Origin of the sequence: Pseudomonas sp. Pseusp16 (assembly GCF_047324915.1) — a bacterium.
Taxonomy (GTDB): domain Bacteria; phylum Pseudomonadota; class Gammaproteobacteria; order Pseudomonadales; family Pseudomonadaceae; genus Aquipseudomonas; species Aquipseudomonas fluorescens_CD.
The window spans coordinates 229,198-459,883 of the sequence record NZ_CP168522.1 but is presented as its reverse complement, the minus strand read 5'-3'; the positions used below and the strand labels follow the sequence as shown (position 1 = coordinate 459,883).

At 61.7% G+C, this 230,686-nt stretch carries 192 protein-coding genes, 4 tRNA genes and 5 pseudogenes (2 of these 201 running past the window's edge); 88 read left to right on the top strand and 113 right to left on the bottom strand.

Annotated elements, in window-relative coordinates:
- The 7 genes from clpX to ACEN8Q_RS01965 form a co-directional block, all read right to left on the bottom strand.
- Positions 1-809, bottom strand: partial view of an ATP-dependent Clp protease ATP-binding subunit ClpX gene (gene clpX, locus ACEN8Q_RS01995; RefSeq protein ID WP_008019824.1) — the 5' portion only. Its footprint begins 475 nt before the window's first position; only the first 809 of its 1,284 coding nucleotides appear in the window; the start codon lies at positions 807-809; its stop codon lies beyond the left edge, outside the window.
- A 111-nt stretch (positions 810-920) separates the two neighbouring features.
- On the bottom strand, positions 921-1,556 hold the full coding sequence (gene clpP / locus ACEN8Q_RS01990) for an ATP-dependent Clp endopeptidase proteolytic subunit ClpP (RefSeq protein ID WP_008019823.1): 636 nt from the start codon (positions 1,554-1,556) through the stop codon (positions 921-923).
- A 93-nt stretch (positions 1,557-1,649) separates the two neighbouring features.
- Positions 1,650-2,960, bottom strand: a complete 1,311-nt coding sequence (gene tig, locus ACEN8Q_RS01985; RefSeq protein WP_413704412.1) for a trigger factor — start codon at positions 2,958-2,960, stop codon at positions 1,650-1,652.
- 386 nt (positions 2,961-3,346) lie between these two features.
- A tRNA-His gene (locus ACEN8Q_RS01980) sits at positions 3,347-3,422 on the bottom strand.
- 77 nt (positions 3,423-3,499) lie between these two features.
- Positions 3,500-3,584: transfer RNA gene (locus tag ACEN8Q_RS01975), tRNA-Leu, on the bottom strand.
- A 57-nt stretch (positions 3,585-3,641) separates the two neighbouring features.
- Positions 3,642-3,717 (bottom strand) — tRNA-His (locus ACEN8Q_RS01970).
- A gap of 32 nt (positions 3,718-3,749) precedes the next feature.
- Positions 3,750-3,826: transfer RNA gene (locus ACEN8Q_RS01965), tRNA-Arg, on the bottom strand.
- 274 nt (positions 3,827-4,100) lie between these two features.
- Between ACEN8Q_RS01965 and folD the strand changes: the two genes are divergently transcribed.
- Together folD and pbpG are read left to right on the top strand one after the other, a co-directional pair.
- Positions 4,101-4,955 carry a bifunctional methylenetetrahydrofolate dehydrogenase/methenyltetrahydrofolate cyclohydrolase FolD gene (gene folD / locus ACEN8Q_RS01960; protein WP_322615469.1) on the top strand — a complete coding sequence of 285 codons (855 nt, stop codon included), beginning with the start codon at positions 4,101-4,103 and terminating at the stop codon, positions 4,953-4,955.
- A 236-nt stretch (positions 4,956-5,191) separates the two neighbouring features.
- Complete coding sequence (pbpG, locus tag ACEN8Q_RS01955) at positions 5,192-6,130, top strand: D-alanyl-D-alanine endopeptidase (protein WP_413427824.1); 939 nt, start codon at positions 5,192-5,194, stop codon at positions 6,128-6,130.
- A gap of 56 nt (positions 6,131-6,186) precedes the next feature.
- Here pbpG and ACEN8Q_RS01950 read toward each other — a convergent pair whose 3' ends face one another.
- The 3 genes from ACEN8Q_RS01950 to ACEN8Q_RS01940 all read right to left on the bottom strand — a co-directional run bounded on the left by ACEN8Q_RS01950 (position 6,187) and on the right by ACEN8Q_RS01940 (position 7,440).
- Positions 6,187-6,387: a hypothetical protein gene (locus tag ACEN8Q_RS01950; RefSeq protein ID WP_413427825.1), complete on the bottom strand. Its 201-nt coding sequence runs from the start codon at positions 6,385-6,387 to the stop codon at positions 6,187-6,189.
- Positions 6,388-6,404: 17 nt separating this feature from the next.
- Entirely contained in the window at positions 6,405-6,611 is a 207-nt protein-coding gene (locus tag ACEN8Q_RS01945; RefSeq protein WP_413704411.1) for a DUF6021 family protein, read from the bottom strand.
- Between the two features lie 94 nt (positions 6,612-6,705).
- Positions 6,706-7,440 (bottom strand): peptidase C39 family protein, encoded by a 735-nt coding sequence (locus tag ACEN8Q_RS01940; protein ID WP_413427827.1) that lies wholly within the window; start codon positions 7,438-7,440, stop codon positions 6,706-6,708.
- 179 nt (positions 7,441-7,619) lie between these two features.
- Here ACEN8Q_RS01940 and ACEN8Q_RS01935 point away from each other — a divergent pair, with 179 nt between their 5' ends.
- Complete coding sequence (locus ACEN8Q_RS01935) at positions 7,620-7,787, top strand: hypothetical protein (RefSeq protein WP_413427828.1); 168 nt, start codon at positions 7,620-7,622, stop codon at positions 7,785-7,787.
- A 79-nt stretch (positions 7,788-7,866) separates the two neighbouring features.
- On the opposite strand, the gene ACEN8Q_RS01930 is transcribed toward ACEN8Q_RS01935, so the two are convergent.
- Both ACEN8Q_RS01930 and ACEN8Q_RS01925 read right to left on the bottom strand, forming a co-directional pair.
- A complete protein-coding gene (locus ACEN8Q_RS01930) occupies positions 7,867-8,616 on the bottom strand; it encodes a TerC family protein (RefSeq protein WP_413427829.1) in 750 nt (249 codons plus the stop codon).
- A 29-nt stretch (positions 8,617-8,645) separates the two neighbouring features.
- The gene (locus ACEN8Q_RS01925; protein WP_413427830.1) at positions 8,646-8,888 is read right to left on the bottom strand and encodes a hypothetical protein; all 243 of its coding nucleotides are present in this window, start codon (positions 8,886-8,888) and stop codon (positions 8,646-8,648) included.
- Between the two features lie 135 nt (positions 8,889-9,023).
- Between ACEN8Q_RS01925 and nhaR the strand changes: the two genes are divergently transcribed.
- Positions 9,024-9,923, top strand: a complete 900-nt coding sequence (gene nhaR / locus ACEN8Q_RS01920) for a transcriptional activator NhaR (RefSeq protein WP_413427831.1) — start codon at positions 9,024-9,026, stop codon at positions 9,921-9,923.
- A 5-nt stretch (positions 9,924-9,928) separates the two neighbouring features.
- Here nhaR and ACEN8Q_RS01915 read toward each other — a convergent pair whose 3' ends face one another.
- Positions 9,929-11,083, bottom strand: coding sequence for an MFS transporter (locus tag ACEN8Q_RS01915; protein WP_413427832.1), 1,155 nt, complete (start codon positions 11,081-11,083; stop codon positions 9,929-9,931).
- Between the two features lie 304 nt (positions 11,084-11,387).
- Here ACEN8Q_RS01915 and sstT point away from each other — a divergent pair, with 304 nt between their 5' ends.
- Complete coding sequence (gene sstT / locus ACEN8Q_RS01910) at positions 11,388-12,620, top strand: serine/threonine transporter SstT (protein ID WP_413427833.1); 1,233 nt, start codon at positions 11,388-11,390, stop codon at positions 12,618-12,620.
- Between the two features lie 186 nt (positions 12,621-12,806).
- Here the strand turns inward: sstT and ACEN8Q_RS01905 are convergent, their stop codons facing one another.
- From ACEN8Q_RS01905 to ACEN8Q_RS01835, 15 genes are all read right to left on the bottom strand, one after another.
- The gene (locus tag ACEN8Q_RS01905) at positions 12,807-13,316 is read right to left on the bottom strand and encodes a DUF1993 domain-containing protein (RefSeq protein ID WP_413427834.1); all 510 of its coding nucleotides are present in this window, start codon (positions 13,314-13,316) and stop codon (positions 12,807-12,809) included.
- Positions 13,317-13,508: 192 nt separating this feature from the next.
- On the bottom strand, positions 13,509-14,384 hold the full coding sequence (locus ACEN8Q_RS01900) for an SDR family oxidoreductase (protein WP_413427835.1): 876 nt from the start codon (positions 14,382-14,384) through the stop codon (positions 13,509-13,511).
- A 162-nt stretch (positions 14,385-14,546) separates the two neighbouring features.
- Positions 14,547-15,695: an acetyl-CoA C-acetyltransferase gene (locus ACEN8Q_RS01895; protein ID WP_413704410.1), complete on the bottom strand. Its 1,149-nt coding sequence runs from the start codon at positions 15,693-15,695 to the stop codon at positions 14,547-14,549.
- 203 nt (positions 15,696-15,898) lie between these two features.
- A complete protein-coding gene (locus ACEN8Q_RS01890) occupies positions 15,899-16,954 on the bottom strand; it encodes an acyl-CoA dehydrogenase family protein (RefSeq protein WP_413704409.1) in 1,056 nt (351 codons plus the stop codon).
- A gap of 10 nt (positions 16,955-16,964) precedes the next feature.
- On the bottom strand, positions 16,965-18,131 hold the full coding sequence (locus ACEN8Q_RS01885) for an acyl-CoA dehydrogenase family protein (protein ID WP_413427847.1): 1,167 nt from the start codon (positions 18,129-18,131) through the stop codon (positions 16,965-16,967).
- A gap of 10 nt (positions 18,132-18,141) precedes the next feature.
- Positions 18,142-18,897 (bottom strand): enoyl-CoA hydratase family protein, encoded by a 756-nt coding sequence (locus tag ACEN8Q_RS01880; RefSeq protein WP_413427838.1) that lies wholly within the window; start codon positions 18,895-18,897, stop codon positions 18,142-18,144.
- Between the two features lie 30 nt (positions 18,898-18,927).
- The gene (locus ACEN8Q_RS01875; protein WP_413427839.1) at positions 18,928-19,995 is read right to left on the bottom strand and encodes an NAD(P)H-dependent flavin oxidoreductase; all 1,068 of its coding nucleotides are present in this window, start codon (positions 19,993-19,995) and stop codon (positions 18,928-18,930) included.
- Positions 19,996-19,997: 2 nt separating this feature from the next.
- Positions 19,998-20,870, bottom strand: a complete 873-nt coding sequence (locus tag ACEN8Q_RS01870; RefSeq protein WP_413704408.1) for an enoyl-CoA hydratase — start codon at positions 20,868-20,870, stop codon at positions 19,998-20,000.
- Between the two features lie 23 nt (positions 20,871-20,893).
- Entirely contained in the window at positions 20,894-21,682 is a 789-nt protein-coding gene (locus ACEN8Q_RS01865) for a CoA-transferase subunit beta (protein ID WP_413704407.1), read from the bottom strand.
- Positions 21,683-21,694: 12 nt separating this feature from the next.
- Positions 21,695-22,576 carry a CoA transferase subunit A gene (locus ACEN8Q_RS01860; protein WP_413427842.1) on the bottom strand — a complete coding sequence of 294 codons (882 nt, stop codon included), beginning with the start codon at positions 22,574-22,576 and terminating at the stop codon, positions 21,695-21,697.
- An 11-nt stretch (positions 22,577-22,587) separates the two neighbouring features.
- A complete protein-coding gene (locus ACEN8Q_RS01855) occupies positions 22,588-23,484 on the bottom strand; it encodes a VOC family protein (protein WP_413704406.1) in 897 nt (298 codons plus the stop codon).
- A gap of 461 nt (positions 23,485-23,945) precedes the next feature.
- On the bottom strand, positions 23,946-24,185 hold the full coding sequence (locus tag ACEN8Q_RS01850; protein ID WP_413427844.1) for a hypothetical protein: 240 nt from the start codon (positions 24,183-24,185) through the stop codon (positions 23,946-23,948).
- 338 nt (positions 24,186-24,523) lie between these two features.
- Complete coding sequence (locus tag ACEN8Q_RS01845; RefSeq protein ID WP_413427845.1) at positions 24,524-24,883, bottom strand: DUF6124 family protein; 360 nt, start codon at positions 24,881-24,883, stop codon at positions 24,524-24,526.
- A gap of 509 nt (positions 24,884-25,392) precedes the next feature.
- Positions 25,393-26,514 (bottom strand): LLM class flavin-dependent oxidoreductase, encoded by a 1,122-nt coding sequence (locus ACEN8Q_RS01840; RefSeq protein WP_096510012.1) that lies wholly within the window; start codon positions 26,512-26,514, stop codon positions 25,393-25,395.
- 123 nt (positions 26,515-26,637) lie between these two features.
- Positions 26,638-27,822 (bottom strand): flavin-dependent monooxygenase, encoded by a 1,185-nt coding sequence (locus tag ACEN8Q_RS01835; protein ID WP_413427846.1) that lies wholly within the window; start codon positions 27,820-27,822, stop codon positions 26,638-26,640.
- A 1,083-nt stretch (positions 27,823-28,905) separates the two neighbouring features.
- Here ACEN8Q_RS01835 and ACEN8Q_RS01830 point away from each other — a divergent pair.
- The 6 genes from ACEN8Q_RS01830 to ACEN8Q_RS01805 all read left to right on the top strand — a co-directional run bounded on the left by ACEN8Q_RS01830 (position 28,906) and on the right by ACEN8Q_RS01805 (position 35,568).
- Positions 28,906-29,421 (top strand): flavin reductase family protein, encoded by a 516-nt coding sequence (locus tag ACEN8Q_RS01830; RefSeq protein WP_413428784.1) that lies wholly within the window; start codon positions 28,906-28,908, stop codon positions 29,419-29,421.
- Between the two features lie 9 nt (positions 29,422-29,430).
- The gene (locus ACEN8Q_RS01825; protein WP_413704405.1) at positions 29,431-31,110 is read left to right on the top strand and encodes an FAD-binding protein; all 1,680 of its coding nucleotides are present in this window, start codon (positions 29,431-29,433) and stop codon (positions 31,108-31,110) included.
- Positions 31,098-31,853: a glucose 1-dehydrogenase gene (locus tag ACEN8Q_RS01820; RefSeq protein WP_413428786.1), complete on the top strand. Its 756-nt coding sequence runs from the start codon at positions 31,098-31,100 to the stop codon at positions 31,851-31,853. The genes ACEN8Q_RS01825 and ACEN8Q_RS01820 overlap by 13 nt, the downstream gene beginning before the upstream one ends.
- Before the next feature lie 13 nt (positions 31,854-31,866).
- Positions 31,867-32,955: a 2Fe-2S iron-sulfur cluster-binding protein gene (locus tag ACEN8Q_RS01815; RefSeq protein ID WP_413704404.1), complete on the top strand. Its 1,089-nt coding sequence runs from the start codon at positions 31,867-31,869 to the stop codon at positions 32,953-32,955.
- 213 nt (positions 32,956-33,168) lie between these two features.
- On the top strand, positions 33,169-33,915 hold the full coding sequence (locus tag ACEN8Q_RS01810) for an SDR family oxidoreductase (protein ID WP_322615449.1): 747 nt from the start codon (positions 33,169-33,171) through the stop codon (positions 33,913-33,915).
- Between the two features lie 72 nt (positions 33,916-33,987).
- A complete protein-coding gene (locus ACEN8Q_RS01805; RefSeq protein ID WP_413428788.1) occupies positions 33,988-35,568 on the top strand; it encodes a FadD3 family acyl-CoA ligase in 1,581 nt (526 codons plus the stop codon).
- A gap of 254 nt (positions 35,569-35,822) precedes the next feature.
- Here the strand turns inward: ACEN8Q_RS01805 and ACEN8Q_RS01800 are convergent, their stop codons facing one another.
- Positions 35,823-36,701 carry an SDR family NAD(P)-dependent oxidoreductase gene (locus tag ACEN8Q_RS01800; RefSeq protein WP_413428779.1) on the bottom strand — a complete coding sequence of 293 codons (879 nt, stop codon included), beginning with the start codon at positions 36,699-36,701 and terminating at the stop codon, positions 35,823-35,825.
- The gene (locus tag ACEN8Q_RS01795; RefSeq protein WP_413704403.1) at positions 36,698-38,440 is read right to left on the bottom strand and encodes an FAD-binding protein; all 1,743 of its coding nucleotides are present in this window, start codon (positions 38,438-38,440) and stop codon (positions 36,698-36,700) included. The genes ACEN8Q_RS01800 and ACEN8Q_RS01795 overlap by 4 nt, the downstream gene beginning before the upstream one ends.
- 266 nt (positions 38,441-38,706) lie before the next feature.
- Between ACEN8Q_RS01795 and ACEN8Q_RS01790 the strand changes: the two genes are divergently transcribed.
- The 3 genes from ACEN8Q_RS01790 to surE all read left to right on the top strand — a co-directional run bounded on the left by ACEN8Q_RS01790 (position 38,707) and on the right by surE (position 42,743).
- Complete coding sequence (locus tag ACEN8Q_RS01790; protein ID WP_413704402.1) at positions 38,707-40,284, top strand: DUF1302 domain-containing protein; 1,578 nt, start codon at positions 38,707-38,709, stop codon at positions 40,282-40,284.
- 23 nt (positions 40,285-40,307) lie between these two features.
- Entirely contained in the window at positions 40,308-41,687 is a 1,380-nt protein-coding gene (locus ACEN8Q_RS01785) for a DUF1329 domain-containing protein (RefSeq protein ID WP_413428782.1), read from the top strand.
- Positions 41,688-41,765: 78 nt separating this feature from the next.
- A complete protein-coding gene (gene surE / locus ACEN8Q_RS01780) occupies positions 41,766-42,743 on the top strand; it encodes a 5'/3'-nucleotidase SurE (RefSeq protein ID WP_413704401.1) in 978 nt (325 codons plus the stop codon).
- Positions 42,744-43,163: 420 nt separating this feature from the next.
- Here surE and ACEN8Q_RS01775 read toward each other — a convergent pair whose 3' ends face one another.
- From ACEN8Q_RS01775 to ACEN8Q_RS01765, 3 genes are read right to left on the bottom strand one after another with little or no spacing between them, the layout of a single operon-like run.
- Entirely contained in the window at positions 43,164-44,279 is a 1,116-nt protein-coding gene (locus ACEN8Q_RS01775; protein WP_413704400.1) for a 3,4-dihydroxy-2-butanone-4-phosphate synthase, read from the bottom strand.
- Positions 44,276-45,202, bottom strand: a complete 927-nt coding sequence (locus tag ACEN8Q_RS01770) for an alpha/beta hydrolase (RefSeq protein ID WP_413704399.1) — start codon at positions 45,200-45,202, stop codon at positions 44,276-44,278. The genes ACEN8Q_RS01775 and ACEN8Q_RS01770 overlap by 4 nt, the downstream gene beginning before the upstream one ends.
- Positions 45,189-46,028 (bottom strand): SDR family NAD(P)-dependent oxidoreductase, encoded by an 840-nt coding sequence (locus tag ACEN8Q_RS01765; RefSeq protein ID WP_413704398.1) that lies wholly within the window; start codon positions 46,026-46,028, stop codon positions 45,189-45,191. The genes ACEN8Q_RS01770 and ACEN8Q_RS01765 overlap by 14 nt, the downstream gene beginning before the upstream one ends.
- A gap of 146 nt (positions 46,029-46,174) precedes the next feature.
- Here ACEN8Q_RS01765 and ACEN8Q_RS01760 point away from each other — a divergent pair, with 146 nt between their 5' ends.
- From ACEN8Q_RS01760 to ACEN8Q_RS01745, 4 genes are all read left to right on the top strand, one after another.
- Positions 46,175-47,218, top strand: a complete 1,044-nt coding sequence (locus ACEN8Q_RS01760) for a Rieske 2Fe-2S domain-containing protein (protein ID WP_413428510.1) — start codon at positions 46,175-46,177, stop codon at positions 47,216-47,218.
- 136 nt (positions 47,219-47,354) lie between these two features.
- The gene (locus tag ACEN8Q_RS01755) at positions 47,355-48,485 is read left to right on the top strand and encodes a helix-turn-helix transcriptional regulator (RefSeq protein ID WP_095967425.1); all 1,131 of its coding nucleotides are present in this window, start codon (positions 47,355-47,357) and stop codon (positions 48,483-48,485) included.
- Positions 48,486-48,573: 88 nt separating this feature from the next.
- Positions 48,574-49,122 (top strand): ADP compounds hydrolase NudE, encoded by a 549-nt coding sequence (nudE, locus tag ACEN8Q_RS01750; protein ID WP_413428511.1) that lies wholly within the window; start codon positions 48,574-48,576, stop codon positions 49,120-49,122.
- 544 nt (positions 49,123-49,666) lie between these two features.
- Positions 49,667-49,834: a hypothetical protein gene (locus tag ACEN8Q_RS01745; protein WP_413428512.1), complete on the top strand. Its 168-nt coding sequence runs from the start codon at positions 49,667-49,669 to the stop codon at positions 49,832-49,834.
- A gap of 64 nt (positions 49,835-49,898) precedes the next feature.
- On the opposite strand, the gene dmpG is transcribed toward ACEN8Q_RS01745, so the two are convergent.
- From dmpG to ACEN8Q_RS01725, 4 genes are read right to left on the bottom strand one after another with little or no spacing between them, the layout of a single operon-like run.
- Positions 49,899-50,933, bottom strand: a complete 1,035-nt coding sequence (gene dmpG / locus ACEN8Q_RS01740; protein WP_413428513.1) for a 4-hydroxy-2-oxovalerate aldolase — start codon at positions 50,931-50,933, stop codon at positions 49,899-49,901.
- A 13-nt stretch (positions 50,934-50,946) separates the two neighbouring features.
- On the bottom strand, positions 50,947-51,855 hold the full coding sequence (locus ACEN8Q_RS01735; protein ID WP_413428514.1) for an acetaldehyde dehydrogenase (acetylating): 909 nt from the start codon (positions 51,853-51,855) through the stop codon (positions 50,947-50,949).
- Between the two features lie 18 nt (positions 51,856-51,873).
- Entirely contained in the window at positions 51,874-52,665 is a 792-nt protein-coding gene (locus ACEN8Q_RS01730; protein WP_413428515.1) for a fumarylacetoacetate hydrolase family protein, read from the bottom strand.
- Positions 52,662-53,489 (bottom strand): alpha/beta fold hydrolase, encoded by an 828-nt coding sequence (locus ACEN8Q_RS01725; RefSeq protein WP_413704397.1) that lies wholly within the window; start codon positions 53,487-53,489, stop codon positions 52,662-52,664. Before ACEN8Q_RS01725 ends, ACEN8Q_RS01730 begins: the two co-directional genes overlap by 4 nt.
- A gap of 279 nt (positions 53,490-53,768) precedes the next feature.
- On the opposite strand from ACEN8Q_RS01725, the gene ACEN8Q_RS01720 reads away from it, so the two are divergent.
- Together ACEN8Q_RS01720 and ACEN8Q_RS01715 are read left to right on the top strand one after the other, a co-directional pair.
- Positions 53,769-54,545, top strand: a complete 777-nt coding sequence (locus tag ACEN8Q_RS01720) for an SDR family oxidoreductase (protein ID WP_413428517.1) — start codon at positions 53,769-53,771, stop codon at positions 54,543-54,545.
- Between the two features lie 13 nt (positions 54,546-54,558).
- Positions 54,559-55,056 carry an SRPBCC family protein gene (locus tag ACEN8Q_RS01715; protein ID WP_413428518.1) on the top strand — a complete coding sequence of 166 codons (498 nt, stop codon included), beginning with the start codon at positions 54,559-54,561 and terminating at the stop codon, positions 55,054-55,056.
- 774 nt (positions 55,057-55,830) lie between these two features.
- Here ACEN8Q_RS01715 and ACEN8Q_RS01710 read toward each other — a convergent pair.
- From ACEN8Q_RS01710 to ACEN8Q_RS01665, 10 genes are all read right to left on the bottom strand, one after another.
- Positions 55,831-56,265 carry a nuclear transport factor 2 family protein gene (locus ACEN8Q_RS01710; RefSeq protein ID WP_413428737.1) on the bottom strand — a complete coding sequence of 145 codons (435 nt, stop codon included), beginning with the start codon at positions 56,263-56,265 and terminating at the stop codon, positions 55,831-55,833.
- Positions 56,262-56,651, bottom strand: coding sequence for a steroid Delta-isomerase (locus tag ACEN8Q_RS01705; RefSeq protein ID WP_413428738.1), 390 nt, complete (start codon positions 56,649-56,651; stop codon positions 56,262-56,264). Before ACEN8Q_RS01705 ends, ACEN8Q_RS01710 begins: the two co-directional genes overlap by 4 nt.
- Positions 56,652-57,854, bottom strand: coding sequence for an acetyl-CoA C-acyltransferase (locus ACEN8Q_RS01700; protein ID WP_413704396.1), 1,203 nt, complete (start codon positions 57,852-57,854; stop codon positions 56,652-56,654). It lies immediately after the preceding gene.
- A gap of 30 nt (positions 57,855-57,884) precedes the next feature.
- Positions 57,885-58,343 carry a MaoC family dehydratase gene (locus ACEN8Q_RS01695; RefSeq protein WP_413428740.1) on the bottom strand — a complete coding sequence of 153 codons (459 nt, stop codon included), beginning with the start codon at positions 58,341-58,343 and terminating at the stop codon, positions 57,885-57,887.
- Positions 58,344-58,345: 2 nt separating this feature from the next.
- A complete protein-coding gene (locus ACEN8Q_RS01690; protein WP_413428741.1) occupies positions 58,346-59,128 on the bottom strand; it encodes an SDR family oxidoreductase in 783 nt (260 codons plus the stop codon).
- 13 nt (positions 59,129-59,141) lie between these two features.
- A complete protein-coding gene (locus tag ACEN8Q_RS01685) occupies positions 59,142-60,335 on the bottom strand; it encodes an acyl-CoA dehydrogenase family protein (RefSeq protein ID WP_413428742.1) in 1,194 nt (397 codons plus the stop codon).
- A complete protein-coding gene (locus ACEN8Q_RS01680) occupies positions 60,332-61,504 on the bottom strand; it encodes an acyl-CoA dehydrogenase family protein (protein ID WP_413428743.1) in 1,173 nt (390 codons plus the stop codon). The genes ACEN8Q_RS01685 and ACEN8Q_RS01680 overlap by 4 nt, the downstream gene beginning before the upstream one ends.
- 150 nt (positions 61,505-61,654) lie before the next feature.
- Entirely contained in the window at positions 61,655-63,064 is a 1,410-nt protein-coding gene (locus ACEN8Q_RS01675) for an ArnT family glycosyltransferase (RefSeq protein WP_413428744.1), read from the bottom strand.
- 3 nt (positions 63,065-63,067) lie between these two features.
- Positions 63,068-63,346 (bottom strand): lipid-A-disaccharide synthase N-terminal domain-containing protein, encoded by a 279-nt coding sequence (locus ACEN8Q_RS01670; protein WP_413428745.1) that lies wholly within the window; start codon positions 63,344-63,346, stop codon positions 63,068-63,070.
- Positions 63,343-64,083: a glycosyltransferase family 2 protein gene (locus ACEN8Q_RS01665; RefSeq protein WP_322616459.1), complete on the bottom strand. Its 741-nt coding sequence runs from the start codon at positions 64,081-64,083 to the stop codon at positions 63,343-63,345. The genes ACEN8Q_RS01670 and ACEN8Q_RS01665 overlap by 4 nt, the downstream gene beginning before the upstream one ends.
- A gap of 304 nt (positions 64,084-64,387) precedes the next feature.
- Between ACEN8Q_RS01665 and ACEN8Q_RS01660 the strand changes: the two genes are divergently transcribed.
- Complete coding sequence (locus ACEN8Q_RS01660; RefSeq protein WP_413428924.1) at positions 64,388-65,032, top strand: YceH family protein; 645 nt, start codon at positions 64,388-64,390, stop codon at positions 65,030-65,032.
- Positions 65,033-65,304: 272 nt separating this feature from the next.
- On the opposite strand, the gene ACEN8Q_RS01655 is transcribed toward ACEN8Q_RS01660, so the two are convergent.
- On the bottom strand, positions 65,305-65,823 hold the full coding sequence (locus tag ACEN8Q_RS01655; RefSeq protein ID WP_413423098.1) for a cupin domain-containing protein: 519 nt from the start codon (positions 65,821-65,823) through the stop codon (positions 65,305-65,307).
- An 8-nt stretch (positions 65,824-65,831) separates the two neighbouring features.
- On the bottom strand, positions 65,832-66,650 hold the full coding sequence (locus tag ACEN8Q_RS01650) for a shikimate 5-dehydrogenase (protein ID WP_413704395.1): 819 nt from the start codon (positions 66,648-66,650) through the stop codon (positions 65,832-65,834).
- A 246-nt stretch (positions 66,651-66,896) separates the two neighbouring features.
- On the opposite strand from ACEN8Q_RS01650, the gene ACEN8Q_RS01645 reads away from it, so the two are divergent.
- The 3 genes from ACEN8Q_RS01645 (at position 66,897) to ACEN8Q_RS01635 (ending at position 67,995) form a co-directional block, all read left to right on the top strand.
- The gene (locus tag ACEN8Q_RS01645; RefSeq protein WP_413423094.1) at positions 66,897-67,259 is read left to right on the top strand and encodes a hypothetical protein; all 363 of its coding nucleotides are present in this window, start codon (positions 66,897-66,899) and stop codon (positions 67,257-67,259) included.
- Positions 67,260-67,493: 234 nt separating this feature from the next.
- Positions 67,494-67,688: a hypothetical protein gene (locus ACEN8Q_RS01640; protein ID WP_413704394.1), complete on the top strand. Its 195-nt coding sequence runs from the start codon at positions 67,494-67,496 to the stop codon at positions 67,686-67,688.
- Between the two features lie 115 nt (positions 67,689-67,803).
- Positions 67,804-67,995 carry a hypothetical protein gene (locus tag ACEN8Q_RS01635; protein ID WP_413423092.1) on the top strand — a complete coding sequence of 64 codons (192 nt, stop codon included), beginning with the start codon at positions 67,804-67,806 and terminating at the stop codon, positions 67,993-67,995.
- Here ACEN8Q_RS01635 and ACEN8Q_RS01630 read toward each other — a convergent pair.
- Complete coding sequence (locus tag ACEN8Q_RS01630; protein ID WP_413423090.1) at positions 67,992-69,053, bottom strand: AI-2E family transporter; 1,062 nt, start codon at positions 69,051-69,053, stop codon at positions 67,992-67,994. The genes ACEN8Q_RS01635 and ACEN8Q_RS01630 overlap by 4 nt on opposite strands.
- A gap of 160 nt (positions 69,054-69,213) precedes the next feature.
- Here ACEN8Q_RS01630 and yegQ point away from each other — a divergent pair, with 160 nt between their 5' ends.
- On the top strand, positions 69,214-70,539 hold the full coding sequence (gene yegQ / locus ACEN8Q_RS01625; RefSeq protein ID WP_413704393.1) for a tRNA 5-hydroxyuridine modification protein YegQ: 1,326 nt from the start codon (positions 69,214-69,216) through the stop codon (positions 70,537-70,539).
- Positions 70,540-70,580: 41 nt separating this feature from the next.
- On the opposite strand, the gene ACEN8Q_RS01620 is transcribed toward yegQ, so the two are convergent.
- Positions 70,581-71,444 (bottom strand): LysR family transcriptional regulator, encoded by an 864-nt coding sequence (locus ACEN8Q_RS01620; RefSeq protein ID WP_413704392.1) that lies wholly within the window; start codon positions 71,442-71,444, stop codon positions 70,581-70,583.
- Positions 71,445-71,540: 96 nt separating this feature from the next.
- Between ACEN8Q_RS01620 and ACEN8Q_RS01615 the strand changes: the two genes are divergently transcribed.
- Complete coding sequence (locus tag ACEN8Q_RS01615) at positions 71,541-72,452, top strand: DMT family transporter (RefSeq protein ID WP_413423084.1); 912 nt, start codon at positions 71,541-71,543, stop codon at positions 72,450-72,452.
- Positions 72,453-72,614: 162 nt separating this feature from the next.
- Here the strand turns inward: ACEN8Q_RS01615 and ACEN8Q_RS01610 are convergent, their stop codons facing one another.
- A complete protein-coding gene (locus ACEN8Q_RS01610; RefSeq protein ID WP_413423082.1) occupies positions 72,615-73,325 on the bottom strand; it encodes a FadR/GntR family transcriptional regulator in 711 nt (236 codons plus the stop codon).
- A gap of 280 nt (positions 73,326-73,605) precedes the next feature.
- Here ACEN8Q_RS01610 and ACEN8Q_RS01605 point away from each other — a divergent pair, with 280 nt between their 5' ends.
- The 3 genes from ACEN8Q_RS01605 to ampC all read left to right on the top strand — a co-directional run bounded on the left by ACEN8Q_RS01605 (position 73,606) and on the right by ampC (position 77,572).
- Positions 73,606-74,952 carry an MFS transporter gene (locus ACEN8Q_RS01605; protein ID WP_413423080.1) on the top strand — a complete coding sequence of 449 codons (1,347 nt, stop codon included), beginning with the start codon at positions 73,606-73,608 and terminating at the stop codon, positions 74,950-74,952.
- Between the two features lie 24 nt (positions 74,953-74,976).
- On the top strand, positions 74,977-76,320 hold the full coding sequence (gene gudD, locus ACEN8Q_RS01600; RefSeq protein ID WP_413704391.1) for a glucarate dehydratase: 1,344 nt from the start codon (positions 74,977-74,979) through the stop codon (positions 76,318-76,320).
- A gap of 142 nt (positions 76,321-76,462) precedes the next feature.
- On the top strand, positions 76,463-77,572 hold the full coding sequence (gene ampC / locus ACEN8Q_RS01595; RefSeq protein ID WP_413705462.1) for a class C beta-lactamase: 1,110 nt from the start codon (positions 76,463-76,465) through the stop codon (positions 77,570-77,572).
- Between the two features lie 50 nt (positions 77,573-77,622).
- Here the strand turns inward: ampC and ACEN8Q_RS01590 are convergent, their stop codons facing one another.
- Positions 77,623-77,970, bottom strand: a complete 348-nt coding sequence (locus ACEN8Q_RS01590) for a DUF6124 family protein (RefSeq protein WP_413705461.1) — start codon at positions 77,968-77,970, stop codon at positions 77,623-77,625.
- A gap of 523 nt (positions 77,971-78,493) precedes the next feature.
- On the opposite strand from ACEN8Q_RS01590, the gene ACEN8Q_RS01585 reads away from it, so the two are divergent.
- A complete protein-coding gene (locus ACEN8Q_RS01585; protein WP_413704390.1) occupies positions 78,494-79,861 on the top strand; it encodes an AAA family ATPase in 1,368 nt (455 codons plus the stop codon).
- Entirely contained in the window at positions 79,854-80,489 is a 636-nt protein-coding gene (locus ACEN8Q_RS01580; RefSeq protein ID WP_413423074.1) for a TIGR02646 family protein, read from the top strand. Before ACEN8Q_RS01585 ends, ACEN8Q_RS01580 begins: the two co-directional genes overlap by 8 nt.
- Before the next feature lie 76 nt (positions 80,490-80,565).
- Here the strand turns inward: ACEN8Q_RS01580 and ACEN8Q_RS01575 are convergent, their stop codons facing one another.
- Entirely contained in the window at positions 80,566-81,126 is a 561-nt protein-coding gene (locus ACEN8Q_RS01575) for a DUF4174 domain-containing protein (protein ID WP_413423072.1), read from the bottom strand.
- 172 nt (positions 81,127-81,298) lie between these two features.
- Between ACEN8Q_RS01575 and ACEN8Q_RS01570 the strand changes: the two genes are divergently transcribed.
- A complete protein-coding gene (locus ACEN8Q_RS01570; RefSeq protein ID WP_413705460.1) occupies positions 81,299-81,667 on the top strand; it encodes a VOC family protein in 369 nt (122 codons plus the stop codon).
- A gap of 20 nt (positions 81,668-81,687) precedes the next feature.
- Here the strand turns inward: ACEN8Q_RS01570 and ACEN8Q_RS01565 are convergent, their stop codons facing one another.
- Complete coding sequence (locus tag ACEN8Q_RS01565; protein WP_413423070.1) at positions 81,688-82,473, bottom strand: sulfite exporter TauE/SafE family protein; 786 nt, start codon at positions 82,471-82,473, stop codon at positions 81,688-81,690.
- Between the two features lie 255 nt (positions 82,474-82,728).
- On the opposite strand from ACEN8Q_RS01565, the gene ACEN8Q_RS01560 reads away from it, so the two are divergent.
- Positions 82,729-83,550, top strand: coding sequence for an aldo/keto reductase (locus tag ACEN8Q_RS01560; RefSeq protein WP_413423068.1), 822 nt, complete (start codon positions 82,729-82,731; stop codon positions 83,548-83,550).
- Between the two features lie 29 nt (positions 83,551-83,579).
- Positions 83,580-84,050 carry a DUF1810 domain-containing protein gene (locus ACEN8Q_RS01555; RefSeq protein WP_413423066.1) on the top strand — a complete coding sequence of 157 codons (471 nt, stop codon included), beginning with the start codon at positions 83,580-83,582 and terminating at the stop codon, positions 84,048-84,050.
- On the opposite strand, the gene ACEN8Q_RS01550 is transcribed toward ACEN8Q_RS01555, so the two are convergent.
- On the bottom strand, positions 84,015-86,375 hold the full coding sequence (locus ACEN8Q_RS01550; RefSeq protein WP_413704389.1) for a DNA polymerase II: 2,361 nt from the start codon (positions 86,373-86,375) through the stop codon (positions 84,015-84,017). The two genes, ACEN8Q_RS01555 and ACEN8Q_RS01550, sit on opposite strands and share 36 nt — an antisense overlap.
- A gap of 331 nt (positions 86,376-86,706) precedes the next feature.
- On the opposite strand from ACEN8Q_RS01550, the gene ACEN8Q_RS01545 reads away from it, so the two are divergent.
- Positions 86,707-87,147, top strand: coding sequence for a CBS domain-containing protein (locus ACEN8Q_RS01545; protein ID WP_413423062.1), 441 nt, complete (start codon positions 86,707-86,709; stop codon positions 87,145-87,147).
- A 127-nt stretch (positions 87,148-87,274) separates the two neighbouring features.
- On the opposite strand, the gene ACEN8Q_RS01540 is transcribed toward ACEN8Q_RS01545, so the two are convergent.
- On the bottom strand, positions 87,275-87,898 hold the full coding sequence (locus tag ACEN8Q_RS01540) for a glutathione S-transferase (protein ID WP_413423060.1): 624 nt from the start codon (positions 87,896-87,898) through the stop codon (positions 87,275-87,277).
- 261 nt (positions 87,899-88,159) lie between these two features.
- On the opposite strand from ACEN8Q_RS01540, the gene ACEN8Q_RS01535 reads away from it, so the two are divergent.
- A complete protein-coding gene (locus ACEN8Q_RS01535; RefSeq protein WP_413704388.1) occupies positions 88,160-88,444 on the top strand; it encodes a hypothetical protein in 285 nt (94 codons plus the stop codon).
- A gap of 256 nt (positions 88,445-88,700) precedes the next feature.
- Here ACEN8Q_RS01535 and ACEN8Q_RS01530 read toward each other — a convergent pair whose 3' ends face one another.
- A complete protein-coding gene (locus ACEN8Q_RS01530; RefSeq protein ID WP_413704387.1) occupies positions 88,701-89,795 on the bottom strand; it encodes a DUF1615 domain-containing protein in 1,095 nt (364 codons plus the stop codon).
- Between the two features lie 137 nt (positions 89,796-89,932).
- Between ACEN8Q_RS01530 and ACEN8Q_RS01525 the strand changes: the two genes are divergently transcribed.
- A complete protein-coding gene (locus ACEN8Q_RS01525) occupies positions 89,933-91,468 on the top strand; it encodes an FAD-dependent oxidoreductase (RefSeq protein ID WP_413423056.1) in 1,536 nt (511 codons plus the stop codon).
- Between the two features lie 137 nt (positions 91,469-91,605).
- On the opposite strand, the gene hemB is transcribed toward ACEN8Q_RS01525, so the two are convergent.
- A complete protein-coding gene (hemB, locus tag ACEN8Q_RS01520) occupies positions 91,606-92,580 on the bottom strand; it encodes a porphobilinogen synthase (RefSeq protein ID WP_413704386.1) in 975 nt (324 codons plus the stop codon).
- A gap of 138 nt (positions 92,581-92,718) precedes the next feature.
- Positions 92,719-93,429 carry a glutathione S-transferase family protein gene (locus ACEN8Q_RS01515; protein WP_413423053.1) on the bottom strand — a complete coding sequence of 237 codons (711 nt, stop codon included), beginning with the start codon at positions 93,427-93,429 and terminating at the stop codon, positions 92,719-92,721.
- A 367-nt stretch (positions 93,430-93,796) separates the two neighbouring features.
- On the opposite strand from ACEN8Q_RS01515, the gene ACEN8Q_RS01510 reads away from it, so the two are divergent.
- Positions 93,797-94,468, top strand: coding sequence for a histidine phosphatase family protein (locus ACEN8Q_RS01510; protein WP_413704385.1), 672 nt, complete (start codon positions 93,797-93,799; stop codon positions 94,466-94,468).
- 137 nt (positions 94,469-94,605) lie between these two features.
- On the opposite strand, the gene mnmH is transcribed toward ACEN8Q_RS01510, so the two are convergent.
- From mnmH to ACEN8Q_RS01485, 5 genes are all read right to left on the bottom strand, one after another.
- On the bottom strand, positions 94,606-95,709 hold the full coding sequence (mnmH, locus tag ACEN8Q_RS01505) for a tRNA 2-selenouridine(34) synthase MnmH (protein ID WP_413704384.1): 1,104 nt from the start codon (positions 95,707-95,709) through the stop codon (positions 94,606-94,608).
- Positions 95,709-96,743 (bottom strand): selenide, water dikinase SelD, encoded by a 1,035-nt coding sequence (gene selD, locus ACEN8Q_RS01500; protein ID WP_413423047.1) that lies wholly within the window; start codon positions 96,741-96,743, stop codon positions 95,709-95,711. Before selD ends, mnmH begins: the two co-directional genes overlap by 1 nt.
- Before the next feature lie 176 nt (positions 96,744-96,919).
- Entirely contained in the window at positions 96,920-97,876 is a 957-nt protein-coding gene (locus tag ACEN8Q_RS01495; protein WP_413704383.1) for a quinone oxidoreductase family protein, read from the bottom strand.
- Positions 97,877-97,903: 27 nt separating this feature from the next.
- Positions 97,904-98,077 (bottom strand): DUF1427 family protein, encoded by a 174-nt coding sequence (locus ACEN8Q_RS01490; protein WP_413423043.1) that lies wholly within the window; start codon positions 98,075-98,077, stop codon positions 97,904-97,906.
- A gap of 105 nt (positions 98,078-98,182) precedes the next feature.
- On the bottom strand, positions 98,183-98,962 hold the full coding sequence (locus ACEN8Q_RS01485; protein WP_413423041.1) for an AraC family transcriptional regulator: 780 nt from the start codon (positions 98,960-98,962) through the stop codon (positions 98,183-98,185).
- Positions 98,963-99,108: 146 nt separating this feature from the next.
- Between ACEN8Q_RS01485 and ACEN8Q_RS01480 the strand changes: the two genes are divergently transcribed.
- A complete protein-coding gene (locus tag ACEN8Q_RS01480) occupies positions 99,109-99,336 on the top strand; it encodes a DUF6555 family protein (protein WP_413423039.1) in 228 nt (75 codons plus the stop codon).
- A 33-nt stretch (positions 99,337-99,369) separates the two neighbouring features.
- The gene (locus ACEN8Q_RS01475) at positions 99,370-99,648 is read left to right on the top strand and encodes a hypothetical protein (RefSeq protein ID WP_413423037.1); all 279 of its coding nucleotides are present in this window, start codon (positions 99,370-99,372) and stop codon (positions 99,646-99,648) included.
- A 27-nt stretch (positions 99,649-99,675) separates the two neighbouring features.
- Here ACEN8Q_RS01475 and ACEN8Q_RS01470 read toward each other — a convergent pair whose 3' ends face one another.
- The 4 genes and pseudogenes from ACEN8Q_RS01470 to ACEN8Q_RS01455 form a co-directional block, all read right to left on the bottom strand.
- The gene (locus ACEN8Q_RS01470; protein WP_085718940.1) at positions 99,676-99,837 is read right to left on the bottom strand and encodes a metallothionein; all 162 of its coding nucleotides are present in this window, start codon (positions 99,835-99,837) and stop codon (positions 99,676-99,678) included.
- 209 nt (positions 99,838-100,046) lie between these two features.
- Positions 100,047-100,802: a methyl-accepting chemotaxis protein gene (locus ACEN8Q_RS01465; RefSeq protein WP_413423129.1), complete on the bottom strand. Its 756-nt coding sequence runs from the start codon at positions 100,800-100,802 to the stop codon at positions 100,047-100,049.
- A 102-nt stretch (positions 100,803-100,904) separates the two neighbouring features.
- A pseudogene (locus tag ACEN8Q_RS01460) lies at positions 100,905-101,723 on the bottom strand (cache domain-containing protein); the annotation flags it as partial.
- A 237-nt stretch (positions 101,724-101,960) separates the two neighbouring features.
- Positions 101,961-103,277 (bottom strand): Na+/H+ antiporter family protein, encoded by a 1,317-nt coding sequence (locus tag ACEN8Q_RS01455; protein WP_413704382.1) that lies wholly within the window; start codon positions 103,275-103,277, stop codon positions 101,961-101,963.
- Between the two features lie 359 nt (positions 103,278-103,636).
- Here ACEN8Q_RS01455 and ACEN8Q_RS01450 point away from each other — a divergent pair.
- From ACEN8Q_RS01450 to ACEN8Q_RS01440, 3 genes and pseudogenes are all read left to right on the top strand, one after another.
- Positions 103,637-104,926, top strand: a pseudogene (locus ACEN8Q_RS01450) (HAMP domain-containing protein); the annotation flags it as partial.
- A gap of 102 nt (positions 104,927-105,028) precedes the next feature.
- A complete protein-coding gene (locus ACEN8Q_RS01445) occupies positions 105,029-105,784 on the top strand; it encodes a methyl-accepting chemotaxis protein (protein WP_413423127.1) in 756 nt (251 codons plus the stop codon).
- A 311-nt stretch (positions 105,785-106,095) separates the two neighbouring features.
- A complete protein-coding gene (locus ACEN8Q_RS01440; protein WP_413704381.1) occupies positions 106,096-107,772 on the top strand; it encodes an MFS transporter in 1,677 nt (558 codons plus the stop codon).
- A gap of 130 nt (positions 107,773-107,902) precedes the next feature.
- On the opposite strand, the gene ACEN8Q_RS01435 is transcribed toward ACEN8Q_RS01440, so the two are convergent.
- The 4 genes and pseudogenes from ACEN8Q_RS01435 to ACEN8Q_RS01420 all read right to left on the bottom strand — a co-directional run.
- On the bottom strand, positions 107,903-109,216 hold the full coding sequence (locus ACEN8Q_RS01435; RefSeq protein ID WP_413423031.1) for a sensor histidine kinase: 1,314 nt from the start codon (positions 109,214-109,216) through the stop codon (positions 107,903-107,905).
- Positions 109,213-109,881: a response regulator transcription factor gene (locus ACEN8Q_RS01430; RefSeq protein WP_057396084.1), complete on the bottom strand. Its 669-nt coding sequence runs from the start codon at positions 109,879-109,881 to the stop codon at positions 109,213-109,215. Before ACEN8Q_RS01430 ends, ACEN8Q_RS01435 begins: the two co-directional genes overlap by 4 nt.
- 3 nt (positions 109,882-109,884) lie before the next feature.
- Positions 109,885-110,205, bottom strand: coding sequence for a PepSY domain-containing protein (locus ACEN8Q_RS01425; RefSeq protein ID WP_413704380.1), 321 nt, complete (start codon positions 110,203-110,205; stop codon positions 109,885-109,887).
- Positions 110,205-110,395, bottom strand: a pseudogene (locus ACEN8Q_RS01420) (peptidase); the annotation flags it as partial. The pseudogene ACEN8Q_RS01420 and the gene ACEN8Q_RS01425, both read right to left, overlap by 1 nt.
- 197 nt (positions 110,396-110,592) lie before the next feature.
- Here ACEN8Q_RS01420 and ACEN8Q_RS01415 point away from each other — a divergent pair.
- The 4 genes from ACEN8Q_RS01415 to codA all read left to right on the top strand — a co-directional run bounded on the left by ACEN8Q_RS01415 (position 110,593) and on the right by codA (position 114,390).
- A complete protein-coding gene (locus ACEN8Q_RS01415) occupies positions 110,593-111,672 on the top strand; it encodes a patatin-like phospholipase family protein (protein WP_413423027.1) in 1,080 nt (359 codons plus the stop codon).
- Between the two features lie 75 nt (positions 111,673-111,747).
- Positions 111,748-112,104, top strand: a complete 357-nt coding sequence (gene queD / locus ACEN8Q_RS01410) for a 6-carboxytetrahydropterin synthase QueD (RefSeq protein WP_008021670.1) — start codon at positions 111,748-111,750, stop codon at positions 112,102-112,104.
- A 145-nt stretch (positions 112,105-112,249) separates the two neighbouring features.
- Positions 112,250-113,032: an alpha/beta fold hydrolase gene (locus ACEN8Q_RS01405; RefSeq protein ID WP_413704379.1), complete on the top strand. Its 783-nt coding sequence runs from the start codon at positions 112,250-112,252 to the stop codon at positions 113,030-113,032.
- A 113-nt stretch (positions 113,033-113,145) separates the two neighbouring features.
- On the top strand, positions 113,146-114,390 hold the full coding sequence (codA, locus tag ACEN8Q_RS01400) for a cytosine deaminase (RefSeq protein ID WP_413704378.1): 1,245 nt from the start codon (positions 113,146-113,148) through the stop codon (positions 114,388-114,390).
- Positions 114,391-114,509: 119 nt separating this feature from the next.
- Here the strand turns inward: codA and ACEN8Q_RS01395 are convergent, their stop codons facing one another.
- Entirely contained in the window at positions 114,510-115,502 is a 993-nt protein-coding gene (locus ACEN8Q_RS01395) for a diaminopimelate epimerase (protein ID WP_413704377.1), read from the bottom strand.
- A 165-nt stretch (positions 115,503-115,667) separates the two neighbouring features.
- On the opposite strand from ACEN8Q_RS01395, the gene ACEN8Q_RS01390 reads away from it, so the two are divergent.
- Entirely contained in the window at positions 115,668-116,819 is a 1,152-nt protein-coding gene (locus ACEN8Q_RS01390) for an MFS transporter (protein WP_413704376.1), read from the top strand.
- A 145-nt stretch (positions 116,820-116,964) separates the two neighbouring features.
- Here ACEN8Q_RS01390 and ACEN8Q_RS01385 read toward each other — a convergent pair whose 3' ends face one another.
- The 3 genes from ACEN8Q_RS01385 to ACEN8Q_RS01375 all read right to left on the bottom strand — a co-directional run bounded on the left by ACEN8Q_RS01385 (position 116,965) and on the right by ACEN8Q_RS01375 (position 121,011).
- On the bottom strand, positions 116,965-119,388 hold the full coding sequence (locus ACEN8Q_RS01385; RefSeq protein WP_413704375.1) for a TonB-dependent siderophore receptor: 2,424 nt from the start codon (positions 119,386-119,388) through the stop codon (positions 116,965-116,967).
- A gap of 98 nt (positions 119,389-119,486) precedes the next feature.
- The gene (locus tag ACEN8Q_RS01380; protein WP_413423015.1) at positions 119,487-120,470 is read right to left on the bottom strand and encodes a FecR family protein; all 984 of its coding nucleotides are present in this window, start codon (positions 120,468-120,470) and stop codon (positions 119,487-119,489) included.
- Positions 120,471-120,510: 40 nt separating this feature from the next.
- Entirely contained in the window at positions 120,511-121,011 is a 501-nt protein-coding gene (locus ACEN8Q_RS01375) for a sigma-70 family RNA polymerase sigma factor (RefSeq protein WP_413423013.1), read from the bottom strand.
- Between the two features lie 234 nt (positions 121,012-121,245).
- Between ACEN8Q_RS01375 and tynA the strand changes: the two genes are divergently transcribed.
- Positions 121,246-123,531: a primary-amine oxidase gene (gene tynA, locus ACEN8Q_RS01370; protein ID WP_413704374.1), complete on the top strand. Its 2,286-nt coding sequence runs from the start codon at positions 121,246-121,248 to the stop codon at positions 123,529-123,531.
- A 124-nt stretch (positions 123,532-123,655) separates the two neighbouring features.
- On the opposite strand, the gene ACEN8Q_RS01365 is transcribed toward tynA, so the two are convergent.
- Positions 123,656-123,964, bottom strand: a complete 309-nt coding sequence (locus ACEN8Q_RS01365) for a cupredoxin family copper-binding protein (protein ID WP_111285877.1) — start codon at positions 123,962-123,964, stop codon at positions 123,656-123,658.
- Between the two features lie 14 nt (positions 123,965-123,978).
- Positions 123,979-124,947, bottom strand: coding sequence for a metallophosphoesterase family protein (locus ACEN8Q_RS01360; protein WP_413704373.1), 969 nt, complete (start codon positions 124,945-124,947; stop codon positions 123,979-123,981).
- A 154-nt stretch (positions 124,948-125,101) separates the two neighbouring features.
- On the opposite strand from ACEN8Q_RS01360, the gene ACEN8Q_RS01355 reads away from it, so the two are divergent.
- The gene (locus ACEN8Q_RS01355) at positions 125,102-125,614 is read left to right on the top strand and encodes a sigma-70 family RNA polymerase sigma factor (RefSeq protein WP_413423007.1); all 513 of its coding nucleotides are present in this window, start codon (positions 125,102-125,104) and stop codon (positions 125,612-125,614) included.
- The gene (locus ACEN8Q_RS01350; RefSeq protein WP_413704372.1) at positions 125,607-126,350 is read left to right on the top strand and encodes an anti-sigma factor family protein; all 744 of its coding nucleotides are present in this window, start codon (positions 125,607-125,609) and stop codon (positions 126,348-126,350) included. The genes ACEN8Q_RS01355 and ACEN8Q_RS01350 overlap by 8 nt, the downstream gene beginning before the upstream one ends.
- Positions 126,351-126,478: 128 nt before the next feature.
- Here ACEN8Q_RS01350 and feaR read toward each other — a convergent pair whose 3' ends face one another.
- The 3 genes from feaR to paaY form a co-directional block, all read right to left on the bottom strand.
- A complete protein-coding gene (gene feaR, locus ACEN8Q_RS01345) occupies positions 126,479-127,393 on the bottom strand; it encodes a transcriptional regulator FeaR (protein WP_413704371.1) in 915 nt (304 codons plus the stop codon).
- A 101-nt stretch (positions 127,394-127,494) separates the two neighbouring features.
- On the bottom strand, positions 127,495-128,418 hold the full coding sequence (gene paaX, locus ACEN8Q_RS01340; protein ID WP_413704370.1) for a phenylacetic acid degradation operon negative regulatory protein PaaX: 924 nt from the start codon (positions 128,416-128,418) through the stop codon (positions 127,495-127,497).
- Between the two features lie 176 nt (positions 128,419-128,594).
- The gene (paaY, locus tag ACEN8Q_RS01335) at positions 128,595-129,191 is read right to left on the bottom strand and encodes a phenylacetic acid degradation protein PaaY (protein ID WP_413423125.1); all 597 of its coding nucleotides are present in this window, start codon (positions 129,189-129,191) and stop codon (positions 128,595-128,597) included.
- 348 nt (positions 129,192-129,539) lie between these two features.
- Between paaY and paaF the strand changes: the two genes are divergently transcribed.
- From paaF to paaZ, 15 genes are all read left to right on the top strand, one after another.
- The gene (gene paaF, locus ACEN8Q_RS01330) at positions 129,540-130,313 is read left to right on the top strand and encodes a 2,3-dehydroadipyl-CoA hydratase PaaF (RefSeq protein WP_413704369.1); all 774 of its coding nucleotides are present in this window, start codon (positions 129,540-129,542) and stop codon (positions 130,311-130,313) included.
- A 47-nt stretch (positions 130,314-130,360) separates the two neighbouring features.
- Positions 130,361-131,152 carry a 2-(1,2-epoxy-1,2-dihydrophenyl)acetyl-CoA isomerase PaaG gene (gene paaG / locus ACEN8Q_RS01325; RefSeq protein ID WP_413704368.1) on the top strand — a complete coding sequence of 264 codons (792 nt, stop codon included), beginning with the start codon at positions 130,361-130,363 and terminating at the stop codon, positions 131,150-131,152.
- Positions 131,153-131,155: 3 nt separating this feature from the next.
- On the top strand, positions 131,156-132,673 hold the full coding sequence (gene paaH / locus ACEN8Q_RS01320; protein WP_413704367.1) for a 3-hydroxyacyl-CoA dehydrogenase PaaH: 1,518 nt from the start codon (positions 131,156-131,158) through the stop codon (positions 132,671-132,673).
- Positions 132,666-133,112: a hydroxyphenylacetyl-CoA thioesterase PaaI gene (paaI, locus tag ACEN8Q_RS01315; RefSeq protein WP_413704366.1), complete on the top strand. Its 447-nt coding sequence runs from the start codon at positions 132,666-132,668 to the stop codon at positions 133,110-133,112. The genes paaH and paaI overlap by 8 nt, the downstream gene beginning before the upstream one ends.
- Positions 133,109-134,326: a 3-oxoadipyl-CoA thiolase gene (pcaF, locus tag ACEN8Q_RS01310; protein WP_413704365.1), complete on the top strand. Its 1,218-nt coding sequence runs from the start codon at positions 133,109-133,111 to the stop codon at positions 134,324-134,326. The genes paaI and pcaF overlap by 4 nt, the downstream gene beginning before the upstream one ends.
- 99 nt (positions 134,327-134,425) lie before the next feature.
- Positions 134,426-135,751, top strand: a complete 1,326-nt coding sequence (gene paaK / locus ACEN8Q_RS01305) for a phenylacetate--CoA ligase PaaK (protein ID WP_413428913.1) — start codon at positions 134,426-134,428, stop codon at positions 135,749-135,751.
- 971 nt (positions 135,752-136,722) lie between these two features.
- Positions 136,723-137,712, top strand: coding sequence for a 1,2-phenylacetyl-CoA epoxidase subunit PaaA (gene paaA / locus ACEN8Q_RS01300; protein WP_413704364.1), 990 nt, complete (start codon positions 136,723-136,725; stop codon positions 137,710-137,712).
- A gap of 129 nt (positions 137,713-137,841) precedes the next feature.
- Positions 137,842-138,123: a 1,2-phenylacetyl-CoA epoxidase subunit PaaB gene (gene paaB / locus ACEN8Q_RS01295; protein ID WP_007943393.1), complete on the top strand. Its 282-nt coding sequence runs from the start codon at positions 137,842-137,844 to the stop codon at positions 138,121-138,123.
- A gap of 8 nt (positions 138,124-138,131) precedes the next feature.
- On the top strand, positions 138,132-138,893 hold the full coding sequence (gene paaC / locus ACEN8Q_RS01290; RefSeq protein WP_413704363.1) for a 1,2-phenylacetyl-CoA epoxidase subunit PaaC: 762 nt from the start codon (positions 138,132-138,134) through the stop codon (positions 138,891-138,893).
- Complete coding sequence (paaD, locus tag ACEN8Q_RS01285; protein WP_413427850.1) at positions 138,880-139,413, top strand: 1,2-phenylacetyl-CoA epoxidase subunit PaaD; 534 nt, start codon at positions 138,880-138,882, stop codon at positions 139,411-139,413. The genes paaC and paaD overlap by 14 nt, the downstream gene beginning before the upstream one ends.
- 34 nt (positions 139,414-139,447) lie before the next feature.
- Positions 139,448-140,524 carry a 1,2-phenylacetyl-CoA epoxidase subunit PaaE gene (paaE, locus tag ACEN8Q_RS01280; protein ID WP_413427851.1) on the top strand — a complete coding sequence of 359 codons (1,077 nt, stop codon included), beginning with the start codon at positions 139,448-139,450 and terminating at the stop codon, positions 140,522-140,524.
- 154 nt (positions 140,525-140,678) lie between these two features.
- Positions 140,679-140,987 (top strand): DUF485 domain-containing protein, encoded by a 309-nt coding sequence (locus ACEN8Q_RS01275; protein ID WP_413427852.1) that lies wholly within the window; start codon positions 140,679-140,681, stop codon positions 140,985-140,987.
- A complete protein-coding gene (locus tag ACEN8Q_RS01270) occupies positions 140,984-142,630 on the top strand; it encodes a cation acetate symporter (RefSeq protein ID WP_413427853.1) in 1,647 nt (548 codons plus the stop codon). The genes ACEN8Q_RS01275 and ACEN8Q_RS01270 overlap by 4 nt, the downstream gene beginning before the upstream one ends.
- A gap of 33 nt (positions 142,631-142,663) precedes the next feature.
- Positions 142,664-143,917, top strand: coding sequence for an OprD family porin (locus ACEN8Q_RS01265; protein ID WP_413427854.1), 1,254 nt, complete (start codon positions 142,664-142,666; stop codon positions 143,915-143,917).
- A gap of 58 nt (positions 143,918-143,975) precedes the next feature.
- The gene (paaZ, locus tag ACEN8Q_RS01260; protein WP_413704362.1) at positions 143,976-146,045 is read left to right on the top strand and encodes a phenylacetic acid degradation bifunctional protein PaaZ; all 2,070 of its coding nucleotides are present in this window, start codon (positions 143,976-143,978) and stop codon (positions 146,043-146,045) included.
- A gap of 96 nt (positions 146,046-146,141) precedes the next feature.
- Here paaZ and ACEN8Q_RS01255 read toward each other — a convergent pair.
- The 3 genes and pseudogenes from ACEN8Q_RS01255 to ACEN8Q_RS01245 form a co-directional block, all read right to left on the bottom strand.
- Positions 146,142-146,294, bottom strand: a pseudogene (locus tag ACEN8Q_RS01255) (helix-turn-helix transcriptional regulator); the annotation flags it as partial.
- 93 nt (positions 146,295-146,387) lie between these two features.
- The gene (locus ACEN8Q_RS01250) at positions 146,388-148,745 is read right to left on the bottom strand and encodes a T6SS phospholipase effector Tle1-like catalytic domain-containing protein (RefSeq protein WP_413704361.1); all 2,358 of its coding nucleotides are present in this window, start codon (positions 148,743-148,745) and stop codon (positions 146,388-146,390) included.
- Positions 148,733-149,242 (bottom strand): DUF3304 domain-containing protein, encoded by a 510-nt coding sequence (locus ACEN8Q_RS01245; RefSeq protein ID WP_413704360.1) that lies wholly within the window; start codon positions 149,240-149,242, stop codon positions 148,733-148,735. Before ACEN8Q_RS01245 ends, ACEN8Q_RS01250 begins: the two co-directional genes overlap by 13 nt.
- Before the next feature lie 690 nt (positions 149,243-149,932).
- Between ACEN8Q_RS01245 and ACEN8Q_RS01240 the strand changes: the two genes are divergently transcribed.
- Positions 149,933-150,280 carry a DUF6124 family protein gene (locus ACEN8Q_RS01240; protein WP_413704359.1) on the top strand — a complete coding sequence of 116 codons (348 nt, stop codon included), beginning with the start codon at positions 149,933-149,935 and terminating at the stop codon, positions 150,278-150,280.
- A 113-nt stretch (positions 150,281-150,393) separates the two neighbouring features.
- Here the strand turns inward: ACEN8Q_RS01240 and ACEN8Q_RS01235 are convergent, their stop codons facing one another.
- The 3 genes from ACEN8Q_RS01235 to ACEN8Q_RS01225 are packed head-to-tail and all read right to left on the bottom strand — an operon-like array spanning position 150,394 to position 153,863.
- Positions 150,394-151,302, bottom strand: a complete 909-nt coding sequence (locus ACEN8Q_RS01235) for a helix-turn-helix domain-containing protein (protein ID WP_413704358.1) — start codon at positions 151,300-151,302, stop codon at positions 150,394-150,396.
- Positions 151,299-152,717: an aminotransferase gene (locus ACEN8Q_RS01230; RefSeq protein ID WP_413704357.1), complete on the bottom strand. Its 1,419-nt coding sequence runs from the start codon at positions 152,715-152,717 to the stop codon at positions 151,299-151,301. Before ACEN8Q_RS01230 ends, ACEN8Q_RS01235 begins: the two co-directional genes overlap by 4 nt.
- 39 nt (positions 152,718-152,756) lie before the next feature.
- Positions 152,757-153,863 carry a polyamine ABC transporter substrate-binding protein gene (locus ACEN8Q_RS01225; protein ID WP_413704356.1) on the bottom strand — a complete coding sequence of 369 codons (1,107 nt, stop codon included), beginning with the start codon at positions 153,861-153,863 and terminating at the stop codon, positions 152,757-152,759.
- Positions 153,864-154,078: 215 nt separating this feature from the next.
- Here ACEN8Q_RS01225 and ACEN8Q_RS01220 point away from each other — a divergent pair, with 215 nt between their 5' ends.
- Complete coding sequence (locus tag ACEN8Q_RS01220; RefSeq protein ID WP_413704355.1) at positions 154,079-154,861, top strand: enoyl-CoA hydratase-related protein; 783 nt, start codon at positions 154,079-154,081, stop codon at positions 154,859-154,861.
- The gene (locus ACEN8Q_RS01215; protein ID WP_413704354.1) at positions 154,858-156,039 is read left to right on the top strand and encodes an acetyl-CoA C-acyltransferase family protein; all 1,182 of its coding nucleotides are present in this window, start codon (positions 154,858-154,860) and stop codon (positions 156,037-156,039) included. Before ACEN8Q_RS01220 ends, ACEN8Q_RS01215 begins: the two co-directional genes overlap by 4 nt.
- Positions 156,040-156,478: 439 nt before the next feature.
- Here ACEN8Q_RS01215 and ACEN8Q_RS01210 read toward each other — a convergent pair whose 3' ends face one another.
- Positions 156,479-156,829, bottom strand: a complete 351-nt coding sequence (locus tag ACEN8Q_RS01210) for a hypothetical protein (protein ID WP_413704353.1) — start codon at positions 156,827-156,829, stop codon at positions 156,479-156,481.
- A gap of 301 nt (positions 156,830-157,130) precedes the next feature.
- Between ACEN8Q_RS01210 and ACEN8Q_RS01205 the strand changes: the two genes are divergently transcribed.
- The 3 genes from ACEN8Q_RS01205 (at position 157,131) to ACEN8Q_RS01195 (ending at position 161,187) form a co-directional block, all read left to right on the top strand.
- On the top strand, positions 157,131-158,300 hold the full coding sequence (locus ACEN8Q_RS01205) for an aromatic ring-hydroxylating oxygenase subunit alpha (protein ID WP_413704352.1): 1,170 nt from the start codon (positions 157,131-157,133) through the stop codon (positions 158,298-158,300).
- Positions 158,301-158,451: 151 nt separating this feature from the next.
- A complete protein-coding gene (locus ACEN8Q_RS01200) occupies positions 158,452-160,113 on the top strand; it encodes a choline dehydrogenase (protein ID WP_413704351.1) in 1,662 nt (553 codons plus the stop codon).
- Between the two features lie 9 nt (positions 160,114-160,122).
- Positions 160,123-161,187: a GlxA family transcriptional regulator gene (locus ACEN8Q_RS01195; protein WP_413427868.1), complete on the top strand. Its 1,065-nt coding sequence runs from the start codon at positions 160,123-160,125 to the stop codon at positions 161,185-161,187.
- A 73-nt stretch (positions 161,188-161,260) separates the two neighbouring features.
- Here ACEN8Q_RS01195 and ACEN8Q_RS01190 read toward each other — a convergent pair whose 3' ends face one another.
- Positions 161,261-161,992: a class II aldolase and adducin N-terminal domain-containing protein gene (locus ACEN8Q_RS01190; protein WP_413704350.1), complete on the bottom strand. Its 732-nt coding sequence runs from the start codon at positions 161,990-161,992 to the stop codon at positions 161,261-161,263.
- A 425-nt stretch (positions 161,993-162,417) separates the two neighbouring features.
- On the opposite strand from ACEN8Q_RS01190, the gene ACEN8Q_RS01185 reads away from it, so the two are divergent.
- Together ACEN8Q_RS01185 and ACEN8Q_RS01180 are read left to right on the top strand one after the other, a co-directional pair.
- Entirely contained in the window at positions 162,418-163,539 is a 1,122-nt protein-coding gene (locus ACEN8Q_RS01185; protein ID WP_413427870.1) for an HlyD family secretion protein, read from the top strand.
- Positions 163,536-165,128, top strand: coding sequence for a DHA2 family efflux MFS transporter permease subunit (locus ACEN8Q_RS01180; protein WP_413427871.1), 1,593 nt, complete (start codon positions 163,536-163,538; stop codon positions 165,126-165,128). Before ACEN8Q_RS01185 ends, ACEN8Q_RS01180 begins: the two co-directional genes overlap by 4 nt.
- Positions 165,129-165,140: 12 nt before the next feature.
- Here the strand turns inward: ACEN8Q_RS01180 and ACEN8Q_RS01175 are convergent, their stop codons facing one another.
- From ACEN8Q_RS01175 to ACEN8Q_RS01155, 5 genes are all read right to left on the bottom strand, one after another.
- Entirely contained in the window at positions 165,141-165,581 is a 441-nt protein-coding gene (locus tag ACEN8Q_RS01175; RefSeq protein ID WP_008017565.1) for a carboxymuconolactone decarboxylase family protein, read from the bottom strand.
- A 154-nt stretch (positions 165,582-165,735) separates the two neighbouring features.
- A complete protein-coding gene (locus ACEN8Q_RS01170) occupies positions 165,736-167,178 on the bottom strand; it encodes a mechanosensitive ion channel domain-containing protein (protein WP_413704349.1) in 1,443 nt (480 codons plus the stop codon).
- A 459-nt stretch (positions 167,179-167,637) separates the two neighbouring features.
- A complete protein-coding gene (ycaC, locus tag ACEN8Q_RS01165; protein ID WP_413427873.1) occupies positions 167,638-168,264 on the bottom strand; it encodes an isochorismate family cysteine hydrolase YcaC in 627 nt (208 codons plus the stop codon).
- A 57-nt stretch (positions 168,265-168,321) separates the two neighbouring features.
- Complete coding sequence (locus ACEN8Q_RS01160) at positions 168,322-169,005, bottom strand: isochorismatase family protein (protein ID WP_413704348.1); 684 nt, start codon at positions 169,003-169,005, stop codon at positions 168,322-168,324.
- 92 nt (positions 169,006-169,097) lie between these two features.
- A complete protein-coding gene (locus ACEN8Q_RS01155; protein WP_413427874.1) occupies positions 169,098-169,964 on the bottom strand; it encodes a pirin family protein in 867 nt (288 codons plus the stop codon).
- Between the two features lie 104 nt (positions 169,965-170,068).
- Between ACEN8Q_RS01155 and ACEN8Q_RS01150 the strand changes: the two genes are divergently transcribed.
- Both ACEN8Q_RS01150 and dkgB read left to right on the top strand, forming a co-directional pair.
- Positions 170,069-170,977 (top strand): LysR family transcriptional regulator, encoded by a 909-nt coding sequence (locus tag ACEN8Q_RS01150; protein ID WP_223531675.1) that lies wholly within the window; start codon positions 170,069-170,071, stop codon positions 170,975-170,977.
- 247 nt (positions 170,978-171,224) lie between these two features.
- Entirely contained in the window at positions 171,225-172,028 is an 804-nt protein-coding gene (dkgB, locus tag ACEN8Q_RS01145; RefSeq protein WP_413704347.1) for a 2,5-didehydrogluconate reductase DkgB, read from the top strand.
- Between the two features lie 3 nt (positions 172,029-172,031).
- Here dkgB and ACEN8Q_RS01140 read toward each other — a convergent pair whose 3' ends face one another.
- The 7 genes from ACEN8Q_RS01140 to ACEN8Q_RS01110 form a co-directional block, all read right to left on the bottom strand.
- Positions 172,032-175,259, bottom strand: a complete 3,228-nt coding sequence (locus ACEN8Q_RS01140) for a transporter substrate-binding domain-containing protein (protein ID WP_413704346.1) — start codon at positions 175,257-175,259, stop codon at positions 172,032-172,034.
- A complete protein-coding gene (locus tag ACEN8Q_RS01135; RefSeq protein WP_413427877.1) occupies positions 175,260-175,886 on the bottom strand; it encodes a response regulator in 627 nt (208 codons plus the stop codon).
- 109 nt (positions 175,887-175,995) lie between these two features.
- A complete protein-coding gene (locus ACEN8Q_RS01130; RefSeq protein ID WP_413704345.1) occupies positions 175,996-176,397 on the bottom strand; it encodes a chemotaxis protein CheY in 402 nt (133 codons plus the stop codon).
- 151 nt (positions 176,398-176,548) lie between these two features.
- Positions 176,549-177,265 carry an MgtC/SapB family protein gene (locus ACEN8Q_RS01125; RefSeq protein ID WP_413427879.1) on the bottom strand — a complete coding sequence of 239 codons (717 nt, stop codon included), beginning with the start codon at positions 177,263-177,265 and terminating at the stop codon, positions 176,549-176,551.
- Positions 177,266-177,404: 139 nt separating this feature from the next.
- Positions 177,405-180,119 carry a magnesium-translocating P-type ATPase gene (gene mgtA, locus ACEN8Q_RS01120; RefSeq protein ID WP_413704344.1) on the bottom strand — a complete coding sequence of 905 codons (2,715 nt, stop codon included), beginning with the start codon at positions 180,117-180,119 and terminating at the stop codon, positions 177,405-177,407.
- Positions 180,120-180,691: 572 nt separating this feature from the next.
- Positions 180,692-182,029: a lysine N(6)-hydroxylase/L-ornithine N(5)-oxygenase family protein gene (locus ACEN8Q_RS01115; protein WP_413704343.1), complete on the bottom strand. Its 1,338-nt coding sequence runs from the start codon at positions 182,027-182,029 to the stop codon at positions 180,692-180,694.
- 146 nt (positions 182,030-182,175) lie between these two features.
- Positions 182,176-182,658: a sigma-70 family RNA polymerase sigma factor gene (locus ACEN8Q_RS01110; protein WP_413704342.1), complete on the bottom strand. Its 483-nt coding sequence runs from the start codon at positions 182,656-182,658 to the stop codon at positions 182,176-182,178.
- Between the two features lie 383 nt (positions 182,659-183,041).
- Between ACEN8Q_RS01110 and ACEN8Q_RS01105 the strand changes: the two genes are divergently transcribed.
- From ACEN8Q_RS01105 to ACEN8Q_RS01095, 3 genes are read left to right on the top strand one after another with little or no spacing between them, the layout of a single operon-like run.
- A complete protein-coding gene (locus ACEN8Q_RS01105) occupies positions 183,042-184,214 on the top strand; it encodes an efflux RND transporter periplasmic adaptor subunit (RefSeq protein ID WP_413704341.1) in 1,173 nt (390 codons plus the stop codon).
- On the top strand, positions 184,215-186,188 hold the full coding sequence (locus ACEN8Q_RS01100) for a MacB family efflux pump subunit (protein ID WP_413704340.1): 1,974 nt from the start codon (positions 184,215-184,217) through the stop codon (positions 186,186-186,188).
- Positions 186,189-186,195: 7 nt separating this feature from the next.
- Positions 186,196-187,590, top strand: coding sequence for an efflux transporter outer membrane subunit (locus ACEN8Q_RS01095; RefSeq protein WP_413704339.1), 1,395 nt, complete (start codon positions 186,196-186,198; stop codon positions 187,588-187,590).
- Between the two features lie 132 nt (positions 187,591-187,722).
- Here the strand turns inward: ACEN8Q_RS01095 and ACEN8Q_RS01090 are convergent, their stop codons facing one another.
- Positions 187,723-189,342 (bottom strand): PvdJ/PvdD/PvdP-like protein, encoded by a 1,620-nt coding sequence (locus ACEN8Q_RS01090; RefSeq protein WP_413704338.1) that lies wholly within the window; start codon positions 189,340-189,342, stop codon positions 187,723-187,725.
- A gap of 256 nt (positions 189,343-189,598) precedes the next feature.
- Here ACEN8Q_RS01090 and pvdM point away from each other — a divergent pair, with 256 nt between their 5' ends.
- The 5 genes from pvdM to ACEN8Q_RS01065 all read left to right on the top strand — a co-directional run bounded on the left by pvdM (position 189,599) and on the right by ACEN8Q_RS01065 (position 197,576).
- On the top strand, positions 189,599-190,948 hold the full coding sequence (pvdM, locus tag ACEN8Q_RS01085) for a pyoverdine-tailoring dipeptidase-like protein PvdM (protein ID WP_413704337.1): 1,350 nt from the start codon (positions 189,599-189,601) through the stop codon (positions 190,946-190,948).
- Positions 190,949-190,978: 30 nt separating this feature from the next.
- The gene (locus tag ACEN8Q_RS01080; RefSeq protein WP_413704336.1) at positions 190,979-192,259 is read left to right on the top strand and encodes an aminotransferase class V-fold PLP-dependent enzyme; all 1,281 of its coding nucleotides are present in this window, start codon (positions 190,979-190,981) and stop codon (positions 192,257-192,259) included.
- A gap of 29 nt (positions 192,260-192,288) precedes the next feature.
- A complete protein-coding gene (locus ACEN8Q_RS01075) occupies positions 192,289-193,176 on the top strand; it encodes a formylglycine-generating enzyme family protein (RefSeq protein WP_413704335.1) in 888 nt (295 codons plus the stop codon).
- Between the two features lie 205 nt (positions 193,177-193,381).
- A complete protein-coding gene (locus tag ACEN8Q_RS01070; RefSeq protein ID WP_413704334.1) occupies positions 193,382-195,031 on the top strand; it encodes a cyclic peptide export ABC transporter in 1,650 nt (549 codons plus the stop codon).
- 127 nt (positions 195,032-195,158) lie between these two features.
- Positions 195,159-197,576, top strand: coding sequence for a TonB-dependent siderophore receptor (locus ACEN8Q_RS01065; RefSeq protein ID WP_413422565.1), 2,418 nt, complete (start codon positions 195,159-195,161; stop codon positions 197,574-197,576).
- Between the two features lie 403 nt (positions 197,577-197,979).
- Here ACEN8Q_RS01065 and ACEN8Q_RS01060 read toward each other — a convergent pair whose 3' ends face one another.
- From ACEN8Q_RS01060 to ACEN8Q_RS01050, 3 genes are all read right to left on the bottom strand, one after another.
- Positions 197,980-198,492: a PaaI family thioesterase gene (locus ACEN8Q_RS01060; protein WP_413422563.1), complete on the bottom strand. Its 513-nt coding sequence runs from the start codon at positions 198,490-198,492 to the stop codon at positions 197,980-197,982.
- 185 nt (positions 198,493-198,677) lie between these two features.
- Positions 198,678-199,139: a GNAT family N-acetyltransferase gene (locus ACEN8Q_RS01055; protein WP_413705459.1), complete on the bottom strand. Its 462-nt coding sequence runs from the start codon at positions 199,137-199,139 to the stop codon at positions 198,678-198,680.
- A gap of 50 nt (positions 199,140-199,189) precedes the next feature.
- Complete coding sequence (locus ACEN8Q_RS01050) at positions 199,190-199,597, bottom strand: VOC family protein (RefSeq protein ID WP_413422561.1); 408 nt, start codon at positions 199,595-199,597, stop codon at positions 199,190-199,192.
- A 504-nt stretch (positions 199,598-200,101) separates the two neighbouring features.
- Between ACEN8Q_RS01050 and ACEN8Q_RS01045 the strand changes: the two genes are divergently transcribed.
- A complete protein-coding gene (locus tag ACEN8Q_RS01045; RefSeq protein ID WP_413704333.1) occupies positions 200,102-200,422 on the top strand; it encodes a DUF6124 family protein in 321 nt (106 codons plus the stop codon).
- A 158-nt stretch (positions 200,423-200,580) separates the two neighbouring features.
- Here ACEN8Q_RS01045 and ACEN8Q_RS01040 read toward each other — a convergent pair whose 3' ends face one another.
- The 6 genes and pseudogenes from ACEN8Q_RS01040 to ACEN8Q_RS01015 all read right to left on the bottom strand — a co-directional run bounded on the left by ACEN8Q_RS01040 (position 200,581) and on the right by ACEN8Q_RS01015 (position 227,884).
- Positions 200,581-201,546 (bottom strand): alpha/beta hydrolase, encoded by a 966-nt coding sequence (locus ACEN8Q_RS01040; protein WP_413704332.1) that lies wholly within the window; start codon positions 201,544-201,546, stop codon positions 200,581-200,583.
- Between the two features lie 93 nt (positions 201,547-201,639).
- Positions 201,640-213,441, bottom strand: a pseudogene (locus ACEN8Q_RS01035) (amino acid adenylation domain-containing protein).
- Positions 213,438-216,536 carry a non-ribosomal peptide synthetase gene (locus ACEN8Q_RS01030; RefSeq protein ID WP_413704331.1) on the bottom strand — a complete coding sequence of 1,033 codons (3,099 nt, stop codon included), beginning with the start codon at positions 216,534-216,536 and terminating at the stop codon, positions 213,438-213,440. Before ACEN8Q_RS01030 ends, ACEN8Q_RS01035 begins: the two are co-directional and overlap by 4 nt.
- Positions 216,537-216,547: 11 nt before the next feature.
- The gene (locus ACEN8Q_RS01025) at positions 216,548-217,606 is read right to left on the bottom strand and encodes a TauD/TfdA family dioxygenase (protein ID WP_413704330.1); all 1,059 of its coding nucleotides are present in this window, start codon (positions 217,604-217,606) and stop codon (positions 216,548-216,550) included.
- Between the two features lie 52 nt (positions 217,607-217,658).
- The gene (locus ACEN8Q_RS01020) at positions 217,659-226,892 is read right to left on the bottom strand and encodes an amino acid adenylation domain-containing protein (RefSeq protein WP_413704329.1); all 9,234 of its coding nucleotides are present in this window, start codon (positions 226,890-226,892) and stop codon (positions 217,659-217,661) included.
- Between the two features lie 257 nt (positions 226,893-227,149).
- Positions 227,150-227,884 (bottom strand): thioesterase II family protein, encoded by a 735-nt coding sequence (locus ACEN8Q_RS01015; protein WP_413422547.1) that lies wholly within the window; start codon positions 227,882-227,884, stop codon positions 227,150-227,152.
- Between the two features lie 302 nt (positions 227,885-228,186).
- On the opposite strand from ACEN8Q_RS01015, the gene ACEN8Q_RS01010 reads away from it, so the two are divergent.
- Positions 228,187-228,576: a hypothetical protein gene (locus ACEN8Q_RS01010; protein WP_413422545.1), complete on the top strand. Its 390-nt coding sequence runs from the start codon at positions 228,187-228,189 to the stop codon at positions 228,574-228,576.
- 11 nt (positions 228,577-228,587) lie between these two features.
- Positions 228,588-229,220, top strand: coding sequence for a BRCT domain-containing protein (locus ACEN8Q_RS01005; RefSeq protein ID WP_413422543.1), 633 nt, complete (start codon positions 228,588-228,590; stop codon positions 229,218-229,220).
- A gap of 38 nt (positions 229,221-229,258) precedes the next feature.
- Here ACEN8Q_RS01005 and ACEN8Q_RS01000 read toward each other — a convergent pair whose 3' ends face one another.
- Positions 229,259-230,242, bottom strand: a complete 984-nt coding sequence (locus ACEN8Q_RS01000) for a GlxA family transcriptional regulator (protein WP_413422541.1) — start codon at positions 230,240-230,242, stop codon at positions 229,259-229,261.
- Between the two features lie 88 nt (positions 230,243-230,330).
- Here ACEN8Q_RS01000 and inhA point away from each other — a divergent pair, with 88 nt between their 5' ends.
- A protein-coding gene (gene inhA / locus ACEN8Q_RS00995; RefSeq protein WP_413422539.1) for an isonitrile hydratase crosses the window boundary here: on the top strand, positions 230,331-230,686 show its 5' portion. Its footprint extends 331 nt past the window's final position; only the first 356 of its 687 coding nucleotides appear in the window; the start codon lies at positions 230,331-230,333; its stop codon lies beyond the right edge, outside the window.

Below are 230,686 nucleotides of genomic sequence, written 5' to 3'. Positions count from 1 at the left end.
CCGATGCCGCCCTTGGTGGAACGGTTTTGAATAACCTTTTCCAGACCGGAAAATGCACCGCCGCAGATGAACAGGATGTTACGGGTGTCGACCTGCAGGAATTCCTGCTGCGGATGCTTGCGACCACCTTGAGGCGGAACCGAAGCGACCGTGCCTTCGATCAACTTGAGCAGGGCCTGCTGCACGCCTTCACCGGAAACGTCCCGGGTGATCGACGGGTTGTCAGACTTGCGCGAAATCTTGTCGATTTCATCGATGTAGACAATGCCCATCTGGGCTTTTTCTACGTCGTAATCGCATTTCTGCAGCAGCTTCTGAATGATGTTCTCGACATCTTCACCCACGTAACCCGCCTCGGTGAGAGTGGTTGCGTCAGCGATGGTGAACGGAACGTTCAGCAAGCGGGCCAGTGTTTCGGCAAGCAGGGTTTTACCCGAGCCTGTCGGGCCGATCAGCAGGATGTTGCTCTTGCCGAGTTCGACGTCGTCATTCTTTTTGTCACGCTGATTCAGGCGTTTGTAGTGGTTGTACACCGCTACGGCCAGAACCTTTTTCGCTCGCTCCTGACCAATCACATACTGATCGAGGATGCCGCTGATTTCTTTAGGCGAAGGCAATTTATGCGCGCTGCTTTCGGCCTGTGCTTCCTGCACCTCCTCGCGGATGATGTCATTGCACAGGTCGACGCACTCGTCGCAGATAAAGACCGAGGGGCCGGCAATCAATTTGCGTACTTCATGCTGGCTTTTGCCACAGAAGGAGCAATAGAGCAGCTTGCCGTTGTCCTCGCCGTTGCGGGTGTCAGTCATTCGTTCGATCCAAATCCGATAGGCTTGCAACACAAGATGAAGGCTATTGCGGGCTTTTTCAAGCCCGCTGGTGTCGGACCCGCCGACCAAGCCTGTTTTGAGCTGCTTATTTTAAACAGGGCGCTGGCTGATCACTTCGTCGATCAAGCCGTACTCACGTGCAGCATCTGCACTCATGAAATTATCGCGGTTGGTATCGCGCTCGATTTCTTCAAGGGTGCGCCCGCTATGCTTGGCCATCAGCGTGTTGAGACGCTCGCGGATAAACAGGATTTCCTTGGCATGGATTTCGATATCCGACGCCTGGCCCTGGAAACCGCCCAGCGGCTGGTGAATCATCACACGCGAGTTCGGCAAGCAGTAACGCTTGCCAGGGGCACCGGCCGTCAGCAGAAACGCGCCCATGCTGCACGCCTGACCGATGCAGGTGGTCGACACGTTGGGTTTGATGAACTGCATGGTGTCGTAGATCGACATGCCCGCCGTCACCGAACCGCCCGGGGAGTTGATATAGAGATGGATGTCCTTGTCCGGGTTTTCCGCTTCAAGGAACAGCAGTTGCGCACAGATCAGGTTGGCCATGTAGTCCTCTACCGGGCCAACCAGAAAGATCACTCGCTCCTTGAGGAGGCGCGAGTAGATGTCGTAGGCGCGCTCGCCACGAGCGGACTGCTCGACAACCATCGGGACCAGGCCGCCTGCGGCCTGGATATCAGAGTTCTGCTGAATATACGAATTACGGAACATGCTCTGCAGTCACTCCCAAATAGTTATGTCTTGAATACGCATAAGCCAGCACGAAGGCTGGCTTATGGTGTTTGCTTCTTACCGCAAAAGTGATCAGTCGGCTTGTGGAGCTTCTACCGGCTTGACCGCTTCTTCGTAAGAGACCGATTTGTCGGTCACGCTAGCTTTCTGCAGAACAGTATCCACAACTTGCTCTTCCAGCACAACCGAACGAACTTCGTTCAGTTGCTGGTCGTTTTTGTAGTACCAGGACACAACTTGCTCAGGCTCCTGGTAGGCCGAAGCCATTTCCTGAATCATCTCGCGAACGCGGGCTTCATCTGGCTTGAGGTCGAATTGCTTGACCACTTCTGCCACGATCAGGCCCAGCACTACGCGACGCTTGGCTTGCTCTTCGAACAGCTCGGCCGGCAGTTGGTCTGGCTTGATGTTGCCGCCGAACTGCTGAACAGCCTGCACGCGCAGACGGTCAACTTCGTTGGACAGCAGAGCCTTTGGCACTTCAATCGGGTTGGTGGCCAGCAGACCGTCCATTACCTGATTCTTGACCTTGGATTTGATCGCCTGACGCAGTTCACGCTCCATGTTCTTGCGAACTTCGGTACGGAAACCTTCCAGACCGGTTTCCTTGATGCCGAATTGAGCGAAGAACTCTTCGGTCAGTTCTGGCAGTTTTGGCTCGGAAACGGAGTTTACAGTCACGGTGAACTCGGCGGTTTTGCCAGCCAGGTCCAGATTCTGATAGTCCTCTGGGAAGGTCAGGTTCAGAACGCGCTCTTCACCAGCTTTAGCACCAACCAGACCGTCTTCGAAGCCAGGGATCATGCGACCGGAACCCAGAACCAGCTGAGTACCCTTGGCGGAACCGCCAGCGAACACTTCACCGTCGACCTTGCCGACGAAATCGATGTTCAGCTGGTCTTCGTTCTGGGCAGCACGATCGGCCACTTCGAAACGGGTGTTCTGCTTGCGCAGGATTTCCAGCATCTTGTCCAGATCGGCATCAGCCACGTCAGCGCTCAGGCGCTCGACGGTGATACCTTCGAAACCGGCAACGGTGAACTCAGGGAACACTTCGAATACAGCTACGTATTCCAGGTCCTTGCCAGCTTCCAGGGACTTTGGCTCGATCGAAGGCTGACCAGCCGGGTTCAGCTTCTGCTCAACCACAGCTTCGTAGAAGGAAGACTGGATCACGTCGCCTACGGCTTCCTGACGAGCATCGGCACCGAAACGGCGCTTGATTTCGCTCATTGGCACCTTGCCTGGACGGAAGCCAGCAATCTTGGCCTTTTGGGCGGTCTGCTGCAGACGCTTGTTGACCTGGCTCTCGATGCGCTCAGCCGGCACGGTGACGCTCATGCGGCGCTCAAGAGCAGTAGTATTTTCAACAGAAACTTGCATGGATATTCCTCGTTGCACAGACGTTAGCCGGCCGTTTCCGACCCCAGAATCAAGGGCATGCATTCTAGTGGGTCAAACTCAAGAAGTCACCCTACTGAAAACGGGTAAAAAAGCAGCAGGCAATTTATAGGTGCGAATGCACGAATGCACCTCGCCCCGATGGCAAATACAGCCAATCACGCCAGGGCTCTGCGCCGACCTTTTCATATATTGAAGAGGTCGCCAGTCATCCCCCTGACAGCCGATCTCGCAAGCAAGGCCGGCGGGCAGGACAGCATCATCGAGAAACATAAATACGACGAAACGCCCTGCCCCTGCGACCCTGAACCTGCGGCCGCTGAAACAAAAAAGGCGCCAGACTTTTCAATCTGGCGCCTTTCGAAATATGGGGTGGACGATGGGGATCGAACCCACGACAACGGGAGTCACAATCCCGTGCTCTACCAACTGAGCTACGCCCACCATATTGCCTGTTAAAGAAGCCAAACAACTTCTTTATGAAGCTCCAGCCAGGCCAACAACCTGAGTGAAGCTTTATTTGGTGCGGATGAAGAGACTCGAACTCTTACGCCTCGCGGCGCTGGAACCTAAATCCAGTGTGTCTACCAATTCCACCACATCCGCGGATGAAGCCTTTTAAAGCAAAGGCGCCAGACTGTTAATCTGGCGCCTTTCGAAATATGGGGTGGACGATGGGGATCGAACCCACGACAACGGGAGTCACAATCCCGTGCTCTACCAACTGAGCTACGCCCACCATATTGCGCTACTTGTGCCAAAGCTGCCTAATGGCGCACCCGGCAGGACTCGAACCTGCGACCATCCGCTTAGAAGGCGGATGCTCTATCCAGCTGAGCTACGGGCGCCTTGTTAGCTGTAACCTTGGAGGACTACAAACTAAGTGCTTTCCAGTCTCGCAGAACCGTAATTCCGCTCAACCTTCCTAACCAGTGCTAGGCTGTGCCCGACAAGTGCGACGAATAGTATAGAGCCCCCCGAAGGTCGTCAAATCCTTTTTAAAAAAAATTCATTTAATTAAAGGAGTTAGGGGAATTTGCAGACCAAGCGCCTTTGCCCTCACCGCATGACATGCGAGAATGCGTTCTCTTTTTTTCCCCTCTCGATGGTTAATCACGCGCAATGACTGCACAACTAATCGACGGCAAATCGATCGCCGCCAGCCTGCGCCAGCAGATCGCCCAACGTGTCACCGAGCGTCGCCAGCAAGGCCTGCGCACGCCCGGCCTTGCGGTGATCCTGGTCGGCAGCGATCCTGCCTCTCAGGTTTATGTCTCGCACAAGCGTAAAGACTGTGAAGAGGTCGGCTTTCTATCCCAAGCTTATGACCTGCCTTCCGAAACCACTCAAGAAGCGCTGACCGAGCTGATCGATCGCCTGAACGACGATCCTGCAATCGACGGCGTTCTGCTTCAGCTTCCGCTTCCCGAACACCTGGACGCCTCCCGGCTGCTGGAGCGCATTCGTCCGGATAAAGACGTCGACGGGTTCCATCCTTATAACGTCGGTCGCCTGGCCCAACGTATCCCGTTGCTGCGCCCATGCACCCCCAAAGGCATCATGACCCTGCTGGAAAGCACCGGTGCCGATCTCTACGGGATGAATGCCGTGGTTGTCGGCGCGTCCAATATCGTTGGCCGCCCGATGGCGATGGAATTGCTGCTGGCCGGCTGCACCGTGACGGTCACCCACCGCTTTACCAAGGACCTGGCCGGTCATGTCGGCCGTGCGGACCTGGTCGTTGTCGCCGCCGGCAAGCCGGGCCTGGTCAAGGGCGAATGGATCAAGGAAGGCGCGATCGTGATCGATGTCGGCATCAACCGTCAGGACGACGGCAAACTGGTCGGTGACGTGATCTATGAAACCGCCCTGCCCCGCGCCGGCTGGATCACCCCGGTACCCGGTGGCGTTGGCCCGATGACCCGCGCCTGCCTGCTGGAAAACACCCTGTACGCCGCTGAAACCCTGCACGGCTAAGCTTCAACGCGCACGCTCACAGCGAGTCAAGGAACCCCGCCACTGGCGGGGTTTTTTTGGCCTGTGAAAAACCCTCGACCGCCCGCCGGAAAATGACTTTTTTTTCATGTTTCTCAGGACTTTCGCCTGTTACTTGAACAACCATCGACAGTTATTCAGCCATACTCCAGAATGTCGCGCTTTTACGAAATAGCCCGTTACAGAACGGCTTATCAACACTTTACGAGTCTGCCAGCGTGAAAATCCGTCTTTCCATCCTGAGCCTATTTTTTGCAGTTACAGGGACTTTCATCACGCCTGTTGCCAGCGCTGGCGACACCACGGCTGCACCTCGAGATACCGCACATCTCAAGATCGCCTCCGGCAGCGCCCTACTCATGGATCTACAGACCAATAAAGTCATCTACGCCAGCAATCCTGACGTGGTCGTTCCGATCGCGTCGGTCAGCAAGCTGATGACGGGCCTGGTGGTGGTTGAAGCCCGCCAGAACATGGACGAATACATCAATATCAACATCAGCGACACGCCAGAAATGAAAGGTGTGTTCTCCAGGGTCAAGCTCAACAGCGAAATGCCGCGCCGGGAAATGCTGCTGATTGCATTGATGTCTTCGGAAAACCGCGCCGCCGCCAGTCTGGCGCACCACTATCCGGGTGGCTACGCCGCGTTCATTGCCGCGATGAATGCCAAGGCCAGGGCGCTGGGCATGACCAACACGCACTTCGTCGAGCCGACCGGTCTCTCGCCGCGCAACGTATCCACCGCCCGCGACCTGAGCAAACTGCTGGTCGCCGCACACAAGTATCCGTTGCTGACCGAATTGAGTACCACCAAGGAAAAAACCGTATCGTTCCGTAAACCCAACTACAGCCTGGGCTTTCGCAACACCGACCATTTGATCGGCAAGCCGAACTGGAACATCGAGTTGACGAAAACCGGCTTCACCAACGAAGCAGGCCACTGCCTGGTACTGGTGACGCACATGGGCAACCGCCCGGTTACGCTGGTGATCCTCGACGCCTACGGCAAATACACCCACTTTGCCGATGCCACGCGCATCCGCAACTGGGTTGAAACCGGCAAGGGCGCGACCGTGCCGTCGGTTGCCTTGCAATACAAATCGGATAAAAACCTCAAGCACCGCCAAAGCGGTGTGGTTGAAGCCTCGAAGTAACAAAGCGGCAACCCACGAAAAGCCCCGATCATTCGGGGCTTTTTTTCGCCTGACACTTAATCGTTGGGCAACGGCATCTGGTCGTCATCCGGAATGCCATCACCGGTACTCGGATCCCGCCACCCCTTCGGCGTCGTTGGCCGCGCCAGAGGATCCCTCAACGGGCTGTCGGGATCCATCACCGGGTCGGTGCTATTTTCGGGAGTTGTGGGGACAGTTTCCGGACGTTTGTCGTCGAAACTGGAATCAGTGGACATACGCACCTCCATTGGACCTAAGGCTTCAGATTACCCAGTGGATCATAGGGCTTTGCCGGAGCCTTGGGATTGTCACCCGGTTTCACGTCCCTCGGTGCCTTGGCAGGCCCGATGGGGTCGACCTGTGGATCGGCAAGGTCCGGGGAATCGGGGTCGAAACCCAGCTCATTGCCAGACGAATGTTCGGACGAGTGCGGACCGTCGGGCGTTGTGGAATGAGCCATCGGTGCCTCCTGATCTCGGCCCGGATAATGTTGCGGGCCCATAAGAATTGGAGGCTGGCGACGAGCGAAGGTGCCCGCCGGGTGACAAACGGACTTAGTGCGCGGCCAAGGCTTTTTTCGCCTTGGCGGCGGCCTGCTCCTGACCGGCCTGAGCCAGATCGTTGGCAGCCTTGAGCCAGCGTTGCTGATCGACCTGAGCCGGGATCTGTGTCGGATTCTGGATAAGCACGGCCCAACCGCCGGCGCCCTTGAACGCCGACTCGAAGGAGCTGAAGCTCATCAGTTCGCGGCGATCCATCCCGGCCCGCAACAGCACCGTCTGCTTCTGGCGGTTGTAGCCGGCCAGAATGGCGTAACGCGGCTCGGCCCACATGGCCGAGCCTTCAGTAAAGCGCACCATCACCGGATAACCGGCGGCGACTTGCGTCAACAAGGCCGCAAGGTTGCTGTCGAGGGGATAAACGAGCATCCCGTACTCGCGCGCCAGGTTCTGCATATTCTGTTGCAACTGAGCTTCACCACCTGGCAAATGCAAGGGTTTTTCGAGCAAACCCGGGGTGATCACGATGCCCTGCTGGGACAGCATGCTGGCCAACACCTGCGGCCCGCTTTGATACGCATCGCCGCGGTAAAATCGGCCGCTGAGCTCGACTCGCTCCGGCAATCGCTTGATCTCGGGCGCAACGCTCCCGGCACAGCCCGCCAGACCCGCCACGCAACCGGCTATCAGCATGGCCGACAAAATTCGAGAAAATACCCGCACCATCATCTCTCTCTTGTTCAGGTTCAGACGCCAGGCAATCCGATTCCCGGCTTGGTCGTCGATCATAGGTCGCCGCGCCGCTTCGGTATAGCTTTAAACGGCAGTCGAGTGCATTCGATAGAGCGAACTGGTTGATGACTGCCGACTTTCGGTCAATAGCCTGAAATACAGCAGCGGCTAGACTGTTTTCTGAAGGGACGACAGCGAAGCGTGTGTGCCCGCAGCAGGGCAAAGAGGAGGCACAGATGAGCCTGGCCATGATCATTGCGATGTTGATTTGCAGCTGGCTGGCGGTAGCCGCCGCCATGCTGTGGGGCGTGCTGCGCATTACTCGCCGCCACCATCACCCGGTTCAACCCGCACCTGCGCCCAAAGCGCACGAGACGCAGCGCAAACACGCCAACGCTCACTGACAAACACGCTTACCCGACACCAATAAAAACGGCCGCCTGCACTCCCGGGAGTTCAGGCGGCCGTATCTTTCAGCGACGGTCAGGCCTCAGCGGCTAAACGCTTCGCTCTGGCCCGGCGGGACATCATGTTCAACACCTCGATCGAAGCCGAGAATGCCATGGCCGCATAGACGTAGCCTTTCGGTACGTGGGCGCCGAAGCCTTCGGCGATCAGCGTCATGCCGATCATGATCAGGAAGCCCAGGGCCAGCATCACCACCGTCGGGTTGTCGTTGATGAATTTGGCCAGCGGATCAGCCGCCAACAACATCACCAACACCGACACCACCACCGCGATGACCATGATCGGCAAATGCTCGGTCATGCCGACAGCGGTAATGATGCTGTCGATGGAAAACACCATGTCCAGCATCAGGATCTGACCGATCGCCGCAGCAAAGCCCAGGGTCACCGTCGAGGTCGCCGATTTCGGATCTTCCGGGGCCGGGTCCATGCTGTGATGGATCTCGGTGGTCGCCTTCCACAACAGGAACAGGCCACCGGCGATCAGGATCATGTCTTTCCAGGAGAACGCGTGGCCGAGAATCTCGATCACCGGCGCGGTCAACTGAACGATGAACGCGATGGTGCTCAGCAAGCCCAGACGCAGGATCAACGCCATGCCGATACCGATGCGTCGTGCCCTCTGACGATTGTGCAAGGGCAGCTTGTTGGTCAGGATCGAGATAAAGATCAGGTTATCGATGCCGAGCACGATTTCCATCACGATCAGGGTGGCCAGGGCGACCCAGGCGGTGGGGCTGGCGGCAAGTTGTAAAAGGTAGTCCATGGGTCAGTCCTGACTCGTTGTAATACGGTTTAGATTTCCTGGGAGGAAGATTCGGTTTTTTCCGATTCTTGTTCCGCTGATTCTTTTTTACTGATCAACCCGCTGGTGGCGTCACTGAGCGCCTGCTCGGCGGCCTTGTGGGTATCGTCAATTGCCTGTTTGGCGCTTTCGGCGGCCTTGCCCATCAACTGCTGCGCGCTTTTCTCGGCCTGGTCGCAACCGGCCAGTACCAGTAAAGACGTGATCAACAGTGCCGTGGTTTTCAGCTTCATGATGCTTTCCTCGATAGAACAAACGGGACCTGAACGATGGCCCGTTGATAGCGATGCATTCTAGGGAAGTGAATACTTCAGGAAAATTCGTATTTTCAGCGGTTATACTTCGATTTTTACGAACTGTAGATCATCATGCTCAACTATCGGCAATTGCATTACTTCTGGGTGGTGGCCAAGACCGGCAGCATCGTGCGCGCCTGCGAGCAACTGAACCTCACGCCACAAACCATCAGTGGGCAGATTTCACTGCTGGAACAGACCTTTGGCATTGAATTGTTCCGGCGCGTCGGGCGGCAGCTTGAACTGACCGAGGCCGGACGCCAGGCACTGCCCTACGCCGAGCAAATGTTTCAGCTGGGTGGCGAGCTGGAACTGATGCTGCGGGCACAACCCAATGAGCAGCAGATTCTGTTTCGCGTCGGCGTGGCCGACGTGGTGCCCAAATCCATCGTCTACCGCCTGATCGCACCGACCATGGAGCTGAGCGAACCGCTGCGCATCACCTGCCGTGAAGACAAGCTTGAACGTTTGTTGGCCGACCTGGCGATCCAGCGCCTGGACCTGGTGATTTCCGACAGCCCCATGCCGTCGCACCTGGACATCAAGGGCTACAGCCAGAAACTCGGTGAATGCGGGATCAGCTTCTTCGCCACCCCTGAGCTGGCGGCACGTTACGGCCGGGACTTCCCGCGCAACCTGCACGGTGCGCCACTGCTGATTCCCGGCCCGGAAACCGTGGTGCGCAGCCGTTTGCAGCGCTGGTTCGCCGAGCAGCAGGTCCAGCCGCAGATTATCGGCGAGTTCGACGACAGCGCCCTGATGCAGGCCTTCGGCCAATCCGGCAGCGGGATCTTCATCGGCCCGAGCGTGATTGCCGATGAAGTGCAACGCCAATATGGCGTGGAGGTGATCGGCCAGACCGACGCCGTGAGCGAGTCGTTCTATGCCATCTCAGTGGAACGCAAGGTCAGGCACCCCGGCATTGTTGCCATTACCGAAGGTGCCCGACGCGAACTGTTTACCGCGATTTAAAACGATCAGGCGCAGACTTCCCGGGGCTTGAACGTCATCAGCGCAATGGCCAACAGGATCGAGGCGAGGATAAAAGCCGCCGCGGCGAAACCCAGACCTTGCAGGCCGACGCTGTCGATCACCCGGCCGCCGATCATCGCGCCCAGGCCGATCCCGAGGTTGGCCCCGGCGATGTTCAGCGACGCGGCAAACGCCGGCGCCTCGGGCGCAGCTTTCATCAGGCGCACATGGCTGACCAGGAACAACGCTGCCTGGGTCACGCCCCAGATGCCCATCGCCGCCGCCAGACCGAGCGGCGAATGAATGTTCGGCACCAGCGCCACCAAGCCGGCAATCATGAACGCGCAGAACATCATCGACGCCATCAGCGGATGACGATCCACCGCCCTGCCGCCCAGGGAGTTGCCGATCAGCCCGACCGCGCCGAAGCCCATCAGGCACCAGCCGACCACCGTGCCATTGAAACCGGCCAGGCGTTCGAGGATGTCGGCCAGGTAGGTGTAGGCGGTGAACATACCGCTGAACACCACCACCGACAGCAGCACGTGACCGAGCATCAGCGGGCTGCGCAGGATCTTGAACTGCGACAGCAGGCTCACCTGATGCTGGTGCAGATGGGTCTTGGGCAGGTAGATAAACAGCAGCAACGCCTTGGCAAAAGCGATGACCGCCAGAATGGCAAAGGCACTGCGCCAGCCGAACGCATCGGAAATCAGCGTGCCCACCGGAATGCCGAACACCGTGGCGCAAACGATGCCGAAGCCGATCTTGGCGATGGCGCGACCGGCGTAATCCGGCCCGACGATGTCCACCGCCGTTTCACTGGCCAGCGCCCAGAACACCGGCAGCCCCAGCGCCGGGATCAACCGGGCAAACGCCATCACCCAGATGTTCGGCGCCAGCGCCGCCAGTGTGTTGGCCAGGCCAAACATGATCAGCACCGAAATGAACAGCTTGCGGCGCTCGAAGCGGGCGAAGTACGCCGTCAGGAACGGCCCGAACGCGGCCACGGTGAAGGCGAACAGCGTCACCAGCAAACCCGCTTGCGGGATGCTGACGTCCAGGTCGCGGGCGATGGCCGGTAGCAGGCCAACGATGATGAATTCCGTGGTCAGCACCGTGAAACCGGCGGCAGACAACAGAAGAATGGGCAACAGCATGCAGAACTCCAGAAAAAACGACGACACCAGCGATGACCCGAAGGCCCACTGGCAGACATGAAAATGAGGATGGCGAATCTTAACAGAGTGTTTCCAAACGCGGTTGCACGAACCTGCCTATCTCGTTGAATGCCATGGTGGCAGTTCGTCACAGGTCTGAAAGATCGTGCCTGCCCGTGATAAAGTCCGCGCCCTTGAAAACGTACACCCAGTATTCCCTTTTCGGTTTCCTGCCTGCGGCCTGCCCTGTTCGTTGCTGCACACCTGCGAAACCCTGCACCTAAAAAATCAGAGATGCCGTTTTATGACCGCTTCATCCCCTTCCCTATTGCAACGCCTGAAACGCTTGAGCCTGGTCACGCAGATCCTGATCGGCCTGATCGCCGGTATTGCCCTGGCCCTGTTTGCCCCCGACGTGGCCAGGTCCACGGCATTCATCGGCAAAGTGTTTGTCTCTGCGCTGAAAGCGGTCGCACCGATCCTGGTGTTTGTGCTGGTCATGGCGTCGATTGCCAACCATAAACACGGTCAGGAAACCCACATCCGACCGATTCTGTTCTTGTATCTGCTGGGTACTTTCGCCGCCGCCGTCGTCGCGGTGGTTGTCAGCATGATGTTCCCGTCGAGCCTGGCACTGTCGACCCAGGACGTTGCCGTGACTGCACCGGGCGGGATTGGCGAAGTGCTGCAAAGCCTGTTGCTCAGCGTGGTGGATAATCCGGTCAGCGCACTGATGAACGCCAATTTCATCGGCATTCTGGCGTGGGCCATCGGCATGGGCATTGCCATCCGCCATGCCGGCGACACCACCCGTGAAGTGCTCGGTGACTTGTCCAACGGCGTGACGGTGATCGTGCGTCTGGTGATCAGCTTCGCCCCGCTGGGCATCTTTGGCCTGGTGGCCTCGACGCTCGCCATCTCCGGCTTCGGCGCCCTGATCGGCTACGCGCACCTGCTGGCCGTGCTGCTGGGCTGCATGTTGTTCGTGGCGCTGGTGATGAACCCGATCATTGTCTTCTGGAAACTGCGCCGCAACCCGTACCCGCTGGTCCTGACCTGCCTGCGCGAGAGCGGCATCACCGCGTTCTTCACCCGCAGCTCGGCGGCGAACATTCCGGTCAACCTGGAGTTGAGCAAGCGACTGGGCCTGCATGAAGACACCTATTCGGTGTCGATCCCGCTGGGCGCGACCATCAACATGGCCGGTGCGGCGATCACCATTACCGTGCTGACCCTGGCAGCCGTGCATACCCTGGGCATCGCCGTGGACATCCCGACCGCGATCCTGCTGAGTGTCGTTGCAGCGATCTGCGCCTGCGGTGCTTCGGGTGTGGCCGGTGGGTCGCTATTGCTGATTCCGCTGGCGTGTAGCCTGTTCGGCATTCCGAGCGAAATCGCCATGCAGGTGGTGGCGGTCGGTTTCATCATCGGCGTGTTGCAGGATTCGGCCGAAACTGCACTGAACTCGTCTACCGATGTGCTGTTCACCGCGGCGGCCTGCCTGGGCGAAGAGCAAAAAGCCGAGCGCCTGGCCTGACACATCTCCCTGTGGGAGCGGGCTTGCTCGCGAAAGCGGTTTATCAGTCGATGTTGATGTTGAAACTGACAGCCTCTTCGCGAGCAAGCCCGCTCCCACAGGTCCAGCGGAGTACCTGAAAAATGATCAGTAACGAAAAGCCCGCCAAGGCGCGAACCTTGGCGGGCTTTTTTGTACCTGGACGGTTTAGAACGCGCCCATGTAGTCGCGCTTGCCCACTTCCACGCCGTTGTGGCGCAGCAGTGCGTAAGTGGTGGTGACATGGAAGAAGAACTGCGGCAGGCCGTAGGTCAGCAGGTAGGCCTGACCGGTGAAGCGTTTCTCTTTAGGCGTGCCCGGACGGGTGACGATCTCGATGCCTTCCTTGCCGTTGATCTGCTCCGGCTCGATCGAGCCGATGAAGGCCAGTGCCTTGGCAATCAACGCTTGCAGTTCGGCGAAGGTGGTTTCGCTGTCGTCGTACTTCGGCAACTCGACCTCAGCCAGACGACCGCTAACGCCCTTGCTGAAATCAACGGCGATCTGCACCTGACGCACCAGCGGGAACATGTCCGGGAACAGGCGCGCCTGCAGGAGTGCGTTAGGGTCGATGTTTTTTTCGGTGGCATGAGCCTCGGCCTTTTTCAGTACATCGCTCAGGGCGTTGAGCATTTGCTGGAAAACAGGCACGGAAGCGTCGTACAGGGAAATGGTCATGGCAGGTCTCATCTGGAGGGAACATGGGTCATCTGTAGGAGCGAGCTTGCTCGCGATGGACGTTAACGATAACGCGCCCAGTCTGAATAAACGCGTTGCGCTGGAGTCCATCGCGAGCAAGCTCGCTCCTACAGGTGATCGCTATCAGGGGCCGATTATAGCCATGCACGGGCCTTTCGAGACCGGTCTTTTTCAGCTGCCGTAAACTTTGGCCGCCGGAACGGCCTGAGCCACCAGCTGTGCGACGGCTTCGCCCATCTCGCCGACCGCCCAGCGGCCCTGGCGATCCAGTTGCGGACCACGGCGCCAGCCATCGGCGATCGACAACTTGCCGCCCTCGACTTCGAACATCTGCCCGGTCACCTCGGCGGAAGCCTCGGAGCCGAGCCACACCACCAGCGGCGCAACATTTTCCGGGGCGAAGTAATCGAAGCCCTCTTCAGGCTTTTTCATGGTGTCGGCGAACACTTGCTCGGTCATGCCGGTGCGCGCGGCCGGCGCCAGGGCATTGGCGGTGATCCCGTAGCGGCGCAGTTCAGCCGCCTGCACCAGCGTCAGCGAAGCAATACCACCCTTGGCCGCCGCGTAGTTGGACTGGCCGATGGAGCCCTGCAAACCCGCGCCGGAACTGGTGTTGATGATCCGCGCATCGACCCTGGCGCCGCCCTTGGCCTGCTCTCGCCAGTACTTCACGGCGTGGCTGGAAATGCAGAAGTGGCCCTTCAGGTGCACCGCCACTACGGCATCCCAGTCGGCTTCGCTGAGGCTGGCGAACATGCGGTCGCGGCAGATGCCGGCGTTGTTGACCACCACGTTCAGGTCGCCGAAGGTTTCGATGGCCTGACGCACGATCAGCCCCGCCGAGTCATAGCGGGTGATGTCGTCGCTGTTGGCCACGGCACTGCCGCCCTGCCCGAGGATTTCGCCGACCACGGCGAGCGCCGCGTCGCGGTTGATGTCGTTGACCACCACTTTCGCGCCTTCAGCGGCGAAGGCCAGTGCGTAGGCCCGGCCCAGACCACCGCCGGCACCGGTGATGATGACGACACGGTTTTCACAGATTTTCATGTTCTACATCCTTCAAATTCATCACTGGTCGACACAATCTTCTGTAGGAGCGAGCCTGCTCGCGATGGACTCAAGAACGACGCGGTTATCCAGATACCCCGCGTATTCGTTAACGACCATCGCGAGCCGGCTCGCTCCTACAGGATCGGTGTGCATCCTGGTTTACAAACGTTCGATGATCGTCACGTTGGCCTGGCCGCCGCCTTCGCACATGGTCTGCAGGCCGAAGCGACCACCACTGCGCTCCAGCTCATGCAGCAGGCTGCACATCAAGCGGGTACCGGTGGCGCCCAGCGGATGGCCGAGGGCAATCGCGCCGCCGTTGACGTTGGTCTGTTCGTGGGGATAGCCAGTCTCTTTCAACCAGGCCATGGCCACCGAAGCGAAGGCCTCGTTGATCTCGACTCGATCGATGTCTTCGAGCTTCATGCCGGCACGCTTGAGTGCGTAGGCCGTGGCCGGGATCGGCGCGGTGAGCATCCAGACCGGGTCTTCGGCGCGCACGCTCAAGTGATGGATACGCGCCCGTGGCGTCAGGCCGTAGCGTTTGAGCGCCGCCTCCGAGACGATCAGCATCGCGCTGGCCGCGTCGCAGGTCTGGCTGGATACCGCGGCGGTCACCCGGTCACATCCGAACAGAAATTCCAGCTCGGCCATTTTTTCCAGGCTGGTCTGGCGCGGGGTCTCGTCATGCAGCACACCGGCCAGCGGCACGATCTCGCGGTTGAAGCGGCCTTGCTCTATGGCCTGCAAGGCACGTCGATGGGACTCAAGCGAATAGGCTTCAAGCTGCGCCCGGGACAGTTCCCATTTTTCCGCGATCATCTGCGCCGACCGGAACTGGGTCGGTGGTTGCGCACCGTAGCGCCGCACCCAGCCCTCGGAACCGCTGAACGGATCGCTGAAACCCAAGGGTTCGGCGGCGATCATGGCCGAGGAAATCGGGATCTGGGTCATGGTCTGCACGCCACCGGCCACCACCACATCCTGAGTGCCGCTCATCACCGCCTGGGCGGCGAAGTGCACCGCTTGCTGGGACGAACCGCACTGGCGATCAATGGTGGTACCCGGCACCGATTGCGACAGGCCGGCGGCCAGCCAACTGGTGCGGGCGATGTCACCGGCCAGCGGGCCGATGGTGTCGACACAGCCGAAGATCACGTCGTCGTAATCCTCGTCGGGAATGTCATTGCGCTCGACCAGCGCGCGCAATACGTGGGCGCCCAGGTCGGCAGCGTGAATCTGGCTCAGACCACCCTTGCGCCGCCCGGTGGGCGTACGCAGGGCGTCGACAATATAGGCTTCAGGCATGGTTTACCTCGGAATCAGTTGAAGTCAGGCACATTCGCCAATGCCCGTCAGTAGGAGCGCCGCATTACCTGTGGGAGCGGGCTTGCTCGCGAAGACGCCGGCACATTCAAAAATGATGTTGCCTGCCATGCCGCCTTCGCGAGCAAGCCCGCTCCCACAGGTTTCACGGCACCATTACTGACCGGTATCAACTACAGTTGCCGTCAGAAAGTACTGCCGGCACCCAGCACGGGAGCGCCATCGAACAGGGACGAGCGAATCCGCCCCTTGTGCAGGCCGCGATCGCCCCAGACCTTGTCCAGCGCCCAGGCGCGTTTCATGAACAGGTGCAAGTCGACTTCCCAGGTGTACCCCATGGCGCCATGGGCCTGGATGGTGTTCTTCGCGGCGAGCAAGGCCGCTTCCGCCGTGGCCAGCTTGGCGTGGGACACCAGCACGTCCTGCCCCGCTTGCTGCTCGGCCAGCGCATAAGCGGCGCGGTACAGCGGGCCTTTGGCGAACTCGATCTGCACCGCGACGTTGGCCATCAGATGCTTGACTGCCTGGAACGAGCCGACCGGTTTGCCGAACTGTTTGCGCTCGAAGGTGTAGTCCACCGCCAGGTCGACCATGCGCTTGGCCAACCCCAGCAATTGCGCGGCACTGGCAAGGGCGCCACGGTTGAAGGCGGCCGCCCACAAACGCCGGCCTTGCTCACCACTTGCGACGCAGGTGGCGGGCGTTGGCGTCCACTCGACCTGGAACAACTGACGGCTCGGGTCGACCGACTCGTTGCGGGTCAGGCGCACGGCATCGCGCTCCAGCGCATGTACTTCGTCACCATTGGCCAACAACAGCAGATCGGCAACATGGGCATCACTGACCAGCGGGTTACCGGGCTCGCCGACCGCCAGCCGCGCATTGCCCTCAGCGACCCGCGACAACCAGTATTGCTTGAGCGTTGCCTGTTGCCCGTCGAGGGCAGCGAGCAACGGCACGCCGACCAGCATGGTGTCCACCAGCGGCTCGGGCAGGCCGGCGTAACCGCATTCCTGGGCAATCAGCACGAAATCCAGCTCATTCATGCCCATGCCGTCCTGCGCCTCGGGCACGGTCAGCGCGGTCAGGCCCAGCTCGACCAATTGGGCCCACAGGCGCTCGCTGCGCCCGCTGTCGCTGAGCCACAGTTCGCGAATGCGTTCCGGGGTGACTTCGTTGATCAGGAAGCTGCGGATGTTGTCCTGAAACAGCAGTTGGTCGCGGCTGAAACTAAAGTCCATGGTCTATTCCTCAGGCACGCGGCATGCCGAGCATGCGTTCGGCGATGATGTTGCGCTGGATCTCGTTGGTGCCGGCGTAGATCGGCCCGGCCTGGGCAAACAGGAAACCTTCCAGCCAATGCCCGACGTCACCGGCGGCCGGGGCTTGGGGCAGCAGCTCGCCGCGCAATCCGAGAATGCTCATGGCGGTGTCGTGCATGCGCTGGTCAAGTTCGGACCAGAAGATCTTGTTGGTCGACGATTCCGGCCCGATCTTGCCGCCCTGCACCAGTTGCGAAGCGGTCATGTAGGTGCCCAGGGTGTAGGCCTCGGCATCGAGCCAGGCACGCATCACCGCCTCGCCGATGGCCGGGTCGCGGTCGGCCTGCTCACGGTTGGCCAGGTACAACTGCACCAGACGCCTGGCGGTCTCCTGGAAGCGCGCCGGTGAGCGCAGCAGCAAACCGCGCTCGAAGCCGGCGGTGGACATCGCCACGTGCCAGCCCATGCCTTCGCCACCGAGGGCGTTTTCCAGCGGCACCTTGACGTCGTCGAAGAAGATCTCGGCGAAGCCCGGCAGGCCGTTGAGCTGCGGAATCGGGCGCACGGTGATGCCTGGCGTATTCAGCGGCAGCAGGATGAACGTCAGCCCGTTATGGCGCTGGGACTGCGGGTCGGTACGGAAAATGCCGAACGCCCAATCGGCCCATACCGCGCGGGTCGACCAGGTTTTCTGGCCGTTGATCACATAGTGGTCGCCAACCCGTTCAGCCTTGGAGCGGATCGCCGCCATGTCGGAACCGGCACCCGGTTCGGACCAGGCCTGGGCCCAGATGTCTTCACCGGTGGCCATGCGCGGCAGAAAGCGTGCCTTTTGTTCTTCGCTGCCGTACTCCATCAGGGTCGGGCCGAGCAGGAAGATGCCGTTCTGGTTGACCCGTGCCGGCGCCCCGGAACGGTAGTATTCCTCTTCGAAAATCAGCCACTCGATCAGGTCGCAGCCGCGCCCGCCGAGTTCGGTCGGCCAGGTGACCATGCCCCATCGGCCTTCGTTGAGTTTTGCTTCCCAGGCACGGTGTTCGGCAAAGCCCTGTTCGGTGTCGAACGATTGCAGCGGTTCACTCGGTACATTGGCCGCCAGCCAGGTCCGCGCCTCGGCGCGAAAGGCCTGCTGGGCCGGGGTATAGGTCAGGTCCATGAATATGCCTTCAGCCGTTGAATCGGGCATCGCGTTTCTCGACGAACGAGTCGCGTGCTTCCTGAGAGTCCAGTGAGCGGTAGGCTTCGAGGGTGAAGCCCTGCTCCCAGCGGTATTTGTCTTCCAGATTGCCGTCTTCGATGCCGGTCAGCGCTTCCTTGGCCAGGCTGATCATGCCGGGGCTCTTGGCGGCGATGGTGCGGGCGATCTGCAACGCGGCTTCACGCAGGTCTTCGCGCTTGACCACCCGTTCCACCGCGCCCAGGCGGTAAGCCTCGGCGGCGTCGATGGCCTCGCCGGTGAAATACATGTGGCGGACCTTCTGCACCGGGAACAGCCGCTGCAAATGCGCGCCGCCGCCCATGGCCCCGCGATCCACTTCCGGCACGCCGAAGGTGGCGCACTCGGCAGCGACAATGATGTCGGCGGCACCGCAAATGCCGATGCCGCCACCCAGCACGAAGCCGTGCACGGCGACGATCACCGGTTTCGGGTTACGGTGGATGGCCTTGAAGCTGTCGTAGTTGCCCTTGTTCACCGCGACGATCAGGTTGCCGTCGGCGGCCAGTTCCTTGATGTCGACCCCGGCGCAGAAGCCGCGACCTTCGGCACGGATCACGATCACCCGCACGTCGCTGTGGCGGCCCAGGCCCTCGATTTCGCTGGCGATATCGGCCCAGCCCTGGCAGTTGAAGGCGTTGACCGGTGGCCGGTTGAAGACCAGTTCGGCAATGCCGTTATCGATGCTGACGCTAAATGGTTTCATGGTTTCCTTCCTTCACAATACATGGCCCCTTCACGACACACGGCGGCACAGCTCGCCCAGGCGCGCTTCGGCGTCGCGGACGATCTGTTCAATCAATTGGGCGCAGCTGGGCAAGCTGTCGATGGATGCGGCGATCTGCCCGGCGGGCAATACGCCCGCGGCCGGTTGCCCGTCGACCATGGCTTTCTGGATCACCATCGGCGCGTTGGCGGCCATGATGCTTTGCGCGGCGGTCAGCTCCCCGGCACCGCGCATCTTCAAGGCACTGCCGAGCAACTGAGTCAGGCTCATGCCGGTGTGACGGCGGTAAGCCAGGCCACTGCGCAACGCCAGCAACAGGCGCTTGAGACCGCCGCTGTTTTCCAGCTGGTTGAGCAATTCGTTGCGGATCATCCGTTGCGGCATGCCGTCGATGGCACGGCTGATGATGATCGCCGCCGGGTCCTTTACTGCCAGGTAACGCGCCAGCGTTTCCTGGGGCACCGGGCTGTCGGCGCACATCAGAAAACGCGTGCCCATGGCGATGCCCTCGGCACCATAGGCCAGGGCCGAGACCAGGCCCTTGCCGTCCTTGAAACCGCCGGCTGCCACCACGGGCACCGACACGGCGTTGACCACCTGATCCAGCAGCATCGAGGTCGGCACGGAACCGGTGTGCCCACCGCCCTCGCCGCCTTGCACAGTCACCGCATCGGCACCCATTTCCACGGCTTTCTGTGCATGCTTGAGCGCACCCACCGTGGGAATGCACACCACGCCGGCATCCTTCAGGCGACTGATCATTTGCTTGCCGGGCGAACGGCTGTAGCTCACCGCCCGGACCTTGTGGCGCAACACCAGCTCGACGATCTCGCCGGCATTGGCCTGGTACATGTGAAAATTCACGCCGAACGGCTGATCGGTCAGGCGCCGGGTCTCGATAATCGCTGCTTCCATCTGCTGCGGTTCGATGGTCGCCCCGGCGAGAAAACCGAAGCCACCGGCATTGCCCGTGGCCGCCACCAGTTTCGGGTCGGCGACCCAGCCCATGGCGGTCTGGATGATCGGATAACGGCAACCGAGCAGTTCGGTCAATCGGGTATTCAACGAGATCGCCATGCTCACGCCCCGCCCGCTTTGCGTTGCGAACTGGCCATGGCCTTGGCGTCGTAGCCGCCGAGACGGTCACCGGACACCAGTTCATTGTGGGCGTGGGCGAAGTGATGCAAGCCGAACACCATGTCCATGGTCGCGCGCTTGCCCATCAAGTCTTCGGCGTTGTTCACCGCCTGCTTGCTCAATTGCAGGCCCAGGCGCGGCATCTGTGCGATGCGCCCGGCGATGTCGAGGGTCTGTTGTTCCAGCTCGTCGCGAGGGACCACCCGATTGAGCATGCCCATCTGATAGGCCCGTGGCGCCGGCATGCGCTCGCCGAGAAAGAGAAATTCCTTGGCGATGCGCGGGTTCAATTCATGCACGTGGGCGAAATACTCGACCCCGGGAATGCCCATGCGCACCACCGGGTCGGCGAAGTAGGCATCCTCGCTGGCGACGATCAGGTCGCAGACCCAGGCCAGCATCAGTCCACCAGCAATGCACGCGCCCTGGACCATGGCGATGGTCGGCTTGGGCATCTCGCGCCAGCGCCGGCACATGCCCAGATAGACCTCCTGCTCGCGGGCATAAAGAAACTCGCCGCCCGGTTTGTTCACATGGTCGTACCACAGGCTGGCGCGGTCGAAGGTCTTGTCGACGTCGCGGCCCGGGGTGCCGATGTCATGCCCGGCGGAGAAATGCTTGCCGGCGCCGCGCAACACGATGACTTTCACTTCATCGTCATCGCAGCCCCGGCGAAACGCCGCGTCCAGCGCGTAAGTCATCTGCGAGTTCTGCGCGTTGTGGTACTCGGGGCGGTTCATGGTGACCAGGGCCACCGCGCCTTGCACTTCGTAAAGCACCACGTCGGCCTGGTTGTTATCGTTATCTTCAGCCATCACTTTTCTCCGCAACGCGTTGCTCAGCGTTGGCCTGGCGGGTTGTCTTTAAGTTGCAGGGCGCGCAGGTTGTGCGGGTCCAGACGCTGGATCAGTTGCAACTGCTCGGCAGTCGGTGCGGCGGTGGTCGGGCAGTCGTCCGGTACGTGCAACTCGAAGCCGGTGTTGTCCTGGACTTGCGCCGCGGTCACGCCGGGGTGCAGCGAACGGATGCGCATCTGCCGCTGCGGGCCCTGGAAATCCAGGACGCAGAGGTCGGTGATGATCAGGCGGATATCGATGTCGTCCAGCTTCCAGCCTCGCGCCAGGCGGGCCGGGTTGTAGCCGACCGAGGCGACCATATCGACCTCGCCTTCGACGAACACCCGACGGTTGTGGCTCGGCACGCAAAACGAGTTGGCGTGGCTGATCGAGTTGCCGGGGAAACCGCGCACACCGAGCATCTGCGCCTTGGGTTTGGCGTAGTCGCCGATGCAGGAAATGTTCGCCTGGCCGAAGCGGTCGATCTGGGTCGGGCCGACCAGCGCATGGCGCTTGCCACCCCAGACGTTGTCGAAAATTCGCGAGAAGCCCATCCAGCTGTCGCGCTTGGGCTCGTAGCCGTTGCGTGCGCCCAATGGCACTGGCTCGGCGACCATGTAGGCTTCGGATTCGGTCATCAGCAGTTGCGGATTGCTGGTCAGCATGGCCAGCGAGGCGGCCAGACGCGGGATCACACCGATGCCGGTGGCCAACACTTCGCCGTCTTCGCGCCAGGCTTCAGAGGCCGCGCAGATCATCAGTTCGGCGAGGCTGTAAGTAGTAGTGCTCATCGGAAGGTTCCCTTAGAAAATCGGCAACGGCAGTTCACGGATCGCAGCCAGGCCGCCGACCTTTTCCAGATACTGTTCGTGGGTGCAGTCGACGTAGTCGCGCACGTAGCCCTGCCAGCCATCGGCCGCCTGGGCCGTGGCGTTGTAGGCCTTGAAGTGCGCGACGTCGAAACCGTACAGCGGCGCGCAGGACGACGGGTGCGCCCCACCCGGCACGTGGGCCACGGCGGTGGTCAGGTTGCGTTCCCAGAACACTTGATGTGCGTGGGTGCTGTCCTGATGGAAATACTCGCTGTCGACCAGCTCATCGCAGGTCACGTAGCTGTGGGTCGCGGCGCGCACGAACAGGTCGTCCATGTAATGATCCGGGCCGCTGATCTGGCACACGCCGCGTTTGTCGGCACGGTCGACGTGGACCAGCGCCGCGTCGAGTTTGAGCGCCGGCATCGCCACCCAGTCCTTGCCATCGGCATAGGGCGAGGCGATCAACTTGATCTGGCGGTTGTGGCGCAGCACATCGGTGCCCAGGCCCACGGCGGTCGGAATGAACGGCACGTTCATCGCCGCCGCCCGCAGACCGAGCAACAGCATGCCTTCGTCGATCTCCATCACTTCCAGCGCCGCTTCCTGTCGCGCCTTGCGGAAGTACGGCTCGAGCGGAATGAAATCCAGGGAGACAAAGGCGAACACCAGTTTCCTGATCTTGCCGGCGGCACAGAGCATGCCGACATCGGCACCGCCGTAGGCGACCACGGTCAGGTCCTTGAGGTCCGAGCGCAGAATCTCGCGCACCAGCGCCATCGGCTTGCGCCGCGGGCCCCAGCCACCGATACCGATGGTCATGCCGTCACGCAGTTGGCCGACGATCTCGGCGGTGGTCATTTGCTTGTCCATCGTCATGTTCCTCATTGGCGACCGACACTGAAGTCGTGGCCCCAGTGGCTGACCACGGTGCTTTCAAACGGTGTGTGGCGATCCCAGTCGACCACCAGGCCGTCGCAGCCGTACTCCAGGTCAAACCCGGACGGGGTCTTGATGTAGAAAGAAATCATCTGGTCATTGGTGTGCTGGCCGAGGGTGGCCGACAGCTTCACGCCGTTGGCGTGGACGCGGTCCAGGGCGCGACCGACTTCGTCCAGCGCGTTGACCTCGACCATCATGTGTACGCAACCGTGGGGCATCGGGCACTCGAAAATTGCCAGCGAGTGGTGCCGGCCGTTGTTGCAGTGCAGGAAGTGAATACGCTTTTGCGGTTCGGCCGGGTCCGGGGTGAAGCGCACTTTCATCAGGTCCGACAGGCCGAAACCGAGTACCTGCTCGTAGAAGTCGCGGCAGCGCTCGAAGGCCGGCGCTGGCAGTACCACATGGCCCATGCCCAATTCGTTGGTGACGAAACCCTTGACGCCCACCGGCGAAACGAAACGGGCGAAGTCCTGCAACGGGCCCCAGAACAACTCGTGGCGATTGCCGTCCGGGTCGCTGAAGTGCACCAACTCCTGGACCTTGCGCAGTTCGGCCTCGGCGGCGGTGCCACGGGTCACCTGCACGTCGGCTTGCTGCAACTCGCTGACCGCCTGTTCCAGCGCCGCTTTGCCAGCCACTTCCCAGCCGCAGGCACCGAAGCCGTTCCCGACACTTTTCTGCACCAGGATGCGGTAGTGGCGCTCGTCCATTTTCAGGTACAGGTACTCGTCGTCATCGCTGCCGATGACCATCATGCCCAGCACCTGGCTTGCGTAGTGGCGCCATTGCGCCAGGTCGCTGGATAACAGGGTGACGTAACCCAGACCGCGGATATCCATGGATGCACTCCTCGTTTTTCTCAGGCGGTGCCGCCCTTCGGCGACTGCCGGGGGAGACTTTATGTAGGGCCTATTCAAACGGGTTCGGCGAGGGGCAACATCGTCCAATGGGACTAGCGGATTTGATGGCTGGGGGCATCAAAAATAACTTGTGGGAGCGAGCCTGCTCGCGATGGACGACCAGACACCACGGGGCATCAGACAGCCCGCGTCATCGTTGACGACCATCGCGAGCAAGCTCGCTCCTACAGGGGTGGTGTTACGGGCAAAAAAACGGGCCAGAAAGGCCCGTTTGAGAAAGATATGAAACCTACCTTCTTTTACATTTTTCAAGTTCGTTTTGGTTTTTCAACGTCGTTTTTATACCTAGCCGGTACTTGCAGTACTGGATGACCAACTGCCGCTCCGTATCACTTAGCTCACTCAATTTTTTGTCATCTGATTCGTACGCGAAAATATTTTCAAACTTCATCTGAATTGTCGGACTTTTCTTGATGAAAAATACTTTTTCCGGGTATGCGTCTTCCATCTTTTCGTAAAAGCCGATGTAGAGGAAAGCGAAGAGAGCGATCGGGAAAATCAAAAGCAGCGGTTTCATAATGAAGGTGGTTGCAATAGTTTGGTTTTGGTTCGAAGGTCTTTTGATTGAAACCTATACCTTGACGTTCCCGGTCCAGCCGACGAATAAGGCGCATCCACATACACCATCCTCCTTGATAACGACGCGTGCCAACAACGTTGATAGACGTCGGTTTCCTTGTTGAGGACGGCAGAATAAACGGCCTCTAGACCACTCAGTCAAGGCGCAGAATTCCCTGTAGGAATAGTCGCCGTCTCTGATTTTTTTGATCTTGATTATGGGTTATTCCGAATTCGTACAGCTGTGTCTGATCCGTCTACTCTGGTGACGGGACCTTGCCGCAGAACCTGTGGGAGCGGGCTTGCTCGCGAAGGCGGTGTGTCAGGCAATATAAATGGTGAATGTGCCGGCCTCTTCGCGAGCAAGCCCGCTCCCACAGGGGGCGGTGGTGTTGCGGGTTTATGCGGGCGATTCGATTTGATCGAGCACGCGGTTCGCGGTGATCTCCGCCAGCATGACGCTGTTGGAGATACCCAGCAGGGCATTGCGGTCACCGCCCTCCAGATGATCCACCAGTTGATGCACCATCACATCCACCGAGGCCAGCGTCTCGACCAGATAGACCACCAGGGTTTCGGTCGTGGCCTCAGGGTCGACACTAAACAGCGTGCTGATTGTTCGAGGAGTGGCTTTGATGTCGGCTGTCGAGGGGAAGTGGTAAGCGAGGGCACGCTCGGCGGCCTCGTTGAGTTTTTTGGAATCGGGTTCGTGCGGGGATGCCGGATCGGTGTCCGGGGGATTGGGTGTGACTTTGAACATATCTCAGGTTCCTAATGATGCGCCAACCTCCTGCTGCTAAACGAAGAGGGTGGCAGCTGCACGCAGGTTAGCAGACCGGGGAACCTAAGAAGCCGGCGCGCCCAAGGGCGCCCTGCGTACAGCCACCATCAAAATACAGGCACAAAACCTGACTGATAGAAGCGTCGTACGACTTAGGTTATACCCGAGCTGCTAAACCCGATCACTGATGGGCAGTGACGCGAATCAAGTTACCGAGGGGGTCCAAGGCGCACAAGCCGGCGGATTCTGGCGTAGCTGTAGGCAGCGACGCAAGGTGTTGTAGCTTTCATCAAGTAACACTGACAGCCGTTAAACAGGCTCCGTTTAAAGGCCAAATCGGTGATGGGAACAACCACAAAACCTGTGGGAGCGGGCTTGCTCGCGAAGGCGGTGGGTCAGGCAACATAAATGGTGAATGTGCCGACCTCTTCGCGAGCAAGCCCGCTCCCACAAGGGTGATGCGGTGTTCACGCCATTAGCGTCAACCTTCAACCCTTGCGGAAGTGCGGAATCACCTTCTCGCCAATGTTCTTCAGGGTCTCCAGCTGCGCCCACTGCGGCACGGTGCCCATCTGGCAGATGAACAGGATTTCGTCGGCGCCGGCATCGATAAGGCGCTGCACGTAGCCGATGCAATCCTCGACGGTGCCGTAGGCGTGGTTGGGGTTCATCATCGCCATGGTCGGGTCGGAGAAGTCGACGCTGACTTCTTCCGAGGCGAAGCGCGACTTGATCACGCTCTGGCCGTTGCCATCGACGAAGGTGTCGTCCTTCCACTTTTCAGGGTCCGGGCGCTCGCCACCGCCGTACCAGTAACCCAGGGACTCCATGAAGTAGCGCTGACCACGAATGCCGATGCGGCGCGCTTCTTCGTTGTCCTCCAGCACGATGGCCGGGCACAGGGCGGCGATGTGACGGTTAGGACGGAAGCCCACTTGCTTCTTCTCATCGCGGTTGTCGTAGGCCGTGTGATACACCTCGACCTTCTTGGCGATTTCTTCCGGGCCACCGAAGCCCAGCACCAGCGCGCCCATGCCGCGACCGCCGGCATTTTTCAACGACTCGGTGTTGGTGCATGCCAGGTACATTGGCGGGTGCGGATCCTGATACGGCTTTGGATGGATCGGACGCTTGGGGATCTGCACGAAGTCGCCGTTGTGCTCGATCTCGTCCTGCACGAACATTTTCGGGATCAGGTACATCATCTCGTCGATCTGCGGCTGCAAGGTCGCCAGGTCGTAGCCGAAGGTCCCGGCTTCCTGCTGGGTGCCGCCCTTGCCCACGCCAAAGTGTACACGGCCCTTGGACAGCAGGTCGAGGGTGGCGATGCGCTCGGCGACTTTCACCGGATGGTTCATCGCCGGTGGCAGGCAGACCACGCCGTGACCGATACCGATACGCTCGGTTTTACCCGCCACGAAGGCCAGCATGGTTTCCGGCGCGGACATGTGCGAGTAGTTGCTCAGCGCGGTGTGCTCCACGCACCAGAACGTGTCGAAGCCAAGCTTGTCGGCCAGCACCGCCTGCTCAACGGTGTCCTGGAAAATCTTGCGGTCGCCTTCGCGGCTGGAGTCCACCGTCTGGGCTTCGTAAATCAGGGAAAATTTCATGGTTGATCCTTGTGCTTATTTGGATGCGCAGTCGGCGCCAGAGACCTGTGCCTTGCGCCCATGCTCGGGTATTGGCAGGGCGCTCGAATCACGCAAACGGACTAGCTGATTCAGCAGAAACCATCAGAGGAAAAAGTCATTGCTGTCCTGCCCCATGCTCACGCCGCCGAGGTTCCACGCATACTTGGCCGGGCTGTTGGCGACGTGGGCGCGCCCGGTGTGAATGTCGCGGAAGGCACGGTTGATCGGGTGGCTGCGGAAGATCGTCGAAGCACCGCTGTTGAACATCAGATCGCCAACGGCCTTGGCGCACTTGTCGGCCACCAGTGCCGAGTCGTAACGCATCTTCACCCGCTCGGGCATGCTCAACGGCTCGCCCTTCTGCGCACGCTCCAGCATCAGGGCGAAATTGCGCAGCAGCACGGTCTTGCACTCGTCGACGCAGACCATGGCGTTGGCCAGCGCCGATTGCGCGGCCGGGTCCTGGACCATTTTGCGACCGTCGTTGACCCCGACCCGAGCGCGGTTGTGCTCGACAAACTGATCCACCGCGCCTTGCAGGGCACCGATAGCGGACGACGAAACCGCACGCACGAAAATCTGCCCGAATGGCAGACGAAACAGCGGCGCAGTGTTCACTGCGTTGCCCGGACTGTTCTGCATGAAACCGTCGAGGGCGCGATGGGTGCGGTACTCGGGAACGTAGGCGTTTTCCACCAGGATGTCATGGGACCCTGTGGCTTCCAGGCCCATGACGTTCCAGTTGTCGAGAATCTGGTAGTCGCTGCGCGGCACCAGGAACGTCCGGTAATCCGGCGCCCCGCCCGCCTCTGCCGGCGGCACCAGCGCACCGAGGAACGCCCAGTCGCAATGCTTGCTGCCGGAAGAGAAACCCCAGCGCCCGCTCAACTTGAAGCCACCTTCAACCCGCTCGACCTTGCCCACCGGCATATAGGAAGACGAGATCAACACGCTGGAGTCGCTACCCCAGACATCCTGGGCCGCGCGGTCGTCAAACAGCGCCAGCTGCCAGTTGTGGATCGCCACCACCCCCAGCACCCAGGCCGACGACATGCAGCCCTCGGCAAGGGTCATCTGTACGTCGAAGAAATCCTTGGGTTCCAGCTCGTAGCCTTCCCAGCGGGCCGGCTGCAGGATGCGAAAGAACCCGGCGTCCTGGAAATCCTTCAGGGTTTCTTCGGGCAACTGGCCGGCTTGCGCGGCATTCAGGGCGCGCTCACGCAGGATCGGCACCAGCTCGCGGGCACGTTGGCTCAGACGCTGGCGAATCAGGTCTTGGTTGAGCATTTTTATTGTTCTCCTTTGTTCACCCCATCCGCCGGGGCGCGCGTGCAACGGGGCGGGTGTAGCGCCCCTACACTGGCATTCAAGCAATGCATGACCGGGCGGACATCCCTCAAACGGACCATGTGGTTTTGGGGGAACAGGTATCGGGTACATCTGAAAGGGGGGTGTTGGATGGCAGACGGTGTGGGGTTTTTAGGGTGTACATATCCGTTTCTGCGGTAACGGCGGCTTAGGGTTCCGCCCTTACGGCGGGTTACTTGGAAGAGCGGAGCGCCGCCCGGCCCCAAGTAACCAAGGGCTCTTGCCCCTGACGTTCGGTGCCTCGCCCAGGCTCGGCATACCCTCGCTCCGGTCCTGCTCCGTGGGCCCGCCGCGATCGGCCATCCATGGCCGTACGCGGCTAAACCGGCATCCATGCCGGTTTACCCACTACGCAGAACCGGAACGAAGCCTCTCGAGGGGGCAAGCAGATCAAAAGCCAAAGCCAAAGCGAGGCGGCCTACCGGCCGGCCTGATCGCAATTGCACGCGTTCCCCTGTAGGAGCGAGCTTGCTCGCGAAAAACGCCAGGACACCGCGGGCATTCAGGCAGCCCGCGTCATCGTTGACGTCCATCGCGAGCAAGCTCGCTCCTACAAGGCCGAGCGTTAGCTCGCCTGCCGCTCTTGATCTTGATCCACCCGCCCCTTCGGCAGGCTGAGTGGAGGCGTTCATCCGGGGACTGGCGCGCAGCGCCGTTCGACGCAGTCGAACACATTGCAGGGAGGTGCAGCGAAGCAAACCGTAGAGCAATGCCCCCGGATGAATGCCGGAGCGAAGGAACCCCGAGCCCTGGCGAGGGGCCGGACGTTCGGGGCGAGCGCTTTTTTTGCTTACTTTTTTTAAGGCGCTTGTTAAAAAAAGTGAGTCGCCGTAAGGGCGAAACCCTAAGTCGCCGTTACCGCAGCAACGGATATGTACACAACACAACAACAGCCTGATCGGCCCAGAGGCCGCCAAGGCCTAGTCCCCTCGGACGATGTTCAAGACCAGAGCCAGAGCAAGAATCCATCGCACCCACCCCAACAAAAAAAGGCCCAGTGCGATGAACGACGCCAACCTCAAAGCCGACATGCTCCAGGCCATGCGCCGCCTGGCCAAGTCAGTCACCATTATCAGCACCAGCAACGGCTCCGAACGTTTTGCCATGGCCGCCACCGCGGTAGACTCACTGAGCACCGAACCGCCATCGCTGCTGATCTGCGTCAACAAGACCGCCTCGCCCCACGCCGCACTGGCGACCGGCGCGGACTTCTGCGTCAACATCCTCGGCGTCGAGCAACAAGACCTCGCACACCTGTGCAGCGGCGCGATCAAAGGCGAAGCGCGCTTCGACCGTGGCAACTGGCTGACCAGCCCCGGCGGCATTCCTTACCTGGGTGACGCGCAGTCGGCGATCCTCTGCCGTCAGGACGGCCACTTCAGCTACGGCACCCACACCGTATTCATCGGGCGCATCCTGCAGATCCACACCAGCGACGCCATCACCCCTCTGGTCTATCTCGACGGCAGCTACACCACCACCGCCAAACCCATCCCCTCCTTCGCTGTCGCCGGCTGAGGCCTGGGCATGGACGGCATGAACGGGTTGACGGCGTTGCGAGTAAACAGCGCCGACCAGTTGCCATGGGATGACCGCTGCGATTTGCTGGTGGTCGGTTTCGGCGGTGCCGGCGCCTGTGCCGCGATCGAAGCGGCCAGTCGAGGCCTCTCGGTGCTGGCCCTGGACCGTTTCGAAGGAGGCGGCGCCACCGCACTCAGCGGTGGCGTTGTTTATGCCGGAGGTGGCACACCGTATCAGCGCCAGGCCGGTTATGAAGACACCAGCGACGCCATGTTCAATTACCTGCGTCAGGAAGTGGGCGAGGCTGTCAGTGGTGAAACCCTGAGGGACTTCTGCGAAGGCAGCCGCGAGCAACTGGCCTGGCTGGAGCGGCAGGGCGCAACCTTCGAAGCCAGCGTGCCGCCGCATAAAACCTCGTACCCGAGTGACCAGTACTACCTCTATTACTCCGGCAACGAAGCCGTACCGGCCTATGCCGCGAGCGCCAAACCGGCACCCCGTGGCCACCGCACCAAAGGTCCGGGCATGTCCGGCGCCAGTCTGTTCGCCCCGCTCAAGGCCAGCGCCTTGCGTCACGGCGCACGCCTGCGCAGCCAGTGCGAAGTGCGGCGGTTGGTGCTCGACCGCGACGACAAGGTCATCGGTGTCGAAGCCTGGCAGTTGCCTTCCGGCAGCCGCGCGGCCCGGCAGCATGCGCGTCTGTCGCGCTGGGCCGCTGCCATTCATATGTACGCTCCGGCGTTGGCCGACCGCTTGCGCGCCCGTCAGCGTCGCATCGAACAGACCAGCGCCATTCGCCAATTGATTCGCGCCGAACAGGCGGTGCTGCTGAGCAGCGGCGGTTTTATCTTCAATCGCGATCTGGTGCGCCAACACGCGCCGCAGTACCTGGCCGGTTTGCCGCTGGGCGCCACCGGGTGCAATGGCAGCGGCATCGCCCTGGGCCAGAGTGCCGGAGGCAGCGTGGCGCGGATGGACAAGGTCAGCGCCTGGCGTTTCATCAACCCGCCATTGGCCTGGGCCCGCGGGCTGATCGTCAATGCCCGTGGACAGCGCTACGCCAACGAAGAAATCTACGGAGCGACCCTCGGCCACGCCATGGTCGAAGAACAGGACGGCCGGGCCATTCTGATTCTCAATCGGGCGCTGGTTCGAGAAGCACTCAGTCAGGTCGGCCCGGGCAAGGTGTGGAATTTCCAGCGCCTGCCGGTGCTGCTCAACCTGCTGTTCAACGCCAAACGCAGCACCAGCCTGGCCGGGTTAGCCAAACGCTGCAACCTGCCGTCGGAGCTGCTGCGCCAGAGCGTCGAACGTTATAGCCGCGCGGCGCGGGGCGAACTGGCGGACGAGTTCGGCAAGTCCTCGGCGATGCTCGCCAACCTCGACCAGGGTCCGTGGTACGCCCTCGACCTGTCCTTCACCAGCCGCCTGTTCCCCTGCCCGGTCATCACCCTGGGCGGGCTGAAGGTCTGCGAGGCCAGCGGTCGGGTGCTGGACCACGCCCGTCAGCCGATCCATGGCCTGTACAGCGCCGGACGCAACGCGGTCGGTGTCGCCTCCAACCTGTATGTCTCCGGCCTGTCCCTGGCCGATTGCATCTATTCCGGTCGCCGGGCTGCCGCCCACGTGGCCGACCAATTCGCACTTCAAACCGCACGATCAGGAGAACAACAATGCAACGTGTAGAAGGCAAAGTCTGCATCATCACCGGCGCCGCCAGCGGCATCGGTCGCGAAGACGCCCTGCTGCTGGCCAGCGAAGGCGCCAAAGTGGTACTCACCGACCTCAACGAAGAAGCCGGTCGCCAGGTCGCCGCGGAAATCGGCGCCAACGCGCTGTTCATCCGCCACGACATCGCCAGCGAAAGCGATTGGCAGAACGTGGTGAAAACTACTGTTGAACACTTCGGCCGTCTCGACGTGCTGGTCAACAACGCCGCGATCCTGGCCCTGGGCAGCATCGAGGACACCACGCTGGAGCTGTGGCAGAAGGTGCAGAAGATCAACGGCGACGGTTACTTCCTCGGCTGCAAATACGCGATCCAGGCCATGAAGGAAACCGGTGGCGGTTCGATCATCAACATGTCGTCGGTCGCGGCGCTGGGCGCGATGCCGATGTTCTGCGCCTACTCGGCGTCCAAGGGCGCGGTGGCGGCGATGACCCGCTCCATTGCCCTGCACTGCAAGCAGCAGGGCTACCGCATCCGTTGCAACAGCGTGCACCCGGACGGCGTGAACACGCCGATGACCCAGGCTCTGGCCGGTGGCCAGGCGATCCCGCAGGAAGTGCTGGACCAGGACCCGATGAACCGCATGGCCGCGCCACGGGACATTGCCAACGTGGTGCTGTTCCTCGCCACCGACGAGTCGCGGTTCGTCAACGGTGCCGAGATCCGCGTCGACAACGCGCAGTTGATCAGCGGGCTCTGAGGTCGAGGTGAACATGGGCACGCAACAACAGAACCTGACCCCGGCCGAACACACGACGGCAAGTGTCTCATTGCAAGTGTGTGCGGTGATCGACGAGACCGCTGACGCGCGCTCGCTGGTGCTGGATATACCGCCAGACCTGCGTGAGCGCTTTCGCTACAAACCGGGCCAGTTCCTGAGTTTTCGCGTGCCCTTGGCCGGCAAACTGTTGACCCGCTGCTATTCCATGGCCAGCTCGCCCCTCGCGGACGCGCTGCCCAAGGTCACGGTGAAACGGGTCGACGGCGGCCGGGTGTCGAACTGGATGAACGAGGTGCAGGTCGGCGACTGGCTGGAGGTGCTGCCACCGGCCGGGCTGTTCTGCCTGGACCCGCAGCAGTCGGCGGACACCGAAAAGCCCTTGGTCCTGTTCGGGGGCGGTTCGGGCATCACCCCGGTGTTTTCCATTCTCAAATCGGTGCTGCACAGCAGCCGGCGACCGATCAAGTTGATCTACGCCAACCGCGATGAAACGTCGGTGATTTTCAAGGACGAGCTGTGCCGGTTGATCAAGGCGCATCCTGATCAACTGCACGTAGTGCACGTCCTCGATTCGGTGCAGGGTTTTCTGACGGACCACCAGGTCCGTCATCTGCTGCGCGGATCGGCCGGCGGCGACTACTTCATCTGCGGGCCGGGACCGTTCATGGACACCGTGGAGCGCACCCTGCTGGCATTGGGCGAGGCCGCCGACCGCATCCATGTCGAACGTTTCGTTTCACCACCGGACCCGGATGAACTGCTGGCCGAAGAAGCCCTCGCTCGCGAGGCAGCGATGGGGTCGCAGTGCGAAGCGCTGATCGTCGAACTCGACGGCCAGCAACACGAAATTGCCTGCCAACCCGGCGATACCCTCCTGCAAAGCTGCAAGGCGGCGGGCCTGGACGTGCCGTCCTCCTGTGAAGAGGGCTTTTGCGGGGCGTGCATGTGCGTGGTCAAGGAAGGTGAAGTCCAGTTGGCGCGCAACGACGTCTTGACCCCAAAGGAGCTGGCCGAAGGCTGGACCCTGGCCTGCCAGAGCCGCCCGACCGGGGTGAAGGTACGCCTTAAATTCCCGGATTGAGGGTACGCTCCTACGGGGGAATCCAATCAATTGTGGGAGCGGGCTTGCTCGCGAAGGCGGGGTGTCAAACAACGATGATGTCGAGGCTGCCGGCCTCTTCGCGAGCAAGCCCGCTCCCACAGATCTGCTTAGTCTCATTGGACGATCACTCAGGCCCGGTCTACGGTTAGACTCGGCCACAGCATTAGCCCACAACAATAAAGAGGTGCAGTTATGGCTCGTTTGCAGAATAAGGTCGCGGTGGTCACCGGCGGCGCTTCGGGTATTGGTCTGGCCTGCGTGCGCCGTTTCGCGGCCGAAGGCGCGCAAGTGGTCGGGCTGGACATCGGCAGCGCACCGGCGGACTTTCCCGGCCTGTTCATGACCCTGGATGTGCGCGACGAAGCGCAGGTGCAGCAGGTCATGCAAGAAGTCATCAGCCGCTTCGGGCGCATCGATGTACTGGTCAACGCCGCCGGCGTCGCCGACCAGGGCAGCGTGACCCAGACCACCACCGCCAACTGGCAACGGGTGATGGACATCAACCTGACCGGCAGCATGCTCACCAGCAAGTACGCGCTGGAGTCGATGGTGTCGCAACGCGGCGGCTCGATCATCAACGTCGGTTCGATCTTCGGTCTGCAAGGCTGCGACGGCAACGTGGCCTACAACGTGTCCAAGGGCGGCATCAACCAGCTGACCCGCTCGATGGCCATCGACTACGGCTACGCCAACATTCGCGTCAACGGCCTGTGCCCGGGCCTGATCGAAACGCCGATGACCAGCATGGTTCGTGACAATGACGCGTTCCACGCCTTCTTCGCTTCGCAGCACATGCTCAGCCGCTCCGGGCAACCGGAAGAAGTGGCCAACGTCGCGCTGTTCCTGGCGTCCGACGAAGCCTCCTTTGTCAGCGGCCAGATGATTGCCGTGGACGGTGGCTTCTCCGCCGGTCGCCGTTTCGCCCCGCCCGCCCAGTAATTCGCAATCCGGCCGGGCGCCCTGCCCGGCCTACTCCCTTTTTCGCAACTGTCTTCTAACCGGGGAGGCCCCATGCCGCCTGTCGCCACCGCACTGACCATCGCTCAACTGTTCGCCAACGCTGCCCAGGCCTACGGCGACCGCCCGGCCATCGAGGACGCGGGCCACATCATCAGCTACCGACAACTCGATCAACTGCGCCGCCAGGCGGCCCGAGCGCTGCTGGCCCTCGACGTACAGGTCGGGGACCGCGTGGCAATCTGGGCACCCAACGTATGGGAATGGATCGTCGCCGCCGGCGCCCTGCAAAGTGTCGGCGCCGCCCTGGTGCCGCTCAACACCCGGATGAAGGGCAGCGAGGCCGGCTACATCCTGCGCGAAAGCGGCACCTGCGTGCTGTTTGCCATCGGCGAATTCCTCGGCGCGGACTACCCCGGCATGCTCGCGTCGGAAGACCTGCCTGAGCTGCGCCACATCGTCAGCCTGCGCGGCACCCGTTCAGGCACCCTGGCGTGGGAGCGGTTTATGGATCTGGCGACCGACGTGCCGCAACTGGCCTTGCGCACCCGCGAACAAAGCGTTGGCCCGCAGGCCTTGTCCGACGTGCTGTTTACCTCCGGCACCACCGGCAAACCCAAAGGCGTGATGACCAGTCACGGCCAGAACCTGCGTATCGTGCGCGACTGGAGCGATATCGTCGGTTTGCGCGAGAGCGATCGCTACCTGATCGTCAACCCGTTCTTCCATTCCTTCGGCTACAAGGCCGGCTGGCTGGCAGCGCTGATGCGTGGCTGCACCCTCCTGCCGCAGCAAGTGTTCGACGTGCAGGCCGTGCTTGAATGCGTGCAGCGTGAACGCATCACCGTGTTGCCCGGGCCACCGACGCTGTATCAATCGTTGCTGGCCCATCCGCAACGCAACGATTTCGACCTGGGCTCCTTGCGCGTGGCGGTGACCGGGGCGGCGGCGATTCCGGTGGAGATGATCCACCGCATGCGCGACGAACTCGGATTTGCCACCATCGTCACCGCGTATGGGCTGACGGAAGTCTGCGGTTTCGCCACGATCTGCCGCTCCGGCGACTCCGCGGAACTCGTCGCCAACACCAGTGGCCGGGCGATGCCAGGAGTGGAAGTGCGCTGTGTCGGCGGCAGCGGTCGCAGCCAGCCGGCGAACATCCCCGGTGAAGTGCAGATCCGCGGCTACAACCTGATGCAGGGTTATCTCAACAACCCCGAAGCCAGCCAGGAAATACTCGACGCCGACGGCTGGCTGCACACCGGCGACATCGGCATGCTCGACGAACAGGGTTACTTGCGCATCACCGACCGCCTCAAGGACATGTTCATCACCGGTGGTTTCAACGTGTACCCGGCGGAAATCGAACAGTGCCTGCTGACCTATCCGGGCGTGGCCCAGGCAGCGGTGATCGGTATTCCTGACGAGCGTCTGGGTGAGGTGGCGATGGCGTTCCTGCTGCCTGCGCCGGGAGCGGAAATCGAACAGGCGCGGTTCCTCGCCTGGTGCCGTGAGCAGATGGCCAACTACAAGGTTCCGCGCCGGGTGCAGGTGTTGCAGAGCATGCCGATCAATGCGGCAGGGAAAGTGACCAAGAATGTGCTGCGCGAGTGGGCACTGCAGCCAGCCGACTAAACGCAATCCCTGTAGGAGCGAGCTTGCTCGCGATGGTGTGTCAGTCGACATCAATGCAACTGATAGACCATCGCGAGCAGGCTAGCTCCTACAATGTTCGAGGGTGTACACAAATTTCCCGCCCGACACAGTTCAACTGTGGGAGCGGGCTTGCTCGCGAAGGCGCAGTGTCAGCCAACATCAATGCCGGATGTACCGACGTCTTCGCGAGCAAGCCCGCTCCCACAGGTTTTGTGTGTGCCGTGATGACCGAGTCAGACCACCCGCGCCGGATGCTGCTGGCGCGGGTCGCCGAGCATGGCGCGGTGGGACGGTGGCTGGCGGCCTTCGGCTTCGCTGATGCCGTAGCCGGGGGCGATTTCGGCGGTGATCAGGGTCTGCCCGGATAACGCCATCAACTGCGGATCATTGAGCAAGGCATGAATCACCCGCCCATTGAATTGCGGGGTTTCAGCGTGGGCCAGAAACGCCTGGTACTGCTCGCCATGCTGTTCGCCGGCAATCTTCGTGCGTTCGGTCAGTTGCGGGCCGAGCCACAGCGACAACGCCGCCACGCCCTGCCCTTCGAAATCGATCGCCATGTCGGCCGCCAGCTTGTCGACTCCGGCCTTTTGCGCGCCGTACGCCGGGCCGTGCATGTAGCAGCCGGCGCCGAATGACGAAGTGAAGCAAATCAGGCCTTGAGCACTTTTCAGCAACAGCGGTGCCGCGTAGTAGCTGGCGATGTAGGCCGAGCGCAGACCGACGTCGAGAATGCGCGCCAGCTCCAGCGGCTTGGCCCAGAACGGTCCTGGCTCGATCAACTGGTCATGAATGAACGCGGCGTTGTTCACCAGCAAATCCAGATGCCCGCATTCCTGCTCGACTCTCTCGAACAGCGCCCGGACCTGCGTGTCATCGGCGTGATCACAGACCACCGCGATACCGTGCCCTCCGGCAGCGGTGATCGCGGCGGCGGTGTCCTCCAGCGAACCGCGCAAGGCATGCCCATACAAATTCGACCCGCCCTGCGCCGGAGCACGACCGGTGACATACACCGTCATGCCCGCCGCCCCCAGGGCCAGGGCAATGCCCTGCCCCACTCCGCGACTGGCGCCGGTGACTACGGCTATCTGTGAACGCTGGCTGTTCATTCAACACTCCCGAACAAGGTTTTCGCTGAAGCGGTTTCGCTATGGCGCTTGATGTGATTGGCCGCCAGGTAACCGAAGGTCATGGCCGGGCCTATGGTCGAACCGGCACCCGGATAGGTGCGGCCCATCATCGAGGCGGCGCTGTTGCCGATGGCGTACAGGCCGTTGATCGCTTGCCCGTCCTCGTGCAACACGCGGGCGTGCACGTCGGTCAGCAGGCCACCCTTGGTGCCGATGTCGCCGGCGTCGATGCGCACGGCGTAGAACGGCCCCTTGAGCAACGGTGCCAGGCACGGATTGGGTTGCACGTTCGGGTCGCCGTAATAGCGGTCGAACAGTGATTCGCCCTTGTGGAAGTCCTCGTCGACGCCCTGCACGGCCATGCCGTTGAATCGCTGCACGGTGCGGACCAGCCCGGCGCCGTCGACGCCGATTTTCGTCGCCAGCTGTTCCAGGCTCGACGCCTTGTGGAAATAGTCGCGCAGGTGCTCGGGCAATTGCCAATCGCGCTGGGCATAACCCGGCAGCAAGGCACCGCACGGGTACTTGCGTCGAAATTCGGCGTCGAACACCATCCAGCACGGCACGCTCGCGGCGCCCTCGCGATTGTTGGCGTACATCGCATAAACGATATCGGTATAGGGCGCGGCTTCGTTGACGAAACGCTCCCCCGCCGCATTGACCATCACGCACCCGGGCAAGGTGCGTTCGACAAACAATGCACGCTGCTTTTCTTCGCCCTTGACGTAAGTAGTCGGCGCCCACCAGCTGTGTTCCATCAACGCGGTCCGTGCACCGATGGCCTGGCCGGCGCGAATGCCGTCACCGGTATTGTTGGGCGGCGTGGCACTCCAGTTGGCCTGGGACGGCTGTGGCAAGTACTGCTCACGCATCGCCTGATTGCGCTCGAAACCACCGGCGGCGATGATCACCCCGTAGCGCGCCTTGACGTTGAGCAACTGGCCGTTGCGATTGACCCGCGCCCCACCGACCCGGTCGCCGACCAGCAACAGCTCTTCGAGTGCACAGTTGAGCCACAGCGATTTGCCGCGATCCTGCAACGAGCAGCGCAAGGCACCGATCAAGGCATTGCCCAGGGTCAGGAAGCGGTCGCGGCGCGACAAGCGCCGGCCCTCACGGTCACGCCAGTAGCGCCACATCACCCGCAGGGTCAGGCGCAACCAGCCGGGGCCACGACACAGCAGCACTTGCGCCTCTTTCATGGTCATCGCCATGCGCCCCATCATCAGGGTGCCGGGGGACGGCGCACGCATGCGCAAGAACTCTTCGCCCAGTTCGGCGGCGTCAAACGGTTGCGGATCCATCGAGCGATAACCCGGTTTGCCGCCTTCGACTTCCGGGTAGTAATCGGCGTAGCGAGGTTGCGCCTCGAAGCGCACGCGGGTGTGCTTTTCCAGGTATTCGACCATCTCCCGACCGTGCTCGACATAGGCTTCGATGCGCCCGTCGTCGATCTCGCCATGGGTCACGGCGCGGATGTAGGCAATCGCTTCGGCCGCCGAATCACTGCCGCCGAGGGCCTTGATCCGGTGGTTGTCCGGGATCCAGATGCCGCCACCGGATACCGCCGACGTGCCGCCGTACTCGCCGCTCTTTTCGATCAGCAGCGCATTCAGGCCCAGGTCATGGGCGCGCAGCGCAGCGGTCATGCCCCCGGCTCCCGAGCCAATCACCAACACATCACAGCACTCGTCCCATTTGATCCCGGCAGCGTTCATGCGATCACCCTTGTTCAGCGCCCATCAGGCAGAAACCGCCACCGCCGGATCTTCGCCCGGTGCAGTCGGTCTCGGGATTGTTCGCCGCGCGCGCCGGGTGTTCATCGTCCGATGGGACTAAGGCGAACACCGCAACTACCCCCTGCAAATCGCGTAGTCCGCTTGGACGATGTTGCGCGCAAGTCGTGACTCCATAGTCGCCCACAGCACCAATCACCCCCCTGAAATGAAGGTCGGGCAGGTCTGACCTGGGCCATGAGGACGACATGATAAAAACAATAATCGCCCCACCAACACAGCACCCTCGCGTACAGCTGGCTTTGCTGTTGCTGGCTGGCGGGCTAAGCGCTCACGTTAACGCCATGAGCTTTCAGCCAAGCGAAGACTTGAGCATCGACTGGGACACCACACTGACCTACAGCCTCGCCTGGCGGACCGAGTCGCGCGATCACAAACTGACCGCCAATGCCAACGGCAACGACGGCGACAACGCGTTCGACAAAGGCAGCCTGATCAACAACCGCAGCGGCTTTCTCACCGAAGCCAACATCAAGTGGCAAGACGATTACGGCGTGTTCGTCCGGGCGACGGGCTTCTACGACAACGTCTACGATCATGACAACGACAACACCACCGGCACCTCGAACTGCTTTGCCGGCGGCCATTGCAGCCAGCCCGACCGTTTCCCCCAGGACACCATCGACCAGCATCGCAATGAACTGCGCATGCTCGACTACTACGCCTATGGCACGTGGGACGTGAGCGGCCATGCCCTCAACGCGCGCCTGGGTAACCAGGTGGTGAGCTGGGGTGAGAGCCTGTTCTACCCGGGTATTTCCGCAGCCCAGAGCCCGGTGGACGCGACCAAGGCAACCACCCCGGGCGTCGAGGTCAAGGAAATCCTGCTGCCGGTCGGCCAGCTGTTCACCCAGTTCGCCCTGACCGAAAGCCTGGGTATCCAGGCCTACTACCAATACAAGTGGGAGAAAACCGAGCTGTTCGGCGTGGGTAGTTACTTCTCCACCACCGACTTCATCGACGAGGGTGGTTTCAACGACGCCTCCGGTTTCGTCACCCGCCTCAAGGACGACAAACCGAGCGACAGCGGCCAGTACGGTCTGGCCTTCACCTACGCCGCCGAGTCGCTGAACAACACCGAGTTCGGCATCTACTACTCGCGTTACCACGACAAGACCCCGTCGCTGGACTTCGCCTCGACCCTGGGCCGCTACCAGATGCGCTACTTCGACAACATCGACCTGTTCGGTGCGAGCTTCGCCACCGTGCTGGGCGACGTCAGCTGGGCCGGTGAAGTCAGCTACCGCGACGGTACGCCGGTGATGGTCAACAACGGTTTCTCCAGCCCTGTGCGTGGCAAAACCGTGCAGGCGCAAACGTCGATGATCTACGTGCTCGGCCCGACGTCCTGGGCGGACAACACCACCCTGACCGGCGAGCTGGTCTACAACACCGTGATCAGCAACGACAAGTCGCAGCCGGTAGCCCTGGCGCCGGGCTTCTCGCTGCCGGGCACCGACAGCCTGGTCTATGACCGCGATGCCTGGGGCTACACGGTGCAGGCGAACTTTGACTACAACGACGTGTTCAGCGGCTGGGACATGTCGGTGCCTGTCACCTTCAGCGCCGCTGCCCATGGTGACAGTTCGATGGTCGGCTCGATCAACGCTGGCCAGAACGATAACCGCGCCAGCATCGGCAGCTCGTGGCGCTACCTCGGCAACTTCACCGTCGAGGCTCGCTACAACGCCTACCTCGGCAACGCCAACAACAGCCCGTTGGCCGACCGCGACAACGTCGCGCTCAACTTCAAGTACCGGTTCTGATTCCCCAATCGGAGGAGCACAGCATGTCCAGATTCACCCAAACATTATTGAGCACTGCGCTGACCGTCGGCCTGCTCGGCAGTGGCCTGGCCTACGCCAAGGTCAGCCCCGAAGAAGCCGCCCGCCTGGGCCAGGACCTGACCCCGATGGGTGCCGAAAAAGCCGGCAACGCCGACGGCAGCATCCCGGCCTGGTCGGGCAAATGGCGCGGCCTGCCACCAGGACTCAAATACGCCGGCCCCGGCACGCCGTACCCGGACCCGTACGCCGCGGAAAAACCGCTGTTCGTGATCGATTCGAAGAACATGGACAAGTACGCCGACAACCTGACCGATGGCCAGAAAGCGCTGTTCAAGCGCTACCCGGATACCTTCAAGATCCCGGTCTACCCGAGCCACCGCGACTTCCGCCTCGATCAGCGCCTGGAAGACCAGATCAAGAAAAACGCCGTCACTGCCGAACTCGACAATGACAACAACGACACGAAAAACGCCTGGGGTGCCTCGCCGTTCCCGATCCCGAAGAACGGCAGCGAGTTGATGTTCAACCATACCTTGCAGGGGCGCGCCAGCACTGAAGAGGCCAATTACGAACAGGCGGTGGTGTACGCCAACAAGGAAAAGGTGCTGGAAGAGGTCAACTACAAGATCTTCTCGATCTGGTCGAGCCCGGACAAAACCCCGGAGGCCGCGAACGGTGTATTCACACACTTCCTGCTCACCACCCTGGAACCGGTGCGCAAGAAAGGCGAGATCGTGGTCGGTCACGAGTTCATCAATCCGACCGCTTCGCCGCGCCAGGCCTGGCAATACAGTCCGGGGCAACGCCGGGTACGTCGCGCGCCGACCGTGGGCTACGATTCGCCGACCGGCGCCGGCGGTTTCCGCGTGTATGACGAAGACCGCTTGTTCAACGGAGCGCCGGACCGCTACAACTGGACCATCGTCGGCAAGAAGGAAATCTACATTCCGTACCACAACTACAAGATCGACGACCCGAGCGTAACGGCCGACCAGATCCTGTCCACCACCGGTCACATCGATCCACAGTACATGCGCTACGAGAAACACCGAGTCTGGGTGTTGCAGGCCAACCTCAAGGAAGGTGCCCGCCACGTGTACGCCAAGCGCGTGCTGTACCTGGACGAGGACACCTGGTCCGCGACCATGGCCGACAACTACGACAGCCGTGGCCAGTTGTGGCGCACCAACATGCAGACCTCGATCTACGCCTACGAGATGCAGCGCTACCACGCTCGACTGGGGATCTACCACGACCTGATCGCCGGCTCCTACCTGGTTGACCGCATGCTGGTCGATCAGAAACCGGCCAAGCTCAACGCCACCGCCTTCACCGAAGACGAATTCACCCCTGGCAACCTGCGCAAACTCGGCACCCGCTAAAACCTGAACGCCCCGACCGATTCATTCGGTCGGGGCGTTTTGCTTTGTGAAATCCGCGCCGCCCACGGAATACTGCCCATGAACAAACTCCTCACCGGCATCATCGCCATGGCCAGCGTTGGCCTGTCGATGCAAGCCAACGCCCTGAACATCCTGCTGACCAACGACGATGGCTGCCGCGCGCCGGGTATCGATGCGATGTACCGCGCCCTGACTGCTGCCGGGCACAAGGTCACGCTGGTCAGCCCGTTGAACGACAGCAGCGGCATCAGCGCCGCCAGCGTAGTCGTGCCCGGCCAGGCCCTGGCGGTGAATGAACTGGCGCCGGGCAAATTTTGCGTCGGGCCGCCGCAGGGCTATACCCCGCCTGCCGGCAAGACCTCTGCCATCGGTACGCCAGTGGATGCGGTCAACGTCGGCCTTGACGTGATCCTCAAGGATTCGCCGCCAGACCTGGTGGTATCGGGTAGCAACTTTGGCGAAAACGTCGGCCCGCTGACGCAGATGTCCGGCACCTTGAACGCTGCGGTACGGGCGATGTTCAAGGGAATTCCGGCGGTGGCGGTGTCCACGGCCATCGACATGGACCTGATCATCCGCGACCAGCAGGCCGGCTACAGCAAGACCCTCGGCGCCATGGACGACACGGCGCGGTTTGCCGTCAAGGTGATCGAGCAGGCGAGCCTGGCAGGCGTCGAAGCCAGGCAAGCTTGCGCCAAAAACAAACACTCGTGCGAGCTGAATGTACTGGGCCTGCCGGGGGTGAACGGCTTGAATCTCAACTACCCGCCGCTGCCGCCAGGCGAAGTCAAAGGCGTAAGCTTTGCCCCGATCGGCAATTGGGATCGCGTGAACTTCACCTCAAAGCGCGACGCCGACGGCGTGGTCCATGTCAACCTCTCTGCCCCCTCGACACCGACCGCCATCCAGCAAAAGGCCGATGCCTATCAACTGTGGCAAGGCCACGCGGTGATCACCGTGATCGACAGCAACATGACCGCACCGGAGGCGGTGCAGGATCAGGCGAAGAAAATACTTCAGGGCATCAAGCCCTGACTGTGGGAGCGGGTGTACCCAAAACCTGCAGGCCACCCAAAAACTACCGTGGGAGCGGGCTTGCTCGCGAAGAGGCCGGCACATCCAACATCCACATCACCTGACATGCCGCCTTCGCGGGCAAGCCCGCTCCCACAGGGTCGGCGGGTGTACGCAAAACCTGTGGCCACCCAAAAACTACCGTGGGAGCGGGCTTGCTCGCGAAGAGGCGGCACATCCAACCTCTACATCGCTTGACATACCGCCTTCGCGGGCAAGCCCGCTCCCACAGGGTCGGCGGGTGTACGCAAAACCTGTGGCCACCCAAAAACTACCGTGGGAGCGGGCTTGCTCGCGAAGAGGCCGGCACATCCAACCTCTACATCGCCTGACATGCCGCCTTCGCGAGCAAGCCCGCTCCCACAGGGTTTTGTGCTGGTTTCAGTTTGCCGGTTGGAACGGCACAAACTCGGTCACTTCCAGATCGAACCCGGACACCGCCTTGTACGGCACTGGTGAACTCATCAGGCGCATTTTGCGCACGTTCTGGTCGCGCAGGATCTGTGCGCCGATGCCCAGGGTCCTCTGCGGGAATTGCGGTGTACGCAGTTTACCGCCGCTGCGCTGGCGCAACTGTTCGAGCACGCCGTCGGCGGTTTCCTTCTGTGCCAGCAACACCAGTACGCCGCAATCGGCGGCAGCGATACTCGCCAGCGAACGCTCGAGGGTCCACTGTTGCGCCCCGCTCTCGCTTTCACTCCCCAGCACATCACGCAACGTCTCGATGCTTTGCACCCGCACCAGTACCGGTCGGGAGCTGTCGATCCGGCCTTTTACCAGCGCCAGGTGCAACGAGCCTTGATAGGTGTCCTGATAAGTCGTCACCTGGAACTCGCCGTGGCGGGTATGCAACGGATACTCGCCGCCGCGCTCGATCGTGCCTTCATGCAGGATGCGGTAGTGAATCAGATCGGCAATGGTGCCGATCCGCAACCCATGCCGCTGGGCGAACCCATGCAACTCGGGACCACGGGCCAGTTCGCCGTCCTCGTTGAGAATCCCCACCAGGGTTGCCGCCGGTTGCAGGCCCGCCAGACGTGTCAGGTCGCAGGCGGCCTCGACATGCCCGGCCCGCTGCATCACGCCACCGGGCAAGGCCTGCACCGGGAAAATATGCCCCGGTTGCACCAGGTCCGCCGGACCGCTGGCCGGGTCGACCGCCACCTGGATCGACCGCGCCCGGTCCGCCGCCGAAATACCGGTGGACACCCCAGTGGCCGCTTCGATGGAGCGGGTAAACCCCACACCATGTTGCGCCCGGGAGTTGGGCACCATCAGGTCCAGGCCCAGCGCACGGCAGCGCTGTTCGGTCAGGGCCAGGCAAATCAGCCCGCGCGCCTGCACTGCCATGAAGGTGACGGCCTCGGCCCCGGCCTGTTCGGCGGCCATCAGCAACGAGCCTTCGCCATTGTTTTCGTCATCGGTGATCACCACCATCTGACCAGCACCGATGGCTTCGATCAGTTGCGGCACGCTATGGAAAGTCAGGCCGTTCACTTGAGGGCTCCACGCAGATCGGCGCAAGCGTCTGACAACGCTTGCGCGGCTGCTTCGACAAACGGCGCCATGCTGATGAAACCGTGAATCATGCCTTCACAGCGCTGCACTCGCACCGCTACTTCAGCCTCGCGCAGGCACTCGGCCAACGCCTCGCCCTCGTCCCGCAACGGGTCGAACCCGGCAGTGATCAACGTGGTCGGCGGCAAGCCTGCCAGGTTCCCGGCACGCAACGGCGAGGCCAGTGGGTCATCGGCCTGCGCCGAGTCTTGCAGGTACTGCTCCCAGAACCAGCGCATCGCCTTCGCCGACAGCAGATAACTTTCGGCAAATTCCTCGAAGGACTGACTGTCGCAACCCGCATCGGTGACCGGGTAGAACAGGCACTGATAACTGACCTTCGGCCCCTTGCGTTGTGCCGCCAACTGACTGACTGCCAGCGCCAGATTGCCCCCGGCACTGTCGCCGGCCACGGCCAGACGGCTGCCATCAAAACCAAGCTCGGCCGCCTGTTCGACCAACCAGCAAGTCGCCGCATAACAATCGAGCGGTGCTGCCGGGAACTTGTGTTCCGGCGCCAGTCGATAGGCCACCGACACCACCACGGCCTCGGACTGGCGGGCCAGCGAACGGCACAGGTTATCGTGGGTATCGAGATTGCCCATGACAAATCCGCCGCCATGGAAAAACACCAGTAACGGCAGGTTGGGCTCATCCGAGGGCCGATACAGCCGTGCATCCAGCTCGCCGTCCGCGCCGGCCACCCGCAGGTCGCGCACCTCGCTCATCGGATCGCCGGGGATGGCCGGCAGCAGGTTGTCGGAGAACTGCCGGTACAGGGCGGCATCGACCTGGCTGAAATCAGGTTCCGGGATGTCGCGAAACTGCTGGAGTACGCCAGCGATCTGCTTATCGAGCGGCATGGGCATCGTCCTCTACGTCGGCCATTTGAAACTGCGGATTGGTCTCGCCCAGGATGCTTTGTACCCGGCGCTCAAGGGCCGCCTTGAAACCCTTGTGGGGCAGAATCCAGAAGCGTTTTTGCGCGACGGCGGCGAACACTTGCGCGGCCAGTTCAGCCGGGGTCATGCCCTGGCGAATGGTGCTGTCGAGCAGTTGGCTGAAGTCGGATCCGGCAGTGTCCACAACCTGGTTCGACGCCATGATTTCACTGGCCACCGGCCCCGGGCACAGCACCGAAACCGACACCGGCGCACCGAGCATGGCGAGTTCGTAATGCAGGGTTTCCGAGAGCGCGACCACCGCCTGCTTGGTCACGTTGTACGGCGCCATCAACGGACTGCTGACCAGCCCGGCAAGGGACGCGGTGTTGATCACATGGGCTGCCCGGCCCTGACTGAGCAGCAGCGGCACAAAGCAGCGAATACCGTTGATCACGCCGTTGAGGTTGACGTTGAGCATGCGTTGCCATTGCGCCTCGGTGATTTCCCAGCTGAAGCCGGTTTGCATCACGCCGGCGTTGTTGAACAGCAGGTCGACCCCGCCAAAGTGCTCGACAGCCCGGTCACGCAAGCGCTCGACCTGCTGCACATCACCGACATCGGTGACGCAGGCATTCGCTTGCACACCGCGGGCCTTCAATTCGTCGCACAGGGCTTGCAGGCCCGCTGCATCCCGATCCGCCAGCACCAGGCGCATGCCCAGCGTCGCCGCGTGTTCGGCCAGGCCACGGCCAATACCACTGGCGGCCCCGGTAATCACCGCTACCGGCCCTTGTTCATCACTCATCGCCAACTCCTGCCATGGGTCCAATGGCGCCAGTAGAGCGGGCCTGCTTGAAGCAGCCATCGTCCATTCAGACGATGCCCGCTTTTACAGGGCCGGCAGAATCCGTTACATGCGCCAAACCCGTGATCCCTTGGGAGAATAACAAGATGAGTACCCTGCACCGCATCGAAGCCAAACTGCTGGAAGACCGCTACGCCCGAGGCTGGCATTGCCTGGGCCTGGCCGCGCAATACCGCGACGGCAAGGCCCATCGCCTGGAGGTGTTCGGCACCCGTCTGGTGGCGTTCCAGGGTGAAGACGGCGAGCTGCATATTCTTGATGGCTACTGCCCGCACATGGGCGCCGACCTGAGCACCGGTTGCGTTGAAGGCAACTCGATCCGCTGTCCGTTCCACGCCTGGCGCTGGGGCGCCGATGGCGTGTGCGATGACATCCCTTATGCCAAACGCATTCCGCCACGGGCCAAAATCAAAAGCTGGCCGATCATGGAAGAGAACCAGTTGCTGTTCGTCTGGAATGACCCCGAGGGCAACCCGCCGCTGCCGGAACAACGCATTCCGCGCATCGACGCCTGCTTCAACGACGAATGGGCAGCCTGGGAGGTCGCCGAATTGCAGATTGGCACCAACTGCCGCGAACTGATCGACAACATCGCCGATATGGCGCACTTCGGCACCGTGCATGGCGCGCCGGTCGAAGAGTTCATCAACGTTTTCGAAGGCCACCTGGCGACCCAGATCATGCGCGCCCGCAGTGAACGCCTGTCCGGCGACAGCGTGTTGACTACCGAAGCCACCTATTTCGGCCCGGCCTATCAGATCACAGAAATGAACGGTGCCATGAACGGCCAGCCGATCCACTCGATCCTGCTCAATTGCCACGTACCGATTGACCTCGACAGCTTCACCCTGCGCTACGGCGTGCTGGTGAAAAAGATCCCGGGCTTGAGCGAAGAGCAGAACCAGGCGATGGCCAAGGCCTACGTGGCGCAGGCTCAGGCGGCCTTCTACGAAGACGTGGCCATCTGGCACAGCAAGACCCGTGTCGACAATCCGCTGCTGTGTGACGGCGACGGCCCGGTCTATCAGTTGCGCCGTTGGTACGAGCAGTTCTACACCGATGTCCAGGCGCTGTCGGCAGACGTTGCCGAACACAAGAAGTTTGTCGTGCGCGCCAGCGAACGGGTCTGACTCAAGCGGCTTTTCGCCCGCCCCGGGCCTGATCGGCAGCCGCCCGTCAGGCCCTGAGCCCGAGCGTTGCAAGGAGCCGATAACGGCGCTTATTCTCGGCCACCGCCAACGCTAATAATAAAAACGGTTTTCCCCCATGCAGCAGAGCCTCAGTCTCGATACGTTCAGTGATTTGATCGGCAACCTCTATCAGGGTCCGCTGGAAACCATTCCCTGGGCGACTTTTCTCAATCAGCTCAATGTGCATCTGAACAGCAAGTACGTGACCTTCATCCTGCGTCCGCCCAGCGCCCACGTGGACGGCTTGATGGTCAACACCACCGGCACCTCGACCGAGGCGACCGCGTCCTATAACAAGCACTTTTTCAGCCTCGACCCGTTTGTCGACCTGCCCAACCGCCAGGTCGTGACCCTCGCCGAGTTCGTCTCCAACGACGACTGGCAGAACTCCGAGTTCTACAAGAATTTCCTCGAACCGGTGGACGTGTTCCACATCCTCGGTGCCGACATCAACACGGTCGACGGCGCCCAGTGCCGCATTCGCATCAGCCGCGGACGTGACGACAAGCCCTTCGGCAATGAAGAAAAGGCCATGCTCACGCATTTCATTCCGCACCTGGAACGCTCGATCAAGATCCACATGCAGCTCAACCGCATCGAAGCCGAGCGCAATCTGTACGCTGGCGCGGTGAACCAGATGGCGGTCGGCACGATCATCCTCGACGAGTCCGGCAAGGTGCTGCAGACCAACCAGGTTGCCGACCGGCTGATCCAGGAAAAGGACGGCATCAAACTGGTCAACGATGGCCTGCAGGTCGGTACGGCCCGGGATACCCAGGAGTTCCGCCGACTGGTCAAGCAGTCACTGCTGTCGCAAAAGAGCAGCAACCCGTCGGTGGTCGAGGCCCTGCGTGTGCAGCGGCCGTCCGGGAAAGCCGACCTGGGGATCATCGTGCGCTCGGTGCCATTGACGGACTGGAGCGAGGGCAAGCAGTGCCCGACCGTGGTGATTTTCATCAGCGACCCGGAGCAACAGTCCACTGCGCCACAGGAAATCGTTCGCGCGCTGTTTGACTTCACCCCGGCGGAGACCCAGCTGGCGATGCTGTTGGCCAACGGCCTGACCCTCGACGAAGCGTCGGAAGAGCTGGGCATCAGCCGCAACACCTCGCGGGCACACTTGCGCTCAACCTTCTCCAAGACCGGCGTGACCCGCCAGACCATGCTGGTGCGCCTGATCCTGCGCAGCGTGGCGACCCTCGGTTAACCCTCATTGCCCGCCCTCGTCCGCTCGGACGATGGCGGCTCCCGTTGTACAGCGCACAGTGTGTTTATCCCAAACAGGGGACTGCCCCATGCGCAACTGCCCAACCATCCTCAAGACTGAATTGCTGGCGCAAAGCGGCCACTTTCAGATCGAAGCCCTGCACCTGCAATTCAGCAACGGCCAGCAGCGGGTCTACGAACGTCTGCGCGGCACCGGTTATCGCTCGGTGATGCTGGTGGCGATGCCCGATCCTGAGCATGTGCTGCTGGTGCGCGAATACGCGGTCGGTGTGGAAAAAACCATTCTCGGCCTGCCCAAGGGCGGCGCCGAGCCCGATGAAGACTATTTGCAGGCAGCGCAGCGCGAGCTGAGTGAAGAAGTCGGCATGCGCGCCGAACGCCTGACCGAACTGGGCGAACTGACACTGGCACCGGGACACCTGTGCCACCGCTACAAGGTGGTACTGGCCGAACAACTGAGCCCCTGCCAACTGCAAGGCGACGAACCCGAACCCCTGGAATGCCTGCGAGTGCCCCTGGCCCATATCCCCGAACTGGTGGCCCGCGGCGAACTCCATGAAGCCCGGGCCATTGCAGCGTTGTTCATGGCCATGGGCGCCCTCGCCCGACGAACCTGACACCACACAAAACCTGTGGTCACCCAAAAACCACTGTGGGAGCGGGCTCGCCCGCGAAGAGGCCGGCACAGCCAACATCTACCTCGCCTGACACGCCGCCTTCGCGGGCAAGCCCGCTCCCACAGGGGATCTCGGCCAGACGCAAATCCCGGGAACGCCCAACAACCGTGTGGGAGCGGGCTCGCCCGCGAAGAGGCCGGCACAGCCAACATCTACCTCGCCTGACACGCCGCCTTCGCGGGCAAGCCCGCTCCCACAGGGGATCTCGGCCAGACGCAAATCCCGGGAACGCCCAACAACCGTGTGGGAGCGGGCTTGCTCGCGAAGAGGCCGGCACAGCCAACATCTACCTCGCCTGACACGCCGCCTTCGCGAGCAAGTCCGCTCCCACAGGGGATCTCGGCCAGACGCAAATCCCGGGGGCGCTCCCACAAGGGGTCTGCCGGGTTCTCCAGTCATCAACTAGTCCATTCGGACGAAGACGTGCGCCACCCGCCGTCATACCGTATCGCTACAACTACAAAAATCCGTGTCGAGGCTCGCCATGCGAAAAGCCACCTGCGCCCTGTTCATCCTCGTCTGTGCCGGCAGCACCGCCAGTCTGTGTCAATTGTTCAAGAATGAAGCCTACCGACCGAGCGCGGCCTACTTCAGCTGTTCGAGCGCGGCCATCAACTGTTATCCGCCAGTGGTGCGCAATCTGCTGCCTTGAGCGCGGTTCGCAACAGCCATAAAAAAACCACCGAATCATCGGTGGTTTTTTTGTTTCTCCGGGATCAGGTAGGCAGTACACCCCTGGCCCGCGACAGCGTCAGCGCCAGGTCTTCGATCATGTCTTCCTGACCGCCCACCGTGCCACGTCGCCCCAGCTCCACCAGCAGTTCACGAGCGGCAATGCCGTACTTCTGCTCGGCGCGTTTGGCGAACAGCAGGAACGAACTGTAGACCCCGGCGTAACCCAGAGTCAGCGCATCGCGGTCGAGGCGGATCGGCTGGTCCATCATCGGCACCACCAGGTCTTCGGCCACGTCCATGATCCTGTACAGATCCACACCACTGTTGACGCCCATGCGCTCCAGCACCGCAACGAACACTTCCAGCGGCGTATTGCCCGCTCCGGCGCCAAGGCCCGCAACCGATCCGTCGATCCGCGCAGCGCCCGCCTCGATGGCAGCCAGGGAGTTGGCGATGGCCATGCCCATGTTGTGGTGGCCGTGGAAGCCGACTTCGGTCCCGGCATTCAGCCCGGCCCGCAGGGCACCGATTTTTTGCGTCACTTCATCGGGCAGCATGTAGCCGGCCGAGTCGGTGCAATAGATGCAATTGGCGCCGTAGCTTTCCATCAACCGCGCCTGTTCCAGCAGTTTCTCCGGGCTGACCATGTGCGCCATCATCAGGAAGCCGACGGTGTCCAGGCCCATCTTCGCCGACATGCCGATGTGCTGGCCGGACACGTCCGCTTCGGTGCAGTGAGTGGCCACGCGAATGGTCGACACGCCGTGTTCGTGGGCCATCTTCAGATGGTCGAGGGTGCCGATCCCCGGCAACAACAGGGCCGAGACCCTGGCCTGTTTCATCTGCGGGATCACCGCGGCGAAATACTCCTCGTCGCTATGGGCCGGGAAACCATAGTTCAGCGACGCACCGCCCAGGCCATCGCCATGGGTGATTTCGATCAGCGGCACGCCCGCGGCATCGAGGCCGGTGGCCACCGAGACCATTTGTTCGATACTGATCTGATGCTGTTTGGCGTGCATGCCGTCGCGCAGACTCATGTCGTGCAGGCGCACGCTCTTACCTTGCAAATTCATGGCAATTCTCCACTCAGCGTACGGGCAGTTGCAGGGTGCCCTTGTGGGCTTCTTCGGCGAACATCTCGGCCGTGCGCAAACCGGCGGCGGTCATGATGTCGAGGTTGCCGGCGGACTTGGGCAGGAAATCGCCGAGGCCTTCGACCTCGATGAAAATCGACACCTTGCGCCCGTCGAACACCGGTCCGTTGATCAGCTTGTAGCCGGGCACATAGCGCTGCACTTCGCGGACCATCTCCAGCACCGAGGTGCGGATTGCATCCTGGTTCGGCTCGTCATCGGTCAGGCAGTGGATGGTGTCGCGCATCATCAGCGGCGGCTCGGCCGGGTTGATCACGATGATCGCCTTGCCGCGTCGCGCACCGCCGATCTTCTCCACCGCCCCGGCCGTGGTGCGGGTGAACTCGTCGATGTTCTGCCGCGTGCCCGGGCCAACCGAACCGGAGGACACCGTGGCAACGATTTCGCCGTAGCTCACCGGTTGCACCCGCGACACCGCCGCCACCATCGGGATGGTCGCCTGGCCACCGCAAGTGACCATGTTGACGTTCATCGCCAGGCTCGACGCGTGCTCCTTGAGGTTGACCGGCGGCACGCAGTACGGGCCGATGGCAGCCGGCGTGAGGTCGATCATGATCACCCCGAGCTCGTTGAGCTTGCGGCTGTTTTCCGCATGCACGTAGGCCGAAGTGGCATCGAAGGCAATACGAATGTCATCGTCGAGGACGTGGGGCAGCAGCCCGTCGACACCGTCAGCAGTGGTCTTCACGCCCATTTCGCGAGCGCGCTTGAGGCCCTCCGATTGCGGGTCGACGCCGACCATCCATACAGGCTCGATCCATTCCGACCGGCACATTTTCATCAGCAGGTCAGTGCCGATATTGCCCGGGCCGATAATGGCCGCTCTGAGTTTTTTGCTCATTGGGTCAAACTCCAAAAGTCAGGCGCAGAAAGACACCCGGGCACTGCCCAGGCCATCGATGGTCAATTCAAAACGGTCGCCGGCACGGGCCGGTTCCAGCGGTACCAGGGAGCCGGACAGGATGATTTCCCCGGCCTTGAACGGAATGCCGAAGGCGCCCAGGGTGTTGGCCAGCCAGGCCACGGCGGTCAGCGGATTGCCCTGCACCGCCGAACCCAGGCCTTCACTCAGGGGCTGGCCATTCTTGAACACGCGCATGCGCAGGTTGGGCAGGTCCAGCTCACGGGGATCGACCTTGCTGTCGCCCAGCACGAACACGCCGCAGGAGGCGTTGTCGGCCACGGTGTCCTGGATGCGGATGCGCCACTCGTGAATCCGCGAGTCGACGATCTCGAAGCACGGCATCACGTACTCTGTGGCGTCCATCACGTCGGCTTCGGTGATACCCGGGCCGACCAGATCATGTTTGAGCTTGAAGGCGATCTCGCCCTCGGCGCGGGGCTGGATCAGCTTGTTGGCGGCCAGGGAAATCTGCGCGTCGTCATCGAACGCCATCTGCCGCGTGATGAAGCCGAAATCCGGCTGATGCACGTTGAGCATCTGCTGGACCGCCGCCGAAGTCACGCCGATCTTCTTGCCAACGATCTGGTCACCGGCCGCCACTCGACGTTCAATGGCGTACAGGGAAATGTGATAGGCGTCTTCAATGCTGATCGACGGCCAACGCTCGGTCAGCGGCGCCAGGGTGGAGCCGCTGAGCAGCGCCTGATAAAGCTCTTCGCCGAACTCACGGCGCAATTGCACGCTCATCGACGGGCCTCCTGAAGAAAGGCCAGGCACTGGCGGTTGAACAGATCACGATGCTCGACCTGAACCCAATGCCCGCACTCGCTGAGCATCACGAAACGGATGCCAGAGCAGTTTTCAAGCATGGTCAGGGCACCGGAGGACGGGCAGAACTTGTCGTTCATGCCCCAGAAACCGAGGATCGGACACTGCAGCTCGCCCAGGCGCGCGGTCATGTTCGGCACCTGCATGGTCGACAGCACACACACCGGTTGTTGTTGCACCACAGCTACCCGCTCGTTGACCGTCTCGTCGCTGATCAGGCTTTCATCAAACAGTTGCAGGGCCAACAGACGACGCATGCCTGCCGCATCGTTCAGCTCACCCTTGGCGAAGGCCGCGCCCATTTTCTGGATGCCTTCCATTTGCAGGTAATACTGTTCCTTTTCCATCAGGCCACCGGGCGCCATCAGCACCAGGCGACTGACACGCTGCGGTTGGTCGAGGGCCAGTTTGATCGCGATCGCGCCGCCCAGGGAGTTGCCGACCAGCACGCAACGCTGGATATCCAGGGCGTCGAGCAGACCGCTCAACGCGGCAACGAAGAAGTCCAGGGTGTAGAGGGTGTCGGGTTTGTCCGAAACGCCGTAGCCCGGCAAATCCGGGACGATCACCCGATAGCCGGCTTCGGCGAACACCGGGTAGTTCTGCTTGAAGTTGCTGTGACCGCTGGCGCCCGGCCCGCTGCCATGAATAAACATCACCGGCTCGCCGCTGCCGGTGTCTTTGTAGTGCAGCTGCAAACCATCCGGCAGCGTAACGAAGTGCCCTTGCGCTGAAGCGCCCATAAGGTGTCCTCCCGGCCTGTTGTTGTCGCCGGATTATTCCGAGGGCCCGGACAATCAACATCGTCCGACAGGACTACGCACCTGCACTGTGTAGGAGCGAGCTCGCTCGCGATGGACCTGAGAACACCGCGGGGTGCCAGGCATCCAGCGTCATCGTTGACGACCATCGCGAGCAAGCTCGCTCCTACACAGACAATCTCTAGTCCCTTTGGACGTTGGCCTGCCGGGGTTGCAGACCTAGCATCGGTTAAATTTCCGAGCGACTGAATGAGGCCCCCCATGCTTGATCCGATGGACTTTCGCGGCAAAGTGGTACTGGTCACCGGCGGCGGCAAAGGCGTCGGACGCGGCATCAGCCAGCGCTTCCTCGAGTGCGGTGCCGACGTGGTGATCTGCGGTCGCGAAGCCCCGCCGACCTTGCCTGCCAGTAGCGGGCGCGAGGCGTTGTTCGTGGCCTGTGACCTGCGCGACGTCGAGCAATCGGCAGGCCTGATCACGCAGATCGTCCAGCGCTTCGGCCGCCTCGATGTGCTGGTCAACAACGCCGGCGGCTCACCGAATGCCGATGCCGCAACGGCCTCGCCGCGTTTCAGCGAAGCGATCATCCGCCTGAACCTGATCGCGCCACTGAACCTGTGCCAGCAAGCCAACCAGGTGATGCAAGCCCAGGCCGACGGCGGCGCAATCATCAACATCTGCAGCGTCAGCGCCACCCGCCCTTCCCCTGGCACTGCTGCCTATGGCGCGGCCAAGGCCGGACTGCTGAACCTGACCACCTCGCTGGCGGTGGAATGGGCGCCCAAGGTGCGGGTCAACGCCGTGACCGCCGGGCTGATTCTCACCGAGCAGGCGGCCATGCACTATGGTGACGACGCGGGCATTGCCCGGGTGGCGGCGACCATTCCCCTGCAACGCCTGGCAAACCCTGAAGATATTGGCGATGCCTGTTTGTACCTGGCCTCGAATCTGGCCCGTTACGTCAGTGGCGCGGATATCGCAGTACATGGCGCAGGTGAACGCCCGGCGTTTCTCGATGCAGCCCAATCCCATTCATAAAAGGAGCTGCCACATGCCCGCAATTACCCGCCACAGTGTCCTGCTTGACCTGTCCCCCCAAGCGGTGTGGGCCAAACTGCGCGACCTGAGCCTTGCACCGCACTATGTACCTGGACTGACCGGTTGCCAGTTTCATCCCGGCGCACAGGAAGGCGTCGGCGCCAGTCGCCGGGTGCTGCGCAAGGGTGGCCAGTATCTGGATGAAAGCGTGGTGCAGTGGCAGGAAGGCACGGGGTTCATGCTGCGGTTGCACAAAGGCGGCAATGACTCGCCCTTTCCGTTTCGCGAGGCGAGTTTCAGTTATGCCTTGCAAGCCGAAGGCGACGCGACCCGCATCACCCTGCAAATGAGTTACCGCCTGCGCGGTGGCAGGTTGGCGGAATGGTTGCTGGCCAAGGCTTTCAACAAGGTGGTGAAGCAGATTGCCGAGAACCTGAAGGCCTTTTACGAAACCGGCCGCACGCAGAATCCGGATTTGGCTGTCAGCACATCCAACATCAATGTTGCCTGACACACCGCCTTCGCGAGCAAGCCCGCTCCCACAGGGGGGAAATGCCGGGGTGAGCATAAAAACTGTGGGAGCTGGCTTGCCAGCGAAGAGGCCGGCACATCCAGCATCAATGTTGCCTGACACGCCGCCTTCGCGAGCAAGCCCGCTCCCACAGGGGGAAATGCCGGGGTGAGCATAAAAACTGTGGGAGCTGGCTTGCCAGCGAAGAGGCCGGCACATCCAGCATCAATGTTGCCTGACACGCCGCCTTCGCGGGCAAGCCCGCTCCCACAGGGGGAAATGCCGGGGTGAGCATAAAAACTGTGGGAGCTGGCTTGCCAGCGAAGAGGCCGGCACATCCAGCATCAATGTTGCCTGACACGCCGCCTTCGCGGGCAAGCCCGCTCCCACTTTTTTTATGCTCACCCCGGCAATTACCCCTGTGGGAGCTGGCTTGCCAGCGAAGAGGCCGGCACATCCAGCATCAATGTTGCCTGACACGCCGCCTTCGCGGGCAAGCCCGCTCCCACAGGGGGAAATGCCGGGGTGAGCATAAAAACTGTGGGAGCTGGCTTGCCAGCGAAGAGGCCGGCACATCCAGCATCAATGTTGCCTGACACGCCGCCTTCGCGGGCAAGCCCGCTCCCACAGGGGGAAATGCCGGGGTGAGCATAAAAACTGTGGGAGCTGGCTTGCCAGCGAAGAGGCCGGCACATCCAGCATCAATGTTGCCTGACACGCCGCCTTCGCGGGCAAGCCCGCTCCCACAGGGGCAGCCTCTGGAGTGAGCTGCCCTCAGGAACGCACCACTTGCGAGTGAGCGGTAAAACGGGTGGCGACGATCTTCCATTGTCCGGCGATACGCCGGTAACGGTCCTGATAGAACCCACCCAACTGCCGCGTCGCCCCGCTCTCGCCATCCAGATTGAAATACCACAGGGCCCAACGGCCCTGGGCCTGATCCTCGCCAAGCACCTCGATTTCCGGGTTGGCGCCGTGGTGCAGGTCGATGACCCGTTCGTGGCAGGCCAGTTCGCGGTACAGCGCGACAAAACTGTCGCGCTCACGAAAGATCCCCAAAGGACCGTAATCGATCAGCACTTCACCTTCGGCAAAGCAGTCGGCAATCACCTCGACCTGCTTGAGATCGCAGGCATTGAGGTAGCGATGCTTGAGCTGGCGGATGTCCTCCAGCGCTTCCAGGCGGGCGATCCGCTGCTCCAGGTTCACGCGGCACCTCGCGGAGTCACGTTGACCTCACTCCAGAAGGCTTTCATCGAGCGGATCTGGCCGTCGGCATTGAACTCCATCACGTCGATCACATGCAGCGAGCACGGTTGCCCACCCCACTCCATGTCGACCCGGAATGGCATTGCGCCGTAACCGTTGAGCGTCGCGCGAACCGGGCCGGTCAGGGTCGCCGAGACTTGCATCGTCCCCAGTCCTTCACGGTAAAAGCGCGCGATGGCGTCGATGCCCTGCAACGGCGCCTGGCCGACCGGGTCTTCAACGCTGGCGTCTTTGGCGTAGAGCGCGAGGATGCCCTCGATGTCGCCGGCATCCACCAGCTCCACATAACGCGCCATGCTCTCTTGCACCTGCTGTGCGCTGATCATTCAGACCACCTCGAACAGGGCTGCGGCGCCCATGCCGCCACCGATGCACATGCTCACCACCACATAGCGCAAACCGCGTCGCTGGCCTTCGACCAACGCGTGGCCGACCATCCGCGCCCCGGACATGCCGAACGGATGGCCGATGGAAATCGCCCCGCCGTTGACGTTCAGGCGCTCGGCGGGAATGCCCAGGGTTTCGCGGCAATACAGCACCTGACAGGCGAACGCTTCGTTCAACTCCCAGAGGCCGATGTGCTCCATGGTCAGGCCGTGGCGTTTGAGCAGCTTGGGAATGGCGTAGATCGGGCCGATGCCCATCTCGTCGGAGTTGCAGCCGGCGACGGCCATGCCGCGATAGATCCCCAGCGGTTCCAGGCCGCGTTTCTCGGCCAGTTTGGCGCTCATCAACACCGAGGCCGACGCACCGTCGGACAACTGCGAGGCATTACCGGCAGTGATGAAACGCCCCTTGTCGCTCCACTGGCCGCCCGGCCACACCGGCTCCAGCGCTTTCAGGCTCTGGAGGGTGGTGTCGATGCGATTGCACTCGTCGCGCAGCAAGGTGACGGACTCATGGCGGGTTTCGCCCGTGGCCTTGTCGACGATCATCTGGCGGCTGGTCAGTGGCGCCAGTTCGCGGTCGAACCGCCCGGCACTCTGCGCCTGGGCGGTACGCAGCTGGCTCTGGTAGCTGTATTCGTCCTGCTCGTCGCGGGAGATGCCATAGCGCGCGGAGACGATCTCGGCGGTTTCGATCATCGGTATGTAGGCGTGCGGGTCCAGCTCGATCACCGAACCCGACTGGTTGCGATACAGGTTCTTGTGCTTGTTCTGCACCAGGGAAATCGACTCCAGGCCACCGGCCACGGCGATGTCGATTTCGTCGCACATGATGCCTTTGGCGGCCATGGCGATACTCATCAGGCCCGACGAGCATTGGCGCTCGACAGCCATCCCGGCAACCGATGCCGGCAAGCCACCGGCAATCGCGCACAGGCGCCCCAGGTTATAGGACTGCGTACCCTGTTGCGCCGCGGCGCCGATGATCACGTCGTCCACTTCGCCCGGCTCGATGCCGGCGCGGCGCACGGCTTCGCGCACCACGTGGCCGCCCAGTTGCGGCGCTTCGGTGTCATTGAACGCACCGCGAAAGGCTTTGCCGATCGGAGTACGGGCGGTCGAAACGATGACGGCTTCTTTCATGCTCAATTCCTCGAAATTCTGCTGGCCGGTTTACGCCGGGTAATAGCGGCTGATGGTGTCGACCACGCAGCCGGGGCGGTCCTCGCCGTCGATCTCGACGCTGACGCGGATGGTCGCCTGTACGCCGCCCTTCACTTCCTCGACCGCGATCAGTTGCGCACTGCCGCGCACCCGCGAGCCGACGCGCACCACCGCGGGGAAACGCACTCGCTCGCAGCCGTAATTGACGCCCATGGCCAGGCCACGGACTTCGACGATCTGCGGCAAGAACAGGTTGACCAGCGACAGGCTCAGGTAGCCATGGGCAATGCAGGCGCCAAACGGGCCGCTGGCGGCCTTGACCGGATCGACGTGAATCCACTGGTGATCGCCAGTGGCGTCAGCGAACCGGTCGATGCGGTCCTGCTCCAGCAACAGCCAGTCACTGGCGCCGAGCGATTCACCCACGGCGTCGAACAAGGCCATCGGCGTGTCGAAAATACGTGGCATGGTCACGCCCTCTGGCTGGACACCGACAACACTTCGCCGGTCATGTAGGAGCTGTAGTCGCTGGCCAGGAACATCATCACGTTGGCCACTTCCCAGACTTCGGCGGCGCGGCCGAACGCTTCGTTGGCGGCCAGTTGATCGAGCACCGCCTGAGGCGCGGATTTGCGCAGGAAATCGTGCAGGGCAATGCTCGGGCTGACCGCATTGATGCGGATGCCGTAGTCAGCCGCCTCGACCGCTGCGCAGCGGGTCAATGCCATGACGCCGGCCTTGGCGGCGGCGTAATGCGATTGCTCTTTCTGCGCGCGCCAGCCCAGCACCGACGCGTTGTTGACGATGACCCCGGCACGCCGCGCCATCATCTTCGGCAGCATGGCGCGGGTCATGCGCATGGTGCCGGTGAGCGTCACATCGAGCACCCGGTTCCACTCCTCGTCGCCCATCTCCACCAGCAAGCGCGAGCCGCCAAGACCGGCGTTGTTGATCAGCACATCGACGCCTTGCAGGTCACGTTCGGCGCAGGCAATCAGTTGTTGCACCTGGGCTTCGTCGGCGACGTTGCAGACCTGGCCGAAGACCTGTTGCAACCCGGTGGTTTCACGAATCTTCAGCACCGCCTCGGCCAACCGGCCTTCATGGATATCGCTGATCATCAGTGCGCGACAACCTTCCTCGGCAGCGCGCACAGCGGCGGAAAAACCGATCCCGGCACCCGCCGCTGCGGTGATCAGCACCGACTTGCCGCGCAGCAGGCCGCGACCTTCAACATATTGAGGTACAGACATGAACTCTCTCCTTTCAGGCGCGCGGACGCGGCTCTTTGGGCATGCCCAGGGCACGCTCGGCGATGATGTTGCGCTGGATTTCGTTGCTGCCGCCGTAGAGGGTGTCGGCGCGGCTGAACAGGTACAGCGACTGCAAACGGGTCAGTTGGTAAGGCGCGGCTTCGAGCAATTCCGCTTCGGCGCCAAGGACGTCCATCGCCAACTTGCCGAGGCTGGCATGCCAGGTCGACCAGAACAGCTTGTAGATGGTCGCCTCCTTGCGCAGCGAACCGTCCTGGCTGCCCGAGAGCATGCGCAGCGAGTTGTAGCGCATGATCCGCAGCCCGCTCCAGGCCTCGGCCAGGCGCTGGCGCAGGATCGGATCGCGGTCTGCGCCATTGGACTTGGCGATGGCGATGATTTCGTTGAGTTCGTTCTGAAACTGCATCTGCTGGCCGAGGGTCGAGACACCTCGCTCAAAACCGAGCAGCGCCATGGCGATCTTCCAGCCGTCACCCGGCGCGCCGATGATGTTGGTGGCGTCGGTGCGGGCATCGTCGAAGAACACTTCGTTGAATTCCGAGGTGCCGGTCAGTTGTTCGATGGGCCGCACGGTGATTTGTACCTGGGCCATTGGCACCAGCAGGAATGACAGACCGCGATGGCCGACGCTGCCCGGTTCGGTGCGGGCGATGACAAAACACCAATCCGATTCGTGGGCCAGGGACGTCCAGACTTTTTGCCCGTTGATCACCCAGTTTCCGCTCGCCTCATCCAGCGTCGCGCGGGTCTTGACGTTGGCTAGGTCGGAACCGGCCCCCGGCTCGGAATAGCCCTGGCACCAGAAGGACGTACCGCTGACGATCCCCGGCAGAAAGCGCCGTTGCTGTTCGACTGTGCCGAACGCGGCAATGGTCGGCCCGGCCAGCCCTTCGCCGATGTGCCCCATGCGACCGGGACCACCGGCGCGGGCGTACTCTTCGTGGAATATCACTTGCCGGGTGATCGACAAACCACGCCCGCCGTGCTCCGGCGCCCAGCCGACGCAGGTCCAGCCACCCTCGGCGAGTTTGCGCTCCCAGGCTTTGCGCTCTTCGGGAAACATGTGCTCATCGCCCGGACCGCCACGAAAACGCAGGGGCTCGAATTCGCCGCAGAGGTTGGCGCTCATCCAGTCGGCGACTTCCCGACGGAAGTGCTCGTCCTGCTCGCTGAAACTGATTTTCATGGCTGCTCTCCAAGAATGACCGCGGCAATCCGCTCGCGATGCCAGGCCGGTAGCCCGAGGAAACTCTCGCTGGCGCGGGCGCGCTTGAAGTAGAGGTGCGGGTCGTACTCCCAGGTGAAGCCGACACCGCCGTGCAACTGGATCGACTCGGATGCGCAGGCGAAATAGGTTTCAGAGCACTGCGCCTTGGCCAGCGCCGCTGCCAGCGGCAGTTCTGCCGCGACCTGCGGATCACCCTGCGGATCGAGGGCTTCCTGGGCCACGCACGCGGCGTAATAACTGGCCGAACGCGCGCACTCGACCTGCAGCATCATGTCGGCGGCGCGGTGTTTGAGGGCCTGAAAACTGGCGATCGGGCGACCGAATTGCTGGCGTTCCTGCATGTAGGCCACGCTGAGGTCGAGCACCTGCTGCGCGCCGCCGGTCTGCTCGGCAGCCAGGCCGATGCAGGCCAGTTGCAAAACTCGCTCAAGGTGCGACCAGCCGTTACCGAGCTCACCCAGTAGGCAGTCGGCTTCAAGGTATAGGCCGTTGAGCTGGATCCGCGCCTGGCGCCGGGTCTGGTCCATGGTCGGCAGCATTTGCCGCTCGATACCGGCCCGCTCGGCGCTCACGGCAAACAGGCTGATGCCCGCCTCGCCGGTCGAACCGGGTTGCCGCGCAGCGATGACCAGAAGGTCAGCACCGTGCCCGTCGAGCACATGCTTGAGGGTGCCGTCGAGAACGAACCCGTCGCCCTCCACCACCGCCGTGGCCTGGACATCGTCGGCCGACCAGCCGTTGGCACTGCTGAACGCCAGGGTCGCGGTCACGCTGCCGTCGGCGATCGACGGTAACCAACGCTGCTTCTGTTGATCATTGGCGGCCAGCAACAGCGCAGGCGTGGCCATGCAGGCGGTGGCGAAAAACGGCGAACACAGCAGACGCCGCCCCATCTGTTCCAGCAGGATCGTCAGTTCGACAAAGCCGAGGCCGAGGCCACCAAAGGTTTCGGGGATATGAATGGCTGGCCAGTACATTTCCTGGCACAGACGCTGCCAGAGGGCTTCGTCAAAACCCCGTTCGCTGGCCATTGCCGCGCGCACGGCGGCAGAATCCGAGACATCGGCGAGGAAGCCCTCGGCCGATGCGCGGATCATTTCCTGTTCGTCGCTGAATGCAAACTCCATCGCGGCGCCTTCTGCTCGTGTGGCGGGGCGTGCGTGACGCAACGCCCCTTTGAGCTTGAAGTTTGGCGCCGGCCGGACGTGGCAGAATCGTTAGCCCTGCCTAGTCCGAACGGGTGATGTGCTGGCGTGTGTGTTCGGCCGGGACGCCGATCAGCGGCAGTCGCCCCCCATGCGCACGAGCAGCGCTGAACGGTCCGGTTTCAGGTACGGGTTGATTTCACCGACCTGGCATGACGCCAGGTTCTGCAATTGCGGCGCGAGGGGTTCTTGCACAAACAGCAGCCCCGCCGGACGGGACTCGGACTGCAACTGCGCCACCGTCAGCGGCGTCACTGGCCGGCCCATGTAATAGACCAGACGGATATCCGGCTCACCGAGGGTATAAGCCTTCTGCCCCCGCTGCCCATCGGCCAGCGTGGCAACCTGCTCAAGACCACCGACCCGGTGCGACAACACCCGCGCCTCGACGAACATGTAGAACACCACAAACCCGGCCAGCATCACGTAGGGCACAACGGCCAGGACCGTGCGCCAGCGCCCCTTGAGGTCATCGAGCACCGCCGACCAGTGCATCGCCAGCAGCAGCGCCATCGACGGATAAACCGGCAACAGGTACTTGCCGTGCTTTTCAGTGAACAGGGAGAACACCAGCAGCGGCAACAGGCTGCAGCACAGCAGCATGGCAGCCTCGCGGCGCGAGCGGATCATCGCCCAGAACTTGCGCGGCTGTACGAACACGATCAGCCAGAACGGGAAGAAATCACCGGCCAGGTACAGCAGATACGCGTACCAGGCCTCGGCGCCCTGCCCGTCGATCTTCTTCACGATGTCTTCGCTGATGATCGATGCCCAGATCCCCCAGCCCTGATTCACCGACACCGCCACGTACCAGGAACTGCCCAGCACCACGGCAATCAGCCAGCCCCAACCGTCGCACAGATAAGCCTTGGCCCGGGCATCACGGTAGATCAAGGCGTAGGCCAGGATCGGCGCCGTCACCCACAACAGGCAAACCGGTCCTTTGGTCAGCAGCGCGCAACCCAACAGCACATAGCTCAACCGACTCCAGAAGACCCGACCTTGCTGGAAGATGAACTGCCAGGCCGCCAGCAGTGCTCCGAAGCACAGCAGGGTCAACAGCATCTCGATTTCCGAGCGCCGTGCGAACAGGCTGAAGGCACCGTTCGCGGCCAGGAACACCACGGCGAACAAACCAACCTGCCGCCCCGCCTGCCGAACGCCGTACAGATAGGTGCCAACACAGCACAAGGCGGCGGCCAGCGCCGAAGGCAGACGCACGCTCCACTCGGACAAGCTGCCCAGCACCGCCGTTGAAACCAGGCCCGCCCAATAGAAAAACGGCGGCTTGGACAGGTACAAGTCACCGTTCATGTAAGGCAGCAGCCAACTGCCCGCCTCGCGCATTTCGCGCACGGTAACGGCGCGGCGGGCCTCGTTGACACTGAGGAACGGCACGCTGCCCAGCCCCCAGAAAAACAGCAACGCCATCGCGATGGCTACGAGCAACGTAATATTTCGGGTCGATAACGATCCGCGCATGACCTACTCCTTCAGGCTTCTGCTTTTGGCGATCAATTGCAGGTTGCGAAAATACACGATGGAGCCGAACGCCTGCCCGGCGATGAACACCGGGTCTTCGCGGTAAATGGCGTAGGCGAGCAGCAAGGTGCTGCCGACGATGCTCAGGTACCAGAAGCTCACCGGGATCACGCTGCGTTTCTTGTACTCGCTGTACAGCCACTGCAGGACAAAGCGCCCGGTAAAGGCGATCTGCCCCGCAAAACCGACGATCAACCACAAGGCTTCGCGGGAGAGGTTCATCCTTCGATCTCCTGGGCAATGGTGTTCAGCCGCGTGCGCTTGATCAGCCACCAGACCCCGAACAAATCGAGAATGCCGACCAGCGCGCGGTCGATGTTGCCGTATTTCGACACCCCGGCCGTGCGCGGCCGGTGGTTGACCGGGTGCACGATCATGCGCCCGTTATGGCGCTGGATCAGTGCCGGAATATAGCGATGCATGTGGTCGAAGTACGGCAGGCGCAGGAACGCCGCGCGCTCGATCAGCTTCAGGCCGCAACCGGTGTCCGGGGTGGCGTCCTTGAGCAGGCGCCGGCGCAGGTTGTTGGCGAAACGCGAGGCGTAGCGTTTGCTCGCGGTGTCGCGGCGATTGACCCGGTGCCCGGCAACCAGTTGCACATCGACCTGGCCCGGTTCGCCGCGCACCAGCGCGAGCATGCCGGGAATGTCCGCCGGATCGTTCTGGCCGTCGCCATCGAGGGTCGCCAGCCATTGCCCACGGGCCTCGCGCGCCGCGTGGTACAGCGAGGTGCTCTGCCCCAGCGAACGCTCGTGATGGAGGATGCGCAGGGTGTCCAGGCCGTCGTGGCGCATCTGCCGCAATTCCTGCAGGGTCGAATCGGTGCTGCCATCGTCGACCACGATGATTTCGTAAGCCTCATCGGCCAGTGCCACGCGGATTTCCTCAAGCAATGGCTTGAGGTTGTTCGCTTCGTTCTTGGCGGGAATCAGTACGGATACAAAAATGTCTTGGCTCATGGAGTCACTCTCGCCTTTATTGGATTTCTTTATCAGAGGCGAATGAAGGTGTAGTACACCGGCCGACTCGATGCAGGGTTCAGCTGTTCAGGGCGATGACGCCAACAATACCTCGCCCTTTGGACGCACTCGCGCGCGACCCCGCATACGGTGCCCGGCCAATTGTAAAAATGGCGTTAATATTTCATACACTTTTTGTCATCATTGCTCTGATGACGCAGCGAATTCTGTTGCGATTGGCGCCTGCCCATCTAAAGTGCACCCACGCAAGTGAAAAACATGAATCGGGTAAGGACGCAGAACCATGAGCGCTGAGCAAGAGACGACTTTCGATGAGCCCCGGCTCAATACCACGGAAATCCGCATCCTGGGCTCGTTGATCGAGAAACAGGCCACCAGCCCGGAAACCTATCCCCTGACCCTCAATGCCCTGGTGATTGCCTGCAACCAGAAAACCAGCCGCGAGCCGGTGATGAACCTCACACAAGGCCAGGTCGGCCAGAGCCTGCGCGCCCTCGAAGGACGCGGCTTCGCCAAACTGGTGATGGGCAGCCGCGCCGACCGCTGGGAGCACAAGGTCGACAAGGCCCTGGAACTGGTGCCGGCGCAGGTCATCCTGACCGGGCTGATGTTCCTGCGCGGCCCGCAGACCGTCAATGAACTGCTGACCCGCAGCGGCCGCATGCATGAATTCGAAGATGCCGAACAGGTTGTGCATCAACTCGAACGCCTGATTGCCCGCGGCCTGGCCGTGCTGATTGCGCGTCAGGCCGGTCAGCGCGAAGACCGCTATACCCACGCCTTGGGCGACCCGGCGGATATCGAGGCGATCATGGCGGCACGGAACAACCCGGCCGAGCGTGGCAGTGGCGGGGTTTCGGTTGAACGGATCGAAGAACTGGAAGCGCGGATTGCGGCGCTGGAAGAGCGTTTGGCGCGACTGGAATAATCCCGCTACAGAGATCCCAATGTGGGAGCGGGCTTGCTCGCGAAAGCGGATTGCCAGTCACACCAATTCTGAATGTGCCGACGCTTTCGCGAGCAAGCCCGCTCCCACAGTGGATCGTGGACTCACCGACAATTGTGATGGACACAAAACCTGTAGGAGCGAGCCTGCTCGCGAAAAACGTCCAGACGACGCGTTCATTCAGACAGCCCGCGTTATCGTTGACGTCCATCGCGAGCAAGCTCGCTCCTACAGTGGTTTGACGGTGCCTGTGGTTACTCGCCGTCCCAGTAATCCACCCCATCGGCCTGGCGGGCCACCGCCACAAAACCCGAGGCATTACCTTCGGCATCCACCTTGAAGTCGTCCATCACAGCGTATTTGCCGGAATCGGGGTATTCACAGATCTCCGGTGATTGCTGGGTGCTGACGGCCAGGTAGCGCAACTCGCCGTTGCTGGTGTTGATGATCTGGTGCGCCTTTTCAGGCCCGCCCGGTGGGCAGGCGATCACATCACCGGCGCGGATTGGAAAACGTTCCGATCCCAGGCGGACTTGCCCTTGCCCGGCCACGACATAGAACATTTCCTCATTGACCCGATGACTGTGAAACGGGCTGCCGCGCATGCCTGGCTCCAGCACATACAAGCGATAACCAAGCTTTTGCGCCCCCAGTTGCTGGCCGACACGGGCCAGGCGCTGTTGATAGCGACCGGCGGTTTCACCCGTCGGCGCAAACGCTTCGGGCAACGGTTCAAGCTCGACCGAATCCAGATTGAGAATGGGCGGATGCATGGAACCTCCTAGCTGCGGGCAAACGCGACTGCCTTGTGGAATTGCTCGTCTGTCGGCCGTACACCGGTATAGAGCACAAATTGCTCCAGTGCCTGGATCGCGATCACTTCCAGGCCGGTAATGACCCGTTTTCCTTCGGCACGAGCACGCACGATCAACGGCGTTTCCGAGGGAATCGCCACCACATCGAACACAGTTTCCGCTTTTTCGATCACATCAGCTTCAAAGGCCAGTTGATCGGCCTCCGGTCCTCCCGTCATGCCGATCGGGGTGACGTTGACCAGCATCTGCGGGCGACGATTGCCCAGCTCGGCTTGCCACTCATACCCCAACGACTGTGCCAGCGCCTGCCCGGCGCGCTCGTTGCGGGCCACGATCAGGCCGCGTTCATACCCGCCATCGCGCAGGGCGCTTGCCACGGCCTTGGCCATGCCGCCGCTGCCGCGCAAGGCAAAGGTCGAGTCCTTGGGCACCTGGTGCTTTTCCAGCAATTGGGCGACGGCGATGTAATCGGTGTTGTAGGCCTTGAGATGGCCGTCGGTGTTGACGATGGTGTTGATCGATTGAATGGCGGCGGCAGACGCGTCGAGTTCATCGACCAGGGCAATGCTGGCTTCCTTGAACGGCATCGACACGCCACAGCCACGAATCCGCAGGGCGCGAATGCCGGAAACGGCACCCGGCAGGTCCTGACTGGCAAAGGCCTTGTAGTAAAAATTCAGACCCAGCTGTTCATACAGATGATTATGAAAACGCAGACCAAAGTTCCCGGGACGCCCTGAAAGGGACATGCACAGCTGGGTGTCTTTGTTGGGGTTCATCTGCATGGGGAAGCTCCTTCAAATGCACTTTTCGGATGGACGGGATTAGCCCGCCATCGGGTTCTGATCGATCATATAAGCCTGTGCGCACGGGCTTGAACGGGTCGGTAAGAAAGTCGGTACAGACCTTACACAAAATTTACCCAACGGCCGTGCTGTTTTTCAGAAAAACGCTGTCTTAGAAGTATCCCCGCGACAATCCTTGGGTCTATTGCAGACACAAGCGCCGGGCTGAAGAACCGAGGAACTATCATGATCCGTAAAGTCCCCACAGTAGCCTTGCTGATCGGCGCCCTCGCTATCGCAGGACAGGCGCAAGCCCATGGTGGCGGTAATTACTGGCAAGGCCCGGCGGTGTTTGGCGCGATCGTCGGTACTGCCATTGTCGGCTCGGCCCTGATCAACGCGAACCGACCGGTCTATGTCGCACCGCAACCGGTCTACTACCAGCCCGCGCCGGCCTATTACGCACCACCGCCTCCGGTTTACTACCAGCCGGCTCCGGTCTACGTGCAACAACCGATCTACTACCGTCCGGCGCCGGTTTACTACGGACCACCCCATGGTTACTACTACGGTCCGCCACGCGGCTACTACGGACACGGTCGCTGGTAACGGGCTCACCCGGCCCCGCTGAAACAGCGGGGCTTTTTTATGCCCGTTTGTCGGTGCAGGTCTGGAAAAATCTCGCCAAGGTCGCTATCGGGACAGTGCGCGTGGTGGAAATTGGCAAGATGGACTGACCCGTTTTCTGCCGCGCAGCGCAAAACGGTCATATTTTTGTCATGACAGTTCCGCAAGCTCGGGGCTGTCCGTCGATAACAGGTTGATAACAACAAGGACGACCACATGCCAACGCAAAACCCGCACCGCATCGTCGGTCTGTGCACCTCCAGCAAGGTCTACAACGCACTGACCGAACTCAAGCACCTGGAAGGTCATCGCAGCGCCAAGTTTCTCTCGCTGTTGACGCAAAACCTGGTGCGCAAGGGCCTGCTCAACGAGCAGGAAGTGATTCATATGCTCGATCAGGTGGTCAACTGACCGACCAACGGTCGTTTGCCCCCGCTGGCATCAATGACCACTATCGAAAGCGTTGATTACCCCTCAAGGCACCCGGACCTTAAAGTAACTCCACAGATTGATGGAGGTACTTGTCATGTCCCAGGTTCAAATCATGTCCGTTATCGGCAGCGCCGTCCCCCCACAGCTCAGAGAGATGGGCATGCTCGCCTGCTGGTATCTGGTGCAGGATGGCGTGCAGATCAGCGGTCCGCTCACTTCGCTGCCCGCCGCCCAGGCGCTGTCGCAACGCATCGGTACCGCGCAGTCGGGCAGGTTCAGCGCCTAAGGCAGCTGCACCCGCGGTTTGGTTTCGATGAAAATGGCCCAGCTCGACATGAACAGGGCCGCGATCAACGGCCCGATGACAAAGCCGTTCAAGCCGAAAACCGCCAGGCCGCCAAGGGTCGAGATCAGGATCATGTAGTCCGGCATCCTGGTGTCCTTGCCCACCAGCAACGGCCTGAGCAGGTTATCCACCAGCCCGATCACGAAGGTCCCGAACAGCCCCAGCACCACGCCCTGCCAGATCGCCCCGGTGAGCAGGAAAAACACCGCCACCGGCGCCCAGACTATTCCCGCCCCCACCGCCGGCAGTAGCGACAGAAACGCCATCAACACCGCCCAGAGCAACACACTGGGAATGTCCAGAAACCAGAAAATCAGACCGCCCAGCACGCCTTGCGTGATGGCCACCAGCAGGTTGCCCTTCACCGTGGCCCGCACCACACGATTGAACTTGAGCTGCAAACGGCGTTTCTGCTGTTCCTGCAACGGCACCGCCATGCGTACCTTGCGCGCCAGTTCCGCACCGTCACGCAGGAAGAAGAACAGCAAGTACAGCATGATGAAGAAACTGACGATGAACTCGAACGTGCCCTGGCCGAAACTGAACGCCTGGGAGGCCAGCACCTGCCCGCCGGTCATCGCGCTTTTGACGATTTTCTCTCGCAGCCCATTCAACTCGCCCATGCCGAAGCGATCCAGCAGGTGCTGGAAATACGGCGGCAGGCTGTGCTTGAACTGCGCCACGTACCCGGCAATGTCGAGCTCGCCGCTCTCGACGCTTTTGTAGAGTGTCGCGCCCTCCTGAACCAGCAAGGCGCTGGTGATGATCACCGGCAGAATCGCAATCACCAGGCAAATGCTCAATGTGCACAGCGACGTGAGGTTGCGTTGCCAGCCGAACTTCAATTGCAGCCGACGCTGCAGTGGCGCAAAGACGATGCCGAGGATCACCGCCCAGAACACCGCGCCGTAGAACGGCAGCAGGATCCAGATGAAGGCCGCGCTGACCAGCACCAGCAAAACCGTCAGCGATTTGTCCTGCAGGGTCGTTTCGTTCATGTCCGTTCCGTGCCAGCGGGGACGAAAAACTTCCGCCCTGATGTTTAGTCCGCTGCAGCTCGCGCGAGTGCCATCGGTTTGTTGATCTGGTATGGATCCAGGTCAATAAAACCCCGGCACAAGGCATTTACCCTACGCGGCTTTTGCGATCGACTCCGCCATGAACCTCACCGCACCAGAACTGCTCGCCCCCGCCGGCACCCTGAAAAACATGCGTTACGCCTTCGCCTACGGCGCCGATGCCGTGTACGCCGGCCAGCCGCGCTACAGCCTGCGGGTGCGCAACAACGAATTCGACCACGCCAACCTGGCCCTTGGCATTCGCGAAGCACAGGCTCAGGGCAAGCGCTTCTACGTGGTGGTGAACATCGCGCCGCACAACGCCAAGCTCAAGACCTTCCTCAAGGACCTTGAACCGGTGATCGCGATGGCCCCGGATGCGCTGATCATGTCCGACCCCGGCCTGATCATGCTGGTGCGCCGGCACTATCGGCAGATGCCGATCCACCTTTCGGTGCAGGCCAATACCGTGAACTGGGCAAGTGTCGAGTTCTGGCAGCAGCAAGGCTTGAGCCGGATCATCCTGTCGCGGGAGCTTTCACTGGAGGAAATCGCCGAGATTCGCCAGCAAGTGCCTGCCATGGAACTGGAAGTGTTCGTGCACGGCGCGTTGTGCATGGCCTATTCCGGGCGCTGCCTGCTGTCGGGCTACATGAACCGGCGCGATGCCAATCAGGGCACCTGCACCAACGCCTGTCGCTGGAAATACTCGGCGCAGCCGGCCATGGAAAACCAGCTCGGCGAGATCGTCCGGACATTCGAACCCGAACCGACCCTGGGCATCGGCGCGCCCACCGATCAGGTATTCCTGTTGCAGGAAGCCAATCGTCCCGGGGAACAGATGCCCGCCTTCGAAGACGAGCACGGCACTTACATCATGAACGCCAAGGACCTGCGCGCCGTGCAGCACGTCGAACGCCTGACGCACATGGGCGTGCATTCCCTGAAAATCGAAGGCCGGACCAAATCCCACTTCTATTGCGCGCGCACCACCCAGGTTTATCGCCGGGCCATCGACGACGCGGCGGCGGGCCGGGCCTTCGATCGCAGCCTGATGACCGACCTGGAATCCCTCGCCCAGCGCGGCTACACCGAAGGTTTTCTGCGTCGGCATGTGCATGACGAGTACCAGAACTACCAGAACGGCAGCTCAGTGTCGGAGCGGCAACAGTTTGTCGGTGAATTGACCGGCGAGCGGCGAGATCGCCTGGCCGAAGTCAAGGTGAAGAACCGCTTCGGCCTGGGCGACCACATGGAACTGATGACGCCCAAGGGCAACTTCCACTTCGATCTGCATCTGTTGCAAAACGCCAGGGGTGAAGCGATCGACGTTGCACCGGGCGACGGGCACACCGTTTACCTGCCGATACCGGATGCGGTGGATCTGAGTTTTGGCCTGCTAATGCGAGATATCAACATGCCGTAACCCCTGTGGGAGCGGGCTTGCTCGCTCCCACAGATTCTGCGTTACGCGAACTCCTCGCGGAGCATCGCCACAAACGCCTCACGCGCCGGGTGAACCCCGGCGTTTTCGTGCCAGTAAAACAGGTTGTCGACGGCGGTCAGTTCGGGGAACTCAAACCCCGCGCACCCCGCGCCTTTGGCGTATTGGTCAAAGATCCCCTTGGGCACCAGTGCCACGCCAGCCCCGGCGCTGACACAACCGACAATCGCGCCATAACTGGCCAGGCTGACAATCGGCAGCGCCTGCCCCTGGCGCAGTAACCAATGCTCCAGCGCCGCCCGGTACGGACAGCCCTGGGGCCACATGAACACGGTCTGGTCCTGCAAATCGCTGATGTCCCGCAGCGGCCCCAGGGATGTCGAGGCGATCAGCAGCAAGTCTTCGCGGTACATCGGCGTGCGCTTGAGGTGCGAACGCTCGACATCCACCGCCACGATTGCACCGTCGAGTTTGTGATTGAGCGTGTCGTCGAGCAACTGCCCCCAGGAGCCGGTGGTCAGTTCCAGCGCTACCTGCGGGAAACGCTTGTGGAATTTCGCCAGCAGACGCGGCAAACGCCCGGTGGCCGACGACTCGATGGCCCCGATGCGCAACGGCCCGGAGGGTTCGGCCGACGGGTCGACCGCGCGTTTGGCCTCGGCGGTGAGGGCGAGAATTTTCGAGGCGTAGGCCAGGAAGGTCTGCCCCGACGGGCTGATGCGCAGCCCTCGCCCCTCTCGCAGAAACAGCGCGACACCCAGTTCGGCCTCAAGGGCCTTGATCCGTGCCGTGATGTTCGACGGCACGCAATGCAGCACATCAGCTGCACGGGCGATGCTGCCGACCTCGGCCACGGTCTTGAACATGCGAATCTGTGCCAGCTCCATACATCACCAAAAGTGAACGGTTAGCGCAGTATAAGTCAGTTGTGGCGAACGATGCGCTTTCTGATACTCGGTGCATCCGCCCACAGGTGCACGACCATGACACCGCTCAACCCCTCCCCCGTATCACCCTGGAAAATCATCCTGGCCATGGCGTTTGTCGTGGTGTGCTGGGGATTCTCCCCGACCGGCATTCATATCGGCTTGCAAGCCTACGACCCCGCGCACCTGGCACTCCTGCGCTTCCTGCTGGCCTCCGCGTTCATGGCCGTGGTCGCGATATTCAAGGGCATCCGCCTGCCCAGCCTGCGAGACCTGCCGCTGATGTTCGGCCTGGGATTCTTTGCCGTGAGCCTGCACCACGTGGCGATCAATTTCGGGCAACAGGGTGTCAGCGCCGGCGCTTCGAGCGTCCTGGCCCAGACCACGCCGCTGTTCAGCACGCTGATCGCGCGCTTCGTGTTCAAGGATCAGGTAAGCCTGTGGCGCTGGGGTTGTGTGCTGCTCGGGTTGTTTGGCGTGGTGATAGTGGTGGCCGGCGATCATGGCCTGGGCAGCCTCGATGCCCACGGCTTGCTGATCCTGCTGGCGGCGGTGTCCTGGAGTCTCTACTTCGCCCTGCAAAAACATCACACCGGGCGTTACGACGGGCTGACACTGGTGTGTTACACGGTGTGGTCCGGGACGGCGCTGTTGTTGATCTTTCTGCCCGGCCTTATGGATCAGGTCGCCCGGGCGCCGCTGCACGTACAGTTCGCCGTATTCACCCTGGGGATTTTCCCGAGTGCCCTGGCGTACCTGGCCTGGGCCTATGTACTGGCGCATGTCGATTTGAGTCGGGCAACGATGACCCTGTATCTGACGCCGCCGACGGCGATGGTGATTGCGTCTTATGCGCTCGGCGAGCGGCCGACGCTGATGATCGTGGTCGGCGGGTTGGTGGTGTTGGCAAGTGTGCTGGCGTTGAATCTGGAGCGGCGGCCTGTGGTTGTTCAGGTTGCTCGGGTCTGATCCATGCTTTGCGCCGTCTGGGCCGGCGCCTTCGCGAGCAAGCCCGCTCCCACAGGTTGTGATGTGTGCTCAAGAACTGCGGCAAACATAAAACCCTGTGGGAGCGGGCTTGCTCGCGAAGAACGATGATTGGGTGTCACTGACAAAACACCCAAATAGCAGTCAGCTGGGCGAAAACCGGTCGCGACTGTTGGTCAGGTGCAGCCACATGGCCGCCCGCGCCGCATCCGGGTCCTGGCGCCTGATGGCATTGAGGATCGCCTCGTGCTCGAGGTTGGCCAACTCGCCGAGCTTGCTCAAGTCCACTGCACCACGCTCGGCGGCGTTGACCCGGGTGCGCGGGATCATGGCACTGCCCAGGTGCTGCATGATTTCGGTGAAGCACAGGTTGCCGGTGGCTTCGGCGATCAGCAGATGAAAACGCCGGTCCGCTTCGACACAACTGTCGTTGTTGGCCAGCAGGCTTTGATAGTCATCCAGCGCTTCACGCATCTGCACCAGTTGCAGATCGGTGCGGCGAGTCGCCGCCAGTGCGGCCGCCTGGGTTTCCAGGCCCATGCGCAACTCCAGAATGCTGCGCACCCCCAACGCCGTGTCGACATTCAGCCGCAGCCCCTGCTCCGGTGCGCGCTCGATCACAAACGTGCCAATGCCGTGCCGGGTTTCCACCAGCCCCGAGGCCTGCAACTTGGAGATCGCCTCACGCACCACCGTACGACTGACCCCGTGCTCCTGAACGATGGTGTTCTCCGACGGCAACTTGTCACCTGGCAACATCTGGCCGAGCAGGATGCGCTGGGTCAGTTTTTCCACCAGGTCATGGGCCAGGTTGTGGCTGCGCTTGCGGGCGGGTGCTTCGAGGTCGTCTTGCATGAGGATGTCCGGAAATCAGGGCTATCGAATCGTAGCACCGCGCCTGGCGGGAATCCTGAAAAATCTCGCTCAGCTTGTATGACAACACTCAACATCCAGCCCATATCCAGACAGCAAAAACGCCAGAAGGCATCACCAGCAGAATAAAAAACCTCTGCAAACGCGCTATTTTGTTGGATGAACGTGGTTGCGCGATGAAAAAATCTAGTTGTATGATGTCTAGCAACAATGCAGCACCCAGCCCTACCCCGCATAAAAATAACGAGTGGGAGAAAACGCAGTGAATACATCCATCTCCGGGATGCACGACGACGCCAGTTCAGCGCTGAAGTCGGCCATCGCCAAAGTCAAACGTCACGTCTTGCCGCTGTTCGTCATCATGTTCATCGTCAATTACATTGATCGCGTGAACATCGGCTTCGTCCGCGCCCACATGGAACACGACCTGGGTATTGGCGCTGCCGCCTACGGCCTCGGTGCCGGTCTGTTTTTCATCGGCTATGCCCTGTTCGAAGTGCCCTCCAACATCCTTCTGCAAAAAGTCGGCGCGCGTATCTGGCTGACCCGCATCATGCTGACCTGGGGCCTGGTCGCCGCGAGCATGGCGTTCATCCAGAACGAAACCCACTTCTATATCCTGCGCTTTCTGCTGGGCGTGGCCGAAGCCGGGTTCTTCCCCGGGGTGATCTACTACTTCACCCGCTGGTTGCCCGGCGCGGAGCGTGGCAAGGCGATTGCCATTTTCCTCAGCGGCTCGGCGGTCGCGTCGCTGATCTCCGGCCCGCTGTCCGGTTTGCTCCTGCAAATCGAAGGGCTGGGCCTGCACGGTTGGCAATGGATGTATTTCATCGAGGGCATGTTCTCGGTGGGGTTGTGCGTGTTTGTCTGGTTCTGGCTGGACTCCAGGCCCCACGATGCCAAATGGCTGAGCCGTGAGGAGCAGGATGCGCTGGTCAAGGCCATCGACGACGAACAACTGGCCCGCGAAGCCGCTACGCCGATCAAGCCGTCACTGGGCAAATTGCTCAAGGATCGCCAGATCATCCTGTTCTGCCTGATCTACTTCTTTATCCAGCTGACCATCTACGCCGCGACCTTCTGGCTGCCGAGCATCATCAAGAAGATGGGCGACCTGAGCGACATCCAGGTCGGGCTGTTCAACTCGATTCCGTGGTTGCTGTCGATTGTCGGCATGTACGCCTTCGCATCGCTGTCGGCCAAATGGAAACACCAGCAAGCCTGGGTCGCCGTGGCCCTGCTGATCGCCGCTGCCGGGATGTTCATGTCCACCACCGGCGGGCCGGTCTTCGCCTTCGTTGCGATCTGCTTTGCAGCATTGGGCTTCAAATCGGCGTCATCGTGTTTCTGGCCGATTCCCCAGGCCTATCTGGATGCACGCATCGCCGCTGGCGTCATCGCGCTGATCAACTCGGTGGGCAACCTCGGCGGCTTCGTTGCACCGACCACCTTCGGCCTGCTCGAAGAGCACACCGGCTCCATCCAGGGCGGGCTGTACGGCCTGGCCGCGACCTCGATCATCGCCGCCATCATCGTGTTTGCCGCCCGCAACACACCGAAATCCGCACCGGCCGTGGTGCAGGGCAAACCCACGCCCAACCACGCCTGAATTCCGCTTTTCAAGGACTGCAAAATGAACGCACAAGACACCGCAAAAGCCCCGATCATCACCAGCATGCAAGTGGTTCCAGTGGCCGGCCACGATGGCATGCTGCTCAACCTGAGCGGCGCCCACGGCCCGTTTTTCACCCGCAATATCGTGATCCTCAAGGACAACGCCGGCCACACTGGCGTCGGCGAAGTGCCAGGGGGCGAGCGCATTCGCCAGACCCTCGAAGACGCACGCAGCCTGGTGGTCGGCAGCCCGATCGGCACCTGGCAGAGGATACTCAACCAAGTACGCCAGACCTTCGCCGACCGCGATGCCGGTGGCCGTGGTCTGCAGACATTCGACCTGCGCATCACCATCCATGCGGTCACCGGCCTGGAAGCCGCACTGCTCGATCTGCTCGGCCAGCACCTGGACGTGCCGGTGGCCGCCCTGCTCGGCGAAGGTCAACAGCGCGATGCAGTGAAGATGCTTGGCTATCTGTTTTATGTCGGTGATCGCAACGAAACGGACCTCGCCTACCGAAGCGAGCCAGACGCCGAAAACGACTGGTTCCGCGTGCGTCACGAAAAAGCCATGACCGCCGAAGCCGTGGTCCGGCTGGCCGAGGCAGCCCACGCCCGTTACGGTTTCAAGGACTTCAAACTCAAGGGTGGCGTGCTCAGCGGCGATGCCGAAATCGAGGCGGTCACGGCCCTCGCCGAACGTTTCCCCGAGGCGCGCATCACCCTTGATCCAAATGGTGCCTGGTCACTGCAAGAAGCCATCCGCCTGTGCCGCGACCAGCATCGCGTCCTGGCCTATGCCGAAGACCCGTGCGGGGCGGAAAACGGTTACTCGGGACGCGAAGTCATGGCTGAATTCCGCCGGGCCACCGGCCTGAAAACCGCGACCAACATGATCGCCACCGACTGGCGGGAGATGGGCCACGCGATCCAGCTGCAGTCGGTCGACATTCCCCTGGCCGACCCGCACTTCTGGACCATGCAGGGCTCGGTGCGGGTGGCGCAGATGTGCCACGAATGGGGGCTGACCTGGGGTTCGCATTCCAACAACCACTTCGACATCTCCCTGGCGATGTTCACCCATGTCGCGGCGGCCGCGCCGGGCGAGATCACTGCCATCGACACCCACTGGATCTGGCAGGACGGTCAACGCCTGACCAAGGCCCCGCTGCAAATCGTCGACGGCTGCGTGCAGGTGCCGCAGAAACCGGGGCTGGGGGTCGAACTGGACATGGATCAGCTCGCCAAAGCTCATGAACTGTACAAAGGCATGGGCCTGGGCGCCCGGGATGACAGCGTGGCGATGCAGTTCCTGATTCCGGGCTGGAAGTTCGACAACAAGCGGCCGTGCCTGGTGCGTTGAAACGGCCGTTGCGCGTGGCCGCCTGTTGGCGGCCGGTTTAAAAAGCGCTCGGAGCTGAGCGCTTAACCCCCTAAAATGGCGCGCAACTGAATCAACGACGGATAAATTCAAAATGGACAGGCTGAAAACGATCGCGGCTTGCATGGCGCTGCTCGCCTCGGGCCAGTGCGTTGCACAGGATCAAATCGAGACACTGGTGAACGACGCTGTACAACCGGTGATGCAAGCCCAGGGTATTCAGGGTATGGCCGTGGCAGTCACCGTCAACGGCCAGGCGCATTACTTCAACTATGGCGTCGCTTCGAAAGAAACCGGCAAGCCCGTCACGCGAGACACCCTGTTCGAAATCGGCTCTGTCAGTAAAACCTTCACCGCCACCCTTGCCGCTTACGCCCAGGCCACGGGCAAGCTGTCGCTGTCGGACAAGGCCAGCCAGATCCTGCCGGCCCTGCACGGCAGTGCGTTCGACCACATCAGCGTGCTGCAACTGGGTACCTACAGCGCGGGTGGCTTACCGCTGCAATTTCCTGCCGAATCTGATTCGGCCGACAAGATGCTCGGTTATTACAATCATTGGAAACCGCTCTACGCCCCCGGCAGTCACCGACTGTATTCGAACCCCAGCCTCGGCCTGTTCGGCTACCTCGCCGCCCACTGCATGGGCCAGCCTTTTGATGACCTGATGGAGAAAACCCTGCTGCCGAAACTGGGCCTCAAGCACACCTATGTGCATGTGCCACAGGATCAGATGGCGCTGTACGCCCAGGGCTACAACAAGGACGGCAAGCCTGTGCGGGTCAGTCCGGGCGCGCTGGATTCCGAGGCGTACGGGGTGAAAACCAGCGCCGCAGACCTGCTGGCCTATGTCGACGCAAACATGAAGCCGGCGTCTCTGGAAAAGCCATTGCAGCAAGCCATCGCCTTGACTCACAGCGGTTACTACACCGTAGGCAACATGACCCAGGGCCTGGGTTGGGAGATGTACCGCTACCCGATCACACTGGATCATTTGCTCGACGGTAACTCCACGCCCATGGCCATGGAGGCGCATACAGTCCAGTGGCTGAACCCGCCGCAAACGCAACCGGAGAACGTACTGATCAACAAGACAGGTTCAACCGGCGGTTTCGGGGCTTACGTGGCGTTCGTGCCATCGGAGGACATCGGTATTGTGATTCTGGCCAACAAGAATTATCCCAATGCTGAGCGGGTGAAGATCGCGCATCGGATACTGGGCGCCCTGGCTCAGTAAGCCTTGCCTCCTTTTCCATAGAACAGGGCGACCTCTAGAGGTCGCTTTTTTTACTTTATCGGCGCACCTTCGGGCGGGTCGATATTGTCCAGCGCCCGGTTCACCAACAACTCGCCCACCACTGCCAATTGTTGAATCGACAGCGCCACATTGCGGTTGGAGCTTTCCAGGTTACAGGCGAGATCGGTGACCAGTACGTTCAGGGACGCGAGGGTTTCACAGGCGTGGCACAGCAGCGTTGGAGTGTCGACGTTTGGGAGGATGGTGAAAATGTGGCTGACCGGGTCGGCGTGTTTGGGGTTGCGCAAGCGAGCGCTGACGGCGGGTTCGGTGATGTCTGACAGAGGGAAATCTGAGTCGGATGAGGATTCCGGGGGATTCGGACTTAACTTTTTCATGAAGAAGTACCATTGGGGATTGTTGAGAAAACTACCCATCTCACTTCCACATGAGGGTGGCAGCTGTACGCAGGTGTGGAAGTCCAGGTCAATCCACCAAAACCCGGTGCACTCGAAAGTGCTCCCGCGCACAGCCGCCAAAACGCGGCAATGTTGACATAAAAAATGTCGACTTGCGTTCTAGGGGCATTGGTAGATGGCTTGAACCAACGGACTTCCACATCCGGCCGCTGATTTGCAGCGGCTGGCGAAGATTATCGATATGGCTCGATGGGCACCAGTTCACGGGATACGCCACGCTTTGAAGGAAATTTCCGACACATGTGAAGGCCTTTGCCCACACTCAGTTTTATGAGCATCTAGTTACAAATACCTTTTTGCTCATGACCGTTGTGATGCGGGTGAAACCGTTGTATCTATTGAGCCTCCCAAGCTAGCGAACGGCATCGGATCAATCCATTGCCGGGAATGACATAATGCGCGCTCAACTATTCAAACCGACTGACCCTAAAAGGGCGTTGTAATGGAAATTTTCAGCTTCGAGCTCAAGGATGTCGGTCGCTTCACCGAAATGACCATTTATCTGGCCCCAACCCCCAAACACCGCTCAAATGTGACGGTGCTTGTGGGAAACAACGGTGCCGGGAAAACCACCCTTTTAAAATCAATGGCCACCTCATTGAGTTGGCTAGTTGCCAGGATTCGTACCGAGAGGGGCATTGGCAGCCACCTTGCAAATGAAGACATTCGAAACGGCGCTGCAGTCGCAATCGTTTTGACTGCCGTATCAGATAGCTCGGCGGCGCAACGAAGTTCGCCCGAAGATAATCGAAAACCTGATCTCTTCAACTGGGCCATTGCTCGTGGCAGGCAAGGGCGAAAGAGCGATGTCCATAGTGAGTTAGCGGAAGCCAGCCTCCTTGCAGACCACTATCGCACTCAACTAACCATCGATGAAAAAGCCTCACTCCCACTAATCGCCTACTACCCAGTCGAACGCTCGGTTCTGGAAATCCCACTAAAAATCCGAACCAAACATACCTTCGATCAACTCGACGGTTACGACAACGCATTGAATCGTGGCGTGGACTTCCGTCGTTTCTTCGAGTGGTTCCGCGAACGCGAAGATAGCGAAAACGAGACCGGTGTATCCGATACTGCGTTATCCGAGATTTTCGCAAAGTTCGGCAATGACAGTGACATCTGGAAAACGCTTTCCCAAATGAAGGCGTCTTCCCGCGATCGTCAATTAACAGCGGTTCGCTCTGCCATCGCCGCGTTCATGCCAGGTTTTACCAACCTGAGAGTAAAGCGCAAACCACGTCTGCACATGGCGATAGACAAAGACGGCGTGACGCTTAACGTTTCCCAGCTCTCACAGGGCGAAAAGTCGATGATGGCGCTGGTCGGCGATATCGCTCGCCGATTGGCGATGATGAATCAATCTTTGGACAACCCATTGGAGGGTGATGGCATCGTCCTGATCGATGAAGTCGATTTGCACCTGCATCCCAAATGGCAACGCAGTCTGATTCGGCAGTTGAGCGAGACTTTCCCAAATTGCCAATTTGTCCTGACCACTCACTCGCCATTGGTCATCAGCGACGCGAAAGACGTGCTGTGCTACGTGCTCAATGACGGAGAATTGCAAGAGCACAATGGCCTGTATGGATTGGATGCCAACCAGGTGCTTCTGGAAGTCATGGACACCGATGTGCGTAACAGCGAAGTGCAAAAACGTCTGAATCTATTGCTCAAGCATTTGCAGGACGGTGACTTGGACGGTGCGAAAAAACTGTATTCCGAGCTTTCTCTAGAGCTGCCAGAGGGACATCTGGAACTGGCGAAAGCGGCCTTGTTGATTCGCAAGTTGGAGTTACGTCGTGCGTAAAATCGACAAAGGCATGGAGCCACCCTCGTTGACTCGCTTTAAACGCTCGAACAACACGTTGCGTTACCGGGATTTACCGCCTGAAGAAAGTCGGTCCATTCGATCATCCTGTATCTCGGAACAATACGGCTTATGCGCGTATTGCTGTCAGTCGATCACCGTTGATAGCGCTCACAACGAACACCTTGAAGCCCAGGATCGTGCGCCGAATCGAACCTTGGATTTTTCCAACATCGTCGCCAGTTGCCAACACCCGCATCAATGCGGTCATGGTCGAGGAACACGAGTGTTGCCGCTTACACCCTTGATGGCCGAATGCGAGTCCGAATTGAAGTTCTACTTATCCGGCCTGGTCGCGGGAAAGACCGAGCGGGCCAAGGTAACAATTCAGACATTGAATCTGGGTCATACCGAGCAAAGTAACAAAGGACTTGTTGGCAAACGAAAAGCGATGGTTGATGCACTCATTTATAGCCAGAGCGTACCTCCCGAAGACCTGCAATTTGAAGACGAAGAACTCCTAAGCCTGCTTTTGGAGGATCTGAAGGTTCCCGACGCGGCACAATGTCTTCAGCCGTTTTCACCCGTGCTGGTTAATGTCATCCATCAATTTCTGGCTCAACCTTGAGCTAGAGTCAGCGATTCTTCAGCTACCAGTTACGATGCTGCGCAGCGAACACAGGCTGTGCTCGCTGCAACAGGGTTCAATCATCCGGCATTTCAGGCGGTTTGGTGGGTTTGGCGGGTTTCGCCGGTTTGCTGTTTTTCCCGGCCTTGGTGCCTTTGACCGCCGGCTCGGCCTCAGCGACGGGTGCGGCCACGGTCGCCGTAAACTCTTTCTCGGCCGCCGGCTGTTGATCGACAGTACTGAAAATCTCGTCCAGCTTGATGGCGTCCGATCGCTCCAGTTTCTTTTCGCCGTCCTTGCCGACCAGAATGACCCTGGTCCTGGCGCCGACACCCAGCTTGAGCGAACGGATCAGCGCCGCCGTGTCTTGCGACCCGAGGTCCTTGCCGTCGCGCTGGCCCATCAGGTTGAGCACGGTGTAGAGCACCAGGTTGCGGTCGGTGAATCCCTTGCGATTGGCCGGCTCATCCAGCGATTTTTTCAGGCTGACCCAGGTTGGATCAACAGTGCTCGGAGCGATGACAATCAGTGGCCGGGCCCTGCCCTTGTCCATGTCCAGCGGTGAGCCGTCATCAGCGGCGAACAAGGGGCCGGCAATCGCCAGCAAAGTAGCCAGGGTCAATGACCTGATGAGCATGCGCATCTCCTTTTTGATATCCACGCTCTAATGATTGCGCATCGCGGCGATCGACGTACCGCAAATGCTTTTCGCCTTGTCCCAAGCTTAGGTCAGGGCGGTCATAGCGCAACAGGCTGAGCTAATCTGAAGACTCATGACAACCCGCATGATCCTTCGTGAGGACCTGCGCATGAGCGCTCAGTTGAACCACACCATCGTCTGGTGCCGGGACAAGCAGGTTTCGGCGAGTTTCCTGACCGGCCTCCTTGGCCTGCCCGCCCCGCAGCCCTTCGGACCCATGCTGATCGTCAAATTCGATAACGGCGTGTCACTGGATTTCTACGACAACGACCCGCCGATAGCGTCCCAGCACTACGCATTCCTGATTGGCGACGAGGATTTCGATGCGGCCTTCGCCCGCCTGCAAGCCAACGGTCAGCCGTGGTGGGCCGACCCGTGCAAGCAGCGACTGAGGGAAATCAATGATGACTCAGGAGGACGGCGGGTGTATTTCGATGACCCTGACGGGCACCTGCTGGAAATATTCACCCGCGAGTGAAGCTGGCGTGGCAGATGGAATCAGAACGCCAGTTTGTAACCGATAAACAACAGCATGGTCGCCAGGCAAGGGCGCAACAGTTCGTCGGAGATACGCCCGGTCAGGTGGCTGCCCAGGTAAATTCCCGGCAACGACCCCACCAGCAAGTAACCCAGGACGTGCCAATCCATGTTGCCCATGCTGGCATGGCCAAGGCCCGCGACCAGGGTCAGCGGCACGGCGTGGGCGATTTCAGTCCCCACCAGGCGGCGGGTCGGTAGCATCGGGTAGAGAATGAACAGTGCCACGGTGCCCAGCGCACCGGCACCGATGGACGTCAGCGCGACCATGGTGCCAAGGACCAGCCCGGTGATGACCGTCATCGCATTGAGGCGCAACCCGCTGGGGCTGTAGTTGCCACCCGCACGTTTGTGGGCGAAGTCGAGCAGACGCTTCTTGAACAGGATCGCCAGTGCCGTGGCAAACAACACAAAACCGAGGGCCTGCTTGATGATCGCGTTCATCGCCTCGGGGGCGCTGTGCAGGGTGCTGAGAAACCACAGCGTCAACGCCACCGCAGGCACGCTGCCCAGGGTCAGCCAGCCGGTGATCGCCCAGTCGATGTTGTTGTTCTTTCGGTGAACCAGTACACCGCTGGATTTGGTGATGGCGGCGTACAGCAGATCGGTACCGACCGCTGTCGCCGGATTGATGCCGAACCATAGCAGGATCGGCGTCATGAGCGACCCGCCACCCACGCCCGTCATGCCGACGATGAAGCCGACGACCAGCCCGGCGACGACCAACCCGATGTTCACTAAATCCATGAATACTTCCACAAAGATCGCAGGGGAAATCTGGCCCGCAGCATAGCGATATTTCTTATAACCAGTTATATCGATGCGATCTATCTTTATGCCTTGAACACCACCCCCCTTGTAGGAGCGAGCTTGCTCGCGATGGCGGTGTGTCAGTTGGCATCAATATCGACTGACAGTCTGTCTTCGCGAGCACTGCGGGGAACCGATGGACTATTCTGCTGCCCATTGATTTGACCATCGGCATTCATGAAGGAGGTTTGCATGCGCGCGCTTGAGTTGGCTGGCGCCAGGGTCCCGGTTATCGGCCAGGGGACCTGGCAGATGGGCGAAGACCGCTCACGGCACAAGGAAGAAGTCGCGGCACTGCGCCTGGGCATCGAACTGGGCATGACCCTGATCGACACCGCTGAAATGTACGCCGAAGGCGGCGCCGAGGAAGTGGTCCGCGATGCCATCGCCGGCCAGCGCGACAGCGTCTTTCTGGTCAGCAAGGTGTACCCGCACAACGCCAGCCGCGAGGGCATTCCCCAGGCGTGCGAACGAAGCCTGCGCAGGCTCGGCACCGACTGCATCGATCTGTACTTGTTGCATTGGCGCGGTCAGTACCGGCTGGAGGAAACGGTCGAAGCTTTCGAACGCCTGCGCGAAGCCGGCAAGATCGGTCGTTGGGGCGTGTCCAATTTCGACCTCGATGACTTGCTGGAACTGAACGCCCCGGCCTGTGCCACCAATCAGGTGCTCTACAATCTGGAGCAGCGCGGCATAGAATTTGACTTGTTACCCTGGAGTCAACAACGGCGGATGCCAGTCATGGCATACTGTCCGATCGGCCAGGGTGGAAAAATGCTCGCCAACACCACCCTCAAACAGGTGGCCGCCCGACACGAAGTGACGCCAGCACAAGTGGCGCTGGCCTGGATTCTGCGTCAGGACGACGTGATCGCCATCCCCAAAGCGGTCCGCCCCGAGCATGTGCAGCTCAACGCCCAAGCCGCCCAATTACGGCTTGAAGCCGGGGATCTGGAGGCGCTGGACCAAGCGTTTCACGCGCCACAACGCAAACAGCGGCTGGCCATGGTCTGAACCACCGCAGTCAGTCAGAGAGCTTCGCCATGAGAAGCACCGACCACCTGGACCCGTTCAATCTGCAACGCTTTCTCCAGGCTCAGGAACCGGTATTCGACCGGGTTCAGAACGAGCTGAACAATGGGCACAAGCGCAGTCACTGGATGTGGTTCATCTTTCCGCAGTTTGCCGGGCTCGGCGACAGCGAGATGTCGCGCCGCTATGCCATCCACTCGCGGGAGGAAGCATTGGCCTACCTCGAGCATCCGTTGCTGGGCGCCCGGCTACGCACCTGCACCCAGGAAGTGCTGAACATCCGGGAGCGTTCGGTGGCCGGGATTTTCGGTCATCCCGACGACCTGAAGTTTCACTCCTCGATGACCCTGTTTGCCCAGGTCGCCGTCGACGACAGCCTTTTCCAGCAAGCCTTGAACCAGTACTTCCACGGCATCCTGGATGACTGGACCTTGTCGCTGATGGACTCAAAACAGGCCCAGTTGCCCCCCAATCAGGGTTGAGAAGTCATCGTCGACAAACGGCAGTATCGCGTCCGCCACCGGTTGCAGTTGCCGGGTGATGTAGTGATCGTAATCGATGGGCGCGCTGCGCACTTCCAGCGGTTCAGGGCCGGCGACGGTGATTACGTAGCTGATCCAGCCGCCGTTCTGGTATTGCCGCGGGCGACCCTGTCGGTCGTTGTACTCGTCGGCCAGGCGCGCCGCGCGCACATGGGGCGGTACGTTTCGCTGATAGTCGTCGAGGCTGCGGCGCAGGCGTTTGCGGTAGATCAGCCGGTCATCGAACTCACCGGCCAGGGTCTTGCGCACGTAGTCACGCACATAATCCTGATAGGGCTTGCGCAGGAAGATCAGCCAATAGAGCTCCTGCTGGAATTGCCGGGCCAGCGGCGACCAGTCGGTGCGCACGGTTTCCAGGCCTTTGTAGACCATTTCGTCGCTGCCATCGGCACGGGTCACGAGTCCCGCGTAGCGCTTTTTACTGCCTTCTTCGGCGCCGCGGATGGTCGGCATCAGGAAGCGCTTGTAGTGGGTTTCGAACTGCAGTTCGAGAACGCTTTGCAAGCCGTATTCCTGCTGCACATGTTCGCGCCACCACTGATTGACGTGCGCCACCAGCGCCTGGCCGATCTGCGCCGCCTCCTGCTGACCATGGGCGCGACGCAGCCAGACGAACGTCGAATCGGTGTCGCCGTAAATCACTGCATGCCCCTGGGCCTCGATCAACTGGCGGGTGCGTAGCATGATCTCGTGCCCGCGCAAGGTGATGGACGAAGCCAGGCGCGTGTCGAAGAAGCGACAGCCGCTGGAGCCGAGCACGCCGTAGAAGGCGTTCATGATGATTTTCAGCGCCTGGGACAGCGGTGCGTTGTGTTCACGCTTGGCGGCTTCCCGGCCTTCGGCCACCCGGGCGACGATGGATGGCAGGCAATGCCGGGTTCGAGAAAAGCGTGCGCCACGAAAACCCGGCACCGACTCGCTATCGTCAGGGTGTTTGAGCCCCTCGATCAGCCCCACGGGGTCAATCAGGAAGGTTCGGATAATCGACGGATAGAGGCTTTTGTAGTCGAGCACCAGCACCGATTCGTACAGCCCCGGTTGCGAATCCATGACAAAACCGCCAGGGCTGGCTTCGGGGGGCTTGCCACCGAGGTTCGGCGCAACGAAACCCTGACGGTGCATCAGCGGCATATACAGGTGCGTGAACGCCGCCACCGAACCGCCCATGCGATCGGCCGGCAAACCGGTGACGCTGGCCCGCTCCAGCAGGAAGGTGAGCAACTCGGTCCTGGCGAAAATCCGCGTGACCAGCTCACAGTCCTTGAGGTTGTATTTGGCCAGCGCCGGTTTGTCCTCGGCGAACATGCGATTGATTTCGTCCATGCGCTGGTACGGGGTGTCGATGGACTTGCCCTCGCCGAGCAAGGTTTGCGCGACGTTTTCCAGGCTGAACGAGGGAAAACTCCAGGTCGCAGAACGCAGGGCCTCGATACCGTCGATGATCAGGCGGCCAGCCGCAGAAGCGAAGTAGTGGTTGCCGCTGCCGTGTTCGCGCCACTGCATTTCCTCACCGCCACGCCCCAGCTTCAACGGCACCGCCAGGCGCCGGGCGTGTTCGTGAAGCACCCGCAAGTCGAACTGCACGACATTCCAGCCGATGATCGCGTCGGGGTCGAACCGGGCAAACCATTCGTTGAGTTTTTTCAGCAACAGGGTCCGCGAATCGCAGTATTCGAGCAGGAAATCCACCTGGCTATCGTCGCCATTGGGCGGACCAAGCATGTACACCTGACGCTCGCCGCAGCCTTCCAGGGCAATGGAATACAACTCGCCCTGGGCCGTGGTCTCGATGTCCAGGGACACCAGCTTGAGGCTCGGCCGGTAGCCGGGATCAGGTTTCATCTGTGCGTCGAGCAGCAGGCCCTCGGCACTCGGTGTGCCACTGAAGCGCACCGGCGCGGTGATGAAGCGTTCCATCATGTAGCGTTCCGGCGGACGCACGTCGGCTTCGAACACTTCGACACCGGCCCGGCGCAGCGCGGTTTCCAGGCGGATCAACTGGCCATGTTGCTGGCAGTAAAGTCCGAGGACCGGGCGATGTTCGAAATCCAGCAGGGCCAGGGGCCTGAGCTCGACGTTCTTCTCGTCACGCAGAACGCTTTCGGCCGGCTGACGCTGCCCGGCCGGGATGAACGCCACCGACGGTTGATGCGGCAGGCGGATGTGCCGGGGACCGCTATCGGTCGCCAGCCAGAACTCGACTTCCGTACCGGCCGGGGTATCGCGCCAATGCCGGGTCAGGACGAAGCCCTGCTGTAGATCCACCACTGCAAACCTCAACGTTGATTCAGAGGGGGATTCTACCCGTCATCGGTCGGGATAGCGCGCTTGACGCCGGTATCAGCGGTCAACATCAATCCTGTGGGAGCGGGCTTGCTCGCGAAGGCGGACTACCTGCCGACAAAGATGTTGGATGGGCTGGCCTCTTCGCGAGCAAGCCCGCTCCCACAGGGTGATTTACTGGCCTGAAAAGGAGACTTACGGAAGAAAAACCGCCAAATGACGTTTTTTGCGTGTTATCTGCCGCTTTCGCCCTTGCCCTGAACGCTTGCGTCTACGATTCTTCAAGGACAACGACAACACCCGAGTAACCACCATGAAAACCGTCGCCCAACTGCTCAAGCTCAAAGATCAGAAGAATCAGGAAGTGCACCAGATCAAACCCGATCACATGGTGCTTGAAGCGCTGATGAAGATGGCCGAGAAAAACGTCGGTGCCTTGCTGGTGGTGGACAATGATGAAGTGGTGGGCATCATCAGCGAACGCGATTATGCGCGCAAACTGGTGCTGCACGGCCGCTCCTCAGTGGGCACGCCGGTACGCGACATCATGGTGTCGCCGGTGATTACCGTCGACACCCATCAAACCGTGGATACTTGCCTTGGCATCATGTCCGATAAGCGCCTGCGTCACTTGCCTGTAGTGGAAAATGGCAAATTGATCGGCCTGCTGTCGATCGGTGACCTGGTGAAGGAAGCCATTGCCGAACAGGCTGAACTGATTCGCCAGCTGGAACAGTACATTCGCGGGGAATAATTCGACACACCGAAGATCCCTTGTGGGAGCGGGCTTGCTCGCGAAAGCGTAGTGTCAGGCAGCATTAATGTTGACTGACCCACCGCCTTCGCGAGCAAGCCCGCTCCCACCTTTGGTTTTTCGGTGTTCAGGCCGGCCAATGCCGGGCGAACACCGGTGCCAGTGCCGGGTGACGATCGATGCGTTCCAGCCAGGCGAAGAACCCCGGCCGGGCAGTGCGCAAATGTTCCCGACTGCCCGCCCATCGCGAGATCACCGCCGCCAGCACATCCAGGGCCCCTGGTTTCTCGCTGCCCAGATACAACTCGCCCGAGAACTGATCGGCAAACACCTCCCAACTCCAGTGCAGGCGCCGGCGGGCTCCCGCCATGAGGTTCTGCCTGGACGACTCATCCGCCTCGACCAGCCAGCGTTCGGGGTAGTCAATGATGCCGATGGCCGCATAGCAATTGCTGGCGATGTAGGCCAGGCCACGAATGGCCTGGCCCCGCTCGGCCGGGTCTTGCGGCAACAATGCCGATGCGGGGAAGGTCAGGCCGAGGTGGATCAGGATCGCCGCGCTCTCGGTCAGCACACCGCCATCGGGTAGCTGCAAGGTCGGAATCTGTTTGAGCGGATTGAGCTTCTCCAGCGCCTGGGCCGCCTCTGCAGACGTCTCGACATCGATGAAGCGATAAGGAATATCACAGAGTTCAAGGGCGGCCTCGATGGCCGCCGCCCCGGAGTTCCGATAACCGTAGAGCTGGTACATGAACGTCTCCTTGTACACCGCGTTCTCTGTGGCGCCTCATCAACCGTCCCGGCAGACGAACACGCCAGCTATCCAGTGTAGAAGCCGCTACCCGCCACACAGCGACCGTCCGGCGATCGCACCATCACGCTCACAACAGGTATGGCGTCGTACCTATCATTGCCGTCGATGTTCACCATCACCTCAATGAAGTTCTCTTAAAAAATCCACGGCGTAACATCTGCTCCATACCAACCCATCAGCACCCCGGAGCACACCATCATGAAACGCCAGACCCTTCTCAGCATCGCTTTCTCGGTTTTCGCAGTTAACGCTTTCGCCGCAACTTCTGCTCAACCTGTGGTCGCTGAAGGCGGCTCGGATCGTCTGATTGAAAGCCGTGTCGCCGAGGGTGGTTCCGATCGCCTGATCGAGAATCGTGTGGCTGAAGGTGGTTCGGATCGCCTACTGGAAAAACGTGTTGCCGAAGGCGGTTCCGACAAGCTCCTGCAGAACCGCGTTGCCGAAGGTGGCTCGGATCGCCTGATCGAAAGCCGCGCTGTCTGAATGCAGTGCTTTACCGCAGGACGCAAAGAAAAGCCCGGCCTCAACAGCCTGATGTTGTTCAGTCACGCAAGAAGGATTCACCCACTGTAGGAGCGAGCTTGCTCGCGATGGACTCAAGAGCGCTGCGTTTAGTCAGTAAACCCGCGGCATCGTTAACGACCATCGCGAGCAAGCTCGCTCCTACAGGGGATCATTCTCGCTAGACGGAACAGCATTGGCCTCAACAGCCGGGTTTTTTGTGCTTTTTACCCCGCGATTACTTCCCCGCCCGCGCCATGCAGCGCTGGTAACGCTCATCGACCCGCTTGGCGAACCACGCGGTGGTGAGTTTGCGGGTGATTTTCGGGCTTTGCAGCACAATCCCCGGCAACACTTCACGGGGTAACGGCCGACCCTCGGCCCTTTCGGCCAGCTCGAAGACCCGCCGATAGAGTTTGCTGTCTTCGAACGCCAGGGTTTTCCCCTCCTCCAGTTGCTCCCGGATCGTCGGATTGCGCATGTCCAGTTGCTTGCCAAGGGTACGCACGGCCAGTTCCGTGGTACCGGGCATGATCGAACCGTAGTTCACCAGATCGCCGTCCAGCGCCAACGGGATACCGGATGCCCGGCTCACCGCATTCTGAAACGCGGCGTTGCGGCTGGCGTACCAACCCGCGTTGAAATCCGCAAAGCGGTACAGCGGCTGCGGATAGCTCACCGGATAGCCAAGCAGATGCGCGATGCCGAAATACATGCCGCCGCGCCGGGTAAACACTTCATGGCGAATCGAGCCCTTCACCGGGTACGGATAACCTTTGGCCTGCTGCTCGGCAAAATCAATCGCGACCTGCATCGGCCCGCCGGTATGCACCGGGTTGAAGCCACCGAACAGTTTTTTGCCCATCGGTACCATGCCGATGAAATCGTCGAAAATGGCGCTCAGTTCCTTTTCGCTGCGCGCGGCATTCAGGCGGTCGCTGTAGCTTTTGCCATTGGGCGAATCGAGCTTTAACGCTCCGCTCACCAACAGGCCTGGAATGTGTGCCTTGGCGGCACGACGGTCGATCTCGTCGCGGGCGATCTTGCCCAGCCCCGGTACGCTCGGATCGACCTGAAAGGTCGACTCCTGTTCGGTCACGGCCAGCACCGAGCACAGGTTCTTCGTGGTCGGCGAGATGTCTTGCGCGGTAAACGCCACCTGGATATCCGTGGCCCAACCCTGGGGATCGGCAGCTTTCGCCGGCAGCAAACGCACAATCTCAGCCTTCACTTCGGCCGGACTGCGCGCCGCCGGCTCCTGGGTTCGCTGGCTGCCGCAACCGGCCAGTACCAGCAAGGCGGCGATGCTTGAGATCAATCGATTGGCTTGCATGTCGTTCCATCTAATCCGTTGGTCGGGGCCAACCATACGACCAATGGCATGCCAGCGGCTACGGCCGCGGTAGTCCGATGGTTGCCGCCCTCCCCGACTGGACCATACTTTATCCACGTAGCGAGGAGAACAGGCTCATGCACCGCAGCGACGTGTTGATCATCGGCGCCGGCCCGACCGGGCTGGTCCTGGCATTGTGGCTGAGCAAACTGGGCGTGCGCGTGCGGATTGTCGACAAAACCTCCGCCCCCGGCACCACGTCCCGGGCGCTGGCCGTCCAGGCACGGACGCTGGAGTTGTATCGCCAGCTCGGACTGGACGACGCCGTGGTGCAAAACGGCCATCGGGTGGTGGCCGGCAACTTCTGGGTCAAGGGTGAGCCCGTGGCGCGCCTGCCCCTGTCTCAGATCGGTGAGGGCCTGACCCCCTACTCGTTTCTCGAGATTTACCCGCAGGACGAACACGAACGGCTGCTGATCGAGCGTCTGGAAGCCTTCGGTATCGTGGTGGAACGCAACACTGAACTGACAGGCTTCGAGCAAACCGCAGACGGCATCACGGCCACGCTGCACCTGCCCGATGGTCAACAGGAAATCTGCCAGGCCTGTTACCTGGCCGGATGCGACGGTGCGCGGTCGATTGTGCGCAAGACCCTGGATACCGGATTTCCCGGCGGCACTTACCAGCAGATTTTCTACGTCGCCGACGTGCAGGGCAGCGGCCCGACATTCAACGGCGAACTGCACGTGGATCTCGACGAGGCGGACTTCCTCGCCGTGTTCCCACTGGGAGACAGTGGTCGTGCCCGTCTGATCGGCACGGTGCGCGACGAGCGCGCCGAACACGCCGAGACCCTGCGCTTCGAGGACGTCAGCAGCCGGGCCATCGAGCACATGAAGGTGAAGATCGAGCAACTGAACTGGTTTTCGACCTATCGCGTGCATCATCGGGTGGCGGATCACTTCCGCAAAGACCGGGCGTTTTTGCTGGGTGATGCCGCCCATGTGCACAGCCCGGCGGGCGGTCAGGGCATGAACACCGGGATTGGCGATGCCATCAACCTGGCCTGGAAACTGGCGGCCGTGTTGAGCGGTGGTGCCGAGGCCAGACTGCTCGACACCTATGAAACCGAGCGCATCGCCTTCGCCCGCAGACTGGTGGCCACCACTGACCGGGTATTCAACTTCATCACCGCCGAGGGGCGGATGGCCGATTTGCTACGGACACGCCTGGCACCGCTCTTGATCCCGAAAATAACCTCGTTCGAAACCTCCCGCGAATTCATGTTTCGTACGATATCGCAAATAACCCTGAATTATCGGGGCATGCCATTGAGCGCAGGCATTGCCGGGCACGTGCATGGCGGTGATCGCCTGCCCTGGGCCCATGACGGTGAGGGGGATAATTTCGAGTCGCTCAAGTGCCTGACCTGGCAGGTGCATGTCTATGGCGACACCAGCGACGAGATGATTGCCTGGTGCCACGAGCACCATCTGCCGCTGCACGTGTTCGACTGGCGACCGGCGTTCGAAGCGGCGGGGCTGGGGCGCAACGGGTTTTATCTGTTACGGCCCGATACCTACGTGGCGATCGCCGAGACGTGCTCGGACCCGAAAGTGATCGAACGGTACTTGCGTGATCACGGGATCCGGCCGTTTTTTGGCGCGCCCTGAAGACACCACATCCTTCCTTGTAGGAGCGAGCTTGCTCGCGATGGTCGTTAACGATGACGCGTGTTTACTGACTAGACGCGGCGCTCTTGAGTCCATCGCGAGCAAGCCCGCTCCTACAGGGAGATATGCGCTGGTGCCTAGATTCCGGCCAACGCCAGATCCATCGCAAAGTAAGTAAAGATCAGGTCTGCCCCGGCACGCTTGATCGCCCCGAGGCTCTCGCGCACCACGCGGTCTTCATCGATGGCCCCGGCCTGGGCGGCAAACTTGATCATCGCGTACTCACCGCTCACCTGATACGCCGACAGCGGCAGGCGCGAGGCTTCGCGAATGTCGCGGATGATGTCCAGATACGCACCGGCCGGCTTGACCATCAATGCATCGGCGCCTTCCTGTTCGTCGAGCAACGATTCGCGCACCGCTTCGCGGCGATTCATCGGGTTCATCTGGTAGATTTTGCGGTCGCCCTTGAGCGCACTGCCACCCGCCTCGCGGAACGGGCCATAGAGCGCCGAGGCGAATTTGGTCGAATAGGCCATGATCGCCGTCTGGGTAAAGCCGGCGTCATCGAGGGCCCGGCGAATCGCCTGGACCTGCCCGTCCATCGCCGCCGACGGGGCGATCACATCGGCACCGGCACGGGCCGCCGCCACCGCTTGCCTGCCGAGGTTGATCAGGGTCTGGTCGTTGTCGACTTCATGGTTGTGCAACACGCCACAATGGCCGTGATCGGTGTATTCGCAAAAGCAGGTGTCGGACATCACGATCATTTCCGGCACAGCGTCCTTGGCAATGCGCGACATGCGCGAGACCAGGCCGTCATCGCGCCAGGTGTCGCTGCCGCTGCTGTCCAGGTGATGGGACACGCCGAAGGTCATCACCGACTTGATCCCGGCACGGGCGTAGCGCTCGATCTCGCCGGCCAGCTTCGACTCGGGAATGCGCATCACACCGGGCATGCTCTTGATCGGCACGAAGTCGTCGATTTCTTCTTCGACGAAAATCGGCAGCACCAGATCGTTCAGGCTGAACTCGGTCTCCTGGAACAGGCTGCGCAGACTCGCATTGCGGCGCAGACGGCGTGGGCGTGCTTCGGGGAACTGACTGGACATGGCTATTCCTGAATTTCAGAGGACGAAATGTAGGAGCGAGCGTGCTCGCGATGGACTCAAGAGCGCTGCGTTTAGTCAGTAAACACGCGTCATCGTTAACGACCATCGCGAGCAAGCTCGCTCCTACAGGCAAGAGGTTTAATTCGAGACTGGTTTCGGGATTTCCAACCCGCGCACCACCGCCGGCCGCGCCAGGAAGCGTTCCAGCACCCGCGTGACGTTAGGGAAGTTTTGAATGCCCACCAGATCGCCAGCTTCATAGAAGCCAATCAGGTTGCGCACCCACGGGAAGGTGGCGATGTCGGCGATGGTGTAGCGTTCGCCCATGATCCAGTCGCGCCCTTCAAGGCGGCCGTCGAGCACCTTGAGCAGGCGTTTGCTTTCCTCGACGTAGCGGTCACGTGGACGCTTGTCCTCGTAGTCCTTGCCGGCGAACTTGTTGAAAAACCCGAGTTGGCCGAACATCGGGCCAATGCCGCCCATCTGGAACATCAGCCACTGAATCGTTTCGTAGCGCGCAGCCGATTCCTGGGCCAGCAGTTGTCCGCTCTTGTCGGCCAGGTAGATCAGGATCGCTCCCGACTCGAACAGCGCCAGTGGCTTGTCGTCCGGACCGTGGGGGTCGAGGATCGCCGGAATCTTGTTGTTGGGATTGAGGGAAAGAAATTCCGGGGACATCTGGTCGTTGGTGTCAAACCCTACCCGGTGAGGTTCATACGGCAGGCCGATCTCTTCGAGCATGATCGAGACCTTGACGCCGTTGGGGGTCGGCAAGGAGTACAGCTGAATCCACTCCGGGTATTGGGCAGGCCATTTGCGGGTGATGGGGAATGCGGACAAATCGGTCATGGGCTGGATCCACGAAGACATTGAGAGTGACGATCATAATGGAGATAGCGGCTCTGCGATCCCTTGCAGCCATTAATCTCGCTGATAGACGAGATCAAAAGAGATCACGACCGTTTCAACACCATCAGGTGTAGCGTGTCCACGATTTCGCAACATCCTGTCGCTAACCTTCACTGAAAACCGTTAAGGTTGCCGGTACATTGCTGCGCGCTCGACCAGAATCGAACCAAACGGGCTCAGGGGACTCTGAGCACCACCCCTTTGAAAACGGACCGGTTTCAACGACATGGAAAACACCCGACGCTGGAACATCGTGGTGTAAAGGTTTGTCAGACTTAACCGAATTGCGCTGAAGAACCCTCTATTCATGAATTTGTTCAATATTGCCAACCGCTTCAGACATCGCGCCTACCTGCTGCTGCCCGTCTTGCTGGCGGTCAGTTCGGTGTTCCTGTCGCTGGAGGCCAGTCAAAGCCGCGCCCAACCGATGGATGGAACCCAGACGCTGGTCTTCCTGCGCCACGGGGAAAAACCCGCCGGTGGCCTGGGCCAGCTCAATTGCCAGGGACTGAACCGCGCCATCGACCTGGCGACGCTGCTGCCGGAAAAGTTTGGCAAGGCCAACTATGTGTTTGCCGCAAACCCGACCCGTAACGTCGAGGAAGGCGAGTTCGACAATTCCTACAGCTACATCCGTCCCCTGATGACCATCAGCCCCAGCGCCATCAAGCTGGGCCTGCCGGTGAACATCAATTTTTCCGCGAATGACACCAGTGACCTGGCCGAAGAGCTGCTTCACGACAAGTATCACAACTCGGTCATCTACACCGCCTGGTCGCACGGCTACCTGCCGGAGCTGATCAACACGGTGGCCGGCGAAGCCACCGGCAAGAAAATGACCATCATGGAAGACTGGGAGTCCAGCGATTATGACTCGCTGTATGTACTCACCCTGACCTGGCACAACGGCAAGGCCAGTTTGCAGAGCCATGTGTACAAGCAAGGCCTGGATAATGGCTCGCAAACCTGTCCGACCTGAGTGACTCATTGCTTGGTCGGGCCCCTTCGCGAGCAAGCCCGCTCCCACATTCGATCTCCAGCGAACACAAATATTGTGAACGGCGCTGATTAAATGTGGGAGCGGGCTTGCTCGCGAAGGGACCAGTAAAACCGACATCACTTTCGTTGATTCACTCGCTCACGCAGGTACTCGAGAACCGCCCCCCGCTCCCCGGCAAACTCGATCCGCGCGCCTTTCTTCTCTCGCTGAAACGCGTACATCGGATCGTAATACTCGCGCAGCAACCCTTCGATCCAGCCGCGGTGCAGATCCACCGCGCCACTACGGGCCTGCTCTGCCAACGCCTCTTCCATCAAAACCAGCATGCGCCGATGACGTTCGCCGCCCAGGCGTTTCTGCACATTGTTGAGGCTCGCCAGCAACCGTTCGGAAAACAGCGCAAAGCCCTCCTCGCCATGCACGTCGATGAATTCTGCGCACAGATCCACCACGTAATCGCGCAGGATCCGCTCTACCCGACCTTCCAGGCTGTCTTCCAGCCACACCATCGGAAACTGCTGCATGCCCTGGTACAGCGGCAATGGCAACGCACAACTGCCCACCGCGCGGCTTTCGTCTTCCAAAACGATCTGCTCGATGCCACTGGCGCGTTTTTTCAGCACATCCACGGCCAAACGGTTTTCGAAGTCGATGTTCGATGGCTGGCCCGTGGCGCGCTTGCCGAAACTGGAACCGCGATGGTTGGCATGACCTTCAAGGTCCACGCTGTTGCCCAATTGCTTGAGCACTTCGGTCTTGCCAGTGCCGGTCATACCGCCCAACAGGACGAAATCGCACTGGGTCAAGGCTTGATCGAGGGTATCCAGCAGGAAGGTACGCATGGCCTTGTAGCCGCCACCCACCCGTGGGTAATCGATGCCCGCCTCGTCCTTGAGCCATTGCTGGACTATCTGCGAGCGCAGGCCGCCGCGAAAGCAATACAGCAGGCCATCGGGATGCGCCTTGGCAAAATCGGCCCAGGCCTGGATGCGTTCGGCCTTGACCGCGCCCGACACCAGTTGATGCCCCAGCGTGATGGCCGCCTGCTGGCCATGCTGCTTGTAGCACGTGCCGACCCGCTGGCGTTCAAGGTCATTCATCAACGGCAGGTTGACCACACCGGGAAACGCGCCCTTGTTGAATTCGACTGGTGCGCGGGCGTCCATCATGGGCCGGTCGTTGAGGAAGATGTCGCGGTAATCGGTGCAGTCGACAGACATCAAATCACCTCGACCGCGTTGCTCTGTCGTTCGACCAGTTCACCGATCGGCTCCAGGCTCAGGCCCAGTTCGGCGGCCACCGAGAGAAACTGCTCGTTGCCTTGCGGCGTGACGGCAATCAGCAGGCCGCCGCTGGTCTGCGGATCGCAAAGCACGCGTTTGTGCAGTTCCTGGAGCCGCCCGAGCTTGCTGGCGTAGCTGTCGAAATTGCGCAGCGTACCGCCCGGTACGCAGCCCTGTTCGAGGTAATACTCGACACCCGGCAAGCGCGGTACGCGGTCATATTCGATACGCGCCGTGAGCTGGCTGCCGTCGGCCATTTCCACCAGGTGCCCGAGCAGGCCGAAACCGGTGACATCGGTCATCGCGGTTACGCCGTCGAGCTTGCCGAAACGGCTGCCGGGTTTGTTCAGGGTGCACATCCAGTCCCGGGCCAGGCCGATGTCGGCATTGCGCAACTTGCCCTTTTTCTCGGCCGTCGTAAGGATGCCGATGCCCAGGGGTTTGGTGAGATAGAGCAGGCAACCGGCCGTGGCAGTGTCGTTGCGCTTCATGTGGCGCTTATCCACCAGACCGGTGACGGCCAGGCCAAAGATCGGTTCTGGCGCGTCGATGGAGTGCCCACCTGCCAGCGGGATGCCCGCCTCGTCACATACCGAACGGCCGCCGCGTATCACTTCCCGGGCAACTTCCGGGGCCAGCACGTTCACCGGCCAGCCCAGGATCGCAATCGCCATCAACGGATCGCCGCCCATCGCATAGATGTCGCTGATGGCATTGGTGGCGGCAATTCGACCGAAATCGAAGGGATCGTCGACGATCGGCATGAAAAAGTCCGTGGTCGAGACCACTCCGCGCTCTTCGTCGATGGCATACACCGCCGCATCGTCGCGTGAGGCGTTGCCGACCCAGAGTTTCGGGTCGAGGTTCTGCGCCCCGCTGCCGGCCAAAATCACTTCCAGCACCTGGGGGGAAATCTTGCAACCGCATCCAGCGCCGTGGCTGTATTGGGTCAGGCGAATCGGCTCGCTCATGGGGCACCTCATAGGGTCAATGAGGCCGATTCTAGCAGAGCGGGGCATGCGGGCCACGGACCTTGTGGGAGCGGGCTTGCTCCGGGCGGCGTTCCGACGAAGGCGGAGTGTCAGACACATCAATGCCGGATGTGCCGCCGTCTTCGCGAGCAAGCCCGCTCCCACATTGATCGTGGTCATGGCAGCAAAATCACCTTGTCACCGCTGCCCTGATTCACTTCGGCATAACGCTCCACACCTTCGGCCAATGGCGACTCGAACAAGCCCTGCGGCAACGGCAACAGGTCCTGATCGAAGAACCGGCCAAACTGCTCGAGCATCGCCGCACACGCCTGTACCCCGTACAGCAACGAGTTGATCCCCACCACTGAGCCGCCCTTGCGATACAACGCCAGGGCCGGCAACTGTACGTGACCGTCCACCGGTGCCGCGATGATCGCGATGCGACCGAACGCGGCCAGGGCTGGCACCGAGGCTGGCAGCCAGAATCCGGTGGTGTCGAAAATCACATCGGCGCCGCCGGCATAGACCGCGTTGACCTGGGCCCCAAGGTCTTCGGGTTTATCCAGTTGCAGGGTCTGGTAACCCTGGTCCTGCAAGTCCTTGACCTGCTCGGGACGCCGCGCAGCCGCCAGCACCCGGGCACCGCGCACCTTGGCCAAGGCCAGCGCGGCACTGCCGACCGCTCCGCCACCGATGACCAGCAATCGGGTTTCGGCGGTCACCAGGCTGCGTTCCAGCGCATCCCACGCCGTGGTGTACGGCACGCCGAGGCTGGCGGCCTGGGCGAAGCTCAGGTGCGTGGGTTTGAGCGCTACGCCATTGGCCGGCAGCTTGACGAACTGCGCGTGGGAACCGTCGGCGAAAAAGCCCAGTTCCCGGCCCGTACCCCAGACTTCCTGACCGATAAGCGCCTGCGGGCCGGCCACGACCACACCGGCAAAATCACGACCGGGAATCCGCGGCAGGGTGGTGTAGGGAAAACGCCCCAGCACGTTCTTCACATCGCTGGGGTTGAGCCCCGCGGCCTTGATCTCGACCAGCACTTCATTGGCGCCGGGAACGGGGGTAGGCACCTCGACGTAGCGCAGGGCCGAGAGATCACCGGTTTTATCGAATTGCAGAGCTTTCATGGGCGTATCCATCGAGTCAAAGAGGGTTCAGGAAATCCAGCCAGCCACCAGCTCGCGCCCCATCGGCCAGAGCTTTTCACCGGCGAGCATGCCGAGCAGGCCAACCAGCGCGATGGCCGGGGGTGCGGGGGAACGAAAATCCAGGGCGCCGTAGAGCAGACCGACGCCCAGACCGATGGCCACTGACATGAGGTAGTTCACGGCAGACTCCGGGGGCAATTGAGGTATGCGTTGAGTCTAGAGGGCGACGCTGGCGAGCATCGGCCAAGTGCTTCTGAATTTCGGCCAAAGCATGGCCCGGCGAATTCAGCCTTGGCGTTGCGCCGCCGGAAACTGTGACGGGGCGACACCCAGTTCACGCCGAAACATGTCACTGAAGCTGCTCGGCGAATAGCCCAGCTCCCGGGCAATCGCGCTGACCGGTACGCCCTGGATCAACCCGGCCACCGCCGTCGCCAGTTGCACCTGACGCCGCCACTCGGCGAAGCCCATGCCCAAACCGTCCTTGAACAGCCGCGCCAGGGTCCGCACGCTGGCACCGGCGGTTTCTGCATGCTGTTCGAACGGAATATCCAGCGAAGGCGCAGACATGACCGCCTGACACAGGTTCATCAGCCGTCGATCGGAATCGTCCGGCAGCGGGATCTTGAGCAGCGAACGCCTGGCGCGCCTGAGCTCCAGCAGCGCCAGCCCCACCAGCGCGTCGTAATACTCGGGCGGCCCGTCGTTGCCCTGCTCCACCAGGCCGACGATCAGCTCGCGCAGCAAGCCGCCGACCTCGATGACTTGCACGCTGTCATCCAGGGTCGCCGCCAGGGACGGGCGCAAGTAGATATTGCGCATTTGCAGGTCGGACACCACGCGAATCCCGTGGGGCACGCCGGGCGGCAACCACACCGCCCGCTGCGGCGGCACTACCAGTGCCTCGTGCGGCGTCTCGACCCACATCACCCCGCTCATCGCATACAGCAACTGGCCCCAGACGTGCTCATGGGGCTCGATGTACAACCCGCGCGGATAGGTGCGAGCCAGCGGCTGCACAGGCACATCGGTGTCACTCAGGTCAGGCGGTGCGGCGAGGGCCATGGTCAATGTTCATTGGGGGACGGTAAGACTGCATGGTAACGGGGCGTCGAATTTGTCGCCAGCAACCGCCGCCGTCCGACAATCCGAGTGAATTTTCCCGATGGCACGCGATCCTTCTATGTACAACAGGGAGGAACCGCGGCTTTATGAACAGTGCAAAATTATTCGTCATCGAGTACACCCTCCATGGCGCTCCAAAGTCTTTCATTATCCGACTGGAAAAAATGGATAACACAGAAGCCTGGCATTGGGCGAGCTGTGACGCGGGGGTGGGGCGAATCCCCCGTTTTGGACGCGAGAAGGTGCAAAAGACCAGCAAGCCGATGGCTGAAAAATTCGGCGTGGAAAATGTCAGATGGCGGCCGGCGCACTAATCTCAGGCAACCATCAGGTTCGGGGGACGGGACATGAGCGCAACACCCATCAGCAGCCCTGCGCAACTGGACTACGGTCTGGACACGTCGCTCGGCCGCATCACCAAAAGCGCCGAGTGCCGGATCGGACTGGAACAGGTCGAAAATGACGCCTTTTGCTTCGCTATACGCGTCCCGGCACCACTGCCGAAAGATCTGGAGCATGCCAGGACCCTGGTGCTGCGGGTCGAAGGGCGGCGCTTGCAGGGCAACGTCCGCCGCAGCGAACGCCTGGAGGATGGCAGCCTCAGGCTGGAAGTGGAGCCGGACTAGGCTCCACTTTTGCGTGTACCGTGGTTTTCAGTGGGCGCACTTGCAGTCTTTATGAGCGCACTCCTCGCCGTGCTCATGGTGTTTGGCGCAGGCTTCACAGCAGTAATGCTTGCCGTGACGGGCAATCGGATGTTCACCGAGTTTGCAGGTACATTTCGGACAATCGCAGATACTTTCACGGTCAATCATGGAGCTGACTCCTCTAGCAAGGTCGTCCCGTGCTCGGATGCACAGGATAAGTGTAGTGGCTGTCGCTCCTGCCGATTACAAATCCCTGTGGGAGCGGCGGTGCGACGATTCGACTTGCTCGCGAAGAGGGAGTGTCAGTCACGATAATTGTTGTCTGACACACCGCCTTCGCGAGCAAGCCCGCTCCCACAGGTCTTGTCTCTGTTCTGTCAGATACGGAACTGCCCGACCAGACTGCCCAGGCGCTGACCGAGGTCGGCCAGGCTACGGGACGTTTGCGCACCGAGTTGGGTTTCGTCGGCGACGTTATCCACCGCCACGGCAATCTGGTGCACGCTGCGATTGATCTCTTCGGCCACGGCGGTCTGCTCTTCGGCGGCGCTGGCGATCTGCGCATTCATCGAATTGATGGTCGCGATCAGTTGCGCCATGGTGTCCAGCGAAGCCCCCGCCTCGTTGGCCTGGGCCGAGGTGCCATCGCCAGCCTCGCTGGAGCGGCGCATCGCCTCCACTGCAGACCGGGTGCCGGCCTGCAAGCGGTCGATCATGCCCTGGATTTCCTGGGTGCTGATTTGCGTGCGGCTGGCCAGCGCCCGCACTTCATCGGCCACCACCGCAAAACCGCGTCCGGCCTCCCCCGCACGGGCGGCTTCGATGGCCGCGTTGAGCGCCAGCAGGTTGGTCTGCTCGGCAATCGAGCGGATCACCCCGAGCACGCTGACAATCGACGACACGTCTTTTTGCAAGCTGTCGAGGGACACGCCACTACTGCGGATGTCGTCCACCAGCGCATGGATCTTCTCGATGCTGCCGGCCACCACACGCTTGGCCGCCTGCCCTTCTTCGTCGGTCTGCTGGGCTGCCACCGCGGCGTTCTGCGCGCTCTTGGCCACTTCCTGGGCCGCCGCCGACATTTCATTGATCGCCGTGGCCACCTGATCGGTCTCATGGCGTTGACGCTCCATGGCCTGGTCCGAGCGATGGGCCTGGTCGGACACCTGACTCACCAGCCCGGTCAGTTGCGAGGTCATTTCGGTGATCTGCCGTACCAGCCCGTGAATCTTGTCGACGAAACGGTTGAACGAGCCCGCCAGCTCGCCGAGCTCATCCTGACTGGTGAGCGTCAGGCGACGGGTCAGATCGCCCTCGCCTGCCGCGATGTCGTCGAGGTTGGCTTTCATCAGATGCAGCGGACGCAGAATGGTGTTGGCCAGCAACATTCCGGCAGCGGCAATCACCAGCAGCACCACGACCGCCACGCCGACGATGCTCAGCACCATGCCTTGCATGCGCTCCTGGACCTTGGCTTCGACCACCGCCACTTGCGCTTCAATGCCGTCGAGGTTGACCGAGGTACCGACCGCCATGTCCCACTTCGGCAGGTATTCGGTGTAGCCGAGCTTGGGCACCAGCACCTGGGAGTTACCGGGTAATGGCGAGCTGTATTGCAGGTAGTGCGTACCGTCCCTGGCGACTTTCACCAGATCGCGGTTGACGTAGACACCGTTCGGATCGCGGTTGTCCTTGAAGCTCTGGCCCACGCCTTCGGGACTGCTGGCCTTGAACAGGCGCACGGTGTTGGAGTCGTAGCCGAAGAAGTAGCCGTCCTTGCCATAGGTGATGCTCGACAGCAGCTTGATCACCTGGGCCCGCGCCGCCTGATCGCCGGGGGCGGCCGCGTCGTAAAGCGGTTTGATCGCGGTCATGGCCACGGCCACGTAGCTTTGCAGGGTCGCCTTGGCATCGCTGAGCAGGCGTTCGCGGGTCTGCTCGACTTCCTTGCGCGCCTGATCCTGAAGAATGAACAGCGTGGTCAGGCTGATGACCAGCGCAAACAGCAACACCGGGAGGACGGCAAGGGACAGGACTTTAGCCTTGAGGCTCATGCGCATGACGTTCACTCTTTTGATTTTGTTGGCGTGGGTAAAAGCTTTAACGGCACGCCAGGGCAAAAGTTGAACGCTGTGAGATGGACTTGCGAGCCCCTGTAGGAGCGAGCCTGCTCGCGATGGACCCAAGAGCGCTGCGTTTAGTCAGTAAACACGCGGCATCGTTAACGACCATCGCGAGCAAGCTCGCTCCTACAAGGGGTTCCGGGGTTCCGGGGTTCCGGGGTTCCGGGGTTACAGGACCATCGCCGCCACCCAGCCGAACGCCAGCAGCGGCAGATTGTAGTGCAGGAAGGTCGGGACCACGGTGTCCCAGATGTGATGGTGCTGGCCGTCGATGTTCAGGCCGGAGGTCGGGCCGAGGGTCGAGTCCGAAGCCGGCGACCCGGCGTCGCCCAAGGCACCGGCGGTACCGACGATGCACACGATCGCCAACGGGCTGAAGCCCAGTTGCACGCACAGCGGCACGAAGATCGCCGCCAGAATTGGCACGGTGGAGAACGAAGAGCCGATGCCCATGGTCACCAGCAGCCCCACCAGCAGCATCAGCAAGGCACCGATGCCCTTGCTGTGATCGATGTACGACGCCGACGACTCGACCAGCGTCTGCACCTCACCGGTGGCCTTCATCACTTCGGCAAATCCCGAGGCGGCGATCATGATGAAACCGATCATCGCCATCATTTTCATGCCTTCGGTGAACAGGTCATCGGTGTCGCGCCATTTGACGATGCCCGACACCGAGAAAATCAGGAAGCCGACCAGTGCACCGATAATCATAGAATCCAGCAACAACTGAACGATGAACGCCGCCGCGACGGCCACGCCAGCCACCATCAGGCTCAGCGGGTTGTACTGCACCGCCACTTGCTCGACCTGTTCGATCCTTGCCAGATCGTAGACACGCTTCTTGCGGTAGCTGACAAACGCGATCAGCAGGCCCGCCACCATGCCCAGGGCGGGAATGCCCATGGCGTGGGTCACATTGATGCCGCTGATGTCCACCCCGCTGCGCGCGACGTTGGCCAGCAGGATCTCATTGAGGAAGATGTTGCCGAAGCCCACCGGCAGGAACATGTAGGGCGTGATCAAACCGAAGGTCATGACACAGGCGATCAGTCGACGGTCCAGTTGCAGTCTGGTCAGCACATACAGTAGCGGCGGCACCAGCAACGGAATGAACGCGATATGGATCGGCAGGATGTTCTGCGAGGCAATGGCCACGACCCAGAGCAGGCCGATCAACAGCCATTTGACCTGACCACCGCCGCTGGCGTGCTGGCGATCGACCATTGCCAGCGCCTTGTCCGCCAGCGCATGGGCCATGCCGGACTTGGCAATGGCCACGGCGAAAGCGCCCAGCAAGGCGTAGGACAGCGCCACCGTCGCCCCACCGCCAAGGCCACCGTTGAAAGCCTTGAGTGTCGCCTCGATCCCCAGGCCACCGGTCAGGCCACCGACCAGCGCACCGACGATCAGGGCGATCACTACATGCACGCGGGACAGGCTGAGTACCAGCATGATGCCGACCGCGGCAATTACTGCATTCATTTCTTTACCTCGAGACAAACGAAAAGACTCCGTCCGGCAGTCTGCGAAGAGCCGCCAGCGGATTAAGGAATGGGTTTTATTAGAGGGCGCGCACTGTGCCGCAGCATCACCTACTTGTCAAAGCACCCCGGCGCTATCGATATGTAACGGCATGTGAGACCTGTAGGAGCGAGCTAGCTCGAGATGCACTTGAGAGCACCGTGGGGTATCAGGTTTCCATCATCATCGTTGACGACCATCGCGAGCAGGCTCGCTCCTACAGGGGGAAGTGCTTGATAGCCGATAGACGGGATAAAGAAACCGAAATTCCGGCCGCTACAGTGCAAAGTCTCAGATATTTATCGAATAAGGACGTCTCCATGTCGCTCAGACAACTTTCCATTCAATGGAAAATCACCCTGCTGGCCGGGCTGTGCCTGGCGGGCATCGTGACCCTGCTGGTGGGTCTTTCCCTGTACCGCATGGAGCACAGCTCCGGGATGGTGAAAGCCTCGAGCATGGAGATGCTGACCGAAGCGGCCCAGGCCCGGATCGAGTCCCAGGGCGAAAACCAGGCGCTGGGGATTCGCCAGCAGTTCATGGACGCCTATCAGTACGGCCACGGCTTCTCCCGCCAGGTACTGTTCCTGCGTGAGCAGGCCGAGAAGCGCTTTCTCGATGCCTTCGACCTGCGCGAAGACCTGACCCGCCAGGTCAAGTCGGCCCTGCAGGCCAACCCGGACCTGCTCGGCCTGTCCCTGGTGTTCGAACCCAACGGGCTGGATGGCAAGGACGACCTGTTCACCGGCCAAGCCGAACTGGGCAGCAACGACAAGGGCCGTTTCGCCCTCTACTGGTCGCAGCCGACGCCGGGCAAAGTGACGTCCATGGCCTTGCCGGAAAAGGACATGGCCGACACCAGCACCGGCCCCAGCGGCGAAGCGGCCAACGCCTGGTTCACGTGCCCGCGCACCACACTCAAGCCGTGCGTGATCGAACCGTACTTCTATGAGATCGACGGCCAGAACGTGCTGATGACCAGCATCGTTTTCCCGCTGATGGTCAACGGCAAGGTCATCGCCTCGCTGTCGGTGGACATCAACCTCAACAGCCTGCAAGCGGTCAGCCTGGGCGCCAGCAAGAAACTCTACGACGGCCAGACCAGTGTCAGCATCATCAGCCCGGCCGGCCTGCTCGCCGGCTACAGCCCGGACGCCAGCAAACTCAGCCAGCGCCTGGAGGCCGTGGACAAGGCCAGTGGCGCCGAACTGCTGCGCATGCTTGCCGCCAGCAGCAAGACCGGCAGCCTGCACAGCAATCAGCAACTGAAAGTGCTGGCACCGTTCCAGCCGATTCCCGGCGGAAAATCCTGGGGCGTGCTGCTCGACGTGCCGGAAAAAGTCCTGGTCGGCCCCGCCGAAGCCCTGAAAAAGCAACTGGACGACAGCAACACCGCCGGTACGCTGGTCGAGCTCGGCCTGGGGATACTCGCCGCGCTGCTGGGCCTGGTGCTGGTGTGGCTGATGGCCCGCAGCGTCACCAAACCGATCCTCGGCGTGGCGCACATGCTCGAAGACATCGCCAGCGGCGAAGGTGACCTGACCCGTCGGCTGGCTTACGACAAGAAGGATGAACTGGGCCAACTGGCCGGCTGGTTCAACCGTTTCCTCGACAAGCTGCAACCGATCATCGCCGAAGTGAAACGCTCGGTGCAGGACGCCCGCAGCACCGCGGACCAGTCTTCCGCCATCGCCACCCAGACCAGCGCCGGCATGGAACAGCAATACCGTCAGGTGGATCAGGTGGCGACGGCGTCCCATGAAATGAGCGCCACCGCCCAGGATGTTGCCCGCAGCGCCGCGCAAGCGGCACACGCCGCCCGCGATGCCGATCAGGCGACCCGTCAGGGTTTGACCGTGATCGACCGCACCACCGCCAGCATCGACAACCTCGCCGCCGACATGAGCGCGGCGATGGTTCAGGTCGAAGGCCTGGCAGCCAACAGCGAGAAGATCGGCACGGTACTGGAAGTGATCCGTGCGATCGCCGAGCAGACCAACCTGCTGGCTCTCAACGCCGCGATCGAAGCAGCCCGTGCCGGTGAGGCCGGACGCGGTTTTGCCGTGGTCGCCGATGAGGTGCGCAACCTGGCGCGACGGACCCAGGAGTCAGTGGAGGAAACCCGCCTGGTGATCGAACAACTGCAAAGCGGCACACAAGATGTAGTGGGTTCGATGAACAACAGCCATCGTCAGGCCCAGGGCAGTGTCGAGCAGGTTGGCCAGGCCGTGACGGCGCTGCGCCAGATCGGTGATGCGGTGACCGTGATCAACGACATGAACATGCAGATCGCCAGTGCCGCCGAAGAGCAAAGCGCGGTGGCCGAGGAGATCAACAACAACGTGGCGACCATTCGCGACGTGACCGAGTCGCTGTCGGGCCAGGCCAATGAATCGGCACGGGTCAGCCAGTCGCTCAACAGCCTGGCGAACCAGCAGCAGAGCCTGATGGATCAGTTCCGCGTTTAAACCCCGCAAACATCCCCCCTGTAGGAGCGAGCTTGCTCGCGATGGTGTGTCAGCCACCTTGGCGTCACTGACACACCATCGCGAGCAGGCTCGCTCCTACAGTTCTTGTGCCAGCCCCTCCTTTCAACCTAAGGCGTAGTGGCGAGTGGATATCTGCCACAAGGTGATTATGCTTCTAGGAACCTTGCAGCGTTTCAAGGCGTCAACCTGTATGCAAGACCCGTAATTCGATGACATCACCCCCAGGGCCTGGGTAGGGTAAATGTTGGTGGGAACTCCGGCCTACAACAAGTGCAAGACGGAGAATACTCATGGCAGTAATCGACAGCACATCCACGGACCATACACCCCATCACGGAATCACCCGGGAGGAACGCAAGGTCATTTTCGCGTCGTCCCTGGGCACCGTGTTCGAATGGTATGACTTCTACCTGTACGGATCCCTCGCGGCGATCATCGCCAAGCACTTCTTTGCCGGTGTCAACGAAACGACTTCCTTCATCTTCGCCCTGCTCGCCTTCGCCGCAGGCTTCGCCGTCCGGCCCTTCGGCGCCATCGTGTTCGGCCGGCTGGGTGACATGATCGGACGCAAACACACCTTTCTCATCACCATCGTGATCATGGGCGTCTCCACGGCCGTGGTAGGCATGCTGCCTGGCTATGCAACCATCGGCGTAGCCGCGCCGGTCATTCTGATCAGCCTGCGCCTGTTGCAAGGTCTGGCGCTGGGCGGTGAGTACGGCGGCGCAGCCACCTACGTGGCCGAACATGCCCCCAAGGGCAAACGCGGCTACTTCACCTCGTGGATTCAGACGACAGCCACCCTCGGCCTGTTTCTTTCACTGCTGGTGATCCTCGCCTGCCGCACCGTCCTGGGCACCGAAACCTTCGAAGCCTGGGGCTGGCGGATTCCGTTCCTGCTGTCGATCCTGTTGTTGATAATCTCGGTGTACATCCGCCTGCAGCTCAGCGAGTCGCCGGTGTTCCAGAAAATGAAAGCCGAAGGCAAGTCCTCCAAGGCACCATTGACCGAATCCTTCGCCCGTTGGGACAACCTCAAGATCGTGATCATGGCCCTGCTCGGCGGCACCGCCGGCCAGGCCGTGGTCTGGTACACCGGGCAATTCTATGCGCTGTTTTTCCTGCTGCAGACGCTGAAGATCGAACCGCAGACCGCCAACCTGCTGATTGCCGGCTCGCTGCTGATCAGTACTCCGTTCTTTGTCTTTTTCGGCAGCCTGTCCGACCGCATCGGCCGCAAAGGCATCATCATGGCCGGCTGCATTATCGCGGCCGTGACCTATTTCCCGATCTTCCATGCGTTGACCCAATACGGTAACCCCGACGTGTTCGTCGCGCAGGAGAAAAATCCGGTCACGGTCATTGCCAATCCCGACCAGTGTTCGTTCCAGTTCGACCCGGTGGGCAAGGCCAAATTCACCAGTTCCTGTGACCTGGCCAAGACCGTGTTGGCAAAGCGGGCCATCCCCTATGCGAACGTGAAAGCCGAGCCGGGCGCTGTTGCGCAGGTGCGCATTGGCGAGAAAGTGATCGAGAGCTTCGAGGGCACCGGTATGCCGGGCGCCGACTTCAAGGCCAAAAACGACGCCTTTACCGCCACCCTCGCCACCGCCCTCAAGGACGCCGGCTACCCCGAGAAGGCCGACCCGGCCAAGACCAACTACCCGATGGTGCTGTTGCTGCTGACGATCCTGGTGATCTACGTGACCATGGTCTACGGGCCGATTGCCGCCTGGCTGGTGGAACTGTTCCCGGCGCGCATCCGCTACACCTCGATGTCGCTGCCCTATCACATCGGCAACGGCTGGTTCGGTGGCTTCCTGCCGACGGTGGCGTTTGCCATGGTGGCGGCCACCGGGGATATCTACTATGGGCTGTGGTATCCGATCGTCATCGCGGTGATGACGGCTGTGCTGGGTATTTTCTTCATGCCTGAAACCAAGGATCGGGAGATTCATCACACCTGAGCCCGGTGCGCCACTCCCTTGTGGGAGCGGGCTTGCTCCGGGCGGCGTTCCGACGAAGGCGGAGTGTCAGCAGACATTTTTATCGACTGACACACCGCCTTCGCGAGCAAGCCCGCTCCCACAATGGATCTCAGTGTCTGGGTAATTCGATGACGACCTTCAGCCCGCCCCATTCGCTTTGCAGTAACGACAGTTTCCCGCCCCAGCTATCGACGATGTCGCGCACGATGCCCAGCCCCAGGCCATGCCCATGGGTTTGTTCATCCAGCCGCGTACCTCGGCTGAACACCTGATCGCGACGCTCTTCGGGGATGCCCGGGCCGTCGTCTTCGACACTCAGTTCAAACCCGTCCGCCGTTTCGGCCACACTCACGCGAACCTCGGCATCCGCCCATTTACAGGCGTTATCCAGCAGGTTGCCCAACAGTTCCAGCAGGTCTTCACGATCCCATGGCAATTGCAGGCCGGTCGGTGCGCGGTAGCTCAGCGCCAGGTGTTCGCCATGGATCATGTTCAGGGTTGCCAGCAATCCGGGGAACTCGGCATCGCAATCAAACAGTGCGCCCGGCAACGCATCGCCGGACAACCGCGCACGATTGAGTTCCCGGTTGAGCCGCTGTTCGACCTGCTGCAGTTGTTCCCTGAGGGTCTTGCGCAATTGCGGGTGCGCCTCAAGCTGTTCGCTCGAGGCCAGGCTCAACAACACCGCCAACGGCGTTTTCAACGCGTGGCCGAGGTTGCCCAGGGCATTGCGCGAGCGCTTGAGGCTGTCCTCGGTGTGGGCCAGCAAGTGATTGATCTGCGCCACCAGTGGCTCCAGTTCCACCGGCACCTGATCATCGAGTTGCGAGCGCTGGCCCCGCTGCAACTGCGCGATCTGTTCGCGCGCCTGCTCCAGCGGCCGCAAGGCGCGGCGCACGGTAATCCGCTGCAGCAGCAAAATCAGCAGCAGCCCGGTCAAACCGAGGCCCAACCCAAGCTGTTGCACCCGCCGGAAGCTTTCGCGTATCGGCGTGTAATCCTCGGCGACGCTGATGGAAATCGGCACCCCCGAACGTCGATAGTCCGTACGCAGCACCAGCAACTGCTGCCCTTCCGGCCCCAGTTGCAGGTTGTCGTGCAGGCCGGGTTGATCGAGTGCCGGCAGTTCCTGATCCCATAAGGAACGGGAGCGCCAATGGCCGTCGGCGAAATCGATGCGGAAATAATGCCCGGAAAACGGCCGCTGATAGGCCGGCGACAGCCGTCGTTCATCCAGTTGCAAGCCTTGCGGCCCGCGCACGAGGGCCGCCAGCAGGTTCTCGCTGTCATTGCGCAACCCGGCTTCGAGGTAGCGCTGCAAGCCCATTTCGAACAGCCACAGGCTGGTTTGCGCCAGCACCAGGCCAACGACCACCATCACGCTGATCAGGCCCAGGCTCAAGCGGCGCTGGATCGATCTCACCGGGCTTGCCCGCCGAGCAGATAGCCCTGGCCGCGACGGGTTTCAATCACGCTTTTGCCGAGCTTGCGGCGCAGATGGTTGACGTGGACCTCCAGCACATTGGAATCGCGCTCGGTTTCACCGTCGTAGAGGTGTTCGGCGAGGTGGCTTTTGGAGAGGATCTGCTCGGGGTGCAGCATGAAATAACGCAACAGGCGAAACTCCGCGGCAGTCAGTTGAATGTCCGCACCGTCGCGGACAACGCACTGGCGACTTTCGTCCAGGTGCAGCCCTGCGGCCTTGAGCGTCGGCTGGTTGACCTGGCCATGGGAACGGCGCAATAGCGCCTGGATGCGCAAGAACAGCTCTTCGGGATGAAAGGGTTTGGTCAGGTAATCGTCGGCACCGGCCTTGAGGCCTTCGATGCGCTCGGCCCAGGAATCACGGGCCGTCAGGATCAGCACCGGCGTGGCCAGCCCCGTCGCGCGCCATTGCGCCAGCACCTCAAGCCCCGGCACGCCGGGCAAACCGAGGTCGAGGATGATCAGGTCGTAAGGTTCGGTACTGCCCTGATGCACCGCGTCGCGACCGTCGGCCAGCCAGTCCACCGCATAACCCTGGCGGTTGAGACCGGCCAGCAGTTCGTCGGCCAGGGGCACATGGTCTTCCACCAGAAGCAAACGCATGGATCAGTCTTCCTTGTCTTTCAATAAGCGACCGTTGGCGGCATCGATGCCCAGTTCGCGGACCACGCCTTCAGGGGTCAGCAACTCGACTTCATAAATGTAGACGTCGTGTTTTTCTTCGAGCTCGGCTTCCAGCAGTTTCGAGCCGGGGTAGCGATCCATTGCCTGCTGCAGCAGTTGCTCCAGCGGCAGGATCACGCCCTGTTGACGCAGGCGCAGGGCTTCATCCTGGTCCAGGTCGCGGGCCATCACCGCTGAGCAAAATGCCAGAAGCAGCAGCGCCATCCGGCCGCCGGCGCATCGATTGAATAAAAACACGTTCATTACCAATCCTGATGATTCTTGAGAACCTGCCCGCTGACAGCGTCTAATTCCAGATCCCGGTCGATACCCTGCTGCCGATCATCGGTAGAACTGGCCAGTGCGAGTGGTGTGAGCTTCTCGAAAGCCGCAATGGTACCAGCGTCTGCAATTCCGGCGCTTGATCCGGGCCAGGTTCCCGGGCGTGGGCGACACCTTAGCTGGACGAACTTAATTGAAGCTGAATGGCCATTACTGCTGGCCATTACACATTCCCTGTGGGAGCGGGCTTGCTCGCGAAGAGGCCGTGTCAGTCGACATCAATGTTGACGGTCAAACCGCTTTCGCGAGCAAGCCCGCTCCCACAGTGTTCGTGTTTATAATTTCTGCTGGCCACACATCGAGACCGTAATGACCGCCATCCACATCAAGTTCCCTTCCCTGACCCTCAAGGCCGGTCCGCGCGCCTTTGCGCACATCCGCGCCAACGGCCTGGATGCGGCTGAAGTCGGCACCTTGCCCGGTGCGGCCGGCGGTCCGAAGGCGCTGGGGATTCAGGGGCTGGACCTGGCGCTGTTCGGCCAGTGGCTGCCGGCGGCACCGCGGGAACGTTCGCTGATTGGTGCATCGGTGGGTTCCTGGCGCTTCGCCAGCGCCTGCCTGCCAGACGCCGCCGAAGGCATCCGGCGTCTCGGGCAGCTGTACACCGAGCAGAATTTCGCCAAGGGCGTGACCATGGCGCAGATCAGCCAGAGCTCACAGCGCATGCTCAATGACCTGCTCGAAGGTCGCGATGCCTCGATCCTCGACAACAGCGATTACCGCCTGAACATCATGGTGGTCAAAAGCCACGGCCTGCTCGCCGACGATCACCGCGGACGCCTCGGGCTGGGCCTGTCCTCGGTCATCGCCGACAACCTGCGCGGCCGGGCGCGGCTGGCCCGGCACTTCGAACGCCTGATCATCCACGACCCGCGCCTGGCGCCGCCGGTCGACGCCTTGCACGACTTCCCGTCGCGCTTCGTCGCCCTCAACGCCGGCAATCTGCGCCAGGCCCTGCTGGCTTCGGGCTCGATCCCGATGGTGATGGAAGGTGTGCGCGACCTGCCGGGCGCTGGCGCCGGCACCTACCGCGACGGCGGCTTGCTGGACTACCACCTGGACCTGCCTTACAGCGGCAACGACATCGTGCTTTACCCGCATTTCACCGATCGGGTGATTCCCGGCTGGTTCGACAAGACCCTGCCGTGGCGCCGCGCCTGCCCGGCGCGCTTGCAAAACGTGCTGCTGCTGGCGCCGTCGAAGGACTATCTGGCGCGCCTGCCCTACGGCAAGCTGCCAGACCGTAACGACTTCAAGCGCTTCATGGGCGACGCCCCGAGCCGGCAGAAATACTGGCGCACGACCATGGACGAAAGCCGCCGCATGGGCGACGAATTCCTCGAACTGGCCGCCAACGGTCGCCTGGGCGAGCGCTTGCTGACCCTTTAGTCAGGACAAACTGGTAAACTCGCCACCTGCCCGAATCGCTGCGGCGAACGCCACCTGAACAGAGCTGAAGATACTGTGGAAATTTTCAAAGAGTTTACCTTCGAATCCGCCCACCGCCTGCCCCACGTACCGGACGGCCACAAGTGCGGGCGCCTGCACGGTCACTCGTTCAAAGTGGCGATCCACCTGAGCGGCGACCTCGACCCGCACACCGGCTGGATCCGCGATTTCTCGGAAATCAAAGAGATCTTCAAGCCGCTGTACGAGCGTCTGGACCACAACTACCTGAACGACATTCCTGGCCTGGAAAACCCGACCAGCGAAGTGTTGGCCAAGTTTATCTGGCAGGAATTGAAGCCTCTGTTGCCGGAACTCAGTGCGATCCGCATCCACGAAACCTGCACCAGCGGTTGCATCTATCGCGGCGAATAGCCCCCACCTGTAGGAGCGAGCTCGCTCGCGATGGACGCCAGAGCCCCGCGGGCTGCCAGCTGCCGCGCGTTATCGTTGACGTTCTTCGCGAGCAAGCTCGCTCCTACAGCCGCTGGATGAGGTTTTTGACTTCAAAGGACATCAGGTGCGCTACGCCATTCACGGCGACGGCCCGCCGCTGGTGTTCGTGCATGGCACGCCCTTTTCTTCCTGGGTGTGGCACCGGATAGCGCCGCACTTCATCACCACACACCGCGTGTACTACTTCGATCTGCTGGGTTACGGGCAATCCGCACAGCCGGATGGCGATGTGTCCTTGGGCGTGCAAAACCAGCTGTTGGCGCAACTGCTGGAGCATTGGGGCCTGGATCGCCCCGACGTGGTGGCCCACGACTTCGGCGGCGCCACCGCCCTGCGCACGCATCTGCTCGATGGCAAGGATTACCGCAGCCTGACACTGATCGACCCGGTAGCGTTGACACCCTGGGGTTCGCCGTTCGTGCAGCATGTGCGTCAGCATGAAGCGGCGTTCATCGGATTGCCCGATTACATCCAGCGCGCCATCGTGCCGGCCTATATTCGCGGAGCCATCCAGCGCGACATTCCCGACGCCGAACTCGCCCCCTACGTACAGCCATGGCTGGGAGAACCGGGGCAAGCGGCGTTCTACCGGCAGATCGCGCAGATGGACGAGCGCTACACCCTTGAGGCGCAGGGGTTGTACCCGACGATTCGCTGCCCGGTGCAGATTCTCTGGGGTGAAGACGACCGGTGGATTCCCGTCGAACGCGGGCGGGCCTTACACCAGATGATTCCCGGCGCGCAGTTCCATCCGATACCCAACGCCGGGCACCTGGTCCAGGAAGACGCGCCTGAAGCAGTCATCGCTGCCTTGATGCGGTTCTTGCCCCTGCAAAAAATCTCCTGAACAAACCCAAATCCCACATTTGGATTACGCTGATCAATGTCACTGGCACGAGTTGCCACCAGCGAGCTAACGTAGAGGTATTGCCTATACGACTCGCTAAAAGGATCCGCCCGATGCACATCATCAATGCCCGTCTGCGCAACCAGGAAGGCCTGCATGAGTTGTACCTGGAAAACGGCCGGATCAGCAGCATCTCCCGCCAGATCGAAGCCCCGACCCTGGGCCCTGACGATCTGGATGCCGGCGGCAATCTGGTGGTGCCGCCCTTTGTCGAGCCGCACATTCATCTCGACGCGACCCTGACCGCCGGCGAGCCGCGCTGGAACATGAGCGGCACGCTGTTCGAAGGCATCGAGTGCTGGGGCGAGCGCAAGGCAACCATCACCCTGGAAGACACCAAGGCCCGCGCCCGGAAAACCATCCAGGCCCTCGCCGCCCATGGCATCCAGCATGTGCGCACCCACGTCGACGTCACCGACCCGCAACTGACTGCGCTCAAGGCGATGCTCGAAGTGCGCGAGGAAAGCCGGCACCTGGTCGACCTGCAAATCGTCGCGTTCCCCCAGGAAGGCATCGAGTCCTACCGCAATGGTCGCGAGTTGATGGAAGAAGCCATCCGCATGGGGGCGGATGTGGTGGGCGGCATTCCGCATTTCGAATACACCCGCGATCAGGGCGTCAGTTCGGTGAAGTTCCTCATGGACCTTGCCGAACGCAGCGGTTGCCTGGTGGACGTGCATTGCGACGAAACCGACGACCCGCACTCACGCTTTCTCGAAGTGCTGGCCGAAGAGGCCCGCAGCCGCGACATGGGTTCGCGGGTCACGGCCAGCCACACCACGGCCATGGGCTCCTACGACAACGCCTACTGCGCCAAGCTGTTTCGCCTGCTCGGGCATTCGGGGATCAGCTTTGTCTCCTGCCCCACTGAAAGCATCCACCTGCAAGGGCGCTTCGATAATTTCCCGAAACGCCGGGGCGTGACCCGGGTCAACGAGTTGCTGGAAGCGGGCATGAACGTGTGTTTCGGCCAGGACTCCATCGTCGATCCGTGGTATCCGCTGGGCAATGGCAACATCTTGCGGGTGCTCGAAGCCGGTCTGCACATCTGCCACATGCTCGGTTATCGCAACCTGCAAAGTGCGCTGGACCTGGTGACGGACAATAGCGCCAGAGCCATGAACCTCGGCGATCGATATGGCCTGGAACGCGGGCGACCGGCGAACCTGCTGATCCTGTCGGCCGAGAGTGACTACGAGGTCATCCGCAGCCAGGGGTTGCCGCTGTACTCGGTGCGCGATGGCAAGGTGTTGATGAAGCGGACGATACCGGTGGTGGAGTTCAGTGGGGTGAGCTGAGTTTGGTGTTGACTGGGCAGGCCTCTTCGCGAGCAAGCCCGCTCCCACATTTGATCGCGTTTGTCCGGGCAACTCGCTCAATTGTGGGAGCGGGCTTGCTCGCGAAGGCGATCTGACAATCAATCGATCATTCGAGCCGTACCAAACAGGCTGACCCGACTCAACGTCCCCTGCTCTTCCTCCAGCAAGATCGGCGCCGTGCCCCCCGGCATCGTTACCTTCACTTCCCCGGCACTGACCCAACCCACGCGCCACGCCGCACAGGCCACTGCGCCGGCACTGGTCCCCGACGACGCCGTCGGCCCCTCGCCCCGCTCGAACACCCGTGCAGCGATGTGCCCTGCGGACAAGCGCATCGCCCATTGCAGATTGATCCCCGCAACACAGGGTTGTCCTGCCCCGGTCGGCATCGCGTAGGCGATTCGCGTCAGCCCTTCGCCCAACGCCGGCTCGCGCATCTGCTCGTTGCTCGGCAAGGCATCGGCGCTGTCGACCAACGTCACGCAATGCGGGTTGCCGACCCGCGCGAACTGGCTGCGCGACCATGCGCCATTGAGTGTCGACAACTGTTTGACGTGGCTGAGCTCATGGCCGTTCAACAGCGCCGTTTCAACGCCCGCGGCACTGACCGCCGACGGCCCGAACCCAGGCTGGCCAAGGTCAAGCCAGAAACCCTTCACGCCCTCGACTTGAGCGGTTTTCACCGAAGTCTGCCCCGGTGAAGCCGTGTCGGTTTTATCGTGATGCACCCTGAGTTCACAGGTTTCGCCCTGCGCAAAAAAACCTTGGTCGCTCAGCGCCTGAGAAAAGATCGTCAGCCCGTTGCCGCTGCGCTCGGCCAGCGTGCCATCGGTGTTGACGATCAGCAGATCGAAGGGAGACGACGCCTGGAACGGTCCGACCAGCAATCCGTCGCTGCGATGATCCTTGCCGCCGACCGGCTGCGTGCCGGGTGCCCAGCTACAGCAAGCCTCGATGGCCGCCACGGCCCATGCCTGACGGGTTTGTGCGGCGTGGCCGGCCTGATCGGGCAAGTCGATACCCTGGCGGCGCAGTTCTTCGGGCGCCACCACGATGTAGATATTGCCCCGTGCATCGTACCTCTGCGCCATGGCGCCCTCCGTGTGTCATTGGAATGGCTCAACATATCGCGAAACACAGCGGCGCTGTGCAACGATGTCGCCCTGTTTGACCGCAAAACTTTCCGGGCACTGATCGAACCCTCGCCGGCCGATCACTGTCCGTTGAGGACGTGACGTTTTTTGCCAGGGATTGATATGACCAGCCTCAACAACCAAACCACCTTCGTTCCCGGTCGCCTGGAACAGATGTCCACGCGCATCGCCTTTTTCATCGCCGGGTTCGGCATCGCCGCGTGGGCGCCGCTGGTGCCCTATGCCAAGGCCCGGGCCGGGCTGGATGAAGGCACCCTGGGCCTGTTGCTGCTGAGCCTGGGTGTGGGTTCGATTCTGGCAATGCCTCTGGCCGGGATTCTGGCCACACGTTTCGGCTGCCGACGCGTGGCGACCGGTGGGACCCTGCTGATCTGCGCCGCCCTGCCGCTGCTGGCGACGGTGTCGTCGATTCCGGCCCTGATCGCTGCCTTGTTCATGTTCGGCGCGGGTCTGGGCACGGTGGATTCGACGGTCAACCTGCAAGCGGTGATCGTCGAGCGCGCCAGCGGCAGGAACATGATGTCGGGTTTCCATGGCCTGTTCAGTCTCGGTGGCATAGTCGGCGCGGCAGGTGTCAGTGCCTTGCTCGGGCTCGGCATTTCACCACTGGGCGCCACGCTGGTGGTGATCGTGCTGCTGTTGATCGCACTGGCCAAGGCCGTGCCACACCTGTTGCCCTATGGCAGCGAAAGTTCGGGCCCGGCGTTTGCCGTTCCCCATGGCATCGTCCTGTTCATCGGTGGCATGTGCTTCATCGTGTTCCTGGCCGAAGGCGCGGCACTGGACTGGAGCGCGGTGTTCCTGGCGCAGGAGCGCGGTATCGACACCGCCTACGCGGGGCTCGGCTACGCAGCGTTTGCCTTGACCATGACCGTGGGACGCCTGACCGGTGACAAAATCGTACGGCGGCTGGGCGCGAAACGAGTGATTGTGTTCGGCGGGCTGACAGCCGCCGCAGGCTTGTTGCTGGCGACCTTCGCACCGGGTTGGGAGGCGGCGCTGGTGGGTTATGCGCTGCTGGGTGCCGGTTGCTCGAACATCGTGCCGGTGTTGTACACCGCCGTGGGCAAGCAGACAGTCATGCCCGAGAGCATCGCCGTGCCGGCCATTACCACCCTGGGTTACGCGGGCATCCTGGCGGGGCCGGCCGTGATCGGCTTCATCGCCCATGGCAGCAGCCTGAGTTTTGCCTTTGCCTTGATGGCGGTGCTGCTGGTGGCGGTGGCCGTTGGCGGGAAAGTGTTGAAGGTCTGAAAAGCTTCCACCGGTAAACCTGCGAACCAAATGTGGGAGCGGGCTTGCTCGCGAAGGCGTAGTGTCAGCCAACATCAATGCTGAATGACACACCGCTTTCGCGAGCAAGCCCGCTCCCACAGGGTTTCTGGGGCACCTCAGTCTATCAGAACCCGACACTGGCCTGCACGAAGAGCGTGCGCGGCGCACCGACGTACATGCCCGAGTTGTTGTCGCTGGAGCGGGTGAAGTACTGCTTGTCGAAGATGTTTTTCACCCCCGCTCCCAGCTTCAGGTTCGACACCTGCGGGCCGAAGTCATAGCCGCTACGCACGTTCCAGGTCACGTAACCCGGAATGTCACCGAACTGGCCGTCGGCGCTGCCTTCGGTGATGTAGTTGCCGTTGAAGCTGCCGTCGGCGTTCACGCCGGTGCCCGGCGAGCGCTGCTTGGATTGGGCGAACGCGTCGAGGTTCCAGGTCCAGCGGTTGATGTCGTAACGCAGGCCGGCAGTGGCCACCTGACGGGAGTAGAACGGCAGGTCACGGCCCTTGAAGCCCGGGATGTCACCTTCGTTGGTGGCGCGGGTGTAGGTGAAACCGGCATTGGCGGTCAGGCCGTCCAGGCGGGGGTCCAGCGCGGCCAGATCGTAGTGCACCGACGTTTCGATGCCCTGGTGCTTGGTCGCGCCGAGGTTGGTCCAGCCCACATCATTGCTGATGTATTGCAGTTCGTCGTCGAAGTCGATGTAGAACAGCGTCACCTCACCGCCCCACACGTCATCGTTGTAGCGCGTACCGATTTCGTAGGTCTTGGCCTTTTCTGGTTGCAGGCCGTTGGCTGTGTTGTCGCCGATACCGCCCTGACCCAACTGGAAGTACTGCAGCGCACCGAACGAGGTTTCGTAGTTGGCAAACAGTTTCCAGGCATCGGACACGTGATACATCACGCTCAGGGCTGGCAGCGGCTCGTTGCTTTCGATGCTGCGGTTTTTCTCAGGCACCCGTTTACCGGCGTTATCGAGCACCGGGCGGTCGTGCCAGTCGGTGCTGATGTGCTCGAAGCGAATCCCCGGAGTGACGGTCCAGTTGCCAACGTCGATCTTGTTGTCGACGTAGACCGAATTGGCCTCGGTTCCACCGGTGCGGTCCTGATAGACATGGCCGTCCGCCCCCGGACGCGCGACCGGCTCGTTGTTGACCAGCGCCACACGGCTGGCCTCTTCGTGCATGGCTTCCTTGAGGTAGCGATAACCGACGCTGACTTCCTGGGTGGTCGGCCCCACATCGAAGACATGTGACACCCGTGGCTCGATGCCGAAGGTGTAGTAGCTGCGCGGATAGGAGTTGAGTGTGCTCAGGTCTCTGGAGGCGATGGTGCTGCCACGAAAACTGTCGGTGTAGTAGGTCAGCACTTCAGCCTGAGTGCGATCGTCGATCTGCCGCGCCCACTTGAACGACACATCCTTGCGGCGGCCGCTGAAGTTATCGTGGTCGCGCACGGACTGGAACGGGTCGGCGTCGAACTGCGCCTGGGTCAGGCCACCGGGCATGTCGGCCTTGGCATCGTAGTAGTGGAAGTTGAGGCTGAAATCATCGACATCGGTCGGCGCCCAATGGGTCTTGAGGATCACGTCGTCGATGTCGTTGCCGTTGTTGCTTTCACGGTAACCGTTGCCGTTCACGCCGGAGTACAACAGCGCCACGCCCATGCCGTTGTCCGCGGTGCCGCCCATGAATGCCGTGTCGATGTGCTTCCAGCCACCGTGCTGCGAAGTTTCCAGGGTGGTGCCGATTTCCGCAGAGGCCTGTTCCGGGATCGCACGGGTCACGAAGTTGATCACACCGCCCACGTTTTGTGGTCCGTAGCGTACGGAACCGGCACCGCGCACCACGTCGATGCTGTCGAGGTTGCCAGAGGAAATCGGGGCCATGGACAGTTGCGGCTGGCCATAAGGCGCGAACGCCGCCGGGATGCCATCGATCAGCACGGTGGAGCGAGGCGACAGGCGCGAAGTCAGGCCGCGCACGCCGACGTTGAGGGAAATATCGCTGCCACCGGTGCCGTTGGCGTCCTGCACTTGCACACCGGGAACGCGCTTCAACACGTCGCCGACGTTCATCGCGCCCTGCTCGACCATGGCTTCGCGGCGGATCACGGTTCGTGCCCCGGGGTGGTTCTGCACCACGGCGGCATCGGCATCGCCGAGCCAGTTGCCGACGACCTTGATGTCAGTCACGCCCAGCTCCAGCGGACCGCTGGCCGTCGAGGCTGGCACCGGCATCAGCGTCACCGAACCTTCATCGATCCGGTATTGCAGGCCGCTGCCTTGCAGCAACTGGCGTAGCGCGTCTTCCGGGGAAAGGTTGCCATCCACCGCCGGAGCCTGCTTGCCGGCGACCAGTTCAGGGCTGAAGAACACCTGAAGCGAGGTCTGCTGGCCCAACTGGCTCAGGGCTTGTCCCAAGGGTTGCGCCGGGATGTGGATGCCGTCGGCCGCAAAGGCCTGGGGCAGCGCTACGTTGACCGCCAGCGCAAGGGCCAGCGGCAACCAGGGGAGTTTGTTGTTTTTAGCGGTGGAGATTTTCACGTCGAACGTAATCCTGTGGATCGCAAGAGTGTGCGCTTGTTAATGCAAACCAGTTGCAGTTGAACAGGAAGACGATGAACTCGAAAAAAACCTGAATTTTATTTTGAAATTATTTCCTGGCTGCCGTCGCCAAGGGTGCGCACGGCCACCGGCAGGATGCTCGGCAAGGCCTTGAGCAGCGCGTCGGTGTTGTCGGACTTGAACACGCTGGTCAGGCGCAGATTGCCCACCGCCGCGTTGCCGACCTTCAGCGGTTTCTCCCGATAACGCGAGACCTGCTCGGCGACGTCAGCCAGGCTGGCGTTGTTGAACACCAGTTTGCCGCTGCGCCAGGCGGTCATTTCCGCCGGGTTGACGGCATAGGCGGCGGCAACGTTGCCCCGGGCATCGACGTGGGTGCCAAGGCCAGCTGTCAGATTGATGAAATCGCTGTCGGCGGCGTCGCGCCCTTGAACCTTGACGGTGCCCTGCTCCACCACCACCCGGGTTGCGCTGGCGCCGCGACGTACATCGAAACGGGTGCCGGTGACCGTGACCTTGCCGCTGCCCGCCGCGACCACGAAAGGCCGGCTGGTGTCATGTTCGACGCTGAACATCGCTTCGCCTTCGCTCAGCTCAACGTTGCGTTGACCCTTTTCAAAGCGCACTTGAATCCGGCTGCGGCTGTCCAGATCGACCACCGAGCCATCCGGCAGCGCCACATGGCGTCGCTCATTCAGGGCCGTGGAAAACTCGGCGGTGTACGGCGCTGGATGATTCAGGCCGTTGAACAGGCCCAGGCCGAGCGCTACCGCCAGCACGCTGGCGGCCACCGCGTAACGCAGCACGGGGCGACGCTTTTTCAGGGCTGGCGGGGTTTCACACAAGGCACGCAAACGCGCCGCCGGCACCAGGTCGGCGGCGCTCCACAACCCCTGGAGCAATTCGAATTCGTTACGGTGTTGGGAGTGTTCGTCCAGCCAGGCCTGAAACCGGCGACGCACTTCGACATCGACGACAGGCTCCTGCAATCGCACAAACCACTGCGCCGCGTCATCGCGAACCGTTGTCTGCCCGCACGCACAATCACGAGTATCCATCATGGAAGTTCCTGTTTGGCTGGGGAGGAGAAAGCGCGGCCGGTCATGACTGCAACCCGTCCAGGCGATCACGCAGGTGCCGAAGCGTGCGGATCATATACTTTTCCACCATGTTCTTGGACAGTCCCAGGCGTTCGGCGATTTCGGCCTGGGTCAGGCCCTCGATTTTCTGCCAGACAAACACCTTGCGGCAGTTGACCGGCAGCTCGGTGAGCGCCCGCTCGATGGAATCCGCCAACTGGATCGCGTGCATGAAATGCTCCGGGTCGCCGGTCGGCGACTCACTGAGATCGATCGCCTCTGACTCCATGGCGCCCCGCCGGTCCTCACGCCGATAACCATCCACGGCGATGTTGCGCGCGGTCTGGTGCAAATACGCCCGGGGCTGCTCCACCTGCGCCGAATCGGACTCAAGCACCCGCACGAAGGTATCGTGGGCCAGGTCCTCGGCCTGCTGACGGTTTCTCAGGCGACGGGTCCAGGTGCCAACCAACTCTTCGTAATGCTCGAAAAAGCCGTGTCTGCGGGGCAGCTTGAGGGTCATTGCGCTGTGCTGTGGAGACGGGGCGTGAATAGTAATGCTTCCTATTAACTTGAAGCAATGCTTTGCGGCCTTCACACCGGTGCACTTTGTCCGCTTGCCATGGTGCATTTCGTCAGCAAAGCTGGATGGCGGCACGGAAGCAAAGAAATCTGGCAGGCATTCAAATGCAACCATTGACGGGTTGTAACAAAGTGCAGGAATGCCCGTACCCGGCTTTTCCCCAGGAATTCACACATGTTCAGCCCCAAAGCGTCGCCCAAAAGAACACCGCTTGCCCGCCTGGCCCTGGCCATCACCTTGAGCACCCTCGGTCTGCCTTTCTGGGCGAACACTGCCCAGGCCCACGGCGGTCACGCCGACATGGTGCCGCTGCAAGCGGGTCTGGAGGCCTTTGGGGCCACGGTGAAATGGGACGATTACGCCAACCTGTTCACCATTGCCAAGGACGGGGTCTATCTCAAGGTCAAGCCCGACAGCAAGGTGGCGATGCTCAACGGCAAGCGTATCGAGCTGACAGTGCCGGTGGTGTTCAAGGACCATACGGCGTTCATGTCCACGGACTTCATCAACCAGGTGTTCCAGTCCGGGCTGGACAAGACCTTCGTCGTCGAAACCCGCCCCAACCCGCTCAACCCCCTGAGCGCTGCCGAAATCACCACGGCCGTGGACATCGTCAAGAAATCGGAAAACTACAAACCCGGTTTCCGCTTCACCGAAGTCTCGGTCAAGGAGCCGCCCAAGGATCAGGTGTGGAACTTCGCTCTGACCGGGCAGAACGTCGCTCAGCCGCGCCAGGCCTCAATCGTGGTGCTCGACGGCAAGCACGTGATCGAGGCGCTGGTCGATCTCGACAGCAAACAACTCAAGTCCTGGAAGCCGATCGAAGGCGCCCACGGCATGGTGCTCCTGGACGATTTCGCAACGGTGCAATCGGCCGTCGAGACCAGCCCGGAATACGCCCAGGCCCTGGCCAAGCGCGGCATCAACGATGTGAAAAAAGTCGTGGCCACGCCGCTGACCGTCGGTTACTTCGACGGCAAGGACGGCCTGGCGCAGGACAAGCGCCTGCTGAAAATCGTCAGCTACCTCAACACCGATGACGGCAACTACTGGGCGCACCCGATTGAAGGGCTGGTGGCGATTGTCGACCTGGAACAGAAGAAGCTGATCAAGATCGAAGACGAAGCGCTGATCCCGGTGCCGATGAAGCCGACGCCGTATGACGGGCGCGGACGCAAGGGCGTCGAGGTCAAACCGTTGGAAATCACCGAGCCCGAGGGCAAGAACTACACCATCAGCGGCAACAGCATTCACTGGCAGAACTGGGACTTCCACGTTCGCCTCGATTCGCGGGTCGGCCCGATCCTGTCCACCGTCACCTACGACGACAAGGGCAAGAAACGCAAAATCATGTACGAAGGCTCGCTGGGCGGCATGATCGTGCCTTACGGCGACCCGGATGTCGGCTGGTACTTCAAGGCCTACCTCGACTCCGGCGACTACGGCATGGGCACCCTGACTTCACCGATCGCCCGCGGCAAAGACGCCCCGGAAAACGCCGTGCTGCTGGACGCCACCATCGCCGACTACACCGGCGCACCGACCGCGATCCCGCGCGCCATGGCGGTGTTCGAGCGCTACGCCGGCCCGGAGTACAAACACCAGGAAATGGGCCAGCCCAACCTCAGTACCGAGCGTCGTGAACTGGTGGTGCGCTGGATCAGCACCGTGGGCAACTACGACTACATCTTCGACTGGGTCTTCCAGCAGAACGGCACCATCGGCATCGATGCTGGCGCCACCGGCATCGAAGCGGTCAAGGGCGTGAAATCGAAAACCATGCACGAAGACACCGCCAGGGAAGACACGCGCTACGGCACCCTGCTGGACCACAACATCGTCGGCACCACGCACCAGCACATCTACAACTTCCGCCTCGATATGGACGTGGACGGCGAGCAGAACTCACTGGTGGAAGTGAACCCGGTGGTATTGGCGAACGACCGTGGCGGCCCGCGCACCAGCACCATGCAGACCGAAACCAAAATTGTCGGCAACGAGCAGCAGGCAGCGCAGAAATTCGACCCGTCGACCGTGCGCCTGCTGACCAACTTCAGCAAGGAAAACAAAGTCGGCAACCCGGTTTCCTATCAGTTGATTCCGTACGCCGGCGGCACGCACCCGGTGGCCAAGGGTGCCAACTTCGGCAAGGACGAATGGCTGTACCACCGCCTGAGTTTCATGGACAAGCAGCTGTGGGTGACGCAATACAACCCCGAGGAAAAATACCCGGAAGGCAAGTACCCGAACCGCTCGGACAAGGACTCGGGCCTGGGGCAATTCACCCAGGACAACCACTCCATCGAGAACACTGACGATGTGGTCTGGCTGACCACCGGCACCACCCACATCGCCCGTGCCGAAGAATGGCCGATCATGCCGACCGAATGGGTGCATGTGCTGCTCAAACCGTGGAATTTCTTCGATGAAACACCGACCCTGAACCTCAACGCACCGTAGGAGCGAGCTCGCTCGCGATGGACGTCAACGATGACGTGGACTGTCTGAATACCCGTGTTGTCCTGACGTTTTTCGCGAGCGAGCTCGCTCCTACAGCGGATCAGTGGATCAGTGGATCAGTGGATTATTGGCTGACCACAATCTTGCCGATCATCTGCGGATGCAGTGCACAAAAATACTCATACTCCCCCGGCGTGTTGAACACCCAGGAGTAACTGTCACCGGTGTCCAGCGCCGCCGAGCGAAATACCTTGTGAGTCTCTGCCACCGTGTGCGGGATCTCGTCATCGTTCACCCACGTCACCTTGGTGCCCACGGCGACCGCCAGATCCTTGGGTCCGAACATGAACTCCTTGATATTGACCTTCACCTCCTGAGCCCATACCGGCATCGCCAGCATCAGGCAGGCAACCGCCAACAGTCGCGTTTTCATTCGCTTACCCTCCCCTAGACCAGTGTCGAATCGATCAGCGCCAGCGGATGCTCACCCTGCGTCGCCCGCACGTCGGTGACTCCCAGATAATTGCGCAGCTGATCGGCGGCCACCGTCATCGGCCCAGGCGTCGGCGCCGTGCCCGGCGCGGGTTGCGGATACGCGGTGCCACGGGCGGTATGAAAGGTGATATTGCCTTCGACCTTCTGGATGACCTGATGGATATGCCCGTTCAATACCGTCACCGAACCGTAAGGGCGCAGCATGGCAATCGCCTGGTCGCCATCCTCGGTGCCCCAACCCCATGGCTGATAAATCGTCCACAGCGGAATATGGGTAAACACCACGATGGGGGTGCTGCTCGTTACAGCGCGCAGGTCGTCGGCCAGCCACGCCAATTGATCGGCGCCAAGGGTCGCCTCATGGCCCGCCTGGAAGTTGAAGACATTCACCAGCGCGATGAAATGCACGCCGTGGTCATCGAAGCTGTACCAGCCATTGCCTTTGGTGCCTTTGCCGTAGCGTTGCAGATAGAGCTTGCCGCCGCCCTCGTCGAGGGTGTCGTGCTCGCCCGGCACGTAGTGCACGGTGGACGGCAGGCCCTTGAGCAACTGGGCGGCGGTGTCGAACTCTTCGGCCTTGGACAGGTGGGTGATATCGCCGGTATGCAGGATCAGCGAGGGCCGTTTTGGCAGCGCGATGACCTTGTCGATGGCCACCTGCAAGGTCTTCACCGGATCCGGGTTGGCCTCCTTGTTGAAACCGATGTGCGAGTCGCTGACCTGCACAAAGTGGAAGTTGCTGGCGAGTGCCTTGGGGTCCGTGACATTTCCCGCATCATCCAGGGCGAAAGCCCGGGGAATGCCGCCGCACAGGGCCCAGACCACGCCGGCCCCGGCCCACGCCGAACATTTGAGCAGCGTGCGGCGGTCAGGATTGAGCAGGCCGTCGACGCGTCGTTGGTGTTTTGAATGAATGTTCATCAGTTTTCCCTCGCAGGCGAACTACAGTGATGCAGCTGACACGAGGTAAAACCTTGTGGGACGGGTCTTTATTCCCGGTCGAAAAATATTCTTTTACCGGGGAATAAAATGCCACGGACCATGGTTATAGAAGAGGGACAGTGCGGGAACCACCATGAAGCGATTTGAGGAACTGTTTGCGCCCCACCTGGACGCCGCCTACAACCTCGCGCGCTGGCTCACCGGCAACGACAGCGCCGCGCGCGATGTCGTGCAGGAAAGCGCCCTGCGCGCCTTCAGGTTTTCCCAGCGTTTCGTCGATGGCAACGCCAAGGCCTGGTTCCTGACCATCGTGCGCAATGAAAGCTACACCTGGCTCAAGGCCACGGCCGGGCGCCATTGGGTCGCTTTCGGCGACGATGTTGCCCAGGACCCGGGAGCATCAAGCCACGACCAGACCCCGGAGTTGCTGGCCATTCACACGGAAAATGCGGCGCTGGTCCAGCAAGCCCTGTGCGCCCTGCCACCTGTGTTTCGTGAGGTGATTATTCTCAAGGAGCTCGAAGACATGCCCTACAAGGACATCGCCCTGGTGGTCGACATTCCCCTGGGAACCGTCATGTCGAGACTCGCCAGGGCTCGCGCCATGCTCAAGCTCGAACTACTGAAGCTGCACGATCATGAATGAACTCGACTGCACGGTTTGCCAGACGCTGATGCATGGCTACCTGGACAAGGAACTCGATCCGCCGACCACGGCGAATGTGGCCGGGCATTTGGCCGCTTGCGCCGAATGTGCGCGATTGCATGATCAGGCTCGGTTGCTGGTGGCTGGTGTGAAGCAGAGCGCGGTGTATTACAGGGCACCGGCAGCGCTGGCCGCCAGTGTGTTCCCCGTTGATCCGCCAAAACCCCGTTTCATCGAGCGTTGGCGAACCTGGTTCGCGCCGGCGTTTTCAGCGGCGGCGCTGGCCTTGGCCATGGTGCTTTTTGTGGCAACACCGGGCGTCCAGGCACCGCTGATGGACGAGGCCGTCTCCAGCCACGTTCGCTCATTGATGGGCGAGCATTTGAACGATGTGGTGTCGTCCGACCGCCATACCGTGAAACCCTGGTTCACCGGCAAACTCGACTTCTCGCCACCGGTATTCGATTACTCGGCGCAGGGTTTTCCACTGTTGGGCGGGCGCCTGGATTATCTGCAACACCAGACCACGGCGGCCCTGAGTTACGGGCGCAACAAGCACATTATCAATGTGTTCATCCTGCCCACGCCGGAGGCGGACAAACCGCGCCGGAGCGAAACGATCCGCGGCTTCAACGTGGTGTCCTGGCAAGAGAATCACATGCGCTTCGTGCTGGTTTCGGATCTTGAGAAAAGCGAGCTGGAGGCGTTGGGCCTGTTGCTCCGCAATGGCACGTAAAACGTCTATTCCCTGTAGGAGCGAGCTTGCTCGCGAAAAACGCCATGGCACCGTTGGGCATCTGGTTGTAAGCGTTATCGTTCACGACCATCGCGAGCAAGCTCGCTCCTACAGGTACAGGCAAAAACTCAGGCATGCTGCTTGCGATACTCCCCCGGCGCAATGCCGAAGCGTGATTTGAACGCGGTGGAGAAGTAGCTCGAATCGGAAAAACCCCACGAATAACCCAGCACCGACAACTTCTGTTCCTTGCCCGATTGGCGCAGGGACTCGGCGCACAGGTCCAGGCGACGGTTCTTGATGTAGCGCGCCACCACCAGGCCTTTCTTGGCAAACATCCGGTACAGGCCACGGGTGGACATGCCGACTTCCCGCGCCAGCCATTCCGGGCACAGGTCTTCGGAGCGAATGTTTTCGTCAATGAAGGTCAGCGTCTTGCGGAAGATCCGTTCATGGGCATCAGTACAGTCGTCGGCCTGGCTGATCGCCGGGCGCAGCAGGCTGACAATCGCCTCCAGGGTTGCTTCGCTTTCCTGTCGGGTCAGGTGCTGCTGGCGGGTCGCATCGAGGATCAACCGGTGCGACAGCATCGCGATGGGCGAGCTGGCGGCAATCCGGTGGCCGCACCTGACCTGATTGAAGCGCAGGGTTTGCTCGACCAGTTGATACGGCAGGATCAACGACAACTGCCGGGAGTTTTCGCTGTAGGTGAAGTCGCTGGGCCGCGAGGCATCGATCAGCGTGATGTCACCGGGGGACAACAGGACCTTGTCGTCGCCCTGGGCCATGCCCGCCGTGCCGTCGAGCTGGAACACCGCAAAATACTTGCCGCCCTCGCCCGCCGCGACTTCCTGGGGCGTACGGTACAAACGCGCCTGGTACGCATCGACGAAACTGAGTTTGAGCGCATCGCTCTGGTATTCGCGGATGCGCCCGGCAAACTCGCTGCCCAGGGGTTGTGCGTTGAAGGCGCCACAGATCTGGTTGATCTGATGGATCCACTGGTCGAACCCATCATGGCGCTGTGCAGTTGTAGAAATCATGTCAGGCCTCACGCAGGCTTATTTTTATTGTCTACGTCAATCCACACGACATCGGATGCTTCAAGTCTCCTGAACAGCACCACTCCCTGAACAATGACGTGCTATTTCAGTCCGCCAAAACGCCGGTAGAAGCTTTCACCCACATCCGGCAACGGGCCGTCGGCCGTTTCCAGTGCAGCGTTCAGCCATTCTTCGGCCTTGGCGTAGATCAAACGGTAAATGTTGCGGCACAACTGGCGGGCGGCGCGGCCTTCCCAATCGCCGGGCAACAACTCGTCCGGCAGTTGCGGGTCGCGCAGCAGCAGCTTGCGGTACTCGTGGATCAACAGCACCCGTGCCAGGAAGCAGTCGGCCGGCTGCAGGTTTTCCTGCTCGCGCAGCGCTTGCCACAGCGGCCGGAACAACTGGATGAACTCGCTGTAGTGCGCGGCCAGCGCCTCGATGTTCCAGCTCTCGCGCACTTGCAGGCGCAGCGCCTTGGAGGCCAGTACATCCTGGGCGGTGGTTTCGAAGACGATGGTGTCCTCCTGCGCGCCAAGGTCGAGCAGGGTCGCGTTGACGTCGGAACGGTCGCTGCGCGGACAGGCCAGCACCACCGGCGAAATCGCACCGAAGCCTTGCCACTCCAGCTCCTCGCGCACCTGTTTGCGCTTGTCCTGGGTCAGTTGCGAGAGCATCACCAGGCACCAGGAGCCATCCCAGGCCGGCATCGTGGTGCTGTAGACGCGCTTGAAGGCCTTGTCGAAACGCCGGCGACCGGTGCCGGTCAGGCTGTAGTAGCTACGACGACCGACTTTCTCGGCGGTCAGCCAGCCTTCCTTGGTCAGGCGAAAAATCGACGTACGGATCAGCCGTTCGTTGATGCCGATGGGCTCGAGCAATTGAATCAGACTGCCCAGCCACACGGTGCCGCCATGGGGTTCGATGGCATCCCCGTACAACGTGATGATCAAGGAACTGGCGCGGATCGGCGTCTGTTCCTGGAAGCGTGTAATCAGATGGTTCAAGGGGGTCAGGGACGACATGGGCGTTCCGTGCAAAAAAAGAAAAGGAATATACCGAAAACCTGCCTGTTAATCGCACCCACCTGTAGGAGCGAGCTTGCTCGCGAAAAACGTCCGGACAATACGGGCATTCAGACAGCCCGCGTCATCGTTGACGTCCATCGCGAGCAGGCTCGCTCCTACAAGGGGATTTGTATTCACAGGGCACTGCCCTTGGGCCGCAACCCCCTGTCGCTGATGCGTGGGCGATCAGCTTCCGGCTCGCTCAGCGGTTCGCAAACCCGCATCTGCGTGAGGCAACGCCTGGCCAATTCCTGGTACTCACGTGTGCCCGCCTGCTTCCACGCCACTTCCTGATCGCTGAGGGTGCGCTTGATGCTCGCCGGGGCGCCCATGACCAGCGACTGCTCCGGGCATTCGAAGCCGGCCTTGACGAACGCCGCCGCCGAAACGAATGAACGCGGGCCGATCCGGGCGTTGTCCATCACCACCGCATTCATGCCCACCAAGGCGTCGGCGCCAATCCGGCAACCGTGCAGCACCGCGCCGTGGCCAATGTGGCCGTTGCGCTCGACCACGGTGTCGCTGTCGGGGAAACCGTGCATCACACAGGTGTCCTGCAGGTTGGCGCCCTCCTCCAGCACGATCCGCCCGAAGTCCCCGCGCAGGCTGGCCAGCGGACCGACATAACAATGCGGGCCGATGATCACGTCACCGATCAATACGGCAGACGGGTGCACATAGGCGCTCGGGTCAACCACCGGGGTCAGGCCATCAAGGCTGTAGCAGGTCATGAAAGCGTCCTTCCCAAAGCGATGCAAATAATGGCTCATTTTGTATCACATCACTTTTACAAGCACAAAGACTAAAAAGCGTATCACTTGAAATACCGCTTTCCGACGAATGCCAACGGGCCGTCATAATCGGGCTTAAACCCAATAAATTCAGGGCCAAACCCGCCATCAGCGTCCTTTACGCAGGAAGCAAATCAATCGAACACCCAACAAATAAGACACATTAAATCTATTTTCGTATTGCATTTACGTATCACGTTATAGCTATACTTGGGCAAAACCGGCCCCTGCGGCCGATCCAATAACGAGCCGGCACCACGCCGAGCGTGCACCGTGAGGGCATCCGCCATGCCTCTAACCCTTGCCGTCGAACTGATCGAGCCCGGCGTCCGCCTGATTACCCTGCAGCGCCCGCAAGCCCTGAACGCCCTGACCACCGAGTTGCTGGGCGAACTGGCCGATGAGCTGAATGCCGCGCAAGCCGACCCCGACACCCGCGCCGTGGTCCTCACCGGCAGCCGCAAGGCTTTCGCCGCCGGTGCCGACATCAAGGAAATGGCCGAACGCAACCTGGTCGGCATCCTCGACGACCCGCGCCAGGCGTCGTGGCAAACCATCACCCGCTTCAGCAAACCGCTGATCGCCGCGGTCAACGGCTTTGCCCTCGGCGGAGGCTGCGAACTGGCAATGCACGCCGACATCATCATTGCCGGCGAAGACGCCCGCTTCGGCCAACCGGAAATCAACCTCGGGATCATGCCCGGCGCCGGTGGCACCCAACGCCTGCTGCGCGCCGTCGGCAAATCCATGGCCATGCAGATGGTCCTGACTGGCGAGCCGATCGACGCCCGCCAGGCCCAGCGCGCCGGCCTGGTCAGCGAAGTGACACAACCGGAATTTACCGTCGACCGCGCCCTGCACATCGCCCGCAGCATTGCAGCCAAGGCACCACTGGCCGTGCGCCTGGCCAAGGAAGCGCTGCTCAAAGCCATGGACACCGATCTGGCCAGCGGTCTGCGTTTCGAGCGCCACGCTTTCACCGTGCTGGCCGGCACTCGCGACCGTGATGAAGGCATCCAGGCCTTTCAGGAAAAGCGCAAACCGACCTTTACCGGCCAGTAGTCATCGGCCCACCGAATTCGTACGACCTCTTAGAGAGCGCCAAGACCATGAACTTCGAACACATCCTGTTTTCCATCGAGGCCGGCGTCGCCCTGCTCAGCCTCAATCGGCCGGACCAGCTCAACAGCTTCAACTCCCAGATGCATGGCGAAGTGAAGGAAGCGCTGAAACAGGTGCGGCAGAACCCGGACGTGCGCGTACTGCTGCTGACCGGTGAAGGTCGCGGCTTCTGCGCCGGGCAAGACCTGAGCGACCGCAACGTCGCGCCGGGCAGTGCCGTGCCGGACCTGGGCGAATCCATCGAGAAGTTCTACAACCCCATGATCCGCCAACTGCGCGACCTGCCGATGCCGGTGATCTGCGCGGTCAACGGCGTGGCTGCGGGTGCAGGCGCCAACATTCCACTGGCCTGCGACCTGGTACTGGCCGCGCGTTCGGCCAGTTTCATCCAGGCGTTCTGCAAGATCGGCCTGATCCCTGATTCCGGCGGCACCTGGACCTTGCCGCGCCTGGTCGGTATGGCCCGCGCCAAGGCCCTGGCCCTGCTCGGCAATCGCCTGACCGCCGAACAGGCCGAGCAATGGGGCCTGATCTACCGCTGCGTGGAAGACGCCGAACTGCGCGACGAAGCGCTGAAACTCGCGCAACACCTGGCCACCCAGCCAACCTACGGCCTGGCGCTGATCAAGCGCAGCCTCAACGCCAGCATGAGCAACAGCTTCGACGAGCAACTGGAGCTGGAGCGCGATCTGCAACGTCTGGCCGGGCGCAGCGAGGACTACCGCGAAGGCGTCGGCGCCTTCATGGAAAAACGCACCCCAAGCTTCAAGGGACGCTGAGTCATGACCGCATTGAATAAAACTGAACGCGTCGCCGTGATCGGCGCCGGCGCCATGGGTGCCGGTATCGCCCAGGTCGCAGCTCAAGCCGGTCATCCGGTATTGCTGCTGGACAACCGCCCCGGCGCGGCGGCGCAGGCCATCGAAGGCATTGATCGGCAACTGGGCAAACGAGTCGAAAACGGCAAGCTGTCCGCCGAAGCGCGCAGCGCCACCATCGCCAACCTGCACGCGGTGGAAGCCATCGAAGCCCTGACCGACTGCGACTTGATCATCGAGGCCATCGTCGAGAACCTTGAGGTCAAACGCGCGCTGTTTCGCCAGCTCGAAGGCATCTGCGGCGAGCACTGCATCCTGGCCAGCAACACCTCGTCGCTGTCGATCACCAGCATCGCCGCGCAACTTGATCATCCACAGCGCTTGCTCGGCCTGCACTTCTTCAACCCGGCGCCGGTGATGGCGCTGGTGGAAATCGTTTCGGGTCTAGCCAGCGATCCGGCATTGGCCGAGTGCCTGTACGACACCGCCAAAGCCTGGGGCAAAAAACCGGTGCACACCCGCTCCACCCCGGGTTTCATCGTCAACCGCGTGGCCCGGCCGTTCTACGCCGAGAGCCTGCGGATGCTTCAGGAAGGCGCTGCCGATTGCCCGACGCTGGATGCGCTGATGCGCGAAGCCGGCGGGTTTGCCATGGGCGCGTTCGAACTCACCGACCTGATCGGCCACGACGTCAACTACGCCGTGACCTGCTCGGTGTTTGACGCCTATTACCAGGACACGCGCTTCCTGCCGTCGCTGATCCAGAAAGAACTGGTGGACGGCGGACGTCTGGGGCGCAAAAGCGGACAAGGCTTCTACAGCTACGCCCAAGGCGCCGAACGTCCGCAAGCAGCTGAAATCAGCAGCAGCGCGAGCGTCGAGACCTGTATCGCCGAAGGTGACCTCGGCATCGCCCAAGGTTTGCTGGCGCGCTTGAGTGAGCAAGGCGTCGAAGTCATCCGGCGCGACGGTCGCGGACTGTTGCGAGTGGGCGACGCCGTGCTGGCCTTGAGCGATGGCCGCATGGCCTGCCAGCGTGCCCGAGAAGACGGGCTGCGCAACCTGATCCTGCTGGATCTGGCCCACGATTACGCCAAAGCCCAGCGCATCGCCATCAGCTACTCGAACGGCATTGATCCGCTGGCACTCGAACAAGGTATCGCCCTGCTGCAACGCGCCGGCCTCAAGATCAGCCTGCTCAACGACAGCCCGGCCCTCGCCGTCCTGCGCACCGTCGCCATGCTCGCCAACGAGGCCGCCGACGCCTTGCTGCAAGGCGTGGCCTCGGCCGCCGACATCGATCTGGCCATGCGTGCCGGGGTCAATTATCCACAGGGCCCGCTGGCCTGGGCCGACACCATAGGCCTTCCCCACATCCTGACCGTGCTGGACAACCTGCAAGCCGCCTACGGCGAAGAACGCTACCGGCCATCGCTGTTGTTGCGCCGCCGGGTTGCCGAAGGGAGAAACTTCCATGACTAACCGCGAAGCGATGAACCTCGCCAGCGACTGCGCACAAGCGTTGTTCCTGCGCGACACCGCCAGCCAGGCCATGGGCATGCGCCTGCTGTCCGCCGGTCCGGGTGCTGCCCGAGTGGGCATGACCGTGCGGGCCGACATGCTCCAGGGCCACGGCACCTGCCACGGCGGCTACCTGTTCGCCCTCGCCGATTCGGCGTTCGCCTTTGCCTGCAACAGCTACAACGAAGCCACGGTGGCCATCGGTTGCAGCATCGACTACATCGCCCCGGCGCATCTTGGCGACACGCTGAACGCCGACTGCATCGAGCAGAGCCGCTCCGGTCGCACCGGCAACTACGACGTACGCATCGAAAACCAGCAGGGCCAATTGATCGCCCTGTTCCACGGCAAATCCTACAAAGTGCGCGGCCCGGTGCTGACGCAGGAGACCCCCGAATGAAAGACGCCCTGATCATCGACGCGGTGCGCACCCCCATCGGCCGTTACGCTGGCGTCCTGAGCGGCGTGCGCGCCGACGACCTTGGCGCGGTGCCGTTGCGCGAACTGCTGCGCCGCCACCCGCAAGTCGACTGGAACACGGTCGACGACGTGATCTACGGCTGCGCCAACCAGGCCGGCGAAGACAACCGCAACGTCGCGCGCATGTCGGCATTGCTGGCCGGGTTGCCGGTCAGCGTGCCGGGCACCACCCTCAATCGCCTGTGCGGCTCCGGGCTGGATGCCATCGGCACCGCCGCCCGGGCGATTCGCAGCGGCGAAACCGGGCTGATGCTGGTCGGTGGCGTTGAATCCATGTCCCGCGCGCCACTGGTGATGGGCAAGGCCGAGCAGGCGTTTTCCCGTGCGGCCGAAATCTTCGATACCACCATCGGCTGGCGCTTCGTCAATCCGCTGATGAAAAAGGCCTACGAAATCGACTCCATGCCGGAAACGGCAGAGAACGTCGCCGAACAGTTCAACATCTCCCGGGCCGACCAGGACGCCTTCGCCCTGCGCAGCCAGCAACGCGCTGCCGCTGCCCAGGCCAACGGGCGCCTGGCCAAAGAAATCGTCGCGGTGGAAATCCCCCAGCGCAAAGGCCCGGCCAAGGTGGTCGAGCACGACGAACACCCGCGCGGCGACACCACCCTTGAGCAGCTCGCCAAACTGGGGACGCCGTTCCGCGAAGGCGGCAGCGTCACCGCCGGCAACGCCTCCGGGGTCAACGACGGTGCCTGTGCCCTGCTGCTGGCCAGCCCGGAAGTCGCCAAGCGCCACGGCCTGACCGCCCGTGGCCGGGTCGTGGCCATGGCCATGGCCACTGCCGGCGTCGAGCCGCGCATCATGGGCATCGGCCCGGTACCGGCCACCCGCAAGGTGCTGGAACTGGCCAACCTGAGCCTGGCGGACATGGACGTGATCGAACTCAACGAAGCCTTCGCCGCACAAGGTCTGGCGGTGTTGCGTGAACTGGGCCTGAGCGACACCGACCCGCGGGTCAATCCCAACGGCGGCGCCATCGCCCTTGGTCATCCGCTGGGTATGAGCGGCGCGCGACTGGTCACCACCGCCCTGCATGAGCTGGAAGAACGTAACGGCCGTTACGCCCTGTGCACCATGTGCATCGGCGTCGGCCAAGGGATCGCGCTGATCATCGAGCGTCTATCCCACTAAAGAATCGCGATTCCCAAGGAGCCCAGAGGTATCCTTGGGGCATGCACTCAAAGCCCCTGCGCGCAGGAGCTGGAACACAAAAACAATTCGAGTGAACACATGAACATGCCAATTGCCCAAGCCGTGCTGAACCCTGTGCTGGACCCGCTGGAAACCGCCAGCATCGACGAGCTGCGCCAGCATCAGCTGGAACGCCTGCGCTGGAGCCTGAGCCACGCCTACCACAATGTGCCGCTGTACCGTCAGCGCTTCGATGCGCTGGGCGTGCACCCGGACGACATCAAGTCTCTGGACGACCTGGCGAAATTCCCTTTCACCACCAAGTCCGACCTGCGGGACAACTACCCCTACGGCATGTTTGCCGTGCCGATGCACGACATCGTGCGTTTGCACGCGTCCAGCGGCACCACCGGCAAACCGACCGTGGTCGGCTACACCCAGAACGACATCGACACCTGGGCCAATGTGGTGGCCCGCTCGATCCGCGCCGCTGGCGGCCATCGTGGCGACAAAGTGCACATTTCCTATGGCTACGGCCTGTTCACCGGCGGCCTCGGCGCGCATTACGGTGCCGAACGCCTCGGCTGCACGGTGATCCCGATGTCCGGCGGCCAGACGGAAAAACAAGTGCAACTGATCAAGGATTTCCAGCCGGACATCATCATGGTCACGCCGTCCTACATGCTCAACATCGCCGACGAAATCGAGCGCCAGGGCATCGATCCGCACAAACTGGCCCTGCGCCTGGGCATCTTCGGTGCCGAGCCGTGGACCGCCGAACTGCGCAGCGCCATCGAGGCACGCATGGGCATCACTGCCCTGGACATCTACGGTCTCTCGGAAATCATGGGCCCGGGCGTGGCCATGGAATGTGCCGAAACCAAGGACGGCCCGACCATCTGGGAAGACCACTTCTATCCGGAAATCATCGACCCGGTCACCGGCGAAGTACTGCCGGACGGGCAGATGGGCGAACTGGTGTTCACCTCCCTGAGCAAAGAAGCCCTGCCGATGATCCGCTACCGCACCCGCGACCTGACGAGGCTGCTGCCGGGTACTGCGCGACCGATGCGCCGCATCGACAAGATCACCGGACGCAGCGATGACATGCTGATCATCCGCGGGGTCAACGTGTTTCCAACGCAGATCGAGGAGCAGGTCCTCAAAGTCAAACAGCTTGCCGAGTGCTATGAGATCCACCTGTATCGCAACGGCAACCTGGACAGTGTCGATGTGCATGTGGAGTTGAAGGCCGAGCATCAGCACCTGACCGACGAACAGCAGAAGGCTGTTTGCGGGGAACTGAGCAAGCACATCAAGACGTATATCGGGATCAGTTCGCGGATCGTTTTGCAGCCTTTCCACTCGATCAAGCGATCCGAGGGCAAGGCTTGCCACGTGGTGGATAAACGTCCTAAAGCATGACTGCTGCACCCTTTATGGCCCCGCTTTATGCGGGGCTTTTTTTTGGATTGGGATTGGGATTGGGATTGGGATTGGGATTGGGGGCATATCCGTTTCTTCGGTAACGGCCACTTATTGTTCCGCTTTTACAGCGGGTTACTTGGAAAAGCCTGTAGGAGCGAGCTTGCTCGCGATGGTCGTCAACGATGACGCTGGCAGCCTGACACCCCGCGGTGTTCTGTCGTTTATCGCGAGCAAGCTCGCTCCTACAGGGCCCGCCGCGATCGGCCATCCCTGGCCGTACGCGGCTAACCCGGCATCAATGCCGGGTTGCCCACTGCGCAGAACCTCCACTCGGCCTCTCGAGGGGGCAAGAAGATCAAAAGCAAAAGCGAGGCGGCCTACTGGCCGGCCTGATCGCAATTGAACGCGTTCCCCTGTAGGAGCGAGCTTGCTCGCGAAAAACGCCAGGACACCGCGGGCATTCAGGCAGCCCGCGTCATCGTTGACGACCATCGCGAGCAAGCTCGCTCCTACAGGGCCGAGCGTTAGCTCGCCTGCCGCTCTTGATCTTGATCCACCCGCCCCTTCGGGAGGCTGAGTGGAGGCGTTCATCCGGGGAATGGCGCGCAGCGCCGTTCGACGCAGTCGAACTCATTGCATGCAGGTCGCGCGCAGCCGACCAGAGGGCAATGCCCCCGGAGGAATGCCGGAGCGAAGGAACCCCGAGCCCTGGCGAGGGGCCGGACGTTCGGGGCGAGCGTTTTTTGCTTACTTTTTTAGGCGCTTGTAAAAAAAGTGAGTCGCCGTCAGGGCGAAACCCTAAGCCGCCGTTACCGCAGCAACGGATATGTACCCAACCCAAAAACCCCACCACCCTCAAAGCGATACAAAAAACAAATACGACACGTCATTTTGTGTTTGATATTAATTTCTGTATCGCTTATAAAGTTCTCCATGCCTCAGAACAGATTCAAGGCGGGAGACCAAAAATGTACGCACAGCTAGTAGAAACAGGCGTCAAACGCATAAAAGACCTCTCGGAAATGTCCGAACAGGAACGCGCCTTCCAGGAAAAAATCGATTCAGAAATCAAGGTCGAAGCCAAGAACTGGATGCCAGATGCCTACCGCCAGACCCTGATCCGGCAGATTTCCCAGCACGCCCACTCCGAAATCGTCGGCATGCTGCCCGAAGGCAACTGGGTCACCCGCGCGCCAAGCCTCAAACGCAAACTGCAACTGATGGCCAAGATCCAGGACGAAGCCGGCCACGGCCTGTACCTGTACAGCGCCATGGAAACCCTGGGCGCCGACCGCGATGAAGAGATCGCCAAGCTGCACAGCGGCAAGGCCAAGTACTCGAGCATCTTCAATTACCCGACGCTGAACTGGGCCGACATGGGTGCGGTGGGCTGGCTGGTGGACGGCGCGGCGATCGTCAACCAGGTGGTGCTGCAGCGCACCTCCTACGGCCCGTATTCACGGGCGATGATCCGCATCTGCAAGGAAGAGAGCTTCCACCAGCGCCAAGGCTACGAAATCCTCCTGACCATGATGCGCCACGGCAATCAGGCGCAAAAAGACATGGTCCAGGACGCGATCAACCGCCTGTGGTGGCCGTCGCTGATGATGTTCGGCCCGAGCGACGAACACTCGCCGAACAGCGCCCAGTCCATGGCCTGGAAAATCAAGCGCCAGAGCAACGACGAACTGCGCCAGCGCTTCATCGACCAGACCATCCCGCAGCTGGAACTGCTGGGCTGCACCTGCCCCGACCCGGACCTGAAGTGGAACGCCGAGCGCGGCCACTACGACTTCGGCGAAATCCAGTGGAACGAATTCTACGAAGTGCTCAAGGGCAACGGCCCATGCAACCAGGAACGCGTCGCCACTCGCCGCAAGGCGATTGAAGACGGTGCCTGGGTTCGTGAAGCCGCCGTCGCCCACGCCCGCAAAAAACAAAACAAGAACGCCGCCTGATCCGGCCCAACACAAACCCTGTAGGAGCTGGCTTGCCAGCGAAGGCAACCTCAAATGTTGCGGCGATATCACTGTCGTCTTCGCTGGCAAGCCAGCTCCTACAGAAGCAACTGATGTGGAGTGAATGTCATGTCCGAGTGGACCCTCTTCGAAGTCTTCGTGCGCAGCAAGCACGGCCTGAACCACAAGCACGTCGGCAGCGTGCATGCCGCCGACACCACCATGGCCATCGAGAACGCGCGCGAGCTCTATACCCGTCGCAGCGAAGGCGTGAGCCTGTGGGTGGTGCCTTCGGCATTGATCACCGCTTCGTCGCCGGATGAGAAAGACCCGCTGTTCGATCCGTCGGACGACAAGGTTTACCGCCACGCCAGCTTCTACGAGCTGCCGGCCGAAGTCGGGCACATGTGAGGTCGACCATGGACAACAAGACTGATCTGATCGAATACCTGCTGCGCCTCGGTGACAGCGCCCTGATCCAGGGCCAGCGCCTGTGCCAGTGGTGCGGCAAGGCCCCGGCACTGGAAGAAGAACTGGCGCTGATGAACGTCGGCCTCGACCTGGTGGGCCAGGCGCGCAACTGGCTGGAGTACGCCGCCGAACTGCTGGACGACGGCCGCGACGCCGATCACCTGGCGTTCCGCCGCGACGAGCGCGCCTACCGCAACCTGCTGCTGGTGGAACAACCCAACGGCGACTTCGCGGTGACCATGCTCAAGCAGTTCCTGTATGACGCCTGGCACCTGGAAGTACTCAAGGGCCTGAGCCAATCCAGCGATGAACGCATCGCCGGCATCGCCGCCAAGGCCGTGAAGGAAGTCACCTATCACCTGCGCCGCTCCAGCGAATGGGTCGAGCGTCTGGGCGACGGTACTGAGGAAAGCCACAAGCGCATGCTCGCGGCCATCCCGGAAGTCTGGCGTTTCACCGTCGAACTGATCGCCGCCGATGACAGCGAGCAGCGCCTGTGTGAAGCCGGCACCACCCCGGATATCGCCACTGTCGCCAGCGCATGGCAAGCCAAGGTCGAAGCGATTTTCGCCAGCGCCACCCTGCCCGTTCCTGCGGCGCCAAACTATTTCTACCTGAATGCACGCAAAGGCCTGCACACCGAACACTTAGGGATTTTGCTGGCCGAGATGCAGTTCCTGCCACGAGCGTACCCCGATGCAACCTGGTGAGCTGATCGCCAGCGACCTCGGCGCCCGGCCGGCACAACCGACCGACCTGGCTGCCGCATGGGCGATTTTGGCAGAGGTCATGGACCCGGAAGTGCCGGTGGTCAGCGTGGTGGACCTGGGGATCGTGCGTGACCTGGATTGGCAGGCCGGTCACTTGCACGTGGTGGTCACGCCGACCTACTCCGGCTGCCCGGCCACCGAAGTGATCGAGGGCGATATTCGCGACGCACTGGAGCAGGCCGGTTTTCGCGCGCCGAACCTGGAGCGCCGCCTGACCCCGGCCTGGACCACCGACTGGATCAGCGACAGCGGTCGCGAACGCCTGCGCGCCTATGGCATCGCGCCACCCGATGGCAGCACCAGCAAACGCAGCCTGCTCGGTGAGAGTCCGGTGATCGCCTGTCCGCAATGCGGCAGCGCCCACACCGAGGTACTCAGCGAGTTCGGCTCCACCGCGTGCAAGGCCCTGTACCGCTGCGTCGATTGCCGGGAACCGTTCGACTATTTCAAGTGCATCTGAGCGGCGAATCGGCCGTCCCAGCTGGAGAACAACAATGAGCAAATTTCACAGCCTGACCATCAAGGACGTGCGCGCCGAGACCCGTGACGCGGTGTCCATCGCCTTCGAGATTCCGCAGGACTTGCAAGACAGCTTCCACTTCACCCAGGGCCAGCACCTGGTGATGCGCACGCAACTGGACGGCGAAGAAGTACGCCGCTCGTACTCGATCTGCACCGGGGTCAACGACGGTGAACTGCGCGTAGCGATCAAGCGCGTGGCCGGCGGTCGTTTCTCCGCGTTTGCCAACGAACAGCTGAAGGCCGGGCACAACCTGGAAGTCATGCCGCCCGCCGGGCACTTCAGCGTCGAACTCGACCCGGCGCGCCATGGCAACTACCTGGCGGTGGCGGCAGGCAGCGGCATCACGCCGATCCTGTCGATCATCAAGACCACCCTGGAAACCGAACCCAACAGCCGCGTGACCCTGCTGTACGGTAACCGCTCCAGCTCCGGCGCGCTGTTCCGCGAACAGCTTGAAGATTTGAAGAACCGCTACCTGCAGCGCCTGAACCTGATCTTCGTGTTCAGCCGCGAACAGCAGGACGTCGACCTGTACAACGGTCGGATCAACGCCGAGAAATGCGAGCAGCTGTTCAGCCGCTGGTTAAACGTCAAGGCCCTCGACGCCGCCTTCATCTGCGGCCCTCAGGAAATGACCGAGACCGTGCGCGACAGCCTCAAGGCCAAGGGCATGCAACCCGAGCGCATCCATTTCGAACTGTTCGCCGCCGCCGGTAGCGAGCAAAAGCGTGCCGCCCGCGAAGCCGCCCGCCAGGTCGATGCGGCGGCCAGCCAGATCACCGTGATCAGCGACGGCCGCGCCCTCGCCTTCGACCTGCCACGCAACAGCCAGAGCATCCTCGATGCGGGTAACGAACAAGGCGCGGAGCTGCCCTACTCGTGCAAGGCCGGCGTGTGCTCGACCTGCAAATGCAAGGTCATCGAAGGCGAAGTGGAAATGGACAGCAACCACGCCCTGGAAGACTACGAAGTGGCCGCCGGCTATGTGCTGTCGTGCCAGGCCTTCCCGATCAGCGACAAGGTGGTGCTGGATTTCGATCAGCTCTGAAACACCTGCACCACCCCCCTTGTAGGAGCGAGCATGCTCGCGATGAACCAGAGATCGCCGCGGGGTATCAGGCACCCCGCGTCATCTTTGACGACCATCGCGAGCAGGCTCGCTCCTACAGGGACAACAACAAAAACAACAAAGGAGAGTCACCATGAGCCCGCAAGACATAGAACTCATCCACCAGCACCCCGACTTCATCCAGTTGGTACGACGCAAGCAGAAACTCTACTGGTCGTTGTCGCTGATCATGCTGGTGATCTACTTCGGCTTCGTACTGCTGGTGGCTTTCTCCCCTTCTACCCTCGGCCAATCCCTGAGCGGCGGCGTGACCACCGTGGGCATGCTGGTGGGTGTCGTCATCGTCGGGCTGGCCTTTGCGCTGACCGGTTTCTATGTCTATCGGGCCAACAACGTGATCGACCCGCTGAATGAAAAACTCAAGCAGGAGTGCGCCCGATGAGCCGCCTTCTCGCGTTGTTCCTGCTGCCGCTGGCGGCTGTCACTGATTTTGCGATGGCCGCCGACGGCGCAACCCGCCCACTGAACTGGAACGCCATCGGCATGTTCCTGGTGTTCGTGCTGTTCACCCTCGGCGTGACCCGCTGGGCCGCCCTGCGCACCCGCTCGGCCAGTGATTTCTACACCGCCGGCGGCGGCATGACCGGCTTCCAGAACGGCCTGGCGATTGCCGGCGACATGATCTCGGCGGCGTCCTTCCTCGGCATTTCCGCGATGATGTTCCTCAACGGCTACGACGGTTTGCTCTACGCCCTGGGCGTATTGGCCGGCTGGCCGATCATCCTGTTCCTGATCGCCGAACGCCTGCGCAACCTCGGCAAGTACACCTTCGCCGACGTGGTTTCCTATCGCCTGGAACAGACCCCGGTGCGCCTGACCTCGGCCTTCGGCACCCTGACCGTGGCCCTGATGTACCTGGTGGCGCAGATGGTCGGCGCCGGCAAGCTGATCGAATTGCTGTTCGGCATCGACTACCTCTACGCGGTGATGCTGGTCGGCGTGCTGATGGTGTTCTACGTGACCTTCGGCGGCATGCTCGCCACCACCTGGGTGCAGATCATCAAAGCGGTGATGCTGCTGTTCGGCACCAGTTTCATGGCGTTCATGGTGCTCAAGCACTTTGGCTTCAGCACTGAGGCGATGTTTGCCGGTGCGACCGCTGTACATGCCAAGGGCAGCGCGATCATGGCGCCCGGCGGCTTGCTGTCCAACCCGATCGACGCGATATCCCTGGGGCTGGGCATGATGTTCGGCACTGCCGGCCTGCCACACATCCTGATGCGTTTCTTCACCGTCAGCGACGCCAAGGAAGCGCGTAAAAGCGTGTTCTACGCCACCGGTTTCATTGGTTACTTTTACTTGCTGCTGATCATCGTCGGCTTCGGCGCGATCGTCATGGTCGGCACTGATCCGTCGTACCGCGATGCCACTGGCGCGATCATTGGCGGCGGCAATATGGTCGCGGTACACCTGGCCCAGGCCGTCGGTGGCAACCTGTTCCTCGGTTTCATCTCGGCGGTGGCCTTCGCCACCATTCTGGCGGTGGTCGCCGGGCTGGCGCTGTCCGGCGCCTCGGCGGTGTCCCACGACCTGTATGCCTGCGTGATGCGCAAGGGTCAGGCCAGCGAGCAGCAGGAGATGCGCGTGTCGCGGATCGCCACGCTGTGCATCGGTGTGCTGGCGATCATCCTCGGCCTGCTGTTCGAATCGCAGAACATCGCCTTCCTCTCGGGCCTGGTGCTGGCCATCGCCGCGTCGGTGAATTTCCCGGTGCTGTTCCTCTCGATGTACTGGAAAGGCCTGACCACCCGTGGCGCTGTCCTCGGCAGTCTGTCCGGACTGGTCTCGGCGATTGTGTTGCTGGTGCTGAGCCCGGCGGTGTGGGTCAACGTGATGCATCACGACAAGGCACTGTTCCCGTACTCCAACCCGGCGCTGTTTTCCATGAGCCTGGCGTTCTTCAGTGCATGGCTGTTTTCCGTCACCGATACCTCGCCCCGTGCAGCCCATGAGCGCGGCCGTTATCTGGCGCAGTTCATCCGTTCGATGACCGGCATCGGTGCCTCTGGCGCCAGCAAACACTAATAACGACCGATCAGTTGGCAGGGAATAAAAATAATGAAACCCGCACGTACTGCACCTTGTGAATCTCTGTTTTCACTGGCCGCCGCATTGAGTCTGCCCATGATCGCCCCTTGCGCCATGGCCGACTTCATCGACGACAGCAAGGCCCGCATTGATATGCGCAACCACTACATCAACCGCGACTTCCGTCAGGACAACGCGCCGCAATCCAAGGCCGAAGAATGGGCCCAGGGATTCACTGCGCGCATCGAGTCCGGGTTCACCGACGGCACCTTCGGTTTCGGTCTCGACGCACTGGGCGAACTGGGGATCAAGCTCGACTCCAGTCCCGACCGTCGTGGCACCGGGCTGCTGCCGTTTGGCCCGCAGAGCCATGAGCCGGACGACGAGTACAGCGAGCTGGGCCTGACCGGAAAATTGCGGGTATCCAAAAGCGTGTTGAAACTCGGCACCCTGCAGCCCTTGTTGCCAGTGGCGACCTACAACGACACACGCCTGTTGGGTTCGACCTTTAAAGGTGGCTTGCTGACCAGCCAGGAAATCGACGGCCTGACGGTGAATGCCGGACGCCTGACCAAGGCCAACCTGCGGGACTCGTCCAGCAACGATGACATCGGCTTCGGCGCCGCCAGCAGCGATCACTTCGACTTCGGCGGCGGCAGCTACGCCTTCAGCCCACAACTGAACCTGAGCTACTACTACGGCAAGCTCGACCAGATCTATCGCCAGCAATTCGCCGGACTGGTGCATACGCAACCGCTGGGCAACGGCTTCAACCTGCGCAGCGACCTGCGTTATTTCGACAGCCGCGGCGACGGCGCCGAGCGGGCCGGGCGCATCGAAAACCGTAACTTCAACGGCATGTTCACGGTGTCCCACGGTGCCCACAAGGTCAGTGCCGCCTACCAGCAATTGTCCGGCGACAGCGCCTTTCCGTTCCTCAACGGCGGTGATCCGTACGTGGTCAACCTGGTGACTTTCAACACCTTTACCCGCGCCGACGAGGATTCCTGGCAGCTGCGTTACGACTACGACTTCGTCGCACAAGGCATTCCCGGCCTGACCTTCATGACCCGCTACACCGACGGCCGCCACGTCAAGGCGGGCACCGTCGACAACGGGCGCGAATGGGAGCGCGACACCGATATCAGCTACGTCATCCAGAGCGGTGTGTTCAAGAACGTCAGCCTGCGCTGGCGCAACGTGACCTTCCGTTCCGGCAATGGCTTGACTACCGCCCTCGATGAGAACCGGCTGATCGTCGGTTACACCGTGGCGCTTTGGTAATTCCGAAAGGGCGCGGTCACGGTCGCGCCACAACCCTTCATAATCAGGAGCAATCGTGATGTCCTCTTCACCTGCACTGCGTGCCCCCACCCTGCAAAGCTTTATCGCCGGCCGCTGGATCGGCCAACAAGGCGCGCAGATCCTGCGCAGCGCCATCGACGGCCATGAAATCGCCCGTACCCACGAAGAACGCCCGGACTTCGCCGAAGCCATCGAACACGGTCGCCGCCAAGGCGTCAGCGGCCTGATGGCGCTGGACTTCCAGCAACGCGCCCAGCGTCTCAAGGCCCTGGCCCTGTACCTGAGCGAGCGCAAGGAACAGCTCTACGCGATCTCCCACCACAGCGGCGCGACCCGCGCCGACAGCTGGATCGATATCGAAGGCGGCAACAGCACGCTGTTCACCTACGCCAGCCTCGGCTCGCGCGAGCTGCCGTCGGGCAACGTCGTCCACGAAGGCCCGGCGCTGCAGTTGAGCAAAATGGGCACCTTCGCCGGCACCCACATCCTGGTGCCTCGCGGTGGCGTCGCGGTGCACATCAACGCCTTCAACTTCCCGATCTGGGGCATGCTGGAAAAATTCGCCCCGAGCTTCCTTGCCGGCATGCCGTGCATCGTCAAGCCAGCCAGCGCCACCAGCTACCTGACCGAAGCCGTGGTGCGCCTGATGGACGAATCCGGCCTGTTGCCAGCGGGCAGCCTGCAACTGATCATCGGTGGTACCGGCGACCTGCTTGACCGCCTGCAAGGCCAGGACGTGGTGACCTTCACCGGTTCCGCCGACACCGCGGCCAAGCTGCGGGTCAACCCGAACCTGATCCGCAACTCGGTGCCGTTCACCGCCGAAGCCGACTCGCTGAACTGCGCGATCCTCGCTCCGGATGTCACTCCGGATGACGAAGAGTTCGAGCTGTTCATCAAGGAAGTCGCCCGGGAAATGACCACCAAGGCCGGGCAGAAATGCACCGCCATCCGCCGCGCCATCGTCCCGGCCAAGCACATCGATGCAGTCGCTACGCGCCTGCGTGATCGCCTGGCCAAAGTGGTGGTGGGCGATCCGTCGGTGGAAGGCGTGCGCATGGGTGCATTGGCCTCCCACGATCAGCAGAAAGACGTGGCCGAGCGCCTGGAAAGCCTGTTGCAGAGCAGCGACCTGCTGTTCGGTGCTCGCGATGGTTTCGAACCGCGTGGCGTGAACGTCGACAAGGGCGCATTCTTCGCCCCGACCCTGTTGCAGGCCCGCGATCCGCACGCTGAAGGTGGCGCTCACGACATCGAAGCGTTCGGCCCGGTCAGCACCCTGATGGCCTACGACGATCTCGACGAAGCATTGGCGCTGGCCGCACGCGGCAAAGGCAGTCTTGTCGCCAGCCTGGTGACCAAGGATCCGCAAATTGCTGCCAAAGCCGTTCCGGTCGCAGCTGCATTGCACGGTCGTCTGTTGGTGCTGGATCGCAACTGCGCCGGCGAATCCACTGGCCACGGCTCGCCGCTGCCACAACTCAAGCACGGCGGTCCGGGTCGTGCCGGCGGCGGTGAAGAACTCGGCGGCTTGCGTGCGGTGAAACACTACCTGCAACGCGCGGCGGTGCAAGGTTCGCCAACCATGCTGGCAGCGGTCACCGGCGAGTACGTGCGCGGCGCCAAGGTCATCGAAACCGACGTGCATCCGTTCCGTCGCTACTTCCAGGACCTGCAGATCGGCGAGTCGTTGCTGACCCACCGTCGCACCGTCACCGAAGCGGATCTGGTGAACTTCGGTTGCCTCTCGGGCGACCACTTCTACATGCACTTCGACGACATCGCGGCCAAGGAATCGCAATTCGGCAAGCGCATCGCCCACGGTTACTTCGTGCTGTCGGCCGCAGCCGGACTGTTCGTCTCCCCCGGCGTCGGCCCGGTGCTGGCCAACTACGGCCTCGACACCTTGCGCTTCATCAACCCGGTAGGCATCGGCGACACCATCCAGGCCCGCCTGACCTGCAAGCGCAAGATCGACCAGGGCAAAAAGAGCCCGCAGGGCATCCCGCAAGGGGTGGTGGCGTGGGATGTGGAAGTGACCAACCAGTTGGGTGAGTTGGTGGCGAGCTATGACATTTTGACGCTGGTGGTCAAACGCGAAGAGTGATCAGTGCTTCCGGTTGACCACAGATCCTGTGGTCAACCAAAAACCACTGTGGGAGCGGGCTTGCTCCCACATTTGATTTGTGCCAAGCTGAAATTCTCAGTGCTTGCGTAACCACTCGATAAACAGCGCAAACAACTCCGACTGCGACCCCACTTCCAGCTTCAGGTACAGGTTCTTGCGGTGCATGCGCACCGTTTCCGGTGAGATGTTCATCTGGCTGGCCGTGAATTTTTCCGAATGGCCCTGTACTTTAGCGCGCGCCCAGCCCAGCTTGTGCAGAGCCAGAAACATTGCAACCAGTTCGACATTCAGGTTCGTTACCCATGCGTACCAGAGGCAACATCACACGTCCTCCCCGGTGAGTTCGAACAAACTGCCCGCCTCGCGCAACATGGCGGTGGTTCGATCGATCATCTGCGCATAGTTTTCCTCGGCAATCTGCTGCTTCAGCTCAGCCGCCACCTGGCCGATATGAGCCGTCGGTTTCAGCAACTGCGCGGCCTCCGGCAGGAACGGCAGCGCCACACCCCGCGCCTTGTCGATCACCTGATAGCCGATGGTGGCGCCACCGATGCCCGCGGCCAGCCCGCCAACCCCGCCCAGCACCCCACCGCGCTTGATGCCGTAGACCGTTGCGCCGGCCAGCATCGCCACGCCCAGAATTCGTCCCGCCACCACCACCGGTGCCAGGTCCCGGCTGTTGGCATTGCCGAAATAAGTCATGCGATAGAAGAAATAACCGGCCCACAGCTCACGGGATTTCAACGCGTCATGCATGAACCAGGCGCGTGAGTCGTGTATCTGGTCATCGAACAACGCGACCACCAGCGCCATGCGCGGGTCGGTGCCGGGCGTGCCTCGGCTGTCGCTGAACAATTGCTTGTTGCGCAATTCGCCTGCGGCCCTGATCGCGGCGTGGTCTTGCAACTCATCGTTTTCGTTAAGCAGGTAGATGGCGTCGCGCAAGATCACATCGGTGATCGTACCGGCCGCACTGGTTTGCTTGCGGTCGAAGCCTTTGTAGTCGCGTTTGAACTCCGCAGCCGCCTCGCTGAGCTGGGTCTTGTCGATCTGCGGTTCGTAGATGGGCGGGCCGGGATGATTCGTTGCCGCCTCGGGCGCTTTCAGCCGATCGGCCAAGATGATTTTTTTCTGCTTTTCGTAGGCCTCGCGTTGTTGTTCGGTCTCGTAGCCAGTGATTTCATTGGCCTGAGTGAAGAACGGCTGATGCTTGTAGCTGTCGTTGTTCTGCAACGGGTCATTGGCATAACGACCGATGCGCCAGCCGGTAATCCAGCCCAGTTGATCGGCGAGGGCTTCTTCCACGATGATGCCGAGTGGCAGTGGTTTGTACTCCCAGGGTTTTGTGTGGGTGGGGGTGTCGGTGGTGATGCCTGGGAGGGTGTGGCGCCAGGCGTTGAAGCGTTCAACTAGCGTGTCACTGACTCCAAACTCTCTCTCGGTTGTAGGACTCATGACACGCCATTGTCTAGACGACAGCAGGCATTCCGGCAGCACCGTTTCCGGCACCTGCAATGGTGCGCCGGCAGCGAAGGCTTCGGCATACATGTCGTGCAGGACAATCTGCGATACCAGTTCATCAGTACCGCCGCGAGCCTTGCCCTGGTCATTCTGCGGATAACCACCCCCGACATCGGAATGCACACCGGGGTACACCACTTCAAAGGTGTTGGGCGGGTACTGGCCGTCCTCGTTGCGGATCGAGTCCAGCGGAAAGCACGAGCGTTGCTCGAAGGCCGCGACGAAGTGCCGGCAACGTTTGACGAAGTTCGGAAATTTCGCGGCGTCCGGCAGCAACTGACTGTCATCGGCCCAGTCCATGTGCCCGGCAAAAAAAGGCGCCGCATGGGCGATGCCGACCGAGGCGACGGTGTCCAGCACACCGAGAAATTCCACGCTGACTGGCAGGCCGATCAGTCGCTGCTCGGGAAGCGCGGCGCCAGCCGGCGTATCGAACAGCTCGCTCAGCCAGGTCACGAAGGTGCGGGCCTCTGCCGCGCCGCGCGAGAAGCCGTATACGAACAGTTTGACTCCCAGCACCTTGGGTTGCCGGGACTTGGCTTTGCATTCCTCCAAATCCCCCAGCAGCCCATTCATGATTCGCCGCCGTTTGCCTTCCCCCAGGACGCTCATGAGCGGAGCCGGCCAGGTGCTCATTTCTTTGACCAGGTCCTTGGCAGCTATACGGTCAATTTCTTTTTTATTGTTCAGTGAGTACGACAGTGCGCTGGCCACCTGAACCAACGCCCAGTTGATTCGATCCTCACCACCCGTCGCGAACGTCAGCCCATATGCGCTGTAATCGAGTTCGCCAATTTCCGGAAACGGCGTGCCGACACCGGGCATGTAATAAGAAAAATAGCCCTCTTCTTCTGCCTTCTTACCTCTTAGCGATGCATGGAAAAGCTTGGCAATATTGCTCGGGTGGTTCTTCTTCGTATCATTGAACTCGTTATTGTTAGTGCCATCGAAGAACAGACTGATGTGCAGACTGTGGCAGCACTCAAACCCCAGGGACTGCCCTTTTGAGTCGACGCCTCGCTGGTGACAAACCTCCTCGGCAATTTGCTTTTTGTAATTGGCTGTCACCGTCACAACACTACCAGGCAAACGCCCCTCTATTGGAAAAACTGGCGGAGCCCATACCTTAGCGCTTGAATTATTCTTTACTTTGGACATACGGCGGGCTCCTTCATATCCAGTGGTTCTTTAATGGGGTTATTGGGTGATCCGTACCCCCAGCACGAAGTAGTGACCTTTACTTGATTGCAAGTTAAGAAATGCACACTTAGACCACACGACTCCGTTCCCGACCATTCTGGTATATCCAAAATTGTGTTGTGGCGCTGAAATTTTGCCTCATGCGCAGCCCACGCATCTTCATCAAACCCATATCCAGTAGTTTTTCTTTTTATTTTTGCATAAGGCTCCGGATCGACTTCCCATTCAATATTCGCCTTCAAACCAGGACGCCATTTGGTCGGCAGAATAATGCAGCAAGAACGCCCACCACCACCGTCGGCCCTATAGCCGTTAACCGAAAGCCAGTTAATGTTGTTCAGCGTATGATTAACAGCTTGTATGTTCCCACCTGCCATATCATTGTCCGCCGTGGAACACCCAACTAACGCCAACCCGAACAAGCCCAACAACCATCTAGGCCAGTATTTTTTCATTGTTATCTCCATCCCCCATCGCTCCCTTATTTCATTTCAGGCTGCATTGGAAAAATTCCGCACGAGTCTCTGCTGTATACATGTTCAGAACTCCCTGAGAGCATACGGAAAGGCTTCATTTCCATCCCTCGTTCAAGCATTCGACAGCTTTCAAGAAGGTGGCGACAGTTGATATAGGATTGCTCCTTCTAGCGCGTAGGACTCTTCCCGATATCGACGCGCAAGGTCTGTAGGATTTTTTATGATCTCTATTTGAGGCTTACAGCTCGGAGATTTCTGATAGCGTTAAAACCCTCGGGGCGAACCCGGTTTGGCCGCAATTCAGGGCTTTTTTACAATCAAGTTCCTGTCTGTTTAAAAGTCAGCAAGTTTACTTCCCGAAAGCCACATCACCTTGCGTCGTTGCCTACGGATACGCCAGAATCCGCCGGCTTGTACGCCCTGGGGCCGCTCGGTAACTTGATTCGCGTCACTGATCGTCAGTGATCGGGTTTAGTAGCCCGTGGTTAAATCTAAGTCGTACAACGCTTCTATCAGTCAGGCATTGCGCCTGCGTTTTGATGGTGGCTGTACGTAGGGCGCCCTTGGGCGCGCCGGCTTCTTAGATTCCCCGGTCTACTAACCTGCGTACAGCTGCCACCCCTTCTTTTAGTAGGGAAGTGGTGCCGGCACAAATCGGGAATCTAAGAAATGTTCAAGGTAACGCCAAACCCGCCGGACACCGATCCGGCAACGTCCTCCAGAACCATCGACTCAAATAATCCCCACGCCCCCACCGATACCATTCCCTCAGCAGCCGATATCCGAGCCACTCCACGCAAACTGTGCACGATGTTTTTCGTTAATCCTGAACTCGATACCGAAAGCCTCCTGGCCCATGCGTGCGAATCGCTGGCCTCGGCCAATATCATGATGATGGATCTGGCGGACCGGACGGAGGGATCGAGCCGCAATACTCTATTGGGTATCGCGCAAGTCATCATGCTGGGCGAGCTGGCGGTGAACCGGGCGCTGGATCGAATCGATCCACCTGAGTAGAAGATCAAAAGATCGCAGCCTGCGACAGCTCCTACATGGGTCTGGTACAACCGTCATTTTGCGGGTGTACGCAAAACCTGTAGGAGTTGCCGAAAGCTGCGATTTTTTGATTTTTAATGTTTACGCAACCACTCGATAAACAGCGCAAACAACTCCGACTGCGACCCCACCTCCAGTTTCAGGTACAGGTTCTTGCGGTGCATGCGCACGGTTTCCGGTGAGATGTTCATCTGGCTGGCCGTGGATTTCACCGAATGCCCGCGCAGGACCATGTGCGCCACTTCCCGCTCGCGTTCGGTGAGCAAGTCGCTGCCGAAATGCTCGAAAGCCGACTGCACCCGGTGCTTGAGATCATCGCGCATGCCCTGGTCTTTATCGCACTGGATCTCGTGACTGCGCAGCATTCCGCGTTGACTGAACTCACTGATGAACTCGCGCACCAACGGCTCCACGGCGCGTAGCAGATTCAGCTGTTCGGCGCTCAGGCATTCACCACCGAAACCCTGATAGAGGCTGACCGAAATCTTCGTGTCATTGCCGGTATCGACGATGTAGTAGCTGTCTTCCGAACAGCCCGCATTCAGGTAATAGGTCTTGTAGTAGTCACTGTCGAAGAAGTTGTCCGGCGCGATTTCCTCCAGGTGATAGAACCCTTGCGCCAATCCCTGCTCCACCGCCAGGCAAAATGGGTCAAGCAGATAGCCCCCGGAAAAATAGCGCTCAAGAATCGAGACCTGATACTCCTGGGCAATCCCGCGCTGATGCAGCAACTGTGGCGCGCGGTCCTTGCGCTCCAGGCTGATCATCATCGACTCGACGGACACCAGTTGCGCCAACGCTGACGCCAGGTGTTGCAGGGCGTCAGGCTCATCGATATGGGCGAATGCCTCGCGCATTCCCCCATGCCATTTGTGCAATGCCCCGAAGGGCATTGCGATCAGCGTATCGTCGTTTGGTTTGCTCATACCCCGCAGTCTAGCGGGTGAGCATGCCCTTGGTAAAAGTCTGACGGATGAAATCATTGGCCGAAATACTGGCCGCTCTGCTCAAGCTCGGCCGCCACTTCAAGGATGCATACCCGCAGGGTCTCGACGATTTCATCGACCTGGGCAAACGTCAGGATCAACGGCGGCGACATCACGTTGAGGTGCATGATCGGCCGCACCAGCAAGCCCCGGGCCTGGGCCCGCGAGTGGATTTTCTCGCCAATGTTGATCTCATCGGGGAACAGCGCCTTGGTGCGTTTATCGGCGACGAATTCCACGCAGGCCATGAGTTTCTGGCAGCGCACATCGCCCACCAGCGGCAACTCCCGCAGGGTTGCCAGGCGCGCTTCCAGATACGCCCCCACCGTGTCGACATGGGCCAGCAGGTTTTCCCGCTCGATGATTTCGATGTTCTTCAGCGCCGCCGTGCAGCACACCGGGTGGCCGCTGTAGGTGAAGCCGTGGGTGAAACAGCGGCCCTTGCCCGGCTCGGCGATGACTTTCCAGATGCGCTCGGAAAAAATGCACGCGCCCAGCGGCAGGTAGGCCGAGGTCAGGCCCTTGGCAGTGGTGATGATGTCCGGTTGCACATCAAACACATCGTAAGAGGCGAAGAACTTGCCCAGCCGCCCGAACGAGGTCACCACCTCGTCGGCGACGAACAGGATGTCGTAGCGCTGGCAGACGTCCCACATGCGCTTGAGATAGCCCCGGGGTGGAATGATCACCCCGCCCGAGCCCATGATCGGCTCGGCAAAAAAAGCAGCCACTTTGTCCGTGCCAATCGACTGGATCTTGTCTTCGAATTCCTTGACCAGAAACTCGAGGAACTGCGCTTCGCCCATGCCGTCGGGCGCACGGTACGGGTTCGGGTTGGAGACGTGGTGGATCAGCGGGTTGGCGTAATCGAACTCCGGCACACGGTCGGCGGCCTTGTTGCCGATCGACATGGTCAGGGTGGTGGAGCCGTGATAGGCGTTGAACCGGGCGATGACGTGCTTCTTCTCGGGTTTGCCACGGCAGTTCTGGTAGTACTGGATCAGGCGGTACGCGGTGTCCACGGCGGTGGAGCCGCCGGTGGTCAGGAACACATGGTCGAGGTCGCCGGGGGCCAGGCTGGCGAGTTTTTCGCACAGCTGGATGGCGACGTTGTTGGACATGTCGGAAAACGGGTTCGAATAGGCCAGCTGGCGCACCTGGTCGGCGATGGCCTCGGCCATTTCCTCGCGGCCCAGGCCGATGTTGGTGCACCACATGCCGCCCACCGCATCGAGAAAGCGGTTGCCCTGGGTGTCGTAGATGTAGGCGCCATCGCCTGCGACGATGTTCAACGAACCTTGTTCGGCGTGTTCGTCGAACATGTGGTAGCCGTGCATGTGATGGGCTTTGTCGGCCTTGACCAGCCGGGACTCGTCCGCCGGCGAAAGTACGGTGCGTGTTGGAGTCGCCATAAATAAACCTCTAACCGAATTGACTAACGATCGAACAAATCAGATGCCGCTTTTCACAGTGCTCCAGACCCGGGTAATAGCCCGCATGTCCTTGGCGTCCTGGGTCTTCTGCGGGAACAGACGCTCGCGGGTCTGTGCATCGGGGTAGATCGCCGGGTTGTCGCGCACATCGGCGTTCAGCAACGGCGTGGCTGCCGCGTTACTGTTGGCGTAGTTGATGAAATCACTGACGTCGGCCATCACCTGCGGCTGCATCAGGTACTCAAGAAATTTGTGCGCGTTGGCGACGTGGGTCGCGTCGGCCGGGATGTACATGTTGTCGAACCAGATCAGCGAACCTTCCTTGGGGATGAAGTACGCCAGATCGATCTTCTTCTTGGCTTCTGCGGCGCGGGCCATGGCCGTGGCGTAGTCGCCGGACCAGGTCATGGCCATGCACACGTCGCCATTGGGCAGGCTGGTCAGGTAATTGACCGAGTCGAATTTGCGGATGTACGGCCGCACGGACAGCAGCAGTTCCTGGGCGGCTTTCAGATCCACCGGTGCAGCGCTTCGCGGATCGCGACCCAGGTAGGTCAAGGCCATGGGGATGACTTCGGTCGGCGCATCGAGCAGGGTCACGCCGCAATCGGCAAACTTCGAGACGATCTTTGGATCGAAAATCATCGCCAGCGAACCGATGGGCGCGTCCGGCATGCGTTCCTTGATCTTGTCGACGTTGTAGGTCACGCCGTTGCTACCCCAGGTGTACGGCGCCGAGTACTGGGTGCCGGGGTCATAGCCTTGCAGGTCCTCGAGGATTTTTGGGTCGAGGTTGGTCCAGCCCGGCAGCTGTTTTTTATCCAGCGCCTGGAACACCTTGGCCTTGATCAGCGGCGGCGCAAGCGACGCGTTCAGTACGATCAGGTCATAACCGGAATGGCCGGTGAGCAACTTGGCCTGCACCGTTTCATAGGAGTCGAAGGTGTCGTAGACCACTTTGATGCCGGTGGCCTTTTCGAAATCGGCGATGGTTTTCTCACCGATGTAGTCCGCCCAGTTATAGAGCCGCAGCGTATTGCTGTCGTCCACTTGAGCGGCGTAGGCATTCAAGGTCAGCGGTACAATAAACAGACTGGAAATCACCTTAAGCAGCGTCTTGCCCATAGCAAATGCACCTTATAGCGAGTTCGGCTCTGGATGAGCGGATGCCCTCACTATTGGTGGATTCGCCGGACGGAACCATACCCCGAATGGGTGTGTGTCGTTTTTGGCTCACCGGCATGGCAAAAAGCGGCAGCGCAGTTGACCCGTTTTGCCATAGATCCGGGGTTTGTCCGGCGCTTAAAGTGGCAGCCTGAACCGACCCTGCGGAGCCTGCGATGACCGACCTGATCAAACACGAGCAACGCGACGGCGTGTTGACGCTGACCATCGACCGCCCGGACAAGCTCAACGCGTTGAATAACGCCATGTACACGCAACTGGCCGACCTGTTGCAGGCTGCGGACGAAGACGCGCAGACCGGTGTAATCATCCTCACTGGCGGCCCGGCCTGCTTTACCAGCGGCAATGACCTGGTGGATTTCCTCCAACATCCGCCGACGCATCTGGACGCCCCGGCGTTCCGCCTGATGAAAGTCGTCACTCGCCTGCAAAAGCCGCTGATCGCGGCAGTCTGTGGGGCCGCCATCGGCATCGGCACCACGTTGCTGTTGCATTGCGATCAGGTGCTGGTCACCTGCAACGCCAAGTTGCGCATGCCGTTCGTCAACATCGGCCTGTGCCCCGAATTTGGCGCCAGCCTGTTGCTGCCACGCCGGCTCGGCCATGCCCGCGCCGCGAGCCTGCTCCTGTTGGGCAATGGCCTGGACGGCAACGAAGCGGTGGCCTGGGGCCTGGCCAACGAAGCCTTCGATGACGGCGAACAATGCCTGGCGGCGGCGACAACAATCGCCCGGCGCTTTTTGGCCATGCCCCAGCAGGCCTTGCGCCAGTCGCGGCAACTGATGAAACAGGCTTCCCTGGCCGAACTGGAAGCCACCCTGCGCGAAGAAAACACACTGTTCATCCAGCGCTTGAACACCGACGAGGCGAAAACCGCCTTGAACGCCCTGCTCAATCGCAGTACAGACAAGAATCCACCGAAAGGAAACCAGCCATGAACACTCCAGAAATCTACGTCGTCAGCGCCACCCGTACCGCCATCGGTACCTTCGGCGGTTCGCTCAAGGACGTGCCACTGGCCGACCTGGCGACCACGGCCGTAAAAACCGCCCTGGAGCGAGCCGCCGTGGACCCGGCGCTCGTTGGCCATCTGGTGATGGGCAACGTGATCCCGACCGAAACCCGTGACGCCTACATCTCCCGCGTTGCGGCGATGAACGCCGGCATTCCGAAGGAAACCCCGGCCTACAACGTCAACCGCCTGTGCGGTTCGGGCCTGCAGGCCATCATCAACGCTGCGCAGACCCTGATGCTGGGCGATGCCGACATCGTCGTGGGTGCCGGTGCCGAATCCATGAGCCGCGGTCCATACCTGATGCCTTCGGCCCGTTGGGGTTCGCGCATGGGCAACGCCCAGGTCATCGACTACATGCTCGGGATCCTGCATGACCCGTTCCATGGCATCCACATGGGCATCACCGCCGAGAACGTCGCCGCGCGCAATGGCATCACCCGCGAAATGCAGGACGCCCTGGCCCTGGAAGACCAGAAACGCGCCGCCCATGCGATTGCCAACGGCTACTTCAGCGAGCAGATCGCTACCGTGGAAATCCAGGATCGCAAGGGCACCAAACTGTTCAGCGTCGACGAGCATCCGCGCGCCACGTCCCTGGAACAACTGGCTGCGATGAAGCCGGCGTTCAAGAAGGACGGCTCGGTCACCGCCGGCAACGCCTCGGGCCTGAACGACGGTGCCGCCGCACTGGTCATGGCCACCGGCAACGCGGTTCAGGCCAATAACCTGAAACCGCTTGCCCGCCTGGTCAGCTATGCCCACGCAGGCGTCGAACCGGAATTCATGGGCCTGGGCCCGATTCCGGCCACGCGCCTGGCGCTCAAGCGCGCTGGCCTGACCATCGCCGACCTGGACGTGATCGAAGCCAACATCGCCTTTGCCGCCCAGGCCTGCGCCGTCAGCCAGGAACTGGATCTGGACCCGGCCAAGGTCAACCCGAACGGTTCGGGGATTGCGCTGGGTCACCCGGTGGGTGCGACGGGCGCCATCATCGCCACCAAGGCTATCCACGAACTGCACCGCACTGGGGGCCGTTACGCTCTGGTGACCATGTGCATTGGTGGTGGTCAGGGGATTGCGGCGATTTTTGAGCGGGTTTGATAGGGCCTTTCATGGTGCTTTAACCGCGTGCATATCCATTGCTGCGGTTACGGCGGCTTAGGGTTCCGCCCTTACGGCGGGTTACTTGGAAGAGCGGAGCGCCGCCCGGCCCCAAGTAACCAAGGGCTCTTGCCCCTGACGTTCGGTGCCTCGCCAAGGCTCGGCATTCCCTCGCTCCGGTCCTGCTCCGTGGGCCCGGAGCGAGGGAACCCTGAGCCTTGGCGAAGGGCCGTACGTCAGGGGATAGGCCCTTTGGTTACTTTGGGCTGGGCCGGCATTCCGGCCCCAAAGTAACCCGCCGTAAGGGCGGAACCAATAATGGCCATCACCACAACAATGGATATGTACACAGCCACTGCCCCCATAAAAAAACGGGCAGACGAGGTGCGGCTCGTCTGCCCGCCAAAACAGGAAACCCCTGAAAAGGTGGTGTGAAGCGTCAGCTGCCCTCCGGCACCAGCCGCGGCCCCTTGCGCGCCACCTGCTGACCCGGTTCAAAGCGGGCATTAGGTGAACGCACGGTGCTGATTTCACCTTGGGCGTCCTTCACTTCATAAGCGGTTTCCGTCAGCCCGGCGGCTTGCTGAATCGAACCTCCGGCAAAAAACCCGACACCGGCACCGACCAATGCACCAACAGGCCCACCCACTGCGCCCACCATCAAACCGGTCAGCGCACCGTAACCTTTGCCAGCAGTGGTATCGGGCACTTCGCGCACGACCTGGTCGGCCATGCACAGGGGGGAAAGCAACAGGCAGAGCGTGAATCCGAGGGGAATGGAGTGAGACATGGCAAATTCCTTCTTCGGGTCAATGCCATATCAAAATCACAAAACATGCCATTTAACGAATCGTTGTATATCAATAAGTTAATTTTACGAGAGTCATACTGACCACAAAAAAATAGAGTCAGTATGACTACATCGAGGTCACAATGACTTGCTCCAGGTCAAAAGATTGCAGCCTCGGAGTGCCTTGATGTTTTCCCCCGCAACTGGTCGCTTTCCATCAATCCACCCGCCTCTCTGCCCCCTAGATTAGGACCCACAACAAAGCCGTACCGTGCGGCGCAAGGCACCGAGGAGAGCCCCCATGCAACCCATTCACAACCTCAAGACCCAAAGCTCGATCGACGGCTGGGACCACCAGGACCCGGAAGAAGCCTTCACCCTGCCCTCGCGTTACTTCTATGACGAAACCCTGTTCAAGGCCGAGCGCGACAACATTTTCATGCACGCCTGGCACGTGGCCGGGCACGTCAGTGAGTTTGCCGAACCGGGTCAGTACGTGGTCACGGATCTGTTCGACCAGAGCGTGGTGGTGGCGAAGAATCGTCAGGGCCAGATCCATGCGTTTCACAACGTTTGCCAGCATCGCGGCAACCGCTTGCTGGAAGAACGGCGCGGCACCACCAGCGGTGTGGTGCGTTGCGCCTATCACTCGTGGTGCTACGAAATGGACGGCAGCCTGCGCAGCGCACCGCGTTGCGAGAAGATGAAAAACTTCGAGTTGCAGCAGTTCAACATCCCGCAGATTCGCACCGAAGAATTGGGCGGTTTCATCTATTTCAACCTCGACCCGGCCGCGCCGTCCTTGCGGGACTTGTTCCCCGGCGCCGACGAGGAAATGCGCCGGGTGTTTCCGGACCTGGCCAACATGCGCCTGATCGAGGAACAGGACGTGATCGTGCCGGCCAACTGGAAGGTGATCATGGATAACTCCATCGAGGGTTATCACTTCAAGCTGTCCGGGCCCTGCCATATCGACCTGGCGAAGTTGATCGACTTCAAGGGTTATCAGTTGAGCAAACGCGACAACTGGTGGACCTACATCGCCCCGGCCAACCTCTCGGTGACCGAAGCCTACGGTGTGCCCCTGCGCAAGGACCTGAACCCGGACGAATGCTTCTTCAACATCGGCATGTGGCCGAACAACACCTTCTATACCTTTCCGTTTTCGGAGTTCCTGGGCTCATTCATCATGATCCCGCTGGACGCCGAACGCTCGCTGCTGCGCTTCGGTTACTACTCAAGCAATGCCGAAACGGCGGCGGTCAGTACATCGTGCATGAAGTGGATGAACGAAGATCTGGGGCCGGAGGACATCGCACTGAACATCTCGGTGCAGAAAGGCCTGCGCTCGCTCGGTTACGACCAGGGGCGCTACATGATCGATGCCCAGCGCAGCAATGAAAGCGAGCACCTGGTGCATCACTTTCACCGGTTGGTGTTTAACGGGATTCATGGATCGACCGCGAATTGACCGGACGAATGCAGTCCCTGTGGGAGCGGGCTTGCTCGCGAATGCGATGCATCAGGCAATGAAACCATCGACTGACACACCGCATTCGCGAGCAAGCCCGCTCCCACAGGGTTTGGTGTCATGACCTTCTATTGATGGAGCACCCCGAACCATGCCCAACCATGCGTTTGATTACCTGATCGTGGGCGCCGGGTCCGCCGGCTGCGTATTGGCCAATCGTCTGGGCGAAGACCCGGCGGTGCGGATTCTGCTGCTGGAGGCCGGGCCGGCGGACCAGAGCTGGACCATCGACATGCCGTCCGCCGTGGGCCTGGTGGTCGGCGGTACGCGCTACAACTGGAGCTACAGCTCCGAGCCGGAACCCTTTCTGGACGGCCGCCGGATCGGCACGCCGCGAGGCCGCACGCTGGGCGGTTCGTCGTCGATCAATGGCATGGTCTACATCCGCGGCCATGCCCGGGACTATGACGGCTGGGCCGAACAGGGCTGCGTCGGCTGGGGTTATCAGGACGTGCTGCCGTATTTCAAACGCGCCCAGACCCATGCCGATGGCGCGGACGATTACCGTGGGGCGACAGGTCATCTGCACGTCACCCCCGGCGATACCACGACGCCATTGTGCGCCGCGTTTCTGGCGGCCGGCGCACAGGCCGGGTATGGCCTGAGCGATGATTTGAACGGTTATCGCCAGGAAGCCTTCGGCCCGGTGGATCGCACCACCCGCGCCGGGCGACGCTGGAGCACCTCCCGCGGTTATCTGCGTGAAGCGCTGGTCCGGTGCAACGTTCAGGTGCACACCGACGCTCTGGCGCTGCGCATTCTGTTCGACGGCAAACGCGCCGTCGGCATTGAGTACGAGCACAACGGCGCGGTCCACCAGGCCTTCGCCCGGCGTGAAGTGTTGCTGACCGCCGGGGCCATCAACTCAGCGCAATTACTGCTACTGTCCGGCATTGGTCCGGCGGCGGAACTGCGGGACCTGGGGATCGAGGTCAGACACGACCTGCCCGGTGTCGGTCGGCGCCTCAACGATCACCCGGACACAGTGGTGCAATACCTGTGCAAGCAACCGGTGTCGCTCTACCCGTGGACCACCGCGCCGGGCAAATGGTGGATCGGCGCACGCTGGTTTGCCACCCACGACGGGCTGGCGGCGAGCAACCATTTCGAGGCCGGGGCATTCATCCGCTCCCGGGCCGGGGTCGAGTTTCCCGACCTGCAACTGACCTTCATGCCCCTGGCAGTCAAACCCGGCAGTGTCGACCTGGTGCCGGGCCACGCGTTCCAGATCCACATCGACCTGATGCGCCCCACCAGCCTGGGCAGCGTCACGCTCAACAGCGCCGACCCCAGGCAGCCGCCGCGCATCCTGTTCAATTACCTGAAAACCGAGCAGGATCGCGCCGACATGCGCGCCGGCGCACGGCTGGTGCGCGAGATCATCGCGCAACCGGCCATGGCCGCTTATCGTGGTGAAGAGCTGGTGCCTGGCCCGCAAGCGCAAAGTGATGAGGCGCTGGACGCCTGGGCCAGGCAGGTCACGGAAACCGGCTACCATGCCAGCGGTACCTGCAAGATGGGACTGGCGAGCGATGTCGAAGCCGTGGTCGATCCGCAACTGCGGGTGCATGGCCTCGACAGACTGCGAGTGGTGGACGCCTCGATCATGCCGGTGATCGTCAGCGGCAACACCAATGCACCGACGGTGATGATCGCGGAAAAGGCCAGCGACCTGATTCGCAGCCTGCCACCACTGCCGGCCGTCGATACCCCGGTGTGGATTCACCCACAATGGCAAACGCAGCAACGATAGAGATCACCCATGAGCAGTCAGTCGTCCAACAGCACCGAAACACCTTTCACCTGGCGGCGCGGCGACGTCGCGCCGTTGCGTGTCGCGGTGCTGTTGTTGCCGTCGTTTTCCAACTTCGGTCTGGCGGCCGTGCTGGAACCGCTGGCCATTGCCAACTGGCTGACTCAGCGCACCGTGTTCGAGTGGTCGCTGTTGTCGATGGACGGTGAACCGGTGCAGGCCAGCAATGGCCTGACCACGGTCGCCAATGACGGCTTGAAGGCCGACCGGGGGTTCGATGTGTGCGTGGTGCTCGCCAGTTTCGATGTGCACAAACACAGCCGCAACCTCGCACTCAAAAGCTGGTTACGCAAACAGGCGTTGTTCGGCGCCGTGCTGATGGGCGTGGAAACCGGCACCGAACTGCTCGCCGCCGCCGGCGTGCTCGACGGTTACGAAGCCGCCGTGCACTGGGACAACCTGCAGGGTTTTCAGGAAAGTTATCCGCGGGTCCACGCCAGGCCGCAGCTCTACACCCTGGAGCGCCAGCGCATGACCTGCGCCGGCGCCACCACGACCCTGGACATGCTGCTGGGCTGGATCGGCCAGAGCCTGGACAGCGAACTGGCCCGGGAAATCGGCATGCACCTGTTGATGGGCCAGGTGCGCGCGCCGGCCGACAATCAACTGGACGGCGGCCTGACCAACACCGGGCTGTACGGCAGCAAGATCCGCCGCGCCATCGGCTTGATGGAGCAGTCGTTGGAGGAACCGCTGGATTGCGAAGCAATTGCCGCTCAGGTCGGCCTTTCACGGCGGCAACTGGAGCGGCAATTCAAGCATCAGACCGGCCTGTCACCGCTCAAGTACTACATCACCCTGCGCCTGGCCAAGGCCCACAGTTTGCTGCAACAAACGCGCTTGAGCGTCGCCCAGGTGGCAGCCTGCTCGGGCTTCGGTTCGCTGGAGCACTTTTCCCGTACCTATCGAGCCCGCTTCGGCTGCCCGCCCAGCGAAGACCGCAGCCAGGTATGGACCGCCCCGGTGATGCGCCAGCCGCTGCGCAAGGAGCACCGGCCGGTCGAGGCGGACTGACGAACGCTTTTCGTAGGAGCCCGGCTTGCCGGCGATGGCGATCTCAGGTACGCCATCGCTGGCAAGCCAGCTCCTACAGACTCCGATACTCGGGTTCTTCTTCGTCGAGAATCCCCATCAGCGCATTGAAATGCTTGTCGGCAAAGCCCGGGTAGTCGAGCCATTGCCGACAGGTCTTGCGCGCGACTTCATCGCTGGCGATGCGCAACTCACGGCCAGTGGAAAGCGCGGTGATGTAGGTCTCGCAGGCGCGTTCGAAGTAGTACAGATCATCGAACGCCTGGGCGATGCTCGATGCCACAACCAGCAGGCCGTGATTACCCATCAGCAGAATTGGCTTATCCCCCAGCAGCTGGCTGACTCGCTCCGCCTCTTCACCCAGGCCCATGCCGTCGAAGCCTTCGTCGATCGCCACTCGCTCGAAAAAACGCATGCAGTTCTGCTCGATCGGCGGCAGCCGCGAATCCGCCAGACAGGCCATGGCCGTCGCGTATTTCGAATGGGTATGCAGGATGCAGCGAGCGTGGGGCTGATTGCGGTGCAAGGCACTGTGCAAGGCCCATGCGGTGATGTCTGGCGCGTCCGGGCGATCCAGGCTGGCAGGCTCATCGGCGTTGAGCAACAGCAAGTCGCTGGCCTTGATCCGCGAGAAGTGCTTGCCATAAGGGTTGATCAGGAACTCCCGACCGTCCCCCGACACCGCGACGCTGAAGTGATTGGCGATGGACTCGTGCAGGTTCAGCCGCGCCGCCCAGCGGAACGCACAGGCCAGGCGAATACGCAGTTGCTCGACAGGTTGATTCATCCCGTGCTCCCCCGGATGTTGATCGGTTGCTGGCAGTGTAGAGCGACGCCTTGCGCACACTTGACGGGAAACGACACGGATTGCCGTTATCGACCAGCTCGTCAGGGTGAACGGCCGGGATGACGAGTCCGCAATCATTTACTTGCCACATTTCTTTCGTCTGTAACACCGCCTTCGCGAGCAAGCCCGCTCCCACAGGGACCTGTGTTGTTCACAGAAAAGTTTGTTCGACACATACCCTGTGGGAGCGGGCATGCTCCGGGCGGCGTTCCGACGAAGGCGCCAGATCGACCGCCACCTATTCAACTGCCCTCGCATCAAACCAGCCACCTGACGACCGGCAGCAAAAACCATTTGCCACAAAATATTACATACGTCATATTACAGCCATCATAATTAACCACCGCTCCAACAGGTAATCTTCCATGACCAGCATGCCCACCGTTGAACCCGACCTGGCTGCCCCGGTGACTGCCGCCAAACCTCCCCTGCTCAAGCGCCTGTTGTTGCCCACCGTGGGTATCGCGGCACTGGTATTGGCCGGTGTGTATGGCGCGCATTGGTGGAGTGCCGGGCGTTTTATCGAAGAAACCGATGACGCCTATATTGGTGGCGACGTAACGGTGATCGGGCCGAAAGTGGCGGGGTATATCGACGAAGTGCTGGTGACCGACAACCAGAAGGTCAAGGCAGGCGATGTGCTGATCCGTCTCGACTCGCGCGACTACCGTGCCAACCTGGCCAAGGCCGAAGGCGCAGTGGCCGCCCAGGAAGCCTTGCTGGCCAACCTCGACGCCACCGAACAACTGCAACAGGCCGTCATCGGCCAGGCCCGCGCCGGCATCGACGCCGCCGGTGCCGAAGCCGCCCGTTCGCGGGATGACGATGCCCGCTACAAAAAACTGGTGATCACCAACGCCGTCTCGGTGGAAAGCGCCCAGCGTGCCAATACCACGTTCAAGACTGCCCAGGCCCAAAGCAACCGCGCCCAGGCTGAATTGCTGGCCGCGCAACGCCAATTGAATGTGATCGACACCCAGAAACAACAAGCCCGGGCCGCCTTGATCCAGGCCAAGGCCGAGCGCGATCTGGCGCAATTGAATGTCGGCTACACCGAACTGAAGGCACCGGTTGATGGTGTGATCGGCAATCGTCGGGCCCGGGTTGGCGCCTATGCCCAGGCCGGCTCGCAATTGCTCTCGGTGGTGCCGACCAGCGGTCTGTGGGTCGATGCCAACTTCAAGGAAGACCAACTGGCACGCATGCTGCCGGGGCAACGGGTGGTGATCCATGCCGACGTGCTGTCGGGCCAGGAGTTCCACGGTCACCTGGACAGCCTCGCCCCCGCCAGCGGTTCACAGTTCAGCGTGTTGCCACCGGAGAACGCCACCGGCAACTTCACCAAGATCGTGCAGCGGGTGCCGGTGCGCATCCACCTCGATCCGGCCGACAGTGTGCTCGGCCACCTGCGTCCGGGGTTGTCGGTCACCGCTGAAGTGGACACGCGCAAGGAGCCTGAAGCGCCAGTCGTGGCCAGCGCGCCATGAGCCGCCCCGTCACCGCCCCGGCGCAACCGTTCAATGCCGCGAACATGGCGACGGCGACCAAGGTCTTCGCCTTTGCCAGCATGTGCATCGGCATGTTCATTGCGCTGCTGGATATCCAGATTGTCTCGGCTTCGTTGCGTGACATCGGCGGCGGGCTCTCCGCCGGCACCGATGAAACCGCGTGGGTACAGACCAGTTACCTGATCGCCGAAATCATCGTGATCCCGCTGTCGGGCTGGCTCTCCCGGGTGTTTTCCACGCGCTGGCTGTTTTGTGCGTCGGCGGTGGGCTTCACCCTGACCAGCCTGCTGTGCGGCGTGGCTTGGAATATCCAGAGCATGATCGTTTTCCGCGCCCTGCAAGGCTTTCTCGGCGGTTCGATGATCCCGATGGTGTTCACCACGGCCTTCGTGTTCTTCACCGGCAAGCAACGGGTCATCGCCGCCGCGACCATCGGCGCGGTGGCGTCCCTGGCACCGACCCTGGGGCCGGTGATCGGCGGCTGGATCACCGACATATCGTCCTGGCACTGGCTGTTCTACATCAACCTGGTTCCCGGCATCTTTGTCGCCGTGGCCGTGCCGATGCTGGTGAAAATCGACCAGCCGGAACTGTCGCTGCTCAAGGGCGCGGATTATCTGAGCATGGTGTTTCTGGCGCTGTTCCTCGGCTGCCTGGAATACACCCTCGAAGAAGGCCCGCGCTGGAACTGGTTCAGCGACCGCACGATCCTGACCACGGCGTGGATCAGCGGCCTGGCCGGGCTGGCGTTCATCGGCCGGACCTTGCATGTGGCCAATCCGATTGTCGATCTGCGCGCCTTGAAGGATCGCAACTTCGCCCTTGGCTGCTTCTTCTCGTTCGTCACCGGCATCGGCCTGTTCGCCACGATTTACCTGACGCCGCTGTTCCTCGGCCGGGTGCGCGGCTACGGTGCGCTGGACATTGGTCTGGCGGTTTTCTCCACCGGGGTGTTCCAGATCATGGCGATTCCGCTGTATGCCTTTCTGGCCAACCGCATCGACCTGCGCTGGATCATGATGACTGGCCTGGGGCTGTTCGCCTTGTCGATGTGGGATTTCAGCCCGATCACCCATGACTGGGGGGCCAGGGAATTGATGCTACCGCAAGCCTTGCGCGGGATTGCCCAGCAACTGGCGGTGCCGCCCACCGTGACGCTGACCCTTGGCGGCCTGGCGCCGGCAAGGCTTAAACATGCGTCGGGGTTGTTCAATCTGATGCGCAACCTGGGTGGGGCTATCGGCATCGCCGCGTGCGCGACCATTCTCAATGACCGCACCAACCTGCATTTCACCCGGTTGGCGGAGAACCTCAACAGCACCAACGAGGCGCTCAACCAATGGCTGTCACAGGTCGGCAACAACTTCGCCGCCCTCGGCCAGAGCGGTGACACCGGGGTCACCGCCAGCCTGCACCAGCTTTGGTTGTTGACCTACCGCGAAGCGCAGACGCAAACCTACGGCGACGCGTTCTTGATGATCATGGTCTGTTTCATCATCGCCACGGCGATGGTGCCCTTGATGCGCAAGGTGCAACCACCGGCCGCACCGAGCGCCGATGCGCATTGATGCTTGTGCGGGTCAGGCCTGAGGCGTTTTGCGAAAGCCTACGGCCAGACGGTTCCAGCTGTTGATGGTGCTGATGGCCACGGTCAGGTCGACCATTTCCTTGGGCGAGAACTGGGCGCTGACCACTTCGTAGTCTTCATCCGGAGCGTGGGTCAGGCTGAGTTGGGTCAGGGATTCGGTCCAGAGCAGCGCAGCGCGTTCGCGCTCGGTAAAGAACGGTGCTTCGCGCCAGGCTGTCACGGCGAACAGGCGGCGCGGGGTTTCACCGCCCTTGATCGCATCGGCGGTGTGCATGTCGATGCAGAAGGCGCAGCCGTTGATTTGCGAGGCACGCAGCTTGACCAGTTCGATCAGGTTTTTTTCCAGCGGCAATTTCGAAACCGCTGTTTCCAACGCGATCATCGCTTTGAGGGCATCAGGCGAGGCAGTGTAGAAATCGATACGGGGTTTCATAGCGTGCTCCAGGGCAAGTGAGTGTGTGACTACGTTAGTCCCGCAGCCGGTTTACACAAATAGCCAATATTTCAAAAGTCGAGGAGGCCACTGGCGGTGCCTCCTTGAAAGAAAGGGCTATCCGAGAACTCCTCGCGATCCGCGCAGCGGCCATTCACACCCGATTGCGCAACCACCGCAAGAAGCCCTTTTTCTCCACCACCACCGGCAGGTCCTGAGTCAGGGTTTTCGCTTTTTGCAGCCGATAATCGAGCAAGGCTGTCATTGCATCGTTGATATCGTGACGGGCATCCAGGCACGGTTTGAGGTATGACTTTTCGATGCGGTACAGGCCACTGAATGTCTTGGCGGTAAACTGCGCAGGCAGTGCGCTGTCGGTGAGAATACCCGCCTCGCCGAACACCTCCCCCGGCCCCATGCGTCCGGATTCGTATGGCGCTCCGTGACGCATCAAGGTCACCGAGATCACGCCGGACTCGATAATGAACAGGTGATTGCTGACCTCCCCCGCTTCCAGGATCACCTCCCCGGCGCGAAAGGTTTGCAGGGTCATGTTCTGGCTGAACGTGTCTTTCTCTTCCTGGCGCAGGGTGGAGAAAATCGGCGAGCTATCCAGCAATGCCCGTTTGCGTGTCGAGTTGATCGGCGGGCTGGGCTCCACGCTCGACAACAAATTGACCCCGGATGCCTGCAAGTGCCGATAGGCCAGGTCGTACAGCTGGTTGCGCACTGAGCGTTTCTCGTCCATCGACGCGACAAAGCCGTTGATTTCGTAGACCGCTCCGGTGTTGCTGGCGGTTTTAAGGCTGACGCTCGGCGACGGTGTATCGAGCAACGCACGACAACCTTGAATGGCCCGCTCCAAAGCATCGATCACCGTGTTCGGACGCGCGTGCGGGCTAACTTCCAGCGAGACGGAAATGCCGAACATATCGCTCGGCCGGCTGAAATTGATGATCTTGGCCTTGGCTGCCAGGGAGTTGGGTATGACCGCCATGCAACCCTGGGAGGTCTGCAGGCGTGTGGCGCGCCAGTCGATATCGGTCACCTTGCCCTCCATGCCATCGATGGAGATGTAGTCATCCAGTTGGTAGGGTTTGGTGGTGTTCAGGACGATCCCGGAAAACACGTCACTTAGGGTACTTTGCAAGGCCAGGCCGACAATGATCGCCAACGCACCGGACGTCGCCAGCACGCCCTTGACCGGCAGATCGAGTACATAGGCCAGGGCGGCAATGACCGCGATCAGGAAAATCACCGCGCCGAGCAAATCCTGGAGCAACCGCCCTGTATGCCCGACCCGCTGCATCATCACCGCGCCGATCAGCACGGTCAGGGTCCGCGCGCCGAACAACCACCAGCCAATCTGCAAACCGGTGGCCGCCAGATGCAAGGGTACGTTGTCGGCCCAGGGCGGTGGCTCCATCGGGTTCAGGCCTTCATTGAACAGCAGGAGGCTGAACAACGAAAAAATCACCACCCGTACCAACAGCCTCCACCCAATGCCAAGGGCACTGAGCAAATACCACAACCCAAGATCGATCAGGATCAGCGCCATTGCGCAGATCAGCGGGTGTTCAGTGAGCAATGACAGCATCAAGCAACTCCAGCCAGGGCCAATAACGCGAAGATCGCACGGATTGGCCGTAGTGTAGGAGCAATTGATTTCTCTGGATGAGCGCGTCTGGCTGGACACACTGAAAAAAACCTGTGGGAGCAACTGTCTAACCCTGACACGCCGCCTTCGCGAGCAAGCCCGCTCCCACAGGGGATCAAGGCCTGGCGCAAACTCCGGGAACGCCCAATAACCGTGTGGGAGCGGGCTTGCTCGCGAAGAGGCCGGCACAGCCAATATCTACATCGCCTGCCATGCCGCCTTCGCGGGCAAGCCCGCTCCCACAGGGGATCTCGGCCTGGCGCAAACTCCGGGAACGCCCAATAACCGTGTGGGAGCGGGCTTGCTCGCGAAGAGGCCGGCACAGCCAATATCTACATCGCCTGACACGCCGCCTTCGCGAGCAAGCCCGCTCCCACAGGAGCAAGCGTGTTGGCTGGGTTACTTGCTGTTGGTCAGCGTGCTGTAGCTGGTCATCAGGTTGCGGTAATCCGGAATATGGTTGGAGAACAGCGTGGCCAACCCTTCGATGTCGTTGCGCCAGTCGCGGTGCAGTTCACAGGCCAGGCCGAACCAGGTCATCAATTGCGCGCCCTGAGCGGTCATGCGGCTCCACGCCGATTCACGGGTCAGCTCATTGAAGGTGCCGGACGCGTCGGTGACCACGAACACATCGAAGCCTTCGGCCAGCGCCGAAAGCGCCGGGAACGCTACGCACACCTCCGTCACCACACCGGCGATGATCAGTTGTTTCTTGCCGGTGGCCTTGATCGCCTTGACGAAATCCTCGTTGTCCCAGGCGTTGATCTGGCCAGGACGGGCGATGTACGGCGCGTCCGGGAACTGGGCCTTGAGCTCGGGCACCAACGGACCGTTGGGACCGGTCTCGAAACTGGTGGTGAGGATGGTCGGCAGCTTGAAGTACTTGGCCAGGTCGGCCAGGGCCAGCACGTTGTTCTTGAATCGATCCGGATCGATGTCGCGTACCAGTGACAGCAGGCCGGTCTGATGATCCACCAGCAGCACGGCGGCGTTGTCCTTGTCGAGACGCTTGTAGGAAGTGGTCATTGCAGTAGTCCTCGCGTGTTATCGATGCCGAGTGGAAGTCGGCGTGGGGGTAACCGGTTAGCGCCGGGAGTCCAGCACTTCGTGTTCGTTCGCCACTTGCTGGGCCTTGAGGTAACTCTCGATCAGCAATTGATAATGCGGCATGGCCTGGGCGTAGACAGCGGCCCACTGCTCGGCATCCGGGCGGTTCCACGAGCCTTGCAGCTCGGAGAGCGTCGCCATGATGTCGATCGGCACTACCCCGGCTTGGGCCAGGCGGGCCACGGTCAGCTCGGTGGCCAGTTTCGAGTGGTTGCCCGAAGCGTCGACCACCGCGAACACCTTGTAGCCTTCATGCACGGCGGCGATGGACGGAAACGCCAGGCACACGCTGGTCAAGGTGCCGGCGATCACCAGGGTTTTCTTGCCGGTGGCTTTGACCGCCGCGTGAAACTCCGGGTTGTCCCAGGCATTGATTTCACCTTTGCGCGCCACGTATTGCGCGTGGGGTGCAGCCTGGTGGATTTCCGGAATCAACGGCCCGTTCGGCCCTTGCGGCACCGAGGCCGTGGTGATCACCGGCATCTTCAGCAGGGTTGCGGCCTTGGCCAAGGCAATGGCGTTGGCGCGCAGTTGTGGCACATCCATGTCCTTGACGATCTGAAACAGTCCGCTCTGGTGATCGATCAACAGCATCGCGGCGTCGTTGGGGTCGATGGTGGGTTTCTGGCCATCGAAGTTGGCAGCATTGACAGGGTTCATATGCGTTTCCTCTTTCTTTCAGGCAACAGCCATCCCTGGCCTCGGACCGGCCTACGCATCCTGTGTAGAGCGGGTTGTTGAAGCGGAACGGGTTAAGCGTGCATCCGGCCAAAGCGACCGGACTGGAAGTCGGCGAAGGCCTGGTGGATTTCCTGCTCGGTGTTCATCACGAATGGCCCGTGACCGACGATCGGTTCGTCGATCGGTTCGCCGCTGAGCAACAGCACCACCGCGTCTTCGCTGGCTTCGAGGGTCAGCTGATCACCCTTGCGATCGAACAGGGCCAATTGCCCCTGGCGCACCGGCTCCAGGCCATTGACCTGAACCGTGCCGCGCAAAACCACCAGTGCGGTGTTGCGCCCTTCATGCAGATCCAGGGTGAGCAACTTTCCGGCATTCAAACGAATGTCCCACACGTCCACCGGGGTGAAGGTGCGCGCCGGGCCTTCGCGGCCGTCGAATTCACCGGCGATCAGGCGCAGGCTGCCGGCGTTGTCCTTCAAGGCGATGCTCGGGATGTCTTGGTCGAGGATCGTCTGGTAGCCGGGGTCGGCCATCTTGTCCCTGGCCGGCAGGTTGACCCACAGTTGCACCATTTCCAGGGTGCCACCGCTCCTGGCGAAAGCTTCGGAGTGGAATTCTTCATGCAGGATGCCCGAGGCGGCGGTCATCCATTGCACGTCACCGGGGCCGATCTTGCCGCCACTGCCGGTGGAGTCCCGGTGCTCCAGTTCGCCCTTGTAAACGATAGTCACGGTTTCGAAGCCACGATGCGGATGCTGACCAACGCCACGCCGTTCGGTAGTCGGGGTGAATTCAGCGGGGCCGGCATGATCCAGCATCAGGAACGGGCTGATGTGTTTGCCCAGGTTGTCGTAGGAAAACAGCGTGCGAACCGGAAAACCGTCACCAACCCAATGGGTCCGTGGACTGGTGTAGATACCGATGATGTTTTTCATGGTGTCTCCTGGTGAGGTGAGTGAAGCCATGGACAAAGCTTAAAACCGTGACCTTTGCTGCGCTAGACTGCAAAAATCGGCTTTAGCGTTCTATTTGGAGAACGATGGTGGAAGACCTCAACACCCTCTACTACTTCACCCAGGTGGTGGAACATCACGGTTTTGCGGCGGCGGGCCGGGCACTGGACATGCCCAAGTCCAAGCTCAGCCGACGCATTGCCGAACTCGAAGAGCGACTGGGTGTGCGCCTGCTGCACCGCACCAGCCGGCATTGCTCCTTGACGGAAATCGGCCAGGCCTACTACCAGCGCTGTCTGGCCATGCGGGTGGAAGCGGAAAGCGCCGCCGAACTGATCGAGCGCAACCGCTCCGAGCCTCAGGGCCTGGTGCGTGTCAGTTGCCCGACGGCGCTGCTCAATTCCTGGGTCGGGCCGATGCTGACCCGCTACATGCTCAAGTACCCGTTGGTGGAGTTGTTCATCGAGAGCACCAATCGCCGGGTCGACCTGATTCACGAAGGCTTCGATATTGCGTTGCGGGTACGCTTTCCGCCGCTGGAAAACACCGACATGGTGATGAAGGTACTGGGCAACAGCACCCAGAGCGTGGTCGGCAGTCCGGCCTTTTTATCGCGCCTGTCGACTCCGGCCTCCCCGGCCGACCTCAGCGGCTTGCCGAGCCTGCACTGGGGCGCGGCGCAGCGCGAATATCAGTGGGAACTGTTCGGCGCCGATGGCAGCACGGCAATGATTCGTCATGCACCGAGAATGGTCACCGATGATCTGTTGGCCTTGCGCCATGCGGCGGTCGCCGGGATCGGCATCGTGCACCTGCCCAGCGTGGTGGTGCGCGACGAAATTGCCGCCGGCCAACTGGTGGAGCTGGTACCGGGCTGGACACCGAAAAGCGGAGTCATCCATGCAATCTTTCCCTCACGTCGGGGGTTGCTGCCTTCGGTGCGCACGTTGATCGATTTTCTTGGGGAGGAATTCAGCCGTAGTGATATTGCTTAGGGGCCGCAGGTAAGGCTTTGGACCGAGTCGCCATCTTCGCGAGCAAGCCCGCTCCCACATTTGCAATGCATTCCCCCTGTGGGAGCGGGCTTGCTCGCGAAGAGGCCGGCACAAACATCATCAATGCCGAAAACTGCAGGTGATTCATGATTTCCGGTAAACATTGCTTTGCCGCTCCAGCGGTTTTTCTCACGGATGCAGGCGCGGATACTGCCGCCCATTCCCACTGCAACCTCTGGAGTCATCAATGTCCATTCCCGCCTTCGGCCTGGGTACGTTTCGTTTGCAAGGCCAGGTGGTCATCGATTCGGTGAGCACCGGCCTGGCGCTTGGCTACCGGGTGATCGATACCGCCCAAATCTACGAGAACGAAGCCGACGTCGGCGAAGCCATCGCTGCCAGCGGCATTGCCCGTGAAGAGCTGTTCATCACCAGCAAGATCTGGGTCGCCAACCTGGCCGGCGATCGCCTGATCGACAGCCTGAAGGAAAGCCTGAGCAAACTGCAGACCGATTACCTGGACCTGACCCTGATCCACTGGCCGTCGCCGGAAGATCAGGTGCCGGTCGAAGCGTTCATGGGCGCCCTGCTCGAAGCCAAGCGCCTGGGCCTGACCCGCCAGATCGGCGTGTCCAACTTCACCATCGACCTGATGCAGCAAGCGATAGCGGCCATCGGTGCCGAGCACATCGCTACCAACCAGATCGAACTGCACCCGTACCTGCAAAACCGCAACGTCGTCGCGTTCGCGCAGAGCCAGGGCATCGGCATCACGTCATACATGACCCTGGCCTACGGTGAAGTCCTCAACGACCCGCTCATCCAGCAGATCGCCGAACGCCTGCAAGCGACGCCGGCTCAGGTCACCCTGGCCTGGGCCATGCAGTCGGGTTACGCAGTGATCCCGTCTTCCACTCGCCGGACCAACCTGGAAAGCAACTTGAAGGCGCGCGAGTTGACCTTGAGCGAGGCCGACATGGCGCTGATCGCAACGCTGGATCGCGGCCACCGGTTGACCAGCCCCAAAGGCATCGCACCGAGCTGGGATTGAGCCTCAACCCTGCCCGATACTTTGGTCCAGTCGGGTCATGGCTTGCTGCAACTGGTCGACGGCATCGTCGACCAGTGCCGCACGACCGTCATTGCACGCCTGCTCCAGCTGTTCGCAACACTCGACCAGGCCAAGCGCTCGCACCATCAGCGCCCCGCCCTTGATCCGGTGTGCCAGTTCCTGCAATCCGGAACGATTGTCGCCGGCGTGCAAGGCCAGCAAATGCACGCGGTCCTCGCGATTGCTCAGCGCCAGATCGTGCATCAGTTGATCGATCAGCTCGCGGTCCGAATCCGCATAGCGCTCCAGCCCACTCAAATCGAACTCGGCGAAGCCATGGCCGTCAGTTGGCGCTAAGGGGGCGCTGGAAAACCGCTGGGCCAGCCACGCCTGCAAATCCACCAGGCGGATCGGTTTGAACAGGCAATCATCCATGCCCGCCGCCTGACAACGGGCCTTCTCTTCGGCCTGCGCATTGGCGGTAAAGCCCAGTATCAGCGTCGACGATAGCCCCTGCACCTGCTCTTGCTCACGTATCGCGCCCGCCAGTTCATATCCACTGAGCACCGGCATGTTGCAGTCGGTAATGACCAGATCGAACCCACCTGCGCGCCACTGTTCAAGCCCAAGGGCCCCGTCTTCGGCCAGCACCACATGATGGCCCAGGTAGCTCAGTTGCCGCGAGAGCAACAGGCGATTGGCGGGATAATCGTCGACCACCAGAATCGACAACACCCGGGTCGTGAGCTGCGCCGGATCCTGGGCCATCCCCCCTGCGGGTAATGCTTGCAGGGCAGGCAGCACCAGGCTGATATCCACCCGCGTCCCGCGCCCGAGCTCACTGTCGAGCTGCAAATGGCCGCCCATCGTTTCGCACAGGGTACGACTGATCACCAGGCCCAGGCCGGAACCTTGCCGGGCGGTCTGCTGACTGTTGCCCGCCTGCACGAAAGGGCTGAACAGGCGTTGCTGGTCGAAAGCGCTGATACCGATGCCGCTGTCCTCGATCCGTACGCTGACGGCAAGATGCTCCGGGGCTTGAGGCTGCACGCGCAGCGTCAGGCTCACCCGGCCTTCACGGGTGAACTTGATCGCATTGCTCAGCAGGTTGGACAGCACTTGTTTGAAGCGCGTGGGATCGAGCATCACGTCGCGGTCACTGTGTTCGTCGAGTTCGACCCGCCACTGCAGATTCTTCTGCATCGCCAGCCCTTCGAAAACCCGGCAGACCGACGTCACCAGCGCGTGCAGATTGACCCGCTCCGGCGCCAGCGACAAATGCCCGGACTCGATCCGGGCGACGTCCAGAATGTCGCCGATCAAATCCAGCAATTGTTGTCCGGCATTGGATGCCACCTCGATGGCGGCGCGGTCGGTCTCCCCTTCATCGGCCCGTTTCAACGCCAGTTCGAGCATGCCGATCAATGCGTTCATCGGCGTACGGATTTCATGGCTCATGGTGGCCAGGAACGTGGTCTTGGCCCGGTTGGCGTCGTCCGCCGCGTCCTTGGCTTCCTGCAGTTGCCCGAGCAACTGCTGACGCTGGCGAATCTGCCGCCGCTGCCAGACGATCCCGGCCAACGCGAGCAACAGCAAGACACCCGCCACCGCAAAAGCCTGCACGATCGCCTGGCGGTGTCGCAGCCAGTAGCTCTGCTCGACCATCGAGTCATAGCGCCAGGGCTGGGTCAGCTCGTCGATCTCTTCGGGAGGGATGCTCAACAGCGCCTTGTCCAGAATCGAATGCAGTTCGGTAGCCTCGCGACTGGTTGCCAGGGTGCTTCGGGCGGGGTGGGTGCCCACGGTGCTGGTCACTTGCAGGCGATCGCGATACTGCCGGGAAATCAGGTAACGGGCGCTGATCAGCGAGTTGATACCGCCCTGGGCCTTGCCCTGGGCGACCATTTCCATGGCGTCCGTCGACAGTGGTGCATCCATCAGCCGGATCAACGGGTAATGCTGGCGAATGTACTCGCCGACAACGTTGCCCCGGGTCAGCGCCAGGGTTTTTCCCGCCATGTCATCCAGTGTCCTGGGGCTGCCCGCGGCTGCGCGGGTCACCAGCACCGAAGGGCTGCTCAGAAACGCCCGGGTGAACAGCAGTTCGTCGTCACGCAGGGAACTGAGGCCGATACCGGCCAGCACATCGATCTCTCCGCTGGAGATGCCGGTCATCATTTCGGCCACCGACTTCACGCTCCGGATGTCAAATTGCAGCCCGGTACGCGAACTGATTTTGGTCAGCACATCGACGCCGATACCGCGAAATTTGCCTTCGCTGTCGATGAATGTAATCGGCGGAATGTTTTCGTTGATCGCCACCCTCACCCGCGGGTGGCGTTCGAGCCAGCGCTGTTCGGCCACGCTCAATTGCAATGACTCGGCGCCCGGGATAGATGCCCCGTTTGCTCCCCAACGACGCAGGATATTCATTTGTTCATGGGTGGTGATGGCCGCCAGCGCCTTGTTGACGATGCGCAATAGCGAAACGTTGTCGCGGGTCATCGCAAAGGCAAAACGCCCGGATTCCATGGGCGAGAAGTCCGTCAGGCGCACGTTGCTCAGGTTGTTCCTGCTGATCAGGTAATGGGCATTGATCGCATCGCCCAGATAGACATCGGCCTGGCCGAATGCCACGGCGCCCATCGCCGCCAGTGTCGAGGGAAACAGCTGGACCTGCGCCTTGGAATAGAACTGTTGCACGCTGTATTCGGGCAGGTAGTGATACAGCATCACCAGCCGCTTGCCGGCCAGTGTCGGGTCGAGTACCGGAGGGAAATCGGAACGCGTGACCAGCACCGGCTGATCGACCGCGTAGGCGCTGGACATCTGCAGCTGTGGATCCTCGGCTTCAAATCGATTGGCCGTTCCCAGCAGGTCTGCCCGCCCTTCCTTGATGGCCTGCACCGCATCGGCCCGCGACGGATAACATTCGACCTCAATGTCGACGTTCAACATTTGTTCGAGCAATCCGGCGTAATCGGCTGTCACGCCTTCGAACACCTTGCCCGCCGTATTGAACTCGAAAGGGGGATAATCCGGCGTCGAAACAGCCAGCACCAATCGGCCCTTTTGTTGTAGCCAGCGCTGCTCGGCTTCCGACCACCCGACACTCAGACCTTCGGCACTCGAGCGTCCCAACAGGGTCAACGGCTGTTGTGCACAGACCGTCGATGACCATAGAAGAAGGCCCGTCAGCACCCAACCAGCCAATCGCCTGAGAGCGTTCATTCAGATCAAATGATTGCGCAGGGCGAAATCCCTCAAGTGCACCGACGAGTTCACGTTGAGCTTGAGGATGAGTCGGGTCTTGTAGGTACTGACGGTCTTGTAGCTCAGGTGCATGATCTCGGCGATTTCCAGGTTTTTCGAGCCCCGGGCCAGATACTGCAGAATGGTCAACTCACGATTGGAGAGTTTGTCGATCAACTGTTTTTCACTGCGTTGCAAATCCCCTATCGATACGGAACTCGAGGGGATCTGGGCGAAATAGGTGTAGCCGGCCATCACCGAACTCACCGCGGCCTTCAAGTCATCCAGGTCCTTGCTCTTGGAAACATAGGCAACAGCCCCGGCCCGCATGCAGCGGTCCTGATAGAACTCGGCCTCCAGCGAGGTGAACACCACTACGCGACATTGTGTGTTTTCGGCCTTGATGCGGTCCATCACCTCAAGCCCCGCCACACCGGGAAGACCCAGGTCAAGCAACACGACATCCGGTTGATGCTCCCGGATCAGCGACAACACCTGATCGCCACGGGAGGCTTCGTAAATTTGCGTGAATCCTTCACCCTTGAGTACGAGTTTGATCATGGAGCGAACCACCGGATGATCTTCCACAATCAATGCTGACTTCATGACAACTCCCGTGCAAAACAACACGATCGGGCAAAAAAATGCCCTCCAGGCACCGCAGCGGCTGGGCACAACGCTGCGCATAGACAATGGCATGGAAGGCTGAGAGGGGCTACCTGACAGAAATGACAGTTCCGACGAACGGTAGCGAACGATCGACGGCGCTCATCAATTGCGTGATTGACGCCAGGTCAGGCACAGCGGCCCGGCTGACCTGGACTTTGCCCGGGGCTGGCGACAACGGTGCCTGTTGCTCATTGAAGATAAAACCGTGACGAACCTGCGGGTTGTCGGCAAGGAAATTGAACAGGTCCAGCGCTCCGTTGGCCATCGCCCCATTGACGAGCACCAGATCCAGAGGCTCGCAACCGTACTCCACCAATGGAAGGAGTTCGTCGAGGCTCTGCACCGGTGCCACCCGAAAGTAGCCGAGCTGGTTGAACCGCCGCTCGATCCGCAGGCGGTTGAAGTGCTGTGCATCGGCGATCAGGATGCGCAAGGATTTGTTCGGCAAGGAGACCTCCAAAAGGATGTCGGTTTCAAGAGGTCGCAAAGCCTACGGAAGACCTCCCCAGGTTTATGTAGGAATATTCCTAAATCAATGCAGGTTAATCTGACTCTTGCCTTGGAAACGCAAGCGCGCTTCGCCCCTGAAACCCTGGCCTTTACTCCGTGGTACTAGGACTCCAGAACGCCTGCACCACCAGGGTCGACATCGAAATCCGCGCCACCAGCGCATCCAGTTCATCGCCATCGACGGAGGTGGTCGCCAGGGTGGCTTCGATTTCAATTTCATCCGTACCAAAGGCATGCACATCGACATCGCTGGCCGGATAGTTGCTGCGCTCCAGCTCGGCTTCGAGCAAGGCCAGCACGGTTTTTTGCTGCGTACGCCGGGCGATCACATAGACGATGTTGGTGACTTCCGCCGAAATCACATCCAGCGGCTGACGGTTGATGTTGTTGACGATCGGCCGCAGCAAGGTATTGGCCGCGAGCACGAACAGCGTGCCGAGCAACGCTTCGGCCAGCAGGTCGGCACCGGCGCAGGCACCGACTGCAGCCGAGGTCCAGAGGGTCGCGGCGGTATTGAGGCCACGCACATTGCCCTCTTCACGCATGATCACCCCGGCACCGAGAAAGCCGATACCGGAGACCACATACGCCACGACCCGCACAGCACCTTCGGCTCCGCCGAGACGGTTGGCCATGTCGACGAAAATCGCCGCGCCCACCGCCACCAGCACATTGGTGCGCAGGCCGGCGGTGCGCTGCCGATACTGACGCTCGAAACCGATCAGGCCACCGAGGATGAACGCCGCGCTGAGGCTGACCAGGGTGTCGAGCAGCGAAGTCAGGTTGAGGTTGTTGATGGCTTGCATGATGAACTCCTTGAAAAACACACGATCCCCTGTAGGAGCGAGCTTGCTCGCGATGGACTCAAGAGCGCCGCGTTTAGCCAGTAAACACGCGTTATCGTTAACGACCATCGCGAGCGAGCTCGCTCCTACATCGGCAGCATTACTGCCAGCCAAAGCGCCGGATGTAGAACCCTTTCACCGCCTGGGTCAGCGCCATGTACGCCAGCAGGATCACCGGCAGGAACACGAAATACAGCGACGGCAACGCCTGCAGCTTGAAGTAATGCGCCAGCGGTCCCATCGGCAGGAAAATCCCCACGGCCATGATCAGTCCGGTCATCACCAGCAACGGCATGGCCGCGCGGCTCTGCACGAACGGGATCTTCGGCGTGCGGATCATGTGCACGATCAGTGTCTGGGTCAGCAGCCCGACCACGAACCAGCCAGACTGGAACAGGGTCTGGTGATCCGGGGTGTTGGCATCGAACACGTACCACATCAAGGCGAACGTCGTGATGTCGAAGATCGAACTGATCGGCCCGAAAAACAGCATGAAGCGCCCGACATCCGCCGGCTGCCAGCGCTGCGGTTGCTTGAGCATTTCGTCATCGACGTTATCGAACGGGATGGCGATCTGCGAAATGTCATAGAGCAGGTTCTGCACCAGCAGGTGCATCGGCAGCATCGGCAGGAATGGAATGAACGCACTGGCCACCAGCACCGAGAACACGTTGCCGAAGTTCGAACTGGCGGTCATCTTGATGTACTTGAGCATGTTGGCGAAGGTCCGGCGACCTTCCAGCACGCCCTCCTCCAGCACCATCAGGCTTTTTTCCAGGAGGATGATGTCGGCCGCTTCCTTGGCGATGTCCACGGCGCTGTCCACGGAAATGCCGATGTCGGCGGTGCGCAGGGCCGGGGCATCGTTGATGCCGTCGCCCATGAATCCGACCACATGGCCGTTGCCCTTGAGCAGACGGACGATGCGTTCCTTGTGCGAAGGCGTCAGTTTGGCAAAAACGTTGGTGGTTTCCACGGCTTTCGCCAGCTCGGCATCCGTCATGCGTTCGATGTCGTTACCCATCAGCAGGCCCTGCTGTTCCAGGCCGACTTCGCGGCAGATTTTCGCCGTCACCAGTTCGTTGTCGCCGGTCAGCACTTTCACCGCCACGCCGTGGGCTGCCAATGCCTTGAGCGCCGGCGCCGTGCTTTCCTTGGGCGGGTCGAGGAACGCCACGTAACCGATCAGCGTCAGTGCCTGCTCATCGGCCAGGCTGTAGGTGTCGCGTCCTTCACTCATCGGCCGTGCCGCTACCGCCACGACACGCAAGCCCTCGGCGTTGAACGTGGCCGTGACCTGTCGAATGCGCGCCAGCAACTCTTCGGTCAAGGCTTCATCGACTTCGCCGTGACGCACCCGCGAGCAGACCGCCAGCACCTCTTCCACCGCGCCCTTGCAGACCAGCAGGTGCGGTTGATCGCGCTCGGCGACTACCACCGACATGCGACGACGGGTGAAGTCGAACGGAATCTCGTCGACCTTGCGAAACGCCGTGCCGACTTTCAATTGACGATGGATTTCGACGTGTTCGAGCACCGCCACATCCAGCAGGTTTTTCAGGCCGGTCTGGTAGTAGCTGTTGAGGTAGGCCATTTCCAGCACGTCATCGGAGTCATTGCCCCAGACATCGACGTTGCGCGCCAGGAAGATTCTGTCCTGGGTCAGGGTGCCGGTCTTGTCGGTGCACAACACGTCCATGGCGCCGAAGTTCTGGATGGCGTCGAGACGTTTGACGATGACTTTTTTGCGCGACAGGAACACCGCGCCCTTGGCCAGGGTCGAGGTGACGATCATCGGCAGCATTTCCGGGGTCAGGCCCACGGCAATCGACAGCGCGAACAGCAGCGCTTCGGTCCAGTCGCCCTTGGTGAAACCGTTGATGAACAGCACCAGCGGCGCCATCACGAACATGAAGCGGATCAACAGCCAGCTGACTTTGTTGACCCCGGTCTGGAACGAGGTCGGTGCCCGGTCAGTGGCGCCGACCCGCTGGGCCAGGGCGCCGAAATAGGTGCTGTTACCGGTGGTGAGAATCACCGCCATGGCCGTGCCGGACACCACGTTGGTGCCCATGAACAGGATGTTTTCCAGATCCAGGGGGTTGAGTGTGTCGCGGTCCTGCTGACGGGGAAATTTTTCCACCGGCATCGATTCACCGGTCATGGCCGCCTGGCTGACGAACAGGTCCTTGGCACTGAGCACCCGGCAATCGGCGGGAATCATGTCACCGGCAGACAGCACGATCAGATCGCCCGGCACCAGAAACCTGATCGGCAACTCGATGCGCTGCGCGCTGAGGTCCTCAAGGTCCCGGCGCATCACCGTGGCAGTGTTACTGACCATGGCCTTGAGAGCATCGGCGGCCTGGTTGGATTTGGTTTCCTGCCAGAAGCGCAGCAAGGTCGAGAGCACCACCATGGAGAAAATCACGATGGCAGCTTTCATGTCTTCGGTCAGCCACGAGATGACCGCCAGCAGCGTCAGCAGCAGGTTGAACGGGTTTTTGTAGCAGTGCCACAGGTGCGTCCACCAGGGCAGCGGTTGTTCGTGCTCGACTTCATTGAGGCCCAATTGCTCGCGCAGGGCATCGGCTTCATGCTCGCTCAAGCCATCGGTGTGACTGCCCAGATTGTTGAGCAATTGACCCGTGTCGCTACCGGCAGCAGCCACCAGGGTTTGCGCCAGGGTCGGTGGGACTTCACGGCTGACCGTGGTGTCGGTGAAGGTTTCCAGCAACGCCAGGCGACGGAAGTGCCGGGCGATGTGGCGGGTACGCAGGAAACCTGCGAAGAATTCCTTGAGGGTAAGTTTCATGGCTGGTGCCCCTTTGGTCAGCCGGGAAACCGTCGAGCAGGCAAGTCCACGCCTGTTCCGCCGGAACGACCGGCAAAGCAAGGCCTGGCGCGCCGGTCACGAATGACAGGCGTGTCGATAGGGCGGCGGCCACGACAGGAAAAGTCGAAACCACGCTCTGTTCAGCGTCGATGAGAGGGACGTCGGGACACGGCCAGGACTGGCCATGATCAGGATGCCGCTGCTCGCTTGTCGGCGAGACAACGGCACAGGAGACTGCGCGTTATCTTGCCGAGAAAATGCCGGTTACCGAGACCGGCCGACAACTGTCACTCGAACAAGTACCCACTGTGGGTCTCCGTAATGGATGAAAACGCGCGAAGCTTACGCCCCGATGTTTGGAGAGTAAACCCGTTACAAAAGCTTGCCGGGGGAAATGCGGGGTTCTTCAGGAAGGGTTCAGGAATCAAATCTGGTGGTGTTTGTGATGGCCCCTTCGCGAGCAAGCCCGCTCCCACATTTTGACCTGTGTTCGCAGATCAATTGTGGGAGCGGGCTTGCTCGCGAAGAGGACCTTGCAGCCACCGAACAACTCAGCTGGCCGTGGCCAGCAACAAATCCACCACCGACCGGCCATGCCCGCGATGCTTGCCATGCTCATACAGTGAAGCGGCAATCTCATCGGCGCGAATCGGCAGGATCGACAGCAAGGTGTCGCTCAAGCCGTGGCTGGCCTGGCAGAAGCCCTGCATGTAGAGGCCGGCCTTGCAGCGCTCGTCGGTGATCAGTCTGTAGTTGCGATCGACCTCGAAATCGCCCAGGTACTCTTCCAGCGGTGCCAGCAGTTTGCGGTGCATCTGCCGCTCGTAACCGGTGGCCAGAACCACGGCGTCGTAGTGACGCACCGAGACTTCACCGGTGGCGTTGTTGCGCAGCACCAGATCGATGCCGCGTTCGTTGGCTGTGGCTTTTGAGAGAGTGGTCAGCGTGTGGAACGCATGGTGGGCGATGCCCGAGACTTTCTGGCGGTAGAAGATGCCGTAGATGCGCTCGATCAGATCGATGTCCACCACCGAGTAGTTGGTGTTGTGGTACTCGTTCACCAGACGCTCGCGTTCGCTGTCAGGCTGCTGGAACACCAGGTCGGTGAACTCCGGCGAGAACACTTCGTTGACGAAGGGGCTGTCGTCGGCCGGCTTCAGTGCCGAGCCGCGCAGGATCATGTCCACCTGCACCGACGGGAAGCTGTCGTTCAAATCGATGAAGGCCTCTGCCGCACTCTGCCCGCCACCGATGATTGCGATGCTCATCGGCCGGTTGTCCACGCACGGCTGTTTGGCCATCTGCGCCAGGTACTGGGAATGGTGGAACACCCGGCCGTCATCCTTGAGCGCCTTGAACACCTCGGGAATACGCGGCGTGCCGCCGGCGCTGACCACCACCGAACGGGTGGTGCGCACATGCTGATGCCCGCTCGCATCGCGGGAAATCACCCGCAACGCCTCGACCTGATGGTTGTGCAGCACCGGCTCGATGGTCAGCACTTCTTCGCCGTAACGGCTTTGCGCAGTGAACTGCCCGGCGACCCAGCGCAGGTAGTCGTTGTACTCCATGCGGCACGGATAGAAGGTGCCCAGGTTGATGAAGTCCACCAGGCGCCCGTGAGCCTTGAGGTAATTGACGAACGAGTAAGGGCTGGTCGGATTGCGCAGGGTCACCAGGTCCTTGAGGAAGGAAATCTGCAATTCGCTCTGGGTCACCAGGGTGTTGCCGTGCCAGCGGTAGTCAGCCTGCTTGTCGAGGAACAGCACATCCAGGTCACCCTGGCTCGCCCCGCGCTCTTGCAGCGCGATGGCCAGTGCCAGGTTCGACGGGCCGAATCCGACGCCGATCAGGTCGTGAACGAGGGGCGATGCAATTGCCTGTGTCATTTCCAGTGTCCTCTGGATGTTCCCCTCAATAGCGGGGCATTGAACCTAAGTGACCTGACAGGCCTTGGGCCGCACAACAGGTCGTCTGTTGAGTAGGAACGAGGACAATGAAACAAAATTTAACGAGGCTTGATGAATCTGAAGGCTCAATGGCCTTCCCACTGGCGCATCCGCACACGGCAATGCTTCATGGCATTGACGATGTGCTTTTCGACCAGTGCACGGGAAATGCCCAGTTGCTCGGCGATCTGTGGATGGGACAGGCCCTCGATCTTGCGCAACAGGAAACTCTCGCGGCACAGCCGCGGCAACTCCGCCAAGGCACGCTGGAGCATGTCCAGGCGCTGGCCGTGATCGAGGACCTTGTGCGGTGAAGGCGTGAAGTAGCGTTCTTCGCTGTCGAGCACATCCAGCGGCTCGGCGCGACGCAAGGCATTGCGGCGGTGGTCATCGATGACCAGGTTCAATGCGGTGCGATAAAGGAAGGCGCGGGGCTGCTCGATCGGCGCGTCGCTGGTCCGTTCCAGCACGCGCAGATAAGCGTCATGAACCACATCTTCGGCCACCTGGCGGTTGCCCAGCCTGGCGTTCAGGAAACACACCAGCTCGCGATAGTAGTTTTCCAACATGACTCCCGTCCGCACGGGGGTGCGGTTTCTGTCCTTGAGCCGTTTCGGCGCCCGCTGAATTACGCAATGGCACGATAGTGGCAGTTTGAGCAGCGTAATTTATAGTAATTCTCATATAGATTTAAAGTACTGCTTCAATTTGCCGGGCATTTAGTCACGCCCCCTGTGTAGGAGCGAGCTTGCTCGCGATGGACGTCAACGATAACGCGTGCTGTCTGGATCAACGCGTTGTCCTTGATGCCATCGCGAGCAAGCTCGCTCCTACAAAGGGTCGTGTTGTCGGCTAAATTCTGCGCCCGGCTCATCGTTTACAGGACAGCTCCCCGTCTCTGCCCGCCTGCGCCGCTGAACGACGGGCCGATTTCCTTTGGCCGGAACCCCGAATGAAACGTTCCCGACAAACCCGACGTGTCGTGTTTGCAGCACTCTGCCTGATCCCCGTCATCGCCGTCGCCGCCTGGCAGTTCATCCCGCCGGGCCGCGACCGGTTTGCCACCGTCCAGGTCAGCCGCGCCGACATTGAAAGCAGCGTCACGGCATTGGGCACCCTGCAACCGCGGCGCTATGTCGATGTCGGCGCCCAGGCTTCCGGGCAAATCCACAAGATCCATGTGGAAGTCGGCGACCTGGTCAAGGAAGGCCAGTTGCTGGTGGAAATCGACCCGTCCACGCAACAGGCCAAACTCGACGCCGGGCGCTTCTCCATCGAAAACCTCAAGGCGCAGTTGCAGGAACAACGGGCGCAACACGAACTGGCCCGGCAGAAACACCAGCGCCAACAGAACCTCGCCGCCGGCGGTGCCACCCGTGAAGAAGACGTGCAGACCGCCCAGGCCGAATTGCGCGTGACCCAGGCGCGCATCGACATGTTCCTGGCGCAGATCCGCCAGGCCGAAGCCAGTCTGCGCAGCGATCAGGCCGAGTTGGGCTACACGCGGATTTATGCACCGATGGCCGGCACTGTGGTGGCACTGGATGCTCGCGAAGGCCAGACCCTCAACGCCCAGCAGCAGACGCCGCTGATCCTGCGCATCGCCAAACTGTCGCCGATGACCGTGTGGGCCGAGGTTTCGGAGGCCGACATCGGTCACGTCAAACCCGGCATGCACGCCTGGTTCACCACCCTGAGCGGCGGCACCCGGCGCTGGACCAGCACCGTGCGGCAAATCCTTCCCGTCCCGCCCAAGCCACTGGACCAGACCGGCCAGGGTAGCGGCAGCCCCGCCAGCACCAGCAAAAGCGGGAGTGCCCGCGTGGTGCTGTACACCGTGTTACTCGACGTCGACAACGCCGACAACGCCTTGATGGCGGAAATGACCACCCAGGTATTTTTCGTCGCCAATCAGGCGCAGAACGTACTCACCGCACCCATCGCTGCCCTGCAGGCCGGTGCGCAGGCAGACCTGCAGACGGCGCAAGTGGTCGCCAGCAATGGCCGCATCGAACAGCGCAACGTGCGTACCGGCATCAGTGACCGCCTGCGGGTGCAGATCCTCGATGGCCTGCAAGAAGGCGATCACCTGTTGATCGGCCCGGTCGACGGGAGTGGCGGCTGAATGCGGACGCCCGTGATCGAACTGCACGAAATCCGTAAAGCCTACGGCGGTGGCGACGCCCCTGAAGTTCACGTATTGCGCGGCATCGACCTGTCGATCCATGCCGGTGAGTTCGTGGCGATTGTCGGCGCCTCCGGTTCCGGCAAGTCGACGCTGATGAACATCCTCGGCTGCCTCGACCGCCCGACCTCGGGCGAATACCGCTTCGCCGGGGAGAACGTCGCGGCCCTGGACAGTGACGAACTGGCCTGGCTGCGTCGCGAAGCCTTCGGTTTCGTGTTCCAGGGCTACCACCTGATTGCGTCCGGTTCGGCCCAGGAAAACGTCGAGATGCCGGCCATCTACGCAGGCACCCCGGCCGCCGAACGCCACGCCCGCGCCGCCGCCCTGCTCGACCGCCTCGGCCTGGCTTCGCGCACCGGCAACCGTCCGCACCAACTCTCCGGCGGTCAACAGCAACGGGTGTCAATTGCCCGCGCCCTGATGAACGGCGGCCACATCATCCTTGCCGACGAACCCACCGGCGCGCTCGACAGCCACAGCGGCGCCGAGGTCATGACCTTGCTTGACGAGCTAGCCAGCCAGGGTCATGTGGTGATCCTCATCACCCATGACCGCGAAGTGGCAGCCCGGGCCAAGCGCATCATCGAGATCCGCGACGGCCTGATCATCAGCGACAGCGCCGACGAAAACCCGAGCGCGCAAAATTCGGCCACACCCGGTGCGCTACAAGCCGTCGACCTGCGCAAGCGCTTGAGTGAAGGCGCCGAAGCGACAGGCGCGTGGAAAGGCGAATTGGTCGATGCCGTGCATGCGGCGTGGCGGGTGATGTGGATAAACAGGTTTCGTACCGCGCTTACCTTGCTCGGCATCATCATCGGCGTCGCCTCGGTGGTGGTGATGCTGGCCGTGGGCGAAGGCAGCAAGCGCCAGGTGATGGCGCAGATGGGCGCATTCGGTTCCAACATCATTTACCTCAGCGGCTCGGCCCCCAACCCGCGCACGCCGATGGGCATCGTCACCCTCGATGAGGTCGCGGCGATTGCCAGCCTGCCCCAGGTGATGCGGATCATGCCGGTCAACGGCCAGGAGGCCGGGGTGCGCTTTGGCAACCTCGATCACTTGAGCTACGTCGGTGGCAACGACACCAACTTCCCGGCGATTTTCAACTGGCCGGTGGTCGAAGGCAGCTACTTCACCCACGCCGATGAGCAGAACGCCGCCGCCGTCGCGGTGATCGGGCACAAGGTGCGGACCAAGCTGCTCAAGGACGTGGCCAACCCGATCGGCCAGTACATCCTGATCGAAAACGTGCCCTTCCAGGTGGTCGGCGTACTCGCGGAAAAAGGCGCCAGCTCCGGCGACTCCGACAGCGACGACCGCATCGCCATCCCCTACTCCGCCGCGAGCGTGCGCCTGTTCGGTACTCACAACCCGGAGTACATCGCCATCGCCGCCGCGGACGCGCGTAAGGTCAAGGAAACCGAAAAAGCCATCGAGCAACTGATGTTGCGCCTGCACGACGGCAAGCACGATTTCGAACTGACCAACAACGCGGCGATGATCCAGGCCGAGGCACGCACGCAAAACACCCTGTCGCTGATGCTCGGCTCGATTGCCGCGATTTCGCTGCTGGTGGGCGGGATCGGTGTGATGAACATCATGCTCATGACCGTGCGCGAACGTACCCGGGAGATCGGTATCCGCATGGCCACCGGTGCCCGCCAGCGCGACATCCTGCGCCAGTTCCTCACCGAAGCGGTGATGCTCTCGGTGGTGGGCGGCCTCACCGGGATTGCCCTGGCGCTGATCGTCGGTGGCGTGCTGATTTTCAGCGAAGTCGCAGTCGCCTTCTCTCTGATAGCGGTGCTGGGCGCCTTCGGCTGCGCCCTGGTCACCGGTGTTGTCTTCGGCTACATGCCGGCCCGCAAAGCTGCCCGACTCGACCCGGTCACGGCCCTTACCAGTGAATGATCGATTTATGAAGCCGCCACTCAGTGTGTTAACCCTGTGCCTGTTGCTCGGCGCCTGCGGCAGCCCGGCCCAGCGCCCCGACAGCGGCATCCAGCCTCCCGCTGCCTGGCAATCGCCGCACACCGCAGGCGTTACCGATGCCAACCGACAATGGTGGAGCCGCTTCGGCAGCCCGCAACTGGGTCGCCTGATCGAACAGGCGCGGCTCGGCAGTTACGACCTGGCCGCAGCCATCGCGAGAGTGCGCCAGGCCCGGGCCGATACGGTGATTGCCGGCGGCTCGCAACTGCCCGAGGTCAAGGCCGCGGTCAACGCCAACCGCCAGAAATTGCTGCGGGGCAGCGGCTACAGTCAGCTCGATGCCGACAGCGATAACGACGCCGTCGATTACTTCAATGCGAACCTTGTCGCCAGCTACGAAATCGATTTCTGGGGTGGCCAACGGGCCAGCCGCGACAGTGCTCAGTTCAGCTTGCAAGCCAGCGAATTTGACCAGGCCACGGTGGAGTTGACGTTGCTCAGCGCCGTGGCCAACGGCTACGCGCAAGCCTTGTCGTTGCAGGAGCAGGGCCGCATCGCCGGGTTGAACCTGGCCAATGCCCGGAGCGTGCTGAAACTGGTGCAGACCCGTTTCGATTCGGGCTCGGCCACCGCCCTTGAACTGGCGCAGCAAAAAAGCCTGGTGGCGGCGCAGCAACGCCAGTTACCGCTGGTGCAGCAACAGGCCGAGGATGCGCGAATCAGCCTCGCCGCCCTGCTCGGCCGCCCGGTTCAGGCGCTGTCGTTGGGCCAGGAACACTTCGATCAACTGACCTGGCCCGTCATCGACGCCGGGGTGCCCAGCCAGTTGCTCAGCCGCCGTCCGGACATTGCCCGGGCCGAGGCCCAACTGGCCGCCGCCCAGGCCGACGTCAGCGTCGCCCGGGCCGCGATGCTGCCGACCGTGACCCTCACCGCCGAAGTCGGCTCCGGCGCCGACCGGGCCGACGATATCCTGCGCAGCCCCTTCTATAACCTCACCGCCGGGCTGCTCGCGCCGGTGTTCAACAACGGCCGCCTCGGTGCCCAGCGCGACAAGGCCACGGCGCGCCAGGAAGAACTGCTGGAGACCTATCGCGGCGCAATCATCAACGGCTTCGCCGACGTCGAAAAAGCCCTCAACAGCATTCGCGGACTGGATGAACAGCGCCAGTGGCAGAGTGAAGAACTGAGCCAGGCGCAGACCGCGTTCAACATCGCGCAAAGCCGCTACCGGGCCGGGGCCGAGGACTTGCTGACGGTACTGGAAACCCAGCGCACGCTGTATGCGACACAGGATTTGAACGTGCAACTGCGGTTGTCGCGGATGCAGGCCAGTATTGCGTTGTACAAAGCGTTGGGTGGGGGGTGGCAGGTTCTGTAATTTCTGTTGTCAGTGAGTACGCCTTCGCGAGCAAGCCCGCTCCCACACTGGATCTTCAGTGAACACAAAACCTGTGTACGACCAAGATCCAGTGTGGGAGCGGGCTTGCTCGCGAAGAACGATAACGCGGTATCAAGCCAGGCTCTGTTTAGCCTTAAGATTGCGCGCATACCAAGGCCGCTGTGGCACCTTGCGCAACAGCCCCGCCAGTTTTTTCTCGTCCTCACCAAAGGTAATGCACAACGCCAGCTTCATGGTTTCCGGGTCCATTTCCACTGACTTGCCGGCCTGCAACCCCGGGGTAGTGCTGCAGCCGTGAGTGACCGGGCCGAGCCAAGGGTCATCGATCTCGACCCAGCGCCCCGGCGCAAACCATTGCACACCGTTGACCTGAAGCCGGCTGACCTGACCCGGATGGAAGCGCTCGTGGGCGCGGAACCAGTCCTCCAGGCGATCGTCGATCCAGCCGTGGAAATGCCAGAAAACCGGGTTCACATGGGAGGAAAACGGGTCGCCGAGGAAGTCGTTTTCCGCGGCGAACCAGCGTGCGGAAAAGTCCGCCGGATCACGGGCAAACGGCACCGGCTGGCCGTTCGACGGATCACGCGGCACCGAAGCCCAGCGCATGTGCAGCCAGTCGTGCAGGCCCAGTTCGACCTCCGAGCCGAACTGGCCGAGGGTCAGCGTCGACAGATAGCGTGGATCACGGTAGCGCGATTCCCAGACCTGGAAATTGCTGTGATACGTCTCAGCGGTCTTGATGTCGCTGACCCACTGCGTGTACTCGTCATCGTCCTCGGCCAGCCAGGTCGGCGGCAGCGCCGTACCGTCGTGGTTGTCGAAATAACGTGCGAAGCCGGGCCGGTCCCGTGCCAGCTCCGGCTGCGGCAACGGGAAATGCGTCCAGGAGGGCAAGTCCTGCATCGAACGTGCAGTGCCGAGCATGTGCCGGTGCATGAAGAAAAAGTCCACGCCCGAACCGTTGCGATCCTTGCGCGCCCCTCGGGCGTCGCGCTCCTTGTCCCGTGGGCCGGGTTGCCAGCCGAGCCCGCGCAAGGCGCCGCGCTGCTCTTCGGACAGCTTGTGCCATTTGTCCCGGGAGGCATGCCAGAGCTGGTGGAACAATCGGTGCTCCGGCGATACCAGCCAGGCCAGCAGGGCCGGATCGAGGCCGGTGCGCTCGCGGGCTTCAGGGAAGACCCGTTTGACGGCAATGAATCGATTGTCCTTGGCAGGCAGCATCAACGGCCGCTTCAGGTCCAGCACGCGCCCGCTGAGACTGCCGCTGCCGGCGTTGCCGAAGCCGGCCCAGACCTCGTCCAGGGTCATGTCGAACTCGTACTCGCAGCAGCCGCTGGCACCCAGCAGTCGCCAACCCAGCTGCTTCGGGTTGGCCGCGGACAGATCGCCCAGCACCCGGTAACGGGGCTCTTGCGTGGAGCGCAATCGCTCGGCGGTGTCGAGATATCCACTGAAACCGCGGCCCTTGTGCCCGATATCGAGGAACACTTCCAGTCCCTCCAGCGGCAAGCCTTCGATGCCGGCGTCACGACCTTCGAAACGAATGTGCCAGACCCCGCGCAAGGTATCCGCCAACCGCTGGCCGGCAACATCCGCCACGTCGAACGAGGCTTCGCCGGGGGTGATCGTCGGGTCCGGCCTGGTCAGTTCGCGCTGCCCGTAATACGCCGCCGGCACGGCGGCACCGGTCAGCGCCAGACCCGCAAGGAACCATCGTCGAGAAATCGTCATTGCCCTACCTGTGTCAGCCATGGAGCAGGCTTTATCCAAGCTAGAACGATTGTTGTGCAGACAAATTTAAAAGCTTCGTCGGAACGCCGCCCGGAGCAAGCCCGCTCCCACAGGGGAACGCGGTCGAATGTGGGAGCGGGCTTGCTCGCGAAGAGGCCGGCACAAACAACTAAATTCTCAGCCCAGCCACTCGTCCCCTCCAGATAGCAAAGGCCCCTGCGCCTGATCCCCGACGGCGAACCTGACTGAGACGGCAATGACAAAACCACGTTCGAAAAAGGCTCTTTTCATCGGCCTGCCGCTGGCCCTGGCGATCAGCGCGGGTGCAGGCCTTGCCGCCTGGGATTACTGGTTCAAGGACAATCCCGGCTACCCGGTCAAGGTGATGAAACAGGCCGATCAATTGCAGGAGCGCATCCTCTCGTTCGACAGCCACATCACCGTGCCCATGGACTTCGGCACCGCCGGCAACGAAGTCGACAAGGACGGCGAAGGCCAGTTCGACCTGGTCAAGACCGGCCGCGGGCGCCTGTCCGGTGCGGCGCTGACGATCTTCGGCTGGCCGGAAATATGGAACGGCGCCAACGCGCCCCATCGGCCTACTGCCGGGTTCGTCGACGAGGCCCGACACGAGCAGGAAACCCGCTACAGGATCATCAGCGCGATGGTGCGTGACTTCCCCAATCAGGTGGCCATCGCCTACACCCCCGACGACTTCCGGCGCCTGCATGGCGAAGGCAAGTTCGCGATCTTCATCAGCATGCTCAACGCCTACCCGCTGGGCAATGACCTCAACGCCCTGGACAAGTGGGCAGCGCGAGGCATGCGTATGTTCGGCTTCAGCTACGTGGGTAACAACGCCTGGGCCGATTCGTCGCGGCCGCTGCCGTTCTTCAATGATTCGCGCGATGCCCTTGGCGGGCTATCGGACATTGGCAAACAGGCGGTCCATCGCCTCAACGACCTGGGCGTGATCATCGATGTGTCGCAGATGTCGACCAAGGCCCTGGAGCAAGTCGCGCAACTGAGCCGCACGCCGATGGTCGCCTCTCACTCGGCACCCCGAGCGCTGGTGGACATCCCGCGCAACCTCAGCGACGCGGAAATGCAGTTGATCAAGAACAGCGGCGGCGTGGTGCAGATAGTCGGCTTCCCGACCTACATCCGCCCGCTGAGCCAGGCCACCCTGGCCAAGCTCAACGCCCTGCGCGCGCGCTTCGACCTGCAACCGTTGCAAGGCCTGGAGATGGCCCTGATGCCCGGCGATCCGGTGATCACCGTCTGGCCCGAGCAGCGTTTCGGCGAATACGCCAGCCAGCTCTACTCGATCCTCGACGAAGAACCCAAGGCCTCCCTCAAGGACTACGGCGATGCGATCGATTACGCCGTGAAGAAAATCGGCATCGATCACGTCGGCATCAGTTCCGACTTCAACGACGGCGGCGGCCTCGACGGCTGGAAAGACGTCAGCGAGGCCCGCAACGTGACCGCCGAACTGATCAGCCGCGGCTACAGTGAAGCCGACATCGCCAAGCTCTGGGGCGGCAACTTCCTGCGGGTCTGGGACCAGGTGCAGAATTCTTCCCGGCCTGTGGTGCAGAACTGATTTTTCCTTTTGCCAAAGCGAACCGAACCCATGACCAACCGTCGTTCATTCCTCAAGCAGGCCGGCATTCTGGCGGCCGGCATTCCCCTGGCCTCGGCCATCAGCCTGCCCGCACAGGCTGCAAGCCCCGCGCCGCTGCCCAAGGACAAATGGGACCAACTGCGTCAACTGTTCACGCAGGACCCGGACTACCTGCACTTCGCCAACTTCCTGGTGACCTCGCACCCGCGCCCGGTGCGTGAAGCCATCGAGATGCACCGCGCCAACCTCGATCGCAACCCGGGCCTGGCCATGGACTGGCATCGCGGCGAAACCGAACGCCGTGAAGAAGACGTGCGCGTGTGGGCCGGTCGCTACCTGAAAGCCAAGCCGTCGCAGATCGCCCTGACCGGCAGCACCACTGAAGGCCTGGCGATGATCTACGCCGGCATCCACGTGCGCCCGGACCAGGAAATCCTCACCAGCGAACACGAGCACTACGCCGCCAACAGCGTGTTCGAATACCGCACCCAGAAGGACGGCACCAAGGTTCGCAAGATCAGATTGTTCGAAGACCCGTACAAGGTCTCGACCGCCGAAGTGCTGGCCGCGATTGAACGCAACATCCGCCCCGAGACCCGTGTACTCGGCATGACCTGGGTGCATTCCGGCAGCGGCGTGAAGCTGCCCATCGGCGAGATCGGCAAACTGGTGGCCGAGAAAAACCGTGACCGCGCCGACAAGGACCGCATCCTCTACGTGATCGATGGCGTACACGGATTTGGCGTGGAGAACGTCGATTTCCCGGACATGCACTGCGACTTTTTCATCGCCGGCACCCACAAATGGATGTTCGGCCCACGGGGCACCGGGATCATCTGCGCCCGTTCCGACGAGCTAAAGGACGTGACCCCGACCATCCCGACCTTCTCCGAAGCCACCCAGTTTTCCACCGTGATGACCTACGGCGGCTACCACTCGTTCGAACACCGCTGGGCGCTGACCGAAGCCTTCAAGCTGCATCTGGAACTGGGCAAGGCCGAGGTCGCGACGCGCATTCACGACATCAACAGCTACCTGAAGAAACGCTTGCAGGCACACCCGTCGGTGGAACTGGTCACGCCGCTGTCACCGGAGCATTCCGCCGGTTTCACCTTCTTCCGCATCAAGCACCAGGACTGCGAGGAAGTCGCCAATTTCCTGATGGATCGTCGTGTCGTGTGCGATGCCGTGGACCGTGATGTCGGGCCGATCATTCGTGTATCGCCGGGGCTGCTCAATACCGAAGCGCACATCGACCAGTTGATGGAGCTGATGGCCAGCAAGCTCTGAACCGCCGATTCCCTTTAGCGAGAACCCTCATGAAAAACACCCTGTACAGGCTGCCCCTTCAACGCCTCGGTGCCCTGATGCTGCTGGCATTGCTCGGCAGTGCCGTACCGAGCCTCGCCCAGGCGTACACGGCACCGCTGCCGGGCAAGGTCTTCAAGGATTGCCGCAACTGTCCGGAAATGGTGGTGCTGCCCGCCGGCACCTTCACCATGGGCACCCCGGAAGGCGAAGTCGGCCGCGAGCCGGATGAAGGCCCGATGCATGAGGTGACATTCGACAAACCCTTCGCCATGAGCCGTTACCAGATCACTGCCGGCGAATGGGCCCAATACATGAAGGAAACCGGGATCACCCTGCCCGATGGCGATACCCGTCCCGGCCGGGCATGCACCAATGGCAAACCGAGTTACCCCCAAGGCCCGCGTCAGCCGGCGGTGTGCATGAACTTCGCCGAAGTCACGGCGTATGTCGCCTGGCTGTCGCGCAAAACCGGCCAGCATTACCACATCGTCAGCGAGGCCCAGCGCGAGTACGCGGCCCGTGCCGGGTCAACGGGACCGTTCCCCTTCCCGTTCGACCCCGGCACCGAGTACAGCATCGCCACCCACGCCAACACCTACGGCCCCACCGACGGCTACAGCCATACCTCCCCGGTCGGTAGCTATCCAGCGAATGCCTTCGGCATGTACGACATGCATGGCAACGTCTACGAATGGATCGCCGATTGCTACCACCCGGACTATGTCGGCGCGCCCACCGATGGCAGCGCCTGGACCGAACCCGATTGCGACACCCTGCGCATCCGTGGCAACGACTGGGGTGAAGCACCGGTGTTTTCCCGCTCGGGCAACCGCAATGACATCGACCCGCAAACCCGTGGCGACTGGATTGGTTTCCGCGTAGTACGCAATCTCTGACCACCCCCTGCCCTTGTGGGAGCGGGCTTGCTCGCGAAGGCGTCGTGTCAGCCAACATCAACTTTGCTGATCCACCGCTTTCGCGAGCAAGTCGGATCGCCGCACCGCCGCTCCCACAGGTTTTGTGTCGTCCATCCTTTAAATAAACCCCCTCACCAGACGTTCTACTGGGTATCTGCCTCAAGACCCAAGGAACCCTCTGCTCATGACCCAGCCATCGCGCGGTGCAATTCATGAATTGTTCACCCTCCTGAAACCGTTCCGGCTCGTCGTCAGTCTGTCGATCCTTCTGGGCATGGTCGGCGGCCTGAGCGTGACGGTGCTGCTGGCGACCATCAACAATGCGCTGCACTCACCGGACGGCCTGACCCAAGGCGTGGTTGCCCTGTTCGGCGGTCTGTGCCTGCTGGCCCTGGGCAGTTCGATCTGCTCGGATATCGGCACCAATTACGTCGGCCAGCACATCATCGCCAGGCTGCGCAAAACGCTTGGGGAGAAAGTCCTTTCGGCGCCCATCGAGCAGATCGAGCGCTACCGCAGCCACCGGCTGATCCCGGTACTGACCCACGACGTCGACACCATCAGCGACTTCGCCTTCGCCTTCGCGCCGCTGGCGATTTCCCTGACCGTGACCCTCGGCTGCATGGGTTATCTGGCGCTGTTGTCGTGGCCGATGTTCCTGATGATGGTGCTGGCGATTGCCATCGGCACCGGCATCCAGTTCTACGCGCAGGGCAAGGGCATCCAGGGTTTCATGGCCGCCCGCGACGCCGAAGACGATTTGCAAAAGCACTACAACGCCATTGCCGGCGGCGCCAAGGAATTGCGCATCCACCGTCCGCGCCGCCAGCGCATGTTCGTCAAGGGCATCCAGGGCACTGCCGATTTCATCTGCGACACCCAGGTGCGTTCGATCAACACCTTCGTGATCGCCAAGACCCTGGGCTCGATGCTGTTTTTCGTGGTCATCGGCCTGGCACTGGCCCTGCAATCCTTCTGGCCCAGCGCCGACAAGGCGGTGATGAGCGGCTTCGTGCTGGTGTTGCTGTATATGAAAGGCCCGATCGAACATCTGGTCAGCACGTTGCCGATCGTGAGCCGCGCACGGATTGCCTTCCGCCGTATCGCCGAGCTGTCGAGCCAGTTCTCCTCGCCCGAACCGCACCTGCTGCTCAACGACCAAGGCACCTCGCCGACCATGGTCGACAGCCTGCAGTTGAACAACGTCAGCTACGCCTTCCCCGCCGCACCCGGCAGCGACGCCTTTCGCCTGGGCCCGGTGAACCTGACCATCGAGCAAGGCGACATCATTTTCATCGTCGGCGAAAACGGCTGCGGCAAGACCACGCTGATCAAGTTGCTGCTGGGGCTCTACGCGCCACAACAGGGTTCGATCCTGCTCAACGGCCAGGGCATCGATGCGCACAATCGCGACGACTACCGCCAGTTGTTCACCACGATTTTTGCTGACTACTACCTGTTCGATGACGTGGTGCAGGGCGACCGGCACATCCCCGAAGATGCCAACACCTATCTGCAGCGGCTGGAGATCGCACACAAGGTCAGCGTCAGGGACGGCCGTTTCACCACCACCGACCTGTCCACCGGCCAGCGCAAGCGCCTGGCGCTGGTCAATGCCTGGCTGGAGGAACGCCCGGTGCTGGTGTTCGACGAATGGGCCGCCGACCAGGACCCGACCTTCCGCCGCATCTTCTACACCGAGCTGCTGCCGGACCTCAAACGCCTGGGCAAGACCATCATCGTCATCTCCCACGATGACCGCTATTTCGACATGGCCGATCAACTGGTGCGCATGGAATCGGGCCGGGTCGTCACCGAGCGCGCAACGGCCTGACGGTCAGTGCCGCGCACAGATCATTGTTTTTTTGAAGTTTGTTTTCCGGTTTAGCCAAAGCGGTCCGTCTAATAATAATTATCATTAACTAAAAAACTGCACACACCATTCTGGAGCGATTCGAGCAATGCAAAGCCCTACCCTGTCCCGCGCGCCGTTGGCATTAGCCATCGAACGGCAAAAGAAATTCCGAACGGTCGTGCCGGGCGCGCTGTTGACCCTGTTGCTGCTGGGAACTACCCAGGTCGAGGCTGCTCCGGTGAACGTCAATGTGCCGTCCCAGTCGCTGGCCAGTGCATTGCGCCAGCTGGGCCAGCAGACCAATCTGCAGATTCTCTACAGCCAGGACCTGGTCAACGGCATCAAGTCCACGGCGGTGTCCGGCAACATGGAACCGGAACAGGCACTGAAAACCTTGCTGCTGGGGAGCGGCATCAATTTTCAGTTGAATGGCAACACCGTGTCGCTGGTGCCGTCGGCCGGAGACTCCAGTGCATTGCAGTTGGGTGCGACGTCCATTACCGGCCTGGCGCTGGGGCCGACCACCGAAGGCTCGCACTCCTATACCACCAATGAAGTCAGCATCGGCAAGGGCAACATCAAGCTCAAGGACATCCCGCAGTCGGTGTCCGTCGTCACGCGCCAGCGCATGGACGACCAGAATTTGAACAGCCTGCAGGACGCCCTGCGCCAGGTCACCGGCGTGACCGTCAAGACCTACAACTCCGGCTCCAGCCTCAACGACATCTTCATGCGCGGCTTCCTCGTTGACCAGGTGCAGGTCGACGGCGTCTCGCAGCCGACCGGCCAGGGCGACATGGGCACCAGTTTCGACCTGGCGATGTACGACCGTATCGAAGTACTGCGTGGCCCGGCGGGCCTGTACCAGGGCGCTGGCGAACCCGGCGGCACGATCAACGTGGTGCGCAAGCGCGCCCTGAGCAAATTCGCCCTCGGGGGTGAACTGGCCGCCGGCTCCTATGATCGCTACCGTTCTTCGGTGGACGTCACCGGCCCGTTGAACGACGAGGGCACCGTGCGCGGTCGCTTCATCACCGCCTACGAGAACAACAAGTCCTTCGTCGACTACGCGAAGAACGAACGCCCGATGGTCTACGGCCGCCTGGAATTCGACCTCGACCCGGTCACCACCCTGTCGGTTGGCGGCGCCTACCAGAAGAACAACTCCACCCCGGCGTTCGGTTTGCCGGCCTACGCCGACGGCAAACTGCTCGACGTTCCTCGCTCGACCTTCGTCGATGCCAAGTGGAACACCCTCAACGAAAAAGTCTGGGAAACCTTCGCCGAACTCGACCACGAACTGGACAACGGCGGTCAGTTCAAGACCACCCTGACCTACCGCGATGCCGAAACCCCGCAGCGTAACTTCACCTGGGCCGACGGCGCGGTCGACCCGGCCACCGGTGACAGCTGGGCCGTGGCCTACGATTACTACACCCACATCAAGACCATCGGCGTCGACAGCTTCGTGACCACGCCGTTCGAGTTCGCCAATCGCCGGCACGAGTTCACCCTGGGCGCCGAGTACCAGCACCTGGACAAGGACTTCACCTACGGCGGCGGCGAGTACTTCCCGATCAACGTGTTCGATCCGGGCAGCATCGACATTCCCCGCAAAGACTATGCGCACGTCAACGGCAACTGGTCCAAGTCCGATCAGTATGGCGTCTACACCCGCGCCAAGTTCGACGTCACCGACTGGCTCGATGTCATCGGCGGCAGCCGTGTGACCTGGTACGAAAGCGACGCGAAGAACGCCAACGCCTTCTTCAACAACTTCGGCCAGGCCCACACCAGCATCAACCGCAAGGTCGTGCCGTACGGCGCCGTCATCGGCAAGATCACCCCGGAACTGTCGACCTACTTCAGCTACACCGGCGTGTTCAAACCGCAGAGCGAAATCGGAACGAACGGCGAGCCGGTCGGCCCGCGCGAAGGCAAGCAGTACGAGATCGGCCTCAAGCGCGAGTTCTACGACGGCCGCCTGAACGCCAGCATCGCCGCCTTCCGCATCTACGATGAAAACCGCGCCGAATACGACAACAACTCCGGTGCCTACATGACCGAAGGCAAGGCACGCAGCGAGGGTTGGGAAACCGAGCTGAGCGGCAACCTGACCGATAACTGGAGCATCGTCACCGGTTACGCCTACACCTCCACCAAGTTCCTGGACGGCGACCAGGCCAACAAAGGCAAGACCTTCAGCACCATCACGCCCAAGCACAACTACAACCTGTGGACCAAGTACGAGTTCACCGACGGTCCGCTCAAGGACTTCAGCGTCGGCGGTGGCGTGCGTGTGGTCAGCGAAACCTACTTCCAGCGTGACGTGAAGTTCCGGCAAGGCGGTTTTGCCGTCACCACGGCGCAGGTCGGCTACAAGTTCAACGAAAACCTGTCGTCGACACTGACCGCCAACAACCTGTTCGATCGCAAGTACTACGACCGCGTCGATGCCTCCTGGGGCACCAACTTCTACGGCGACCCGCGCACCGTAACCCTGAGCCTGCGCGCGCAGTACTGATAACTGAGTGCCCCCACCTGTAGGAGCGAGCTCGCTCGCGATGGTCGTTAACGATTACGCGTATTTACTGGTTAAACGCGGCGCCTGTGAGTTCATCGCGAGCGGGCTCGCTCCTACAGTGGCTGCGCGGCGGCCCCGGGTTGTCCGGTATCGACGGCTGACTGCTTCCACCTGTAGGAGCGAGCATGCTCGCGATGGTCGTTAACGATAACGCGTGCTCACTGGTTAAACGCTGCGCCTGTGAGTCCATCGCGAGCTCGCTCCTACAGTGGCTGGCGCGGCGAACCCGATGGCTGACTGCTTCCACCTGTAGGAGCGAGCATGCTCGCGATGATCGTTAACGATAACGCGTGTTCACTGGTTAAACGCTGCGCCTATGCGTCCATCGCGAGCGGGCTCGCTCCTACAGTGGCCCGGTTCCGTTTTCTGCTTGCGCGGCGGCCCTGAGTTGTTCGGTATCGGCGCGGACAAAGATGGAGTCCCCGACAGCGGTCAGGACATCCCCGGCGAAAACTTCGCAAATGACCCGGCTTTTGCGTCCGACATCGCCCTCGACTTTTGCACGCAGCGTCAGGCGTACCCCCATCGGGGTGGGCTTGATGAACTTGATGCCCAGGTTACCGGTGACGCAGGTGATGTGGGGCAAACTGCCTACCTCGCGCTGTTCTGCCCGATAGTGATAAGCCATCGCCGCCCAGTTGGAGTGGCAATCGACCAGCATCGCGATCAAACCGCCGTAAACCAGATCCGGCCAGCCGCAGTACTTGTCATCGGGCATATGCTCCGCCATGACATGCACCCCGTCTTCATGCCAGAAGCTCTTGATGTGCAGCCCGTGCGGATTCTGGCTGCCGCAGCCATAACAAACACCCTCTGGCGCGGCGATGTCTTGTAGTGAAGTGTTCTGCGTGGTCATACCGTGTCCATCCTTAATACTGGCGGCGAATCGTCGTGGTTCAAAGCGGCTGATCAATAAGGAGGAGATGCTTTCACCTTTCCCAGCGGGACCGAGCGGCGGGCAGCATCGGGCCGTAATGATCATACACAGCGGTTACCGGGCGAAAAAGTAGGTCAGGCACTTCAAAAGCGATGTCCCATTTTCTATGGGACATCCACCAACGACTTCATATGCGTCGCAAAATCATCCTGTATCGGCCGGAACCCGCAGCGGAGGTAAAAGGCAGCGCCCTCGGGTGTGTCCGTGGACAGTCGCACAATGCGAAAATGCTCAGACGCCACTTCCAGCAGGTGCTGCACCAACGCTTTACCCACGTTCTGGCCCCTTGATGCACGTGCGACGTAGACCCGCCGTAATCGCCCTACATCCGGTTCGGCAAATGGGTCTGATGAAAGACCTCCTACGGCAATCAGCCGCCCGTTCCGGAACGCCCCGAAAAGGCACTCACCCTGCTGATCGAATCGATTGGCACCGCTTTCCCATTCCTCGATCAATCGGGAGAGGAACCTGAAGCCTTCGGCAACGGCCTGCGTTTCCAGCTCCCGGATTTGCGGTGTAATCCCTGAGATTTTAATAATTGCCAATGGGTCCGTTGACGTGACCACTTGCAGGTTACTGCCAGACTTGTCTGTGAGGTTCGCTCCGCACCCGGCTTTCAAGACTCACTCTCGGTAGCGTTTACGGGCGTGCACAGCTCAACCAGCGTTCCGTCAGGGCATCGAACGTAAGACACGGTTTGCCCCCAGGGCTTGGTAGTCGGAGCAGCGATTTCGCTGGCGCCTGCTTGAATCGCTTTGGCATGGGCCGCCGGGACATCCCCGGTCACCAGCCCGACTTCGATGCCTAACGGTTTGAGGGATGAGTGCGCCGGGACATGACCGGTGCTGAAGTTCGATGCGGCCAGTTCATCGGCGGCGAATGCCAGCGCGGTTTCGCCGGTTTCCAGTTCGCCATAGGTGCCAGACTCATGGATGAACCGAACGCTGAGCCCGAAGGCCGATGAGAAGAACTTGAGAGAGGCTTCTACATCCTTGACGTAGATGATCAGGTAGCCAAATTTCATGAACGAACATTCCTTGTCGTGCCAATCGAGCGGTGAATCTAGCAGTTTTTAGTTAAGTGTCGAGTGACATCAATCCGGACAGCCCATCTGATGTTTCCCGTTTATTTGTTCGAAACACAATCGGTGCAGAAATCAGATCGTCGCTGACAAACACCCGTCAGCAGCATTTGTTTAAGCGCCCTACAGGTTACTTCGTGAAAGCCACAACACCTTGCGTCGTTGCCTACAGGTACGCCAGAATCCGCCGGCTTGTGCGCCTTGGGGAGCCTCGGTAACTTGATTCGGGTCACTGATTGTCAGTGATCGGGTTTAGTAGCCCGTGGTTGTATCAGTACGGTGTAGAAGCGCTATCAGTCAGGCTTGCCTGAAATTGATGGTGGCTGTACGCAGGGCGCTTCGGCGCGCCGGTAAATGCTGATCTCCCCGGTCTACTAACCTGCGTCCAGCCGCCACCCTTCTTTTAGTAGAGAAGAATGAGCGGCTCCATTCAGGAGTAATCAGCTTATGTTCAAGGTCACACCCAATCCGCCGGATTCCGACCCGGCCTCCCCGCACGAAAGCCTCGATCACCACCTCAACCCGGGCCCCAACATCATGGCCACACCGCGCGCACCCTGCACGATGTTCATCGTCAATCCCGAACTAAGTACCGAAACCCTGCTGGTGCACGCCAGTGAGTCGCTAGCGTCGGCCAATGTCATGGCCAACGATCTGGTGGATCATCTGCAGGGGACAAGCCGCAATGCGCTGTTGGGGATTGCGCAGGTGATCATGCTGGGGGAACTGGCGGTGAATCGGGCGCTGGATCGGCTTGATCCGCCCTAGTTATCTGAGTCGGCGCAAAACAAACTGTAGGAGCGAGCTTGCTCGCGATGGATTCAAAGGCGCTGCGTTTAGCCAGTAAACACGCGTTATCGTTAACGACCATCGCGAGCAAGCTCGCTCCTACAGGGGGACGGCGTGGCTGATCACCACGCCACGCGTCAGGCCAGACTCTCGCCGATCTGCGCCGCCAGTTGCGCCAGCATCCCCGGCACTTCCTGGACCATTTCGCCCATGCGCGCAAAGTCGTGGGTCATGCCGGTCTTCACGTCCAGCACCACGGGTTGCCCCGCGGTACGCAGTTTCTCGGCCCAGGCCAGGCCTTCATCGAGCAACGGGTCGTACTCGGCCAGCCACAGGACGGTGGGTGTCAGACTATGCAAACGCTCGGCGTACAGCGGTGAAAAACGCCAGTCGCTGCGGTCGGCTTCGCTGCGTTGGTATTGCTGGTAGAACCACTCCAGCGTGGTGGCCTCCAGCAGATAGCCTTCGGCGAATCGCGCAAGAGACGGGCGTTTTTTTACCGCGTCGATCACCGGATACAGCAGCACTTGCAGACGCGGCACAAGCGGCCATCCCAATGGGTCATGGGCGATGGCGATACACAGCGATGCCACCAGACTGCCGCCGACGCTGTCCCCGGCCAGTGCGATCCGTCTCGCGTCCAGGCCCAACGCTTTGGCGCCGGTAATCGCCAGCCAACGGGCGATGTCTTCGGCGTCGTTGAAAGCCGTTGGAAAACGGTGTTCAGGTGCCAGCCGATAATCTGCCGACAACACGGCAAACTCCCCTGCCAGCGCCAGACGCCGGCACAGGGTGTCGTGGGAATCGAGGCTGCCCACCACGTACCCGCCGCCATGCAAGTACAACAGCACCGGGCGCGGCTCGTTGCCCGGTTGCGGTCTGGCGTACAGCCGCGCGTTGAGCATATGCCCGTCCCGCGCCGTAATGCTGAGCGCAGATACCGTCAGCGCCCCTGCCGGAGCCGCATCGAGAAGCTGTGACGTCTGTTCGAATTGCTGCCGCGCTTCGCTCGGGCTCAGCTCATGCATGGGTTGGCTTTTGCCGCTGAGGCGGCCGAACTCGGCCAGCTCTAGAAATCCCTCGATGTCCGGGTGCAGTGCCATGGGCGGTAGTCTCCAAAAATAAACAGGCTCGCCCAATAAACGAACCGTGAGGACCGTTCATTAGGGCGAGCCTGTTTTTGTCGCGGGCAAGCCCTAGAGCTGCGGTACCACCTCCCGGCCAAGCAGCGCCACCACGGCGTCCAGGCATTCGTCCTGTTGCAGGATATCGAAGTGGCCCGCCGTTACAGTCTGCACCTTGCGCAGCCGTGGTTGCTGACGCTCCAGGGTCGCGCGTTCGGCAGTCGGGTTGCCATCGGCCCACCAGCAATGCAGCTCGGCCTGGGGAATCGGCAAGGTCTCGACCTGCCGCGACAGCGCCTTCAAGCGCGTGCTGACCATGAACGTCTGGGCCAACTCATCGGCACCGAGCAGCGCGTACCCGCTGGCCTGATCACTTTCGCTGTCGATCACCGCGCGAATGATCCGCGCCACCGCGTCGTGGTCTCCCGCCGACTCACCACGCAACGCCCGGTCAATCACCTCGCCATCCATACCCAACGTTGCACCCAGGAATTCGCCCAGATCCACTCGCCACTCATCCGGGCTGGCGACGGCATTGGCCTGGGTTGGCACAAAACTGTCCACCAGGCCGACGAATGCCACCCGCTGGCCTTGCTGTTCGAACAAATCACTCACCAGCAACGCCAACGTCCCGCCCAGCGACCAGCCCAGCACGTGGTACGGCCCCTGAGGTTGCCGGGCGCGGATCGCCTCGACGTAGTCGGCGGCCATCTGCGCAAGCGAGGTGTCGTGCCACTGCCGGTCGAGCAGCATCCGGCATTGCACGCCGTACACCGTGCGCTCGCCATCCAGGCGCCGGGCCAATGGCTCGTAATCGAACACCGTGCCGAAACCGGCGTGCAGGCAGAACAGCGGCGGCTGATCATCGACCACCTGATTGAGCAACAGCAGCGGTTGCGGGCGCTGCCGCAGCGGCTGCTCATCGACACCGGACAGCCCGGCAATCGTCGGCCTGGCCATCATGTCGCGCAGTTTCAACTGGAAGCCCGGCTGATTCAGGGCACGGACTTTCGAGATCACCTTGAGGGTGCGCAGCGAATCGCCACCCAACTCGAAGAAGTTGTCGGTGATACCGACCTTGTCGATGCCCAGCACCTGTTGCCAGATGTCCGCCAACGCCCATTCCAGTGGCGTGCGCGGTGCCACGTAGTCACGGCCGGTGAAGGCCGGATCCGGCAAGGCCTTGCGGTCGAGCTTGCCGTTGGGGGTCAACGGGAAGCACGGCAGCACCACGACCTGGGTCGGCACCATGTAGTCGGGTAGGCTCTCGCGCAATGCCGCCTGGCAACGCGGGCCGAGGCCCTCGTCCTCAGCCGCCACCACATAGCCCACCAGTTGCGGCCCCTGCCCGTTGTCACGCACCACCACCAGCGCATCGTTGACCCCGGCCTGCTCGCGCAAGCGCGCTTCGATTTCGCCCAGCTCGATGCGGAAGCCGCGCACCTTGACCTGATGGTCGATACGCCCGACGTAATCGAACACGCCATCCTCGCGGTGGCGCACCAGGTCGCCGGTGCGGTACAGGCGCCCGCCTTCGGTGCTGAAAGGATCGGCGACGAAGCGCTCGGCGCTCAGCCACGGGTGACGATGGTAGCCGCGCGCGACACCCCGTCCGCCAATGTACAGCTCACCGACCATGCCCACCGGCAGCGGGTTGAGGTCCATGTCCAGCACGTGCAGGCTGCGGCTACCGACGCGTTGGCCAATCGGCGCGTACATCGCCTGGCAATGGCCGTCGGCGGCGATTTTCCACAGCAGCGGCGTGACCACGGTTTCAGTCGGCCCGTAGCCGTTGACCAGGTATTGCGGCTTGAGCCTGTGTTTGACCCGCTCGAACGTCGCGTCCGGCACCGCATCGCCACCGAAGCAATAGATGCGCACCGGCGGCGGCTCACCGCCCTGCAATTCGGCGTGCTCGGCCAGTTGCAGCAGGTACGCCGGCGGGAAGCAGGCGACGCTGATGCGCTGGCGGTGCAGCACGGCCAGGGTCTGTTCGGCGGTCCACAAGGTGTTGTCGCGGATCACCAGGGTGGAACCGCTGATCAGCGCGGTGATCCAGCGTTCATGGGCGCCATCGAAGGCGAACGACATGAAATGCAGTTCGCGATTGTCCGGGTCCATTTCGTACAGCTCGGCGATGGCTTGCACGTGCATGCTCAATGGCCCGTGGGCCACGGCGACGCTTTTCGGTTTGCCGGTCGAACCGGAGGTGTAGATCAGGTAGGCCAATTGCTCGGCGTGCACAGTGCGTTGCGGCGTCGGCACGTCGATGTCGAGGTCCAGGCGGTCCACCGCGACCATGGCCGTGCCGGGATCAAGCTGCGCCGAATCGCGCAGCCGTTCCTGGGTCAGCAGCAAGCGCATGTCGCTGTCGGCCATCATGTAGCGCAGGCGTTCCTGCGGGTATTGCGGGTCCAGCGGCACATAGGCGGCACCGCACTTCATCACCGCCAACAGCGACACCACCAGCTCCAGCGAACGCTCCATGAACACGCCGATCACGTCTTCGGCCTGCACGCCTTGTTCCAGCAGATGCACCGCCAAAGCATCGGAGCGCCGGTCCAGCTCGGCGTAGCTCAAGTGTTCGGCATCGCGGTCGGCATGGCTCAGGACCAGCGCCGTGTGATCCGGTTGTCGGCGCGCACGCTGACGGATCAGCTCGTGCACCGGCGTCTCGTCACCGTCGGCCACTACCGGCCGTTCGCCGTCCAGCGCCCGGCCTTCGTCCAGGGTCAACAGGCCCAGCTCGCCGACGGCGCGTCCGGCGTTGTCACACAGGCGCTGCAGCAGGCTTTCCATGTGGCTGCGCAGGATTTCGACGGTCGCCAGATCGAACTGATCGCGCTGGTGCATGTACTCGATGCGCAGCCCCTCGTCGAGGCTGACCATCAGGTCCATGGCAAAGCTGGTCAGGCCGAAGTCGCTGACGTCTTCGAAGCGCAGCGAGTCGCCGTTCCATTCGCGCAGGGTGCGGTCCACCGGCTGGTTTTCGAAGACGATGATGCTGTCGAACAACGCCTGCCCGCCCTGCCCGGCTCAGCGCTGGATATCGCTGAGCGGTGTTTGCTGGAAGTCGCGGATGTCGAGGTTATAGGCCTGGATCTCGCGCAGCCAGTCACCGACGTTCATGTCGGTCGGCACCGTGTTGACCACCGGCAAGGTGTTGATGAACAACCCGAGCATGTTTTCCGAGCCGTTGAGGGTTTCCGGACGTCCGGACACGGTGGCGCCGAACGTCACCGTGCGCTGGCCGGTGTAGCGCTGCAACAGCAACAGCCACGCGGCTTGCACCAAGGTGTTGAGCGTCACTTGCTGTTGCTGGGCAAAGGCCTGCAATCCTGCGGTCTGCCCGGCACTCAGATGCGTATAGATCGCGTGGTAACCCGCTTGCGGCGCCTTGACCGGCAAGGCGCGGGCCAGATGCGTGGCGCCTTCGAGGTTACTGAGTTTGCCTTTCCAGAACGCCTCGCTGGCCTCCGCTGCTTGCTGACCGAGCCAGTCGATGTAGTCGCGATAAGCGGCCACCGGCTCGTGCTCATCACCACGGTAATGGCGCAGCACTTCACCGATCAGGCGCGACACGCTCCAGCCGTCCATGAGGATGTGGTGGTAGGTCCAGATCAGGCGATAGCGGTCGTCTTCCATACGCACCAGCAACAGGCGCAGCAAGGGTGCACGGTTCAGCGAGAAGCCGCGTTCGCGTTCCTCCCGGGCCAGTTGGCGGACGCGCCCAGGCTGATCATCCAGCCCGCGCCAGTCCAGTTCGGTCAACAGCGAAGGCGCATCGCGCCGCACCACTTGCAGCGGCTCCTTATCGCCTTCCCAGAGGAATGCGGTGCGCAGAATTGCATGACGGCGGGCGGCATCGGCCCAGGCTTCACGGAAGCGCGTACCGTCAACGCCGCGCACGCCCACTTCGATCTGGTTGACGTAGAGCCCCGATTCGCCGTCCTGCACCGAGTGAAACAGCATGCCTTGCTGCATCGGCGACAGCGGATAGACGTCTTCGACTTCGTCCGCCGTCAAATCCAGCGCTTGATACTGCGCGTCACTCAGCTCGATTTTCGCTGCCGGTGCAACCAACGCCAGCCCGGTTTCATCCGCCACGACCGGTTGGGCCACCGTAGCCAGCTCGGCCAGGGTCGGATGGCTGAACACGTCCTTGGGGGAAATGCTCAAACCGGCCTTGCGTGCGCGGCTGACGGCCTGGATCGAGACGATAGAGTCGCCGCCCAGTTCGAAGAAGTTGTCGTGCATGCCCACCAGCGGCACTTCGAACAACGCTTGCCACACCCCTTGCAACGTCGATTCCACGGTATTGCGCGGCGCGACGTACTCGCGCACTTGCTGGTCCGGTTGTGGCAGCGCGCGGCGGTCAAGCTTGCCGTTGGGCGTGACCGGCAACTGATCGAGCAGCAGCACGTGGCTCGGCTGCATGTGTTCGGGCAGCGCCTGACGCAGATGTTGTTTGAGTGGCTCGATGGCGGCATCACCTACGACATAGGCCACCAACTGTTTGGATTTGCCGACATCGAGGGCGATCACCACCGCTTCGCGCACCGACGGATGCTCCAGCAGGCAGGCTTCGATTTCCCCCAGCTCGATACGCAGGCCGCGGATCTTCACTTGATGGTCGATGCGCCCGACGTATTCGATCACGCCGTCTTTGCGGTAACGCGCCAGGTCGCCGGTGCGGTACAGGCGCCCACCCTGCTCGCCAAACGGGCTGGCGACGAAGCGTTCGGCGGTCAGGTCCGGACGCTTGTGATAACCACGAGCCAGGCCGATGCCGCCCAGGTACAGCTCACCGACGCAGCCCGCCACTTGCGGTTGCAGGCTGTCGTCGAGGATGTAGGTCACCAGGTTGGCAATCGGCTGGCCGATCGGCACGCTGATGCCGCCGTCGTCGACGCAGGTCCAATGGGTCACGTCGATGGCCGCTTCGGTCGGGCCATACAGGTTGTACAGGCCAACGTTCGGCAGCACTTGGAACAGGCTGCGCTGCAAATCCGCCGACAACGCTTCGCCGCTGCACAGGATCTGGCGCAGGCTGACGCACCGTTCGAAACCTTCGCCCTGGACAAACGCCTGCAACATCGACGGCACGAAATGCAGGGTGCTGACCCGGTACTGCTCGATCAGGCTGACCAGTTGCGCCGGATCGCGATGGGCACCCGGTTCGGCCACGACCAGGCGCGCGCCGGTCATCAACGGCCAGAAGAACTCCCAGACCGACACGTCGAAACTGAACGGGGTTTTCTGCAGCACGGTGTCGCGTCCGTCCAGCGGATAGGCGCCCTGCATCCACGCCAGACGGTTGTACAAGGCATCGTGACGGTTGGCCGCGCCCTTGGGTTTCCCCGTGGAGCCAGAGGTGTAGATCATGTAGGCCAGCGATTGCAACTCGACCACGCAGGGCAGGTTTTCTTCGCTCAGGCCATCGAGCAATCCGCCCAGGTCGTCGAGACAAATCGCCGTGGTGGCGGCCGGAATCGGCAACTGCGCAAGCAGATGACGCTGGGTCAACAGCAAGTGCACGCCACTGTCGTCGAACATGTGCTCCAGGCGTTCGCGTGGGTAGTCCGGGTCCAGCGGCACGTAGGCGCCACCGGCCTTCATGATTGCCAGCAGACCGATGACCAGCTCCAGCGAACGTTCGGCCGCGATACCCACCAACACCTCGGCGCCCACACCCTGGCTGCGCAGCAGGTGCGCCAGGCGGTTGGCCCGTTGGTTGAGCTCGCGATAACTCAGGGGCTGGCCGGCAAACACCAGGGCCGGGGCGTCCGGGGTTTGCAGTACCTGGGCTTCGAAGCACTGGTAGACCGGGCGCACATCCGCCCAGCTCCGCGCAGTGCGGTTGAAGCCTTCGACCTGCTGCGCGGTTTGCGCGGCATCGAGCAGGCTCAAGCGCCCCAATGGCTGTTGCGGTGCACTGACCATGGCATCGAGCAACGCAACCAAACGTGTGCCCAGACCTTCGATTGCCTCGGCGCTGAACAGCGCCGTGTCGTAGTTGAAACGCAGGTCCAGGCAGTCGCCCAGCTCGGCGGCAATCGCCAAGGGGAAACTGGTCTGGTCGTGATGAGTGATCCCGGAGAATTTCAACGCGCTACTGTTGCCCTCCTCCAGCGCTTGCGCCACCGGGTAGTTTTCGAACACCAGAAGGGTGTCGAACAGCGCCTCGCCGGAGTGACCGGCCCAGCGCTGCACGTCCGCCAGCGGTGTGTATTCGACTTCGCGCAACCGCAGGTTGAGCGCCTGGACTTCATCGATCCATTGGCTGACCGTGCGCTCGGGGTGCGGTGTGGCGATCACCGGCAAGGTGTTGATGAACAGACCGATCTGCTGCTCGATGCCTTGCAATTCGCTCGGGCGCCCCGACACCGTGGCGCCGAACGCCACGGTTGGCTGCCCGGTGTGGCGCTGCAATATCAACAGCCATGCCGCTTGCAGCAGGGTGTTGGGCGTGACGCGGGCCTGGCGGGCAAACCCGTTCAGACGCTCGGTGGCCGCGCGGCCCAGGCTCAGGTGCAGGGTGCGATGACCACCCTGCCCTGCAACCGACCCCGGCAAGGCACCGGCCAATCGCGTTGGCTCGGTGAACGACTGCAATTGCTCCAGCCAGAAGGCTTCGCACGCGGCACGGTCGCGAGTCCCCAGCCACGCCATGTAATCGCGGTAACGGCCAACACCCGGCGCGGGCAGGACGCCGGAGTAGCGCTGCAGCACTTCACCGAACAACTGCGAGGTGCTCCAGCCGTCCAGCAGGATGTGGTGGTTGGTGAAGATCAGGTGATGGTTGTCACCGGCAGTCTGCACCAGGGTCAGGCGCAGCAACGGCGCCGCCGTCAGGTCGAAACCGCGCAGGCGGTCATCCTCGGCCAGACGCTCCAGCGCCTGGGGCAGATCAGGCCGGTCGCGCCAGTCGAGCACGGTCAGCGGCAACGTGGCGTCGGCCAGGATCACTTGCAGCGGTCGCGAGCCATTGCTCTCGCTGAAGAACGCCGCGCGCAGCACTTCATGACGCTCCAGCGTCTGCTGCCAGGCATTGCGGAAGGCCTCGACGTCCAGCCCCTGCACATCCACGCGCATTTGCGGGACGTAGGCACCGGCATCCGGGGCGAACAGGCTGTGGAACAACATGCCCTGTTGCATAGGCGACAACGGCAGGATGTCTTCGATCTGGCTGGCCGCCAGCGGCAAGGCATCCAGTTGCACCTGATCGACGTGCACCAGCGGCACGTCGCTCGGGGTCAACCCGCCGGCACCGCTGAGGCAATGTTCGATCAGCTGTTGCAGTTCAGCGGTGTAGGCATCGGCCAGGCGCTGCACCGTTTGCGGTTTGAACACTTCGCTGCTGAAGGTCCAGCTCAGGCGCAGTTGCCCGGCATACACCTGGCCGTTGATGCTCAGGCCCCGGTCCAGTTCGGCCGACGCGCCCTGCTCGGCGCCACCGCTTTCCCTGGCCGGACGCCACGGCGCCTGCTCGTCGAAGCTGGCGTCGAACTGGCCCATGTAGTTGAAGGTGACTTGGGGTGACGGCAAATCCTCAAGGCCGGCATCGGCCAGATAACGCAGTATGCCGAAGCCGATGCCTTTGTCGGGCACGGCGCGCAGCTGTTCCTTGACGGCCTTGATGCTGCCGGCCAGATCGCCAGCCGGGGTGAGTTTCACCGGAAAAATCGAGGTGAACCAGCCCAGGGTGCGGGTCAGGTCGATGTCGTCGAACAGGTCTTCGCGGCCGTGGCCTTCCAATTTTACCAGCGTCGACGATTGACCGGTCCATTGGCCCAGCACCCGCGCCAGGGCGGCCAGCAACAAATCGTTGACCTGGGTACGGTAGGCCGCCGGAGCGTCTTGCAGCAGTTGGCGGGTGAAGGTGCTGTCGAGCACGGTTTCCACGCTTACCGCGTGCTGGCTGGCCAGGCTGCCGTCGGGGTTGTCGGCGGCCAGCTGCAGCACTACGTCATGGTATTGGGCTTGCCAGTAAGCGGCTTGCGTCGCCAGTTCCGAGCTGCGGGCATGCCGCTGCAAACGCGCGGCCCAGGCCTGATAGGCGCTGGTCTTGGCCGGCAGGCGCAGCGGCTCGGCCTGACGTGCTTGAGCATAAGCGGCTTGCAGGTCTTCAAGCAGCAGACGCCAGGACACGCCGTCCACCATCAGGTGGTGCACCACCAGCAGCAGGCGCTGGCCTGCGGCGCCCATGTCCACCAGCAAGGCACGCAACAGCGGGCCGTTCTGCAAGCTCAGGCTGGCTTGCGCGGCGTTGCACAGTTCAAGCAGCTCATCGGCGTTTGCCGCCTGACGCTGCCACAGCACCTCAGCGCTGCTCCATTGTTCGGCTTGGGCCTGATGCCACACGCCGTCGACCTGATGAAAACGCAAACGCAGGGCATCGTGATGCTCCAGCAACGCCGCCAGCGCTTGTTGCAGGCAGCCGCTGTCCAGCGGCTCGCGCAATTCCAGCAATACCGACTGGTTCCAGTGATTGCGAGCCTCGATTGGCTGCTCGAAGAACCAGTGCTGGATCGGCGTCAGCAGCACCTCGCCGCGTACCGGCCCCTGATCGATGACCAGCCCGGCACTGCGTACCGCGACCTTCGCCAGGCTCTGCACGGTCTGGTGCTGGAACAGATCGCGCGGGGTGATGCGGATCCCGGCCTGACGGGCGCGGCTGACCACCTGGATCGAGATGATCGAGTCGCCGCCCAGTTCGAAGAAGTTGTCGTCGATGCCGACGCGCTCGAGCCTGAGCACGTCTTGCCAGATCGCCGCCAACCCGGTTTGCAGTTCATCCATCGGCGCCGTGTAAGCCTGCTGCAGCAGCACCGCGTCGGGCTTGGGCAATGCACCGCGATCGAGTTTGCCGTTGCTGGTCAGCGGCCAGTGATCGAGTTTGATCAGGTGCGCCGGCACCATGTAGTCCGGCAAACCGGCCTGCAAATGTTCGCGCAGGGACTGGCGCAGATCGCTGTCGTTGTGGCTAACCGTGAACCACGCGACCAGTTGCGGGCTGCCATTGACCTCAGGTGCCAACACCAATGCTTGCTCGATGGCCGGATGGCTTTGCAGGCGGTCCTGGATTTCCCCCAGCTCGATGCGAAAGCCACGGATCTTCACCTGATGGTCGATACGCCCGGCGTACTCGATGCTGCCATCGGCGCAGTAACGCGCCAGATCGCCGGTTCGATACAGACGCGCGCCCGACTCGGCGGCGAACAGGTCCGGCACAAACCGCGTGGCGGTCAGATCGGCACGCTGGTGATAACCCCGGGCCAGGCCGGCGCCGCCAACGTAAAGCTCACCAACGCAGCCCTTGGCCACCGGGTTCAGGCGCGGGTCGAGCACGTACCAGCGCAGGTCGCCGATCGGTTCCCCCAGCGGCGAGCTGTTGGCGCCATCAAGGTCAGCGCGGGACAGCGGTCGCCAGGTCACGTGCACCGTGGTTTCGGTGATGCCATACATGTTGATCAGCAACGGCTGCCGGTCGTCGAAGGCGTCGTACCACGGACGCAGGCTGGCCACGTCCAGCGCCTCGCCCCCAAACACCACATAACGCAGGGCCATGTGTGGCGCGTTGGCGCAGGCGAACGGCATCAGTTGACGGAAGGCCGAAGGGGTCTGGTTGAGTACCGTGACACCCTCATCACTGAGTAAACGCGCGAAGTCCTCCGGGGAGCGGCTGACCGCGTGGGGCACCACCACCAGCTTGCCGCCGTAGAACAACGCGCCAAAGATTTCCCACACGGAAAAGTCGAAGGCATAGGAGTGGAACAGGCTCCAGACATCGTCCGCGTTGAAACCGAACCAGTGCTCGGTGGCGCTGAACAGGCGCGTCAGGTTGCTGTGGGGCAGCAGCGTACCTTTGGGTTTGCCGGTGGAACCGGAGGTGTAGATGACGTAGGCCAGGTTCGCGGGAACGGTGAGGTTGGGCAGGTTGTCGGCACTGGCTTCCAACAGCCAGTCGCTGGCGTGATCGAGGCAGATCACCTCAACGCCCTGGTTCAACGGCAGGCGCGGCATCAGTGCCGAATCGGTCAGCAACAGGCGCGTGCCGCTGTCGGCGAGCATCCAGGCCAGGCGATCCTGCGGGTACTCTGGGTCCAGCGGCACATAGGCGCCACCGGCCTTGAGAATCGCCAGCAGGCTGACAATCATCTCCAGCGAACGCTCCAGAGCGATGCCCACCAACACGTCCGGGCCGACGCCGCGCTCGCGCAGACGATGGGCGATGCGGTTGGCGCGGCTGTTCAGTTCGGCGTAAGTGAGGGTGATGCCGAAGCAGGTCACGGCAATGTTGTGCGGGTGCGCGGCGGCCTGGGCTTCGATCAGTTGATGGGCACACAACAGGTTCGCCTGATCGCCGCTCAACACCGCACTGCGATTCCAGTCCAGCAAGGTGGCCTGCTGCTCGGCGGCGTCGAGCATGGACAGGTCCGCGAGGGCAACCGTGCTGTCAGTGCAAATCGCCTGCAACAGGTTCAGCCAGTGCCGGCCGAGACGCTCGATGGTCGAGGCGTCGAACAGTTCGGTGGCGTAGACGAATGACGCATGGATGCCCGCGTCACCCTCGACGGTGTCGAGCATCAGGTCGAACTTGGTGGTTTTCTCATCCCAGATCAGCGGTTCGACGCTCAGCCCCGGCAAGTCCCAGCGTTGCACACCGCCGCTGTCGCGCTGGTGGTTGAACATCACCTGGAACAGCGGCGTGTGGCTCAGGCTGCGTTCGACGCCCAGGCCATCGACCAGTTGCTCGAACGGCAGGTCCTGATGGGCCTGCGCTCCGAGTGCCGCGGCCTTGATCTCGGCCAGCAATTGCACGAATGGCTGGTCGGCCCGGGGCTGGCTGCGCAGCACTTGGGTGTTGACGAAAAAGCCCAGCAGATTTTCCACGTCCTGGCGGGTGCGGTTGGCAATCGGCACGCCGACGCGAATGTCCTGTTCATCGCTGTAGCGATGCAACAACGTCTGCAACGCGGCCATCAGCACCATGAACAGGGTGCAGCCTTCACGACGGGCAAGCTCACGCAATTGAGCGGTCAGTGCGGCGGTGATTTCCAGCTCGACGCTGGCACCCTGCTGGCTCGGGATCGCCGGGCGACGACGGTCGGTCGGCAGGTTCAGTGGCGGGTGTTCATTACCCAGTTGCCGGCGCCAATAGTCGAGCTGGCGCTCAGCCTCGCCCGCCTCCAGCCACAGGCGCTGCCAGCGGGCGAAGTCGGAGTATTGAATGTCCAGCTCCGGCAGCTGCGCGGCCTGCCCGGCACTCAATTGCCCGTAGAGTTGGGTGAATTCCTGCAACAGGATCGGCAGCGAGCCGCCATCGGTGACGATGTGGTGCAAGGTCAGCACCAGTACATGTTGCTGCGCATCGAGGCGAATCAGGCGGCAACGCATCAACGGGCCGTGCTGCAGGTCGAACGGCTGCCCGGCGTTCAGGCCGATCTGCCGTTGCAGTTCGAAGTCGTCGGCAGCAGTGACCTCGACCAGCGGGGTGTCCATCTGCGGATGAATCTTTTGCAGCACCTGCCGGTCATCGAAGATAAAGGTGGTGCGCAACACCTCATGACGTTGCACCAGTGTCACCAGGGTTTGCGCCAGCGCATCGCGGTTCAGCTCGCCGCTCAGGCGGAAGGCACCGGTCAGGTTGTAGGCGGTGGCCTGGGGCTGCATCTGCCAGAGGAACCACAAGCGCTGCTGCGCGTAGGACGCTGGCAGCGTGTCGACGGCGCGGTCCCGTGGCGGAATCGGCAGCAGTTCAAGGGTCAGTCCCTGAGCGTGCATCTTCTGTTGCAACGCACGCCGGGCGTCCGTGCTCAAGCCACAGAATCGCTGGGCCAGGGTCATCATTCTGTCCGGTGCGGCACTCATTGCGCGTGTTCCTCATCCACTTCGTCGAACAACGCTTCGAGGGCGTCTACAGCGTTTTCCGGGTGTTCACTTTGCTGACGGAACTGCTCGATCTGCGCCGCCAGACGTTCCAGGGTGTCACCGTCGAAAAACAGCTTGAGCGGGATCGCCAGGTTCAGCTCTTCCTGAATCCGTGCACGAATGCGCGTGGCCAACAGTGAGTGCCCGCCGAGTTCGAAGAAGTTGTCGTGCACGCCGACGCGCTCGACGTGCAGCGATTCGGCCCAGATCGCCGCGAGGCTTTTCTCCAGTTCGTTGCGCGGCGCGACGAAGGCGCTGCGGCGCACGTCGAGATCGAGCAAGGCCTGGCGGTTGAGTTTGCCGTTGGGCATCAGCGGGAAACGCTCCAGCACCTGCAAGCGCGCCGGCTGCATGTGCTCGGGCAGAGCCTCGGCCAGGTGGCTGCGCAACTCGTTGAGGCGGATGTCGGCGGTGTCGGCCGGGGACACCGCAAAGCCCAACAGCTGCGGGCCGGTCGGGGTTTGGTCGGCAATCACGGCGGCGTCCTCGATACCCGGCGCACTGCGCATGGCCGCTTCGATCTCGCCCAACTCGATGCGGAAACCACGGATTTTCACCTGGTGGTCGACCCGGCCCAGATACTCCAGCACGCCATCGGCGCGATAGCGCGCCAGGTCGCCGGTGCGGTACAGGCGCTGGCCCGTGCTCGCGGTGAATGAGTCCGGAACAAAGCGCTCGGCCGTCAGCGTGGCGCGCTGCAGATAACCCCGGGCAATGCCGGTACCACCGACATACAACTCGCCTTCGACGCCCACGGCCACCGGTTGCAGGTCCGGGCCGAGCACGTGGATGCGCATGCCGGCAATCGGCTGGCCGATGGGAATGCTGTCGTCGTCATTGCCCAGGGGCAGTTCCCAGGCCGAACACCACACGGTGCCTTCGGTCGGGCCGTATTCGTTGACCAGCGCCACCCCCGGCAGTGCCTCGCGATGTCGCTGCACCAGCGCATTGCTGCACGCTTCGCCAGCGACAATCACACAGGCAAGGGCCTGGCGGTCGAGGTGTTCGAGAATCTGCGCGTGGTAGGACGGCAAGGTCAGGTAGTGGGAGACCTCTTCGCGCTGGATCAACTCGGCCAGTCGCGCCGGGTCCTTGTAGCTGTCTTCGTCCGGCAGGCACAGGGTCGCGCCCTGCCCCAGCGCCCAGAAAACCCCGGCCACCGAGCTGTCGAAGGAGAACGACGAGAGCATCAGAAACCCGCGCAGCGGCTGGCGATAGAAGGCGTTACGCGCCAGGGTCGAGGCCACGGCGTTGGCATGACTGATCATCACCCCTTTGGGTTTGCCGGTGGAGCCGGAGGTGTAGATGACATAGGCCAGATTGGCACTGTCGCCTTGTGGCTCAGGCCGGGTTTGCGCGGCAGTCCAGACCTCGGCCCCCGGCATCAGTGAAATGTTCTGCTCGCGACCCAGTGCGTCCGGCAGCGGTTGGCAGGCCAGCACATGGCGTGCAGCGGTATCGGCCAGCATGAATGCCAGGCGCTCGATCGGGTAGTTCGGGTCCAGCGGCAAGTACGCAGCACCGGCCTTGAGCGTGCCCAACATCGCAATGACGATTTCCAGCGAGCGCTGGCCGTAGACTGCCACGATCTGGTCCGGCGCCACACCTTGGCCGCGCAAGGCATTGGCCACCTGGTTGGAGCGCGCATCCAGCTCGGCAAAGGTCAGGCGCTGGCCGTTGACACTCAGGGCAATGCGCTGCGGATGCAGCCGCGCCTGTTCGCTGAACAACTCGTGGAGGAAGCGGCACGGCAATGCCTGCGCGGTGGCGTTCGGATTGAAGCCATCGATCAATCGGGTTCGTTGCGCAGCACTCACCAGCTCAGCCTGACCCAGGGTCAGTTCGGGTGACGCCAATAGCTGGCGGCTGAACTCGACAAACTGCTCCAGCCATTCGGCCATCATCGACTCGGGCAGTGCACCGTCAAGACACGACAACTGCAACTGATCACCCTGCACTCGCAGGCGCAGGACTTCAGGGTTGCCGTCGTCCACCTCGATAGCGCTTTCAATGGCCGCCTGATAGACGAAGCCGTAACGCAACGGCGCGGCTCCCTCTGCGCTCAGTTCGAACTCGTTGAGGCAATCGAGCCACGACAACGACTGTTCGACGCTGGCGGCAAAGGCTGCCATTGCTTGCGCCAGCGTCTGCTGGCTACGGTGCTCGAACGACACCGGCAAACGCCGGGCGAAACGGCCAAGAGTGGTGGCGGTTTGCTCGTTGCGACCGTCCACCTGCCAGCCCATCAGGCCTTTTTCCTGTTGGCCGATGCGGGCGACAAATGCACTCCACAGCAGCAACGCCACTTGCTGCGCCTCGACCTTCAGGTCAGCCGCCAGCCGTTGCACCTCAGCGAGCCAATGGGCGTCGGTGTGTATGGCCAGACAGCGGGCCAGGGAAACCTCGACGGTTTTTTCGAACGGCAAGCGATGGGCCACGGCGAACTGCTGTTGCAGGTTGCGCCAGAACGCCGCGCCCTGGTGGCCGATGTCTTCTTCACGCAGCTCTTCCTGCCACGCGCTGTAGTCCAGGTATTGCAGTGCATCCTCGTCGTCGGCCAGGGTTTCGCCGCGCAACAGGCTGGCCAGTTCGGCCGACAGCACCCGCAGAGAGGCCTCGTCGAAGCTGCATGCCGGGGTCAGCAGGGTGATGAAATGCTGCCCTGCTTCGCCTTCGACCGGCGCCACCACCAGCCCTTGATTCGAATCTTCAACCATGACTTCACGGCTGCGGCTCAAGGCCTCGGCCACCGAAGGCTGGTTGCCCAGCAGCGTGACCGGCAGCGCATCGCACAGGCTCTGCACCGGCCATTTCATGCCCGGCAGACGGCGGTACACCGTACGCAGAATTTCATGGCGCCGGCCGAGTGTTTCCACGGCTCTGCACAACACCTGAGCTTCCACCGGCCTGGCGAGCGGCAATGTCAGTGCGGCGAACAGCGGCCGGGCACCCAGCTCCTGGGCACGCAAATAAAAGGCCTGCTGGGCCGAAGTCTGGAATACGTCTACCGAGGGTTCGAGGGCGGTGGTGTTCATGTCGGGTGTCCTTATTCCTGATCCAGGTCGGCGCTTTTCTGCGCGATGGCCATGGCCGTGAGGATTTTTCTGTAGCCGGTGAATTCGTTGCGCGCATGCACGCTGAGGATGTTGTCGAGCAGGACCACGTCGCCCTTCTCCCAGGCGAACTCAACCATCACGTCGCGGTAGATGCCTTGCAGGTGGCGGATCACCTCGTCGGGAATCGGCGAGCCGTCGCCGAAGAAAGTGTTTTGCGGCAGGTCTTGCGGGCCGAATTCACGCAGCAGGTTGTCGCGAATGCTGTCCGGCAGGGTCAGTGCGTTGAAGAAGGTGCCGTGGTTGAACCAGATGCGCTCGCCGGTCAATGGATGGCGCACGATCGCCGGACCGTTCTGCCGGGTGCGCAGGCGGTTTCCGGATTTCCACTCGGCCTGGATGCCGATTTTGCCGCAGTAGGCTTCGACCTCGGCGCGATCCTCGCTCTGGAACACGGTCTGCCACGGCAGGCCCATGCCGTCGCCGTAGTTGCGCACGTACATGATGCGTTTACGGGCAAACTCTTCACGTACCGCCGGATCGATCCGCGCGAGGATCCGGCGGGTGTCGCCGAAGGGCGTTTCACCGCCAGTGGTCGACGGCGTGTCGCAGTAGAAGTACAGATGACGCGGAAAAACCGGCGAATACGAATGTTCGTTGTGCGGGAAGATCTTCTCCGGTGCCGGGTAATCGGTGGAGCTGTAGATCTTGAACTGGCCGGTGATCTGGGTCCGTGGCGAGGCGCGGAACAGGTACTCCAGGGCACCGCCGGAAATCGCATCGACGCAGCGGTTGAACTCGCCGATATCGGCCACCTGGAAGCCACGGAACAGGATCACCGCGTGCTCCAGCAGCTTGCTTTCGATCAGCGCGCGATTCTGGGTCGCCCATTCCACCAGGCTCACGCCGGACACGGCCGGACGGCACACCAGCGGCATGCTGTGGTCTTCGAACATCGGCGCAAAACTCACCAGCCGCGTCGGATCGGTGGACAGGCTTTTGCGGGCACCACGACCCATCTTGAGAATGGACTTGGTCGTTGAAACGGTCATAAACCCCTCCAGAAAATGATGACGGCGACGCTCAAGGGCGCCGCCGACTGAATCAGTCCGCTGCGGATTGCGCTGCCGGCGCGCCGCGGTTCGCCGAGCGGCGCTTGATCGCCATGGCGCCACCGAGCAAGGCCTTGCGTTGCTCGCTCAAGCGCGCATCGGCGCGGCGTTGCACGTCGCTGGCCAGGTTCAGCAATTCGCCCACCTGCAACTGATCACGGCGCAACAGCGCCTCCAGTACCGCCTGAATCTGCTCGAACAGACTTTCCAGCGTGCTCGGCAGGTACTGGCCGGCCGGTGTCTCGAAGCTCAGGTGGATGTGCTGTGCGTCGTTGTAGAACGCAGCGACCATGCCGATCTCGGCGGCCTGTCGCCCGGACGGGAAGTCCTCGACTTGCAGGCCCTCCATCGACGGCAGGCGACCAACGCCTTCCTGGTAAATCAGCTTGATGTCGAACAGCGGCGAACGTCCGGCGCGGCGCGGCAGGCGCAAGGCCTCCACCAGACGCTCGAACGGCAGGTCCTGATGGTCCGAAGCCTCCAGTACCGCCCGGCGACAGGCGTCCAGCAACTGCGCCGCCGACTGTTCGGCATCGACCTCCACTTGCAGTACTAGTTGGTTAACGAAGAAGCCGACCATTTCTTCAAGCCCGGCTTGATTTCGGTTGGCGATATCGGTGCCGATGCGCACACGACTGACCTCGGTACGCTGGCGCAGGACCAGGGCGAAACCGCTCAGCAGCAGCATGAACAGCGACACATCGCGCTGCTGGGCAAAGTCGCGCAACTGCTGGCTCAGTTCGGCACTGAAGGTGAAATGCGCGCCGGCGCCTGCTTGCGCGGTGCGCTGGTCACCATCGGCGGGCAACGCCAGCACCGCTTGTGGCTCAGCGAGGCGCTGCTGCCAGTAATCGAGCTGGCGCTGCAGTTCACCGCCCTGCTCCAGCCACTGGCGCTGCCATTTGGCGAAGTCGGCGTACTGCACGCTGTGCGCCGGCAGTTGCGGGGTTTCGCCACGGCTGAGGGTTGGATACAGCGTGACGAATTCATTGATCAGGACACGGAACGACCAGTCATCGGCGACGATGTGGTGCACCGTCAGCAACAGCACATGCTCATCCTCCGCGACCCGCAGCACTCGCACCCGCAGCAACGGACCGTGGCGCAGGTCGAATGGCCGGGCGACTTCTTCGCCGGCCAGCTGTTGTGCTTCGGCGTCCGGCGCCGGCAGGTGCCGCAGGTCGCTGTCGACAAAGCTCAACGGCAGTTGCGGATGCACCCGTTGCCAGGTCTGGCCGTCTTCTTCGTAGAACGTGGTGCGCAATACCGAGTGACGCTGCACCAGGGTTTCGAAGGTCTGGCGCAGGGCGTCGAGGTTCAACTCGCCCCGCAGGCGCAAGGCACCCGGTATGTTGTACATCGAACTGTCCGGTTCCAGGTTCCACAGGAACCACAAGCGCTGCTGGGCAAAGGACAACGGCTGGCGTTCGCCAGAGGTGTCGGCCACCAGCGCCGGGCGCTCACAGGTGTGTTGCAGCGTCTGCACTTGAGCGGCGAAATCCTCAAGGCGCGGATGTTCGAACAGGCTACGCAGGCTCACTGAAAGGCCCAGGCGCTGGCGGATCTGCGAGACGATTTGCGTCGCCAGCAACGAGTGCCCGCCCAATTCGAAGAAGCTGTTTTCGCGGTCGACGCGACTGACTTGCAACACCTGCTGCCAGATCTGCGCCAGTTCGATTTCCAGTGCCCCTTGTGGTGCGCTGCCGGCTTCGGCCTCCCAGACCTGCGGGGCCGGCAACGCGGCGCGGTCGAGTTTGCCGTTGCGGTTGAGCGGCAACGCGGCCAGCAACACCAGTTGCGCCGGGAGCATGTAGTCCGGCAGGCGCTCGCCCAAGGCGCGACGCACGGTGTCGGTGAGTTGACGCGCATCCGCGTCCAGCAGTTCATCTGAAGCTGGCACCACATAGCCGATCAATTGCTTGCCGCCGACGCCCTCGTGCACCAGCACCGCGGCTTCGCTGATCATCGGCAGGCCTTGCAGGTGCGCTTCCAGCTCACCCAGCTCGACCCGGAAACCGCGAATCTTCACCTGATGATCGATACGCCCCAGGTATTCCAGCGCACCGTCCTCGCGATAGCGCGCCAGGTCGCCGCTGCGGTACAGCTGCGCACCCGGATTGGCGGAAAACGGATCGGCGATAAAGCGTTCGGCGCTCAGGCCCGGTCGCTGGTGATAGCGCTGGGCAAGGCCGGCGTCACCGCCGATGCACAACTCGCCGACACAACCGCTCGGCAGCAGGTGCCCTTCGCTGTCCAGCACATACAACGCGCGACCGGGCAGCGCTTTGCCGATGGGCACGCCAATGTGATTGCGGGTATCGGCCAATGTGCATTCGTGGGTACTGGAAACGACGGTGGCTTCGGTCGGGCCATAGGTATTGAGCAGGCGCACATCGCCCAGACCGGCCGCGTGCCACAGCTTCAAACCTTCCAGCGACATGGCCTCGCCACCGACGTGGACCTGACGCAGACGCCCCTTGTCCCGCTGAGGCTGGGCGGCCCACTCCTGAGCCAGCAGGAACCAGTAGGCTGCCGGCAAATCGGCCAGGGTCACGTCGTGCCGGATGATCTGCCGATAAAGCGTGTCGGTGTCCCACAACTCATCGCCGCGCATCACCAGCGCCGCGCCAACGCACAGTGGCGGGTAGCACTGCTCGACAAAGCCGTCGAAGCTGAACGTGGCGAATTGCAGCACACGGTCTTCAGGGACCAATTGCGAATAGTCCGCCGCGATCACGCAAAACTCGCGTAGCGCGGCATGGGCCAGGCATACGCCTTTCGGGCGTCCGGTGGAGCCTGAGGTGTAGATCAGGTAGGCCAGGTCTTCGGCGCTGGCGAGGTTTTCCAGGTTTTCCGTGGAGTAACCGTCGGCGCCCGGCTCCAGCGTCAGGCGCGGCAAACCTTGCGGCAACGCTACATCGGTCAGCAAGCCCGGTTGCGCCAGCAGCAGGTCCATGCCGCTGTCTTCGATCATGTAGGCCAGGCGCTCGGCCGGGTAATCCGGATCCAGTGGCACATAACCGGCGCCGGCCTTGAGGATGGCCATCAGGCTGACGATCATCTGCGCATTGCGCCGCACCGACAGGCCCACCCGCTGCCCCGGTGCCACACCGTGAGCGCGCAGGCGATGGGCGAGCTGATTGGCTTGCACGTTGAGTTGGGCGTAGGTCAGGCGCTCGTCACCCACCATCACCGCCAGTGCATCGGGCGTGCGTGCCGCTTGCTGTTCGAAACGCTCATGGACCAGCAACGGACTGTCGATTGGCGGCGCAGGCAGACGGGAACACGCCAGCATCTTTGCCTGTGCCTCAGGGTTCAGCAGGCTGATCGCGCCCAGCGCCTGTTGTGGCTGCGCGATGAATTGCTCCAGTACATGCAACAGGCTGGCGCCCAACTGGCTGATCTGCGCGGCACTGAACATGGCCCGGTCGAAACTGAAATCCAGACGCAGGTGGGCACCGACTTCGATGCCGAGGGTCAGTGGATAACTGGTGATTTCGTGATTATGCAGCGCGCCGAAGGTCAGGCCCGCCGGCGCCCCTTGCTTGAGGGCTTCAGCCACCGGGAAGTTTTCGAACACCAGCAGGCTGTCGAACAGCGCCCCTTGCTGTCCGGCCCAGCCCTGAATGTCGTACAGCGGCACGTGCTCGAACTCGCGCAGACTCAGGTTCTGGGCTTGCAGGTCCTTGAGCCACTGGGCCACGGACTGGCCTGCTGGCGGACTGGCAATGATCGGCAAGGTGTTGATGAACAGCCCCAACTGCTGCTCGATGCCCGGCAGTGGTGCGGATCGTCCGGCAATCGTTGCACCGAACGCCACACAGGCCTGGCCGGTGTAGCGCTGCAACAACAGGCCCCAAGCACCTTGCAGCAAGGTGTTGAGAGTGATTTTCTGCTGGCGGGCGAAGTCGCTCAGACGCTGTAGCGCGGCATTCTCAAGGGTCAATTGATGTTCGCCCATGCCGCGTCCATCGGCGGGCGTCGGCAAGGCTTGCGCCAGCAGCGTCGGCGTTTCCAGCGCCGCCAGCGCTTGCTTCCAGTACTGCTCAGCGGCCAGCAGCGGCTGCTGTTGAATCCAGCCCAGATAATCGCGGTATTGCCCCAACGGCTTGGCCAACGTCTGGCCGGCATAATGCTGGAGCACTTCGCCGAGCAACTGGGCGTTGCTCCAGCCGTCCATGAGGATGTGATGGCTGGTGTAGATCAGGTGCCAGTCTTGCGCACCCTGACGCACCAGCATCAGACGGAACAACGGCGCGGCACCGAGCTCAAAGCCACAGCTGCGCTCCTCGGCGGCCAACGCATCGAGGTCAACGTCGGCCGCTTCGATCACTTGCAGTTGCAGGTCGACCTGGCGATGAATCACCTGGTGCGCAGACTCCAGTCCCAGCCAGTGGAAGCTGCTGCGCAGGATGTCGTGACGGTTGATCGCCGCCTGCCAGGCCCGGCCGAATGCCGCCAGTTCCAGCCCCTGGATATCCAGGCGCAATTGATTGATGTAGGCCTCGGCCTGGGGTTCGTACAGGGTGTGGAACAGCATGCCCTGTTGCATCGGCGTCAGCGGGTAAACGTCCTCGATAGCCGGTGCCGGGACAGGCAAGGCATCGAGCTGGGCCTGAGTGATGCGCGCCAGCGGGAAGTCCGACGGTGTGACCTGGCCTGCCGCTGTCGTGCAGCAATGTTCGATCAGCGCCTTGAGCTCTTCGGTGTAAGCGTCGGCCAGTTGCTGCACCGTGGATTCGGCAAACATGTCGCGGCTGAAACCCCATTGCAGCGAGAGCTGCCCGCCATACACCTGGCCTTCCACCGTCAACCAGTTGGCCAACGGTGCATCGTCGCCCTGAGCCTGGCCGCCGCTTTCCGCGGCCGGTACGAACAGCGCAGCGTCATCGAACTGACGGTCGAACTGCCCCAGGTAGTTGAAGGTGATGCGCGGTGCCGGCAAATGTTGCAAGGCTTCGCGCTGCGCCGGTTCACCGAGGTAACGCAGCACGCCGTACCCCAGGCCTTTACCGGGAATGGCGCGCAGCTGCTCCTTGATCGACTTGATTGAACTGGCCGCCCCGGCCTCGGGTTGCAGGCGCACCGGAAACAGGCTGGTGAACCAGCCGACGGTGCGGCTCAGGTCGAGGTCGTCGGACAGGTCTTCGCGGCCGTGGCCTTCAAGCTGGATCAGCGTCGAGCCCTGCCCGCTCCAGCGGCAGATGACCCGCGCCAACGCTGTGAGCAACAGATCATTGACCTGGGTGCGATAGGCCGCTGGTGCCTGTTGCAGCAACTGGCGGGTCAGTTCGGCGTCCAGTTGCGATTCGATCCTGTGCCCGTGGCGATACTGCAAACTGCCCTGCGGGTTGTCACACGGCAGGTCCCGGGCATCCGCCAATTGCGCCTGCCAGTACGGCATTTGCGCACCGACTGTGCCGGCATGTTGTGGCAGATGAACGGCCCAGGCTTGATAAGCGCTGGTTTTCTCGGGCAACGCCACTTGCCGGTAAGCCTGTTGCAAATCTTCGAGCAACACCCGCCACGACACGCCGTCCACCGCCAGGTGATGGACCACCAGCAGCAGGCGCTGGCTGCCATCGTCGAGGCTGACCAGCAAGGCGCGCAGCAGCGGCCCGTTTGCCAGATCGAGGCTGCGTTGCGCTTCATCGCACAGGGCGGTCAAGGCTTCGCTCGAAGACGCCCGGCGTTGCCACAATCCAGCGCACTCGACCGGCGCTGCATGGCGTTGCTGCCAGCCTTCGGTACCGTCGATGAAGCGCAGGCGCAAGGCATCGTGGTGGTTGATGACGGCGACCAACGCCCGTTCCAGTACTTGCGGATTCAGCACTTGCCGGGGTGTCAGCAGTAGCGACTGGTTCCAGTGCTGACGCTGGGCGATGGCCTGTTCGAAGAAGTAATGCTGCGCCGGGGTCAGGATCACCTCGCCACTGACCGGGCCTTGATCGATGGTGCTGCGGCTGTCGAACGCCGCGACCAGCGCCAGGCTGCGTACGGTCTGGTACTGGAACAGGTCACGCGGACTGAGGCGAATGCCAACCTGGCGGGCGCGGCTGACCACCTGGATGGAAATGATCGAGTCGCCGCCGAGCTCGAAGAAATTGTCTTCAAGGCCCACACGTTCTGCGCCCAGTACGTCCTGCCAGATCTGCGCCAGCGCGGACTGCATCGCATCTTGCGGCGCGACGAATGCCTGCTGTGGCGCGGCGTCGGGTTGCGGCAAAGTCTTGCGGTCGAGCTTGCCGTTGGCGGTCACCGGCAAGGCGTCCAGCGGCATCAGGTAGGTAGGCACCATGTATTCCGGCAGGCTGCCGAGCAGCCAGGCCTTGAGGGTTTGTGGCCACTGCGGGTCGGCACTGGCGTTGTCCAGCACCAGATACGCCACCAGATGCTTGCCGCCCTGCACCAGCACCACGGCCTCGCGCACCAGCGCATGCTGCATCAGCCGAGTCTCGATTTCCCCCAGCTCGATGCGCAGGCCGCGCAATTTGACTTGATGATCCAGGCGACCGAGGTATTCGATCACCCCATCGGCGCGCTGCCGAACGCGGTCGCCGGTGCGGTACAAGCGCGCGCCGTCATGGAACGGGCACGGCACGAAACGCTCGGCGGTGAGCGCCGGACGCCGGTGATAACTGCGCGCCAGGCCGGCGCCGCCAAGGAACAACTCACCCGCCACGCCGGCCGGAACCGGCAGCAATTGCGCATCCAGTACATGGGTACGCAAGTTGGCGATGGGCCGGCCGATGGGCACGCTGTCGGCGCCCTCGTCGATGCAGGTCCAGTGGGTGACGTCGATGGCCGCCTCGGTCGGGCCGTACAGGTTGTACAACCCGGCGCCCGGCAGTTTTTTGAATACCTGCAATTGCGCATCCAGCGGCAAGGCTTCACCGCTGCACACGATGCGCTTGAGGCCGGTGCAAGCCTCGACACCCGGCTCGTGAATGAACGCCTGGAGCATCGACGGCACAAAGTGCAGCGTACTGATGCCGTGGTCACCGATGAGGCGGATCAACTGCGCCGGTTCACGGTGCGCCCCCGGCGGCGCCACCACCAGGCGTGCGCCGGTCATCAGCGGCCAGAAAAACTCCCAGACCGAAACGTCGAAACTGAACGGGGTTTTCTGCAGCACCGAGTCGCTGCCGTCGATTGAATAAGCCTGTTGCATCCAGCACAAGCGGTTGACCAGCGCCGCGTGACTGTTGCCGGCACCTTTGGGCTTGCCGGTGGAACCAGAGGTGTAGATCACATAGGCCAGGTTCAACGGATGCACGTCAACCTGCGGGCAAGTCTCGCTGTAGCCATCGAGCCAGTCTTGCGCCTGGTCCAGAGTGATAACCTTGACGCCGTCGGTGGGCAGTGCGCCGAGCAAGGTACTTTGCGTGAGCAGCAAGCCAATCGAGCTGTCGTCGATCATGTAGGCCAGGCGTTCGGCCGGGTACTCCGGATCCAGCGGGACGTAAGCACCACCGGCCTTGTGAATCGCCAGCAGGCCGATGACCATGTCCAGCGAACGCTCGACACAGATGCCCACCAGCACATCCGGGCCGACGCCCTGCTCGCGCAGGCCGTTTGCCAGTTGACTGGTGCGGGCATCGAGTTGCGCGTAGCTGAGCTGACGCTCGCCGAATACCAGCGCCGGCGCGTCAGGGGTGCGTCGGGCCTGGGCCTGGATCAACTGATGCAGGCACTGATCGACCGGATACACCTCGGCGGTGCGGTTCCAGTCTTGCACCAGTACTTGCTGCTCATCCGTCGTCAGCATCGGCAACTCGCCGATTTTTTGCGTCGAGTCGTCGACTATCGCCTGCAACAGGCGCGTCCAGTGCCGGGCCATGTGCGCGATCGTCTCGGCCTTGAACAGGTCGCTGGCATACGTCAGCGCGGCGTGCAGCTTGCCGCCCTTCTCCCAGGTGTCGAGGGTCAGGTCGAACTGGGTGGTACGGCTTTGCCAGTCGATGCTGCCCAGCACCAGGCCGGACGCGGTGCTGACCGAGGCCATGTCGGCCACGTGCGGCTGGTGGTTGTACATCACCTGGAACAAAGGCGTGTGGCTAAGGCTGCGCTCCAGTTTCAGCGCTTCGACCAGGCGCTCGAACGGCAGGTCCTGATGGGCCTGGGCACCGAGGGCGGTTTCCTTGATGGCGCGCAGCAGGTCGTCGACCCGAGTCTGGCCGTCCAGTTGGGTACGCAGCACCTGGGTGTTGACGAAGAAACCGATCAGGCCTTCGATTTCCGCGCGGTTGCGGTTGGCGATGGGCACGCCGACGCGGATGTCGGTTTGCCCGGTGTAGCGATGCAGCAAAGCGTTGAAGGCACCGAGCAACAGCATGAACAGGGTGATGTTGTGCTTCTGCGCGGTGCTGCGCAGTTGCTCGGCCAGTTGCGCCTCGACCGCGAACTCGTAACGGGTGCCGCGATAGCTCGGCATCGCCGGGCGCGAATGGTCCAGCGGCAATTCCAGCACCGGATGTTCATCACCCAATTGCGCCTGCCAGTACGCCAGTTGCCGCGCCTGCTCGCCCGCCTCCAGCCAGCGGCGCTGCCACAGGGCATAGTCGCTGTACTGGATCGGCAACGGTGGCAGATGCGGCTGAGTGCCGGCATCGAAGGCGTCGTAACAGCGGATGAATTCGTCGATCAGCACGTTCATCGACCAGCCGTCGGAGACGATGTGGTGCAGGGTCAGCAACAGGACGTGCTCTTGTTCGGCGAGCTTGAGCAAGGTGACCCGCAGCAGCGGACCGGTCGACAGATCGAACGGCAGCAGCGATTGCTGTTCGGCGGTTTGCACCACGGCCCGTTCGCGTTCCTCGGCAGGCAGTGCGCTGAAATCTACCTGTTCGATCAGCAGCGGCGCCGTGGCAGGCACTTGCTGCAAGCGGTCATCGGCCTGACGCTGGAACACCGTGCACAGGGTTTCATGCCGCGCCACCAGGCTGGCGAACGCCTGTTCCAGCGCCGGCAGGTTCAAGCGCCCGGTCAGCCGTACCGCGCCCGGCAGGTTGTAGGCGCCGCTGTGCGGGTCCAGTTGCCAGAGAAACCACATGCGTTGCTGGGCGTACGACAGCGCCTGGCGATTCTCGGCCTCGATGCCGGCCGGAATCGGAAAACGGGCGAAATCCACGCCCTCCTTGTGCAAGGCCGCAAGGAACAGCTGGCGCTTTTCCAGGGGCAACCCGATAAACCGGCGAGCAAGTTTCAAGGAGTCTTCAGCATTCATCTATCAGCATCCGCATCAGTAGGCAGGAGGCGCAAAGGCGCGTCGTCCCTATAAAACGAATGCAGGCGGGAAAAATTAGCGGAGGGGAACAAGTATCAGGAGGGCTGTAGAACGCGGGTTACAAGAACACCACCCCCCCTTGTGGGAGCGGGCTTGCTCGCGAAGGCGGTTCATCATTCAACATGGATGTTGGCTGAACCACCGCTTTCGCGAGCAAGCCCGCTCCCACAGGAATCAGGTTAAATTTGCGAGCGGTGTCAACCAACAGCTGCCATGGAATGCCGCCGATGATGCACCTCCAGCTGATCCTTGATCACCCGCAGCACCCTGGCCTCTTGCTCATGGATGAAGAAGTGTCCGCCAGCCAGCATGTCCACCGAAAAGCTGCCACGGGTTTCCTGGCTCCAGCCGATCAACTGCTCGGTGGTGGCGCGATCGGCCTTGCCGCCCAGCACGTGCACCGGGCACTTGAGCAACGGGCGCCGGACCGGTTCGAAACGTCCGCACAACAGGAAATCCGCACGCAATACCGGCAGGGTCAGGCTCATCAACTCTGCATTGGCCAGGATCTCTTCGCTGGTGCCGTTGAGGGTGCGCAATTGCTCGATCAGTTCGGCGTCGGTCCTGGGCTGGGCAAAGCCCCGATCGTAGTCGGCGCGCATCGTCGGTGCGGCGGTGCCCGAGGCGAACAGCGCTACCGGTTCCGGGCAACCCAGCGAGCGGAACGCGTGGGCCATCTCGCAGGCCAGCAGCGCCCCCATGCTGTGCCCGAACAATGCGTACGGCGCCTTGAGCGTGGCCTTCTGTTCGTGGGCCAATTGCAGCGCCAGACGGCGCATGTCGGTGTGCAAGGGCTCGCCGTACCGTGCGCCACGACCCGGAAGCTCCACCGGTTGCAGCGTGAGCCACTCCGGCAGCTTGCGCCGCCAGCGGCTATAGACCATGGCACTCGCGCCCGAATAGGGCAGGCACAGCAATGTCAGCGGGGTCACCGGGCTTTCCTCGAAGTTTGTCTGTCTGGAAAACGGATGGGGTGCCCAAAGAATTAGCCATATGAATAACTCTGTAGGAGCGAGCTTGCTCGCGAAAGCGCTATGTCAGGCACTGATGATGTCGACTGACACACCGCTTTCGCGAGCAAGCCCGCTCCCACATTTGATTGGTGCAGGTAGTCCTTTGTGGGAGCGAGCCTCCCTCGGAATACCTTGTTGCCAGCCATGACATCCCCACCTAACATCCTTGATGAACGGGTACAGCGGAGCTGTGCAGAACCACCCGAATTCAAGGAACCAGAATGACCCAACGCATCCATCGCAGCATCGACGCCCCTCTCCGAACCGGTTTGAACCGCGAAGAACTCTGGGAGGCCGACGACAAGGGCCTGATCAAATGCTGGGAAGTCGGCCGCCAGCGTGCCGCCCGCTTCCCCGACCTCGCCCGACAGTGCCTCGCCGGCGAGTTGCCGGTACTGGGCTGGAAAGGTGGCGTCAGCCGCAGCCTGAAGAAACTCGAAAAATATGGCTCCCTCAAATACCTCGCGCAGTGGCAAGGGCTGCGCGGGGAAGATCTGGATGTTGATTTGAACCAGGAGCGGGCGCTGACTTGCTCGCGTACCGGGATGGTGGTGACGTTTACACCGGATCGGGCGAAGTATTTCAATCAAATAGCGGAAGTTGAATCCTAGGAGCAGGGACGATGGTCGATTTGCATCAGGAATTTCAAAACAGTGGATTCTTCCACGAAGCACGCATTGATAGACGTTCAGCCGACGCGTTGGTCGGCATTACGGCTGGACTCGCTGCCGATGGCCAGATCAACCAGCAGGAAGCGGAGTTTCTCAAGAGCTGGATTGAAGTTCATTTGTGTCATTTGGGTGATCCGGTCGTGAACATCCTCTACAAACGCCTCTCCGATATGCTGAGTGATGGTGTGCTGGACTCCGAAGAATCGGCTGAGCTACTGGATATGCTGCACCAGTTTGCAGGTCTGCCGGTTGGCTCTGACCAGATCTTCACAACACCTTGCAGCCTTCCACTCGACAACCCTGCCCCCACACTGGACTGGATTGATCGGGTTTTCCTGTTCACCGGAGTCATGGCTTACGGTCCGCGCAAGGAATGTGAATCGCTGATCGTCGAACGCGGTGGCCTGATCGGTGGTTCGGTCAGCAGAAAAATCAACTATCTCGTGGTGGGCAGCATCGGAAACGATCAGTGGCTTCATAGCACTTATGGAACCAAGATCAAAAAAGCCGTTGAGCTACGAGAGAGCGGTGTTCCTATCGCGATCATCAGTGAAGAACACTGGCAAAGGATGCTGTTCGGGTGACCGTGGGGTAACTGCATCAGGCTCAGGCTAAAAGATGCTCAACGCTCCACTGGATCTGCACCAACACTGACCGAAAACCGCTCCCGATAAGCCTGCGGCGTCACGCCCATGGCCCGCAGGAAGCTGCGGCGCAGGGTTTCTTCGCTGCCGAAGCCGCATTGCACTGCCACCCGCTTGATCGGCACGCCGGTATCGCTGAGCAGACGCCGTGCGGTTTCGACGCGGATCAGTTCGATGGCCCGGGCCGGGGTCTGGCCGGTGTCGGCGCGGTAGTGGCGTACGAAACTGCGTTCGCTCATGCCGGCCTGCAAGGCCAGGGTCGGGATGCCAAGGTCCTGGGTCAGGTTTTCGCTGATCCAGGCGTGAAGTTCGTCGAAACGGTTGCCTTCCTGTTGCAGTGACAGGGTAACGCTGAATTGCGACTGGCCACCCGGGCGCTTGAGAAACACCACCAGTTGCCGGGCGACTTCGAGGGCCATGGTGCGCCCGAGGTCTTCTTCGACCATGGCCAACGCCAGGTCGATGCCGGCCGTCACCCCGGCCGAGGTCCAGACCGGGCCGTCATTGATGAAGATCGGGTTGGGCTCGACGTGCAGTTGCGGGTGCTGCTGCGCCAATTGTTCGCAGCGGGTCCAGTGGGTGACCACGCGCCGGCCATCGAGCCAGCCGCTGGCCGCCAGCAGAAACGCACCGGTGCACACCGAGGAAACCCGCCGGCAGCCACGGGCATGTTCGCGCACCCAGGCGACCAACGGCGCATCTTGCGCCGCTGCGTAAACCCCCCAGCCACCGGCGATGATCAGGGTATCGGTGCCCTCATCCGGCAACGGCTCGGCCAACAGCGCCAACCCCGCCGACGACATCACCGCCCCGCCGCCGCTGGTAATCACAGTCGGTGCGTAGGGTGGCGGCAGGCCTTGCTGACGGGCTATGTCGTTGGCCGAAGCGAAAACCTGCAACGGCCCGGTGACGTCGAGTATTTGCACGTTGGCGAAAGCGAGTACATGGATGGTTTTCGACATTTGGCGTAATTCGTGGGGATATTGGCGTATACGCCAAAGCCTACGGGCCTACAGTCAAACCGTCCACCCACTTCACGAGAAAAACACCATGACGCTGCAGATCGGTTTTCTGTTGTTTCCACAGGTTCAGCAACTGGACCTGACCGGCCCTTATGACGTACTGGCCTCTCTGCCGGATGTGAAAGTGCATCTGGTCTGGAAAGACCTGGTGCCGGTCACCGCCAGCACCGGCCTGCTGTTGAAACCGACCACCACCTTTGAAGACTGCCCGGCGCTGGACGTGATCTGCGTGCCCGGCGGCAGTGGCGTCGGGCCGTTGATGGAGGATGACCAGACCCTTGGCTTTCTCAAGGCCCAGGCGGCCAACGCCCGATACATCACTTCGGTGTGCACCGGCTCGCTGGTGCTGGGCGCGGCGGGATTGCTCAAAGGCAAACGCGCCAC

Bases quoted from the DNA above. Each gene is read 5' to 3' on its own strand.
- clpP (WP_008019823.1), bottom strand. From the start codon at position 1,556: ATGTTCCGTAATTCGTATATTCAGCAGAACTCTGATATCCAGGCCGCA.
- tig (WP_413704412.1), bottom strand. From the start codon at position 2,960: ATGCAAGTTTCTGTTGAAAATACTACTGCTCTTGAGCGCCGCATGAGC.
- folD (WP_322615469.1), top strand. From the start codon at position 4,101: ATGACTGCACAACTAATCGACGGCAAATCGATCGCCGCCAGCCTGCGC.
- ACEN8Q_RS01950 (WP_413427825.1), bottom strand. From the start codon at position 6,387: ATGTCCACTGATTCCAGTTTCGACGACAAACGTCCGGAAACTGTCCCC.
- ACEN8Q_RS01945 (WP_413704411.1), bottom strand. From the start codon at position 6,611: ATGGCTCATTCCACAACGCCCGACGGTCCGCACTCGTCCGAACATTCG.
- ACEN8Q_RS01940 (WP_413427827.1), bottom strand. From the start codon at position 7,440: ATGATCGACGACCAAGCCGGGAATCGGATTGCCTGGCGTCTGAACCTG.
- ACEN8Q_RS01935 (WP_413427828.1), top strand. From the start codon at position 7,620: ATGAGCCTGGCCATGATCATTGCGATGTTGATTTGCAGCTGGCTGGCG.
- ACEN8Q_RS01930 (WP_413427829.1), bottom strand. From the start codon at position 8,616: ATGGACTACCTTTTACAACTTGCCGCCAGCCCCACCGCCTGGGTCGCC.
- ACEN8Q_RS01925 (WP_413427830.1), bottom strand. From the start codon at position 8,888: ATGAAGCTGAAAACCACGGCACTGTTGATCACGTCTTTACTGGTACTG.
- nhaR (WP_413427831.1), top strand. From the start codon at position 9,024: ATGCTCAACTATCGGCAATTGCATTACTTCTGGGTGGTGGCCAAGACC.
- ACEN8Q_RS01915 (WP_413427832.1), bottom strand. From the start codon at position 11,083: ATGCTGTTGCCCATTCTTCTGTTGTCTGCCGCCGGTTTCACGGTGCTG.
- sstT (WP_413427833.1), top strand. From the start codon at position 11,388: ATGACCGCTTCATCCCCTTCCCTATTGCAACGCCTGAAACGCTTGAGC.
- ACEN8Q_RS01905 (WP_413427834.1), bottom strand. From the start codon at position 13,316: ATGACCATTTCCCTGTACGACGCTTCCGTGCCTGTTTTCCAGCAAATG.
- ACEN8Q_RS01900 (WP_413427835.1), bottom strand. From the start codon at position 14,384: ATGAAAATCTGTGAAAACCGTGTCGTCATCATCACCGGTGCCGGCGGT.
- ACEN8Q_RS01895 (WP_413704410.1), bottom strand. From the start codon at position 15,695: ATGCCTGAAGCCTATATTGTCGACGCCCTGCGTACGCCCACCGGGCGG.
- ACEN8Q_RS01890 (WP_413704409.1), bottom strand. From the start codon at position 16,954: ATGGACTTTAGTTTCAGCCGCGACCAACTGCTGTTTCAGGACAACATC.
- ACEN8Q_RS01885 (WP_413427847.1), bottom strand. From the start codon at position 18,131: ATGGACCTGACCTATACCCCGGCCCAGCAGGCCTTTCGCGCCGAGGCG.
- ACEN8Q_RS01880 (WP_413427838.1), bottom strand. From the start codon at position 18,897: ATGAAACCATTTAGCGTCAGCATCGATAACGGCATTGCCGAACTGGTC.
- ACEN8Q_RS01875 (WP_413427839.1), bottom strand. From the start codon at position 19,995: ATGGCGATCTCGTTGAATACCCGATTGACCGAACTGCTCGGTTGCCGT.
- ACEN8Q_RS01870 (WP_413704408.1), bottom strand. From the start codon at position 20,870: ATGGCTGAAGATAACGATAACAACCAGGCCGACGTGGTGCTTTACGAA.
- ACEN8Q_RS01865 (WP_413704407.1), bottom strand. From the start codon at position 21,682: ATGAGCACTACTACTTACAGCCTCGCCGAACTGATGATCTGCGCGGCC.
- ACEN8Q_RS01860 (WP_413427842.1), bottom strand. From the start codon at position 22,576: ATGGACAAGCAAATGACCACCGCCGAGATCGTCGGCCAACTGCGTGAC.
- ACEN8Q_RS01855 (WP_413704406.1), bottom strand. From the start codon at position 23,484: ATGGATATCCGCGGTCTGGGTTACGTCACCCTGTTATCCAGCGACCTG.
- ACEN8Q_RS01850 (WP_413427844.1), bottom strand. From the start codon at position 24,185: ATGTGGATGCGCCTTATTCGTCGGCTGGACCGGGAACGTCAAGGTATA.
- ACEN8Q_RS01845 (WP_413427845.1), bottom strand. From the start codon at position 24,883: ATGTTCAAAGTCACACCCAATCCCCCGGACACCGATCCGGCATCCCCG.
- ACEN8Q_RS01840 (WP_096510012.1), bottom strand. From the start codon at position 26,514: ATGAAATTTTCCCTGATTTACGAAGCCCAGACGGTGGACTCCAGCCGC.
- ACEN8Q_RS01835 (WP_413427846.1), bottom strand. From the start codon at position 27,822: ATGCTCAACCAAGACCTGATTCGCCAGCGTCTGAGCCAACGTGCCCGC.
- ACEN8Q_RS01830 (WP_413428784.1), top strand. From the start codon at position 28,906: ATGAACGACGCCAACCTCAAAGCCGACATGCTCCAGGCCATGCGCCGC.
- ACEN8Q_RS01825 (WP_413704405.1), top strand. From the start codon at position 29,431: ATGGACGGCATGAACGGGTTGACGGCGTTGCGAGTAAACAGCGCCGAC.
- ACEN8Q_RS01820 (WP_413428786.1), top strand. From the start codon at position 31,098: ATGCAACGTGTAGAAGGCAAAGTCTGCATCATCACCGGCGCCGCCAGC.
- ACEN8Q_RS01815 (WP_413704404.1), top strand. From the start codon at position 31,867: ATGGGCACGCAACAACAGAACCTGACCCCGGCCGAACACACGACGGCA.
- ACEN8Q_RS01810 (WP_322615449.1), top strand. From the start codon at position 33,169: ATGGCTCGTTTGCAGAATAAGGTCGCGGTGGTCACCGGCGGCGCTTCG.
- ACEN8Q_RS01805 (WP_413428788.1), top strand. From the start codon at position 33,988: ATGCCGCCTGTCGCCACCGCACTGACCATCGCTCAACTGTTCGCCAAC.
- ACEN8Q_RS01800 (WP_413428779.1), bottom strand. From the start codon at position 36,701: ATGAACAGCCAGCGTTCACAGATAGCCGTAGTCACCGGCGCCAGTCGC.
- ACEN8Q_RS01795 (WP_413704403.1), bottom strand. From the start codon at position 38,440: ATGAACGCTGCCGGGATCAAATGGGACGAGTGCTGTGATGTGTTGGTG.
- ACEN8Q_RS01790 (WP_413704402.1), top strand. From the start codon at position 38,707: ATGATAAAAACAATAATCGCCCCACCAACACAGCACCCTCGCGTACAG.
- ACEN8Q_RS01785 (WP_413428782.1), top strand. From the start codon at position 40,308: ATGTCCAGATTCACCCAAACATTATTGAGCACTGCGCTGACCGTCGGC.
- surE (WP_413704401.1), top strand. From the start codon at position 41,766: ATGAACAAACTCCTCACCGGCATCATCGCCATGGCCAGCGTTGGCCTG.
- ACEN8Q_RS01770 (WP_413704399.1), bottom strand. From the start codon at position 45,202: ATGCCGCTCGATAAGCAGATCGCTGGCGTACTCCAGCAGTTTCGCGAC.
- ACEN8Q_RS01765 (WP_413704398.1), bottom strand. From the start codon at position 46,028: ATGAGTGATGAACAAGGGCCGGTAGCGGTGATTACCGGGGCCGCCAGT.
- ACEN8Q_RS01760 (WP_413428510.1), top strand. From the start codon at position 46,175: ATGAGTACCCTGCACCGCATCGAAGCCAAACTGCTGGAAGACCGCTAC.
- ACEN8Q_RS01755 (WP_095967425.1), top strand. From the start codon at position 47,355: ATGCAGCAGAGCCTCAGTCTCGATACGTTCAGTGATTTGATCGGCAAC.
- nudE (WP_413428511.1), top strand. From the start codon at position 48,574: ATGCGCAACTGCCCAACCATCCTCAAGACTGAATTGCTGGCGCAAAGC.
- ACEN8Q_RS01745 (WP_413428512.1), top strand. From the start codon at position 49,667: ATGCGAAAAGCCACCTGCGCCCTGTTCATCCTCGTCTGTGCCGGCAGC.
- dmpG (WP_413428513.1), bottom strand. From the start codon at position 50,933: ATGAATTTGCAAGGTAAGAGCGTGCGCCTGCACGACATGAGTCTGCGC.
- ACEN8Q_RS01735 (WP_413428514.1), bottom strand. From the start codon at position 51,855: ATGAGCAAAAAACTCAGAGCGGCCATTATCGGCCCGGGCAATATCGGC.
- ACEN8Q_RS01730 (WP_413428515.1), bottom strand. From the start codon at position 52,665: ATGAGCGTGCAATTGCGCCGTGAGTTCGGCGAAGAGCTTTATCAGGCG.
- ACEN8Q_RS01725 (WP_413704397.1), bottom strand. From the start codon at position 53,489: ATGGGCGCTTCAGCGCAAGGGCACTTCGTTACGCTGCCGGATGGTTTG.
- ACEN8Q_RS01720 (WP_413428517.1), top strand. From the start codon at position 53,769: ATGCTTGATCCGATGGACTTTCGCGGCAAAGTGGTACTGGTCACCGGC.
- ACEN8Q_RS01715 (WP_413428518.1), top strand. From the start codon at position 54,559: ATGCCCGCAATTACCCGCCACAGTGTCCTGCTTGACCTGTCCCCCCAA.
- ACEN8Q_RS01705 (WP_413428738.1), bottom strand. From the start codon at position 56,651: ATGATCAGCGCACAGCAGGTGCAAGAGAGCATGGCGCGTTATGTGGAG.
- ACEN8Q_RS01700 (WP_413704396.1), bottom strand. From the start codon at position 57,854: ATGAAAGAAGCCGTCATCGTTTCGACCGCCCGTACTCCGATCGGCAAA.
- ACEN8Q_RS01695 (WP_413428740.1), bottom strand. From the start codon at position 58,343: ATGCCACGTATTTTCGACACGCCGATGGCCTTGTTCGACGCCGTGGGT.
- ACEN8Q_RS01690 (WP_413428741.1), bottom strand. From the start codon at position 59,128: ATGTCTGTACCTCAATATGTTGAAGGTCGCGGCCTGCTGCGCGGCAAG.
- ACEN8Q_RS01685 (WP_413428742.1), bottom strand. From the start codon at position 60,335: ATGAAAATCAGTTTCAGCGAGCAGGACGAGCACTTCCGTCGGGAAGTC.
- ACEN8Q_RS01680 (WP_413428743.1), bottom strand. From the start codon at position 61,504: ATGGAGTTTGCATTCAGCGACGAACAGGAAATGATCCGCGCATCGGCC.
- ACEN8Q_RS01675 (WP_413428744.1), bottom strand. From the start codon at position 63,064: ATGCGCGGATCGTTATCGACCCGAAATATTACGTTGCTCGTAGCCATC.
- ACEN8Q_RS01670 (WP_413428745.1), bottom strand. From the start codon at position 63,346: ATGAACCTCTCCCGCGAAGCCTTGTGGTTGATCGTCGGTTTTGCGGGG.
- ACEN8Q_RS01665 (WP_322616459.1), bottom strand. From the start codon at position 64,083: ATGAGCCAAGACATTTTTGTATCCGTACTGATTCCCGCCAAGAACGAA.
- ACEN8Q_RS01660 (WP_413428924.1), top strand. From the start codon at position 64,388: ATGAGCGCTGAGCAAGAGACGACTTTCGATGAGCCCCGGCTCAATACC.
- ACEN8Q_RS01655 (WP_413423098.1), bottom strand. From the start codon at position 65,823: ATGCATCCGCCCATTCTCAATCTGGATTCGGTCGAGCTTGAACCGTTG.
- ACEN8Q_RS01650 (WP_413704395.1), bottom strand. From the start codon at position 66,650: ATGCAGATGAACCCCAACAAAGACACCCAGCTGTGCATGTCCCTTTCA.
- ACEN8Q_RS01645 (WP_413423094.1), top strand. From the start codon at position 66,897: ATGATCCGTAAAGTCCCCACAGTAGCCTTGCTGATCGGCGCCCTCGCT.
- ACEN8Q_RS01640 (WP_413704394.1), top strand. From the start codon at position 67,494: ATGCCAACGCAAAACCCGCACCGCATCGTCGGTCTGTGCACCTCCAGC.
- ACEN8Q_RS01635 (WP_413423092.1), top strand. From the start codon at position 67,804: ATGTCCCAGGTTCAAATCATGTCCGTTATCGGCAGCGCCGTCCCCCCA.
- ACEN8Q_RS01630 (WP_413423090.1), bottom strand. From the start codon at position 69,053: ATGAACGAAACGACCCTGCAGGACAAATCGCTGACGGTTTTGCTGGTG.
- yegQ (WP_413704393.1), top strand. From the start codon at position 69,214: ATGAACCTCACCGCACCAGAACTGCTCGCCCCCGCCGGCACCCTGAAA.
- ACEN8Q_RS01620 (WP_413704392.1), bottom strand. From the start codon at position 71,444: ATGGAGCTGGCACAGATTCGCATGTTCAAGACCGTGGCCGAGGTCGGC.
- ACEN8Q_RS01615 (WP_413423084.1), top strand. From the start codon at position 71,541: ATGACACCGCTCAACCCCTCCCCCGTATCACCCTGGAAAATCATCCTG.
- ACEN8Q_RS01610 (WP_413423082.1), bottom strand. From the start codon at position 73,325: ATGCAAGACGACCTCGAAGCACCCGCCCGCAAGCGCAGCCACAACCTG.
- gudD (WP_413704391.1), top strand. From the start codon at position 74,977: ATGAACGCACAAGACACCGCAAAAGCCCCGATCATCACCAGCATGCAA.
- ampC (WP_413705462.1), top strand. From the start codon at position 76,463: ATGGCGCTGCTCGCCTCGGGCCAGTGCGTTGCACAGGATCAAATCGAG.
- ACEN8Q_RS01590 (WP_413705461.1), bottom strand. From the start codon at position 77,970: ATGAAAAAGTTAAGTCCGAATCCCCCGGAATCCTCATCCGACTCAGAT.
- ACEN8Q_RS01585 (WP_413704390.1), top strand. From the start codon at position 78,494: ATGGAAATTTTCAGCTTCGAGCTCAAGGATGTCGGTCGCTTCACCGAA.
- ACEN8Q_RS01575 (WP_413423072.1), bottom strand. From the start codon at position 81,126: ATGCTCATCAGGTCATTGACCCTGGCTACTTTGCTGGCGATTGCCGGC.
- ACEN8Q_RS01570 (WP_413705460.1), top strand. From the start codon at position 81,299: ATGAGCGCTCAGTTGAACCACACCATCGTCTGGTGCCGGGACAAGCAG.
- ACEN8Q_RS01565 (WP_413423070.1), bottom strand. From the start codon at position 82,473: ATGGATTTAGTGAACATCGGGTTGGTCGTCGCCGGGCTGGTCGTCGGC.
- ACEN8Q_RS01560 (WP_413423068.1), top strand. From the start codon at position 82,729: ATGCGCGCGCTTGAGTTGGCTGGCGCCAGGGTCCCGGTTATCGGCCAG.
- ACEN8Q_RS01555 (WP_413423066.1), top strand. From the start codon at position 83,580: ATGAGAAGCACCGACCACCTGGACCCGTTCAATCTGCAACGCTTTCTC.
- ACEN8Q_RS01545 (WP_413423062.1), top strand. From the start codon at position 86,707: ATGAAAACCGTCGCCCAACTGCTCAAGCTCAAAGATCAGAAGAATCAG.
- ACEN8Q_RS01540 (WP_413423060.1), bottom strand. From the start codon at position 87,898: ATGTACCAGCTCTACGGTTATCGGAACTCCGGGGCGGCGGCCATCGAG.
- ACEN8Q_RS01535 (WP_413704388.1), top strand. From the start codon at position 88,160: ATGAAACGCCAGACCCTTCTCAGCATCGCTTTCTCGGTTTTCGCAGTT.
- ACEN8Q_RS01530 (WP_413704387.1), bottom strand. From the start codon at position 89,795: ATGCAAGCCAATCGATTGATCTCAAGCATCGCCGCCTTGCTGGTACTG.
- ACEN8Q_RS01525 (WP_413423056.1), top strand. From the start codon at position 89,933: ATGCACCGCAGCGACGTGTTGATCATCGGCGCCGGCCCGACCGGGCTG.
- hemB (WP_413704386.1), bottom strand. From the start codon at position 92,580: ATGTCCAGTCAGTTCCCCGAAGCACGCCCACGCCGTCTGCGCCGCAAT.
- ACEN8Q_RS01515 (WP_413423053.1), bottom strand. From the start codon at position 93,429: ATGACCGATTTGTCCGCATTCCCCATCACCCGCAAATGGCCTGCCCAA.
- ACEN8Q_RS01510 (WP_413704385.1), top strand. From the start codon at position 93,797: ATGAATTTGTTCAATATTGCCAACCGCTTCAGACATCGCGCCTACCTG.
- mnmH (WP_413704384.1), bottom strand. From the start codon at position 95,709: ATGTCTGTCGACTGCACCGATTACCGCGACATCTTCCTCAACGACCGG.
- selD (WP_413423047.1), bottom strand. From the start codon at position 96,743: ATGAGCGAGCCGATTCGCCTGACCCAATACAGCCACGGCGCTGGATGC.
- ACEN8Q_RS01495 (WP_413704383.1), bottom strand. From the start codon at position 97,876: ATGAAAGCTCTGCAATTCGATAAAACCGGTGATCTCTCGGCCCTGCGC.
- ACEN8Q_RS01485 (WP_413423041.1), bottom strand. From the start codon at position 98,962: ATGGCCCTCGCCGCACCGCCTGACCTGAGTGACACCGATGTGCCTGTG.
- ACEN8Q_RS01480 (WP_413423039.1), top strand. From the start codon at position 99,109: ATGAACAGTGCAAAATTATTCGTCATCGAGTACACCCTCCATGGCGCT.
- ACEN8Q_RS01475 (WP_413423037.1), top strand. From the start codon at position 99,370: ATGAGCGCAACACCCATCAGCAGCCCTGCGCAACTGGACTACGGTCTG.
- ACEN8Q_RS01470 (WP_085718940.1), bottom strand. From the start codon at position 99,837: ATGATTGACCGTGAAAGTATCTGCGATTGTCCGAAATGTACCTGCAAA.
- ACEN8Q_RS01465 (WP_413423129.1), bottom strand. From the start codon at position 100,802: ATGGAGCGTCAACGCCATGAGACCGATCAGGTGGCCACGGCGATCAAT.
- ACEN8Q_RS01455 (WP_413704382.1), bottom strand. From the start codon at position 103,277: ATGAATGCAGTAATTGCCGCGGTCGGCATCATGCTGGTACTCAGCCTG.
- ACEN8Q_RS01445 (WP_413423127.1), top strand. From the start codon at position 105,029: ATGGAACAGCAATACCGTCAGGTGGATCAGGTGGCGACGGCGTCCCAT.
- ACEN8Q_RS01440 (WP_413704381.1), top strand. From the start codon at position 106,096: ATGGCAGTAATCGACAGCACATCCACGGACCATACACCCCATCACGGA.
- ACEN8Q_RS01430 (WP_057396084.1), bottom strand. From the start codon at position 109,881: ATGCGTTTGCTTCTGGTGGAAGACCATGTGCCCCTGGCCGACGAACTG.
- ACEN8Q_RS01425 (WP_413704380.1), bottom strand. From the start codon at position 110,205: ATGAACGTGTTTTTATTCAATCGATGCGCCGGCGGCCGGATGGCGCTG.
- ACEN8Q_RS01415 (WP_413423027.1), top strand. From the start codon at position 110,593: ATGACCGCCATCCACATCAAGTTCCCTTCCCTGACCCTCAAGGCCGGT.
- codA (WP_413704378.1), top strand. From the start codon at position 113,146: ATGCACATCATCAATGCCCGTCTGCGCAACCAGGAAGGCCTGCATGAG.
- ACEN8Q_RS01395 (WP_413704377.1), bottom strand. From the start codon at position 115,502: ATGGCGCAGAGGTACGATGCACGGGGCAATATCTACATCGTGGTGGCG.
- ACEN8Q_RS01390 (WP_413704376.1), top strand. From the start codon at position 115,668: ATGACCAGCCTCAACAACCAAACCACCTTCGTTCCCGGTCGCCTGGAA.
- ACEN8Q_RS01380 (WP_413423015.1), bottom strand. From the start codon at position 120,470: ATGATGGATACTCGTGATTGTGCGTGCGGGCAGACAACGGTTCGCGAT.
- ACEN8Q_RS01375 (WP_413423013.1), bottom strand. From the start codon at position 121,011: ATGACCCTCAAGCTGCCCCGCAGACACGGCTTTTTCGAGCATTACGAA.
- tynA (WP_413704374.1), top strand. From the start codon at position 121,246: ATGTTCAGCCCCAAAGCGTCGCCCAAAAGAACACCGCTTGCCCGCCTG.
- ACEN8Q_RS01365 (WP_111285877.1), bottom strand. From the start codon at position 123,964: ATGAAAACGCGACTGTTGGCGGTTGCCTGCCTGATGCTGGCGATGCCG.
- ACEN8Q_RS01360 (WP_413704373.1), bottom strand. From the start codon at position 124,947: ATGAACATTCATTCAAAACACCAACGACGCGTCGACGGCCTGCTCAAT.
- ACEN8Q_RS01355 (WP_413423007.1), top strand. From the start codon at position 125,102: ATGAAGCGATTTGAGGAACTGTTTGCGCCCCACCTGGACGCCGCCTAC.
- ACEN8Q_RS01350 (WP_413704372.1), top strand. From the start codon at position 125,607: ATGAATGAACTCGACTGCACGGTTTGCCAGACGCTGATGCATGGCTAC.
- feaR (WP_413704371.1), bottom strand. From the start codon at position 127,393: ATGATTTCTACAACTGCACAGCGCCATGATGGGTTCGACCAGTGGATC.
- paaX (WP_413704370.1), bottom strand. From the start codon at position 128,418: ATGTCGTCCCTGACCCCCTTGAACCATCTGATTACACGCTTCCAGGAA.
- paaY (WP_413423125.1), bottom strand. From the start codon at position 129,191: ATGACCTGCTACAGCCTTGATGGCCTGACCCCGGTGGTTGACCCGAGC.
- paaF (WP_413704369.1), top strand. From the start codon at position 129,540: ATGCCTCTAACCCTTGCCGTCGAACTGATCGAGCCCGGCGTCCGCCTG.
- paaG (WP_413704368.1), top strand. From the start codon at position 130,361: ATGAACTTCGAACACATCCTGTTTTCCATCGAGGCCGGCGTCGCCCTG.
- paaH (WP_413704367.1), top strand. From the start codon at position 131,156: ATGACCGCATTGAATAAAACTGAACGCGTCGCCGTGATCGGCGCCGGC.
- paaI (WP_413704366.1), top strand. From the start codon at position 132,666: ATGACTAACCGCGAAGCGATGAACCTCGCCAGCGACTGCGCACAAGCG.
- pcaF (WP_413704365.1), top strand. From the start codon at position 133,109: ATGAAAGACGCCCTGATCATCGACGCGGTGCGCACCCCCATCGGCCGT.
- paaK (WP_413428913.1), top strand. From the start codon at position 134,426: ATGAACATGCCAATTGCCCAAGCCGTGCTGAACCCTGTGCTGGACCCG.
- paaA (WP_413704364.1), top strand. From the start codon at position 136,723: ATGTACGCACAGCTAGTAGAAACAGGCGTCAAACGCATAAAAGACCTC.
- paaB (WP_007943393.1), top strand. From the start codon at position 137,842: ATGTCCGAGTGGACCCTCTTCGAAGTCTTCGTGCGCAGCAAGCACGGC.
- paaC (WP_413704363.1), top strand. From the start codon at position 138,132: ATGGACAACAAGACTGATCTGATCGAATACCTGCTGCGCCTCGGTGAC.
- paaD (WP_413427850.1), top strand. From the start codon at position 138,880: ATGCAACCTGGTGAGCTGATCGCCAGCGACCTCGGCGCCCGGCCGGCA.
- paaE (WP_413427851.1), top strand. From the start codon at position 139,448: ATGAGCAAATTTCACAGCCTGACCATCAAGGACGTGCGCGCCGAGACC.
- ACEN8Q_RS01275 (WP_413427852.1), top strand. From the start codon at position 140,679: ATGAGCCCGCAAGACATAGAACTCATCCACCAGCACCCCGACTTCATC.
- ACEN8Q_RS01270 (WP_413427853.1), top strand. From the start codon at position 140,984: ATGAGCCGCCTTCTCGCGTTGTTCCTGCTGCCGCTGGCGGCTGTCACT.
- ACEN8Q_RS01265 (WP_413427854.1), top strand. From the start codon at position 142,664: ATGAAACCCGCACGTACTGCACCTTGTGAATCTCTGTTTTCACTGGCC.
- paaZ (WP_413704362.1), top strand. From the start codon at position 143,976: ATGTCCTCTTCACCTGCACTGCGTGCCCCCACCCTGCAAAGCTTTATC.
- ACEN8Q_RS01250 (WP_413704361.1), bottom strand. From the start codon at position 148,745: ATGTCCAAAGTAAAGAATAATTCAAGCGCTAAGGTATGGGCTCCGCCA.
- ACEN8Q_RS01245 (WP_413704360.1), bottom strand. From the start codon at position 149,242: ATGAAAAAATACTGGCCTAGATGGTTGTTGGGCTTGTTCGGGTTGGCG.
- ACEN8Q_RS01240 (WP_413704359.1), top strand. From the start codon at position 149,933: ATGTTCAAGGTAACGCCAAACCCGCCGGACACCGATCCGGCAACGTCC.
- ACEN8Q_RS01235 (WP_413704358.1), bottom strand. From the start codon at position 151,302: ATGATTTCATCCGTCAGACTTTTACCAAGGGCATGCTCACCCGCTAGA.
- ACEN8Q_RS01230 (WP_413704357.1), bottom strand. From the start codon at position 152,717: ATGGCGACTCCAACACGCACCGTACTTTCGCCGGCGGACGAGTCCCGG.
- ACEN8Q_RS01225 (WP_413704356.1), bottom strand. From the start codon at position 153,863: ATGGGCAAGACGCTGCTTAAGGTGATTTCCAGTCTGTTTATTGTACCG.
- ACEN8Q_RS01220 (WP_413704355.1), top strand. From the start codon at position 154,079: ATGACCGACCTGATCAAACACGAGCAACGCGACGGCGTGTTGACGCTG.
- ACEN8Q_RS01215 (WP_413704354.1), top strand. From the start codon at position 154,858: ATGAACACTCCAGAAATCTACGTCGTCAGCGCCACCCGTACCGCCATC.
- ACEN8Q_RS01210 (WP_413704353.1), bottom strand. From the start codon at position 156,829: ATGTCTCACTCCATTCCCCTCGGATTCACGCTCTGCCTGTTGCTTTCC.
- ACEN8Q_RS01205 (WP_413704352.1), top strand. From the start codon at position 157,131: ATGCAACCCATTCACAACCTCAAGACCCAAAGCTCGATCGACGGCTGG.
- ACEN8Q_RS01200 (WP_413704351.1), top strand. From the start codon at position 158,452: ATGCCCAACCATGCGTTTGATTACCTGATCGTGGGCGCCGGGTCCGCC.
- ACEN8Q_RS01195 (WP_413427868.1), top strand. From the start codon at position 160,123: ATGAGCAGTCAGTCGTCCAACAGCACCGAAACACCTTTCACCTGGCGG.
- ACEN8Q_RS01190 (WP_413704350.1), bottom strand. From the start codon at position 161,992: ATGAATCAACCTGTCGAGCAACTGCGTATTCGCCTGGCCTGTGCGTTC.
- ACEN8Q_RS01185 (WP_413427870.1), top strand. From the start codon at position 162,418: ATGACCAGCATGCCCACCGTTGAACCCGACCTGGCTGCCCCGGTGACT.
- ACEN8Q_RS01180 (WP_413427871.1), top strand. From the start codon at position 163,536: ATGAGCCGCCCCGTCACCGCCCCGGCGCAACCGTTCAATGCCGCGAAC.
- ACEN8Q_RS01175 (WP_008017565.1), bottom strand. From the start codon at position 165,581: ATGAAACCCCGTATCGATTTCTACACTGCCTCGCCTGATGCCCTCAAA.
- ACEN8Q_RS01170 (WP_413704349.1), bottom strand. From the start codon at position 167,178: ATGCTGTCATTGCTCACTGAACACCCGCTGATCTGCGCAATGGCGCTG.
- ycaC (WP_413427873.1), bottom strand. From the start codon at position 168,264: ATGACCACTTCCTACAAGCGTCTCGACAAGGACAACGCCGCCGTGCTG.
- ACEN8Q_RS01160 (WP_413704348.1), bottom strand. From the start codon at position 169,005: ATGAACCCTGTCAATGCTGCCAACTTCGATGGCCAGAAACCCACCATC.
- ACEN8Q_RS01155 (WP_413427874.1), bottom strand. From the start codon at position 169,964: ATGAAAAACATCATCGGTATCTACACCAGTCCACGGACCCATTGGGTT.
- ACEN8Q_RS01150 (WP_223531675.1), top strand. From the start codon at position 170,069: ATGGTGGAAGACCTCAACACCCTCTACTACTTCACCCAGGTGGTGGAA.
- dkgB (WP_413704347.1), top strand. From the start codon at position 171,225: ATGTCCATTCCCGCCTTCGGCCTGGGTACGTTTCGTTTGCAAGGCCAG.
- ACEN8Q_RS01140 (WP_413704346.1), bottom strand. From the start codon at position 175,259: ATGAACGCTCTCAGGCGATTGGCTGGTTGGGTGCTGACGGGCCTTCTT.
- ACEN8Q_RS01135 (WP_413427877.1), bottom strand. From the start codon at position 175,886: ATGAAGTCAGCATTGATTGTGGAAGATCATCCGGTGGTTCGCTCCATG.
- ACEN8Q_RS01125 (WP_413427879.1), bottom strand. From the start codon at position 177,265: ATGCAAGCCATCAACAACCTCAACCTGACTTCGCTGCTCGACACCCTG.
- mgtA (WP_413704344.1), bottom strand. From the start codon at position 180,119: ATGAAACTTACCCTCAAGGAATTCTTCGCAGGTTTCCTGCGTACCCGC.
- ACEN8Q_RS01115 (WP_413704343.1), bottom strand. From the start codon at position 182,029: ATGACACAGGCAATTGCATCGCCCCTCGTTCACGACCTGATCGGCGTC.
- ACEN8Q_RS01110 (WP_413704342.1), bottom strand. From the start codon at position 182,658: ATGTTGGAAAACTACTATCGCGAGCTGGTGTGTTTCCTGAACGCCAGG.
- ACEN8Q_RS01105 (WP_413704341.1), top strand. From the start codon at position 183,042: ATGAAACGTTCCCGACAAACCCGACGTGTCGTGTTTGCAGCACTCTGC.
- ACEN8Q_RS01100 (WP_413704340.1), top strand. From the start codon at position 184,215: ATGCGGACGCCCGTGATCGAACTGCACGAAATCCGTAAAGCCTACGGC.
- ACEN8Q_RS01095 (WP_413704339.1), top strand. From the start codon at position 186,196: ATGAAGCCGCCACTCAGTGTGTTAACCCTGTGCCTGTTGCTCGGCGCC.
- ACEN8Q_RS01090 (WP_413704338.1), bottom strand. From the start codon at position 189,342: ATGACGATTTCTCGACGATGGTTCCTTGCGGGTCTGGCGCTGACCGGT.
- pvdM (WP_413704337.1), top strand. From the start codon at position 189,599: ATGACAAAACCACGTTCGAAAAAGGCTCTTTTCATCGGCCTGCCGCTG.
- ACEN8Q_RS01080 (WP_413704336.1), top strand. From the start codon at position 190,979: ATGACCAACCGTCGTTCATTCCTCAAGCAGGCCGGCATTCTGGCGGCC.
- ACEN8Q_RS01075 (WP_413704335.1), top strand. From the start codon at position 192,289: ATGAAAAACACCCTGTACAGGCTGCCCCTTCAACGCCTCGGTGCCCTG.
- ACEN8Q_RS01070 (WP_413704334.1), top strand. From the start codon at position 193,382: ATGACCCAGCCATCGCGCGGTGCAATTCATGAATTGTTCACCCTCCTG.
- ACEN8Q_RS01065 (WP_413422565.1), top strand. From the start codon at position 195,159: ATGCAAAGCCCTACCCTGTCCCGCGCGCCGTTGGCATTAGCCATCGAA.
- ACEN8Q_RS01060 (WP_413422563.1), bottom strand. From the start codon at position 198,492: ATGACCACGCAGAACACTTCACTACAAGACATCGCCGCGCCAGAGGGT.
- ACEN8Q_RS01050 (WP_413422561.1), bottom strand. From the start codon at position 199,597: ATGAAATTTGGCTACCTGATCATCTACGTCAAGGATGTAGAAGCCTCT.
- ACEN8Q_RS01045 (WP_413704333.1), top strand. From the start codon at position 200,102: ATGTTCAAGGTCACACCCAATCCGCCGGATTCCGACCCGGCCTCCCCG.
- ACEN8Q_RS01040 (WP_413704332.1), bottom strand. From the start codon at position 201,546: ATGGCACTGCACCCGGACATCGAGGGATTTCTAGAGCTGGCCGAGTTC.
- ACEN8Q_RS01030 (WP_413704331.1), bottom strand. From the start codon at position 216,536: ATGAACACCACCGCCCTCGAACCCTCGGTAGACGTATTCCAGACTTCG.
- ACEN8Q_RS01025 (WP_413704330.1), bottom strand. From the start codon at position 217,606: ATGACCGTTTCAACGACCAAGTCCATTCTCAAGATGGGTCGTGGTGCC.
- ACEN8Q_RS01020 (WP_413704329.1), bottom strand. From the start codon at position 226,892: ATGAATGCTGAAGACTCCTTGAAACTTGCTCGCCGGTTTATCGGGTTG.
- ACEN8Q_RS01010 (WP_413422545.1), top strand. From the start codon at position 228,187: ATGACCCAACGCATCCATCGCAGCATCGACGCCCCTCTCCGAACCGGT.
- ACEN8Q_RS01005 (WP_413422543.1), top strand. From the start codon at position 228,588: ATGGTCGATTTGCATCAGGAATTTCAAAACAGTGGATTCTTCCACGAA.
- ACEN8Q_RS01000 (WP_413422541.1), bottom strand. From the start codon at position 230,242: ATGTCGAAAACCATCCATGTACTCGCTTTCGCCAACGTGCAAATACTC.